The organism is Dehalococcoides mccartyi (assembly GCF_001889305.1).
Lineage (GTDB): Bacteria > Chloroflexota > Dehalococcoidia > Dehalococcoidales > Dehalococcoidaceae > Dehalococcoides > Dehalococcoides mccartyi_A.
Map to the genome: position 1 here is coordinate 1131821 of NZ_CP013074.1, position 227748 is coordinate 1359568.

The window sequence follows — 227748 nt, forward strand, 5'->3', positions numbered from 1 at the left end:
TTGTCAAGGCCGAGCCGCATAGCACCGGTGCCAGTTTACCTTCCAATATCGCCTTGTTAAGGGCAGTTACCAGTTCCTCCTGATTTATCTCTTCCCCACCCAGATATTTCTCTATCAGGCTGTCATCTGTTTCGGCCACGCTCTCCAGCAGTTTATCCCGCAGGGTTTCTATTTCGGCCTTAAGCTCCTCAGGCACCGCTATTTCAGCCGCCGGAGTACCGGCATAGGCTTTCATATTTACCAGATCCACTACCCCTTTAAAATCCTTGAAAGAACCTATGGGCAGCTGAACAGCAACGCAGCGGTTGCCAAAGTGACTGTGCAAACTATCCATTACCCGCTGGAAACTGACATTCTCACGGTCCATTTTGTTGATAAAAATAAAGCGAGGCATTTTTTGTGCCTCGCAATACTTCCATGATTGTTCTGTACCCACTTCCACCCCTGAGGATGCCGCAGCCACTATTATGGCCGCTTCACAAACTCTTAAGGCTGCTAGTACCTCACCTGCAAAATCTGCGTATCCCGGAGTGTCCACAGCGTTTATTTTGAAATCTTTCCAACTTAAAGGTATGGGTGTTAGGTTGATGCTTATTTTCTTTTTTACTTCGTCTGGGTCGTAATCTGAGGCGGTTGTACCTTCGTCTACCTTTCCCATTCTGCCCAGTATCCCGGCGCTGTAGAGCATGGCCTCTGATAAAGAAGTCTTGCCTGCACCGCTGTGCGATAGTAGGGCTACATTCCGTATCTTTCCCGGATTGACACTTGTCATATAGTTCACCTACCGATAAAAATTAAGTAATTATAACACACAAATATCGGTAAACAAGGTTTTAATTAAATTTCAAAAATCAGATACCAAGTGTTTTCCCGAGCAATAACGGGGTAATAAAGGTCTCTATTGCCGCCGCCGGTATCAGCAGAGCCATACCTATACCCAGATAACGCAGGTTGTGGCGAAAATTAGCATTAAGTTGTGAACGAGCATCACGGCTGAATACCGAACGCATGGCCATCATACCGAAACTGAGAGCTGCCGCCTGGGCTATTACAAATGCACTCAACTCAAAAATACCATGGGGAAGTATGCCGGCTATTACCGCCAGCAGGGATTCTTCTCTGGCAAAGAGAACTCCCACCGCCGAAAGTATCCAGCCGTTTAAAAACAGGGAACTTACAGGATAGATGAGCAAAACAGGTGAAAGCACAAAAGCCATAAGTAAAACAAGTGCATTCTTTATAAGGATAACAAGGAAAATACCCAGGGTAGATATACTTTCCAAAGCATTGGCTGTGTCTTCCAGACCGGTCAGTTGGTCTGCAATCAAATCCACCGGAGCAAAAAGCCCGGTAATTATGCCGGCAGAAAATATAGCCGCTGCCAGAATAAGCCACTTTTTATAATTCATAATATCCCTAACCATATTCTTGCGGGTTAAATAAACCCGTACCTGCCTTCGGGCAGGTATCTGTATAGGAAATATTTAAATTTATAAATACCCGCAGGATTCAACCCATACGGGCTAAATTACCAGCGCCAGTACTGCAAGAGCAACGGCGATAATCACCGCCAGTATACCCATCAGCTTAAGCTCGGAACCAATTTCAGGCGGTGCCAAAACGGGTATATTCCGCTTGGCAGTTTGAGCCGCAGGTGCGGCAGCCGCACTTTCGGTTTTATTTATACCCGCTGCTTCAGCCTTAGGCGTTTCCGAAGCCATCTGCTGCCGGGTGGTTTTATTCTTTTTATCTTGATAGGCCAGTTTGCCTACACCGCGTTTTTTAGACATTTTCAGAAAGTTCCTCCCTGTATATTAGAACGCCTATTTTGCCCGGGGATGGGCTTTTTCATAACTCCGCCGTATATGTTCGGAAGTAAGGTGGGTATATATCTGGGTAGTAGAGATGTTGGCATGACCCAGCAGCTCCTGTACCGAACGCAAATCTGCACCGCCGGAAAGCATATGGGTGGCAAAACTGTGGCGAAGGGTATGGGGGGTAACCACGTCATCCAGACCGGCTTCCCGGGCATAACCCTTTAAAATCTGCCACAAACCCTGACGGGTCAAACGGTCACCCCGCCTGTTCAAAAACAAGGCTTTTTCGGTTTCGGCCCGCACCAGATTGGGGCGGATTTCGGTTAAATATTCCTGAATGCTTTGTGCTGCCTGAGGATAAATAGGTATCATCCGTTCTTTGCGCCCCTTGCCGAAACAGCGCACAAAGCCTTCTTTCAGGTCTATATCCAATACATTAAGATTTACCAGTTCAGTAACCCGCATACCCGAAGCATACAAAAGCTCCAGCATGGCCTTATCCCGCTTGGCTTCCGAACTGCCAGACTTAACAGGCTGGTTTAGTAGAGCCCTGACCTGGCTTATGCTGATAGCATCAGGCAGTGGCTTGCCCACTTTGGGAGTACTGATATTTTCGGTAGGGTTTTCTTTAAGCTTGCCCTCGGCAACCATAAAGTTAAAAAAGCTCTTGGCGGCCGCCATCTTGCGGACTACGGTAGTTATGGCGTAATTCCGTTCCTTAAGGTCCAGCATATAGGCCAGCATGGTCTGGCGGGTAAAGTTTTCCCAGCCGGGTATCTTGCCGGACTTGGCGGCTTCTTTATCGGCAAAGGTCATCATCTGGCGAAGATCATTCTCGTAAGCTTCGGTGGTATTTTCTGAAAACCCCTTTTCAACCATAAGGTAGTTCAGAAAACTTTGTATATCATCACGCATCAGAGTCCTCGCTAAACGTTTAGAATTTTATTTATGTATTGTAACATAACTTTTGCCGCCGTCAAATACGCCGGAAAATGATTTAGCTTTATTTCCCCCCGAAAAAAATATATCGGTTTTTACTGCCCCTTTGCTTACCTGAGCTGCGGTTGCTACAATTTATCTATGCCAAGCGAAACCCTGCAAAACCAGATAGCCAGTTTACCCGAAAATCCCGGCGTTTACCTGATGAAAAATGCCCAGGGAGAGATTATTTATGTAGGCAAAGCAGCTGTTTTAAAAGACAGGATCAAATCGTACTTTGTACCCCCCTCCCGCCTTGAACCCAAAACCCGTCAGCTGGTCAGCCAGATAAACGAACTGGAATACCTGATAACCGGGTCTGAACAGGAAGCTTTGATACTGGAACTGAACCTGATAAAGAGGCACCGCCCCTATTTCAATGTCCGCCTGAAGGACGATAAGGGTTTTCCGTACCTGAAAATAACTTCAAATGAAAAATGGCCGCGTATTTATATAACCCGTAGTATGGCAGATGACGGCGGCAGGTATTTCGGCCCGTTTGCCAGCACCCGTTCCGTCCGCCATACCCTGCAGGTGCTAAAAGAGCTTTTTCGTTTCCGCTCTTGCAACCGCACCGAACCGGAAAAACGCAGCCGCCCCTGTCTGGAATACGATATCCACCAGTGCCTTTCACCCTGCACCGGCAAAATAAGCAAGCAGGATTATGACCACCTTATCTCGCAGGCCATACTCTTTCTGGAGGGCAAACAGGATAAGGTGCTGAAGCTGCTTGCCAAACTTATGAACGAAGCTTCTGCCCGGCTGGATTATGAAACCGCCGCCCTCCGCCGTGACCAGATATCATCTATAAAAGAGGTGATTGAAGGACAGCAGCTGGCCGCCAGAGTAAGCGGCGAACAGGACGCCATTGCCTTTGCTCAGGAAGGAGACCTGTCCATGGTGCAGGTTTTCTTTATCCGGCGGGGCAAACTTATCGGGCGGGAAAGCTTCAGCCTGCAGGGTACCCGCGAAGAAAAACCGGGTGATATCCTTTCGGAATTTGTAAAACAGTTTTACCACTCCTCCACCCAGATACCGCCAAAAATAGTTACCCAGTACCCGCTTTCAGACCGCGAAATACTGGAAAAGTGGCTGTCTGAAAGGCGGGGTGGCAAAGTGCAGATAACGGCGGGGCTTCGCGGACAGCCCAAGGACCTTATAAATATAGTAGCCGAAAATGCCAGGGAACAGCTGAAACAGGCACGGATAAAAAACCTGTCTTCAGCCGTTACCCTGACAGATGCGCTGGAGGAACTGCAAACTGCGCTGGGACTGCCCCTGCCGCCGCAGCGGATAGAAGGCTACGATATATCCAATATACAGGGCACCAATGCCGTAGGCAGCATGGTGGTTTTTGAAAACGGTAAACCCCAGAAAGCCCATTACCGCCGTTTCCGCATCAAAACCGTAAAGGGCGCGGATGATTTTTCCATGCTCAAAGAGGTCATCAGCCGCCGCTTCGGCAGGCTAAATAAAGACAATGCCGGCGAAAGTTTTGCCCGGCGGCCCTCACTCATGCTGATAGACGGCGGCAAAGGTCAATTAAGCTCGGTCAAAGAAACATTAGACACCCTGGGGCTTGAGGGGCAGGCCGTAATAGGTCTAGCAAAAGAATTTGAAGAAATCTATCTGCCCGGAAAATCCGAACCCATCAGGCTTACGGCCAACTCCCCCGCCCTTCAGCTGCTTCAGCGGGTACGTGACGAAGCCCACCGCTTTGCACTGGGGTATCACCTGAATATCCGCCATAAATCAGGGCTGGCTTCGGCGTTGGACGGGATTCCCGGTATCGGCCCAAGCCGCCGCCGCCTTCTTATCAAAACATTCGGTTCGGTTTCAGGTATCCGTCAAGCCAGCCTTGATGAGCTTTCACAGGTAAAGGGTATAAATCAGGCACTTGCCCTGTCTATTAAGGAACTGCTCTAAACAAAGGCTGCCCCAAAGAGGCAATCAACTACCTGATAGTGGTATAATAGGTTTCAATCTAACGGTAAGAGGTTTATATGCTGGAAATACGTACTCAAACCCCCGAAGATGCCGAAATGGTAGCCGCCCTGACTGAAGCTACCAATAGCCCCATACTGGGAGTGCTGTTTAAAAAACTGGAAGAAGAAGACCTGACCGCATTTAATGAAGTAGCCGTATGGGACGGCAAGATAGTGGGCAAGGCAGTAGCTATAAAAGCTGAGATAGAGTCTGAAGAAGCGTCTCTGCCGGTTTTGTACCTTATGCCGCTGGTAGTTATGCCGGAGTACGTCAGGCGGGGCATTGCCCTGGTGCTGGTACGCAAAATACTGGAAAACTGCAAAACCCAGGAAACAGGGGCACTGCTGGCTCACGGCAACCCGGAGTTTTTTAAGCATCTGGATTTTCTGCCGGCTGAACTTCACGGCATTAAAGATACCACCGGCGAAGCCACTGACAAGCTGATGGCCAAAGAAATAACCGAGGGCTATCTGGCAGAAAAAGGCGGAAACCTGATACTGCCCTTCTAAATATCCTGTATCTAAATAAGAAACTTACTGAAAGCGGCTGCAAGGCCGCTTTCTTCTACATCTAGAGTAACGTAATCTGCCATTTCCTTCAGTTCGGCTCTGGCATTCCCCATTGCCACCCCGAAACCGGCCGCCCTGAATAGCGGCAAATCATTGCTCCCGTCCCCGAAAGCAATCACATTCCTGAGTGAAATACCCATCTGGGCGGCCATTTTCTCAAGCGCCTGCCCCTTTGAAACACCCGGGCTAAGCACATTTACAAACTCCACTTCAGGATAAGCCGGAGCACGGGCTATGGAGAAATGAAAATCATCTTCAAAACGGGACATGAAAAGTTCCGCCCCGCTGCGTTCCGCAGTGTTATGCACCATCAGCTCTATCTTCTGCACGTCCTGCCGCAAGGCTATCTTCTTAAAATCAGTAACCGTGGGAGAAATATGGAAAAATTCGCGGTGCATTTTGGCAGACCAGTTTTCATACTCCACGTAATAGTCCAGTATAGTGTAAAGTTCCAGATAAATACTTTGTTCCCGCACAAAATCAATAGCCGAAAGGAGGGGCTCACAGCTAAGGGGCTGGGAATAGCAGGTCTGGGCGGTATCAGGGTTGTACACCAGCGCCCCGTCACAGAAAATATGAAACCCGTCTAGCCCCAGTTCTTTCAGCAGATAAGTGCAGGCAGGCACGACCCTGCCGGTTGACAGGGCAACCGTAATCCCCTTTTCCCTGGCCTGGGAAATAGCCTTTTTATCCGCCTCGGATATCTTGCCCTGTTTGTTTATCAGGGTTCCGTCTACATCTATAACAGCCAGTTGAAAGTCCGGCAATTTAAATCCCCCGCGTTTTATAAATGATTAACAGCCAGAGCTGAAAGCCAATTGTAACATCACTGCCGGACAGATAACAAAAAATACGCCCGCCGCAGAGTGAACATTTTCAGCCCTTACTTCCCTTTAGGCCGCCAAGCAGTTAAAATGTAAGCTCATGGAAAATATAACTCCCCTGCGTAAACAATACCTGGATATAAAAAAGAACTACCCCGAAGCGATAGTCTTTTTCCGCTTGGGAGACTTTTACGAAACCTTTGAAGAAGACGCCCGTATAGCTGCCCGTGAACTGGAAATAGTCCTTACCAGCCGCGAAATGGGCAAAGGGCTGAAAGTGCCGCTGGCCGGCATACCTTACCACGCCCTGGATAACTACCTTTCCCGCCTTATAAACCGCGGCTACAAGGTAGCCATTTGCGAACAGGTAACCAAACCGGGCGAAACCAAGGGCTTAGTGCAAAGACAGGTAACCCGCCTGGTGACCCCCGGTACGGTAGTTGAGCCGAACCTGCTAGAGAGCAAACAGAATAATTTTCTGCTCAGCCTGTACCTGACCGAAGACAGCTGCGGGCTGGCCTTTGCGGATATATCCACCTCGGAATTCGGCTGTACCCAGCTGGATATAAACGGGCTGGAAGCCGAAATAAACCGCCTGAACCCGGCGGAAATAATACTGCCTAAAAGCCAGAGCTTAAACCTGCCACTGCATCTGAAAGCCACTATAAGCAAGCTGGACGGATACTATTTTGAAGCAGACGTGGCCCGTGAACGTTTACTTAAGCACTTTGAGTGCCAGAACCTTTCCGCTTACGGCTGTGAAAACCTGCAGCTGGCCGTTTCGGCAGCGGGTGCTCTGCTTAACTATCTGGAGGAAACCCAGAAATCATCCCTGAAGCAGCTGGAAAGGCTGGCTGTCTATACCATATCTGACTATATGCAGATAGACAGCCATACGCTTTCTAATCTGGAAATCTTCCGCTCAAGCGGCGGAAACTCCCTCAAAGGGTCTTTACTGGGAGTGCTTGACCAGACCAAAACAGCTATGGGCGGCAGGCTTCTCCGCAAGTTTTTAGGACAGCCGCTGCTTAGGCAGGAAGATATTGAAAAGCGGCTTTCGGCGGTGGATTATTTTTTTGAAGAGAGTCTGGCACGCGCCAGCCTTGCCAAAGCACTGGGACAGATTGCCGATATGGAGCGGATAGCCAACCGTATCCGCCAGAAAACCATACTCCCCAAGGATCTGATTTCACTTAAAAACAGCTTGGAAACTGTTTCCGTCATTCACCGCCAGTTCGGGCTTATGCCGCCGCCCCGTTTGGCATATTTCCTAAACGGGCTTAAACCCCTGCCCGAAATGCTGGCTATTATAAACGAAGCTATTACCGATGACCCACCCTCCACCCTGGGTGAAGGCAAGGTAATACGGTCAGGTTTCAACCCCGAAATGGACAAACTCTGCTCTCTGGCCGGGGACGCCCGGACATTCCTTTCCCAGATGGAAGCCCGTGAACGGGAACAGACCGGCATAAAATCACTGAAGCTGGGGTATAACCGGGTTTTCGGGTATTACATAGAGGTGTCAAATGCCAATCTGGCTGACATCCCCCAAAACTATATCCGCAAGCAAACGCTGGTAAATGCCGAAAGGTTTATAACCCCCGAACTGAAAGAATACGAAAACCTTATCTTAAATGCTAAAGAACGCCTGCTGGAAATGGAAACCAGGCTTTACGAACAGGTTTTAAACCAGCTGGGGGGCTTTTACTCCGCTTTGCTCTCAAACGCCGCCGCTTTGGCATCTTTAGACGTACTTTCAGCCTTTGCCGAAGTAGCGGTACGAAACGGCTATGTCCGTCCCGTTTTCCACTCTGAAAACAGCCTGGTTATCCATAAAGGCCGCCACCCTATGGTGGAACAGGGGCTGGGATACGGCAGTTTTGTAGCCAATGACATTTCCCTGTCCGCCGAAGACTGCCAGATAATTATCCTGACCGGCCCCAATATGGCCGGCAAATCCACTTATCTTAAACAGACTGCCCTTATTGTCCTGATGGCCCAGATAGGTTCTTATGTTCCGGCAGAAACCGCCGAACTATGCCTGACAGATCGTATTTTCAGCCGCATCGGGGCAAAGGAGGATTTGAGTGCCGGGCAGTCTACCTTCATGGTGGAAATGGTGGAAACAGCATCTATATTGAATACTGCCACCAGCCGCTCCCTGCTGATACTGGACGAAATAGGCCGCGGCACCAGCACCTATGACGGTCTGGCCATTGCCCAAGCAGTAGTGGAGTATATCCATTCCCAGCCTTCACTGAATGCCAAAACGCTCTTTGCCACCCACTATCACGAACTGGTGGAGCTGGCGAATTACCTGCCCAGAGTAAAAAACTACAATATCGCGGTCAGCGAAGACCGTGGGGAAGTTGTGTTCCTGCACAAAATAGTCCCCGGCGGAGTAGATAAAAGTTACGGTATTCACGTGGCTAAACTGGCCGGTATGCCCAAATGGGTTATCAAACGGTCTTACGAAGTACTTACTGAACTTGAAAATCCTGCTAAAAAACAGCCAAAAAACCGCACCTGCCAGCCGCAGCTTCTGCTGCCCCTGACAGAGCAGACTTCGGCGCTGGCAGAGGAAATAAAAGGGCTGGAAATAGAATCTCTGACGCCGCTTGCGGCTCTTAACAAACTCTACGAACTGAAAAAGAAGGCCGAAGAAAAGGGATTCTAGAGGTTTACAGTGCCGACAAATTCCGGAGAGTTAACATCAAATGTACGGCTGACAATCTCCACGTAATCATCTTTCTTAGTAGCATAGCTGACAACTAAAATGCCGTCTTTGTACTTTTCTACAGTACAATCTTCAAGTGTCTCCAGTATGGCCTGACCGGACTGGTCCCAACCTACCCTGTAGGTAACCGAAACCATATCACCTTTGTTAAGCATTCAGCTCTCCCGGAATGTCCGCTTTTTTATTTCACCAGTTATAAATACTGTCTGAAACAGACGGGCTATCCCTAAAATATTACCGCCCTTGGCTGTCACAGCCGAAACCGTGCATGATTATATCATAAACCAGTTTGCTTTCAAGTTGACATTTAAGAGGATATAAAACATATTGACTGAGAGCCTGGCGGCATCTAATATAAACTCAAGGTGCAGTATCTGCTGCTTATATACTTATGAAAAGACCTGAGGGCATACTGGTTCTGGCAATCTGGCAGTTTTGTGCCGCTTTCTTCAGCCTGGCAGATGTGGTAATAATAACTTTATTTTTCATGCCTGCCATTGCTGGGCTGTATGATTATGCCCGTGAAGGCGCAGCCTGGGGTCTAAGCATACTTTCATTTTTCACCGTCACATATCTGCTAATTTCACTTATCGGCGGGATAGGTCTTTTAAAAGGCAGGAAGTACGGGCGGGTATTCAGTCTGTATCAGGCAGCATTTTCATTGCTTATATTCCCCTTGGGTACGGTTGCCGGCATAGCCGGACTTATATACCTCAACCAGCCAAATATCAAACAGTATTTAAATACACGGTAGACAGAGTGGGGGTGATTTGGAAATATTTTACCCTTATAATCCTATGCCAGAGTCAGGTGGTTGACCAGACTGCCTATACCTGAAATGCGTACTTCCACCCTGTCTCCGGGTTTCATCGGCCCTATGCCCGAAGGCGTGCCGGTGGCAATAATATCCCCCGGAAGCAGTGTCATTACCTCTGATACAAAGCTGACTATATATGGAATACTGAATATCATATCTGCCGTGGAAGTGCGCTGTTTAAGCTTGCCGTTAAGATAAGTCTCCAGCAATTGCGTCTGCGGGTCAAGTTCGGTTTCAACCCACGGGCCACAAACCGCAAACGTATCAAACCCCTTAGCACGTGACCACTGTCCGTCTGCCTTCTGCAGATCTCTAGCGGTTACATCATTAAAACAGCTATAGCCCAGTATGTAATCAAAAGCAGTTTCGGGGCTTATATTACGGGCTTTCTTTTTTATAACAACTGCCAGTTCCCCTTCATAATCCACCCGTTCAGACTGCGGCGGTTTTATTATGTTATCTTCTGTACCGATAATCCCATCGGCATTTTTAAAAAATATAAGGGGTGTCAGGGGCAGATTTTCAGCCATCTCTCCGGCATGGGCTTTATAGTTTAAACCGATAGCAATTATTTTAGAGGGAACTGAGGGAGAAAGAAGCCTAACCCCCGAAACATCAAAAACCCTGCCGGAAAAAACAATTTTACCGAAAGGGTTGCCCTTAAGTTCTTTTAGCTTTGTACCTTCCAGCACGGCATATCCTGTCCGCTTGCCAGAAATATTAAAACGTACTATTCTCATATTGTTATCATTCTAGCTTTTAAGTCTGAAGGGTGCAATCAGGAATTTGCATCCGCAAATAGAGTTGTCTGTGAACAGGGATATCAAGAGTTTGGCTTGACAGTCCCGTATGCCGCTGTTAAACTTTATCTTCGGCGCCAAGCCGTATGTTTGGGAGGATTTTTTGGCAACAAACCATACCCCTTACCTTGAAAAAGGCCTTATATCCATATTCACCGGTGAAGGCAAGGGTAAAACCTCGGCGGCTGTCGGCACTTCTGTCAGAGCTGCCGGTCACGGGTTAAGGGTTTGCCTTATTTTTTTTGCCAAGGGGAAACGCTTTGACCACGGCGAGTTCAAAATATTGTCCTCCCTGCCGAACGTAACCCTGCAGAGTTTCGGTCAATCTGGCTGGATACTCAAAAATATATCCGAAGAAACCCGCAAACAGGCGGAACTGGCCTTCGAGGCCGCCTCCGAAGCGGTAACCGGCGGGCAGTATGATCTGGTGGTCATGGACGAAATTATGATAGCTTTGACGGCCGGGCTGGTCACCACCGAGCAGGTTATCCGTATGATAAACGCTAAACCGCCGTATGTAGAGCTGATTATGACCGGGCGGAGCGCCCCGGCTGAACTTGTAGAATTGGCTGACCTGGTTTCCGAAATAAAGGCAGTCAAACACCCGTATACTAGGGGCATCAAAGCCCGTAAAGGTATAGATTACTAATCTTCACCAAGGAGAAAATAATGAAAGTAACCCTGAGTGTTATTAAAGCAGATATCGGCGGTTTTGTAGGCCATTCGGACTCACACCCGCAGTGTCTGGTCAGGGCTGAAAAGCACCTGGCAGAGGCTAAAAAGAATGGCATGCTGATTGATTACCATATTACCAAATGCGGTGATGACCTCCAGCTTGTCATGACCCACCAGAAAGGTATAAACAACAAAGTTATCCACGAAATGGCTTGGGATACCTTCGTAAGCTGCACCGAAGTTGCCAAAGAGCTGAAGCTTTACGGCGCCGGGCAGGACTTGCTGTGTGATGCCTTCTCCGGAAACGTAAAGGGCATGGGTCCCGGCGTAGCCGAAATGGAGCTTGAGGAACGGCCTTCCGAACCTATCATAATCTTCATGGCCGACAAGACCTCTTCCGGTGCCTGGAATCTGCCTCTTTACAAAATGTTTGCTGACCCCTTTAACACCATAGGTCTGGTCATAGCCGAAAACATGCATGACGGCTTTTCTTTTGAAGTACATGACGTAAAGGAAAGCAAGGGCATTACCTTTAACACTCCCGAAGAAATCTATGACCTGCTGGTATTTATAGGTGCTCCTTCCCGCTTCGCTATTAAAAGCGTTTCCACCCGCAAGGGCGAAATTGCGGCTGTGTCTTCCACCCAGAAACTGGCTTTACTGGCCGGACGCTACGTCGGCAAAGATGACCCGGTTTGTATTGTCCGCGCCCAAGGTTCTTTCCCGGCTGTAGGTGAAATACTTGAACCCTTCACTCAACCTTACCTGGTAGAAGGCTGGATGCGCGGCTCGCACAACGGCCCTATTATGCCTGTCTCAGTAGATGACAGCACCCCCACCCGCTTTGACGGCCCGCCACGGGTAACCGCTCTGGGTTTCCAGCTGTCAAACGGTATGCTTATCGGCCCGCGTGATATGTTTAAAGATAAGTCTTTTGACAATGCCCGCCAGAAATCACTGGATATGGCAGATATGATGCGCTCCCACGGCCCATTTGAGCCCCATCGCCTGCCGCTGGAGGAAATGGAATACACCACCATGCCTCAGGTATCCAAGAAACTGGCCGGACGCTTTAAACCCCTGGAAGACTAGTTTATGCCCAAGCTGCTGCTGGCAAGCAATAACCGGGGCAAGCTGAGAGAATATGCTTCTCTCCTCTGTAGTTCGGGTTTTGAGCTTGTCACTCCGGCAGATATGGGTATAGATATAACAGTTGCCGAAACCGGCACTACATTTGAAGAGAATGCCCGCTTGAAAGCCGCCGCTCTGGCGGAAGCAAGCGGGCTTCTTACTTTGGCAGATGACTCCGGTCTAGCAGTAGACGCTCTGGGGGGTGAACCCGGTGTCTATTCCGCCCACTATGTCGGGGAAAACGCTCTGGATACAGACCGGAATGCATATCTCCTGTCTAAAATGCAAACTATCCCCGCTGAAAAACGCACCGCCCGCTTCTGCTGTGTAATCGCCATTGCCCAGCCGGGCCATATCATCGCCACCTTTGAGGGTACTTGCGAAGGATTTATAAGCACTGACCCCCGCGGCACTAACGGATTTGGCTATGACCCCGTTTTTTATCTGCCGGAATACGGTAAAACTATGGCCGAACTCCCGTCTAAAACAAAAAACAGCATTTCCCACCGGGCTATGGCCGCCCAAAAAGCCAGCCGGTTTCTGACCAAAATAGCCACTAGCTAGTTAAGCCACACCGAATAAACTTACACACTCTGCTCTTTTTTAATCCCGTTTTTGTCTCTTGATAAACTATTTACTGCCTCATTTTGAGCACAAAAATATCTTGTTTAAGTGCTATTCTTGGGATATACTGAAAGACCAGTAAATAACCCCGGGGGTAAATATGAAACTTACATGCTTACAGGAAAATCTGAACAAGGGTCTAAACATTGTGGGCAAAGCGGCTGCCGGCCGGACTACCCTGCCCATTACCAACAATGTCCTTATCTCAACTGATGACGGCCGTTTAAAACTAGCTGCCACCAACCTTGAAATGGCTATCAGCTGCTGGATAGGAGCCAAGATAGAGGAAGAAGGGAGCACTACCGTACCTGCCAAACTCCTGACCGAATTTGTCAGCTCTCTGCCCAATGATAAAATAGAATTAAACCTTAATGCCAAGTCAAAGGCACTCAATATTAAATGCGCCCGCTTTGAGGCACGCATAACAGGCGTTGACGCAAAAGACTTCCCGCCTGTACCCAAAGTGGAAAACGGAATTTCTACCAAGATTAACGTTGAGGCCTTCCGACAGGCCGTAAGCGAAGTGGTATTTGCTTCGGCAACTGACGAATCCCGCCCGGTGCTCACCGGTGTCAACGCCGAATTTGAAGGCAGCACCCTGACTCTGGCTGCAGCTGATGGTTTCCGTTTGGCTGTTTATAAACTGCCTCTGCTGGAAGCGGTAAAAACTGCTACTAAAGTAATCATTCCAGCCCGTACACTGGGTGAGCTTTCCCGCCTGGCCAGTATGGACGAGGAAGAAGCCCTGATGATAAATGTAGATACTGCCAAGAGCCAGATACTTTTCAGGCTTAAAAATATTGAGCTGGTATCTCAGCTGGTACAGGGGAATTTCCCCCAGTACAACCAGATAATCCCCCAAAGCTTTACTACCAAAGTGGTAGTAGATGCCAACCAGTTCCTTATGGCCACCAAAACTGCTACAATCTTTGCCCGTGACGGCGGCGGCATAGTCCGGCTGATGATGAACCCCGGCGGCAATAATACCCCCGGTAAGCTCACTATCTCAGCCCGCTCTGAAGAAGTAGGTGACAATACCGGTGAACTTGACGCTGTTATCCAGGGTGAAGAAGCTAAAATAGCCTTCAACGGCAAGTATCTTCTGGATGTGCTGGGTGTGCTTAAAGCCCAGCAAGTAGCGCTGGAAGTGACCAGCCCGTCAAGCCCCGGTGTGATAAAACCGGTAGGTGCAGACAACTATATCCACGTTATCATGCCCATGTTCGTGCAGTGGTGAGTACGTTCAAATCAAGGTAACCTTTGATGCTTACACCTTCAGGAGTAGCTGAAACTTTCAAATCCAGATAGGTGTAAGCATCTTTCTTTTCAGCGTTTGAGCAATTATCTAAACAGGGCACGACTTTCGCACAAAGTTCTTTAATGCTCTCCTGCATCTCTAAAGCCTTTGCCAGGTTTTCTTTAGCCTGGATAAGACCATTCAGGCGCACCTGATCTGCTTCCCGTTCTTTTTTCATAAGGTTCATTTCATCCAGAATAATATCCGGCGTTGCCAAATCCATACGCAGTACATTCATAAGACGCCGTTCTTGCCCATCATATCCTTTAAGACGGCGGCTTAATTCTTTAATCTCCTTGTCCATTGTACCTGTGGAATAGTGAGCCTTTTCATTTTCTACCTGTTTGCCCACTTCAGCTAACAGAAGTTCAGGCTGGCTAAGAACGCTTTTCACTTTATCCCAAACCACTTCTTCAAGCCAATCAGCTCTAATATAATGGGCATCACATATCTTTGCCCTTGATGCCGTGAGATACGTTCCACGACAATGGTAATAACGATAATTCCCTCGCAAACAACTACCGATCAGTGAACTACCGCACTTCTCACAAACGACAAATCCAGTTAATGGATATTCATGTTTAGCTTTTCCGGAGTGGAGTCCTCTCAGTTTCGCAAGGGCAGATTGTGCTTGTTCAAATAATTCCTGGCTAATAATAGCAGGCGTAACATCTGTAAGAACGTGCCAAGTATCTTCGTTTGTTTTCTTATGATCTTTGCCAGTAGTACGACCAAAATAAGTTATCCCTGTGTAAGCTTTATTATGAAGTACCCGATTAACAGTCCGTGCTTCCCATTTTTTACCCGTTATATATGGAAATAAAAAGAATTTAAGTGCGGTAGAACCTGTATATGACGACACCGGGACATTAAAAAGCTTCCTAGCATCCAGCTAGGCATACTTTCTGTTTACTAGTCATCCACATAGGCATCAGTTAATCAGCCTCGTGACAACCGGTTTTAATACCGCCATTCTAGTCAAATTCACATAAACAGCGAATATCCGTTTGGTTATGAGGCACTTTGAGGTAGAAATACTTTAAATTCGGAGCCTTTACCCTGTTCGCTAATAACCTCAACCCGCCCTTTATACAGTTCCGAAGTGCCCTTCACTATAGACAAGCCTAGTCCTGTACCTTCTATATCCCAGTCACCCCTATAAAACCTGTCAAAAATATGGGGCAGGTGTTCCTTGCTTATGCCGATTCCGCTGTCTTGTACAGATACTACAATAAACCCGTCCTCTTCCTTCAGGGAAATGCCCACTTCACCCCCTGACGGGGTGTATTTCACAGCATTGGATAAAAGATTATCAAACAGGCGGTTAAACTGCTCAGCTTCGCCATATATGCTTAACCCATGTTGAATCTGGCGAACAGATTTTATTTTTTTTATTTGCATAGCGGTCTGCCATTTATCAGCACTACTTTCCAAGGCAGCACCCAAATCTATTTTTGAGCTGTGTGACAGACGCGGGCCGGCATCAAGGCTGGCAAGTGTCATCAAATCATCTATAATAAGGGTCATCCTCTCTACCTGTTTGACGATATTTTTAAAAGCCTGACGATACTCTTCGGAATTCCGTTCTTTCCTCAGGGCCAGCTCGGACTCTGCCCGTATCACGGTAAGGGGGGCTTTAAGGTCATGAGAAGCATCTGAAGTAAAACGGTGCTGACTCTGAATAAAACCATATACACGGTCAAATAGTGAATTGAGAGTTGAGGAAAGCTGTCCCAGTTCATCATTTTGCTTTACCGGAATACGATCCTTCAGATTAGCCGGATTGATACTATCGGTAGTTTGGGCAATCACCTTAACCTGTCTGAAAGATCTATGAGCCACAAAATACCCGAACACCGCAGCGATAATAAGGGCGAATGGAATAGTCATATAAAGTACGTGTTTATATTCATCCAGGGTACGGTAGATATAACTGGCATCACCTACATATACAAGCAGCAGATTAGCTTCAGAAACATGCTCATACCGGGTCACATATAAACGTATTTCAGGATCAGATGTTTCCAGCAGCATGCAGGGTATATCTCCGCTGGTAGCGCAGATATCTGAAACAGACGCTAAAACTATAGATTCATACACCTCACTACCAAACACAGTTCCGGTTTCTATATCATAAACATACACTAAATCAGCGGATACACTTCCCGTATAATACAAATTGTTATCACTGCCTTGGATTATCAATCCCTTGGCTTTTTCGGCTTCGCCAGCCAGAGAACTATCCAGATTGCTGAACAAATCATATGATAATAAAAAATACGATGTAAAACCAAAAAACCCAAGAACAATCAGCAATACCAGTGAATATATGACAGTAAGCTTAGCCTTAACACTCATCTGTCTAGCCTGTATCCCGCCCCGCGCAAGGTTTTGATAGGACCAGTCCGCGCATCCCAGCCAAGCTTTTGGCGTAACTTTTTTATAAGCGAATCAATTGAGTTTGAAGCAGAGGTACTTTCCGCTCCCCAAAGATGTTCTTCCATCATTGACCTGGTAATAAGCACGTTTGGCATAGTGATGAAGTATTCCAGCATTTGAAATTCCGCCGCAGTCAGTTTAATCTCGTTGTTACCATTTTTGACTTCATGGGACAAATTATTAAAAAATATGCCGCCTATCTCTACAACAGGCGACATAACCCTTGATGCCCTGCGTTGCAATGCCCGGATACGGGCAAACAATTCGCTGTAAGCAAATGGTTTACAAAGGTAGTCATCTGCCCCTGCATCCAAACTTTTTACCTTTGATTCAAGGGTATCTCTGGCTGTCAGCATAAGAATAGGTAAGGCGGCACCTTCAGCTCTAACCATACGGCAAACTTCAATGCCGTTTTTGTCAGACAGACCAATATCCAATATCATCAAATCAAATTCTCCATTCCGGGCAAAGTACTCACCCGAAATGCCGTCACAGGCATATTCAACTACATGCCCAAACTCACCAAGCGCCCGTCTCAGCGTTTGACACAGAGCTTTATCATCATCAACCAACAAAATCCGCAATTAACAAAACCCTTTATCTATTCTCTATCCATAATCCCTAATAATAGCACTATTTTACCCTCAATGGTCATCTGATAATCATCTGTTGTTCATCTGGTGTTCATTTTCATATGCTAGGCTGTATTCAAAAGCTCTGAGGAGTGATTATGACTAAAGTAGTGTTTTCGATATTACTTGCAATCGTTATATCTATTCTGCCGGAAATGACCACAGTTTCTGCAATAGAACCCGTAAACAAATATTTCCCAAATCAGGGTACTCTTGATAGCACCTTTAAAACCCCACTTAGTCCCTCGGAAATAGTAGCCATGTACCCGATGTCCGCAGAAGAAGAAGCCAAAATTATCCAAGTTATACCCCAATGCCCTGTGAATGTAGATGGCACATGGTACAGAGCGGAAGAAATCACCCTTTTTAATGGGCAGCAACTCCATTTTACCACTGATAAAACAGGAGCACTGTACGCTTTTACCGATGCCAAAGCCATGGAAACATTTCTTGAAGCGGAATACGGGAAAATATATGACCTGCCATTTAATGGCAGTATACAAAACCTGAGGTTTGATCAAAGCGAACTTTTTAAAGACTGGATGTACTCAGGCGAACTTATGCAGCTTGCCCCGTTTATACAGTTATCCAATCTGGCATCACTGGGGTGGGATGATTACATATCTTCCGCCAAAATTTGCAGCACGGCACCGGTTACACTCTGGGAATATTCCGGTTTTCAGGGCAACAGCTTTACCATGCCCGCAGATTCCAATCATGCAGCGTTAACATTTGAAGGGTGGAATGACAGGGCATCGTCTATATCTTAACGACATTTATATTTTTACCCCAGCCTTTTCCTCTGAAACGCAGAGAAAAATTAATATATAGGTTTGGAATGCTTAAATTTTGTGTTTAACAAGCCGTAAAATACCTGGAAAGAGTAGCTTATGCCGAAGCTTATAATACTTAGTCCCGCATTTATCTTATGGCTTATCTTTTGCAGTACCTTAACTGTATTTGTTGTGAAGGATGCAATAAAACGCAGCTACAGAAAAACATATATATTCTTTTGGGGAGTCTTCACGTTCTTCTTCCCCATGCTGGGGCCGACAATTTACCTTATAGTGAGAAAGTGAGTTTTATATCTACCCTTAAAATTCACTTTCGCTCACCGGGTGGCGAGACAAAGTAAAATCCGGAGTAACTATATAAAACATAGGCAGACGGGATTAAAAACTATAAAATGTCCAGAATAAAAAATAGAGCGGTTCTTGTAGTATTATGTGGCGTACTGGCATTCCCCATGATAAGTTTTGCCGGGTGTGATAGTGACGAAGCATTATGGGGAGCAGCTCCGGTTTTTTCAGAAATTACTTATTGCGGGCATTTATACCGTAAATCAGGTGAAATAATAGCCAAACAGCAAACACCTGCTGATTTGCACCCCATAGGGATTTATGACACGGCAACAAATACAGCTACTGATTATACAGCTAGCAACTTTTCGTCTCCGGATACCAATGGCAGTGCCAATCCTGTTATTTATGCAATAGATGGGGTAGAACCGGAAGAGGCAATCGCACTAAAAGTCCTGCTCATTTCCCATAAGGGAACAGTGTGGTATTACTATTTCAGATATGACAGAGTATTATAAAATCAATATGTCAAAAAGGTGCATCTCATGAATGCAAAATTTCTGGCGCTATTTATCACTATCTGCCTGCTGGTGCAGCCGCTAACCGGTTGTTTGTCAACCGGACAATGCGGTTTCAGGCTTGTCCTGATGGACAGCGCCAAAGTATTGCTTACTGACCAGGATATTTCAGGTTTCAACTGCACCGAATGCGCCCTGATACTTAGTAAATCGGGAATTGAAAAGTGGAATGCATATTTGGGTTACAGTGATATACCCAAGCTTTCAAACGGGCTTTATTCCAAAGATTTTATTATCAGGATTGACGATGAAGAGATATGCCGGGGCAAATTCTGGTCGTCTGTTTCTTCAACCAGCACCGAAGGGGTAATCATAACCGATTGCGTAATGGAACTAACCAGCAGTTTTAACTGCATTTATTTACAAATCAACTATCCCGCCTGCCAGCCGCTCGAAGAGGCTATTACCGCTAAAATAAGAGGGTATTTTGAAAATCGCAATATTTCCAGTTAATATTCTAAGATACACCGCAGGGGAATACATCGGTAAGCTCAAGCACAAATAAATGGCTCGGGTTTTCTCCGAATATATTGCAACCAGTTTTAGAAGTGTTTATTATTACACTACCTTTGGCATCTGTAGCCAATGCGAACGGAAGGACTAAAACATGCGAAAAGACCGGATGATCGTCGGATTGCTTTGCATAGCATTTGCCGTATGGACATTCCTTTCAGACAACACAACCGGCCCTGCCATAGGCATAGGTATTTTAGGTATTATTACTTTGGCAATTGCCAGAAAAAAGTAAAGCAAAACAACCAAATATGGATTGCCGCCAAGTGCTTATCACAAGCTATTTTACAGTTAAATTGTAATATCTTACCCTTGATAAATAGTCAGTATTTCCGCAGGTGAAAGAGCACGGTTATAAATAGCTATTTCATCAATCAAACCTTTGTACAAAGTTTCGGTAAAATTCCTTCGTCCTATAAACCAGCTGCCTTCATAGGTGGGCAGAGCAGGAGAAGTATCTGTTACCTGACTTACTAACTGGCCGTTACGGTAAATACTGTAATCATTGCCGGAACGGATAATTGCAATATGAGTCCACTGGTTTAAAGGAACATCAATTTCTCCAAATTCGTGCAACTCACTGTCCGCAGAGCGGTAGTCAAAACCAAAAAGGGCTTGATTATCCCAGCCGGAAAAGACATGAAACCTGTTTGAGTCTTCATTGTCACTTCGCGTCCAGAAAACAGGCCGGTGAGTGGTATCTGACGGGTTAATCCAGAATGAGATAGTAGCCTCGGCGGATTGGTGAAATATAAACGTCTGAGCCACCGTCACCCAGTTGTCCACTCCATTAAAACTTAAGGCATAACCTTTTTTGCCTGTAACCCAGCTAGCACCGCTTATTACGCCGTCATTATGACTGGAGGCAGAATCATAAATGGTATTTCCCGTACCCTCGTCCATATGCCACATGGTTACCAGCCCTTCCAGAACTTCTGTATTTTGGCTGGAGGGAGAGTTAACCGGTATGTTATCTCCGGCAGCCGGTGCAGTATTGCACCCGCCCAGCATTACTGCCGCCATGACAAAAGAAACCAGGGAAAGTGCCTTACGGCTTCGAAACATGGCAAACCTCCTAATGCAATTACGAAGATACCTGCTCAATTGATAAGATTTTAACCCCGCAGATTGGTAAATACAATCCCCGTATTTTTATCCGCAAAGATATACTATGCAGGTAACGGAAAGCTTGTTGCTCCCGCTTTGTCGTTACATTATTCAATCCTGCCGATTTCTTGGTAAGGCTGATACCCGCCAAATGGTACAGCGGAATATGCCTGAGTTAGATCCGGCCGCACCCGTTAATTTAAATAATATGCCCGCTCCCGCACATCTGTTTACACCGGAACCATAGAATTCGAGATGCGTAAAAGTTTTAAACGCGGCTGACCTTTTAGATACCCTGCCTTAAAGCGGCAAACTTAGCATTACCGGCATAGGCAAAAAAGCATACCCCTGCCAAGTCTAGAACAAATTTCGGATATTTTTGAAGCAAACGAATGACTGTTATTCGAAAAAATCCCACAGGGTTTTGGCAGGCCGTTACTCACGCCTATCTCTTTGCCAATGCCCATTTCAATAAAACATCTAAAAGCATCTATTATCAATCATGCCGCTAAAGGGCAAATCTATCAAACTAGACTGTCTGGTTTCACCTCTTCATACCTGTGCGGATTAACAATCAAAAACAGGGCTGGTATGGAAAACATTAATCAAGCACCGGATACCCATGGACTGGCAATAAAATTTGAGCATAGAACTGCGGGGGTCTTCGATAGTCAGGTTAAGCCCTATCTAAATGCATATCCAAAATACTATATTGAAGCTGATTTGTTTTAGCCTTACAATAAGTTGTAATTATGCTACTGGAATCCGATAAAACAGGATTAATAAATGCGAAATACACCAGCTAAAAGCATAGATAACTATATTCAGGGGTTTCCGGAAAATGTACAGGCTATTCTTAAGGAGTTAAGGCAAGTTATCCGCGAACAGGCCCCCCAAGCCACTGAAACTATCAGCTACGGCATACCCACTTTTAAACTAAATGGCAACCTGGTGCATTTCGGAGCTTTCAAAAACCATATCAGCTTTTTCCCTACTTCCTCAGGCATACAGGCTTTTGAAAAGGAACTGGCACCCTACGAAATATCTAAAGGCACTGTCAGATTCCCACTTAACGAGCCTATACCTTTTTCTCTGATAAAAAAGATAGTGACCTTCCGAGTAAACGAGGTGTCCGCAAAAAGAATTTAACCATGTTACTTCTAAATGCTTTGCCCCTGTCATATATAAACCCGAAGTACCCTCCATCCTCCATCTTTTGTGCGCCAAAACCCCTAGTATTTGGCAAATGGTGACATTTAGTTTATGATGCACATATCCGGCATACACTCTGCCCACCAAATATATGAACGGTAAGAAGAAATGGCCAAACTGGTTTTAGATTTGCATGATATATACAACAAAGGCGGCCAGATAGAAGCCGAACTGCACAGGGTAATGAACCAAGCGGTTGAAAAGAAAATCAGCCCGGTGGAAATTATTCCCGGCAAGGGTTCCGGCCAGCTTAAAAAGCACGTCCTCAGATTCTTAGCTCAGCCGGATATTAAAAAACTCTATCACAGGCTGGAAAAAGACGATAAAAATTTCGGGCGGGTCTTTGTCCACTTCAAGTTTTAGCTAAAAATAACGCTTATCTCTTTTCTCACATACCTATCCGAAAAGTTTTGTTATGGCAAGGAGGGCAAAAGCCCTCCTTTTGTATTTCATAATTTGAAAAACATACTTAAACCCTAAGCAAAGTTGAAAAATCCGTCAACCAACTTCTTAATCTCGTCATTTTTATTAAAAAAACGCTGGCTCAAGTCTTTGTTATTATACTTTTCCAGCATCTTGGTTATGCCAGCAATAACCCCTGCAGGGAAGACACCATTAGCCTCATAAACAGCCCTATCAGACTGAACAATAAAGTCCGAGGGCAAGACAGCTTTTAAATCTTGCATCGTTTTGTTCTTAATTCTCCCTATCCATTTAATTTTTAGTTCACTACATATAAAACTTATATCTCCAGCGTAGATGGCTTATCCGTATTTTCCCCAGTCAAGGCTAATATCAGATCAATCGGAAATTTAACAAAGCTAAACGGTATACAGCTACCGCAAGAAATGCCGCTTCCAATAATGGCAGATAAAAACCGGATAATTTTTCTGTTTTTTTACAACCCCGCGATGATTTTTATTACATACATTTTTCCAAAGAACTCAAACAATTATTTTTAAAGCGAATAATTTTTTATAAACGTTACAGAATTTGCCCCAAAAATCATAGCTAAACTGATTGTTTTGACACTAAATAACTGGTAGAGTATGTAATAACTTTTTAAAAAGAGAAATAATATGTCCAGCGCTATACTTAAAATTCACTGCACAGATAAAAAAGGCATCATTTCCAGCATTTCAAGCTTTATTTGCCGTAATAACGGCAATATCATCACTTTGGACGAGTTTGTAGACCACCCGTCAAACACCTTTTTTATGCGTTTGGAATGGGATATCTTTGCCTTTTCACTAAGCCGTGAACAGATGGAAGCCGAGATTGCGGCTATGGGACTGGAATACAATTATGCTGACAACTGGCAGATATTCTACTCCGACAGGAAGCCCCGCCTAGCTATATTCGTATCTAAATATGACCATTGTCTGTGGGATATAATGCTTAGATACAAAGCCGGGGAACTGAAGTGTGACATCCCTCTGATTATCAGTAACCATCCAGACTTAAAGCAAATAGCCGACTTATTCGGCATTGATTATAAAGTAGTAAAGGTTGCTCCCGATAATAAACTTGAGGCGGAAAATGAGCAGACACGGCTGATTTCCGAATACAATATAGATTTCATGATACTGGCCAGATATATGCAGGTACTTTCACCTGAATTTGTAGCCCGTTTTGAAAACAGGATAATAAATATTCACCACTCTTTTTTGCCGGCCTTTGAGGGGGCACGTCCTTACCATCAGGCTATCGAACGCGGAGTAAAGCTGGTGGGTGCTACCGCTCATTTTGTAAATAACAATCTGGACAAAGGCCCTATAATCTGCCAGTCCACCATGCCCATAAGCCATGAGGATAGCGTAGAAGACCTTATGGTAAAAGGCAGGGATATTGAAAAACTGGTGCTTTCACAGGCAATGAAGGTGTTTTTAGACCACCGTATCTTCGTACATAATAACCGTACTATCATTCTCTAGGGATTGCCAACCGGAGAAAATCTAAAACCGGCTTAAGACGTACCTCAAAATGCCGCCTGATGCTTTATATTTCTGGTAAGGTTTTGTTATACTTACTTAGGTTGGTTTGGCCAATTGATCCAAAGTGCCTTAAAGGTGCTCTCCCGCATACATTCCAAACTGCCAATATTTTTTAAGAGGGATAGTTTGTGAAAAAATGCCTCAGACGTATTGCCTTTATGAGCCTTGTTTCCCTGCTTTTGGTACTTTCCGCCTGTGGCGGAGGAAATGACCCTGACAGCAACCCATCTAATCCCCCCCCAGATGACAACTCCAATAATTCTTCCAATCCGCCGCCTGTATATGACCCCTATTCCCAGTATGAGGGGTACCTGCTGCAAGGATACCCTGAGCAGATGTGGCCGCTTTATGAGAGCAAGGCCATAAGCTCCTGCAATTTAGATGTGTTTTTCCCCGGCTTTAATATGAACCCGGGATATGTATGTACTTACAACGTTGTTTACTACAGCGAAAAACCCAAAGCTGAGATTGTAGCTTATTATGCCGGGCTTGCCGGAAGCCTGAACCCCTCCAGCTTTTATGACGTGGACACTGATATAAATGATTATCACTTTACCGCCAGAATTGTAGAAGAAGGCAGCCGTAATCTGATTTACCTGGCAGCTGATATGCCTGATAATTTTTATACCAAACATCCCCTTTGGGGGGATTTCCCGTCAGATGTATTCCCCGTTTTTAACCTTACCCAGCAGCGATACCATGACGTAGCCTGCCGGAGCAACGGAGACGGTGAACTTCAGTACACCAATCACTATAATTTCAGCGGCGGCAGACAAGCCGCAGTGGAATACTACCGCGCCCGGCTGCAGAATATGGCTGAATATGCTGAAACTATAAATTCGGATAGTACCTGCACCACTCTTTCTGGTGTAGTACGCGGCTTTGACTTTCAGGTATTGATTTACAATGACAACATTGCAATTTTCCTGGAAAAACCGTTTGACTAATACTCAAGCCTAAAACTAAAAGGGGCGGCTGTGATGCCGCCCTTTTCTATGCAGCCAACCTGTTTTCAAATATAAAATACAAAACAGCAGTTGGAAAAACACGGATTTTTCTGATACCATGGACAAGTACCATTTTTTTAAAACAGCCTGCACTATAATTCATATCAGAAAGGTAAACTAATGAAATCCACTAAAGCCCTTATTCTGGCTACACTGTTCCCCGTAACCCTGTTTGCCGGCAGTTGCAACGGCGGAGATGCCGTACCCGAAGTGACACCCATGTCATGGACTACCGCCCCCGCCATGCAAATAGACCCTGCCAAGCAGTATTATGCAACTGTTGAAACTACACTAGGGACTTTTAAAATTGAGCTATTTGCCTCTGAATCTCCCAAAACCGTAAATAATTTTGTATTTCTAGCCAAGGAAAACTACTACAACGGGGTAATTTTCCACCGCATAATAAAAGAATTTATGATTCAGACAGGTGACCAGACAGGTACCGGCAGAGGCGGTCCGGGTTACCGCTTTGCTGACGAACTGCCGGTGAAACACTCGTATGATCCCGGCATAGTTGCCATGGCAAACGCAGGCCCCAATACCAACGGCAGCCAGTTCTTTATTTGCACCGGCGCACAGGCAAAAAACCTGAACTACCAGCCCAACTACACCCAGTTTGGCAGGGTAATTGAAGGAATGGATGTGATTACCAAGCTGGCATCCGTGCCGGTGATAGGTAACAGCTATGGTGAGGTCAGCACTCCATCCAATCCCCCTAAAATTATAAAGATAACCATAACCGAAGGCTAAAACGGCCTTTACATAGGTAAAAATTAAAACCGAAGGGCGGCTTATAAAGAGCCGCCCTTTTTATGAGCAGAATTTTCTGCACCAAACACAACGCCTGATACAAACCGAAAAACACAATTAATATATCAGGTTTAATCCTGCAACAGGGAAGGCAGCTAGTCTTTTCCAAAGATAGTTGACTAATATCTAATTGTTCATTATATTTAAGCCAATATTCTAAACAAGGTGACAAACTTTTGCCATCAAGCGGAATAACAAATAAACTGCCCTTGATTGACCGGTTTTTGACACTCTGGATATTTCTGGCTATGCTTGCCGGCATCGGGCTGGGGTATTTTGCCCCACAGACTTCAGATATTATCACTTCCTTTCAAATAGGCACTACCTCCATACCTATTGCTATAGGCCTGATCCTTATGATGTACCCACCTCTGACCAGAGTCAGATATGAAAAAATCCCTCTGGTTTTCAAAGACTTGAAATTCCTCAGCTTTTCTTTGCTTTTAAACTGGGTAATCGGACCTTTGCTTATGTTCGGGCTGGCACTCCTATTTCTGCGTGATTATCCCGAATACATGATTGGCATTATTATGGTGGGTCTAGCCAGATGCATCGCCATGGTAATTGTCTGGAATGAGCTTGCAAAAGGTGACCGTGAGTATGCAGTGGGTCTGGTAGGGATAAATGCTGTTTTCCAGGTACTATTTTACTCGGTTTATATATATTTCTTTATTACCTTCCTGTTAGGTAAAATGGGGCTGGCAGACGGGCTGGATATTGAACTCTCTATAGCTCAGGCGGCTAAAACTGTTTTCATTTATCTGGGGATACCATTTTTGCTGGGAGTTATTACCCGTTACAGCCTGTTGGCACTTAAAGGTAAAGACTGGTTTGAAAATCGTTTCATCCCCAAATTCAGTCTGATTACTCCTGTTGCCCTCTTATTCACTATTGTAATCATGTTTTCTCTGAAGGGAGAATACATTGTTGAACTGCCTCTGCATGTACTCCGGATAGCTATCCCGCTGGTTTTATATTTCGGCATAATGTGGTTCGGGGCATTCTTTATCAGTAAAAAACTTAATGCCGGTTACCCTAAAACAGCCGCAGTAGCATTCACCGCCAGTTCCAATGATTTTGAACTGGCCATTGCAGTAGCTATTGCCTTGTTCGGTTTAAATTCCGGCGAAGCCTTTGCATCTGTTATCGGTCCGCTTATAGAGGTACCAGCCCTGATTTTACTCGTAAACGCTTCCTTGCGGCTGAAAAGGAAGTTCTTTCCCGAAGCACCTTCTGCCTGAAAAGTCCGGCTATTTTAAATTATGTTATCTTCCGCAGTTTAGGTAAATATTCTTTCAGCTTGGCAAGTTTCGGCTGGATAACAAAGCGGCAGTAAGGCTGGTTGGAATTTGAGGCGTAATAATTTCGGTGATAGTCTTCAGCCACATAAAAATTTGAGAGGGGCAATACCTCGGTCACTATCCGCTTGGGAAAGACGGCACTTTCATCAAGAGTTGCTATTGCTGCTTCCGCCTGTGTCTTCTGGGCAGGCGTAGTATAAAAAATAACAGAACGGTACTGTGTACCTATATCGTCACCCTGCCTGTTTGGGGTTGTAGGGTCATGCATTTGGAAAAAGATATCCAGCAAAGCCGCATATGATACCACGGCGGAGTTAAATTTTAATCGGATAACCTCGGCATGTCCGGTGTCTCCGCTGCAGACCTGACGGTAAGTAGGATTCGGCAAATAGCCGCCTGCATAGCCGGGCTCAACCTTCGTCACACCCGGAAGGCTGCTAAATACCGCCTCCATGCACCAGAAGCACCCCCCACCGAATATGGCTGTTTCAGTCACTTGCCGCCGCCGGTCTCGGGCACAAACTTGATTGAAAGCGAATTTACACAATGACGGGTATTTTTGGGGGTAAAACTCTCCCCTTTAAATACATGCCCCAAATGCCCGCCGCAGGCAGCACACAGTATTTCAGTACGCCGCCCGTCAGGGTCTGGCTGGCGCTTAACCGCACCCGGCAATTCATCATCAAAGCTGGGCCAACCGCAACCTGAATGAAACTTATCCTTGGAGGAATAAAGAGGCGCGTTACACCGCCGGCAGACGTATTTACCATCTTTAAACAGATTTTCATACTCACCGCTAAAGGCTGGTTCGGTTCCCTTACGGACTATAACTGCTTCTTCTTCGGGACTCAGTTTATTATATTCCATATGTTTTATTCCTTTTATGCCTTTATACTTTTAGCATAATAAGCAAAAGGGCAAAACACAATACATTTTTTGAAAAACAACAGGGCTGTCCTTTAAAGAACAGCCCCATCAGAAGATAGTGTTTATAAACCTTAATTCAGTTTTTTCAGTAACCCAGCCATATTTTTACCCAGCAAGATAAAGGTGTTTTTACCTTCTTCATCTTTTTCAATATCACCCGGCGCCCCACCAAGGGTCAGATTCCAATAGCTGGAACCCGGGATTACCATCTGGTTGATACCAAAAAAGAAATTAATAGCCGAATAAACAAAGGTAGCGCCCGCCCGTCTGGCAGCAACCAGCGGCACACCTACTTTCCCCTTCAGCACATGGTTATTGGCTCTGGCTACCACCCCTGCCCGGTCAATAAGGGCCTTAACCTCCGTGCTAACATTGCTGAAATATGTAGGTGAACCTATTATAATGCCGTCTGCCTCAAACATTTTAGCGATAAAAGTATTCATTTCATCATCACTGCGGGCACAACGCAGATTTTTGTTTACTTTGCACTGGTTGCATGCCAGACAGCCGAATACTCTCTTGCCGCCCAGCTGGATAAGTTCAGTCTGGATACCCTCTTTCTCCAGTTCCGCCAGCACTATTTCCAAACCACGTCGGGTATTGCCCTGCTCACGCGGACTGCCATTAAAGGCCACTACTTTCATGCTATAAATCTCCCTAATTACTGGTTATTTTTCAACGCATATATATAAGAAACAGCCTGTAATTCTGCCGTTTGATACCCGTTTCTCTAATATACCATTTGAATTGAGATAGTTGTCAAAACCTGTAAAGCTCACTTTATCTGTATCCCCAAGATATTTTCAGCCAATAACTTACACTTTTCTTATAAAGGGGAAGGCCAATTCCAGATATACTATGTACCAAAATCTTAAGGGGGTTGAATTTACTCAACCCCTTTTATTATCCGTTTTTCCGCACTATAAAGGATATTACTTTTTGGAAGCCTTTTTGGAAGCCATCAGCCTGGCTTGTGTAACCGAACGCTCCGCCCATTTTAAAAACAAAGCATCATCTTCAAATACATCTGCAGGTACCTCCCAATACGGCATAGGCTTAAACTGGTGACTAGCATATAACTGGTAATCAGCCAGATTGGTCTCACCGGCCTTGAAATATAAACTGTTTTCATCTGCCAGCAGTCCGAACATAAACCCTCCGGAATATATGCCGTAACCGCCGAACATGGCCCGGCTGTCAAGTGCGGGTAAGGAGGAAAGTTTATCCATAACTGACTGCAAAAATTCCTTTGTGGCTCTCATCATCTTGTCCTTTCCTGACAATCAGACTTTTTCATACAGGCCGCGAGCCTTGTTCTGCTGGACAATATTGTAGTATTCCTGATCTACACTGACCCCTTTTTCCCGCAGAACCCGCTCAGTCATTTCAACAGCATGATTCAAATCTAAAAACTGGTGCAGCCATTTTTGATGGTCTTCGGGATTTTGGGAATATGCCTGTGCAAATTCGGTATATTCTTCAGATATCTTTTTATACTGGTGGTCAAGAGTAAAATTACCCTTAACCCGGGGAAACTTAAAAACCTCTTTAACCCTGTTAAAATGCCTCTGGAATATATACTTGTCCACGTACCAGAAAACGCAGGCCAATACAAACTGGTTTAAAAGGAAGGCGGGAATAGTGGCTATGCCCAATTTATCCGCAAAAACAAACTGGATAAGGGCACCGGCAATACCGGAAAGCAGCAACCAGCGGCCGATTACGTAAATAAACCACTCTTTGGAAAACATATAAACTCCCCTCCTTGAACACCCTTTTTAAGCCTTTGCCAAGTGATTAATTATAGCTCTAATTTAAAAAACTTACACTTACTGAACCCCTTTTACCAATAGGTTTAGAACCACTTGCAACCCTCATTTTACCCTCCCGCTCAGGTTACATTTTTTGTAATTGGAAACAGAACTAATGACTTTTAATCTGGCCTTCTTTGACAAATAACTGCTATCGCCTATATACTATTTCGGCATATACCGAAATACTTTTTGGGGAGTGCGGCTGGTGGACAATCTAGTATTCAAAGCCTTATCAGACCCGAACCGAAGACAGATACTTAAACTCCTCGGTGATGCCCCTTTAAGTGCCGGCGAAATAAGCCGCGAATTTGATCTGGCACTATCCACCCTCTCGGGGCATTTTAAATTACTCAAAGAAGCCGGACTGATACGGGAAGAGAAAAAAGGCAACCATATATTCTACAGCCTGAATACCTCGGTACTGGAAGAAACGCTGAACCTAATGATGGAAATATTTAAAAAAGATAAACCAAACCTCCGTAATATAAAGCAGGAAGGGTCATAATGCACATAAACTGGAAAGAGCACCGCCTGAGTTTACTGATTATACTGGCAATGTTTATAACAGGGCTGATTACCTGGCCAAACTCCCCTGATTTGCTGCCGGTCCACTGGGAAATTGACGGTACTGTTGACCGCTACGGCGGCAAGTTTGAAGGGTTGCTTCTTATGCCCTTAATAAGCCTCGGCATATTCCTGCTTTTGATATATCTGCCATATCTTGACCCCCGCAAGGCCAACTACCTGAAGTTTGAAAAAGTGTACAGCATGTTTATCCGCCTAATAACAGTCTTCTTCGGGGGTATTTACGGCATAACTATACTTTATGCTTACGGAATTGTTGCCAATACCAGCACCTTTATACTGGTAATGGTGGGACTGCTGCTGGCACTGCTGGGAAATATGTTCGGCAAACTGCGTCCCACATGGTTTGTAGGCATACGCACTGCCTGGACTCTTACCAGTGACCTGTCGTGGGATAAAACCCACCGTCTGGGCGGCAAAATATTTGTAGGTGCGGGTTTGCTCATGATACTGGCAGGCATTACCAGCTTTACATGGCTGATGATTGCCAGCATAGCCGGCCTGCTTTTGGGTGTGATAGGTTTATTTATTTACTCCTACCTGATATGGAAGAAAGACCCTGACGCCAGAACTTCCCGATTTTAGGTTTACAAATATAGTTTCGGCCATTTGTTGCTGAGGTGAAAAACCGCCGGCACTCCGGAATGAATTTATTACGTATATATACGTATTGCCCTTAATCGTACGAAGAGTAAAATAGGTAACAAATATCGTCAAGGAGTACAAACATGCCGAAGAACATGAGCAAAGCTGACCGCACTATACGCATTATTCTTGGCATCATCGCTCTGGCACTTGCCGTTTTCGTAACCACAGGCGGCTGGTCGGTATTACTTTATATAGTAGCGGCAATATTTATTGTAACTTCGCTGGTGGGCACCTGCCTGCTTTACATACCCTTTAAGATAAACACCAACAAATAACCGGTAAATTTGTCAGGATACACCCTTTAGGGAAGCTGCCAGTGTCTGCCCCATATCCCGGGCAAGGCTGATTAATTCGGTGTTGGTTTTTGCATCTCCCTCACGGGCAGCATAACCAGTCAAGACTACCAGTTCATGGGCTTTTACTTTAAAGCTGCTGTCCAGATACTGCACCAGAGTGTTCAAGGTATCATCCAACCCCTGTTCTTCGGCCAGTATCACCACCCCTACAGCTTTAAATTCCAATGATATATCATGCTTGTACAGAAAATAATGGCGGTCTATAAAGGCTTTGAGCTGAGCCGTCACGTTGTAATAATAAACTGGAGTAGCCACAATAAAGCCGTCTGCTTCGCGCATCTCATTAAAAATGGCATCCATATCATCATTTTGGGGGCATCTTTTATATCCGGCACAATTGTCATGTCCCAGACAGGGTTTGATATTTGCCTGGCTGATATCTATTTTTCGGGTCTCAATGCCCTCTTTTTCTAGCTCAGAAAGAACTTCATCAAGCAAAAACGCTGTGTTTCCCTGAGAACGCGGACTGCCCATTACGGCCAGAACTTTCATAACAAACCCCTTTTATAAACGATATATATCATAATACCCTATACTGCCTAAACCGACTATACATCTTGACAAATATTTTGCTTCGGCTGATTATTATATGTCCGGTATTTTATGAGGTGAATATGTATAGCAGCGTAGTTGAACAAGCATGGCAAAGATGCGGCGGCAAATGCGAATGCAAAGACCAGTCTCATGCCCATACTTATATACGCTGTAGCCGCAAACTTGTCTACGAAAACAAAGATAAACCCCGCATTGACGGCTGGAAGGTGATTTACCTGACCGGAGCCGCAGCTGATACTGCTGAAAATATCCGCATTTATTGCCACAGTTGTTTTAAGCAGGACTAAAACGGATAGCCGACCTGACCGGATACAGATTGCCTGACAGGACAGTACCATTTTCCCCTTGTGTCTTGGGCAAATTACGTATTAGCACTAATAGCAATCCCGCTGAATATAAAATAAAATACATTTATACAGCCCTGTCTTAAAAGGAGACGTTTATGGGACATACCCATGAATGGGTAAAACAGGAGAGCGGGGTTTATAAATGCCTCTGGTGCAGCCGAACCATGACCAGAGATGACCTGTACCTATGGCTAACCGGGCAACGCAGCAGCCTTTCCCAGATTTGGCTGGATTCACCCGTCCGGGAGGAATTTTTGAACATCCGCAAAGCTGTCCAAACACGCAATCATATTTAACAGGCTATCAAAACCATACCTGCACTGAGTAAACAATAAAAGTGCGGCTGTAACTGTCTGTTGGGACAATACACATCTTGTTTCAGCCCTGCGCCTGCCTTTAGAAACTGCTTTAATGCAACTTCTATTGACATATGTGCATTATAAGCTATTATACATATAATAAGTTATTCATCTGTTATATATCACACATTATGCTTATCTGCATTTTAGAGAGGTGCGGCCTTGATAGAGGTATATGAGCTTCTGAAACTGGTAGTGGACAAAGATGCTTCAGATTTACATATCAAAGCACCCACTTCACCTGTCCTGCGGATAAACGGAGACCTGATACGCCAAACGCAGTATCCGCCGATTACGCCGGAAGATGCCGAACACATTTTTCTGTCCATTACCAACCCTCACCAACAGGAAACGTTTGCCGCTGAAAATGAACTGGATTTTGTTTATTCCGTCACCAATCTGGCCCGCTTTAGGGTAAATGTACTCCGCCAGAGGGGCAGCCTGAGTCTGGCATTCAGGGTAGTCCCCTTTGTTATCCGTAATATAGACGAGCTTAATCTGCCTGTTATTCTTAAAAGCCTGATTATCCGCCCGCGCGGGCTGCTGCTGGTTACCGGCCCTACCGGCAGCGGCAAATCTACTACCCAAGCCGCCATGATAGAACATCTGAACCATTGCCGCAGATGCAATGTAATCACTATCGAAGACCCCATAGAATATCTTTTTCACGATAATGAATGCATTATATCCCAGCGTGAGCTTGGGGGAGACACCCGCTCTTTTGCAATAGCATTAAAACACGCCCTCCGCCATGACCCGAATGTAATAGTGATTGGCGAAATGAGAGACCTGGAAACCATATCCACTGCTATTGCCGCCGCCGAAACAGGCCATCTGGTAATAGGCACGCTCCACACTACAGACGCCCCGCAGACAGTAGACCGTCTGATAGATATGTTCCCGCCTTCCCAGCAGCAGCAAATACGTCTTCAGCTTTCCCAGGTAATTGAAGCCATTGTTTCCCAGACACTTATCCCCCGTATTGATAACAAAGGCCGTGTGGCCGCTTTTGAAATACTGGTGGCCAACAATGCCGCCCGCAACCTTATCCGCGAAGGTAAAACATTTGAACTGCTGACTGTGATGCAACTGGGTAAAAATGACGGCATGCAGACGTTGGATAATGAACTAACCCGTCTGGCAAAAGAAGGGTTAGTAAGCGTAGAAAACGCAATTTTAAAAAGCAGTAATCCTGAAAGACTGCGCAAAGCCTTATCCAATATATCTCACGGTTCCTGAAAATAAAGCTTTGCCCATGATACAAATTTACCTTGAATAACCGCTTATTCAAATTGCCCTCTGAGTTGGGAAGTGGTATATTCTAATGCTATGAAAAGTAGTATAGATATTTTGCCTGACGGCAGCATTACCACACCCAAAGGTTTTAAAGCCGGTACTATTTATGCCGGAATCAAGAAAAAATCCAAGAACAACTTGGATCTGGCCATTTTGTATTCAGACACACCCTGCACAGCCGCAGGCATATTTACCGCCAACAAATTCCGAGCTGCCCCGGTGTATATTTCAGAACACAATCTGAGCTTTTCCGATAACCGGGCTATTGTAGTCAACAGCGGCTGTGCAAATGCAGGCACAGGCGATGCCGGTATGGCGGATGCTGTTGAAATGGTAAAGACCACAGCCGACACCTTGAATATGCAACCCAAAGATGTGCTTATAGCTTCCACCGGAGTTATTGGACACCGCCTGCCTATAGATAAAATAAAGGAAAATGTCCGCCTGATAGGCCTTTCCCAGCGCAACGGGCATGATTTTGCACGGGCTATTATGACCACTGACACCCATACCAAAGAGATTGCGGTACGGGTAAATATAGAGGGTTTCCAGTTTTATATAGCCGGGGCTGCCAAGGGAGCAGGCATGATTCACCCCAATATGGCTACCATGCTGGGTTTTATAACTACAGATGCCGCCGTAAGCAAAGATTTTTTACAGTTTGCCCTTAAGGAAGCGGCTGATGTCAGCTTCAATATGATAACTGTTGACGGGGATACCTCTACCAATGACAGCCTTTTTATGCTGGCAAACGGGCAGGCCGAAAACCCCACTTTTGCCGGAGATACCGAGTATTCACTGGTATTCCAGCAAGCGCTTAGAATTGTCTGCCAATCTCTGGCCAAAAGCATTGCCAGAGACGGTGAAGGTGCCAAACGATTGATTGAAATACAGGTGGAGGGCGCAGCCAGCCTGGAAGATGCCAAACTGATTGCCCGCACGGTGGCCGGCTCACCACTGGTGAAAACTGCCGTTCATGGTGCGGACCCTAACTGGGGGCGAATACTGGCAGCTGCCGGACGGGCCGGGGCTGATTTTGATATAGACCGGGTAGACCTTTCTCTTGGAGAAAGCCCTGTACTCCAAAAAGGCCAGCGGACAGGTGTAGACGAAAAAGAACTCTCTTCGTGGCTGAAGCAGGTAGAGGTTATCATAAAGTTAAACCTGAACCTGGGCGAAGGCAAGGCTACAGCCTGGGGCTGTGACCTTTCAGCCGAATATGTAAAAATAAATGCGGATTATACTACTTAAACCGAGATGAAAATGCCCCAACCAAGTAACCAAATAGCAGTAATAAAGCTGGGGGGTTCAGTCCTGGACTCAAAGGATACCTCCCTAAAAGATATTGCCACCCTGAAACAGCTGGGACTGAAGCCGGTGCTTATCCACGGCGGTGCCAGCACGGTTAGTGCCTGGTCTGCCAAGCTGGGACTGGAAACACGCCTTGTAAACGGCGAACGAGTGACAGATGAGACTACTCTGGATGTAGTTGCCGCCATTCTGGCAGGACTAGTAAACAAGGAAATTGTAGCCGCCCTGCTTGATATGGGTATACAAGCCGCCGGCATATCAGGGGTAGACGCCGCTACCGTAACCGGTCAAATGCGGGCAACCGAAACCGGTTATCTGGGGGATGTGATAAAGATAAATACCGAACTTATCACCACCCTATTAGATGCAAATATTACTCCGGTAATATCGCCGGTCAGTTTTCACCAGACAAACCGCCCATCCGGCAGCCGCCGTATACTGAATATAAACGGTGACCCGGTAGCCGGAGAAATTGCAGCCGCACTTCAGGCTGAACGGCTTGTGTTTATGACAGATGTCCCGGCTGTAAAGGGCAAGAACGGCGAAGCCCTAGGCGAAATAAGTGCAGACCACGCCGCAGAACTGCTCTCTTCGGGTACAGCCTCAGGCGGTATGATACCTAAACTCCGTTCCTGCCTTAAGGCTACTCTGGCAGGTTGTTCTGCCTGTATAATAGACGGCAGAAAACCCCATATGCTGGTGCGGGAATTCACCGAGGGCAATTGCGGTACTACCGTGATCGGTCAGCATCTCAGGCGCAGTTAGACATAGTAACCTGTTAACCCAGCAGATTACCTCCCGAACAGAGGTGATAATACTATTAATAAAAGAGGTTAAAATGGATAACTGGCAAGAGCTTGAACATAAATATTACATGCAGACTTTTTACCGCGCACCCATCACTATTGTGAAAGGCCAAGGGGTTAAGGTCTGGGATGATGCAGGCAAGGAATATCTGGATTTTGTAGCCGGTTGGGCGGTAAACAGCCTGGGGCACTGCCACCCGGCAGTAGTCAAAGCTGTCTCAGAGCAGGCTGGCATCCTCATCCAGACTTCCAACAATTTCTATACTATTCCCCAGCTTAAACTGGCCCAACTGCTGGTTGATAACAGTGTGCTGGACCGTATTTTCTTTTGCAACAGCGGCACCGAAGCTACCGAAGGTGCAGTCAAACTTGCCCGCCGCTACGGCAAGCTCAAACTCAAAGGGGCTTACGAAGTAATTACCGCCACCGGTTCTTTTCACGGGCGGACACTGGCCATGGTTTCGGCCTCCGGCCAGAGCAAGTACCAGGAGCCTTATACTCCTTTGCCAACCGGTTTTATAAACGTAGAGTACAATAACCCTCAGGCTATAAAAGCGGCTATCACAGACAAAACCTGTGCCGTTATGCTTGAACCCATACAAGGTGAAAGCGGGGTAAACGTGCCGGATTCCGGTTATCTGAAGGCTGTCCGTCAGATATGTGACGAAACCGGCATACTTTTAATACTGGATGAAATCCAGACCGGTATCGGCCGTACCGGCAAACTATTTGCTTATGAGCATTCCGGTATTGAGCCGGATATAATTACCCTTGCCAAAGGGCTGGCTTCCGGGGTACCAATAGGTGCATTTATGGCCAAGGAGAATGCCTCGGTCTTTGCCAAAGGGGAGCATGGCTCTACTTTCGGGGGTAACCCACTGGCCTGTGCCGCCGGATATGCCACGATGAAATTTATTCTGGATAATCATATTTCCGAACATGCCGGTATTATGGGCAGTTACCTTGCCAAAGGGTTTGAAAAACTTAAAGCAAAGCACCGCCTGATACAGGGTTACCGCGGTTGTGGTCTGCTGATGGCACTGGGCTTCAATACCGATATTGCTAAAGAAATAGAGGAAAGTTGCCTGGAAGAAGGGCTGCTGCTGAATGCGGTTAAGCCCAATGCCCTGCGTTTTATGCCTTCGCTGAATATTACCCAAGCAGATATAGATGAGGCACTATCTAAACTGGAGCGTGTTCTCACCCGCTATGAAAATTCCGGAGTCTAAAAGCTGATGGACTGGGGTATACTGAAGATTATTTTGGGTATTGTTGTCCTTCTGGCAGTAGGGGCTGGCATACTTTTGCTTGCGGACCCTCTGCCTGTTCCGGGGATATTCCGCAGCAGCTCCGGTGCAAAACTAAGCGAAGATGACCTGTCCGCAGTACCTGATAAAATAGATGCAGAAGCGGCCAAACTGGCAATCCAGTTTTTCCCGGATAATCCTGCCAAACAATCCGAATACCGGAAGAACTTGCTGGCTGCCTATTTGACATTGAAAAATACTGATTTGCTGCTTCTTTTTAACCCCGGCGGTTATGGTTATGCCAAACTATCCGCCTCCAAAGGTTGGGAAAGCATAACAGTGGGTATAAGAGAGCTCACCCGAAGCTGGGGACTAAATACACTGGTGCTTGATTATCAGCGTACTGCCCACAGTCTGACCGGAAAATTCAGCGAAGTACTGGCATCAAGCAGTCATTCTATCAGCAAAGCTAAAGAGCTTTCATCCAAACTGACTTTCCTGCTAGATTACCTGCCTGCCCTAAAAATAGTGCTGGGCAGTGAAAGCAACGGCAGTGTTTCAGCTAATAATACCCTGATGTTCCTGAAGGAAAACCCCAGAGTAGTCAGTATTGAAACCGGACCGCCCGTCTGGCACAAAGGGTTTGACCATGAAAGACGTCTGCTGATGCGAAGCAACGGGCTGGTGCCGGATTCGTTCAGTTACGGGGATATAAAAACCATACTCTCCGCCAATTTTATGGCACTCTTCGGGCGCTCACCTAAAAGCCCCGGCAACGTGCTTTTGTATATAGGTGCTCCCGGACATGAATATTCGTGGGAACATGCAGAAGTAAAGAAACAGATAACAAATTTTTTAACAAATAAGTTAAAACCGTAAAAATAACTGGACTTCAGCCAAAGGTTAGTAGATAATAAATCAATTATTTAAGGAAGGTTCTTATGTCTGAAAAAGTTGTTCTGGCATACTCCGGCGGGTTGGATACCTCAGCCGCTGTGAAATGGCTTCAGGAAAAATACGGCATGGATGTTATTGCCGTTACTATAGATGTGGGTAATGAAAAAGATTTCACCCTGATAAAGGAAAAAGCCCTCAAAGTAGGCGCTAAAAAGGCCTATGTACGGGATGTGCGTAAAGAATTTGCCGAAGATTATATCTGGAAGGCTATCAAGGCCAACTCCATGTACGAGGGTGTCTATCCTCTGGCAACCGCTCTTGCCCGCCCCCTGATTGCCAAGGTTATGGTAGATATAGCCCTTGAGGAAGGGGCTACCGCCATTGCCCATGGCTGTACCGGCAAAGGCAATGACCAGGTACGTTTTGATGTGGGCATAAACACCCTTGCCCCCCATTTGAAGATTATTGCCCCCGCCCGCCAGTGGGGCATGACCCGTGAGCAGACTATGGAATACGCCCAGAAATGGGGTATTCCCGTACCTATTTCAGTCAAAAACCCTTTCTCCATAGATGAAAACCTGTGGGGGCGGAGTATAGAGTGCGGTCTGCTGGAAGACCCCTGGAACGAGCCTATTCCCGAAGTATTTGCCTGGACCCGCCCGGTAGAAGCAACCCCGGACGCACCGGAATACCTGGAAGTAGAGTTTGAACAGGGTGTGCCGGTAGCCGTAAACGGGGAAAAGCTGTCTCCTATGGCACTTATACAGAAAGTGCATGATATTGCCGGTCTGCATGGGGTAGGCCGTATTGACCATGTGGAAAACCGTCTGGTAGGCATTAAATCCCGCGAGATTTATGAAGCCCCTGCGGCGGTGGTGCTGATTGCCGCCCACCAGGCTCTGGAAGCCATGACCCTTTCCAAGAGCCAGTTACGCTTTAAGCAGATGGTGGAAGCCACCTATTCGGATATTATTTATAACGGGCTGTGGTTCTCTGCCCTGCGGCAGGATTTGGACGCCTTTATAGACTCCAGCCAGCGCTTTGTCAGCGGCACAGTTCGCTTAAAGCTTTCCAAGGGCAGCTTCCGGGTAGTGGGACGCAAATCCCCCTATTCACTGTACCACAAGGGCATGGCCACCTATGATAAGGGAGACCAGTTTGACCCGTCTTCGGCAGTGGGTTTCATAACCCTGTGGGGACTTCAGGCCAAACTGCAGGCCCAGCTCCAGCCTATTCTGGAAGAAGAAAAGGGGAATGAATCCTAGATGAGCCATATCCGCAGCCGCTTTTCAAAACCGGCAGATGAACTGGTGGTCAGATATACCACCTCACTGCCGTTTGACTGGCGTTTATACCAGGAAGATATAAAATGCTCAACCGCCCATGCCCGCATGCTGGGTAAGCAGGGCATTATTTCCGCTGAGGACAGCCAGTCCATCATAAACGGGCTTTCGGATATTCTGACCGAGATTGAAACCGGCAGTTTTGTGTTTAAACCCGAAATGGAAGATATCCATATGGCCATAGAGGGGCGGCTTTTTGAACTTATCGGCGAGGCGGCCGGCAGATTGCACACCGCCCGCAGCCGGAATGACCAGGTAGCTACCGATGTACACCTGTTTGTAAAAAACACCTGTACCAGTACTATCAATAAAATACGCACTCTTCAGGGGGCTTTGCTGAAACAGGCGGAAGCCCACCAGCAAACCGCTTTGCCCGGTTATACCCATTTGCAGGTAGCCCAGCCGGTGCTTCTTTCGCACCACCTGCTGGCTTATTTTGAAATGCTGGAGCGTGACTGCGGGCGTTTTACAGACGCGAAAAAACGCTCAGATGTGATGCCTCTGGGCAGCGGGGCTTTGGCTGGCGTACCTTATCCGCTTGACCGCGAGATGGTAGCAAAAGAACTGGGTTTTACCGCTATCAGCCAGAACTCGCTGGATGCCGTTTCAGAGCGGGATTTTGTACTGGAATACCTTTCAGACGCCGCCATCTGCCAGATGCACCTCTCCAGACTGAGTGAAGAAATGGTGATATGGTCTTCGGCGGAATATGCCTTTGTAGAGCTTGATGATGCCTATACCACCGGCTCAAGCATTATGCCCCAGAAGAAAAACCCTGACGTGGCTGAGCTTTGCCGCGGCAAGACCGGGCGGGTATACGGCTCTCTAAATACCATGCTGACTATCATGAAGGGACTGCCACTGTCATACAACCGTGACCTTCAGGAAGATAAAGAACCTCTGTTTGACTGCGTGGATACCCTGGGTGACAGCCTTGAGGTATTTGCAGGCATGATAAAAACCGCCACGTTTAAACCTGAACGCATGCTCCGTGCTTTGGAAAAAGGGTATGTGCTGGCAACTGATATTGCTGATTATCTGGTGGGTAAAGGTGAAAGTTTCCGTAATTCACACGGCATTGTAGCCCGTCTGGTGAGCTACGCCATCTCCCAAAATAAAACCTTTGGTGAGCTGAGCCTTGAAGAATACCGCCAATTTTCAAACCTGTTTGGAAACGATATTTATACAGTAGATATAAAGTCTGCTTTAAACGCCCGCAACCTGACCGGCGGAACTGCCCCAAAACAAATAGCCCGGGCAATTGCCTGGGCTAAGAAAATACTGGCTGAAGCTGGAATTAAAAACTAAATGTCCGTATTAAGCAGTTTTAGCAAGCTTGGCCTGAGAACGGATACAACGGGTGCAGAGCTTCATGCGAACCTCAGTGCCGTTGACTGCAACTTTGGCAGAATGGATATTCGGCATCCAGACGCGGTTAGTGCGCCTCTTGGAATGGCTTACATTATGCCCAAATGTAGGGGTCTTACCACACATTTCACATTTCATAATTTTGAAAGATTTACTCCTTTGACTGAACCACTAAATTCATATAAAATCCGACAAGTAAATATATCATAGCACTTTGCCCTTTACAAGTTTGCCCACTTAGAATTGCTATAAGCAAAGGTGAAAAAATGACACAGAACGGAAACATCAGCGGTGCCCAATTTAGAGATATGGTGGCAGCTGCTACAAACTGGCTGGAGAAAAGCTCTCAGGATATAGACGCTTTAAACGTGTTCCCCGTTCCTGACGGGGATACCGGTACAAATATGTTACTCACCATGCGCTCAGCGGTAGAAGAAACTTATAAATACAATGACCCGAATGTCTCAACCGTAGCCCTGGCCATAGCCAAGGGCTCTTTAATGGGTGCCCGCGGCAACAGCGGTGTTATCCTCTCCCAAATATGGCGGGGTGTTTCCATTGCCCTGAAGGATAAAGCTGCTATATGCGCCTCTGACTGGGCGGCAGCCATGAAACAGGCCTCGGAGACCGCTTACCAGGGGCTGAATAACCCGGTGGAAGGCACTATCCTGACTGTACTAAGAGATGTTGCCACCACCAGCCAGCAAGAGGTTGATAACGGCATAACCAGTGTAAGTGAGTTGGTTGAAAAAGGTATGAATGCGGCCGGTGAATCTGTAGCCAATACCCCCAGCCTGCTGCCTGCCCTGCGTGAAGCCGGAGTGGTAGATGCCGGCGGACAGGGTTTTTATACCATACTGGAGGGGGCTCTCCATTTCCTGCGGGGCGAAATTGAGGACATGCAGTTCCGCAAATCACGGGTTATTACCGGAAATATACCTACCGGAAATTTGTCCGGGCAATATGTGGTAGATGACGAAGAAGCCTTTGGCTACTGTACCGAGTTTTTGCTCAAAGGCGAAAATATGGATATTGACAAGATACGTGAGCGGCTGAAGAAAAAGGGCGTTTCGCTTATAGTAGTTGGTGACCCCACCACCGTAAGGGTGCATATACATACCCTAAAGCCGGGCAGTGTTATGAACTACGTGTGTGACCTGGGTACTATGCACAAGGTCAGCGTACGCAATATGGACGAACAGCACGAAGACTTTTTAGCCCTGCAAAAGGAACGCATGCCGGCAGTGGATACCGCTATTGTGGCCGTAGTTGCCGGTGACGGGCTGAAAGAGGTTTTTAAAAGTCTGGGCGCCCAGAGTATTATCTCCGGCGGACAGACCATGAACCCGTCTACCAAAGATATTTTACAGGCAGTGGAAGCCGCCCCTTCTGACAAGGTAATAATACTGCCGAACAATAAAAACATTATCCTGACAGCTATTCAGGTAGAAAACCTGACCAAGAAAAAAATAAAGGTTATACCCAGCATCACCATACCCCAGGGCGTGGCCGCCCTGCTGGCTTTCGACTATGAGGCAGACTTTGAAACAAACTTCAACCTGATGAAGGAAGCCAAAGAAAACGTTAAGACCATTGAGATAACCAGGGCAGTCCGCTCTACCAAGCTGAATGACCTTAATATAAAGAAAAAACAGGCTATCGGCCTGCTGGATGACGAACTTTGTGCGGTGGGTGATGAACCCAAGGCTGTACTTGATGAAATAATATCCAAACTGGACCTTTCCAAGTCAGAGGTTATCACCGTATATTACGGAGCGGACACAACCGAAGACGAAGCCAAAATACTGGAGACTGAGCTTATAGAAAAGTATCCATCGCTTCAGGTTGAGATGGTGAATGGGGGACAGCCCCATTATAACTACACCGTTTCTATTGAATAGAAGGAAAATATGACAGTCAAAATAGTAACCGACAGCACTTCGGATATCAGCCAGAAGCTGGCCGCTGAACTGGGCATAACCGTAGTTCCGCTGACAGTTTCGTTTGACAATGAACACTTTAAAGACGGCCTAAGCATAACACCTGACCAGTTTTTCAGCCGCCTTACTTCTCAAAATATATTCCCCACTACCACCCAGCCTTCACCGGGAATATTTCTGGAAACATTTGAAAAACTATGCGGAGAAACAGACGAGATACTGGTTATCACCCTTTCCTCAAAACTTTCCGGTACTTATTCATCTGCTAAAAATGCCGCCGAGATGATACACGGCCGCTGCCATGTGGAAGTAATAGATTCCGAAAAGGTCATAATGGGAACCGGGCTGCTGACTATTTATGCCGCCGAACTGGCCAAAACCGGTCTCAATCTTAAGGAACTCAGCCAGACTATCCGCCAAAAAATGGCAGACTGCCACCCCATCATGTACTTTGATACCCTGACTTACCTCCACAAGGGAGGGCGAATGGGTAAAGCTCAAAGTCTGGTGGGGTCGCTGCTTTCTATAAAACCCATTTTGAAAATGGAAGACGGCATTATCTGCCCCCTTTCCAAAGTGCGTTCCCGCAGAGCCGGCATGGATTACCTGTATAAATTTATCACCGCTTTCCCTAAGATAAAATACCTGGCGGTAGAACACGCCACCAGCCCGGAAGATGCGGATGAACTGGTATCTAAACTGGGAGAAATACTGCCCAAAGTGAAAATATACCGGTCGCAAATTGGACCGGTGGTAGGCGCCTATACCGGGGCGAATGCGGTAGCCGTTACCGTTCTGGAAGACAAATAATTTTAAGGAGCAGTATATGGCGGTAAAAATAATAACCGACAGCACCTCTGACATTCCGCCCGAAATGGCTAACGATATGGGGATTACGGTAATCCCCCTGACTGTCTCTTTTGGCAGCGAACACTTTCTGGATAATGTAAATTTGAAACCTGACGAATTTTACCGCCGCCTTTCCTTAAGCGGCATTTACCCCCATACCACCCAGCCCTCACCGCTTGTCTTTAAAGAAACCTATGAAAAACTTATGCCGCAGGCCGAAGGCATACTGGTTATTACCATATCATCCAAGCTGTCCGGCACCTACCAGTCCGCCCTGAGTGCCGTAAGTATGCTGGAAAACCCCGGCTGCCCTATAGAAATAATAGACTCTCAAACAGTCAGTCTGGCACTGGGTCTGCTGGCTATAAAAGCAAATGATTTGGCAAAATGCGGGAGAAATCTTGCAGAGATAAAAGAGACCATTACCCAAAGCCTGCCTGATGCCCAGCCGGTTATGTTTTTTGATACCCTGACCTACCTGCAAAAAGGCGGGAGAATAGGCCGTGCCCAAAGCATGCTGGGTTCACTTCTTTCGGTAAAGCCGCTGCTTACGGTACGTGACGGTATAGTAACTCCCTTAACCAGAGTACGCTCACTGCAAGCCGGCATGGACCAGCTTTACAACTTTGCCGCCCAGCACAGCACTCTTGAGTATGTGGGTATTGGTTATGCCACATCTACCGCTGATGCCCTAAAACTAAAGGAACGCCTTGCTCCCCTGTTCCCGCCTGAAAAAATATACATAACCCAGGTAGGGCCGGTAGTGGGCACATATACAGGGCCGAATACCCTGTGTATAAACGTAATCGGAAAAAGTTGATAACAGGTTTTTGGAGGCTCTAATTTGAATGTCCAGATTGTAATTGACAGCACATCTGATATTTCACCCCAAATGGCCAAAGAGATGGGGAATGTCCATATAATGCCGCTCACCGTATCTTTCGGAAACGAACACTTTCAGGACGGCATAGATATAACTCCTGATGAATTTTACACCCGCCTGCCCCAAGACGAAAATATCCCCACCACTACCCAACCTCTTCCCGGATATGTAATAGATTTGGTGACCCGTCTTTCGGAACAAACCGACCAGATACTTATCCTTACCCTTTCCCAGAAACTCAGCGGTACTTACCAGTCGGCAATGTATACCAAAAAAACTCTGGAAAGCCCCGCCTGCCGTATAGAGGTATTTGATACAAACCTGACCACACTGGGACACGGACTCAGGGCTTTTCGGGCATCGGACATGGCCAAAGAAGGGGCAAATCTGGACCAGATACTGGAAGAACTCCGAAAGCCCCATAACTATCTGGCGGGAGTCATGTACTTTGATACTCTGAAGTATCTGGCCAGAGGCGGGCGGATTGGCAAAGCCCAGAGCCTGCTGGGGGCTATGCTTTCATTCAAGCCCATTATTACCGTTCAGGACGGAGAGGTCAGCCCGGTAACCAGAGTGCGTTCCCATCAGGCGGGTATGGATTACCTTTACAACTATGCCGCCAGCCGCAAGAATATCCGCTATCTGGGGGTTGAACACGCCAACACACCCGAAGTAGCCGAAAGTCTGATAGACCGTTTGGGTAATATTTTCCCTAAAGAAAAGATAATCCGCTCACGGATAGGCCCGGTAATCGGCACATCTATCGGCCCTAATGCTGTCTGCGTGGTAGCCTGGGCAGATGCCTAGATAAAAATCTGATTTAAAGGTATGAATAATTGAGCGTAAAAATAGTTACCGACAGCACAGTGGATTTACTTCCGGAAACTATAAAAGAACTGGGCATTACGGTAGTACCGGTATACGTAATGTCGGGCAGTAAAACCTATCGGGACGGGCTGGATATAACCCAAACCGAAATCTACAACCGAATGCTGGCAGGTGAGCAATTCACCACCTCCCAGCCCACCCCGGCTGATTTTGCCAATGCATATAAAACGCTTTCAAAGGAAACTGACCAGATAGTCTCCCTGATTATGGGTGCCAAACTATCAGGCACTTATAATTCGGCGTTGCAGGGGCGTGAACTGGCACAAAGCAGCAGCAATATAGAGCTCATAGATACCAAGGCTACTTCCGGAGCTTTGGGTTTGCTGGCTACTCAGGCGGCTGAAATGGCAAAAATGGGTGAAAGTGCCGGGAATATAATAAACAGCATCAAGAGCTATATCCCCCAGGTACATATCTGGGCTTTGCTGGATACCATAAAATATGTGCTGAAGAGCGGGCGTCTCAGCAGTGCATCCAACCTTATCAGCGGGGTTTTGAGTATCCGCCCCATGCTTACCCTTAGAGACGGCTCTCTCTGGCCGGCCAGTATCCACCGCACCCGCAATAAAGGTATTGAAAAACTGACCGAACTGGTAAAAAATAACCGCAATCTGGAAGCGGTTCAGATAGTTCAAAGTGTAGATCTGGTGGAAGCTCAAAGCATGAAGGAAAAACTGGCTGATTTTATTGACCAGAGTAAAATCCATATCTCACAACTTGGACCTGCTCTGGGTGTTCACGGCGGTCCCGGCACTCTGGTTGTGGCTATCAGGGAAAAGCTAAGCGGGATTGGAACCGCAATTTCAGATGAAACGGAAGACAAGAAGTCATTTAAACTGCCCTCTATCCACCTACCCAAGCTGGGTTTTTCCAGCCTGCATTAGTTTTTAAAAATATTTCAAGCTTGAAGCCCTCCCCTTAAAAGGAGGGCTTTTTATTGCAGGGATAGTGTGGACAAGTGAGGGCATATGGTCTATCATTTTTAAAAACCGAAGGCGGAGTATAAATTTGGGAGCAGATACCGGCGCCTTTAAAAAAATACTTCAGCTGGAAGTACAAAAAGGTTTTGCTGATAACGCCGTTATGGGCGGGCTGGACCACTTTCTGTCCCGCTGGGCAAAGGAAGCCGCAACGGGTATAAATAACCCTGATGACCTGCTTGAATTTCACAAACTGAAACTCTCTGACCCGGGTTATGCCCGAATGTCAGAGGATAAACGCCATAAGTGGATAACCGAAGTGCTGGCATTTCTGCCCAAGCTGGAAAACCAGCCTGCAGGTGCGCCTGTAACCTGCAAAGTGTCCAAAGCCAAATCTGCTACCAAAACACCTGCCAGACCGAAAACAGACGGCTGCCCACCAGCCCTTGACGGGGATATTTCTTTAGTAAAAGGCATAAGTGCCGCTACCGCCCCCAAATTTCATAAAATGGGCATCAATACAGTACGCGATCTGCTTTATTATTTTCCAAACCGCCATCTGGATTACAGCCGCCTGAAAAAAATATCCCAGCTGGAAGCAGGGTCTGAACAGACCATAATTGCCAATGTCTGGCAGTCCAAGGTGAATTACATGGGAGGACGCCGCTCAACCGAGGCGGTACTGGGGGACGATACCGGCAATATGCGGGCGGTCTGGTTTAACAACCCCTATATGGTGCGTAATCTGAAACCAAATGCCAGAGTGGTGCTTTCGGGGCGGGTTTCCATATTTAATGGCAGACCCGTATTTGAATCCCCCGAATGGGAGGAACTGCCTGACGAAGCTGACCTTATCCATACCGGGCGTTTAGTGCCGGTTTACTCCCTGACCGCCGGTCTTCACCAGCGAAGCCTGCGCCGCCTGATGAAAAACTTTATAGATATTTCCACCCCCGGTATTTCAGATTTTCTGCCGGAAGATACCCTTAAAAGAACCCGCCTGCTGCCGCTTGCCGAAGCTATCCGGCAGGCACATTTTCCTGATACGGAAGAATTGAAAGACGCCGCTCGCAACAGGCTGGCATTTGATGAGCTGTTTATCCTCCAGCTTGGAGTGCTGGCTAAGAAAAAACGTTGGCAAGAACAAACAGGACAGGCTTTAAAGGTAAACCTGCCCGCTATAGACCATTTTATTTCCCGTCTGCCGTTTAAACTGACTGATGCCCAGACCAAATGTCTGGCTGATATAAAGGCTGATATTTCCAAGAATGTGCCCATGTCCCGCCTGCTTCAGGGGGAAGTGGGTTCGGGAAAGACCATAGTCGCCGTTATTTCCCTGTTTACCGCCGCTGCCAACGGGCTTCAGGGAGCATTTATGGCACCTACCGAGATACTGGCTGAACAGCATTTTAAAAGTGTCACCCGCCTGTTTGCCTCTATCGCCAAAGTGAGCACCCTTCTGGACGGGGTGTATACCTTTGAAGGGTTGCTAGACCGCCCGCTCAGGGTCGCTTTGATGATAAGCGATATGAAATCCAGCCAGAAAGATATCCTGAAGGAAAAGATTAAAAAAGGCGAGATTGATATAGCCATTGGCACCCATGCCCTTATCCAGAAGGAAATCCGCTTCAAGTCCCTGGGGCTGGCTGTTATAGACGAGCAGCACCGCTTCGGGGTGGAACAACGCTCTGCCCTCAGGAGCAAGGGAATAAACCCCCACATACTTATCATGACCGCCACCCCCATACCCCGCACCTTGGCTTTAACGCTGTACGGAGACCTTGACCTTTCAGTCATAGATGAGCTGCCGCCCGGACGCCAGAGCATAAAAACCCGCTGGCTGAAACCCGAACAGCGTAACAGTGCCTATAATTTTATACGCAAACAGATTGAGGCAGGACGGCAGGCATTTATAATCTGCCCTTTGGTAGAAGAATCTGAGGCGATACAGGCCAAAGCCGCCACCGCCGAATATGAAACCCTATCTTCAGAGGTGTTTCCTGAATACAAAGTAGCTTTGCTGCACGGGCGGATGAATGCCACTGAAAAAGAAAGTATCATGAAGCACTTTAACGAAGGCAAAATGGACATACTGGTTTCCACCCCGGTTGTGGAGGTGGGTATAGATATTCCTAACGCAACCGTAATGCTGGTAGAAAGCGCCGACCGTTTTGGCCTTTCCCAGCTGCACCAGTTCCGCGGACGGGTGGGCAGAGGAACAGAGCAGAGCTACTGCATGTTTCTGGCCGAAAATCCGTCTCTGCTGGGGCAGGAACGCCTGTCTATCATAGAAAGCACCCAGGACGGCTTTAAGCTGGCTGAGGAAGACCTGCGGCTGCGGGGACCGGGTGAATTTTTCGGCACACGCCAGAGCGGCCTGCCTGACCTGCGCATGGCCAGTATATCTGACGTGGGGTTGCTGGAACAGGCACGCAAGGAAGCTAACCGTTTGTTTGAGTCTGACCCTGAACTAAACCTGCCTGAAAACAAGGCTTTGGAAGAGGAAATAAGGCGGGTATGGCCCAAAAAGAGCGAGTGGAGCTAGCTGCAAAATGACAGATGAGATTAAACCGGGACAGGTAATATCCTATCTTGATATGTGCCAAGCAGAGTCAGTCAATCTACAAAAAGGGATGAATTTCAAACTACGCAATGGTCACAATATTATACTTATGAGTGTGCGTAATGGAGCACCTTACGCTGACAGATTTGAGAGCGATGGAACTATACTTATATACGAAGGACATGATGTAAACAAAACACCAGAACTCGTTAACCCTAAAAACATTGACCAGCCGATGTACACCCCAGGACATAAACTTACTGCTAACGGCCTTTTCTATGAAGCCGCTCAAAAAGCCAAGCAACACAAAATATTTCCTAAAGTTCGTGTTTATGAAAAGATAAAACCCGGAATATGGGTTTATAATGGTGTTTTCAACCTAATTGATGCTTGGCAAGAGCCCTCTGATAATCGTAAACTCTTTAAGTTCAAACTAGAGCTAACTTCAGAGATTACTAATGAAATAGCAACGCCTATTTTAGATGCTGATATAAGGGCTATACCTTCAGATATAAAACGAATTGTTTGGGCTAGAGACCAAGGTAAATGCGTAAAGTGCGGCAACAATTCAAACCTTCATTTTGACCATGTTATCCCCTATTCCAAAGGTGGGTCATCGTTAATAGCTGAAAATATTCAACTACTATGTGCCAGTTGTAACCTCAGCAAACATACTAGCATCGAGTAATTTACCAACTATTTGCTTAAATCATAAAAAACCCCTCCAGACATTATCATCTTCCCATTATGTGATATAATCTACTTTCCAGTTTAAACCGCAATAATAAATACTCGGAGTTTAGTCTTGAACAGTATCTTAGCTATCAAAAATATTATTATAGAGTCTCTCAGCCAGGCTCTGGAAAAAGCCCGTCAGGAAGGGCAGATTCCAGCGCTCAGCGTAGACATAAGTATAGAGCACCCCCAAAAAACCAATTATGGTGACTATGCCACCAGCCTGCCTTTGCGGCTGGCCAAGGCTACCGGCAAACGCCCCATGGAGCTGGCTGAAATACTGGCCGGCTATATTGAACCAGGTGAAGGCATTTCCAAAGTAAGCGTAGCCCCTCCCGGCTTTATAAATTTCACTTTTTCCAAAGAGTGGCTGTGCAATCTGGTAAAAACCATCCTCAGCGAAGCTGAAAGCTACGGTAATATAAATATGGGCGGCGGCAGCCGCGTTCAAATAGAGTTTGTCAGCGCCAACCCCACCGGGCCTATTCATATAGGGCATGGGCGGGGGGCAGTGCTGGGCAGCACCCTTTCAAATGTGCTTAAAGCGGCCGGTTATTATGTTGAAGAGGAATTTTATATCAATGATGCCGGCAGCCAGATAGACGCTTTCAAACGCACCCTGTTTGCCCGCTACCAGCAGGCTCTGGGTAAAGATGCGGCTGTGCCTCAGGACGGTTATCACGGACAGTACATGGTAGAGCTGGCGGCCGAAATGGTAGCCAAATACGGGGACAAATACCTGCAAATGCCGCTTGAAATAGCCCAAAATGACCTGGGGGAGATAGGCATGGCACGTATGCTCTGCCTTATAAGCGATGACCTGAAGTCCCTCAAAGTGGATTTTGACGTCTGGTTTTCAGAGAGGTCTCTATATAGCGGCGGGCAGTATAAAACCGCCATGGATATACTTTCGGCCAACAACTATATTGCCGAAAGGGACAATGCCACCTGGTTCAGCTCCACCCTGCTGGGAGACAGCAAGGACAACGTAATAGTCCGCAGTGACGGCACACCTACTTATTTTGCGTCTGATATTGCTTACCACTACAACAAGTTCATTGAACGCAAATTTGACCGGGTTATAAATATCTGGGGGGCAGACCATCAGGGGCATGTATCCCGCATGAAAGCCATGCTAAGCGCTCTGGGTATCAACCCCGAACGTCTTACTACCCTGCTTTTCCAGATGATTACCCTGAAACGGGGCGGTGAGCTGGTACGCCTTTCCAAACGCACCGGTGAAATGATAAGCCTGAGTGAGGTTATTGAGGAAGTGGGGGCAGACGCCTGCCGTTTCTTCTTCCTGTCCCGCTCCACCGAAAGCCAGATGGATTTTGATTTGGAGCTGGCCAAAAAGGAATCAGCCGAAAACCCGGTTTATTATGTCCAGTATGCCCATGCCCGTATCTGCAGTATTTTGTCTCTGGCAAAAGAAAAAGGGATTTCTTACAGCGGCGGGGATACCGCTTTGCTTGGGGAAGAAGCCGAGCTTGAACTTATCCGCAAGATGGCCGAACTGCCCGAGATTGTGGAGACTGTGGCCCGCACCCTTGAACCCCACCACCTGACCTATTACGCCCAGGAACTGGCTAATGCTTTCCACCAGTTTTACAAAGACTGCCGGGTGATTTCAGATAATACTGAACTAAGCTCAGCCCGCCTGAAACTGGTAGATGCCAGCCGTATTGTGCTGGCCAGAACCTTGCACCTTATGGGTATGACCTCACCCCAAAGCATGTAACGAGCTAATCATTTTAAGTTGCAATCAGGGCAGACCCCAAACAGTCTGCCCTTTTTAGCGCCTACCCCGCCGAAATATATCAGAGGACCAGACAGGTAACGGTGCGGGTAATACCCTCTGCCGCCTGTATCTTTGAGGTGATAAAATCACCTATTCCGGTAAGGGTGTCCCGCTCTACCACGGCAATAATATCATACGGACCGGTAACCGCATCTATACTGCATATACCGCTAATCTCCCTGAGGTTGTCAGCTATTTTCCCCGCCTGGGCAGGAGCGGCCTCAATAAGGACAAAGGCTTTGGCAGACATATTTATCCTCCCTGCATCTATTCCCCGGACTTTTTTAGGCTATAATAAAGGCATGATTGATATTTGAATACGGCAGGCGGTATGGACTATAATATAACACACTTTTTATGCATTTTTTATTTTTGTGACAAATTTATAAAATATTTTGACGGGAGATATTATGACTCAAACGTCTTACGGATTGCTCAAGGGTAAAAAAGGAATTATATTCGGCCCCTTAAACGAGCAAAGTCTGGGCTGGAAAATAGCCCTGGCCTGCCACCGCGAAGGAGCTAAACTGGCTATTTCCAACGTAGCTACCGCCCTTAAAATGGGAAACACCGCCGAACTGGCCCGCATTTGCGGCCAAGCCCCGCTGTTGGTTGCAGATGCCACCAGCGATGATGAGCTGAAAGCCCTGTTTGCCGAACTGAAAACAACCCTTGGGGAGATAGATTTCATAGTCCATTCGGTAGGTATGAGCGCCAATATCCGCAAGAAAATACCGTATGAATCTACCAACTATATTTTTTATAACAAAGGGCTGGAGATTTCGGCCATATCCCTGCACAAAATAATCCGTTATGCCCTTGAAGCCGGGGTATTAAAAGACAACGGCAGTATAGTGGCACTGTCTTATATAGGGGCACAAAGGGTATTTTCCCAGTATAACGACATGAACGATGCCAAAGCCCTGCTGGAAGCTATTGCCCGAAATTTCGGTTCCCGCCTGGCAGACCGGGGAATAAGGGTAAATACCGTTTCCCAGTCACCTACCCGCACCTCCGCCGGTTCGGGAATAAGCAATTTTGATGCCATGTACGAATACGCAAATCTGCTTGCCCCCTTGGGCAATGCCAGCGGGGAAGAATGCGCTGATTATGTGGTAACCCTGCTTTCAGACCTCAGCCGCAAGGTTACCATGCAAAACCTTTATCATGACGGGGGGTTTTCCAGTGCAGGTATTTCCGAAAAACTGCTTAGTTTGCTGGAACGCAATCAGCCAGAAGCGGGTGTATAATAGCTTAATCTGTTGAAAGAGAGGGCGTGATGGCCAAAAACTTCAGCCGCCTTATGCTTATATCTGTTTTAGTGTTTCTGGTCAGTTTCTTTATCCATCTTATGCTGGTTAGCCTGTTTGAAATTGATGATACTTTTTGGGTGATTTTGGGTATGGTGGCAGCACCGGCAGGTTTTGCTGTTGGCATTATAGGGCATATGGTGCTTCGATTGAAAAACCGGAGTGCCAAATAAACTGCTTTTTGGTTTTCAACTTGCATGTAATATAGCCTTAATCTATAATAAACTCTGTTTTGTACGAGGAAGATAGTGCTGCAATATAATGTAGCCCAGTTGCTGAAATCACCCGTCGGTGCCACCCGCACCTACCAGCTGGACGATGAAATAAATCTGGAAGGCAGTCCTATCAGGGTATCCGGAGAGGTTACCTTTATCCGTATTGACCGCGGTTTGCTGGTGACAGGGGGCCTTAATACCCATATGAATCTTAGCTGTGTCCGCTGTCTTAAAGAATTCAGCTGTCCGACCAGCATCCGCCTTGAAGAACGGTTTTTGCCCACCGTAGATGTGGTACACGGCTTCGAAGTGGACAATTCTGAAGAGCTTGACGCCTTTTTTATTGACGAGCACCATATTCTGGATTTGAGCGAGATTATCCGTGAAGGTGCTATAATGGCAACACCCATGAAACCTCTGTGCTCCGGTGAGTGCCGCGGTTTTGAATATTAAACGAATACTAATTTAACGGAGTAAAATAATGGCTCTACCTAAAAGAAGACTTTCCCATTCCCGCCAGGGTAATCACCGGGCTCATGTAGCCCTGAGTGCCCCGGCTGTAATGGAATGCCCCCAGTGCAACAGCCCCAAGCTTTCTCATCAAGCCTGTTCCGTTTGCGGCACTTACAAAGGACGGACTGTGATTGATATGGAAGCGATAGCCAAGAAAAAGGCTGACAAATCCAAGGGTCAGCAGTAATTTTCGGTTGGTCAGTTTTTAAGGCATGACTGAGATTAAAACAGCTTATGTCTTCCCCGGTCAGGGTGCCCAGTTCGTGGGCATGGGACGGGATCTGTATTCCAAGTTTCATTCCGCCAGAGAGCTTTTTGATCTGGCGGATAAAGCTTTGGGATTTTCATTGTCAAAACTGTGTTTTGAAGGGCCTGAAGAGAACCTTAAAGACACCCGCAACTCCCAGAGTGCCATTGTCTGCCACAGCCTATGTGCCCTTGCAGCTTTTATGGAAAGCGGCAAGTCAAAGCTCCTGCCCGAACCTTCTTTTGTAGCCGGGCATTCACTGGGTGAATATTCGGCTCTGGGTGCAAGCGGCATACTCCCCTACCCGCAGGCTATTTTACTTTCCCGCAAAAGAGGGGAGCTTATGGCGGAAGCGGCTGCCAAAACACCGGGTGCTATGGCAGCTGTTATAGGACTTTCGGAAGAAATACTGTCTGATATCTGCCTTAAAACAGGCTGTTACATAGCGAATTTCAATTCTCCCGGACAGATGGTTATCAGCGGCCTGAAAGAGGCGGTAGAGCAGGCATCCGTCCAAGCCAGCGCCAGCGGAGCGATGAAAGTAGTACCCCTGCAGGTAAGCGGCGGGTTTCATACCCCGCTTATGTCGCCAGCTTCCGCCGGTTTAAAAGAAGTACTTAACTCTATCAGTTTTGATACCGCCAAAATACCTTTGGTAGCCAATACTAGTGCCAGTCCGCTTACCAATCCGCAAGATATAAAAAGCGAACTGGCCTGCCAGCTGACCGGCGGTGTCCAGTGGCAAAAAAGCATAGAAAACATGATAGCCGCCGGGGTAAATACCTTTGTTGAGATTGGGCCGGGCAAAGTGCTGGCCGGCCTGATTAAAAGAATTAACCGCAGTGTCAGTATCTACAATATAAACGATACCGCTTCTATCCAAAATTTTAGCGTATAATGGGTAAGATGCTGAGTTTAGACGGCAAAACAGCCCTGATTACCGGCTCCGGCAGGGGCATAGGCAAAGCTATAGCTTTACGGTTTGCCGAAGCGGGGGCAAAAGTGGTGATAAATAGTCTTTCGCCCGCCGGTGAAGAAACGGCTACCCAAATACGTTCTAAAGGCGGTCAGGCTGTATTTGTTCAGGCAGATGTAAGCCAGAGCAGCGGAGTAGATGCCCTCTTCAAAGCCGCCCAGGAAGCCTACGGCGGGGTGGATATACTGGTAAACAATGCCGGCATAACCCGTGACCAGCTGACCATGCGTTTATCCGAAGAAGACTGGGACAGTGTAATCCAAACCGACTTAAAGAGTGTCTTTTTATGCTCCAAAGCCGCCCTACGCCAGATGCTGAAAAACCGCTGGGGACGGATAATAAACCTCAGTTCCATAGTGGGTTTAAAGGGCAACCCCGGTCAGGCTAACTATGCCGCAGCCAAAGCCGGCATTCTGGGATTCAGCTGCTCTCTGGCTAAAGAAGTGGCCAGCCGCAATATAACCGTAAATTCCATAGCCCCCGGTTTTATAGAGACCGATATGACCGCCGCTTTGTCCGAAGAGCAAAGACAGGCCATAACAGAGCGTATACCCATGCAAAAACTGGGCACAGTGGAAGATGTAGCCGCTTGTGCATTATACTTGGCGGAAGAAGATGCCAAATACATTACCGGACAGGTAATAAGCCTGGACGGCGGTATGTCTATAATATAAGAGAGTAAAGAGTGACGACCAGCAGACGCAAAGCACGTGAAATAGTCCTTCAAGCCCTGTACGAACAAGACTTAGCAGGGCATAATGCCGAAGATGTTTTAAGACGCCTTTTAACCGAAACCCCTCAGACTGAAGAAAACACAGAGTTTATTTTCAGGCTGACCAATGCCGTAGTCAAGCACAAGGAACTGCTGGATGAAAATATCCGCCAGTTTGCTTCCGCCTGGCCGGTGGAGCAGCTTTCCTATATTGACCGAAATGTCCTCCGGCTGGCCATTTTTGAAATTATCCATGAAAATGACGTACCTGTAAAAGTAGCTATTAACGAAGCAGTTGAACTTGCCAAATCATTTGGGGGCAACTCTTCTGCCAGATTTATAAATGGGGTTCTCAGTTCTGTCAGCAAAGCTCTGGCAGATACAGCAAAGCAACGGGAGGAGTGAAGGAGTGGCAACGGTTTTTGAAAGAGTAAAAAAAGTTAGTGTTGAGCAGCTGGGCGCTGAAGAAAAAGATGTGGTGCTTACTGCCAGTTTTGCAGATGATTTGGGTGCAGATTCTCTGGACCAGGTAGAGCTTATTATGGCGCTGGAGACCGAGTTTGGTACTCCTGAAAGCAAATTTGAAATACCTGATACTGATGCCGAAAAATTAAAAACGGTACAGGCTGTGGTGGACTATCTAAAGTCCAAAGGCATAAAAGACAACTAATAAAGCCTTTAAAGCCACAGAATTCAACCAGGTTTTAAACAAGCAGCTGAAATCCAGCCCGGGCATTTTATTGTCCTTTGAATCTGTTCGAATAAAATTTCAGATAGCAAGGCCGTTTGCCTAAAAAACAGCTAAACGGCATGGGTGATTTTTGTCCGAAAAAGAGAAAATCAAAAGGGGTAACCCTCTTAGCCATTCGGCCGGGTCTTCCCTTAATGCACTATTTACTGGCCAGATTTGGATTAAGACAACCCTCAGGCGGTATCCTGTCCGAATTTACACCCTGTATACCGCTCTACTACCTTTCGAAAGTGATAGCCGTAAATTGACAGGGTGATTGCCAGCGGAAAAGCCTTGGGGTTTTTTATCAGGGTAGAGCCCAACAACCGCCAGTAATACTTCCGACTGTTGTCTAAAATACCCAGATGCCATACAGACCGCATAAATGCCCTTAACCTCTGGGCTGATATCGGTTTTACCCTACCTTTTGGCTTGGGGTGATATCTGGATATAAGCACCGATACCCGCTGGTAATATTCGCGGGGAGCATATATGGCTGAAAGCACCCGGTTATATCCGTTTATCAGCACTTCAGTCTTCATGCGGGGAACAAAGTTCAAGCTGCAATCCGTGTTATCTCCCCGGAAATCTTCCAGCAGCCGTTTCTCTTTTTTTAATCTGTTCCACAAACGGGTACCTCTGGGGGCATTTAAAAGACCTACCATGGCGGTCACAATACCGCTTTGCTGAATAAAATTTATCTGGGCACGGAATATGGACACAGGGTCACTGTCAAAGCCCAGTATGAAACCGCCCTGAACCTGCATACCGGCTTTTTGGATTTTCTCAATTGAAACCAGCATATCCCTATTGGCATTCTGGTGTTTGGAACATTCCGCCAGACTTTCCGGATTGGGCGTTTCCACTCCCACAAATACAGTATCAAAGCCAGCTTCGCCCATCAGGTGAAGCAGTTCGTCATCATCTGCCAGATTAATAGAAACCTCAGTATTAAATGAAAATGGATAACCCTTTCTCTTCTGCCAGGCTACAACTGCCGGCAGTATATCAGCCTTTAGTTTATTCTTGTTGCCTATAAAGTTGTCGTCTACAAAGAAAACTCCGGAACGCCAACCGGATTTGTACAGGGCATTAAGTTCAGCCAAAACTTGAGTACGCCCTTTGGAACGGGGAATCCTGCCATTTAAAACTACAATATCACAAAACTCACAGTTGAACGGGCAGCCCCGCGAGTATTGAAGACTCATGGAAGAATACTCTTTTGCCTTGACCAGATTCCAGAGAGGGATAGGTGTACGGGTAAGGTCTGATTTCTCTTTTTCGGGGTAGACCGCCGCCGCTTTTCCTGCTTCCAAATCAGCCACAAAATCTGCCAGAGAGTTTTCCACCTCACCCAGCAGCAAGTGATCTATACCCTTGAGTGTTTCGGCCTCAGCCGTAAAGTAAGGCCCTCCGGCCACCACTTTTCTGCCAAGGGCATGGCAGCGGTTTATACATTCGTGGGCAGACTTTTGCTGAACAGCCATGGCACTTATAAAAACATAATCTGCCGCCAGAATATCTTTATCTGTCAGGTTTTCAATATTAAGGTCTATAAGCTTCTTCTGCCAGCTCTCCGGCAGCATAGCGGCCAGAGTCAAAAGACCCAAAGGCGGAAAAGAAGCCTTTTTAGAGACAAACTTTAAGGCGTGCTTGAAACTCCAGAATGTGTCAGGGTAACGGGGGTAGAGGAGCAGTATTTTCATCTGAATCTCCTAGAGGAGGATATTTGAATATTTTGAATGATATCATAAATTTCATTCATTTAAAACCATAACTACCCCAGCCGCCAGATAATCTCTTCTAACACTTCTTTCCAACTATCGCCAGTCTTTCTGAACTGGATAGCCACCTGATTACGCCCTGCCACCACTCCCGCTCTAAGCGGTTCAAGCAAAGCTTTATTTATTATCAGCCCGCCCAGCATCCGCACTACTATCTGACTGCCTTCGGTTACGATAGTTTCCACGTGGGCTTTTTTAGCCAGCAAACGTAAACGGAATGAATATAGCAGATTTTCAAGTTCCTTTGGCATTACCCCGAACCGGTCTGTCAGTTCTTTTTCCTTTTCCAGAACGCCTGCCAGACTGGCCAGAGTTGATAATTGCTGGTAAATAGACAAACGTAAATCCAGATCCTGGATATAGTATTCGGGTATAAATGCGTCCAAGGGTAAATCCAGCTTGGGGGCAGGCATATTCTGGATGCGTATTTCTTCTTTGGAAAGCCCGCTTCCGGCAGCTTTCAGTCCGGCTACTGCTTCTGACAGCATCTGAGTGTATAGGTTGAAACCGACCGAATTTATATAACCTGATTGTTTTACGCCAAGCAGTGTTCCCGCACCCCTTATTTCCAAATCTTTCATGGCAATACCATATCCTGCCCCAAGTTCAGCTGCTTCATAAATAGTTTTCAGGCGTTTTTCAGCATCACCGCTTAAGTGTTTTTCTTTGTCATACAGGAAATAGGCATATGCCAGCTGGGAGCTCCGCCCCACCCGCCCCCGCAGCTGGTAAAGCTGGGTAAGCCCAAAGCGGTCTGCCCTGTTTATAATCAGAGTATTGGCATTCGGCACATCCACTCCGGATTCTATAATAGTAGTACATACCAGCACGTCCAGTTCATGCCGCACAAAATCAGCCATTACGGCGGCTAGCTTATCTTCAGCCATCTGCCCGTGCCCGATACCTATACGGGCTTCGGGGACAAGCTTCTGAATACGCTCTGCAAGTAAATTTATGCCCATTACCCGGTTACTCACGAAAAATACCTGCCCGTTCCTTTCCATCTCCCGCAATATAGCTTCACGTATCAGCCGTTCATCAAAAGCAGCTACTACGGTTTTAATAGGCAGGCGTTCACCGGGCGGAGTTTCTATAACACTCATATCCCTTACCCCAACCATAGACATATGCAAAGTACGGGGAATGGGTGTTGCACTAAGGGTAAGCACATCTACTTGGGCACGCAGTTTCTTGAAAAATTCCTTGTGCGCTACCCCGAAGCGTTGCTCTTCGTCTATAATTACCAGTCCCAAATCTTTAAACTTTATATCTGCCTGAAGCAGGCGGTGAGTACCTATGCAGATATCCACTTCGCCTTTTTCCATATTTTCAACCACTTCTTTCTGTTCGGACTGGCTGCGAAAACGGCTAAGCACCTCTACTTTGACCGGAAAAGTAGCCAGCCGCTCACGGAAAGTAGTGTAATGCTGCTGGGCAAGCACTGTAGTAGGTACCAACACTGCCACCTGCTTGCCGTCCATGACCGCCTTGAAAGCTGCCCGTATAGCTACTTCTGTTTTACCGTAGCCAACGTCCCCCAGTATAAGCCTGTCCATAGGGCGGGTTTTTTCCATATCTTCTTTGATATCGCACAGAGCTTTCAGCTGGTCAGGAGTTTCCACATACGGAAATGATGCCTCCATTTCTTGCTGCCAGACAGTATCTGACGAAAATGCATAGCCATTTGCCAACTCGCGTTTGGCATAGATATCAAGGAGTTCGCGGGCGGTTTCCTCCGCGGATTCACTGGCCTTTTCTTTTGCCCTTTGCCATTCCTGAGTACCCAAGCGGTGCAAAGACGGCGGTTCATCTCCGCTGCCTATAAAACGGTTTACTCTGTCCATTTGATCTGTCGGCACATAAAGTTTGTCACCGCCGGCATACTGGAGTATCAGGTACTCTTTATCCATACCATCACGGTTCATATGGCTGACCCCGCTGAACAAAGCCACACCATGGTCTATATGCACCACAAATTCACCCGGTTTTATATCCAGCACCACACCCTTACGGGCAGACGGACGCTTGGAAGGCAGACGCCGCTGTTTTACAAAGCCGAAAAGTTCGGCATCCGTGAGAATATGCAAGTTACCGCTTAAACTCCAGCCGGAACCCAATATCCCTTGAACCAAACTGAGACTGGCAGGCGGAGGGGGGGTTAATACATCTGTCTGGACAACCGCCAAAATACTGCGCTCTTTTAAAAGCTCAGCTAGACGGGCGGCCTGATGACTGACAATAACCACTCTGCCAGTGTGCCCTTTTAGTTCCGGCAATTTTTCATACAAAGCGGATAAACGCCCTACATAATTATCCGGGGAAGTAAAATCCAGCTTTAAAGACTCACTCTCCCGCCCGAAGGAGGCCATAATAAGCCGTTTTCTGGTTTTCAGCATGGCGGATATCTCTGCCCAGTTAAAATACGGACGGGGATAGACGGAAGGAAGTTCACCATGTGACAGACGATCAGAGCGCAGTTCTTCGGCTTCTTTATCCAGATGAAAAGCTGCCTGCTCTATGGAGGCAGGTTCATCCAGCACTACCAGAGCATCTGACGGAAGGTAATCAAGTATGCTTGAGGTATTAAAAAGAGGAGCGAAAAATTCGGGGTATTCGGGTTTCAGGCCCTCGTTAAGATGGTTTATATCTGCTGACAGAGTACGGCTGAATTCGGGATTTAGATTATCTGTGAGCAAAATATCCAGCCGGTTATTAATGTCCTTACGGGTCAGCTGCCCCAGATGAAAAAGCTCACTTGCGGGGCTTATAGTAAGCTCATTTACCGCTTTTCCCGAACGCTGGCTCTTGGGATCAAAATTACGCAGACTTTCCAGAGTATTACCGAAAAATTCCAATCTTACCGGATTATCTTCGGTATGAGGAAAAATATCCAACATGCCGCCCCGATGGGAATATGTACCCGGTATCTCCACTATGCTTTCCTGGCGGTATCCCAACTGCTGAAAACGGCTGATTAGGTCCTGGGGTTCTATTTCCAACCCGGCCCAGACTTGTATAAAAGATTGTTTAAATATTTCCGGAGAAACGTACCGCTGCAGCAAAGCCGGCACAGCCGTAACTATTATCCGTGAATCTCCGCTGCGGATATACCCGCCCAGAATGCCTGCCAGCCGCATCTTTTCCAGTGAAGAATTACGGTCAGAAACAGCCCGCTGATAAGGCAGCAGACTGGGGTCAGGCAGAAAACCCGGCTCCTCTCCTGTATAAGCAGCTATCTGCTCCAAAAGTTCCCTTGCCCGCTCCGGCTGCGAGGTAATAACCAGCATGGGGCATTTTAGCCTGCGGTATACGGATGCCAGACTAAACCCCCGCCCCGCATCTAAAACCGAAATGTCAGCTTCACCCCTATCCAGAGCTTGAAATAGGCTGTCAAATGACGGGCTTTGGTCTATAAGAGGCAACAAACCGCTAAGATTCAATATCTTCTCCAAACACATTTAGGGGCTTACCGTTAGAGGTAGCCCCGCTTGAAAATTGTATCACCGAAAGACCCCGCCCTCAAGTCAAACACAATATATACGGCCAATCCTTGTTCTGGCATAACTTGCTTGCTATAATGACTTATTTATGAACGGAAATTGTTATAAACGGGTTGTAATAAAACTAGGCACCAGTCTGCTCACCGGCGGTACAGGCAAACTTGACCATGAGCGCATGGCAGATTTATGCCGTCAGATAGCCGAACTGACCCGCCTTGGTACTGAGATAATCATAGTTTCTTCAGGGGCAATTGCCGCCGGACGCTCTAAAATGGGGCTTAGGCATATCCCGAAAGATGTTCCTTTTAAACAGGTGCTGGCAGCTATAGGGCAGAGCCAGCTTATGAATTATTATGACCAGCTTTTCAGTCCTTACGGTCTGACAATTGCCCAGGGTCTGCTGACCAAGAATGACCTGTCTGACCGTTCCGGTTACCTGAATGCCAGAAATACCCTGCTGGCCCTGATGGAGCTGGGAGTGATAACTATTGTCAATGAAAATGACGTGGTGGCGGTAGATGAAATCCAGCAGGCCAAATTCGGGGATAATGATAATCTGTCTGCCATGGTAGCCAACCTGATAGAGGCAGATTTGCTCCTCATACTGACTAATATCCGCGGACTTTATACCGCCGACCCCACCCTTCACCCGGATGCCACCCTGATAACCGAGGTCAAAGAGATAACCGAAGATCTGGAACACCTTGCCGCCGGAAGTTCCAACAAGCTGGGTACGGGCGGAATGGTGACCAAACTGGAAGCGGCCAGACTGGCCACATCTTCTGGGGTAAACGTCATCATAGCGGACGGACATATACCGGATATTATCCTTAAACTGGCAAACGGAGAAACTGAAGGCACCCGTTTTATACCCACGTTGCACAAACCGGGCAGCCGTCAGCGCTGGATGATGAGCGGACTTTGCACCCGCGGCAGTATCTGCATAGATGACGGAGCAGCCAAAGCTTTACGGGAAAACCAGAAAAGTCTGCTTGCTGCCGGGGTACAACAGGCTGAGGGTAAATTCGGGCGGGGGGATATTGTAAAACTGAATGACAGCCGCGGCAAACGGCTGGGTTATGGCATAACCAACTATTCTTCAGATGATATTGCCAAAATCAAAGGCTTACACACGAACGAGATAAATGCTGTTCTGGAGGGTAACCAAGGCCCTGAAATAATTCATCGCAATAACCTGGTGGTAATTTAACGGAGGTAGTCATGGCACTGGGCAATATATACCTGGGAGACCAACTGATAGGGCAAGTGGAATATACCCTTCAGGATAATTCCGATTCCCGCTGGTGGGGCGAACTGGTCTTCACCGAATACCACAAGGTAGCTGATGGCGGCGGTTATTCTATCCTCACCGAAGATGGAAAACAAGGGCGCTGCACCCTTAAAAAGAAATTGAACAAGGCCGTTTACGGTATGCCTTCACGCCATTTTTATCTCTTCCAGGGCATGAGCCCGCTTAAAACCCCGTGAGCATTAAATACTCCAGCGGACTAGGCCATATCTACCTCAAAGATGTAGATAAACCGCTGGCTGACGTCCAGTATAACCTCATGGAAACCAATTCCAGCCAGTATACATCCGCCAAGTGGTGGGGAGAGATAACATCTGCCAAAGAGCTAAAACCGTCTGAATATATTTTTGAAACTGAAGACGGACGGAAAGGCAGCGTGGTAATCAGCCTGACTAACCCGCCTGGGCGAAAACTCCCCAAGTACCGTTATCTGGTTAACGGAAGGGGTTCACTAGGAAATTTGCGTAGCAAACACGGCATAAAAAAGCCCGGCACGCCTTAGAAGCAACACCGGGCTTTTTATTAACCTGTTATTTATAAACTAAATGTAATAAAAGTTTGACGGACGTTCATCCAGTGTTATTGTGATAGTCCGCTCAACGCCATTCCGCTCAGTTACAAGAACCACTGTATCTCCGGCATTCATCCTCCAGAGAAAACGAAGCAGGTCTGAGAAAGATGTTACAGCCTGCCCGTTAAACTGGTAAATAACATCTCCGTCCCTCAAACCGGCAAGGGCAGCTACACTGCCGGACTCAACATCCAGTACCTCAACCCCGGTTGAGGCTTCAGCACCGGGGAAACCGGGGATATCATCATAATAGTCGTCAATATCTATACCCAGATAGGGGTGATGATAACTGCCGTCTGCTAACAGGCTTTCATAAATATGCTTGGCTGTAGCCATATTTATTGCAAAACCCATATTCTGAGCATCCAGAATACCGGCACTGTTTATACCGATAATTTGCCCCTGAAGGTTTATCATAGGGCCACCGGAGTTACCCGGATTTATAGCCGCATCTGTCTGGATTACATCAAAATAAGGCGTCCCGTCTATGAAAAACCAATTTTCCAGATTACTTACGATACCGGCGGTTACCGTCATGCCGCCATCAGTTGGGGATATGCCCAAGGGATAACCCAAAGCCACCACAGTATCACCCACTTTAAGGGTGGCAGGGTCACCGAAAGATGCCGCCTGTAGACCGTCTGCATCTATTTTAACTACGGCTACATCCATAAAATCATCAGTCCAGAAATCTTCGGCATTATAAACCTGTTTATTGGGTAAAATCACCGTCACGTGGGTGGCATTTTCCACTACGTGGCGATTGGTAAGTATATAGCCGCGGCTGTCCATGATAGTCCCCGAACCGGAAACAGTACCTCTTTCACCGGTAGACGGGTCATAATAATCTACCTCTATATACACCACCGAAGCCATTACCGAAGCAATAGCATCCACCTGAGCTGTAGAAAGTTTCAAAAGTTCGGCAACTTGCCCATCCAGAGTAGCCAGATGTCCGTTTACTGTTGTCAGCTGGCTTTTAAGCGAATTTATATCAGCCCCGGCTTGGCTAAGCTGGCTTTGCATAGATGAGATTTGCCCCTGGGCTGTTTCAAGTTGGTCTTTCTGGTCAAGCAGAAGCACCGTGTTAAACGCACTTACCCCTACCAGTACCAGGCTAAGTAATACTCCTATCCATTTCTGGGCGGTAGTCATACCTAATCCTCCTTTAGATTATCAACATCTAATAATACCCTCTTTGGGCATATTGGGAAAGGGAAGCACAGCTATATTTTTTCAACCCGGCAGATACAGGGCAAGAAAACTGAGAATATCATCTACCGGTATAACCAGATTTATATCTTCTATATCCTCACCATAAGGTACTATCCCGGCAGAGGGTATACCTATCATAAGCCCAGCCATATTCACCATGCAACCTCCGGAATTGCCGGGGTTTATGGCGGCATCTGTTTGCACATACAGATAACCTTCATAGGTACGCATAGCCGAAACTATACCCTTGGTAAATGTGGCCGGACCAGTAAGGTCAGTCCCCAGAGGAAACCCGGCTGCCACCACATCCATGCCCACTTTTATATCTGCCATGGTTGCCAGAGTAACGGCAGGGAATTCCTGCCCGCCGGTAGCACTCATCCGCAGCAAAGCTATATCCCGGCCCACGTCACTGCCTACCACACTGGCTGAGTATATAGCCCCTTCCATCAGGGTTACCCTGATAGTAGTTGCCCCTTCAATAACATGGTAATTGGTCAGTATAAAGCCCCGTTTATCAATAATAGTGCCGGAACCGGAAGCACTGAAATTGCGCCCGCTCACGTCTACCCGCACTATTGACGGTTCAATCAGGCTGACCAAATCCGCAACCGCACACTCATGGCAGGTAAGGTCTGTATTTACCTGCTGAAGCTGGCTTTGCAGGTCAGAGAAATCCTGCTGCAGGCTGGAAATATCTCCGCCCAGGCTGTTTAGTGAAGCCAGGCTCTGGGTCAAAGAATTTATTTGGGTTTCAGCCTGGCTAAGCTGGTCTGATTTTTGAAAAAGCATCAGGGTATTAAACCCGGTAACCACCACCAGAAGGGCAATAACTGAAATACTTACCCAACGAAATCTGGCACTTTCCACAGCTGCCTCCGTTAATATAAATTCAAACCGGATACTCTATAATAACTCTTTCAAAACCAGAAATGGGAACCAACCGTAAAATATTTCCACCAAGCAGTCCAGCCCCGTTAAAATACACTCCTTTAAAAATCACAGGGGATAAAGACTAATCTTCATCCCCTGGTTTTCCATCATATCCCTATGGTATCAAGCGGTTTTCTTGAAATACACCTCAACCGCATCCGCAATAAAAGCGGCCAATCCGGGATGTATCCTGTCAAAAAATGCCTTGAACTCAGGGTCATCCCGATAGCCTCTGGAAAGGCCCAGCAAACCTTCATCAGTATACTGAGCAAAGTTTTCCAGCCATTCCCGCCACTTGGCTATCAGTGCCTGCGAAAGAGAGTGGGCAGGTCCGTTGGGTATATTCTCAGCCAGTCCTTCAAATATAGACTGCCCCTGTGCCTGAAGCTCTGCCATTTTGGTTTTACCCATTTTTACTACCATCTCTTCGGAACGCCGCACTGTTTCCTCACCATACCGGCGGCGGGCTTCACGACGATAATAATCAATTTTTTCCTGGGGAAGTCCCTGGTAATATTCGTTTATTTCCATTTCTATTTTCCCTTCCAGACTGGATATAGTTTTCTGAATAGTCTTCTGCAAATCTGCAAGCTTCTTTCCCCTATCCTTGAGCAAACTGCTCTGACGGCGCAGATTTTCAAGGATGCTCGCATTTTTATCGTCAACCAGTAGTTTTATCCCTTCCAATGGAAACCCCAGCTCACGGTAAAAGAGTATCTGCTGAAGGCGCAAAGCCTCATCCCGGCCATACTGCCTATATCCGGCAGCAGTATAACTGCGGGGTTTCAGCAGTCCGTGCACATCGTAAAAGCGCAGAGTGCGTATACTCACTCCGGCCATTTTAGCAAGTTCGCCCACTGTCAGCAGTTTTTCCATAACCTTATCATAAAGCATTACCTAAGGTAATGGTCAAGAGCCAAGGCTAGTCTAACTTTAACCTTGCCATTTTCCGGCCCAGAGTTTAATATTTGTGTATTACCACAGCTTAAAGGAGAAATGATGGAAAAAGCACTGCTGGAAATAGAAGAAAAAGCCCGCTTAGCCAGAGCCGCTTCCCGCCCTTTAAGTTATACTTCATCGGCCCAAAAAGATGCCGCCCTTAAAAATATTGCCGCCTGCCTGCTGGATAACGCTCCGGCCATACTGGAAGCTAATTTGAAAGACCAGACTGAAGCCAAAGCGTCAGGTATGCCCTCTGCTATGCTGGACCGCCTGATAATCAACCAGAGCCGTCTGGAGGGTATCGCCAAAGATACTCTGGCTATTGCAGCCCTGCCTGACCCGGTGGGTGAAATATTTGATATGGGCACAATGCCAAACGGCCTGGTTATAGGTAAAAAACGGGTACCGCTGGGTGTTATTGCGGCTATTTATGAAAGCCGCCCCAATGTCACAGTGGATATTGCCGCTTTGTGCCTGAAAGCTGGAAATGCGGTTATTCTGCGCGGCGGCAAGGAAACTATCCATTCAAATACCATCTTGGCAGAGCTTATACGGCAGGCTGTTGCAGATGCAGGTCTGCCCAAAGAAGCTATCCAGTTTATAGAAAATACTGACCGCAGTCTGGTAAACCACCTGCTCAAGCTCTCAGAACAAATAGATTTAGTCATACCCAGAGGCGGTGCCGGACTAATTAGTTATGTTAAACAAAACTCATTTATACCGGTGGTTGCCGGAGGCATAGGGGTAGTACATGTATACGTAGATGCTGATGCCAAAATAGCTGATGCGGTAAACATAGCTTATAATTCCAAAGTACAACGCCCCACCGTCTGCAACGCCATGGACACCCTGCTGGTACACAAAGATATAGCCGCCACTTTTCTGCCGGCTGTTGCCGCCGAATGGAACAAAGCCGGAGTGGAAATAAGGGCAGATGAAAGAGCCCTGAAAATACTGGAGAACACTTTCGGCTGCAAGCTGATACCCGCCACTGCAGATGACTGGGGCAAAGAATTTCTGGCACTGGTTGCAGCCGTAAAAGTAGTAGATAGTCTGGACGAAGCACTTTCGCATATTGCCAAATACGGCTCCGGACATACGGAAAGCATCGTCACCCAGAACTATAACTCTTCCCAACGCTTTCTGAACGAAGTGGATGCGGCTGCTGTTATGGTAAATGCCTCCACCCGTTTTACAGACGGCTCGCAGTTCGGGCTGGGAGCGGAACTGGGCATAAGCACCCAGAAGATGCACGCCCGCGGCCCCATGGGGCTTAAGGAGATAACCAGCTACAAATGGATAGTCTACGGGAACGGCCAGATACGGGGATAGCTTATTACTCTACTTCCGTAACTGAATATAATCTAAGGGGGGCTTAAGCCCCCCTTTTAAATATCTGCCACACGGCTGACTAAAGCTACGGCCGGGTAATACTATTCTGAATATCAAAAAGCTGTTTGATACCGACTTCACCCAGTTTAAGTACATGGTCAAGGGTATCACGGGAAAAGGTTTTGCCCTCAGCCGTACCCTGTATTTCCACAAACTCAGCCCGGTCATTCATAACCAGGTTAAAATCCACTTCGGCCTGAAAATCCTCATCGTAACAGGGGTCAAGCACAATATTGCCTTTAAAAATACTGACGCTGACCGCCGCCACCTGAGAAGTAAAAGGCATTTTGGAGAGAATACCCATATCTACCATCTTCTTAAATGCCAGATACAAGGCTATATATGAACCGGTTATGGAAGCGGTGCGGGTACCGGCATCTGCCTGAATAACATCACAGTCTATAATAAAAGACCGCTCGCCCAGAGCCGCTAAATCCACGCAGGAACGCAGGGAGCGGCCTATAAGACGCTGAATTTCCTGGCTTCGGCCGGATATCTTGCCAGCAGATGAATCCCTCTGGGTGCGGGTAACAGTAGAACGGGGCAGCATGGAATACTCAGCCGTAACCCAGCCGTTACCGCTGTTTCGCAGAAACTGGGGGACTTTATCTTCCATACTGACCGAGCAGATTACCCGGGTCTTACCCTGCTCTATCAAAACCGAACCCTCGGCAAAGCTCTGGAAACCGGGAGTAATTGTTATCGGCCTTAGCTGGTTGAAGTTGCGGCCATCACCTCTTTGCATGAATACAGACTCCATTTCTAAACTAGTTTATACCCGCAAGTATAACACCCTGAAGTAAACGGGGACAACGCAGCCGTTTATCCGCTCAGGCTTTCAAATGCCTCTTTAAGCAGGGGAACAGTAACAATGGAAGCTATTTCAGCAGGCAAAACCCAGCAAAAATCAGTATGCTCCCAGTCTATCTTAGGCGGCCTGTCAATTTTCAGGTGAAAAAGGAAGGGGTGTATCTGCCAGAGAATACCCAGCGCAGTATCATGGTACTCAAATACCTGTCCTTCTTTGAGCAGCACCAGTTCTTCGGGATTGTAACCGGTTTCCTCAGCTATTTCAGTGTAAACCTGTTCAAGGGGTGTGGTATCCATATGGCCGGATATAGCTGCCCAAAACCCCCTGTAGCTTCCCACCCGTTGGCTGCGTTTAAATAAAAGCACTTTGCCATTTTTTATAAGAAAAGCGGTCACCACCGGCTGTAAACGGGGCAATTTATCCACCCGAAATACCTTTCAGGTATTCCTTCAATATCTCCAGAACAGCAATAGCCGCCTGATATTTTATTTCTTCACGGCTGCCCGTAAAACGGCGTTCAAATGCTTTGACACCCTTCGGGGCGGCTAAACCCAGATAAAATAACCCAACCGGCTTAGACGGAGTCTCACCATCCGGGCCGGCGATGCCGGTATCAGACAGGCAAATATCGGCACCCAGAAGTTGCCTGCCCCCCGAAGCCATCTGGCAGGCGGTTTCCATACTGACTGCACCTTGGGTGTCCAGTATTCGGGCAGATACACCCAGAAGTTTTTGTTTAATATGGTTAGAATAGCTGGTAACCGAACCCAGATAATAAGCCGAGCAGCCGGGGATATTGGTAATGGCGTGTGAAACCAGCCCGCCGGTTGCAGATTCTGTCACTCCCAGACTAAGCTTATGCTTATTAAGCAGCTGCCCTATTTCCCCTGCCAGAGCAGTTAGTTTATAATCTAGGTTATCAATCATAATAGTATTATATTACCTTTAGAAGGGTTAATATGCCAGCCAAAGAAAGCCCGTTTAGAGTAAATCTAAAAATATTCCCTTCCTCGCAGCGAAATGAACTGTCAGGATACGAGAATGGTTTGCTCAAACTCAGGATAGCCGCTCAACCAGAGAAAGGCAAAGCCAATAAGGAACTGATAGACTACCTGAGTGAGTTGCTTGATACACCTAAAGCCGAAATTGAAATATGCCACGGACATACAGGGCGGAATAAAGTACTGGCGTTTTACTGCCTTAGTCAGGCGGATTTTGAGGCAAAGATTTCGGCGATTTTGCACGGGTCTTAGCGTTCACTTTTACTACAACCACCTTGGTAGACTTCTTTCTGGGCAACCTGCTGTTTTTTATCGGCAGGTCTATGATAAACCTGGTTCCCTGCCCCAGCTTGCTTTCCAGTTGTACTTTGCCGTCATGCTCCATAATAATACCGTAGCATACACTCAACCCCAACCCCGTGCCCCGGCTATCTTCCTTGGTGGTGAAAAAGGGGTCAAATACCCTTTCAGCAATCTCAGGTGCAATACCCGGGCCATTATCTTCTATTATCATGCGGATATAGTTGCCCATATCCTGGGTTTTTATAAGAAGCCTGCCCCGTCCGTGAGCCTGATACATGGCTTGTTCGGCATTAAGAATCATGTTAATCAGCACTTGCTGTATCTTGTAAAAATCCATCAGGGTAGACGGCAGATTTTCTGCCAATTCCAATTCCACAACTATATTCTGAACAACCAGCTCGTATTCACGCAGTTCCACAGACTTTCGTATAACATCATTAAGCCCGCACAGTTTCTTTTCCTGCTCATAGCTGCGGGCAAAGGTACGCAGATTATCTACCACCTTGGCCGCCCGCAAGGCTTCTGTATGAATACGCTCGATATCACGGTGCTGTTCTTCACTGGTACATTTTCGGGCTAATCTCTCTGAAAAACCCAGTATGCTGGTCAGGGGGCTGTTTATTTCATGAGCCACTCCAGCCGTAAGTGCACCTACCGAAGCCAGCCGGCTGGAAAGATTAAGGTCTTTTTCCAATCTCCGCTGGTTTTCTTCAGCTTTTTTACGTTCTGAAATATCCCTGATTGTTAAAAATATCAGATTCCTGCCATCCAGCTGGAAGAAATGATAATGTATCTCTATGGGTACGGATACATTATCATTGGTCTTATATACATATTCATTCAAAAGATAGCGGACTTCCAGCAGTTCCTGCCACAAGGCTGGAGTAATATTAAAACATTCAAAACGAATATCAGCAGGCTGCATTCTCAAAAATTCTTCATGGGTATAACCAATATAGCGGCACATTTGCTCATTGGCCTCCATGAATTTCAGCGGTTTTCCTTCCTGTGACACTTCGTAGACCGCCACTGCATCCAGCATATTATCTAAAAATAAATGAAAAAGTTCTTCTTGTTTCATCATCTATTCCCGTATATCTTGTACCCGAACATAGCCCGCAGCGTGTTTTGACAGGTATCCTTATTGCACATAGGTTTTACCCTGTATTCAATTCGGGAAAATACTCCGCTATCCATGCCATTTACTGCAGGGAATCGGCAAAGCTTATCCACCGGTATGTATCTGACGGCATCCGGTATAGATGGCATAATAAAACAACTGTGTGCATTCCCGGCTCCGTAACGGAAATGCACAGACGGTTTGTTAGTTCTAGAATTTACCCGCCCGGCATATCCCCGGGGATAACTGAAATCAATAGTAACAAAGGTATTCTCAAATATTGCCGAATACCCAATACCTGTTTTCTGGGATTCCGGACTGATATTATTTATCATATCAACACCCGAATTTTCTGCTTCCACCTGATTTTCTTCGGATATCTTCTTCCCCGCTATTCAAATTATTACATCCTTTATTATACATGTTTAAAAATGCCTAATAAAGTACAGGATTGAAAATAAAAAGACCAACCTGAGGTTGGTCTTCTTTTAGAAAGCTAAAATTAAACTGTTTTAGGCTTCAGGGGAAATACGCAGGAAATTCTTGGTAGCGTTGATGATATCTATCTCACCGAAGGGTTTATTCATAACGCCGAAAGGGCCTTGGGCAAGCACTTTGGTCATGGTATCGCTATCCGGATAGCCGGTTATGATGGTAACGGGGAGTTTGGGTTTAATTGCCCGAATTTTCTGGTAAAGCTCCGCTCCGTTCAAACCGGGCATTTTGAGGTCAAGAAATACCAGGTCAAAATCTTTGCTTTGAAGCTGTTCCAAGGCTTCTTCACCATTCTTAGCCATGCAGACTACATGACCTTGCTCTTCCAGCGTTTCTTTAAACAGACTGCGAACGGTGATTTCATCATCAATTACCAGTACGTTTGCTCTTACACCGACTGCACTCTTGCGCAGCCACTCGTCAATAGATGACTTGTCAAAACGCCAGCTGTGGCTTACCTTCAACGCAGGTATGGCATTACGCTGGAGAAGACGGTAAATTGTTTTCTGGGTTACTCTGAGATATTCGGCTACTTCGCGAACAGTCATTAAATCAGCCATGATATTCTCCTAATCCTCTATAACAATATATTTAAACTCTTACAAGATACCTTTTATATTATAGCAATTCACTATACAAAGGACAAATAGGGACAAAATCTTGAACATTTTATATATACACTATAATAACCTAATTACTGTATCTTTCAGGCCTATACACATCCCCCAATCGTATAAAACTCCAACTGTTTGGTTATATTTTTAGTTTGAAATCAGCCGCCAGTATGCCAAAACCACATAGCCCCATACTCAAACCAAAGCTGGCGTTACGTTTTTTAACGGCATGTGTTATTATTGTAACATAGCAAGGTATTGTAAAATAATACCCATATTAGATACAAGTTAAGTACACTGATATATCGAGGTTGTAATATATTGATTCGCAATATTACGATAAGCCAGACGTCAAAAACTATTTTCCGCTGGGGGATGGTGCTGGCCGGGATTGCTTTGCTGGGATTGCCTATGATTATCAGTGCTGCCATAGTACCTTATGTAGATTCGAGTCTGGTAGCTGAGTATCAGGTGGGCAATACCCAGGGGCAGATAACCTGCTATCAGGCAGGTAAAGACCCTGAAGTGCTGGAGATATCAATTTGGTATCCGACAAGCGGCGAAGGCAATTTTTCTTATGAGGGATTCAGCGGTACGCTGGCAGATTTCAGCGGCGGGCCGTATCCGCTTGTTATTTTCAACCACGGGTTAAATGCCAATGATATTGACCCTCTTTACCTTAAAGAAAGCCTGGTTGGACAGGGATATGTGGTAGCTTCTGTCCAGTTTAATGATATGTCTTCAATCAGTTTTTCAGATTATCTTTCCACTACTCCCAGAACAGACTGGGATAACCGCACAGATAACCTCTTTTCTGCAGTAGACAATTTTTTCCGTGATAATTATCTGAACTATCTGGAAAATTTCCGCATAAACCAGTCACGCAGCAGTCTGGATTACGTACTCAACATGAATAAAAACCCGTCTTCGCCTTTTTACGGGCTGATAGATACGGAAAAAATCGGTATGGCAGGGCATTCACTCGGGGGACTTACCACGCTGGCACTTAGCGGTGCCCACCCTAACCCGGCTGTAGCTGACTCCAGAATAAAAGCCATAATCCTTTTAGCTACTCCGGCTTACCCCTTTGAAAACAATCTGGCAAATGTAACCATACCCGTAATGGTCATGCGGGGAGATTATGACCTGATGATGACCAGTGCCGAAGATAATCTTTGGGTAACTGCCCAAGGGCTTAAGCCGCCTAAATTTTTCCTGGTAGTCAGCCAATCCCATCACTTCACCTTCAGCCAGTCACCTTACGACATTTCCGACTCTTTACCGCATGTAAACCACGATGCACGGCTGGAAGTTATTATGATCTACAGTCTGGCTTTTATGGATTATTACCTGAAGGGTGATGCGAATGCCCTTAATGTACTAGAAAGCCAAGACCCCATGTTGGCTCAATATTATTACGAACTAGGCTAAACCCAACCGAGCCGCTTCTGCCGAAGAAATTTTCAAAGACAAAATAAAAAGCCCTGCTCTCACAAGCAGGGCTTTAATTAGTTTCTTAAACTAGTGACTATCTGCCGCCCTTTACGCGATTGTAGCAATTGCTGCAATACACGGGACGACCCTGACGGGGTTCAAAGGGAACCTCGGTGTCCTGACCGCACTGTGCACAGACAGCCTGGAACATCTGGCGAGCGGGACCTCTGCTCATACCCCCGAAACCACCGGTCGAACCGCCTCTTTCAGCCTTGCGGGCCTGGCGGCAGCTAACGCAGCGCTTGGGATCATTGGTGTAGCCGCGAGAAGCATAAAGCTCCTGCTCGGAAGCTGTAAAGGTGAATGAAGCGCCGCAATCAGCACACTGGATTTCTTTATCCTGGTAAGCCAATTTGGATGACCTCCTCTCTGAAAATAGTTGGCTAGATTTGCGGTCATCCAAAGTGAAGGGTTAACCGATGAGACAACCTGTGTTCTAAACCACCAGAGGTAATTATACAATTGTGTATTACTATTTACAAATACCAATTCGTCTTTTTTGCCATATTTTCCTAAAAAGAGTAAAATATTTTTTCAGATAGTGAATAAAGAAGCAGTAAAAACAAACTTGAATAACATTTTCACCCATATCCCCTACGGCTTACGCCAGCGTTACCGACTGGTCTTTTCCGTTTAACTCCCGCTTTTTCATTTTTTGAGATTTGCAGGGCGAAGTGTGCCCTTGTATCCAGGCTATTTTCAGGAGAAAGATTTTGGAAAACTACCAGAGAACAGATATCCGTAATATTGCCATTATTGCTCACGTAGACCACGGCAAAACCAGCCTGGTGGACGTGATGCTTAAACAAAGCCGTATTTTCCGTGAAAACCAGCATGTTGGCGAACTTATCATGGACCGCAATACTCTGGAACGGGAAAAAGGAATTACTATCCTGGCGAAAAATACAGCCATAACCTACCGCGGAGTAAAAATAAACATTATCGATACCCCCGGACATGCTGATTTTTCGGGTGAAGTTGAGCGGGTGCTGAACATGGCTGACGGCTGTCTTTTGGTAATTGACAGCATTGACGGCCCTATGCCCCAAACCCGTTTTGTGCTTAGGGAAGCCATGCAGAAAAAGCTGAAGCCTATCGTAGTTATAAACAAGATAGACCGCGAAAATGCCCGCCCTGAAATAGTGCTGGGGCTGGTACAGGACTTGTTTCTGGAACTGGCTACCACTGAGGAACAACTGGACTTCCCGGTAGTTTATACTTCTGCCCGCGAGGGTTATGCTGTAAATACCCCCGGTACTAAAAGCACTGACCTTATCCCCCTGTTTGAGTGCATACTTGCCAAAATACCCCCTCCCAGCATTGCCCAAGGGGAATTCCAGATGCTGATTTCTAACCTGGACTATGATACCCACAAAGGACGGATAGCTATCGGACGTATCCAACGGGGCAAAATATGTTCCCATGACCGGGTTGTTAATATAGATTCCCAAAATAAAGCCCATTCTTTTGAAGTAGGTCAGGTATTTACCTTTATGGGACTGGGCAAACAGGAAGTGGAATGTGCCGAAGCGGGTGAAATAGTAGCCATTACCGGTCTGGAGAATGCATCTATAGGTGATACTGTCGCCAGCCCTCTTCAGCCCGAAGCCCTGCCCCGCATTGAAATAGGCGAACCTACTGTCCGCATGACTTTCGGGGTAAACACATCACCCTTCGGCGGGCGGGATGGCAAATACTGCACCTCACGCCAGCTTCGGGAAAGGCTTTTCCGCGAGCTTGAGACCAATATAGGGTTGAGGGTTGAAGAAACCGATTCACCGGACTCATTTTTGATTTCCGGACGGGGCGAACTCCACCTGTCTATACTGGTGGAAACTATGCGCCGTGAAGGATATGAGTTTGAAATATCCAAACCGGAAGCTATTACCAAGAATATTAACGGCAAAGTCTATGAACCGGTAGAAGCTTTGACGATAGATGTCCGCGAGGATTTTGTAGGAGAGGTCACCGAGCTTCTGGGTAAACGGCAGGCACGTATGACCGATATGCACAATGACGGGGAAGGAAACGTAAGGCTGGAATACAATATACCTACCCGCGGCCTTATCGGCTTCCGCAACTCTTTCCTGACAGCCACCAGAGGCACGGGCGTACTGAACAGCCAGTTTCTGGATTTTCAACCCTGGTGCGGTGAAATAGAACAAAGCCGGACCGGCGCTTTAGTAGCAGCCGAAGCAGGTTTATCCTGCACTTACGGGCTTAACAACTCACAGGAACGTGGCATACTGATGATAGACCCCAACATACCCGTTTACGAGGGTATGATAGTCGGTCTTCATGCCAGAGGGCTTGACCTGGCGGTAAATGTCTGCAAACAAAAGAAGATGACCAATATCCGTTCGTCTACCTCGGACATTGCCATAAAGCTGGTACCGCCTATGAAACTAAGTCTTGAACAGTCTATGGATTTTATCGCCGATGACGAACTGGTTGAGGTAACCCCCAAGGGTATCCGCCTGCGGAAAAAGATACTGGATACCGAGATGCGGCTTCGGGCACGCAAACGCACTGAAAACAACTAATCAAAGTCCAGCTAATAGTTCTTACCCAAGGGGGCGATATTAAAGTTGCCCCTTTTGTATGGGCTGAGATAGATTTAAGCGAACTAGACAAATGTTACAGTTCCCTAAGCTCTTTTGCCCATAAAACCGGCCGCCCCTCGTTGTGGAGGGGCGGCTGTCATTTACCCGGCTTGTACTGTCAAATCTTAGAGAGTACTGGCAACTGCATGGAAAGTGTTATCTATCCAGTGCCCTTTTATCAGCCTCGTGTTTAACTGAGATTGAAGTGGAGGCATCAGATATATCCACCCTGTTGGTTTCCTTAATAAACATGAAACCCACTACCAAACATATACCGGCAATAGCCATAGGCCACCACAACCCGGCAAAGTCATTGCCTGTAGCATTGATAAGTATCATACCTATCATAGGAACCAAACCACCGAAGACACCATTACCCAGATGGTAAGGCAGAGACATGGAAGTATAACGTATCTTGGTGGGGAATAACTCTACCAGGAAGGCGGCAATAGGCCCGTAAACCATAGTTACATAAATCACCTGAATAAATACCAGGAGACCCAGCATCACAGGGTTGTAGCCTATATAATCAAACAGGAAATGCTGACCAGGGTCAGTAGGCGCAAACGCTGCCATCAAACCATATATAGGATAGTACGTCAGCACAGCCAGCAGCATACCTGTCAGCATTACCTTCTTCCTGCCTATCCGGTCAGAGAGAGACCCGAAGAAGACAAAGAACGGCATGGCCAATAACAAAGCCGCACCGACTATAAGGTTGGAATCAATGAGCGGGGTTTCAAAGATTTTTTGCAGATAGAATAGAGCATAGAACTGTCCTGTGTACCAGACCACGCCCTGACCCATGGTAGCCCCGAACAGGGCTATCAAAACCCAGCGCAGGTTGTAAGGATTGGCAAAGCTTTCCTTGAGCGGATTTTTCGAAACAGCCTTGGTATCCTTAAGCTGCTGGAACAAAGGAGATTCTTTTAGAGCTCTGCGTATCCAGAGTGACAGTACTACCAGCAATATGGATGCCATGAAAGGCAGACGCCAGCCCCATTCGTTGAAGTCTGCTTCTCCCAGACCTATGCGGGTAAGCAAAATAACACCCAGAGAAATAAGCAAGCCCAGTGTTGCCGTAGTCTGAATCCAACTGGTATAGAAACCGCGCTTTCCCTGCGGGGCGTGTTCAGCCACAAAGGTAGCCGCACCGCCGTACTGGCCACCCAAAGCCAGACCCTGGAGAATACGCATGGAAATAAGGATTATACCAGCCCAGGGGCCCAGAACATCCTGGGTGGGTAACAAACCGATAAGAAAGGTGCATGAGCCCATGATGGTAATAGTAATAAGGTAAGTAAATTTGCGGCCAACCAGATCACCTATCCGGCCAAAAACTATGGCACCGAACGGGCGAACCAGAAAACCGACAGCAAACGTGCCCAGCCAAGCGATAATATCGCCGATGGGTGTACCGGTATTATAGAATTTGCTGGCAATGGTAGTTGCCAAAGCACCGAAGATATAAAAATCATACCATTCTATAACCGTACCGGCGGAAGAAGCGAATATTACCTTCCATATACCTTTGGGAGTGGGGGGGCTAGATGTTTGCATCATATGTCCCTCCTATAGCTCTCTTTTAATTTATTTGTTAACTCTTTGCTTTGCCGCTGGAATTGTTAAGGTTATTCTTCCGAGCGGATAAGCATTATGGGAATATGGGAGTGACGAACAACCCGTTCGGCTACGCTTCCCAGTAACCAGCGGGCGGCACCACTCCGTCCATGTGTAGACATGGCAATCACGTCCACCTTCTCTTTCTCTGCTACATTCAGTATAACTTCAGCGGCTCCGCCTTCCCTTAACAGAACCCTGACATCATACCCCTCGCCTTTGAGTTTGTTTTCAACACCGGCCATATATTCCTTACCGGTGTCTACCTGTTCATTTACTGAAACAGCGGCAATGGCAGGGTCTGAAAATGCGAACTCCACAGCAGGATTAGACACCACATTTAAAAGCAGAATCTGGCTACCCTCTGAAAAGGCCAAAGCCTTGGCATGAGGTAATACTCCTTCAGCAACCTTTGAACCGTCCAACGGAACCAGGATCTTCTTGTACATTCATTACCTCCTGATAATTACTGGTCTTAACATGTACCTGACGGAAAAGACCTGCTTTTAGCGGTTTCCAAGTCCGATTGTATTTTATATATCACTTGCCGTTTATTTCCGTTTAAACCATAAAATGAGAGAAAACTACTCCCCTTCTATTTGTCGGATTTTTCGGCAAACCAGAAATAAAATACAATCAGTCAAGCGCTGTGATTACAGCAGACAGAGGTACCCTGCGTATACTAAAAAGCTATCAGTATCCGCAGAATAGAATAAAAGAAAAGTTGCTCATGCTTTCCGACCTCCTTAAGATTTACTCAGACAGTTAAAGGATAACTATGCCGGGGTAAATTCGGGAACCTCTCCTATTGGAGAACTAGGGAAGCAGAGAAATAAGAAGTGACAACAGAATAACCTAATTCAATAAATAATGTCAAATTCAGCCTTGTAAAAGGCTTTAAAAAGCCATTTCACAGCTAAATTGTCAACAAAGTTGTCACTACAAGGAAGCTTACTGTCTATGAAGAAGGGGTTTCTTCAGGGGCTTTTTTAGCAACAAAACTCTCCGGTGCAACAATACCGCTTGAGATAAGCATTTTTATAGCTACCTCTACCGGTATATCCGTACGCATCAGCTTTTCATCAGGAATCAGCTCCAGATAACCGCTGGTGGGATTGGGGACATTGGGGATAAAAACCAGATTGTATTCCTGTCCGTCTTCTTTGTTTACAACCCTGTTGGTTATAAACCCCATAGCCTTCAAACCGGGCTTGGGAAACTCCAGTATAACTACCTCGCGGAAAGATGCTTTCTTCAGGCCGGATATGCTCTCCAGTACCTGTTTAACCCCTTTTTGAATTTGCCCGAAAAGGGGCAGGCGATAAGCCAGATTTTCAAAGGTTTTTACCACCTTGTGCCCTAAATAATTGCTGAGAAGTATGCCGATTATGAGCACCAGCAGTATTGTAAGTACTACCCCCAGCCCCACTATCTCCTGGCCGAATATCCCGGACACGACAGGCTGGAGGATATGATCAATAGACTGAAAAAGCCAAATTAGAACAAGTATTGAAGCACCGACCGGCACAACTATAAGAATACCGGCTAAAAACCGGCTGCGCAGGTATTTCAGTATACGAGTCCAAATATTATTATATTCAAACATTTATTTCTCTCCGCAATAGCTGACTTCCAAACCAAATTATACCATTCCACCCTTTAAATACCGCATAAACAAGGACGGCAGTCACCCCCTCCGGATTAACTGCCGTCCGTTCTACCTCAAACCGGGTTACATATGCACCCGGTAAGGTCCGAACAACTATATTATTTGAGCGGGAATAACACTTTGTCAATAACGTGTATCAAACCATTGGCAGTTTCTATATCTTTGGTGACAATATGAGAGGTATTTATAGCCAGAATTTTACCGGAAATCTGAATCTCCACCGGTTTATCCAAAGCTGTATTAATGGAATACAATTTAGATAGCTCCCCAGCAGTATAACGGCCTGGTATGATGTGATAAAGCATTACAGATTTTAATTCAGATTCATTTTCCATCAGGTAGTCCAGCATACCTTCCGGCATTTTTGCAAAAGCATCATTATCCGGTGCCAATATAGTGAATGGCCCGCCCCTAAGGGTGACGATAAGGCCCACCTGGGTAACTGCTTTGCACAAGATAGAAAGATTTAAGTTTGCCGATGCAGTATCAATCAGATCCAACATAAATCCCTCTCCTCAGGCTATTAAATTTATTAACATCAGTTTAAACACCGGATTACCGAAATGTAAATACCTTTTTTGCTTTAGATATTTTTTTATTATGTAATTAACCGTACCCTTAAATATATTCTATTTAAAGGTACTTTATATCAATTCTGAGTATCACCAGCCTTTATTATTTGGGGCTAAAGTGAGAAAATATGGCGTTTAGAAAAAACTGGAGTAAAAATTTGGATAATAAGACGAAACTGAAACTCTGTCTGCTGGCTAATGCATCTGACGAGTTAAATTTGAAATGGGCAAATTCTTTCGCCAGACGCGGCCACGAGGTACACATATTCAGCTTTGACCAAATAAAAGACGGGGTTGAAATAGCAAAAGAAATCAAATTCCACCATTTAGTGTTTCCGGTTAAATACCCATTTACCTATCTGACTTTTTTTCAAGCTCAGCTTTCCTTGATGTCTCTAAAGCCGGATATTATCCATGCCATAAATATGTCTGACTACGGCATACTAGCCGGACTGGTCTGCCGTATAGGCTGCTTAAAGCCTATTACCCTGACAGCAGTCGGCCCTGATATACTGCATGATGCCCATACCGCCCACGGCTGGGCTATCAAACACGTACTGCCGCTTTCAAAAGTGGTTACCTGCGATACGGATGAAATCGCTCTGGATATGGTAAAACTGGGCATGAAAGAAGACCACATATTCCTTATGTCACGCAGCGGCGAACTGGATCTATCCCGCTTGGAGGCTACCTATCTTGCCATGAGGAAAACCCGCAGCTAATCCCTCCGAACTGCAAAAAGGGGTGGCAGTAATACTGCCACCCCTTTTTAAAATACCCTCAATAGAGTTATTTGACTGAATCCTTGAACTCAAGCCCCAGATGGAAACCCTTGTTCTTTTCTTCATAACCCTTGATGTCCAGCAGTTTCTCAAGCCAGAGCTTAGTTTCTACATAAGTTTCCTGAGCGATTTCGTGGCGGGGCTGGCTGAAAGTGCCGGCTTCTTTCTTTGAAGCATGCATTTCTTTCAGTTTGGTTTCAATCTGAGCCAGCCATTTGGCCTTGTCAGGCGCAGTTTCCGGATTAAATTTTTCTCCGTCTTTCAAACGAAAAGCATCAACGTACATACCAGCCGCTACTTTTGAATAATTCTCATTCAAAACGTAGCGGGTAGCTTCTCCCAATGTAAGTTCCATGTGTCCTCCTAGAAATCTTTGTATTAAATAACAGCCGCCAAACGGCAACTCTATGATACCGCAGAGAAAACATATATAATCTAATAAATGGGCAACCGTCTGGCAGGCAGTTGCCACCTTTTGAACGTTATATTATATGCCATATAACGCAATCTCTCAAGACATAAATTAAATACGCCTTAAGGAATACTGCTATGACTGAAATAATACAACTTATGGCAGATAACGAGACTCTGATAGGGCAGCTTTACCGTCTTTATGCCCAGCGTTTTCCGGCAGAAAAAGCATTTTTTCTTAGCATTGCATCCGAAGAGGACAATCACCATGACTGGATTATAAATATATCCAGGCAAGCTGCCGAACAAAATTCCCCGCTAAAATTAAAAACTTTTACCACTCTAGCCATCAAAGCGTATCAAAACTATATGCTGCAGGAAATGCAGCCGGAGAAAATTAAGAATTTAAACCTCCATCAGGCGCTCAGTATCAGTCTATATATTGAAAAATCCCTGTTGGAAAAACATTTTCTGGATGTATTTAAGAATGGCGATCCTAAACTTGAAAATATTACCAACTCTCTGGTAGCAGCCACCACTGAACATGCCAAACGGGTACAGGATAAACTGAGCGGTATAACCCAGAGAGATTAAACTGTAAACCCTACAACAGTATTTGCACAAAATATATTTGCTGCTTTTAAGCAGTTACTTAGCCTTAATCAGCCCCAAAATAAGTATTTGCCCTTATTGTATATTCAAATATATGTTTACCTATAATGGGTTAAATAAATAACTCTGAGGAGGCATTTATGGCGTCCAAATTTGAACTTTTCAAAGACAAAAAAGGCGAATTCCGGTGGAGATTGATAGCCAGCAACGGGCAGACGATTGCTGACTCCGGCGAAGGCTATACCACCCATGCCAATGCAATTAACGGCATTGAATCTGTCAAAAAAAATGCACCTGTTGCCCCAGTGGTAGACCTTAGTCAATAATAACCTGTCAGCTTAACTCTTTAACAAAATCAAGTGGCGGGCTGCAGCCCGCCACTTCTTTTCAATTCTAATACAGAATGGGATTTCAACTATAGAGCTAAAGGCCGTTTTGCTGTAAAAAACCGCGAAGCAGGCCGTTAAACGCCGACGGTTTTTCCAAAGCAGGCAAATGCCCGGCCTGTTTTATTTCCTGAAAAGAGGCCCGCGGGATTGCCTGGCTGAAACGTTCCCCGATAACATGCATATCAGGAACATCATGTTCGCCTACCAGTACCAGTGTAGGTATTTTAAGGCTCAGGTAATCTTCGGCCTGAGGGCGTTTTAACCTTTGTTCCCGTTTACCGCCAATTACTGCCTGATAGTTTTCTTCCAGCATTTTCTTACACAACCGGTAGACACCCTTGTCTATATCTGCGTTTGTCCGGCCGTTACCAACCAGCCAAATTTGTAAATAAAGCTCTATGGCTTTGGTCTTCTGTCCAAGCGAAATCAGTTCGTCCAGCTGGCGGTCAAGGTCTAAAAATTTTTCATCTGTATTGCGGTAACCGCGCATGCATGGGTCTACCAGCACCAGAGCAGAAACCATATCTGGGTGGAAAAGAGCCAAATCCAGAGCGTACGTACCACCCACCGAATTGCCCACCAGCACCGCTTTGTCTACACGCAAAAGATGCAGCAGTTCCAGCACATCACGGTAGTAGTTAAAAATATCATCGGTAATAACGCTCTGCCCGTAACCGCGCATATCCGGTGCGATTACATGGTAGTCTTTGGCAAATTCGCTGAGCTGGTTATGCCAGGAACGGCTGTCCGTAATGCCGGCATGCATAAATACCAATGCCTTGCCGGTACCCGCCTCCCTATATGATAAATCTACCCCCGGCAAACGGGCTATCTGAGGTGCAAATTCATTTTCAGCTGCCATCATGTTTTTCTCCTGTAGTTGTATCAGCTTTAGCATTTCCCCACCAGGCACGCAGCCTGTTTACGATATTAAGTTCATAACCCAGTTTACCCGGAAAATAAAACCGGCTGTTCTTGATAGCTTCAGGCAGATTTTGCTGCTTTACAAAGTGGTTCTGATAGTTATGGGCATATTTATAATCTTTGCCATAACCCAAATCTTTCATAAGGCCGGTTGGGGCATTGCGAAGGTGCAGCGGCACATCTGTCTGAGGGTTTCGGGCTATTTCCTTCTGGACACTGGAATAAGCTGCATATACGGAATTACTCTTGGGTGAAGTGGCCAGATAAATAACCGCTTCGGCCAGTGCCAGTTTGCCTTCGGGCATACCCAAGAAGTGGACTGCCTGCTGGGCGGCCATAGCTACCACCAGCCCCTGCGGGTCAGCCAGACCCACGTCTTCGGTGGCAAAACGGATTACCCGGCGGGCAATATATAAAGGGTCTTCTCCCGCTTCCAGCATCCTGCCCAGCCAGTAAATAGCCGCATCCGGGTCAGAGCCTCTCATAGTTTTGTGCAGGGCTGAAATCAAATCGTAGTGCTGTTCGCCGCTTTTATCATACCGCAGGCTTTTCTTCTGGGCGGCATCTTCAACCTGGGGCAAGCCTACCACCCTCCAGCCGTCTTTGTCCGGCGGGGTGGTCATAACCGCCAGTTCCAGTATATTTAAAGCGATACGGGCATCACCCTGAGCAAAGCTGCTGATATGCTTTTCGGCATCCTCAAGCAATCTGGCATGGTAATTCCCTAAACCATTTTGGTCTTCCAAAGAACGCTTGAGAATAAGCGATATTTCTTTTTCGGAAAGGGGATTTAAGACATATACCTGAGCGCGGGAAAGAAGGGCTGAATTTACCTCAAACGAGGGGTTTTCAGTAGTAGCACCGATAAGCACCACTGTGCCATCCTCTACATAGGGCAAAATGGCATCCTGCTGGGATTTATTGAAACGGTGGATTTCATCTATAAAAAGGATAGTCCGCCTGCGTTCAAATTTCAGGCGTTCACGGGCTTCCTCTACCACCCGCCGCAAGTCCGCCACCCCGGCTGAAACGGCACTCAGTGCCGAAAAATGGGCATCCAGACGACGGGCAATTATATTCGCCAGAGTAGTTTTGCCTGAACCCGGCGGCCCCCAAAAAATGAGCGAGGGTATTTTGTCACCCTCTATGGCCAGTCTGAGGGCGCGGCCTTCACCTATGAGGTGATCCTGCCCCACAAATTCAGACAGCCCCTCCGGACGCATTCTTGCAGCCAGCGGAGACTGGCTTTTTTTCAGTTTTTCAGCGCCTGCATCAAAAAGATCCATAATTCTTTCCGGCATGTTTACTGGCTATCAAAAGCACCTCATCCGGATGGTTGGTAGAAATAACCAGCTTGCGGTATTTGCTGTTTACCAGGTTTATAGAAACTGTAGGCGTTTTGGGAGTGATACAAACCAGTATCCGCCCCTTTTTATCCCAGGTCATACGCACGCCATAGCCGCCGTAAAAATCACGGTTGCGACCGTTTATTTCAGCCGATTCCACATCCAGCCAGGGGAAGAAACGATTGAAATAACCGAAGCGTATATAAATGCCTTCGGTAGAAAGGCTGATAAACATTTTGCGCATATTGTAGACCAGCAGTGTCACGCCCAGCATTACCAGAGCCATAAATATTACCAGCCAGTAAGGCACCTCATCCGCAGGCGTAGGCGGGTTGATGGCTAAATACCCCAGTAAGGATATTATAACCACACCTACAGCCGACTCAATAATAGCCATAATCTCCATAACCCTGAAACGCAGTTCTTCCGAATATATCTCACTGGCGTAAAAAAGCCGGTTATCTATCTTTGACATAAGTCTCCTATTATCAGGGTATCCAGATACTTTGGGCGGTGATTATATCTGCCATGCCGGGCAGCACCAGCGGAGAAGAAGATTTTGTGTAAAAAGCCAGCCCCTTGAAACTGGTAAGGTACTGGTGTCCGGATGCCGGCCAGCCGGATTTGGCGGTAACTATGAGCGGGTCTTTTACCCTGTTAAGCAAAGACAAAAATTCCTGCGGCTCCAGGCGGACTATAACCCCTGAGGCCTTGGTTGCCTGGGCGATGGCTGCATAAGCCCCGGCACCGCTTCCGTATGCCATGTTAGTCTGCCTCCAGCTTATAAGCTAAACCAAGAATAAACCAAAGGGAATTGTACCACAAGGCAGGCAAATTTACTTGTACCCGCCCGGCAAATATCCCCCGCCGTACTAAAATGCTAATGATATCTTTGCACTTCAAAACGATAAAGTTTTACCGGTGCATCTTCAGATATGCCAGCCTTCTGGCGGCAAATGGCTATCTGTTCTGACGGGGTATCCACCCCCTCCAAATCAGGCAGCAGCAGCCCCCTTAGGTGACCGCTTTCCACTATGACCCCGTACTTTTTGGCATCCAGACTGCCCTTATCTTCTATCGACTGGGGTGAAGCCAGCACATCAACACTGTAACTTAAAAACGGCAACTCCCACTCTGACACAGGTTCAAAGCGGGGGTCTTTGCTTGAGGAACTTACGGCATTAGAGACAATCTCGTCTGCAATATTATCAAAGCGGGGTTCAAAAGTGCCTATGCAACCCCGGAGTTCTCCCAGTTTTTTAATGGATACAAATACCCCTGCCTCACCTGAAAGTTCAGCGGATATTTCGGCTGAAGGGGTAATAACTTTTTTCTCTCTGACAAAAGTCTCCACCGCCGCTCTGGCAAGTGTTACCTGGGGGGATTCTTCAGTTTGCTCAACAACCAGACCTGCATACCCTACCACCTGATCCATGTGGTGAGTAATGTCGCCGCTAGTCTGGTAGGCCACCACTCTGGCTCTTTTAGCACCCATCTCTTTTACGGCAGTAAGCATGGCCGCAACCGGGGCATAACCGCACATGGTTATATGGTTTGCCTGTATCCTTTCCAGCATATCTGCGGCATCCAGCTTGACAATGGCATCCAGTGCCATGCTGTCTTTCAAGTGAGCTTCTGCCTGAGGCTCGTAATGGGTCATATCTGACGAGGCAATAATTATCGCTTCCCGCCCTGTTTCCCTGAGAGCACTGGCAATGCCATGCCCGATATCTTCCAGTGTTTCAGTCTTACCGAAAGAGAGCGTTATGGGAACGATTTTTATATCCGGCTTAAAGTACTGGAGTATAGGTATCTGCACTTCTATAGAGTGTTCATACTGGTGGGCAGACGGGTCTGCCTTTATATGGCGGCAGTATTTCATGATAGAGTGGGCCAGCGGAGAGTCTATTTCCACCTCTCCCATAGGTGTCTGCCAGATACCCGAAGCCATTATGGCATATTCCGCCCCGATACCGGTATGGCTGGGTCCAAGTATGATAACTGTCTCAGGCAAGTCCAAACGGGAGGCTACCGCCATGGCTACTCCTCCCGAATACGGGTAACCGGCATGAGGCATAACCGCACCTAAATACCGCTCCTTAGTCACCCCTTTTATTTCCAATGGGGTAATAACTGAACGAATTTTTTCTTTGCTGGCCGGATAATAACGTCCCGCCGCAGACGCTGGTCTTAACATTATTCACCTTCCGCCGGGGAAGAGAGCCGGATATAAAGCTTTGACTTACAACGCCGGCAGCAGTCATTTTCCAGCCCGCATATTTCACTGTCATAACCTTTGCGGCGGATAAGTACCTGCCCGCATTCAGAACAGATGGTAGTCTCGCTTTTATTTCCGGGCACATTCCCCATATATATATATTTCAGCCCTTCACCCTTACCTATCTCAACCGCTGTTTCCAGCGTCTCAATAGGTGTCGGGTGGATATCCTTCATATCCCGGCAGGGATAAAAACGGGTGACATGCCAGGGAGTAAGCTCCCCCAGACGGGTTTTTATCCAGCGGGCTATACCGGTAAGTTGTTCAGGGTCATCATTATACGTGGGAATAATATTTGTTACCACTTCCACATGCATGCCCCACTGAGTTTTTGCTCTTTCAGTAATAGCCAGTATCTTTTCCCAATGCTGTATTTTAGATAACTTTTTATAAGTATCCGCTGTAAAACCCTTTATATCCACCCGAAAAGCATCAAGATACGGGCCGATAGTATCCAATGCATCTGCGGTCATATAGCCATTGGTCACATATACGGTATATAAACCGCTGTTTTTGGCCAGACGGGCACAATCCAGCGTATATTCAAACCAGACCGTAGGTTCGTTATAGGTAAAGGCCATACCTTGGCAATGGTATTCTTTTGCCATGTTAACAGCCTGTTCGGGCAAAAGGGTGCGGGAGCTGAAAAGCCTTTCATAGGTATCAGGACAGGCAATCTCCCAGTTCTGGCAGCCGGTACAGTGAAAGTTGCACCCCCAGCTGCCCAGCGAAAACACCTGACTGCCGGGATAAAAATGATAGAACGGCTTCTTTTCTATGGGGTCTACCGCTACCGAAGAAGTACGCCCGTAATTAAGGCTGAACAGAGAGCCGCTTATGTTTTGGTAGACCTGACAAACGCCCAAATGGTTGGGATTTATACGGCAATTCCACTGGCAGGTATGACAGCGGGTTACTCCGTTTGGCATCTTTTGGTAGAGCAGGGCTTCGTGCATAATCGTTCCTTCGAGTAAATTATAACACCACACCCTGATAAAAAACACGGCTTCAAGCCGGTCTGCAAAGCGTCAACTGAAAAGGTTCATCACAGCAATACCGCTTACAGTTAAAACCACCCCGCATATCTGGAATATCCGCAGTCTTCTGCCCGCAGGCCATTCCAAAAGGAAACCCGGTATCAGCCGCATTAACAGGAAAGCGTATACCAGCACAAACAGGGGACGGGCACTGGAGATTGCCGAAACCAGCGAAATAGGGCCATGCTGTATAGACCAGAGAAGGAGCAGCATACCCCCGAACAGAAAAAGTTCATCTAAAACTATCAGGGAGTAACAAAGCACCGGCTTTGTAAGACCCTTCAGTTCAGAAAAAACACCCCTGCGGAGAGCTACCGCCAGCAGAAACAGGGCAAGGCATATACTGCTAACCCAGTAACTGTTCCAGAAGGTAATCACATCAAGCACGTGTTTATTGATAATGTCAGACCCGGATATAAGCAGCCCCGCTAGTATCAGCAAAACCGTGGTCTTACTGAGGCGGAACGGCCCGCTATTGCCGTTTTTCCGGGCAGATACCAGTATAACTCCCCCCACTACCGCCAATATAGCCAACCACCTGAGCAAACCTATGCTTTCGCCCAGTAACGGCACTGCCATAAGGCTTACAAAAATGGGGTAAGAGTAATATATGGGTATAACCCGCGAAACTTCTTCAGTCTTCAAAGCAAACAGCATTATGTAAACAGAACAGGCACGCAGGATACCGGCTGTAACCGCCAGCAAAATGATATCCGGGGGAGTACCCTCTGCAAAAGGAAATGCAAAAGCCAGCGGAATGTTGTAGATTACCATAAGGAGCCCTACCGGCAGGATAAAGGCTTTTAGACTGGGAAATCTTTTTTGGAGAAGATGCCCGTCCAGAATATTCACCATGCTCAAAAGAGCAGTGGCCAGTAGAGCCGTAAAAAACCAAGACATATCTAAACGACTTAGTCTACACTATAATGGCATATTTTTAAATGCCTAAGTACCTGTCTCTTTCATAGTGTCAATATCACCTGTTTGCAGCTAAATACCACCCTGATTTTACCCGCCGTAATATATCCGATAAGTGGCCGTCAGGCATTTATCCAAGATGCCGTATCCTTTTACTGCGTTTGACTTTGGCAAGTATTGTCACTATACTATCAGAGCATATTGACGCGGGGTGGAGCAGTGGTAGCTCGTCGGGCTCATAACCCGAAGGCCATAGGTTCGAATCCTATCCCCGCTACCAATTCTAAAGCTAAAAAGCCTTCCGGAAGAATACCGGGGGGCTTTTTCTATAGGAGGGAAAAAATGCTTAAAATCAGCGGCACCAAAAAAGAAGTGGCATACCTTACCATTAACTACAAGGACGGCACCAGAGAAACTCTGGATGACTATGCCCTGGTGGGATTAAGCGGTGAAACATGGTTCAGCCTGCTCCATGCCGAATTATCTGCGGATGATATGGTGGAGCTGAATAACCATATAGCTGACCTTACCTATAAAATACGGGATTTTCTGGATAAGAAAAAGTAAGCTTCCAGCTTAAATATCTTCTGGAATACTTCTTATAACAATAAAGCCCGCCTTAAAAGCGGGCTTTTCTTGGTTCCTGGTATAAAAGCCTAGCGTTTCATATTTACATATTGCAAGGGTACGTCAAAATCCTGCTGGCTGAGAAGACGCATTATCTCCTGCAGGTCATCTATCTGCTTGCCTGTTATGCGTATCTGCTCGCCTTGAATGGCAGAATCCAGCTTGAGCTTGGTAGATTTGATAAACTTGGTTATTCTGGAAGCGGTCTCTTTGGTTAGGCCGTCTTTTATTTTTATCTCGGTTTTGGCAGCACCCAGCGAAACGGTATGGGCATCCGCAATATCAAGACACTTGCTGTCCAGCTTGAAGCGGACGCACTGCTGAATCAGCGTTTCAATAATAGCCTTCAGCTTGAACTCATCTTCAGCAACAATCTCTATTTTCTTGTCTTTGCGGTTCAGTTCCAGTTCATATTTGGCATTTTTAAAATCATAACGGTTGCCAAGGTCACGCTTGGCATTATTCACGGCATTGTCCATGGCTTGCATGTCTACCGTGCTTACCACATCTAGAGACGGCATATATCCTCCCCTTCCAGCTTGTCCAATATTACTTCATTTTAGCACGTACAGGATTAAAATTCCGCAAATAAAAGCTGCAATAGATATTGTTATTTCGGCATACAAGGGCAATAATATACCAATATATACCCGTCCAAATAGCTAAGGAGTATAAAAACCTTGATTCAGATTGAATACACTATGAACAAAAAACACCTCCGCATGTATATGATTGAAAGGCTTAAAGGTTGGGGCATATATATTTTGTGTGTGGGACTGCTGGGTATAGGGGTGGGTATCTGGGCAGAAGATCCGGATAATATAGCACTTATACTGGGTATGCTGGTTTTCTTAGTTGTTATTGCATATTGCGGGTATGCTTTTCTAGTTAGAATAATAGCAAAAAATTCAAGCCCCACTGATAAGTGGGCTTTTAACGAAGACGGGATCCATCATGCTACCGCGACTGGTACAGGAATAATATACTGGACAGCTTTTAAGAAATGGCAAAAGAAAAAACATTTCTATTATCTGAAACGGAATATGCTAATCAGCCTGAATTTCCCTGTAGAAAGCATACCTGCCGAAAAACGCTTTGAATTTGAAGACTTGCTCAAGCGGAAAATAGGTAAATAAAAGCGGCTTTAAATATTCTTGTTGCTATACTGGTTTTGGGATGGTTACGTAAAACCCAAAGGCGAAGAATAACAGCTGCAAAAGACCTCTTAAAACAAAAAAGAGGCCTTCAAACCTCTTAAAAAATAAGCTGGTCCTGCCGCTAGCCCGATTACGCTCAGGGCTCCGCCCACGGGAGGGGACCTGGATGATAATTAAGCCGCTCGGCGCCTCAACCGACAGCACCCTGATTTCCCCCGGCAGGACCAACAATGTCTATCAACTTTTTAATCTTCAGGAAGTTTAGCCTAACCTGAACTGGTGATGCTAAATTATGACAGAATTATTCTGTTTTGGCAATACCATTTAACCGTCAAATATGCCTGATTCTTAAATTTAATAAACCCAAGCACCAGACGCCACTATATGCTACTTCTCAATAAATGACTCCGGCTCATTCAAAAAATCACGGTAGACCCGGTAATACTGGGTATCGTAATAGCCTATACTGGAGACAGGTGCAGTATCAAACGTGTATATAGAAGCACCGGGACATGCCAGCAATATAGGCGAATGGCTGACAATAATAAATTGATTATGGTCTGAGGCGGATGCCTGACTCAGAAGGTTCAGCAGCATGATTTGGCTTTTGGGTGACAGAGCTGTCTCAGGTTCATCCATAAAATACAATCCCTTTACCTTATAGCGTGATTCAAAGTATTTCATCAGCGATTGCCCGTGGGAACGGTTGGTAAGGGAGTCCCCGCCGAAGTATTTTAAAATATCCGGGGAAGCCGCCGCCCATTCATCCAGAAAACGGGTAAAGTCCTGAAAGGTGCGTGAATCAAAAAATGAGCCTTTTACCCCGCCCTTAGGCAAACCAAGCTCCAGATAGTCTGACAAACTATCCGCATAGGGGTTATTATCCAGCGTCAGGCGGCTGGTATCCTCCCAGATATGCACACCTGCCTTACGGCAAATAGCCCGAAGCAGGGTGGACTTGCCGCTGCCGTTTTCGCCAATGAAAAAGGTAACCGGTCTGTCTAATACTATCTGAGGTGTCTTATGCAGTACATCCAGATTAAAGGGATAAACGCTATTATCCGGAAATCTGTCCGACCTGATTTTCACATTATCCAGAAACATGGGGCATGCCTCATTTCCCAAAACTATATCTTGCCATTGTATGACTGCGGAATAAAGCTGTCAACGCATAAAGTGCAATAATACTGGACAGGCAGTCATCCGGCATGGTATTAAATAGCATATTTAAACCCCTAATGTGAGACGGTATGAATACAAAACTGAAAATAGTTTTAATAAGCGGATCACCCCGAAAAGGCAATACAGAGTACATACTGGGAAATCTGGACAAGCTGCTTAAAAAAGAGGGGGCGGATACCAGCTGTATATTGCTCAGGAAATACAACATCTGCGCCTGTACGGGCTGTCTGGCCTGCGAAACAGGTCTGCAAAACCAAAGGGGCAACTGCAAACAGAAAGATGACATGCCCGAACTGCTGGAACAACTGAAACAGGCGGATATATTAGTTCTGGGTACGCCCGTCTATTTTGAGATGCTGAGCGGGTTGATGAAAAACTTTATAGACCGCACCTGTCCCGTCTGGCCAAGCCTGCAGGGTAAAAAAATGGGTGGAGTAGCAGTGGCCGAAGAGGGTATAGGCCAAGCTCTGCTGAATTTGAAACAATACGCAGATGTCTGCCGTATGAAATACCTGGGCAGTCTGGAACTGCTGGCCAAAACACCTAAAGAAGCCAGCCATGACAGCTCTCTGCCTGAAAAAATAAAGGGCTTCGCTGATTTGCTGCTTCAGGGCTGAAGCAGCAGTGTTCGGCTGTAGGCCATTTCAAAACCCGCCCTGCGGGCATTACGTTCGGATGAATTGCCCGGTGCGGATACAAATACCATCTGGCGGACACCCATTTTACGAGCTATTTTCATGCGGTGCCGGATAAGAGCAGTCTGAACCCCATGACGTCTAAAATCCGGTAAAGTAGCATCCCCTCCCAGTTCAGCCATATTTCCCCTGACATATAAAACCCCGCCCCCGGCCGGTTTGCCATCAAGATAGGCCAGATAGGCTAAAGAGTTACGGCAGTGATAATTTGGCTCGCAGATGGTCTGCATAGCCGCAAGGTCTGAATCAGTACAGGAAAAACCCTGGCTGACCACATCCAGCCAGGTAAGGTAATTATTCTTATTAACCGGCCAAATAACAATGCCCTGAGGCTCTTTCATTTCAAGGTGAGAGCTGCTGACTTCGTGTACCAGTACACTGTCAAACTGATAAACTGTATAACCCCGTTTTCCCAGCATATAGACCATATTTTCTTCTACCAGCGGGCATACGTCCAGCATGGCTTTAAGACCATGGCTGTTATAAAATTCCTCTATGCCAGGCAAATCTTCTTCAAGCAGGGTTTCTTTTAGACCAAGACACATCACCCTGTTTATAGGTGATTCAGCTCCGTCATAGATGAGGAATGCCCCTTTGAACTCACGGACACAACTGTCTGCATCAGGGTGCAAACGCACTCTGGCTGCAACATAATCAACCCTGCGGTGAGCCTGAAGCTCCTCCAGCGAAGCGGCTAAAGGCAAAGTCAGATTCATATACCTAATACTTTACCCGCTCTGTCCTGTTTCCACAATAACCATACCAAAATATTGCCGTTACTTTTGTTATCAGTTATACAGACATACAGGTGAAGGCACAGACCGGAATACCGCCCTATAATATGCTGGCCCATTGACCAGTGTTTTCACGGAGGAGATAGTCCTAAAGCGCCCATAGGCGTATTTATGCCTGCCAATCCAGTTACAATAACAGCTTTTCCCCCTGAATTTACACAAACTTCATTGCGTCAGACAGGAAATCAAATCTGTCTTCAACACACTGCACCCCCTGCCTGAAAAGGATTCATCCCCATTCAAGCAGGTCATGGTTCGGGCTGAATCAAGCCGAAAACAGCCAGCTATACCTGCAGTTTACAGAAAGCAGTACCGGCAGATTTATATCCTGTCAGGAGGCCTTGTTGGCCAGGGGCAACTCGGGCTTATCTTCGATAACGGCAGCCTCCAATTTACGAAGGATGCCGAATAAAATCTTTTCCCTGGCATGCAAGGCTTTTTTATAAGTATCTGTTTCGGTATGGATTATCTCCACACGGAGCTCGCCAATGTAATTTTTGAGTATCCCCGCCAGCAGCTCCCTTTCAGGCATGGTTAAACTTTTAGTCTTCATAAATCACCTCCCGGCGGCAATTTCGCCATCTGTTTAGGAAGTGCCAACCTATATTTCCACTATCCCACAAGGGCATCAACCCCACAATTAGTAGGCATACGTATTTAAATATAAAGAGCGTCTTAGTTTTGTCAGGCATATACTTAGACAAGAATACACCCGCTTTGAAAATGGAAACTGAGATTTCTGGTATACAGAAACATCTTTGCGCAAATTTACTTGACCTGATTTTTTTAAAAGACTAGACTAATTCAATGAAAATTGTAGGCATTACCGGTGGTATCGGCAGTGGCAAGACTACCGTATGCCGTTATTTAAAGGAACTCGGAGTCAATATCATTGATGCCGACGAGATTGGCCACCGTGTACTCCAGAATAAAGGTATCCGCACCAGGATAACAGATGTATTCGGCAGCGAAGTGATGAACCCTGACGGGAGTATCAACCGCAAGATACTGGGGGAACTGGTTTTCGGTTATCCCGAAAGACTGGAACGCTTGAATAAAATCACCCACCCCCTGATAGAACAGGCCATTTCCTCCCTGCTTGAAGAATACCGTGAAAAGGGCATAAAATCAGTAGCCATTGAAGCCCCTCTGCTGGTAGAAGCAGGTTGGCTGAAGCTGGTAAATGAAGTCTGGCTTATCACCGCTCCCAAAGAGAGCATCTTCAAACGGCTGCACAACCGCATGGGGCTAAGCCGTGAACAGGCTCTGGCCCGTATCCAGTCCCAAGCAACCGATAATGAACGCCTCAAATACGCAAACCTGGTGATAAACAACAACTGCCGTTTTGAAGACTTGAAAACCTGCGTTCAGCTACTGGCTAAGGAACGGCTGGAGCTGTCTTAAGGTAATCAAGCCCTTCCGAAAGAGGCCTGGGGTCAAAACCAAACTCTCTCTTTATAGCATTTTCTGCAGTTATGTTGTCTACTGACAAAGCTTTAAGCTCTGGCAGAGTAATAGGCGGATTGGAACTGGTGCGTTCCATCAGCCAAACCAGCGGATGCATCAAACTCACAGGTACATGCATCCGGGGCTTTTTTACCCCCATAGCCTGCATCACCGCCGAAAGAACCTCATCATAAGTAAATATCTGGGGTCCGCCAATCTGTACGCTCTGATGTATCTTTTCACCGTCCAGCATTTTCAGCAGGCAGCTGACCACGTCCTCCACCCAGACAGGCTGAAGGCGGGTTTTCCCGTTTCCGGCAACTGGGGCAAGTAAGGGATAGGGCTTAAATGAACGGATAAGGGCATTTATAAACCCGGCTCCCTGTCCGAACATGACCGAAGGCTTTAAAATACTGTAATCCAGACCTGATTTGCTGACCGCTTCTTCAGCCAGATACTTGGAATGGAGGTAGGTAAAACGGGGGTCCGCGCTGGCACCCAATATCCCCATATGGATAAACCTTTTTACCCCGTTTTCGGCAGCGGCCGCCAGCATATTCTTTGTGCCTTCTATATTTACCTTCTCAAAGGTAGCATTTTTATTTTCACGCAGTATGGCCACCAGATGTATGACGGCAAAAATACCCTTCATACTCTCCATAAGCACCGGCAGGTCATTAACCGTACCGTACACAAACTCCACTCCGGGGGTTTTTACCCGCTTGGCTTCAGCCTCATTCATAACCAGCAGACGGATTTTAAAGCCGTTTTCAGCCAATCTGGGCAGCAAATGCCCGCCCACAAACCCGCTGCCGCCAGTGACAAATACTCTGTTAGTCATTTTGCCCCTCCTTCACCTGATACTTTGAGTATAACTCCACATGCCCGCCGAGATGTATATCCCCCAAAAGAATATTTTGCTAATTTGGCGGTTTTAGGCTAAATTATAGGGACAAGTTTTGCAGAGGTTCTTGACAAGCGTCTCTGAACATATTATTTTTAGAAGGTTTTGTTTAAAAGCCAGGTGGCTTTGCGTTTTAATATATTCTACTGTATAATATTGCTTTGCTTTTGGGAGGTGTCAACATTTACGCCATAATTGAATCCGGTGGAAAACAATACAAGGTAACACCCGGCCAGCTGGTCGAAGTAGACTTACTTGACCTAGCTGAGGGTGACAGCATTGAACTGGACAAGGTTCTGATGCTTAATGACGGTGAAACCGTTACTATAGGCTCCCCCACTGTTCCGGGTGCCAAGGTAACTGCCACTGTTGCCGGCCATATCAAGGGTGACAAGGTCTTTGCTTACCGCTTCAAGGCTAAAACCCGCAATCACAAGAAAACGGGACATCGCCAGCTGTACACTGTACTGACTATAGGTGAGATTCTGACCGGCGGGGCTGCCGAAAAGCCTGCCCGCAAGCCCAGAGCCAAGAAAACTAACGAGGTAACTACAGATGGCGCATAAAAAAGGTGCGGGTTCTACAAAGAACGGACGTGATAGCAAGCCCAAAATGTTGGGCGTGAAACGTTTTGCCGGTGAAAAGGTGAACTCAGGGACAATTATTGTCCGCCAGAGAGGCACCCGCATTCACCCCGGTGAAAATGTCGGATTGGGCCGCGATTACACCATCTTCGCCACCTGCGAAGGTGTGGTAAAGTTTGAGCCCACCACTAATGACAGGAGGAAAGTCAGCGTAATTGCTGACTAAGGTCGTATGAAGGAAAAAATACACCCTAAATATAATACCGCCACCAACGTAAGCTGTGCCTGCGGCAACACTTTTACCGTGGGTTCTACTAAGGACAGCATCAAGGTAGAGCTTTGTGCCCAGTGCCACCCCTTCTACACCGGTGAGAAAAGAATGGTTGACACCGCCGGACGGGTGGAGAAATTCCGCCAGCGTTACGGCAACAAAACCTAAGCATTTACCATTTAAAAATGCGATAATAAAAGGAGCGGTACTAAAAGCCGCTCCTTTTTGTTTATGACGGAGTAGTATATTGGCAGAAAAATTTTATTACGGCGGACAGGCGGTACTTGAAGGGGTAATGATGCGCGGCCAGAAAAACCTGGCCACTGCGGTACGCAACCCCGGCGGTGAAATCACCACCGAAGTAAGACCCCTGCATTCGCTTTATACCAGCAAATGGCGCAAAATGCCCATTATACGGGGGGCTATTGTACTTATTGAGAGCATGATTCTGGGTATTCAGAGCCTTATATATTCGGCCAATATAGCCCTGAAGGAAGAAGAAGAAGAACTTTCAGGCGGGCTTTTGTGGCTGATGCTTTTGGTGTCACTGGGTTCCAGCGTAGTCCTTTTCTTTCTGGCGCCCTTGTTCATCACTAACCTTATGAGTTCATTTCTGGAATCAGCCGTTTTGTTTAACCTGATTGAGGGTATAGTAAGGCTGGTGATATTTGTCATTTATATAAAACTGGTTACCCTGACACCAGATATCAAACGAGTATTTGGTTATCACGGGGCAGAACACGCCACCATAAATGCCTTTGAGGCCGGTGTGCCGCTTGAACTGGAAAGGGCTGCCGAAATAAAAACTTACTCTACCGCCCACCTCCGCTGCGGCACCAGCTTTCTGCTGGCGGTAATGGTAATAGCCATACTGGTATTCAGCCTGATAGGCAAGCCTGCCTTTGCGGTTATGTTTGCTTCCCGGATAATACTAGTGCCGGTAATCGCGGCCTTAAGCTATGAATTTACCCGTTTCAGCGCCGGACACTGCCACAACCCGGTAGTCCGTTTTTTGATTAAACCGGGCCTGGCTTTGCAGTCACTGACTACCCGCCAGCCGGATATAAAGCAAATCGAGGTTGCCATCACCGCCCTTAAGAAGACAGTTGAGATGGACAACCCCGATTATATTCCCCAAAAAGCCTGCCCCGAGTGCGAAGCGGCTATTTAAGCTCTACAGGTTTGAAAAAACAGCTGCGGTTGCCGGTATGGCAGGTAGGACCCATAGGTTCAGCCTTTACCAGCACGGCGTCATTGTCACAGTCAAGATACATCTCTTTGACAATGAGCTTGTTGCCGGAGGTGGCGCCTTTATTCCAAAGCTCCTGGCGGCTGCGGCTATAAAACCAAACACTGCCGGTTTCCTGAGTAAGCTTGAAGGATTCGGTGTTCATATAGCCCAGCATCAACACTGTGCCATCCTTCACATCCTGCACTATGGCGGCTATAAGCCCTTTATCATCCAGTTTGAGTTCCATTTGAATACATTATCTCCCGTTTTTATTTTTGCGTAGAAAATGTTATTTTATCAGGAATTGATTTAAAGTGCATCTTGTAAGTGATATTAAACATTGAAATAAGCAGCCAGCTAAACACAGGAGGTACATTTTGGAGAAGTCACTTTGCATCCGACGGGCAGACAGCCGTGATACAAATACGATTGCCGGTTTTAATGCATCTATGGCCCTGGAAACCGAAAACAAGGCACTGGATAGAGATACTACCCTGAAAGGGGCCGCTTATCTTTTTGAAAACCCCGAATACGGCTTTTACCTGATAGCCGACTGTAACGGGGAAACCGCCGGTTCGCTTATGGTTACCTACGAATGGAGTGACTGGCGGAATAAATTTTACTGGTGGGTGCAAAGCGTATATATAAAGCCCGAATTCCGCCGCCAGGGTATCTTCCGGGCTATGTATGAAAGTCTGACTAAGCAGGCTAAAGAAGCAGGCAATGTCTGCGGCCTGCGTTTATATGTAGAGAAAGAAAACAAACGCGCCCAAGCCACCTATGCCGAACTTGGCATGACCCCCAGCCATTACCTGATGTATGAAGCAAATTTCTAAGCTAATCTAGGACAACTCTTCAAAGGCCCGTTTAAGGTTCAGGTCACCGGTATAAATGGCCTTGCCCACAATAGCCCCCTCCGCACCGATATCTTTCAAAAGGCGCAAATGGCTCAGGCTGGAAACACCCCCTGAAGCTATAACCGGCATATTTATAGCCGAAATAAGGTCTCGTATAGCCGCAAAGTTAGGTTCACTCAGAGTGCCGTCACGGCTGATATCAGTGTAAATAAAACGCTTCACACCCAGTTTTTTCATACTGCGGGCCAGCTCCAAAGCATCCACTTCGGTACTGTTTACCCAGCCGCGGGTGGCCACCTTGCCGTTCCTGGCGTCTATACTGACGGCTACCGAGTCAGCGTATCTGGCACATATTTCCCTGACCAGCTCCGGGTTTTCCACCGCTGCCGTACCCAGTATTACCCGGTCAACCCCGGCCGTAAGCAGTTTCCTTACTGTATCCATACTGCGGATACCGCCGCCCACTTCCACCGGTATAAGGGCCGAATTGGCTATTTCCCGTATAAGCTCAAAGTTAACACTTTCCCCGTCAGCAGCACCGTCCAAATCCACCACATGCAAACGGGGAGCGCCCAGAGACTGCCATCGCATAGCCGTACCCACCGGGTCTGGCGAATATACTGTTTCCTGGGCATAATCACCCTGAAGAAGGCGGACACACCTGCCGCCTAAAATATCTATTGCCGGTATTATTTCTATTTTGACACCTCTCTTGAAACTACCGCTTAAATACGGGATAACGGAGCCGCACCGCTGCTGCAGTAATATGTCTCCGCAAAATGGTTCAGCTTCCATACCCGGCACTGGGGGCAAAGACAGCTTGTTTTGCTGATTACATACGGGCTTTTTGCCCTCTCACAGTAGACCACTTTATCCTTATGACCGGGGTAACTGGGGCATTTTTTACACAGACAGAGCTTATTGTTAAACCCCAGTATCAGCCTTTTAACCGGATTATTGTTATTCACGCTTAAGCCCCCTTTTACCGAGACCTGCCTGAGATTGCCGCCATTATAACATCTTGGCGGTTTTTAGCGAAAGAACGGCTCTATTTGGGTTTTACTCTAAGACGCATTTTATCCCGTCCTATTACCACCACTTCCTGCCCGCTGGATATGCCTGCTTCGGAAGTAACTGCCTCCCAAAGCTCTCCATCCAGCCGTACCATACCCCGAGGATTTAAGTTTTCTACCACTACCGCACTGCTGCCGATAATAGTTTCCGCACCGGTACGGGGTTTTTGGTCTAAGGTAACCGTACCCACATGGTAAAAATACACCGCTAATACCAGCAAAACCCCCTCAGCAAGCAGTACCACCCAAAGCGGCAAATGAAAACCCGCCTTCGGCAGCAGCCACAAACCCAGCAGGGCAATGCCTGCCCCTTCTAAAAGCGTAGTAAATACAGTCCAGACCAGGCGGATATTCATACCGCTATTATAGCAATAACACCTTTCCCTTAATACAGCTAAAAGCGGGCTTTGTTGCCCGTATTTAGCGGCAGTGTTATAATCTGGGGACTTGTAAACGGGGGATATTATGAAGCTAAACCGCGAAGATGTACTCCATATTGCCCGCCTGGCTAAACTGGGGCTGGAGGAAGATGAAATAAACCGCTTGAGTAAAGAGCTTTCAGCCTTGCTGGAGCATTTTGAGGTACTGCAGCAGGTGGATACCACCGGCGTAGAGCCGACCGCCCAGTCCACCCCGGTTAAAAGCGTACTTAAAGAGGATATTATAAAGCCCTCTTATGACCGTGAGGAGATACTTTCAAATGCCCCCAAACGCGAGGGTGATTACGTGCGGATACGGGCGGTGATGGAATAATGACAGATTTAATCAAGCTGACCATTGCCCAGTCCCATAAACTGCTGAAAGAACGAAAGCTATCTTCCGCCGAGCTTACCCAAGCCCATCTGGACAGGATAGAAAAACTTGAGCCTGAGATAAAGGCTTTTATGACTGTCTGCCCTGAGAGTGCTTTAGCCCAGGCTAAAGCGGCTGACGAAACTATAAAACAGGGGCATATCCGCCCGCTGACCGGTATCCCCATGGCCCTTAAAGATGTATTATGCACCAAAGGTATCCGCACCACCTGTTCCTCCAAGATGCTGGAAAACTTTGTGCCCCCGTATAATGCCCACGTGGTGGATAAACTGGCCGAAGAAGGGGCGGTGCTGCTGGGTAAAACCAACATGGACGAGTTTGCCATGGGTTCTTCCACCGAAAACTCGGCCTTCTTTACCACCCGAAACCCTTGGAATACCGCCAAAGTTCCCGGCGGCTCTTCCGGAGGTTCGGCTGCCTGCGTGGCTGCTTCGGAAGCGGTCTTTTCACTGGGTTCGGATACCGGCGGGTCTATCCGCCAGCCGGCCAGCTTCTGCAGTGTTACCGGACTGAAACCAAGCTACGGCATGGTAAGCCGCTACGGGCTGGTAGCCTTTGCCAGTTCGCTTGACCAGATAGGCCCTTTTACCAAAGATGTTTTGGACTGTGCTCTGGTAATGAATGCTATTGCCGGCTTTGATGACCGTGACTCCACCTCCGTCCCCCAGGCAGTGCCAGATTTCAGCAGCTGCCTTGACGGGGATATAAAGGGGTTTAAACTGGGTGTACCCAAAGAATATTTCAGCCAGAATATGAGGGCGGATATAGCCGAGAAGATAAATGACGCGCTGAGCGTACTTTCGGGTCTGGGTGCAAGCGTAGACCACGAGGTATCTCTGCCCCATACTCCATACGCACTGGCGGTTTATTACATACTGGCACCCTCCGAGGCTTCGGCCAATTTGTCACGATATGACGGGGTAAAATACGGTTATTCTTACAACCAGACCGAAAACATGTGGGAAGCTATGGAAAAGACCCGCGCCAAAGGATTCGGACCTGAAGTAAAACGCCGTATTATGATAGGCACTTATGCCCTTTCTGCCGGCTATTATGACGCCTGGTATGTCAAAGCCCAGAAGGTACGCACACTTATAAGTCAGGAATTTAACAATGCCTTTGAAAAATATGACGCCCTGATAACCCCTACTACCCCCAACCTGCCTTTCAGTGTCGGTGAAAAGCTGAATGACCCCTTTGAGATGTACATGTGTGATACCTGTACTATCCCCATAAATATTGCCGGATTGCCCGCCATAAGCATACCGGCTGGTTTCGTAGATGGTTTACCGGTGGGTTTACAAATTATAGGCAAGCCCTTTGCTGACCAGACTATCATGCGCATAGCCCATGCCTTCCAGTGCGCCACTGCCTGGCACAAGGAAACGCCCAGGTTATAGAGAGGTTGGGAAATCCATGATTAAGCAACCAAGCGAATGGTACCAAACCAGCAGTGAGACTGTTTCCGAACTGGAAGCAAATTTAAGCCAAAAGGAAGCGAAAAAATACCGACTTAAATGGCTTAAAACAGTCCTTTACCAGATGGACAATTTCGGACAAAACTGTGAAGATTGCAGCATGTTCCGCCATGCACTGACTGCCTGCCTGAAAACTCTGAAGAATAAACCTGTTGCCAAAGGTGATGAGGAATCCTACTTCAACACCTTAAACGGGATTGTTATTCACCTGCAGAGTAAGCACAAGCTGACACCCCCCGGTGAAAACATGGGCATCTGGCTGGCGCTAGGGCTGGCCATAGGTGCAGAGCTGGGATATGTGCTGAACAATATGGCTACCGGGGTTACTATAGGACTGGTTACCGGGTTGGTTATAGGCGGGATTCTGGATATCGCCGCCCGCAAACAGGGGCGCGGTATTTAAAAACGGTTGGTTAGTATAAATAATCAGGCGGCTGGAAACAGCCGCTTTCTGTTTATTTCTTAAATTTAGAATGTACAGCATCATTGACATTTTGTATATATCGTTTTACAATACAAACCTATGAGTATTAAAGCTTACCGGTATATAGTCATTTCACTATCAGTAGCCATAGGTAGCATTGTAGGATGGGCTGCGATTAACGAATGGTATCTGGTAGGGCTGCTGGCAGTGCCTCTGCTTATAGGCATGAGTATATTTCTGAGAAGCCAAGTACGGGGTGTATTGGCAGACGAACGCCAGTACCGTATTCAGGAAAAGGCGGCCAGCTTTACTATCCGTATTTTCGGCCCGGTAGTCGGCATAGCACCCCTGATTTACCTGATGATAAATGAAAACGCCGCTTCTTCTCCCGAATATTGGCTGCTTGTCGGAATGGCAATATTTTTCATTCTGCTGTATGACTTGGCAAATCTTTACTACCGCAGCAAAATGTAGATACCATGCAAAACAAACTCAAGGTTTTAAGAGCCATAAATAACCTTACTCAGGAAGAACTGGCGGACAAACTGGGTATAACCCGCCAGACTGTTATATCTATAGAGCGGGGGAAATACTCCCCTTCTCTGGAACTGGCTTTTAAGATAGCTGCCCTTTTTAAAACAACTATAGAAGAAGTATTTACATATAATACTGAACAGGAAGGACAATGATAGAAGTAAGCAACCTCAGCAAAATCTTCAAGGGCAAAACGGTGCTGGATAATATCACATTTAATGTCGCCCCGGGGGAAATATTCGGTTTTCTGGGGCCAAACGGCGCCGGAAAAACCACCACCATGAGAATTATTTTAGGACTTTTAAACCCCAGCAGCGGCCAGGCAACCTTGAATGGCAAAAATCTGGCTAGAGATGATGCCGCCAGAAGCAAAGTGGGAGTGCTGCTGGAGGTGGACGGCATTTATGACCGCCTGAGCGCCTATGAAAACCTGCGGTATTTTGCAGATATCTACCAGATACCCAACCGCGAAGCCCGGATAAATGAACTGCTGGAATTTTTTGACCTGAACGGACGGCGGAATGACCCGGCAGGCAAATTTTCAAAGGGCATGAAACGTAAACTGGCTCTGGCAAAAGCTATTATGCACAAACCGGAGGTTCTCTTTCTGGACGAGCCGGCCTCAGGGCTTGACCCCGAAGCTCAGAAAAACTTCCGTGACCTTATCCTGTCCCTCTCACGCGAGGGGAATATGACTATTTTCCTGAATTCGCATGACCTGGACGAAGTCCAGCGTATCTGCAATAAAGTGGCCATTATCAAAGGCGGCAAACTGCTGGCCTGGGATAGTCTGACCAATTTGGATAGGAAAAACCGCCAGCCCGGCATGGAACTTTCCTTTGGCAACACAAATGATATTGAGCAAGCCGAAAAACTGCTCACCACCGCCAAACTGGCGGTTGATATCCACCGCACCCAGGAGGGCCTAACCCTGACCCCGGCTGAAGGGGTAGATACCCCGAAGATAATCAGCCATCTGGCTAGTCATAATATCAGGCTGGAAGAAGTACGCAAACTCAAACGGTCTCTGGAAGAGATATATCTGGAGACTATGAAACAGGAGACCAAATAATGCAAAATATACTAACCGTAGCTAAAAAAGAAATGCGGGATAATTTCAGCAACAGGGGTATGCTTATTCAGGCACTTATCATGCCCTTGTTGTTTGGTTTCCTTTATTCCAACAACCTGTCAAATCAGCCGGGCTTGGGTTTATCCATTAACGGAGTGGTTTTTTACCTGTCTATCATGATAAGTGCCTTTATGTCTTATATGTTTCTCAGCCAGGCATTCGTAATGGAAAAATACACCCGCACTATTGAAAGCCTGATGTGCACCCCGCTCAGCCTGCGGGATATTCTGCTGGGCAAAGTGCTGGGGGTAAGCGCCTCCACCTACCCTTTTGTCCTGCTGGCAGTTTTGATACCCATTATCCGTACCGGACTTGAAAACGGGGAGTTTATACTGCCCTCGCTGGCTATATTTGTGCAGGTGCTGTTTGTGACACCGCTGGTTATTCTGGGTTTTGTAAACCTGATGGGCTTTTTAAACCTGTATGTGGGGCTGAAAGAGTACCGCATTTTAAACCTTATAGTTTTTGTGCCCATGTTCGGGCTGATGGGTGCGGGTATAGGTCTGGCCAGCAATATTGATGCCCAATGGACTTTGGTGGGCATAGTAGCCGGAGCGGCAATATTGATTCTGGGTATTTCTACTTACCTGACCCGTTTCCTCAGCCGGGAAAGGATAGTAACCACCCTGCCTTAAAATATTTTTATCAGCCTGTTTGCCCCCTGTGTATTATGTACACAGGGGGCATTTTTTTGACAGCGGTAAGTAAAGAGGAGTATTTTTTAGATTTAAATATATCTGTTATAATAGCTCTACCACAAACAGGAGAAAATAATGCTTAGTGACATTTTAAAAATCCTGGAAAATGACTCCCGCATTACACCTGACAGACTGGCCTGCATGACCGGCCTTCCCGAAGGGGATATCAGCCGCGAGATAAAACAGGCCGAAGCTGACAAGACCATCCTCAAATACAAAACCGTTGTCAATTGGGAAAAACTGGGCAACGAGCAGGTTTTCGCCTTGATTGAGGTTAAGGTCAGCCCCCAGAGAGATGTGGGTTTTGATGCCATTGCCGAAAGGATTTACCGCTACCCGGAGGTGCGTTCCTGCTACCTGCTTTCAGGCACATATGACCTGCTGGTAATGGTAGGCGGCAAGACTATGCAGCTGGTTGCCAATTTCGTAGCCCAAAAACTGGCTCCTATTGAAGGCGTGCAGGGAGCGGTTACCCATTTCCTGCTGAAACGCTACAAAGAAGATGGTGAAATAATTGACGGCAACGATGATATCAAACGCGAGCCGGTAGTTCTTTAATAAACATTCAGAGGTTTGAGCTATGACATCACTGGTGGGAACGGACAAAGGTTTTATCTCGGACAGAGCCAAAGAGCTCAAGCCTTCCGGCATACGCAAATTTTTTGACCTGGCCGCCAAGATGGGCAGCGGAGCTATCTCTCTGGGTGTGGGTGAACCTGACTTTACAACCCCGTGGCATATCCGCGAATCTGCCATTTACGCTCTGGAAAAGGGCTATACCATGTACACCTCAAACGCCGGGCTTCTGGAACTCCGTCAGGAAATATCCAAATACCTGTACCAAACCTACAAACTGGAGTACAACCCCGAAACCGAAATCTTAATAACCGTGGGCTCAAGCGAGGCTCTGGACCTGGTTATGCGGGCCACCCTGAACCCCGGTGACGAAGTACTTATGACTGACCCAGCCTATGTGGCTTATCCTTCCTGTGTCTTTATGTCATACGGCAACTCGGTACAGATACCCACTTTTGAAGCTAACAATTTTGAAATAAGTGCGGCAGATATAGCCCCCAGAATTACCCCCAAGACCCGTTCAATTTTGCTGGGGTATCCTTCAAACCCCACCGGGGCGGTTATGCCCAAGGCCAAACTGGCCGAGATTGCCAAGCTAGCCTGCGAGAAGAACCTGCTGGTGGTATCTGACGAGATATATGACAAGATTATCTACTCCGGTTTTGAACATACCTGCTTTGCCACTTTGCCGGGTATGCGCGAACGGAGTGTGATTATAAACGGCTTTTCCAAAACTTATGCCATGACCGGCTGGCGGATTGGCTATGCAGCCGGTCCAGCTGATATTATCCAGGCTATGACTAAGATACACCAGCATACCATGCTGTGCGCTCCTATTGCCGCCCAGAAAGCCGCCCTGGAAGCCCTGAGGAACGGGCAGGATGACGTGCGGCTGATGGTAGAGGAATATGACCGCAGACGCCGCTTTATAGTAAAAAGCTTCAACGACATGGGGCTGTCCTGCTTTGAGCCCAAAGGCGCTTTTTACACCTTTCCTTCAGTCAAAAAAACCGGACTGAGTTCAGCCGAATTTGCCGAAAAGCTGCTCCTGGAAGAAAAGGTGGCCGCCGTACCCGGCACTGCTTTTGGTGACAGCGGCGAGGGTTACCTGCGCTGCTGTTATGCTACCTCCATGAAAGATATAGAAGAGGCTATGAAGCGTTTCCGCCACTTTTTAAAGCACAACTGTCCCGGAATATAAGCCGGTTGTTTATTCAGTAAAACTAAAGCCCCGCCAAAAGCGGGGCTTATTTTATAACCTTAAATTTGCTAGTAGTTGGAATCAGCGGAGATTCATTTTCCGGCGGACTTCGTCAATAGTCTCCCGGGCTATCGCCCCTGCCCGTTCCGCCCCGTCTGCCATAATACGGTAAATCTCATCAGGGTTTTCAGCCAGCTTGCTTCTTTTTGCCCGGATAGGGCGCAAGTAGACGTTGATAGCTTCGGCCAGAGCCCGTTTGCACTGAACACAGCCTATGCGGGCATTTTGGCAGTCATCTGCAATCCGGGTAACCTCCTGCGGGCTAAAATAGTTATGCAGCTTGTACACGTTGCAGATATCAGGGTGTCCGGGGTCAGTCTTGAACTGGCGGGCGGGGTCAGTAACCGCACTCATTACTTTTTTGGCAGTCTCTTCCTCTGACAGAGCCAGCTCAATATGATTGTTGAGCGACTTGCTCATTTTGTCCTTGCCGTCCAGACCGACCACTGTGGGGAAATTGGTCAGGCGTGCCTGCGCCTCAGGGAAGGTATCCCCGAATTTTTCATTGAACCGGCGGACTATTTCACGGGTAAGCTCCAGATGAGGCAGCTGGTCAACCCCCACCGGCACTAAGTCAGCCTTGTAAAGGGATATATCTGCCGCCTGAAGCACCGGATAGCCTACCAGGCCATAGTTAACATTATCAGGGTGCATCCTGACCTTTTCCTTGAAGGTGGGTACCCGAAGCAGCCAGCTTAGAGGGGTAATCATGCCGAACAGGGTAAAGAGTTCGTTTATTTCCGGCACCTGAGACTGAACAAACAGGATACACTTTTTGGGGTCCAGACCCGATGCCAGCAAATCCAGCATCATTTCATATATATTTTCTTTTAAGGCATCCGTTTCTTCCAAAGTGGTCAGAGCGTGAATGTCTACTACGCAGTAAATACATTCGTAATCATCTTGCAAGGCCACATAGTTTTTAACCGCTCCAAGGTAGTTGCCCAGATGGAGACGGCCTGTGGGACGGACACCGGAAAAAACCCGTTTCATTTGCTCCTCCTAAATAACAGGTGGATTGTAACATAAGCTAAAGCTAATTTAAAGCTAAGTTCCGGCTGAAAGGCTGCCCAGATACGAACAGACTTCGGATATGGTGGTTTCGTCAGTGGAAGCCCCGGAGGTAATGCCGATACGGTTTACCCCCCTAAGCCATCCGGTTTGCAGTTCCGAAGCAGTTTCTATCAGATAAGTGCTGGACACAGTCTTGCACAAATCCAGCAAATGGCGGGTATTGGCGCTGTTATGCCCGCCGATAACCAGCATCAGGTCTACCCTGCCTGCCAGTTCCAAAGCGGCCGCCTGCCGCTCCCGGATATCGTGGCAGAGAGTATCCGCTATACGGATTTCAGCATCTTTCACCAGAGCCTGGTCTATCACATTTTTTACAAACGAAGTGAAACCGGTGGGTATCTGGGTGGTCTGGGAAAGCACCCCTATATATCGGGATACATCAGGCACGTCAACCAGTCCCTGCGGATTAAGAGTAGCCAGCCCGTCCCCGCCTGCCCAACCCATAATGCCCTTAACCTCCGGGTGGTTTACATCACCGTAGATTACGGTAAAAAAACCGGCATCATGAAAGCGTTTGGCAGCTACCTGAGCCCTTTTCACAAACGGACAGGTAGTATCCACTACCTCCAGCCCCTTAGATTTCAGTTCATCTAAAACTAAAGGCCCCACCCCGTGGGAGGAAATGGCTACCGTCCGGCCGGAAATGTCATCTATATTCTTTACTACCCGGACACCCATGCCCGAAAGGCGGTTTAAGACCTGCTGGTTATGCACCAAGGCACCCAGCGTCTCCACCCCACCCTTTTCAGCGGCTGTTTTTTCCAGTATGTTTATAGCACGCCGCACGCCAAAACAAAAACCAATATTAGATGCACATTCCACTTTCATAGCTAAAAGCCATTATATCCCGTATATCCTGCCAAAACAAATAGTTCTTGATTTAGATGCTTTAATGCTACATAATGGCTCTAAGATGACTATCAGCGCGGGTAAACTGCTTAACCTGACTGCTCTGGCCAGCCAGAAAGGCTTATTTGAGATTGCGGCTATGGATCACCGCGGCTCAATAAAAAAGCACCTCTGCCCGAAAACCACCGAAGAAGAATGCTACCACAGCCTGGCTGATTTCAAACTGAGCCTTTGCCGGGCTTTTTCAGGACAGGCCAGTGCTGTACTCCTTGACCCCATTTACGGGCTGCCTGAGTGCCTGGCCCAAAACGCCATTGCACCCGGCTGCGGCTTGCTTGTCAGCCTGGAATCAAGCGGTTACGGCGGAGAGGCCGAGTACCGGACTACCGAACTCCTTAAAAACTGGGGGGTAAACAAGATAAAACTGCTGGGGGCAAACGCCGTCAAGCTGCTGCTGTATTACCGCCCGGATATAAAAGATTTAGCCAAGACCCAGCAGCTTCTGGTAAAAACCGTGGCTGACGAATGCCGCAAACTGGATATCCCCTTTGTGCTTGAGCCTGTTACCTACCCCACCGGGCAGGAACTGAAAAATGCCGGGCTTTTTGCCAAGAACAAACCTGGTTTAGTCCTTTCCACCGTAGAAGATTTGGCAGGACTGGGTATAGACATACTCAAGGTGGAGTTTCCCGCCGACCTCCGCTTCAGCCTGACCGAAGATGAGGCCTTTATATCCGCCCGAAAACTGGACTCCATCTGTCCCGTACCCTGGGCTATACTCTCTGCCGGGGCGGATTTTAACCTGTACGTGCGTGAACTGGAGATAGCCTGCCAGTGCGGGGCATCCGGTTTTCTGGCCGGAAGAGCCGTCTGGCAGGAAGCTTTGGAGATAACCAACCCGGTAAACCGCCAGGATTTTATAAACCGCGTGGCCGCCGAAAGGTTTAAACGCCTGTGTCAGATAGCTGAAAATACGGGGCGCCCCTGGCATGAAAAACTGGGACTTAAAGCGGGTAATTTTATAAACCCCGGGCTTAACTGGTATGCCAACTACCAGCAGGGAGAAAACCCATGATTACCACCGTTACCCTAAACCCCTGTCTGGATAAACATATAGACGTGCATGGTCTGGTACTGTACGAAACTAACCGCTGGCATCTTATGTCCAAATATGCCGGCGGCAAAGGCATAGATGTATCACGGGCGGTACATGAAATGGGAAATGATACCATTGCCTGCGGTTTTCTAGGCGGCGAAGAGGGACGGGAGATAGAAACCCTGCTTGCAAAACAGGGGCTTAAATACCGCTTCACTCCCATAAGCCAGCCTACCCGAAGCTGTTTTATAATATACGACACTAAAACCCGCCGCCAGACTAACCTTAACGCCCCCGGCCCGCGGATAACGCCGTCTGAACTGAAACTTTTTCACGAAGACCTGCAAAGGGAAAGCGCTTCGTCAAACCTTATTGTTATGTCAGGCAGCGTACCGCCGGGTATACCTTCAAACGTCTATTTCACCCTTATCAAGAGTGCCCATAAACTGGGCAAGCAAACCATACTGGATGCCACCGGCAAATACCTGCGGGCAGGGCTTAAGGCTAAACCCTGTCTGGTAAAACCCAATATCCGCGAAGCGGAAGAGCTGCTGGGCAGGAAACTGGAAACCGAGGCTGAAATAATACTAGGGGCTAAGGAAATAGTCCAAATGGGAGCGGGCATAGCGGTAATCTCCATGGGCAAAAAGGGACTGATAGCCAGTGACGGCAAGCAGGTGATAAAAGCCAGCTCTCCCTATGTACGGGTAAAAAGCGCGGTGGGGGCGGGTGATTCAACGGTGGCCGGCTTGGCCATATCCCTTTGCCGTGGATATAGTCTGGAAGAAGCCTGCCGTTTAGGTGTAGCTATGGGGACAGCCGCCGTGATGACGCCGGGCACCGAACTCTGCCACCGCGAAGACGTTCAGTACTGGTTACCCCGTATTAAAATCCGCCGTCTGGCTTAGCTTTCAGGGAATATCCATAACATTTAATATCCTTTGGTAAGCCGCAATAGCATTGGCAATCACCCAGGCCATATCCTCACGCACATCATCGGAAGCCCTTTCCAAAGCCAGATTAAGGGCATTCTGGTTGGCAATAGCTGAAAGTATAATATCATTTTGAGTAATATTGACACTACTGCCAAAACTTTCAGTCAACCCAAAGCTTTTATCCGGCAAATTGGCGGCAGGCGCAGTTAGGATAGTATCGTCTCTGCCCTGAGAGTTGGCAGCCGACATCACACTATCTTCAGCCCCTATCAGATTAGCCATAGCAGACAACGCCAAGTTCAGCTTGTCGTTAGTTTGCCTTAGCAGACTAACCTGATTCGTATCCGCCAGATAAATTATCTCGGCAACTCTTCTATCGGCAATCTTGTTCATGGCATTTATTTTACCCTCTTCGCCAAAGGAAAAACTCAGCCAGAGCTCTTCGGTTGCCAGCTTTACACTGTAGAGGGGATTATCAGGCATACTGCCGGAAGCAGCTACTGCCACCCCTCCGCCCGAAACAAAAAGAAGCATAATGGCACTGACAAGCCCGGTTGCCCAGTTAAGACGCCACCGGAAAAAGCCTTTCTTGTGCTTGCTTTCATTCAGGGCAGACATAAATTCGTAACGGGCTTTGGCTTTGAACGACTCCGAAGGCTTGCAGCCTGAGGCAAGAGCATCAATACCGGTAGCGGTTTTGAGCAAAGGAGCAAGCTCTACCGCCTGGTCAGGGTACAGACGCAGGCAGCTTTCCAAATCCTGCCCGTTTATAAGTATACGGTCTAAGCATTCGTTTAGGATATTATCAAATTCGGGATTATTTTTTACATTCATTTTATTCACGCTCCAGAGAGCATTCGGCGGAGTGATGACACTGCACTGTGCTGCAGCGCCTTGACCGCACCCGGAGTTTTATTCATTATTTTGGCCACCTCGGTAATCGGCAAATCCGAGGAAAAACGCAGGGAAATAACCTCCTGCTGGGCGGGTGTAAGTTTACCGGATACCTCCACAAACTTTTCATAGTCTATATTCACTTCGGTAGTTTCCACCGGGTCATCAGAGCAGGCCAGCGGGGTCACCAGTTCTATATCCACCGTGAGCTGGCGGTTTTTTTTCCTCAGATAGTCTACAATCTGATTATGGGCAATACGGTACAACCAGGCAGAGAACGGGGTATTATCTTGCCACTTGAAGGAAGATATAGACCGGAGCATGTTCATAAAGACCTGCTGGGTCAAATCTTCGGCCTCCATCTTATTGCCGATCTTCAAGGCAATATAACGATAAATCTTATCGAAATATTCCTCGTACAATCTGGCAAAAGCCTGCTCGTCTTTTTGTTGAGCAAGCTCAACCAGGTGTCTCTCTGTTTGCACCAGTAAGATCCCCTTCTTGGCCGGCCTCTATCTGAGGACTCCCGGCCGGTCAAACCCGGTTATTTACCCGTGCACAAATTATAACGAAGCAGTTTTTAAAAAGATAGCAACTGGGAAATATTATAAAAAGATACTCGCATAAATATTTTTTCCTTTAAAATCTATCTTTCCGTAAACGAGGGGGTTGAAATCCAGACTAGTTTCCGTCATTATAGGAAATGTATACCTTTTGGCTTCTATAAGTTATCTTAACTTATATTACTATTTTCCTATACAGCTTAGTACGTTCGGGGGATTGGATAGTAGAGTTTATATCATGTATAGTTCTGAATAGTTAGGTTAAGATACTTTAAGAAAGGACTGCCATGGCAAATCATGAAGATAATACAGTCTCGCCCATGCTGACTACCAGCGAAGTAGCCCACATGCTGAATGTGCATATAAACACCGTACGTCGCTGGAGTAATCAGATGGTGCTTAAATCCTATCGGATTGGGGCCAGAGGTGACCGCCGCTTCCGCAAGGAAGATGTGGAACAGTTTTTGGAACGGGAAGGCAAAACCAAGCTCCTGAAATAAACTTGGAGTAAAAGAAGGGACAAGCAATGGAAGACAACAGCAAAATCAGGGTAATGGTCATAGATGAGCAACCCTTTTTCAGAGCGGGTGTTGCCCAGGCCTTATCCGACAATAATTTTGAGATACTCCCAACCGATACTCGCAAAGACCCCCTGGAACAGGTTGAAAGCAAGATGCCGGATGTAGTACTGCTGGGTTCAGACCTGATAGCTTACAGCGGGCTTGATTTGGGCAGACGGATTGTGCGCACCTTTCCTAATACCAAGGTTATCATCCTTTCGCCAAACCCCAATGATACCGAATTGTTCGAATGCATCCGGACAGCAGCTGTGGCCTGTCTTAAGAAAAGCAGTACCGCAGAAGAGCTTGTTGAGACTATCCGCCGGGCTAACCGGGGCGAATATCCTATTAATGAAAGCTTAATGAGCAGCCCCAATCTTGCCAAACAGGTACTGGCCCAGTTTCAAGATGTTTCCATGCTGGGTAAGGATGCTTCCAATTTTGTTACCCCTTTGACCAACCGCGAAAAACAGATATTAACCCTGATTGCCAATGGCAATACCAACAAACAGATTGCCAATAATTTGGAAATAAGCGAACAAACCATAAAAAACCATGTCAGCGCTATTTTACGCAAGTTAAACGCCAATGACAGGGCGCATGCGGTGGTTGTAGCTATACGCTGCGGCCTTATAAATATTTAAATTTGGCTTATTTTTGACAAATAGTTGCACCTTTATGCGAATTATGCGTAAGATGTTATAATAAAATGGATAAAAGCCAATAAACAAGCTGGAATATGGTTAGAAATGTTACAAAATAAAGTGAAAGACACAGAACTCCGCAAACTGGTTAGTAAAAGGGTGGCTGATTATTTGTCCAGCCACAATTACCAGGTGGAAAGTGATGTTAAAATAACCGGGCAATCCGGTGTAGAGCATGTCTTTGACATAGTGGCCCGCCGGAATGATGGCTTTACCACCAGGACTATGGCGGTCTGCATAATTCTGGGTTCAAACCAGGAAGAAGAAAGCGGCGCTATTTTCAATTTTGCCAACAAAGCCTTTGATACAGGCATAAATGAACGTATCCTTATTGCCATACCCAAACTTACCCCCGAAACCCGAAATCTTGCTGAAAAACAGCGGATTAAGGTTTTTGACGAAGACCGGCTGGAAGACCTGCTGGTTACCAGTTCCAAACGGCCTAACCGTTTGGAGGGTATAAACAATATCTTCTCCCGCGAAGACCTTATCAAGGCGCTTACCGAGCTGGGCTATACCATAAGAGAAAATGCCCGTATCAAAGGGCGTTCCGGTATCTCACACGTATTTGACATAGTGGCCAGCGATATAAATACAGACAACTACACTCTGGGTATAGATATTATTAAAAAACAGCCTTCCATGGAACTTCAGGATGTGGCTCTCTTTGATGCCAAAGCCTTTGACTGCGGTATATCTGACAAGATTATGGCTACCACAGCCAAAATAACTCCTGATGCCCAGCAGTTTGCCGATGCCCAAAAAGTGAAACTTATAAAATTTAAACCCATTTCTACAGCTACCGAGGAGAGTGCCGCTGTAACTACAGCTGAAGAGGTACTAAAAACTTCGGCCAAAACAGATTCTAAAAACAGCAAAACCGGGGTAACTGACCTGCGCCAGTCGCCCCGCCCCGAAGCCCTCAAGCTTATCCCTGAGGTGCTTGCCCGGCGTTATACTGCCATACCTTTGAATATAGTGGGTAATACCTTAGAAATGGCTATGGCAGACCCGTCTGACATACTGGCACTTGAGGCCTTTTCTGCTCACTCCAAACGCCGCATAAAGCCCATACCGGCAGATGCCCGCGAGATACGCGAATCTATAGACTTTAACTATAAAGGCTACGGGGATATTGAAAAATACCTCTCCCGCATGTCTATTCCCAGTGAGGTCACAGATGACCGTCTGGCTATAGATGCGGCTATTGACGCACCGTTAGCCCAAGCCCTTAATCTTATCATTGAAGAAGCGGTAAAAGCCCGCTCATCAGACGTACATATTGAACCCAACGAAGACCGCCTGCGGGTGCGTTTCCGTATTGACGGCACTCTGCAGGACATGATGTCTCTGCCTATTACCGCCCACCGGGCTATTATTTCCAGAATCAAAATTCTGGGTGATATGAATATTGCAGACCATTTCCACGCACTTGACGGCCAGTTTACGGTAAATGCCGGCGGACGCGAAATAGATATCCGGGCGGCAACCGCCCCAACTGTAAACGGGGAAATGTCTGTACTGCGATTGCTTGATAAAAGCCGGGCCACTATAGAACTTTCGCAGCTAGGTTTTTTGCCTGAAGGGCTGGAAAAATATAACAAGATGCTCAAAGTGCCTTATGGCATGATACTTATCAGCGGTCCTACCGGTGCGGGTAAAACCACTACCCTTTACGCATCTATAAACTCGCTGGATATCATGCGGCAGAATATTATTACCATAGAAGACCCGGCGGAATACCGTTTTAAAGATATTAACCAGATACAGGTAAATGTGCAGGCAGGTATTACCTTTGCCAGCGGCCTTAGGTCTATACTCCGCCTTGACCCTGATGTAATACTGGTAGGTGAAATACGTGATTCGGAAACAGCCAATATAGCCGTTCAGGCAGCCCTTACCGGCCACCTTATGCTTTCATCTATCCATGCCAATGATACTACCGGTGTTCTCTACCGCCTGATAGACCTTGGGGTAGAACCCTTCCTGATTGCTTCAGCTGTGGTAGGGGTAGTAGCCCAACGCATGGTCAGGCGTATTTGCCCGTACTGCCAGCACACTATTGAAGCACCGGTGATTGAGCAGTTGGCTTATGAACGTGAGATAGGGGAAAAGCGGACTAAATTTGTATACGGCAGCGGCTGTAAATCATGTGCCTTTACCGGCTATCTGGGACGGGTGGGCCTGTTTGAAATAATGACTATAAGCGATGAAGTCAGACGACTCATGCTGAGCGGGGCTTCCCCCTCGGAGATACATGCCCAATCCATTAAAGACGGCATGACTACCATGATGAAAGACGGTATGCTGAAAGTAAAGGATAATATAACAACTCCCTCCGAAGTACTACGCAGTGCTTATTCTCCGGAGGAGCAGTATTGAGGTAAGTAAATGGATTTTAATTATGTAGCTTACGGGCAGGATAAGAGGCTTGTAAAGGGGAAAATCCCGGCTACTTCGCTGGAGGCAGCCCAGAGACTGCTGAGCCATAGCGGTTACCAGATTTTAAGCATCAAACCCATTACGCCCTTCTTCAGCACCACCAGTTCATTTAACTTCTCAACGGTAAAACCCAGAGAAGTTATTCTGTTTTCCCGCCAATTGGCTTTGCTGCTTGAATCCGGTACGGATATTGTAACTTCACTGGAATTACTTCAGGAACAGACTACCAATAAACTTTTCCGGGATATTATCGGCGAAATTGTAAATGATATACGCGGAGGGAGTTCGCTGTCTCTAGCAATGAGTAAGCACCCCAAGGCTTTCCCGCCTTTGTATCACCGGGTCATTGCGGCCGGTGAACAGGGAGGCAGCCTTGAGATAGTGCTCCGTAATCTGGCCAACTTTGTCCAGCGGAATGTAGAAACCGAAAAGAAAATTAAAAGCGCCCTAACCTATCCCGGTGTAGTTGCGGTGGTAGGTATTCTGGTGCTGTTGCTTATGGTTACATTCGTACTACCTGCATTTACCAGTTTATACTCCCAAATGGGCACTGAACTGCCCACCCCGACTAAAATACTTATAGGCCTGAGTGATTTCTTTGAGGCATGGGGTCTGTATGTAACAGGGGCTTTCGTAATAGCGATAGCTGCGCTGGTGATTTATATGCGGACACCAATGGGGAGATACCATAGAGACCGCATAGCCCTTAAACTACCTGTAATCGGGCGTATTCTGCTCCTTTCAGAGCTTTCACGCGCCTGCCAGACCATGTCATTGCTGTTTAAGGCCGGCCTGCCGTTGCCTGAAATTATGAACCAAGCCACCACTGCGGCAAACAACAAACTTATCAGCAACGCACTGGCCGAAGTACAGCATGATCTGATAAGGGGCGAAGGGCTTTCCCGTCCCATGACTAAAAACCCGCTCTTTCTGCCTATGATGGTTCAAATGGTAAGCGTGGGTGAGGAAACCGGTAAACTTGACGACACATTATCTACCGTATCAGCTACCTATGATACCGAAGCTGACGACCGGATAAGTGCTGCCATAGGCATGATACAACCCATTATGACTATAGGTATCGGTTTGGTAGTAGGCTTTATTGCCGTTGCCCTGGTATCTTCCATGTACTCCTTATACGGGCAGATCGGCTAAGGATAAATAAAATGCGAAGAAAGCTGCTGAGTCACCAAAAGGGTTTTTCCCTGATTGAGGTGCTGATTGCCCTGGCTATTATAGGGCTTATCGGGGTGGCTTTCCTGACAGCCCTCAATACAGCGGTTAAAGCGGTATCCCTAGCTAACGTACGCACTACTTCTGAAAGTTATGCCAAGAGTACCATGGAGCAGCTGAAGAGCTTTTCATACCTGTCTGCAGCAGATGGCGCAGTAGCGGATTATACATTCCTGAGTCCGTCTGATAACTCTTTTATTATATGCACTTATAACCGTGACGGAAACCTGATACAAAACAAAATTTACGGTATACCCTGGGATGTGGTTACCAATAACCAAAGCACTACAGATAAAGGCATCCAGAAGATAACTATAGTTATCCAGCACAATGAGGGCGGGGTAAACAAGATTATCTTTACCCTGATAGACTACGTGACAAGCAGATGATTAAGAACTATTTTAAATACAGCCGCAAACAGAATGGGTTTACTCTGGTGGAACTGCTGGTTGCCTTGGCCATTACCGGGCTAATAATGGCGGGGATGACCACCAGTGTCTTCCAGTTGTTTACCGTCACTCAGCGGAGCAATGACCATATGACTATTATCCGCCATCTGGACATAACCGGCAGCTGGCTGTCCAATGATATCCAGATGGCTAATGAACCGCCAATATGGGATACTGACACACATACCCTGACTATAAACCAGACAAGGGCACTGGCAGATCCTACTGACCCGGACTCCGATATAACTGATTACATTGTAACGTATAACTATAGTACTGTTACAGGTTCACTTACCCGGACAGAATTGCGTCTGTCGGACAATTATACCCAAACGAGCCTCATAGCTGAGTACATTAGTGGTATACTATTTGAAGATGATCTGGCATCAAATGAACTGAGCGGTGCCGTAGACATCAAAATAATTATAACTTTGCATACCCAAACAGAAGAACGGCTATTACACATTAAACCCAGGATAAGCAGCACCTAACGCATCAGTTCTGATTGGGGAGGTGTGGAGATGAGAAACTTAATAACTATAAGCAGAAGATTTAGAAGCCAGCAGGGTCAAGCTCTGGTTGTTGCCCTAATATTCCTGGCAGTAGGTGCCATCATGATTCCGCCCCTGCTGATGCTGATGGGTTCGGCCTTGGTGCAGGGTACAACCTTTGAAAACCGGACTACCGGTCTTTATGCTGCGGATGCCGGCATAGAGCAGGCTATCTGGTATCTGAATCCGGAAAACAGCCCCCTGATACCCGGCGGTTTACCGACTAATATCGGAGAAACCCGCACTCTGCCAGGAATTTCCATAGACGGGCGGACTGTTGGCGTGACTTTGTCTTACCTTACGGAGGATACATACCAGATTATGTCTACCTCCACCAGCCCAACCGAAACCATCAGTGTAACTGCGGTGATAAGTGAGACTTTTAATAACTATACCGGTATATTAAACCATGTCATTACTTCACAGGGTGATTATATTATTCAGGGCGGACAAGCCAGCGTCACCCCTACTACAGGTGACAACGCACCTATAGCCTATTATGAGGGCCCATGGCCAAACATAAATGAGCTGTCCACCTTCTATTATGTAAATACCACCCCGTATACTTCAGCTACTCTCAACCTGGCAGACTATCCGGCCGGTGTACCTGAAATACTGCGGCTTGGAACACTTGATATTGTAGCTACTTCAAATGCCGTTTATACACTTCAAGGTGATGTATACATAACGGGTGATACGCTTATCGGCATGACCGGTTCTAATTTTACTCTGGACTTAAACGGTCACTCTATATATGTGAAGAGCAACACTGCCGGCAACCAATATGCCCTTCGCATAGGAGGTAAATGCACCCTGGTTGGCTCAGGAACTATCATTGCCGAAGGTAATATAGAGTTTAAACCCAATTTAGCTACCAGCTTGAGCGATTATATATTTGTCCTTTCGGTAAACGGCAAAACATATATGCAGCCTAACGGTAATTTTTACGGTACACTGGCAGGATCAACTGAAGTATACCTGCAAAACGGTTCTGTAACTTATTCAAGCCCGTTTGACGAGTACGGCAACTATAAGATAGATTTTCCCGGCAGCGGCCTCAGCCATTTCTGGGGAGTAATAACATGGAGTATAAGTTGACATATGTCCAAAAATGTTGCCCAAGGTTGAATATGACGGTACAGACCTGATAGTATAATGGGATATAGTCCATTTTTGGTAATTTTATACAAGAGATTAGAGAGAAAAACACTATGGGTGATATTAAAAAACTCATCAGGGGCGAAAAAGGGGCTTCATTAGCTGTTGCCCTCATCTTTTTGGCAATAGGTGCCATAATGATTCCTCCCCTGCTGATGCTGGTAGGTTCAGGTCTCAAACAGGGTGCTGCTATTGAAAACCGGACTGATGCTTTGTATTCTTCGGATGCTGGAGTGGAATGGGTTATAAATATACTCAAGACCGGCGGTGAAGGAGTGACGGACTCTTACGGTAATATCGGCCTGCCAAACCCCCAAAGCCCTACCCGCACTTATAACCTGTCTGATTTAAACGGCAGTGCCGTCATGGTAACTCTGACGTACCATGACGTAGGCAGCTATTATGACGTAGTCTCAACAGCCAGTCTGAATGGAAGGTCTATTACCACAAACGCTACCTTAAGATACCAGCTGAGCGGAAGTAGTGTATTTGATAACGCCATTACCTCACTTGACGGTGATGTAAAACTTACCGGTTCTTCCAGTGTAATTTCAGACCCGCGGAATCCCCCCGGTGCTATAGTTTATTCCGGAGGAGAACTTATATTAACCGGTTCATCTTTTATTGAAGGCAATGTTTATGCTGATGACGGTATTGAACTTGGCTGGTCAACCCCCATAACCGGTGATGCTGTTACGCCTGCCGGCGTAAACCGCCCCGGTAATATAAGCGGTACAGTCACAACCGGTGCGGCTCCCCAGTTACCGAGTATATTAACAGATGCTGAAATAGCCGCCATTGTGTCAGATATCCAGAATGAAACGGCGTTTACAGCCTTTAACCCTGGTCCGGTTACCCGGGCTGACAACAAGGGAGACTGGAGTATAGGCTACTGGCCTGTACCAGCCTCAATCTATTATACCGCTGAACGTATCCAACGGGATTTGAATATCTCTACAGATACCCCCTTAACCTTCAAGTCCAGTGTATATATAGGGCGTGATTTCAACCATAACAATTCCACCACAGCAATTTTTGAGGGGCCGGTAGTTATACTGGGTAATCTCAAAGTAATAGGCAGCGGCCATATCATCTTCAAAAGCTCTGTCTGGGTGGGCGGAAACATAGACTTAGGCGGCAATGTAAACGTAGAATTCCAAGGGAAAGTATACACAGGCGGTGATTGCAAGCTGGCATCCGGCGGCACAGTCCCGTTCGGTGATACCCTGTATGTTGCAGGTGACCTCAAAACAACCGGCAGCCGTGAAGTTGAACTTGGCGGCAGTATATTTGTCGGCGGAGACCTTGACCTTGCCGGCAGTTCACAGATGGTTGGAGCTGAAACAGTAATAGTGCTGGGAGATATAGACCTTACGGGCAGTACTAAACTTACCGATGTAAATGACATACCCTTTATCCTGTCTCCCACCGGTGATTTTGATATGAGCGGCTCTTCATGGGTATCTGCTGTCGTATATGCCCCGCAGGCTGATGTCAGCCTGAATGGCGGTGTAAACCTGTACGGAGCAGTGGTAAGTAACAGCTTAACTGTTACCGGCAGTTCACAGATACAATACCCCACATCTCTTTCAACCCGAACTGACTTACCGGGCGGAGGAACTTCCAATGCTGTTCTGGAAATACTCGCATGGAATACACTCGGCGGTTAAGGAGTATTTATGAAAATAAGTAAAACCTCGTGGGCACTGCTGGCATTCGGCTTGATAATTATTGCCGGTGCCAGTCTGTTTATTCTTTTCAAGAATGAGGACAGCCGCAAAACAGACCTTGAGGATAGGATTGCGCTGGCGGAACTGGCTATACCTAACGTAGTCAACAGTATCGCAACAACTACCGAACAGGCAGAACAGTTATCCGCCCAGCTCGAAGAAGCTTTAGGTAAACTGGCTCTGGCAAAAGGGCAGTTCCCTGAGATGATTCAGTCTATAGAATACGCCAGTGTGCTGGTCCAGATGGCGGCTAATGCCAATCTGGATGTACTCAGCTTTGAATCATCTGAAGCTACCAAGCTGACTCTCAATAAGCTTAATTTTATGATGACGGAGTTTAAAATTGTAGTCAGGGGAGATATTAATCCTGTACTTAGTTTTATATCTGCTATAGACAAGGGTGAAGATTTCCTGACCGGCAGTATGGATGTTATTGAACTGACATTTGAAACCACTACACCCGATGATAATCTGCCCAAACCTGAAGTTGTCATTACTCTTTTACTGATAAGTTACGAGGGTTAAATAAAATGGCTAAAACAACTACGCTATATATTGAAGATGCCGAAATAAAGGTCCTTGTTAACAACGGTAAAAAGGTTGAAAAATGGGCCAGTGCCCCTCTTGAAGCAGGGCTGGTTGTAGACGGGCTTATTCAGGATGAAACCAAGGTTTCCGAAGAAATAAAGGCTCTGCTCAGCCGTGAAAAGATACCGGCAGGCAGAGTTATAGCGGCTATGAGCGGTCTTAAATCTATCTTCCGTATTATTACCTTGCCGGCCGTACCAAAAAATATACTCGACGAAGCTATTAAAAATGAGGCTAACCGGGTAATTCCCACCCCCATGGACCAGAATTACCTGTCTTACCAGATACTCCCTTCCGCTCAGGGAGAAACCAAGGTATTTATTGTAGCCCACCCGAAAAACACCACTGATTCCGTAATAAAAACAGTAAACAAAGCCGGGCTGAGGCTGGAAGTGCTGGATATAGCACCGCTGTCTCTTTGCCGCTGTGCCAATATGGAAAAGGTTATTATTGTAAGCAACTGGCTGGATAACGTGGATATTGCCGTCATTATTGACCGCATCCCACAGGTTATCCGCAGTTTGTCACTGCCTATTGAAAGCCAATCTCTAGCTGAGCGGATAAGCACCATTGCCGAGGAATTGGCCAGGACTATCACTTTTTACAATTCCAGTCACACCGAAAGCCCGCTGGATGAAAGCGTACCGGTGCTGGTCTCCGGTGAACTGGCAAAAGAGCCTGACTCATGGCCTTTACTGCTTGATGAGCTGAGCAATCAGATTTCCAGCCTGCCCTCCCCGTTTGTTGCCGGCGAAGACTTTGACCCCAGCGTTTATATTGTAAATATGGGTATGGCACTGAGAGAGCTGCCTGTCGGAGCAGATAACCAGAATTCACTAATCAACATTAACGCCATGCCGGGTTTTTACAAACCCAAGGGCACTTCCCCTGCAGCTGTACTTGTCCCCACTGTGATAGCCCTTCTGGTGGGAGGGCTTGTCTGGGGCTGGTTTTATATTGATGATATGAAACAAAAGAACAACGCACTTGAACCACAGGTACAGGCACAGGAAACTGCCCTGGTACAAAAGAGAGCGGAACTTTCGACTATCAATGCCCAGATTGCCAACACTCAGAAATCTCTTGCCGAGGTAGAACCGGTGGTAACCGTGCTTAACAACATGCTCTGGGATATGTACCAGGGGCGGGAAACCATTACCGGCGACTATAAAGCCATTTACAACCTTCATTCCAGCAATATTGGATTTTACACTATAGATTACGGGCCATATCAAGGTGATAAGATTGTTACAAAAACTAATGTCCTAACCATACGAGGATATTGCTTAACCAAGACGGCTATTTTGGAATATGCCGGCATACTCCGCGGCAGCAACCGCTGGCAAAATGTAATCATAACTGAAATGATGGAAACCATCTTGGACTCCGAACCTATATATCATTTTGAAATTGTTTTAATAAACTAGTCTGGTAAAATATGGATGTTATAAAACTAATCTACGAAGCCGAAGAGAAAAAAGGCTCAGACCTGCATCTGGTAGCCCAAAGCCCGCCGCTGGTTAGGGTACGGGGAGACCTTGAAGCCCTGAACTCCCATGAACAGCTGCAACCGGCAGATATTAAAGCAGCTTTTGAGCAGCTGACTACCCATGAAGAACGGGAATCTTTTTACAAGGAATGGGAGTTGGATTTCGGCTACTCGCTTGATGGTGTGGGACGCCTAAGGTGCAATGCCGCTATGCAAAGGGGAGCTATCAGTCTGGCTATACGCCTGCTTCCGCCCAATATACCCACTATCAGTGAACTGGAATTGCCGGATATATGCGAGAAACTGATAACCAAACCCCGTGGTTTGGTTATTGTGACCGGCCCCACCGGCAGCGGTAAAAGCACTACCCTGGCCGCCATGATACAGCACCTGAACAACACCGAAAATAAACATGTGGTGACTATTGAAGACCCTATTGAGTATGTTCACCCATGTATAAAATGCGCCGTTACCCAGCGTCAGCTTGGTTCAGATACACTTTCCTTCGGCCACGCCCTGAAGCATGTACTCCGCCAAAACCCTGATGTAATAATGGTGGGTGAAATGCGTGACCTGGATACAGCCGCTGCTGTACTGACAATTGCGGAAACAGGCCATCTGGTACTCTCCACCTCCCACGCACCCAGTGCTTATCAGGCTCTGGAACGGATCATAGACCTGTTCCCGCCCCATGAAAGGCATCTGGCCCAGACCCGTCTGGCTTCGCTGATTGAGGGTGTACTCTGCCAGACTCTGGTACCCCGTGCTAATACTAACGGACGGGTAGTGGCAGTGGAAATAATGCTGGGAAGCCCGGCAGTCAGAAACCTTATCCGCGAAGGCAAGTTTTACCAGCTGCCGAATGTTATCCGCACCAGCCATGATGAGGGCATGATAACCATGGACGAGGCCCTGGTAGAGCTTTACCGCCAGCAGGTAATCAGCCGTGAAAACCTGTTTAACTACTGTCAGGATGCGGCCGAGGTGGAAAAGCTGATAAGCAGCAGCTCAAGCAGCCAGAAACGCAGAAAAATGGTTGAGAGCGGCAAGAGTCTGCTCTTCTAGACAGGTTTTTTGCTGATAAAATCAAAGGGGCGGTTCATGTGAACCGCCCCTTTTGTTTGGCCGTTTAATGCGGGTAAATATAATAAAGGCCTGCCGTAAAGCAGACCCTTATTAATTAGCTAATTAATAGAAGTTACTCTTAGGTTGTTGCCTCAGCCCATTTTCCATCAGACCATACTAAATCTCCATATGAAGTACCAGTAATGGTCCCATCAGTACCAATTGTATAAGTACCAGTTAATTCTCCCATAATGTAACTGGACAGAGCAGCAGTATCTGCAGGTACAGTACCGCCATTCTCAGCCATATAAGCTGTTACAGCCAATTGAACATTATGAGCTTCTGTATTGGCAGCTTCTACAGTACCGGAGCCGATGAATTTAGCAACGTTGGGGACGATAACAGCCGCCAGAACGCCCAGAATGGCTACCACTACCAGAAGTTCAATTAGGGTGAAACCTTTCTGATGCTTGCGGAGTTTCTTCATGAATTTGTACATTTGTCTTTCACCACCTTTCGTTTTTGTATTATGTTTTACCATGTTTTGTAATGATAGTTACTTTAAAGATAGTTTATAGACCCTTATATGGTCAATAGTTATATAGTAACACCTTTATACATGGATTATAATACACCCTGTGCCCATTTGTATATATCCTCACCAGTACTTTCGTATATAAATCACTTGACGGTTCGGCAAAAAAAAGCCACAATATATTTTATGTTTATCGGTTGGGTTATTTTCTTTTTCCTGCTGGGGGCTGTCCTGGGCAGTTTTATAAACATGCTGTCTGACCGTTTGCCGGCTGAAAAATCCATCGTCACACCCGGCTCTGTGTGTGATACCTGCGGCAAAAGATTGGGTGTGCCTGACCTGATACCTATTTTGAGTTTTATTTTCCTCAAGGGGCATTGCCGCTATTGCGGGGCGAAAATACCGGCAAGAGCTTTGTGGGTGGAAATAGCCACTGCCTGCCTGTTTTCCCTGTTCTGGGTAATACTGGGCCCGGGTGTGGCACTGGCAATAAGACTTGTGTACCTTTGCGTATTTATAACCTTGTTTGTAATAGACCTTGAAAAAGGGCTTATCCTGAACGTAATTATTTACCCTTTTATGGTGCTGGCACTGGCGCTTTCACCCTTTTATCTAACGGGGGACAGTCTGCTGGCAAACCTGTCTTCTTCGTTTTTTGGCGGGCTGACCGGTTTCGGGCTGTTTCTGCTGATATATATTGCCTCACGCGGGGGCATGGGAGAAGGGGATATAAAGATGGCCGGTTTTATCGGGCTGGTCTGCGGCTTCCCCAATATCTTTGTAGCTATATTCGCAGGCATAGTGCTGGGTGGTCTGGCAGCCGCCGCTCTGATGCTTTCCGGTAAACGCCGCAAAGGTCAGACTATTCCCTTCGGGCCTTTTCTGGCAGTCGGGGCTGTAACCGCCATGCTCTTTGGCAGCCAGATTATGGACTGGTACCTGAGTTTGGCCTGAGCTTTTCCGCCGCACCCTTTTCAAATTGTCCTTGGCACCTTGATACCTGTCCGGTTTCAGCTTAAAATAAGGCGTATCCGCCGTACCGGTATATTTATACCTGTTTAAAGGAGTTTTCCCGTTATGCGAATTGAAAGCCTGCGCCCCGCCGAACATCTGGGAAACGTAACCATACACGGCGTAAGGCGTTTTTTAGAACTTGATTCCGGTGCTCCCAGCCTGCCACACCTGCAGGAGAGCCGCGAAGTAGAGATGGTAGACCAACAGGCTATTTCAGATGTTGAAAAGAAAATGGCTATCATCCTGCCTATAAAGGACGAAGACCTGAAGGTTTTTGAAGGTGTACTGAGCGGCGTACCCCATGACTGTCTGATGATAGTTATCAGCAACAGCTCCAAACAGGAAGTGGATAATTTCAAGAATGAAAAAGACATAGTAAACCGCTTCTGCCGTATAACCCACCGCCAGGCTATAGTTGTCCACCAGAAAAACCCCGAACTGGCAAATGCTATTGCAGATGCCGGCTACCCCGAACTGCTGGGGGAAGACGGGCTTATCCGCAGCGGCAAGGCAGAGGGTATGATACTGGGTATTATACTGACTATGTTCAGCGGGCGGGAATACGTGGGTTTTATAGATACCGACAACTACATACCGGGGGCAGTTTGGGAATACGCAAAACATTTCGCCACCGGTTTTAATCTGGCTCAGTCGCCATATTCCATGGTAAGGGTGCTCTGGAAGTACAAGCCCAAGCTGGTAGGAGAACTATATTTCAAACGCTGGGGACGGGTGTCAGAGGTTACCAATAAACACCTCAATCACCTGATATCCAGCAAGGGTAAATTTGAAACCGAGATAATCAAAACCGGCAATGCCGGTGAACATGCCATGAGCATAGAGCTGGCTAAACGCCTGACTTACGGTACAGGTTATGCGGTGGAAACCAAAGAGATTATGTCCATACTGGAACAATTCAGCGGCATATTGCCTATAGAAGACAGGGAAGTAGCTGAAGAAGGGGTGGAAATACTCCAGACTGAAACCATTAATCCTCACCTTCACGAGGACAAGGGCGGCGACCACCTGATACAGGATATGCTTTTACCCAGTCTGGCGGTCATATATCACAGCCCTCTGGCTGACGAAGCCGGTCGGAAAATGATTGAAACCCAACTGGCAGGAATTGAGGGAATGGAAAGCAACCCTGAGATACCCCATATAAAGCTGATTCCTCCCCCCCAGAAAATGGACCTGGCGAAGTTTTCAGCTGTTATTGAAAAGTATCTGCCCCAGATGGTTTTGCCGGACGGAGAGCTCATTTCACGGGTAGCCCGCCCTTCCCGCCTGCCTTCATCAGGACAATTTAAAAAGATTGTATATACTGACTTGGACGGCACTCTGCTGAACCCTTTGACTTATTCATATTCAACCGCACTGGATGCCCTGCGTTTGTTAAAAGACAAAGAACTGCCTCTAGTATTCTGTTCTGCCAAGACCATGGGGGAACAAGACCTGTACCGCAACGAACTGGGTATAAAAGACCCCTTTATAACTGAAAACGGGGGAGCTATATTTATCCCCAAAGATTACTTCCGCCTGCCCTTTGCTTATGACAGAGTAGCCGGGAATTATCTGGTGATTGAACTGGGAATGAACTACAAAGATATCCGCCATATTCTTAAAAAAGCCTTGGCGGAAGCCTGCACCGAGATAGAAAACTCTGAAAAAGCCGGCAATATATTTATTACCAGCTTCGGGGATATGTCTGTGGAGGATGTCAGCCGCCTTACTGACCTTAACCTGAAACAGGCTGAACTGGCCAAACAGCGTGAATACAGTGAAACCGTACACATAGAGGGTGATAAGAGAAGCACCAATATTGTTTTGAACCATATACAGCAAAGCGGGCTGGAATATAGTTTCGGGGGACGTTTTTACGAAGTCACCGGCGGGAATGACAAAGGCAAAGCCATAAAGATACTAAACGAACTTTTCCGCCTGAATTTCGGCAATATCCACACCTTTGGTCTGGGTGACAGCGAAAATGACTATTCCATGCTGGAAACGGTGGACTCTCCCATACTGGTGCAACGCCCCGGCAACAAATGGCACAAGATGCGATTGCGTAATCCCAGTTATGTCAGAGGGGTGGGGCCGGAGGGTTTCAGCCGGGCAGTTACTGACATAATACTGCCCATGGAATAAGTGATAAAACAGCCCGCTTAAAAATTGACCTGCGCTATTTCCTGACAAAATCCGCCTGCGTAAAATATATTCCGCGGAGATTTCACCGGTACTGTTTAAGCATGTTCTGCTTTCGGGTTACTAGGATTAAGCCCTATTTAGATGTATAATACCCCCAAGCCAAGTCTGGCAGGAGTGTGCATTAATAATGACCCATATAAAAAGCCCTTTAGCTTTGGAATTTGCCGGTTTCTGGCGGCGATTCGGAGCATTTATTATAGACGACATAATTATCAGTATTATCTCTTCGGCCTTTGTACCTGTACACTGGTTTGAAATACCGGTTTTCTGGAATATAGACAGCCTATCCGGTATCTGGTGGCTGGCAGCCCCGGTTATAGCATTTACCAATGTGCTTTCGCTATCTGTTTTGGTAGCCTATTTTGTATTTTTCTGGTACTGGCGCGGACAGACCCCCGGTATGATGGTTGCCCAGATAAAAGTTATCCAGACAGACGGCTCAGGGATTTCACTGGGAATTTCCTTTATCCGCTTTCTGGGGCTTATTCTGGCCAGCCTGCCCTTGGGATTGGGGCTTTTCTGGATTGTCTGTGACCGCCGCAAACAGGGCTGGCATGATAAAATGGCAAATACAGTAGTAGTCAAACTACCCAAACCACCTGAGATTACCGCACCCCAAGCTACCTGAAACTAAATATCCAAACAGCCCTCCGAATGACGGGCTGTATCTATAAGGCAGGACAAAATGACAAATGAAGTAAGAGTACGCTACGCCCCCAGCCCAACGGGTTACCCCCATCTGGGCAATATCCGCACTGCTATGTTCAACTGGCTCTTTGCCAGACACAACAGCGGTAAATTTATTGTCCGCATAGAGGATACTGACCGCGAACGCTACGTGGAAGGGGCGGTGGAATCTATACTGGAAAGCCTGAACTGGCTGGGGCTGGACTGGGATGAAGGCCCGGACAAAGGCGGTGATTATGCCCCTTACTACCAGTCTGAAAGACTTTCCCTCTACCGCAATGCCGCCGAAAAGCTGGTTGCCGAAGGCAAGGCATATTATTGCCACTGTTCTTCCGAAAGACTGGATAAAATGAGGGAAGACCAGATAGCCCGTAAAGAACCGCCGGGTTATGACCAATGCTGCCGTGATTTGTGCCTTGGACAAAAAGAAGGTGCAGTTATCCGTTTTAAAATACCCCGGGACGGACAAACCACTTTTACAGACCTGATACGTGGGGAAGTAACTTTTGACAATGCCAAACAGGACGATTTTGTTATCTTGAAATCAGACGGTTTCCCCACCTACCATCTGGCAAGCGTAGTGGATGACCACGCTATGCAGATAAGCCATGTCCTGCGGGCGGAAGAGTGGCTGCCTTCCACCCCAAAGCATCTTTTACTCTACCAGGCACTGGGTTATAACCCTCCCCTTTACGCCCATTTGCCCATGATACTTGGGCCGGACCGCTCCAAACTTTCCAAGCGGCACGGGGCAACTTCAACTATAGAATATAAACAGGCAGGATACCTGCCGGAAACTATGGTAAATTTCCTGTCCCTGCTAGGCTGGGCTTACGATGATAAGACCGAACTATTCAGCCGGAATCAGCTGATAGAGTATTTCTGCCTGGAAAAGGTCAGCAAAACTGCCGCCATTTTCAACTACGAAAAGCTGGACTGGATGAACGGCATGTATATCCGCACCCTTTCCGCCCCGGACCTTGCCAGCCGGGCTATGTCCTTTCTGGAAAAAGATGAACGCATTGCCGCATCCGGACGTTTAAACCTTGACTACACCACCAAAGTCATGCCACTGATACAGGAAAGGGTCAAGAAGCTAAATGAGCTGGCAGAGCTTTGCTGGTTTATATATTCAGACTGTATCAGCTATGACCCGGCTTTGCTTATTGATAAGAAACTGACTAAAGAAATCAGTCTTTTTGCCTTGAAAGCAGCCAATAACCGGCTTGCAGCATTGGCAAATTTCGATGCCGCAAGTATGGAGGAACATATCCGCCCGCTGGCTGCTGAGCTGGAACTAAAACCGGGGCAGTTATTCGGTATGCTTCGAACTGCATCCACCGGCCAGCTGGTTGCCCCTCCCCTCTTTCAGACAATGGAGGTGCTGGGTAGGGAAAGATGCCTTGGGAGGATAGCTCTGGCTATTGCCAAACTGTCTGAAATGCCTTCCTAGGGTAGTTTAATAGATAGTGAAGGGATAAGGCCAAACATACTGTTACCGGCTAGATTACGGGGATTGTTACAGCCGAAAAGATATGGCAGCAGGTACGGAAAAACCCGCCGCAAAGCACAGCTAAACAAACGTTTAGCAGAAACTTGACCATCAGTTATTTGATAAACAGTGACGGAGAAGTAAAGTGATGGCAAACGAGGGTTCTAGATTTCAAAAGGAATACCCCTGTATTGCCCTGTGCGGACTGGAGTGCTATGCCTGTCCGCGCTACCACACCAGCGGCTCATCACGCTGTCCGGGCTGTGCCGGCAAAGATTTCGCCGAAAAACACCCCTCCTGCGGCATTATCAGCTGCGCTTTTAAACACGGCAAACCGGAGAGCTGCGGGCTTTGCCCTGAGATAGATACCTGCAGCCGCATAAGCCGCCTGAAAGCCGTTACCAAAGACTTACCCGGTTATCCGTCATACCAAACCCGCATAAACAATTTATCCAAGATAAAAGAAAACGGTTTTGAAGCCTTTTTAGATACCTGCCTCCGCAAAGAAAGTCTGCTGAAAATCCTGCTCGGTAAATATAATGACGGCCGCAAGAAAGCATTTTACTGCCGCGCCGTTCAGTTATTTCCCCTGACAGACCTTGAAAATTTACTTGATGAAAACAGTAAAAAGAGGTATAAATCAGTAGAAGATGCCGCTCAGGCTGTAAGTAACAGCCTGAAAGAACTGGCAAATAAACTTGGCATAGAGGTCTGCTGAATATGACAATAGGTCACTCCTCGTTTATCCCCCCGCCCGGCAAGCACTGATACCCCCACATTTTCCCTATATAACTTTGACTGACGAGGAGTATATATGAGCCAGCAGGTAAATAAAGAAGAAGCTATTAACTGGTTGATAAAAATAGGCACCATCCCCTACTGGGATTCTATAGATAACCGCCCCCTGTTCCGCCGGATTGTAAAGAAAAACGACGGCACTAAGGTTGACCGGGTAACCGAAGAAGAAGCCTGGCCGTTTATAATAAACGCTTTGGGTATGAAAACCGAGGCTGAAACTGAATCTGTACGTAAAACCATTGAAAAAGCCCTGAAACTGCAGGGAAGGATTTAGGTTGAATAGGGATACAGACGAGTACACTCCCAGGTACCTTGAGCTTTATGAATCCGGAGAGCTTCAAAAGAAGCTCTTGCGGCTTGAGGAGCGTATGGCGGAGTGTGACCTTTGCCCCCGTAAATGCGGAGTAAACCGCCTTTTAAATGCTGAAGGGGGATACTGCCACAGCGGAAACGCCCCCATAGTGGCAGCAGTCTGTGAGCATCTGGGGGAAGAACCGGCCATATCCGGGGATAACGGCTCCGGCACTGTTTTCTTTTCAAACTGCAACTTGCGGTGTGCTTTCTGCCAGAACTACCAGATAAGCCAGGATTTTGAAAACCAGCAGAAAAACCAGACAGACTGCCAGACTCTGGCCAGACAGATTGTAGACTTACAAAATACCAAAGGGGTACACAATATTAACTTTGTTTCACCCTCTCACTTCGTCCCCCAGATGCTTCGCACCCTGATAGAGGCCATACCTCTGGGACTGAGAGTGCCTGTGGTCTACAATAGCAACGCCTATGACTCTCTGGAAACGCTGTATGAGCTGGACGGAGTGGTGGATATATACCTGCCAGACCTGAAATATGCCAATAACGAATGGGCGCGCCAGATTTCTGGCTGCAAAGACTACGTCGGCCATGCCCGTGCCGCCATACGGGAAATGTTCCGCCAGGTGGGACGGATACGTTACAACGCAGATGGCATTGCCGAGAGGGGGCTTATTGTGCGCCACCTCATTTTGCCGGATGATTTGGCCGGCAGCAAAGAATCACTCAAATGGATAGCAGATTTATCAACCGAGATTACAGTCAGCCTGATGGCCCAGTATTACCCCTGCCACCGGGCTTTAGATATGCCCCCGCTTGCCCGAACTATATCTGTGGCCGAATACCGCACCGCCATAAATATGCTGGATATTTTGGGAATAGAAAACGGGTGGCTTCAGGAACCGGATGCCAAGGACTACTATATCCCTGATTTCCAGCGCAACGGCCACCCGTTTATAAGTTACTAGTTAAAGTTTTTTGAAAACTAACCGTGGCGTTTGCGGTTGCAGAAAGCAAAGTGAATCTTCAGACCGCTGACCTTATCCTTTTTGTTTACCCCGGTTATAAAGGTTTTGAGGTCAGGCAATTCCTGAGCAGTTTTGGTATTTTCAATCTTTTCGGTTTTGACAGCCATTATATTTACTCCGTAATTATTTACAAACTGAAGAAGCATTATAGCATGTATTCGCTTCCAACAAAAGCCGCTTCGCCGCAGACACCGCTTAAAGCCTGATTGTACCACCTTTCGGGGCTGTGATATTATTTAGGCATATGGAAATAAACGTTATAGTTAAACCGCCTTTCAAAAAACTGGTATCTTCCCAATTTCTGAAAAAGATAGCTTCCGAAACCCTTAAAACCCAAGCCGCAGACACGAATTCGGAGCTGGGTATAGTTATTACCGGTCAGGAAGAAATAAAAGATTTAAATTTCAAATACCGAGAGCTTGACGAGCCTACAGATGTGCTTTCGTTTTATATGCTGGAGGAAAACCCTGAGAATCTGACCGCATCTGATGATTTTCCCACCCCGCCTGACGAAAATATCCATCTGGGAGAGGTAATAATCTCTTACCCCCAGGCAGAAATTCAGGCAAGTGCCGCCGGTCACAGTGTCAATTATGAAATAGCCTTTTTACTGATTCATGGGGTGCTTCACCTGCTGGGCTATGACCACCACGAAGTTGTGGCCGAAGCAGTTATGAAGTCTCACCAGGATATAGCCATGAAACATATACGGGAGATACTGGAATGAGAGTACTGGGTTTATCCGGCAGCCCCCGTTTGGGCGGCAACAGTGATACCCTGCTGCACGAAGCTATCAGAGGGGCCAAAGACAAAGGGGCGGAAACCCATATTATTTACTTATCAGACCTGACCATCGGCCACTGCCCTGCCTGTGACGACTGTTTTTATACCGGTGAGTGCCGCTACCGCGATGATATGGACGAAGTAATCAGCCAGATGGAAAAGTCTGACAGAATAATAGTATCCAGCCCTATTCACTTTATGGGTGTAAGCTCACAGCTTAAGGTTATGATAGACCGCTGCCAGTCACTCTGGGCACGCAAGTACAAGCTGAAAACCCCGCCCCTGGGTGACGACCGTGAACGCAAGGGCATGTTTATGGCTGCAGGCGGTATGAAAAAGAGTGATGTTTTTGAAGGTGCCAGAGCTACCATGAGGTCTTTTTTTGCGGTATTGAACGTAAAATATTCATACGAACTGCTGGTAAGCGGAGTGGACAATCTGGGTGCTATCCAGACCCAGTCTGATACCCTCAAGAAGGCTTATGAACTGGGCCAGATGCTGGCAGAAAAATAACCTAGCTTCTGGCTATGCCCACTATTTCCCGTATGCTTTTCAGCCCCTCGGCTCTGGCATAAGCTTCCAGACCCTCAAGCACCTCTATAGGGGCACGCGGGTTGACCAAGTTGGCTGTGCCTATCTGAACAGCGGTTGCCCCGGCCATTATAAATTCAAGCGCATCTTCGGCAGTCATAATACCGCCGCCGCCGATAACAGGCACATTTACCGCACCGGATACCTGATAGACCATACTAACAGCCACCGGTTTTATAGCCGGACCTGAAAGCCCGCCGGTATGGTTACCCAGTATGGGACGCCGTTTTTTAATATCTATACGCATACCCCGCAGGGTATTTATAAGCGAAATAGCATCAGCCCCGGCATCTGCCACTGCCCTTGCCAATTCGCTAATACTGCTGGTATTTGGGGTAAGCTTTATTATCAGGGGCAAAGTGGTAGCATTCCTGACTGCATCAGTCACCCTGGCGGCAGATTCGGGTGAAGAACCGAACTCTATACAGCCGCACTTGACGTTTGGGCAGCTGATATTTACTTCTATACCACTTACACCGGGAACTTTATCCAGCCGCCGTGCAAGCTCAGCGTAATCTTCAATACTCTCAGCGGCAATATTTACTATTACAGGCACATTCCAGGTGTACCACTGGGGCGCCTTTTCCCGGATAACCGCCTCCACCCCCATGTTTTGCAGCCCGATGGAATTAAGCATGCCATTTGGAGTTTCTGCTATGCGCGGCTGGGGATTTCCTTCCCTCGGTTTCAGGGTAGTGGCTTTGCAGACAATGGCACCCAGACGATTGCGGTCAAAAAGGTGGGGGTACTCATCACCATAGCCAAACGTACCCGAAGCCACCATAACAGGATTGGCAAGCCTAAGCTGGCGGGCGTTATACGGGGCGATATCTACATTTAAATTAAGTTCAGCCATACGCCCAAGATTATAAGGCTTGGAGACAACAGAACACAACATTTCCTTTAAAGCTAAGCAATAATATTTTATCTTGCTTATTTGGGTTTTATAGACTACACTGAAAACATAAAGCGAAACACCTCCTGTTTTGGCTTTGTTGTTATTAGGGGACACACAAAATCCTATTTGGGTAGTTTGTTTGTTACGCATACGGGAGAAGGACAGGCAGATTTCAACCAGGCTTCTTCCCGAATACTGAGTTAAAAAACCATAGCCCGGTTTTTCATTCGGAATTTTCGGCAAGCCGGCACAGTACCGAAACATACCCGAAGGTATCATAGCAACCAGGAGGACCCGATAGTGGCAAAGAAAAATAGTGGATTAAGCCCGATATATCGCTCACGGCTGGAAGCAGACCTTAAAAGGCTGACCGACCAGCTTGAACAAATGCGTGCTTTACGCGTGGCTGAAGACCGGCGTGAAGGAAGTCCTTTTGGCAAACGTGAGGAAGAAGCAACCGAAACAGCCGAGCTTGAAAACGGGCTGGCTATGGAAAAGAAACTGCTTGACCAGATTGCCGAAACTGAGTATGCACTGGATAAATATGACCGGGGTGTTTACGGCCTCTGTGAAATGTGCAAAGAGCCTATAGACCCTGCCAGACTTGAAGCTTTGCCGCAGGCCAGACTGTGTATGCAGTGCAAGTCCAAAGCAGCCAAGTCTTACTAAATCAGGTTTAAAAAGGTTGGGGGTTAATGACCAGGGGATTTGTGTTTTTTGTCAGCGCCGCTTGCGGCATTCTGGCTGACCAGTTTAGCAAATTTATTATCACCGCTAACCTTACCACAGGCACAGCCATACCGGAAAATAGTTTTTTCCAGATTGTCCACGTGCATAACACCGGTGCGGCCTTCAGTATTTTCCGGGGACATATAGAGTGGCTTATTGCCGCCAGTTGCCTGGGAGTAATACTGGTCATGGCAGCTTTTTTTATCAGGAAAAAGCTGCCATTTTTAGATACCCGCCCCGGTTTAGCTGCTTTAGGAATTATTCTGGCAGGTACAATAGGTAACCTGATTGACCGGGTGCGGCTGGGTTATGTTACTGATTTTATACAGGCAGGGGATTTCCCTACTTTCAATATCGCTGATTCGTGTCTGACAGTAGGCGTTATCTGGCTGGTGCTTTTATACCTTACATCTTCCAATTCGGGAGGAGATGCCAGTGAAAACGCGTAAACTGGTTGCCGAATCTGACGGTGAACGGCTGGATAAATACATAGCCCAAAAGGAAACTGACCTTTCCCGCAGCTTTATACAGGCACTGATAGACTCAGGCCATGTACAGGTAAACGGGAAAACCGCCAAACCCAGCCTGAAACTTAAAAACGGTGACACTATAACTATAGAAATACCTCCCGAAACCCCGCCCGAACTCAAAGCCGAAGACATACCCCTGGAGATAATCTTCCAGGACAAGGACCTGCTGCTTATAAATAAACCGCCAGGGCTGACCGTTCACCCTGCCCCGGGGCACCCTGACCATACCCTGATAAACGGAGTGCTGGCACTTGAACCTGAAATGGAAGACTTTGACGACCCACTTCGTCCCGGAATAGTCCATCGTCTGGATAAAGATACCTCAGGGTTGCTATTGGTAGCAAAAAACCGCGAAACGCTGGCTAATCTGTCTGCCCAGTTTAAAGAACGAACAGTACGCAAGTACTATCTGACATTGGTGAAAGGGGAACTGCATCCTGCCGAGGGATTTATCGAAGCCCCTCTGGGGCGTGACCCCCAAAACCGCCAGAAAATTGCGGTGGTATCTAACGGAAGGCATGCCCGCACCGGTTATAAAGTGCTGCGTTATATTCAAGGATACAGCCTGCTTGAGGTTAAACTTGAAACCGGCCGCACTCACCAGATACGTGTCCATTTTGCAGCTATCGGACACCCTGTAGCAGGTGATGCGGTTTACGGACAAAAAGAGACTTGGTTAAAAAGACAGTTTTTGCATGCCCACCGTCTTAGCTTTACACTCCCTTCAAACGGACAGACCGTGGAATTCACCTCCCCCCTTCCGCCAGACATGGAAGAAGCTTTGAAAATACTGGAAAACCCCTCCTGAAAATATTTTTAAAAATATTTGAAATTAGGGGGTTATATTCGGCTTGCATGGCATAGTATAATAGTAACTCCGTAGTAGATAGTAATGGGTCAAAAGGGTTATGAGATTAGACCGCAGACGTTCTAGTATAGAGATTATCGCTGACATGCTCAGGCTGGGTGAAGCCGGCAAGACTGAGATCATGTACAGCGTCAATATGTCTTATTTCCAGCTTCAGAAATATTTGAACTTCATGCTGGACAGGGAGCTTATTGACCGTGTACAGCTTGGCAACCCTTCTGTTACCTACAGGGTGACTGCCAAGGGGCTTGAACTTTTGCGCAGTATTGATAATATATTAGACACACTGGACCTTAAAGATAATGAACAGGACGAAGCCTAACTTACTGGGGCAGTAAAAGGAGATACCATGTCTGACAAACGAATGCTGATTGTACCGGCGGAGCTGGTAAGGCGGATTGATGAAAACCGCGGCGACCTGAGCCAGGCGGATTTTCTGAATTACCTTATTGACTCTCAGCTTGGCGGTGAAAACCGCAAGGAAAACGGAATCTCCAACCAGGAGTTTGAAGCCCTTAAGCAGGATGTCAAGAAACTGCTTGAAAAATCCAACAAGTCCGCCAGCAAAGAAGAACTGGTCTCCTTCCAGGAAGATACCAAGAAACTCCTCAAGAGTTTCGTGGATTTCTTTGTAGGCTACGGATTGGAACTGGGCAAAGGATCTTCCGCCATGAGCGACCTTGAAGCCCTGAGCAAACTGGGCGGTGCCGGCAGCAAAGATGAAACCCCCGGCGGTGAAGTAAAACTCAAGTGGAAATAATCTAAAACAGGTTTTTAAAAGCCTTTTTAAAGCCCTCTTCAGACGAAGAGGGCTTTTCTTTTTTCCCCTCAGCTTTAATAGAACATTGTTCTAGTATTTAAAACCTTCCAAGTGTATTTTCTGTCTGCCATATTTAGAACATGTTTTATGTATTTATCGGCGCAGTCGGTTTTTCTCTGGTACATATCTTTGACTTTGTGGCCTTGAAAAAGCTGCCGCTCCTTAAACCCATACTCTGGCTTTCGGGTTCGGCTCTGCTGGTTTATTCGGGTTTCATGGTCTGCTTCAACGGGAATCCATTATCCTTGCCCGCCTGGCTAAATGCCGCCGGTTGGGCGATATTTGCAGTCGGCATATATTTCTTTCTTTATTCCCTCTTTATAAATCTGCCCTTCGGTAAAACTTATGTCAAAACCGGAGTGGGAGACAAACTGATTACCAGTGGGTTTTATGCCCTGGTACGCCACCCCGGCGTACCCTGGTTTGTACTGGCGATGGCCGGTATGGCATTGGGTGCGGGTACTGACTTTGCCCTGTGGGCGGCCATTATCTGGAGCCTTTTGGATATAGCATTGGTATACGTACAGGACCGCTGGGTATTCGGAAAAATGTTCCCGGGCTATGCCCAATACCAAAAAACTACCCCCATGCTGATACCCAACCGCAAAAGCATTGCGGCTTATATAAAACAGCGTAATTTTTCAAATACTATACAAGGAGAAGTAAAATGACCCAGCTTGGTGAATTATTCGTACAGGGTAAACTGGAGGAAATCTGGGACCGTTGTTGTGGATTTATTGACCTGAGCATTGAAGACTTTATGAAGATACAGGAAAGACTCCTTCAGGAACAGTTGGAGCTTCTTAAGAAATGCGAACTGGGCAAGCATATCTTCAACGGGGCAACACCGACCAATTCGGAGGAACTGAGGCGAAGCGTACCTCTGACCACTTATGCAGATTATGCTCCTTTCCTGACTAAAAGGCGCATGGATATACTTCCCAAAAGACCTATTCTCTGGCAGTATACCTCCGGCAAAAACGGTGAATATGCCCATCGCTGGGCTCCGGTAACCGCCCGCCAGATGGATGAAGTAGAGTCACTGGTATGGGCAATGGCTCTTTTCAGCAGCTGTAAAAAACGAAAAGATATAAATATCCGCCCCAATGATGCGGTACTCTACGGCATGGCACCGCCGCCTTATGCTACAGGGACTATTGCCCGCTGTTTCCCCCATGAAAAGTTTAATTTCCTGCCCAAAGTGGAAGAGGCCGAAAGAATCCCCTTTGAAGACCGCATAAAGAAAGGTTTCCAGATGGCCCTTTCGGAAGGATTGGATTACTGTCTGTCCATGTCCAGTGTAACTGTAGCCATGGGTAACCGTTTCAGCCAGAGCAGCGGCAAAATAAGCATGAAATTCCTCCTCTCCAATCCCAAAGCCATGCTGAGGCTGGCAAAAGGTAAAATCAAAGCCAAATTGGCCGGACGCCCCATGCTTCCCAAAGACCTTTGGAAAGTTAAAGGGCTGATGACCTACGGCATTGACGGCAGTGTTTACCGTGAGAAAATCAAGGAGCAATGGGGACGCTATCCGCTGGATTTCCACGGCTGCACCGAGGCATTTTTAATAGCTACCCAAACATGGGACTATTCCAGCATGACCTTTGTCCCTTATATGCAGTTCTTCGAGTTTATACCTGAAGAAGAAGCAATAAAAAGCTGGCGTGATACCAATTACCAGCCCAAAACCCTGCTGATGAACGAACTGAAACCCGGCAACTACGAAGTGGTCATAACCAGCTTCCATGGAGGCCCCTTTGTCCGTTATCGCTTAGGACATCTGGTACAGATAACATCTCTGCGCAATGAAGCTTTGGATATAGATATCCCCCAGATGATTTATCTGACCAGAGTGGATGACCAGATTGATATTGCCGGTTTTACCCGCCTTTCCGAAAAGGGCATCTGGCAGGCTATTGAAGACAGCCACGTGGAATATGTGGATTGGGTAGCCTGCAAAGAAAGGGTAAACAATACACCCCGCCTGCACCTGTATATTGAACCCAAAGACAACACTACCCAAGACAAGGAACAGGTGATTGCGGCTATTCACGAAGAATTGAAAAATGTGCACCCCGGCTATGCAGACCTTGAGTCTTTCATAGGCCTGATGCCGCTGGATGTAACTTTCCTGCCCAAAGGCGCCTTTAAACTGTATAAAATCCGCCAGCAAAATGCAGGCGCAGATTTGGGCAATCTAAAGCCGCCTCATCTTAATCCTTCGGCCGAAGATTTGGAATTTATGCTGCGTACTACAGCTAAAGTAACTGTGAAACAGGGAGAGCCTGTAAGCGTTTAAACCGAAAAGTAAACAATATCAGCCACAAAGGGGCGGTAGCCAAAGCTACCGTCCCTTTGTTTTATCAGTTGTCCGTATTTGACAACAACCTACTTGTACTTCATAATGGCTCAATACAAGCTTAATTCTTGACTATGCACCCGGATATTACGGGTAATAAAGAGGCATTTTCGTGACTATCTGGGCTCTGGTACCGCTTGTAACCAGTATTGCATATATAGTGCTGCTGGCCGTCGTTCTGCTTTCAAAACGGCAGCCTATCACCAGAGTTTTCTCTGTTTTCTTAGGCGCAGCCGCTTTCTGGAGTTTCACCTCTTTCATGCTCCATATTGACGCCCCGCCGGAACAAACCCTTTTCTGGCACACCCTGCTGAATATCGCTCTGTTTGCCGCCATGCTTATGTACTACCAGTTCATCCGCGCCTATACCAACCGCAGAGGCAAACTTTTTCTGATAATAGGCTACCTAGCACTGGCGCTGGATATTTTCTTTAACCTCACCGGGCGGCTGGTTACATCCGCTTATATAGAGGACAATGTTGTTTACCACACAATAACCCCTATATTTTATGCCGTTTTTATATTTGCTTTATTATTCATTGGGGTAATTATTTACCATCTGGTGCAGAAATACCGCCAGTCTACAGACCCGGCTGAACGCAACCGCACCCTGTACCTGGTATTGGGATGGGTAATCGTAGTACTCTCAAGTTATACCAATTTAAGTAGCAACCCCAAAATCTACGGGCTCCCTCTTGATCATGTGGGTAACTTTATAAATGCGGGAATTATTGTTTACGCCATTACCCAATACCGTTTGATTGACATCAAACTAATAGCCCGCAAAACCCTTACTTACGTGCTTCTGTTCTTTTCCATGATAGCCATATACGCAGGTGCTTTGTTTATAGCTACGCGGATATTCCCGGCGGAAGAAATATCCACTATTATCCTTATGGCAACCCTGATTGTACTGATACTGGCTATGACAGCCCGTCCTTTAAGAGCATTTATCGAAAAACGCATAGACCAGCTGTTTTACCAGGAAACCTATGAATCCCGTCTGGCACTTATGGGCTTTTCACGCAAGATGGGCAATATTCTTAATCTGGAAGAATTGGCAAAATCACTGCTGCCTGACTTGGCCAAATCTCTAAATGTAAATAAAACCGCTTTGCTTTTCCCGGATGTTGCCAGCGGTGAATTTTCACTGCAATATATTCACCCCGCAGACGAGCACCTTAAAACCCAGTTTAAACTAGCTTCGGATAACCCTGTCATTGCCTGGCTGGATAAAAACAATGCCCAGCTCTACCTGAATAAACTGGACAGCCTGCCTGAACTGAAAGGCCTGTGGCAGATAGAGAAAGAACAACTTCAGAAATCAGAAATGGGGCTGCTGTACCCCATTAAAAGCCGTGAAAAGCTGATAGGCATTATCGGACTGGGAAATAAAAAACGGGGAGGCATATACTCCACCGAAGATTTAGACCTGCTGATAAGTGTGGCCAATCAGGCCGGTATCATAATAGAAAATGCCCAGCTCTATACTCAGGCTACTATCCGCGCCAATACCGATGAGCTTACCCGCCTCTACAATCACCGCCACTTCCATGAACGCATAGAACAGGAAATTGCCCGCGGTTCACGCTTTGGCAACACCTTCTCCTTGATACTGCTGGACCTTGACCTGTTTAAGGTCTACAATGACGTATACGGCCATCTGGCAGGTGACCAACTGCTCCGCAGGCTGGGTAAAATACTGGAAAACTCCATCCGTTCTATTGATATGGCTTTCCGATACGGCGGCGAGGAATTTGCCATCATGCTGCCCGGCACCAAGATTGAAGACGCTTACCATGTAGCTGAACGTATCCGCAAAAATATTGAATCCAAATCTTCTTTCCGTGATATGCCCATAACCGCTTCTTTGGGTATGGCTAACTGGCCCAATGACGGGGTAATGAAAGAGGAGATTATAGCCAAAGCCGATGCTGCTCTGTACCGTTCAAAAGAGACCGGACGAAACCGCACCAGCCTTCCCGCTGACCTTAATAACAACCCCACTCAGGTAATCAGCTCTGAGCTGGAAGCCCGCCCCAAAGCCATGTCTATTATCTATGCTCTGGCAGCTACAGTTGATGCCAAAGACCACTATACCTACGGGCATTCGCGCAAGGTTAGTGAATATGCAGTGGCACTAGCAGAGATATTAAAACTGTCTGAGGAAAAAGTGGAAAACATACGGGCGGCAGGCCTGTTGCATGACATTGGTAAAATAGGTGTGCCGGACCATATCCTGACTAAGCCGTCTGCATTGGATGACGAGGAATGGGAACCTATCAAGACTCACCCCGAACTGGGTGTGGAAATATTAAAACGGATAATGGATTTGGTGAACTGTTTGCCGGCTATACTCCATCACCACGAACACTTTGACGGCAGCGGGTATCCGTTTGGACTCAAGGGAGAGAACATACCTCTGGAAGCCAGGATACTCAGCATTGCAGACGCCTATGATGCAGTTACCTCGCCACGCCCCTACCGTACGCAACTTCATACTGAGCAAGCTATCGCCGAACTAAAACGTTGTGCCGGCTCTCAGTTTGACCCGGAGCTGGTGGATATATTCTGTCATGTCATAAAACCAGAAGACCACCCCCAGCTGAAAGCCTCACCGTAAACCGGCACTTGGGAATTCTGTACCCCGTATTCTTTTTAAGCGCTAATCTAAGCTATTATTCATTTGCCTGCTGTTGAATGGGAAATTCCAAACTGAAATCCAGCGCTGGAGCAGAATGAGTCAAAGCCCCCACTGAAATAACATCTACCCCGGTCATAGCCACTTCGCGTATATTATCCAGTGTAATATTGCCCGAAGCTTCTATTTTAATGCTCTCCGGTATGATATCAACCGCTTTTTTCATATCTGCAACGCTCATATTGTCCAGCAAGATAGAGTTCGGCGCACCCTCCACGGCCTGGGCTACCTGTTCCAGTGTATTTACTTCTACAGTCACCGGCAATTTGCTTTTATTGGTTTTTGCTTTCTCAATAGCTTCTTTGATACCGATACCCTTAGCAGACAAAGCCATCAGGTGATTGTCCTTTATAAGTACTCCGCAAGCCAAATCAGGCCTGTTACTTTTGCCGCCTGCGGCATACACGGCATATTTTTCCAGTATACGCATACCGGGTATAGTCTTACGGGTATCTGCCAGAGATACATTCAAACCTTCCACCTTGGATATGTATTTTGCGGTCAGAGAGGCAATACCGCTCAGGTGGGTAAGGAAATTCAGAGCGGTACGCTCACACTTTAGTATGTTTATCACTCTGCCGTTAAGCACCATGACAACATCTCCGGCTTTTACCTTCTTGCCGTCTTCTACCAGTATTTCAATTTCCATGGTGGGATCATGTTTTACAAACACAATCTTGGCTACTTCAGCTCCTGCCATTATTCCATCTTGTTTGGCAATTATAATAGCCCGCCCTGCTAAAGAAGACGGGATAAGTGTTTCAGTGGTAACATCACCCCGGGCAAAATCTTCGTCACAGGCATTGTCAATAATTTTCTCAATTTGAGACTGGGACATGTTAATCCTCCTTAATAAAGACTATATGTTTTTCCCACTCGGGCTGGTGGTCGGGAAAATCTGTACGGTAATGCGCTCCGCGGCTCTCCTGTCTGAGCAGGGCTGATTCTACCATAAGCCTTCCAGCCAGAATAAGGTTTGCCAGCTCTATTCCTTTGCGATTGGAAACGTCACCCAGACTGTATTGCCAGCCTGAAAGAATCTCCTGAGCTTTCGCCAAACCGGCATAGCTTCTTATTATACCAGAGTCTTCCCAGAGAAGCTCCTGGAGTGCCGGTATTGAAGGTTCAGGCAGATTGCGTACATATTTCCCCCACCCCAGCAGGCGTTTGGTCAATTGGGGAATAGGTGCCAGCATTTCAGGCTGGTTTTCACCTGCACTGTATTCTATAATCCGCCTCCCGAAAACCAATACTTCCAAAAGCGAATTTGAAGCCAACCGGTTTGCCCCGTGAACACCGGTGCAAGCTACTTCGCCGCAGGCAAAAAGCCCCTTGATATTGGTTTCTCCCCAGCTATTCACCTTTACCCCGCCTATCATGTAATGGGCAGCCGGGGAAACAGGTATAGCCTCACGGGTAATATCCAGTCCATGGTCCAGACAAAAACGGTATATCTGGGGGAAGCGGCTGCTTACTTTGTGGGAAGGCAGGTGAGTTACATCCAGATAAACGTGGTCAGATTTGGTTTTAAGCATTTCAAGGTGAATACTGCGGGCTACCACATCTCTTGGGGCAAGTTCGGACTGGGAGGAATATTCTGGCATAAAACGTTTGCCTTCTATATTCCGTAAAATTCCGCCTTCACCTCTGACTGCCTCGGAAATAAGAAACGGGGCAACCCCAGGCAGGTGAATGGCAGTAGGGTGAAACTGGTAAAACTCCATGTCCTTTATTTCTGCCCCTGCCCGAAAAGCCAAAGCTACCCCATCTGCGGTGGCAACCTCCGGGTTGGTGGTAAAGCTGAAAAGCTGTCCTGCACCACCGGTTGCCAGTATTACAAAACGGCACTGGTAGTGCTGTATGGCACCGGTATTGGTATCCAGTGTTGCCACACCCTTGATACGGCCGTTTTCCACAATCAGCTCTTTGGCCAGAGTATCTTCCAAAACCTCAATCTGGGTAGTGCGCACCCAGTTGTTCAGGGTAATTTCAATGTGTTTACCGGTGGCGTCTCCCCCGGCATGAAGGATACGGGGGCGGCTGTGGGCAGCTTCCAGCGTAAGAGATATTTCGCCGTTTACACTATCAAAAGGCACTCCCAGATAAACTAGCTCGGCGATACGCTGGGGGGCTTCTTCAGCCAGCAAGCGCACCATCTCACGGTCACACAAACCATCTCCGGCTATCAGGGTATCTTCAAAATGCAAACGTGGAGAATCATCCGGGCCGATGGCGGCGGCTATGCCGCCCTGAGCATGGCGGGTATTGCAGTCTTGTATCTTGCCCTTGGTGACCAGCAAAACACTTCCCCGCCCGCGCGCCAGCAAAGCGGTATATAAACCGGCAATACCGCTGCCAATAATTATATAGTCGTAGCTGGAACTCAAAATATTCCCGTCCTGGGGATTTTACTTTTTATCTTCGGGGGTTTTCTTGTAGCCGATAGCACCTCTGGAAACCTTGAGCAGAGTGCCTGATTCCACTTTGATAATTACACTGTCTTCAGCTACAGATTCTATCACTCCGTGAATACCGCCTATGGTAATAACGCCATCCCCCTTTACCAGTGAAGACATAAGATTGGCATGATCCTTCTGGCGCTGGCGCTGCGGCCTGATGATAAGAAAATAGAACATACCAAAGAAAAGTGCCAGTAAAACAAACATCGTAATAGTCTGCTGATCCATATTTTCTCCTTTAACTTTCCAGTATATTTACCAGCTTTGCCTGCAAAGACCAGGGGCTGGCTTTAAATATCTTTACACTTATGAGACATCCTTCAAGCGGCTGGTCGCTTTCCAGAAATACCAGTTTACCACCTAAAGTGCGTCCCTGCCACTTATTCTTTTGCCTGCCCTCCACCAGCACCTCGGCAAAGGTATCTACAAGGGCAGCATTTGCTTTGGAAACTGTTTCTTTCTGCAAGTCTTCTATAAGCTTCAGGCGGCGTTTTTTCTCGGCAACCGGTACATTATCCGCCATATCACGGGCAGCTACAGTTTGGGGGCGGGGCGAATATGCAGCCACATGGATAGCGTCATAACCGATATCTGACATAAGTTTATAGCTTTGGTCAAACTGTTCCGCAGTCTCAGACGGGAAGCCCACTATCAAATCTGTCTGCAGGCTGATATCCGGCATGGCGGTTTTCAGACGCCCCACCAGTTCTCGGTACTGTTCGCTGGTATATCCCCGCCGCATAGCCGCCAGAATAGTATCAGCGCCTGCCTGCACCGGTAAACTCAGAGAGTGGCATACTTTGGGCAGGTTGGCCATAGCATCTATAAGTTTCTGGCTGATATCCTTGGGGTGGCTGGTTAAAAAACGTATCCGGAGTAAACCCGGTATGTCATGAAGGGCATGAAGCAAATCTGCCAGACAGGGCTTTTCAGGCAGGTCATGCCCGTAGGAATCAACATTCTGCCCCAGCAGCACCACCTCACGGCTACCCCTCCTGACCAATTCGGCCGCTTCACAGTAAATTTCGGCTATGGTACGGCTTTTTTCCCGCCCGCGGCGGTAAGGCACAACACAGTAAGTACAAAAATTATTGCACCCCTGCATAATAGTCACGCTGGCACTTACCGGCGGCTTAAGCGGCAGAATAAACCCTTGCGGAATTTCATGCCAATCAGGTATACTGCCCGGTTCGAAAATATAATCTATAAACGGAAACTTTTTACGAATGGAAGAGATATCCTGCCCCACCAGGCAACCAGTCAGAGCTATTTTCAAGCGGGAATTTTTATCCTTCAGTTTACGTAACAGATGCAGACGGTTAATCACCTTGTTTTCGGCATGCTCGCGGACAACACAACTGTTTACCAGTACCAATTCGGCATCTTCAGCCTTATCTGCCGGGGAGTAGCCCCACAACTCAAAAAGCCTGCCCAAGCGCTCGGATTCGGCCTGATTCATCTGACAGCCAATAGTCCACAAATAGTAACCGGGCATAAGCAAAATATCTCCGCATCCAGATTAAACTAAATATAGATTATACCCTAATACGAAGCAATATCATAAATATCCATACAGAATATCACAGGAGTCTGGCCTAGATACGGTTGCGGTAAGCCGTAATCAAACTGGCAGCGAATACAATTATCCCCAAACCCCAAAAAAACGGGTTGAAAGCCAAGCCGACTACTGAAAAAATATATCCCATAAAAAACAGAGCAGAACCTACTGCCGCTCTGGCATTCAGGTTATTTTTAAGAACCAGAAAAAAACTTGTCCCCAATACCAATCCGGTTATCAAATATTCTATCCCTACCGAAATATCCGCATCGGTAAACAGCTTAAAAAAAGCCATAAGAGTGAATAAGACGGAAGCTACCCCAAGTAGTACAAGCCATACCCTGAATAATTTTTGGTCCAGAGTAGTGTTTCCTTCAGTCATAAAATTCTCCTTATGGCCATTGCGGGCCGTATTTTTGCCTGAGCGGCACTTCCCGTTTGCCTCTAAACCGAATACCGGTAAACAGACCTGTTATCTCAAGTAGTGTATAAACCGGCATACCGGTCTGTCAATGCCACTCAGGCAAACTGGGCGGTACTTTTATCTTTTTGGGTCTTGTATTTGCACCTCTGGCGGTATTAGTATGCTATCAAACCGGACGATGGGAGGAAATATGTTTAAAGAATTTAAAACATTCATTATGCGCGGCAATGTAGTGGATTTGGCGGTAGGTATAGTAATAGGTGCAGCCTTCGGGGCAATTGTCAACTCACTGGTAAAGGATGTTTTAATGCCTCCTGTCGGGTTACTATTAGGCAATGTTGATTTCAGCAATCTGTTTATAGTTCTTAAAGAAGGTGCCGCCAGCGGACCATATGAATCACTGCTGGTTGCCCAAACCGCCGGAGCAGTAACAATAAACTACGGGGTATTTATTAACGCGCTTATCAACTTTCTGATACTGGCTGCTGCTATTTTCTTTTTTATAGTCAGGCCGCTGAACCAGCTGGCCGCCCGCCAGAAAAGCAAAGATGCCGCCGCCCCTGCTCAAACAGATACCAAAGATTGCCCTTACTGCGCTACCCGCATACCCTTGAAAGCCAAGAAATGCCCATACTGCACATCAGAGCTGAAACAGACAGGATGAAAAAACAGCAGGGGATACAGAAAACTGGTGGCGGAGGGGGAGGGATTCGAACCCTCGACCCCGGTTTCCCGGGGCAAGCGCTTAGCAGGCGCCCGCACTAGACCACTATGCGACCCCCCCAGTGTCTAAACAAGAAGATAATATAGCATAAGAGCCCATTTGATACAACCAAAAGCCGCTTTTAAACAAGCTTGCGTATTATGATTGGCAATGAGGACAGAAGTAGCAGGCCCGTTGGCGTATCAGCTGGCGGGTTATAGGTGCACCACACTCAGGGCAAACCTCACCCCGGCGGTGGGCAACGTTAAACTCCAGCTGGGCGCCTCCCTTTGAGCCGTCAGGACGGTGATAAGTGCTGACACTTGCCCCCTTGTTCTGTATAGCTTTATGTAAAACTGACTGGATTGCCGAATGGAGTTTTGTTACCTCTGCTTCGCTCAGGCTGTCAGCCGGGCGGAGCGGGTTCAGACAGGCTTTAAACAAAGCTTCGTCCGCATACATATTGCCCACCCCTGCCAGCACCTTCTGGTCAAGGAGAACGGCCTTGATAGGTCCTTTACGCCCCGAAAGACGCTTACCAAGCACCTCCGGGGTAAAATCCTCTTCCAGAGGTTCAGGTCCCAGTTTTTCCAGAATAGTGTCCAGACTGGTAAGTAAGTTTATCCGCCCGAATTTGCGTATGTCTGTGAAGTATACCTGCTCTCCATTTTCCAAATGAAAGACCGCTCTGGTGAAACGGGGAAACTGTTCAGTCTCAGCCTTGACTGCCGTCAGCCCGCCGCTCATCTTCAAATGCACACTGATAAACAGCCCGCCGCTTAAGCTGATGATAATATACTTACCGCGGCGGCTAAGCCCGGTTACCTGCAAACCTGAGACCAGTTTGTTAAACTCGGTTTCAGGCGGGCAGAGCGTTTTTGCCCACAACGCTTCCATGCGGGTTATCTTTTTGCCCAGCAAATGGGGCATTATTTCGTTTTTTACCGTTTCCACTTCAGGCAGTTCAGGCATGATTTACTCCTTTGGTTAATTTGTGCTTCAGATAGGTCAGCCCTATTCCCAGCACTGCCCCCGAAAGCAGGTATGCCCCCAGCACATCACTTGGCCAGTGGGCATTTAAATATACTCTGGAAATACCCATAAAGACTACCGGCACAAGGCAAAGCAGCCGGAGTATAAACCTGAGTACAGGGCGGCGGATAAATTTGGGTATGATAAAAAATATCACCCCGTAACAGGCCAGAGCATAAGCGGTATGGCCTGAGGGGAAACTGGTGCCGCCGTCTTCCAGACTGCCGGGACGGGGGCGGTCAATAAGCCATTTGAATATATACACCACAAAAGCGGCAATGCCAGGCACCAGCGCACAGATTACGGACTGTAAACGGTAGCCTTTGCACCACAGCCAGATTACCGCCGCCCCCGGCGGAATAATCCAGACCGGAAAACTGCCCAGGCAGGAAATAAATTCCATAAATCCGTCAAAACCGGGCAGTGAAATATCTTGAATAAACCCTGAGATAGATGAATCCGCGGCTAAAACCGGGTTTAAAAATACCAGCCAGGCCAGCAGGATAAACACACCCAGCAGTATCAGATACGGCAGGTAATCACGCAGTTTTGCCAAGTCCGGTTTTACTCCATATCTCCCCAGTTAGCCCCGGATTTAAGCTCAACCTTGAGCGGTATTTCAAAGGCAACTGCACCTGACATGGTTTCTACAAGCAAATCACTCATCCGCCCAAGCTCTGCTGTGGGTACTTCAAATATAAGCTCATCATGCACCTGAAGCAGCAGGCGGCTTTTCAGCTTTTCTTCCTTAAGCTTTTCGTCCAGCCGGACCATAGCCAGCTTGATAATGTCAGCAGATGTTCCCTGTACCGGCATATTGATAGCCATACGCTCGGCTGATTCACGCAAAATACGGTTGGGTGAATTGATTTCCGGTATATAGCGGCGTCTGCCCAGCAGGGTTTCCACATAACCCTGAGTACGCACCTGCTGCTTAATCTCCGAGAAATAAACAGCCACCCGCGGATATTTTTCAAAATAGGCTTTTATAAACTTGTCAGCTTCTTCCAGCGAAAGCTCGGTAGCCTGTTCCAACCCGTAGCTGCTCATGCCGTATATCACCCCGAAATTTACGGTTTTAGCCAAGCGGCGTTGTTCTTTAGTCACTTTGGACGGGGATACATTCAGCAATCTGGCAGCGGTCGCAGTGTGAATATCCTGGTCACTCTGGAAAGCCTCTATCAGGGCGGGGTCTTGGGAAAGATGGGCCAGCACCCTGAGGTCTATTTGGGAATAATCTCCCGCCAGCAGCACTGTGCCCGGAGGCGCAATAAATGCCCGCCGTATCTCCCTGCCCATTTCCCCCCTGACAGGTATGTTTTGCAGATTAGGCTCGGAAGAAGATAACCTGCCGGTAGCTGTACGGGTCTGGTTGAAACTGGTATGCAGCCGCCGGGTATGCGGGTTTACCATACGCGGCAAGGTATCCAGATAGGTAGATTTCAGCTTTACCAGCATACGGTATTCCAGTATCAGGTCTACAATACGGTGCTTGCCCTTCAGCTCTTCAAGCACCTCTGCCCCGGTGGAATAGCCAGTTTTGGTCTTTTTGATAACCGGCAGTTTCAGTTCGTCAAAGAGTATCCGCCCCAGCTGCTGGGGGGAACCTATGTTAAAGCTATGCCCTGCCTGGGCATAGATATCTTCTTCCAGTTTAAATATCTGCCTGCCTGTCTTTTCAGCCATAGCCTTCAGCAAATCTGTATCCAGCATAATGCCGGTGCGTTCCATACCCAGCAGAATGGGCAAAAGGGGCATTTCCACCCTGGCAAATAAATCCATCAGCTTGGTTTCGGCAAGCTGGGCGGCAAAGATACCTTTGAGGCGGAAAGTGTAATCAGCCGCAAGCTGGGCTGCTTCTGAAAGCTGAACCTCGCTGAAAATGGTTTTTTTGCCGTTTCGGGTCAGTATATTTTCAATATCCGCAATCTCTATGCCGAAATGCTCAAAGATAAGATCTTTGATAGCCAGATTTTTTTCACCCAGCAGATGGGCGGCAATCATGGTATCAAAATCCAGCCCTTTTACTTCTTGCCCGGCAGATAAAAGCAAATTCATAAGGTACTTGGCGTTATGGGCGGTTTTACATATTTTTTCATCACCAAGCAGAGCTGCCAAGCCGGAATGCCCTTCGGTGGTAAACATCTGCCCTTCTGAAGCACTGCCGATAAACTCAGCGGGTACAAAACAAGCATCACCCGCCGCACTTGAAAGTGCCAGTGCCGTCAGGCGGGCATCCATAGCTTCTTCGGGAGTACCCGAAACCGCCAGCGCCAGCTCTTTGGCATTTGCCAGGCGTTTAACGATGCTGTCTATATTTTGGCTGTCTGCCACCGTATAGCGGGTTTCAATCTTTGGAGCGGCAGCGAACATATCCGGCGTACCCTGAAGCTGGTTTTCCCCTCCCGGCAGGCGGTCAATCAGCCTGAAAAACTCCAGCTCGCGGAATAGGTCTACCACTTTCTGGCGGTTATAGTGCTCTGCCCGGCATTCCTCAATACTGAAATCAAGCGGCAAATCACGCACGATAGTTGTCAGTATTTTACTGTCACGGGCTACTTCGGCATTGTCTGCCAGCTTTTTCTGAAGACCGGGCGGGCTTATTTTATCCAGATTTTTATAAATATCTTCTATGCCGCCATACTCTTCTATAAGTTTCTGGGCGGTTTTCGGGCCTATGCCGGGTACTCCAGGGATATTGTCAGACGGGTCACCCATAAGGGCTTTGTAATCTGCAATATGCTCCGGCCCCAAACCGTATTTTGCCCTTACCGCCGCCTCGTCATACAAACTGGTGCTGGCAAAAGAACCTGCCGGACCGGGATACAAAATGCGGATATCCGGCCCGACCAGCTGCATGGAATCTGCGTCTCCGGAGGCTATAATAACCTCCATACCTGCGGCAGCGGCTCTGGTTGCCAGCGTACCCAGCACATCATCAGCCTCAAAGCCGCTCTGTTCGTATACCGGCATATTAAAAGCATCTACAATCTGGCGTACCCGCCCCAGCTGGCTGACCAGTTCGTCAGGCATAGGCGGACGCTGGGCTTTGTAATCTTTGAACATTTCATGGCGGAAGGTTGGGCCTTTTCTGTCAAAGGATATGGCGTAACAATCCGGTTTAAGGTCTGTTAAGACTTTAATCAGTATGGAGGCGAAACCAAAAGCGGCACCCACTACTTCACCTGTTTTGCGGATTGCAAGCGGAGGAAGTACATGATACGCGCGGTGGACCAGATTAGTACCGTCAAAGAGGACTATTACAGGTTTATTCATAAACACATTATAGCAGATGAGACCAAAAGAGGTTCAGGTATTTTAGCCACTGTGAAGAAGCCTGAGCTAGGTTTCCAGCTGCAGTCCGCCGGATATCCAGACGTTTATGCCACCCTGCATGTTATATATGCTGGTAAAACTGTTCTCCAGCATAAGCTGGGCAGCAGATATAGAGCGGTTGCCTGAACGGCAGTAAACCAGGTAAGTTTTATTTTTATCCAGCAGGAAAAGCGAATTTTCAAAGGAAGCGTAATAATCCAGATTTACCGCACCCAGAATATGCCCCTGGGCATATTCGGATGGGGTACGCACATCCAGAATGACAAAGTCCGCAGAGCCGGAATTCTGGTCTATAAGGGCTTTGGCTTCGGCAACAGATATATTCTGTACAGCGGGCAGATTTACATCATCAACAGGAGAACCGGTAGCACAGCCTGTCAAAATCCCGGTACATACCAGCATAAATGCCAACAAGGCGGTTAAACCACGTTTGAAAGACACAGAGCTAAACACCGATAAAATTAGGCTGGAGCTTAACCCCGGAATAACCTGCCATAGTCTGCAAACAGGTTTCTTCCCGTTGGGTAATCCAGGTAGATACGCTTGTCAGCCCGAAATCAGACAACTGGCAGAAAGTAACCATAAGCTCATTGCAATAGCCGTAATAACGTGAAGAACGGTTGTCAAAGCTGACATTTCCCGTATCTGCCATCTGCTCTATTAAAGTGCGCAGTTTCAGGCGATTATAATAGGCCGCCCGCATTCCCGCCAGCATACCTTCGAAAAAAAGCTGAGCACGGAAGTTTATCATCTGACCTTCATTATTGAAAACCACATCAAAAGAGCCTCCGGTAGCACCGGATTCCTTAAACTGAAAAACCTTCTGTTCATAACCTATGGGCAAAGGAGGAGTAAGCTCAGGCAAGCGGATTTCAGGTGCTTCGGTAATGTCGGTCAGGCTTTTACCGCCGAAACGGCGGATTATATCCTGAGGAGACTGAAAGGTGCTGTAATCACCCAAAATTTCTGACACGATTGTCAGGTAAGACAGTGATTCTTTCGGGTCATACTGACGCAGTCTCATACTTCCTCCATGCATACTTGAGTAAAGCTAATTGAAACAGGTGTAAAATGTATCAAACTGATACGCTTGTCTTTTCCATCTCCCTGGGATATTCGGTAACCACCAATATCAATCGGATAACTATACGGAGCGGAATAACAATAAGAACCCGCCATTTATTAAATAAGCGGACACTTCTTACGCACATTTCACGGGCAAGTCCTTGAGACTTGTCCCGCAGATGAACAACGGGGATTATAAACTTATCTTCTGTCATAGTTGCTGCAAGTGATAGATACATTATAATACCCCTTGTGAACAGGGTGTCAAGTGTAACCCCATAGCCAAAGTCTGACAGTTACTTTAACGGTAAATACAACCGTTTTTTACAATTATTTCCCAGACACCCATGCTAATAATATATCATATATCAGTTGTTTGTATAAATATTCCTACAAACAACTCTAAGCCCTGACGGCTAAAGTATCCAGAAAAGTACTTTAATGCTATAATTAAATGTAATTATGTGCCGGAGGCTAAAAGTGAACACCAAGGATCTGCTCTCTATTTCAGACCTTTCCCCTGACGATATCGGGCGTCTTCTTTCAGATGCCGTTGAACTTAAAGCCAGGGGTTGGAATAACAGCCTCTCAGGCAAAACTTTGGCTCTGGTCTTTGAAAAACCGTCCCTGCGTACCCGTGTCAGCTTTGAGCTGGCTATGAAACAGCTGGGAGGGGAAGCACTGTATCTTTCACCGGCGGAAGTGGGCTTGGGCAAACGCGAACCCGTTGCTGATGTAGCCAGAGTTCTTTCCCGTTTTGTAGATGTTATCGCCTGCCGCACCTTCAGTCATGATACTCTGGTACAGCTGGCAAAATATGCGGATATACCCATCATCAATGCCCTTTCGGATTTGGAACACCCCTGCCAGGCGCTGGCGGATATCATGACCATTTACGAGAAAAAGGGCGAACTCAAGGGACTTAATCTGGCATATATAGGTGACGGCAATAACTGTGCCAACAGCCTTTTGCTGGCCTGCGCCATGACGGGTATAAACTGCCGTTTGGCTTCACCCGAAGGTTATCTGGTAGACAAGAACATATTTGCCAAGGCAAAAGCTTACGCAGAAGACAGCGGAGCTGAACTATACAGCGGAACAGACCTTAAGACCGCCCTCCGCGGGGCTGACGTAATCTATACAGATGTCTGGACCAGTATGGGGCAGGAAGCTGAATCTGAAAAACGTCTTAAGGATTTTGCGGGTTTTCAGGTTAATGCGAAGCTGGTTTCCCTGGCCGATAAAGACGCCATCATTATGCACCCTTTGCCGGCTCATTACGGCGAAGAGGTTGACCGTGAAATACTGGAATGCCCCCAGTCTGTTATTTTTGACCAGGCCGAAAACCGGCTGCATGCCCAAAAAGCTGTTTTAAGAGATATGCTGGGTGGATTGGAGATAGGCGGCAGGCACTAAGCTGCCGTGAAAATATATGAATAATACTACCCCTATTATTGCAATTGTGGGGCGGCAGAACGTGGGTAAATCCACTTTGCTTAACCGCCTTGCCCATAAGAATCTGGCTATTACTGAAGACCTGCCCGGTACTACCCGTGACCGCCTGTTTACTACCGTAAGCTGGTTGGACCGAAAGCTGATTATGGTGGATACCGGAGGGCTTGACCCGGATATTGAAAGCGTTATCGGCCAGCAGGTGAATATCCAGATAAGTCTGGCCATAAAAGAAGCTGACCTGGTACTTCTGGTAGTAGATGTAAAAACAGGTTTAGTTACATCTGACTACGAAATGGCAGATATTATCCGCCGTACCGGTAAACCGGTAATACTGGTTGCCAACAAGGCTGACAACCTGAAAATGGGACAGGATGCCGCTGAATTTTACAGTTTGGGTTTTGGCGAACCTTCGGTTATAAGCGCTTTCCATGGAAGCGGCATCTCAGACCTGATGGACCGGGTACTGGAAGAATTGCCTGACCAGCCTATTGCCAGCCCCGAAGAGGACAATTCAGTAAAGCTGGCACTTGTCGGAAGGACCAATGTAGGTAAATCCACCCTGCTTAATACCTTTCTGGGACAGGAACGCTCAATAGTAAGCAATATACCCGGTACTACCAGGGATGCTATTGACACACCCCTTGACTTTAATGGTACTAATGTGTTACTTATAGATACTGCAGGGATAAGACGCCGCGGCAAAGTTGAAAGCGGTGTTGAAAAATACAGTGTACTCAGAGCCCTGAAAGCCGTTGACCGGGCAGACGTAGTCCTGCTGGTTATGGATACTGAAGAACTGGTTACCGCTCAGGACACTCACATTGCCGGATATGTCCGGGATACCGCCAAAGGTATTATAATTATCCTGAATAAATGGGATCTGGGTAAAGGCCAGGACAAAGCTGAAGTGACGCAAACTATCCAGAGTAGATTTAAGTTTCTAGATTACGCTCCGATATTGTTTGTTTCAGGCAAAACAGGGCGTGATGTTGATACTATTATCCCCATGGCTCTGAAGGTACAGGAAGAACGCAGCAAGCGTATCCCCACCGCCAAGGTAAATAGCGTAGTTACCGAAGCTCTTTCCGCCCATACTCCGCCCCGTCAGGGAAAAACCCAGCTGAAAATCTTTTACGCTACCCAAGCGGAAATCAATCCGCCTTCTTTCGTATTTTTTGTCAACAATCCCAAACTGGTTCATTTTTCTTATGAACGTTTTATTGAAAACAGGCTCAGAGAGTCTTTCGGATTTTTCGGTACGCCTATCCGTTTAACTTTTAAAGCCCGAGGTGAAAAATGTTAATTGTCAAGCTGCTGCTTGTTGTTATAGTCAGTTATATCCTTGGTTCAATACCCTTCGGCTATCTGGTCAGCCACCGCGGTTCGAAAATAGATATCCGCAGTTTCGGCAGCGGACGCACCGGTGCTACCAATGTGCTGCGTACTATGGGCAGAAAAGCCGCTTTGCTGGTGGCCGCTTTGGATGTTATCAAAGGGGCTTCGGCTGTAGCTTTTGCAGGAATGGTTATCGGTACTGAAGCACTGGCTTTCGGCACCAACGGCATGGCCATATTATTTGCCCAGGTACTGGCCGGGCTGGCGGCAGTTGCCGGTCATATCTGGCCGGTATTCCTCAAATTCCGCGGCGGCCGCGGTGTGGCTACTTTCTTCGGAGGCATGATTGCCTTGTGTCCGGTAGCGGCCATATTCGGAGGCGAAGTGTTGATAATAGGCGCAGGGCTTTCCGGCTTTGCTTCCCTGGGTTCAATAACCGGGGTAGTCGGGGCGTATGCTTTACTGGTGCCCCTTACTCTTATCAGCGGATTTCCCACCGAATATATAATATACGCAGTGATAGGGTCACTTCTCATCACCATTATGCACCGCGATAATATTAAACGGCTGTTGGCGGGTAAAGAACGCAAGCTCAACGAAAAAGCCCGCTAAATACCCCTTGGCTAAAACCGATTCGGCATTAGAAAGCTTGGATTTTTCATGTCTAAAGTTTGTATTATAGGCACTACTACCTGGGGTATTACTCTGGGTACAGTTATAGCCCATAAAGGGCGTGAAGTAATGCTCTGGGCACGCACCGAGGACGAAGCCGCACTTCTTTCTGCCCAACGCCGCCCGGCTGACTTTTTGCCGGAAGATTACCGTTTCCCTGAATTTATGAACGTAACCGCCAATTTGGAAGATGCTATTACAGGTGCAGATATGATTCTGATGGCTGTACCTTCCCAGCGGATGCGTCCCAATATAAAGCTGGTTGCACCCCTGCTGACCAAAAACATGCTGGTCTGCAGTGCCGCCAAGGGGCTGGAAATAGGTACTGCCAAACGTATGAGTCAGGTAATTGCCGATGAGATTTCCCCGGATTTTGCTAAAAATATCTGCGTTCTTTCGGGCCCAAACCTGGCTATGGAAATATTAAAGGGGCTACCGGCTGTGACTGTACTGGCTGCAGATACCGAAAAATCAGCTAAAAAAGCCGCCAAGCTGGTAACCGCCAACAATTTCTGCGCCTACACCAATACCGATATAATAGGGGTGGAACTAGGCGGCTCACTTAAGAACATTATAGCTCTGGGAGCAGGCATAGTGGACGGGCTGAATTTCGGCAACAACGCCAAGAGTGCCCTGATTACCCGCGGGCTTACTGAGATTTCTGCATTGGGAGCGGCTTTGGGGGCTAACCCCCTGACTTTTTCGGGTCTGGCCGGGCTGGGTGACCTGATTGCCACCTGTTCCAGCAATCTCTCCCGCAACCATTTTGTGGGGGTGGAACTAACCAAAGGCCGCAGTCTGAATGACATTATGTACAGTATGAGTAATGTAGCTGAGGGTGTTTCTACTACTGCGGTAGCCTATGAACTGGCCCGTTCTATGGATTTGGAAATGCCGGTAACCGAAAACATATATGATGTGCTCTACAATAATGCAGACCCGAAGGAAGCCGCCAGAAAGCTTATGGATGCCCAAGCTACCCATGAGTTGGCAGGACGAAAATGGAACCTGTTTAAAATGTTCAGAAAACGCAGAGCCCGCAAAACACCCGAACTTAACCCTGATTAAGAGTTAAAATCCGGCTACTTTTTATCCTCGGCAAAAGACTTCTCCAACTCTTCAAAGAGCTGCTTCTGTTTGCGGCTAAGCTTCTCGGGGGTAACAACGTTCAGGTGAACCATCTCGTCACCGCTGCCAAAGCGATTCAAATGGGGAATACCCTTGCCCTTCAGGACAAAGTATTTGCCATTTTGGCTGCCAGGGGGTATTTTCAGCTTGTGCTCCGTATTAAGACCCGGCACATTTACTTCAGTGCCCAAAGCCGCTTGGGCAAAATTTATCTTAAGTTCATAAACAACATCATCACCGTCACGTTTGAAATCCGTATGCTCGGCAATGCTTACGTTTATATACACATCTCCTGCTGAAGCGCCCTTGTCACCTACACCACCGTAACCATTAAGGCGTATTTGGTTTCCGTCTGCCACGCCGGCGGGTATTTTTACCTGAACAGTCCGTTTGACATATTCTTTACCGGTACCCCGGCATTTAGCACAGGGTTCGCCGATTATAGTACCCTCGCCACGGCATTTAGGACAGGGAGTTACACTGGTGAAACGCCCGAAAACACTCTTTTGCACCTGATATACCTGCCCTGTACCATTACAATTAGTACATTTTACAGGCGAAGTGCCGGCTTTGGCACCGGTACCGCTGCACTCGGTACAATATTCAAGTCTTTCGGTAGTAATTTCTTTTTCAACACCGGTTGCGGCTTCCTCAAGACTTATCTGTATATCATAGGACATGTCAGGCCCGCGGCGGGGACCACGTTTGGCACCCTGAGTAGCACCGCCAAAAAAGGTTTCAAAAATACTGCCTAAACCGCCAAAATCAAAGTTTTCAAAGCCGCCCTGTCCAAAAGCATCTGCTCCGGCACTAAACCCAAACCGATCATAAGCCGCCCGTTTTTCGGGATTGGAAAGAACCTCGTAGGCTTCATTTACTTCTTTGAATTTTTCGGCAGCACCCTCTTCGTGATTACGGTCAGGATGATGCTTCATAGCCATCTTGCGGAAGGCTTTTTTTATATCTTCGTCAGAAGCACTGCGTTCAATACCCAGTACCTCGTAATAATCTCTTTTATTAACCATAATTTGTCATTATAACCTAAATTTTCGTTTTATAAAAATAAACCAACTTAAACAGTGCCAAATTTTATTTGCCGGAAAACTGCCAAATAAAGGCGGGAGGGGGCATCAAACCCCCTCCCAGAGGCCGCAGAACCAAATTCCCGGCCTTTATTTAGACTTCGCGGAATTCTCCCTCTACTGTGCCTTCATCGTCAGCCTTTTTGCCTTCTGCTGAGGGTTCTTCCTGAGCAGAAGCACCCTCTTGCTGCTTACCATAAACAGCGCTGCCAACACTCTGAAGAGCGGTGGAAAGTTCCTGAGTGGTCTTCTTTATTGCTTCCACATCGGTACCCTGAAGGGCAGTGCGAACGGCCGCTATCTTGCTTTCCAGTTCGGTATTCAGCTCCGCCGGTATCTTGTCCTTGTTGTCACGCAGGGTCTTTTCGGCATTGTAAGCTAGATTATCCGCCACATTACGGGCTTCTATCTCTTCCTTGCGTTTATTATCCTCAGCGGCATGAGCTTCCGCCTCGCGAGTCATCTTTTCGACTTCTTCCTTGGAAAGGCCTGAAGAAGCGGTGATAGTTATCTTCTGTTCACGCCCAGTGCCTTTATCTTTGGCTTTGACGGAGAGTATACCGTTTGCATCAATGTCAAAGGTCACTTCAATCTGGGGGACGCCGCGGGGGGCGGGTAAAATACCATCCAGCATAAAGCGACCCAGAGTGCGGTTATCTGCCGCCATGGGGCGTTCACCCTGCAGGACATGGATTTCCACGCTGGGCTGGTTATCAGCCGCGGTAGAAAACACCTGGCTCTTGGAAGTGGGGATGGTGGTGTTGCGGGTAATGAGGGAAGTGGAAACACCGCCAAGTGTCTCAATGCCCAGAGTCAGGGGGATAACATCCAGCAGGAGTACATCACTTACTTCACCCTTAAGCACACCGGCCTGAATGGCAGCACCGATAGCTACCACCTCATCAGGGTTTACACCCTTGTTAGGTTCTTTGCCGAAAAACTCTTTGACCTTCTGCTGTACCAGCGGCATACGGGTTTGTCCGCCCACCAGAATAACTTCATTGATTTCTGAGGCAGTTTTGCCCGAATCTTTCAAAGCCTGACGGCAGGGCTCAAGGCTCTTGTCAACAAGATCCATTACCATCTGTTCCAGCTTTGCACGGGTAAGAATAATATTAAGGTGCTTGGGCCCCGAAGCATCTGCTGTGATAAAGGGCAGATTTATTTCTGTCTGCTGAACAGTAGAAAGCTCTATCTTGGCCTTTTCAGCCGCCTCTTTCAGACGCTGCAAAGCAGTCTTGTCTTTGGAAAGATCAATGCCCTGGTCTTTTTTATATTCAGCTATCAGCCAGTCAATAATCTTCTGGTCAAAGTCATCACCGCCCAGGTGAGTGTCACCAGCAGTGGATTTTACCTGGAAAGTGCCTTCGCCCAGTTCCAGTATGGAAATATCAAACGTACCGCCGCCCAAATCATAAACGGCGATAGTTTCGTCTTTCTTCTTATCCAGACCGTAGGCCAAAGCAGCAGCAGTGGGTTCGTTTATAATCCGCAGAACTTTAAGTCCAGCAATAGCCCCAGCATCCTTGGTTGCCTGACGTTGGGCATCGTTGAAGTAAGCCGGTACGGTAATAACCGCTTCGGTTACCTTTTCACCCAAATAAGCTTCCGCATCTGATTTTAGTTTCTGCAAAATCATGGCGGAAACTTCGGGGGGGCTGAAATCCTTGTCACCCATAACTACCCGGACTTCGTTATTATTACCCTGAATAACCTTGTAAGGTTTGCGTTTGGCATCTGCCTCCACCGGCAATTCACGCCCGGCGGGTTCGCCCCATTTGCGTCCCATAAAACGCTTGATGGAATAAACAGTGTTTTCAGGATTTAAAATAGCCTGATTTTTAGCCTGACGGCCAACAATGCGTTCGCCGTTTTTATTTATCGCCACTACCGAAGGAATAAGGGTGCTGCCTTCGGCAGAAGGAATAACTACCGGCTCGCCGCCCTGCATGACGGCAACTTCGCTGTTTGTAGTACCAAGATCTATACCAACTACTTTACCCATTTAATTTTTCGTCCTCCTTGTTTATTTAAAGAAATTTATCTCATATCCGAATCAGACCGGCAGGGCTGGTTTCCGTTCCCCACCACTACCAGCGAGGTTCTGAGTATCCTATCTCCCACTGTATACCCCCGGCGGGCTTCATGAAGAATAATTCCTTCCGGTCCGTCTTCACAGGCAACTGCTTCGTGTAAACGGGAATCAAACGGCTCACCGGCCGCCGGAATAGCCTTGACCCCCTGATTATCCAGAATAGCTTGAAACTTACGTACTATCAGATCAAGCCCTTCAATAAAAGGCTGGCCGGCAATATCAGCGGGAACAGATGTCAATGCCCGTTCCAAATCATCCAGTACCGGCAGTACCAGCATAAAGGCATTTCCTCTGGCCATATCGCTCTGGATATTTCTTTCCTGTTCTATATACCTCTTGTAGTTAACAAATTCGGCTCTGGCCCTTTTCAAACTGTCCAGATATTCTTCTGAACGTTTCTTTTCCTCTGCCAACTGGGCATTCAGATTTTCCGCTTGGGAATCAGATTTAGCCTGATTATCTTCAGGGTGTTCACTTCCTTCTTTATCGTGCATTTTTCTATCTGTCATAATACCTTCCTAAATTGAAATAAAAATGCATTACGCACCAAAGGCGATTTTATTCATCCTTGTCAACAGGTGCTTTACCGTAAAGCTCGGCAACCAGAGTGCTCATAACCAGAGACAAATAACTGACCGCTGACAATGCTCTTTCATAGGCCATACGGGTAGGCCCTATCACTCCAATAGTACCCACTGCTTCGTCCGGTATACCGTACTGGCTGACTATCAGACTGTAATCACGTATCTCAGCAGAAGCATTTTCTTGCCCGATGTATACCTGCACGCCCCGGTTAAAAGGTGCAGGCGGTGCAATCATCTTGGAAAGCTTTTTCTGCTCAAGCAGCTGCATTATCTCCTGAACCCTTTGGTTCTGGTGGAATTCGGGTTGTTCAAGCATATAGTGCAACCCGTCAAAAAACGGCTCACGGCTTTCCTGCTCGTCTTCACCCCGCATCATCTTTACCAGACTGTCCCTGACTTTGAGTTCATCAGGGTTAAGATTAAAAAGCTTTTGCTCTATCTGGAAACGGGTCAAGCCAGCGTAGGCATCATTCAAGCGGTTGGATATAAGCGTAAGCTCGGGCTGGGAAACAGTATCCTCAAAGTTTATAAGCTGCTGCTTTACCTTGGCGCCGCGCAGTATCAACACTACCAGCACCAGATTATCCTGCAGGCTGACCAGCTCAATATGATGCACTTTGCCCTGTGTCTGGCGAGGCATGGTGACAACAGCCATGCTCTGTACACGCTGTGAAAGGACTGCTACCGTCAGGTTCAGCCATTCTTCCATCTCTTTTTCAACCTGATGAAAAAGGTGGCGGATAAGAAACTTGTCATTGGTGGGCAGTTCCACATCTTTCAGGGATTCCACGTAATAACGATATCCCTTGTCAGCCGGTATACTGCCGGCAGAGTGATGGGGACGGAGAATATACCCCTCGGTTTCCAGCCGGACTACCTCATTCCGTATAGTGGCAGAACAAATATCCAGACCGCAATCTTCCAGTATGGAAGATGACGAAACCGGCACCGCTTTGGTTATGTACTGCCTTACTATAGAACGCAGTATTATCTCTGCCCGTGATGTTAGCACTCTTGCTACCTCGTTAGCACTCTGTTGGTTAGTTTGCTAATACAGGTATAATTTAGCATGACTGCCAATTGGCTGTCAAGGGTAAAAATGACACCCTGAGGTAAATTATAATAAACCGGCCAGCTTCAATTGACCCTCTGAAAGGGGTCTGATATAATTCAGCCATATGGAAATTAAATGGTTAGGTCACTCGTGCTTCCGCCTTAAAGGCAAAAATACTACTGTAATTACTGATCCGTTTCCCCCGAATCTGGGGTATGCGATGGGCAAACAGAGTGCTGAGGTAGTTACTGTAAGCCATGCCCATACCAATCATTCGTTTACCTCAGCTATTGACGGTAATCCCCGCATTGTCAGCGGACCCGGTGAATATGAAATCGGAGATGTCATCATTCTGGGTCTTTCCACCTTTCACGATGACTCCAAAGGCAGTGAACTGGGTAAAAACACTGTTTACCAAATGGAGATAGACGACCTGTCCATCTGCCATCTGGGAGATATCGGCCAGGGGCTGACTGACAGCCAGATTGAAGAGCTGGGACGGGTGGATATACTCCTTCTGCCGGTTGGCGGCGGAAATGCCATCAGCCCAGGTAAGGCCGCCGAAATCATGCGAAAACTGGAGCCGTCCATTGTTATCCCAATGCACTTTCAGAGTGATTTATCAACCAGCTCCCTTTTGCCGATAGGCCAGTTTCTAAAGGAAATAGGGTTAAACAGTCTTGAACCCCAAGCAAAGCTGAATATAACCAGAGGCAATTTGCCTGTTACCACCCAGGTTATGTTACTGCAGCCATAAACACCCGGAAACCAAGAACTGTGCGGGAGAATAAGCGCTGAATGCACTACCTGAAACGGGTTACCATTTCCCTTATTCTGGCTCTGGGTCTTACCGCAGGGCTTCTTCCCCAAACACCGCTTGCGGCTGCCTCCTCACATGAATACTGGGCGGTAGTAGTAGGCATATCCGATTACCAGAGAATTACAGATGTAATAGGCCTGGCTAACGGCGCCCAGAAATTTGCTGATTCTCTCAAGGAAGCCTGGGGTGATGACCACGTAACGCTGCTGACCAACAGCAACGCAGACAAACACTCTATAAAGTCAGCCCTGGACTGGATGATAAACCAGGAAGATGACAATGATACGGTGGTCTTTTTCTTTGCCGGACACGGCGACAGCCATTCATATATAGCCCCTTATGATGCTTATTACGCCTCGGAGTGGATTTCCAGCCAGGAGCTTTCAAACTGGCTTTTGCCGCTGGAGTCTCACTATCAGGCTGTGATACTGGAATCCTGCTACTCAGCCAGCTTTGCAGATGATTTAAACCAGCCAGGGCGTATAATCCTGTATTCTTCACTTGCTGCGGAAGTTTCCTGGGCGGATGGAGACAGCGGGCTTTTTTCCGGATATATAAATGACGGACTAAGCTATATACCCAATGCAGATATAAACAGCGATAACATCATATCTCTGGAAGAGCTTTTTTACTACGCTCAGCCACGTACTACAGACGAATCCCGAATAACTTCCTCTCTTCAGCACCCGTTCCTGTCGGATGGAATAGGCGGAGAGCTCAGCCTTATCGGCAAACTACTATTAACGACCTCCATACCTATATCAGGCAACTATAACTATCTAATAGTAGACGGCAGAACCTATTCACTCAGCACCACACAATTTAACTTTACCCCTGGCACAACTCATGAAGTTACCGCTTTAAATATAGAAACCTTTCCTGGTATCCGTTATTTCTTTAAAAACTGGGCGGATGGAATTACTTCAGCCAGCCGCTCATTTACCAGCGGTGCAAACCTGCAAGCGGTTTATTCGCGCCAGTATCTTTTAACCATAGACTCCCCTACTTCAGCGGTTACCGGCGGTGGCTGGTATGACCAAAACACATTTGCCAATCTTTCCGCCCCGAATATTGAAGAGGGCGGCATACGCTATATATTTACCGGCTGGAGCGGAGATATTACCGGGCCTTTTGAAAGCACCCGCCTTGTGATGGATAAACCAAAGACAGTCAAAGCCAATTACGACACCGAATACCGGCTTTTGCTATCTTCGCCCTACGGCACACCTGACGGCGGAGGATGGTATGCCGCAGGCAGCACTGTAAAGCTAAGTGCACCCTCAGCACAAGGGTTTTTAATCCGCCAGGTATTTGAAAGCTGGAGCGGGGATTACACCGGTACAGATGCAAGTGCAGTCATCACCCTTAGCAAACCAATGAACATAACCGCCAATTTCAAAGCAGACTATACTTTCCTGTATATTGCCGTTGGATTAGGGGCAGTCATGATAATCTGGCTGATACTGGCAATATCCAAACGCCGCAAGAACTATTACAATACTATCTGACAAACTATTCCCCGTGTTTGAGAAAAGGACAGCTTAAAGCCCGCATGGAAGCATATTTAGATATTGAAACAACCGGTCTTTCCCCCTATCAAGCAGACCTGACAGTCATCGGCATCCACCTGGTAAATGGCAGTTCCATACCGGGGCTGATTCAGTTGGTAGGCAAAGAATGCACCGCAGAGAATGTCATGCTATCTCTTGCGGGTGCGGATACACTATATACTTATAATGGCAAAGGCTTTGACCTGCCGTTCATTCACCGCAAACTGGGAATAGACCTGAGCCGCCATTTCAATCACCGTGACCTTATGTTTGACTGCTGGGCTAAAAACCTTAAGGGCGGACTGAAGAAAGTGGAATGTCAATTGGGTATTCCACGCGAGCTGACCGAGGTAAATGGTTACGTTGCTGTTCAGCTATGGTGGAACTACATAAACAAGGCTGATACCGGGGCGCTGGAAACATTGCTAGCCTACAACCGTGAAGATATAGTAAACCTTAAAACCCTTAAGGACATATTATTAAATAACTGTACCTATTGACTGGCAGGTGAGTCCTAACTATAATCATCTATAATTTAGTTTTGGAGGCGTAAATATGGAATGGTATGAAATCCTTCTTATTGTGGTTGTACTCTGGGCAGTAGGTCACACTTACATGGATATGCAGATTAAGAAACAGGTTGAAAAACTCCAGAAAGAGTTTAATTCCCACAAACATTAATTGGTTTTTGGTTTTGTCTATAAGGCCGGATTTTCCCGGCCTTTCTTTATTCCATTAAAGTCTGTTTCAGGCCGATATCCTCACCCCCCAGTTTGCCATTTCAGACGTTTTTCTTTTCTTTTCAGCCTAACTCTTTGCCGTCATTCAAAATGTCCAGTTTTATCCTGTAGCCATTTTCAGACGCTTGTTCTTACTTTATGTAGAGTTTGTAAATCTTAAATCATTCCAAATTTAATATTCCATCCAAAATATAAGAGCCCCCCGTTTCCGGGGGGCTCTTTGGTTACTTTCGGACCGTTAGTCCATTTTCACTTTGTAGTTTATTAGACTACGCGGCGAGTGCGAACAATCAGGACGATTACAGCGACGGTCAGTACAGCACCGACAGCCACAATCAGCCAGATGTAGGCAGGAGTTTCAGCCTGAGGTACGGTCAAAGTGATAGCCGGAGGATTATTGACCTCTACCGGGGCTGCATCAGCCTTAACGGTGGTAAAGACAGCCGGGAACCATTCACTGGTGCTGTTGGCGGTATTGACGCGAACCTTCCAGTAGTAGCTGGTTGAGTTGCTCAAAGTGCCGTCATATGCCCAGTAATTGGTGGTCAGGTTCTTGGTAGCCAAAACCTTGGTAGCATCAGCGAAGGTAGGATCGGTGCTGAGTACGAGGTCATAGCTGACAGCAGTAGAAACTGAATCCCAGGCGAATACGGGTTTAACGGGTACGTTGGAAGCACCGTTGGTGGGCATCAGGTTGAAGGTGTAGGTCAGTTTTTCGGGCTGGGTGGAGACTGAAGCAGTACCCACGAAGCTCATGACCGGGCTGACAGCCCAGACGCTTACCTGGTAAACGGTGTCTTCAGCAATCACGAAGGCACCAACGCCATCTTTAAAGGTGGCAGAAAGAGTAGTGATACCATTTTTCTGGTTGACATCAGCAGCGGTAACAGTGTAGGCAACTTTGTAAGCGGTGGCATTATCAGTCACAACCACAAAGTACTTAACAGTCACATTGCTGTTATCAACAACCAAAGCGTCCCAGGTTACCTTGATAGAATCAACGGTAGAGGTAGCTTTGACGTTGGCTACGGGTACAGCCATCTTGTCGGTGTAAACATACAGCTCGGCACCAAAGATACCATACAGCATGTTAGCACCGGGGGCAGCAACACCAATCAGTTTGGTAGCAGTGCCAGTAGCGGTGGAAGGACCAGCAATAATGCCAGCCTTGTAAGAAAGACCGACATTAGTAATGCGGATTACGTTGTCCCAAGTACCATCCAGTACATACAGGACGTTTCCGCCGGAAGCAATACCAGAGAAGATACCAACGCCGTTGTCAACATCAGCATAGCTGCTGCTGTCAAAGGCATAAGCACCGGTAACTGTATTGTCAATCCGTGTCCAAACAGGAGCGGCAGCAGCGAAGTCATAAACGTATGCCGCACCGCCATTACCAGTGAGATAGACTACGCTGTTAGAACCATTCTGGAAAGTTACAACAGGTACGGATGAAGCAATAGTTGTAGCAGCAGTAGCGGTACCCCAAGTAATGCCACCATCAACTGATTTGGATATCGCGCTGTCAGAACCGGCGGCTACCAAGGTAGAACCGTCAGTTGAAACGGCAAAGGAGGTAACAGTGCCAACAGCACAGGCGCGGCCAAACCAGAGAACACCATTGGTGCTGGTCTGGTAGACAACATTATCGCCGCCGACCAGGATAGTGTTGGCATTGGAAACGAACCATGATTGAATTGTAGCACCACTGTCAACAGTGGTAATGCTGCTTACCTGAGCGGTGAAGGTCTGGCCGTTATCCAGTGAACGCCAGATAGTGGTTCCACCGAGGTCAGCTACGAATACAGCGTCACCAGCGGGTGAAACGGCAACATCAATGTCGCCATCTTCGTCAATAGAAGTGGTTGAGAGAACGCGCTCGTAAACGCCACCGGAAAGACGCCAGAGACTCTGCTGAGCATAGTCACTGGTAACAATGAACAAGCTGCCGGCAATATTGTCAACGCTGACAATAGCCTGGCGCATCATGGAAATCTGATTCCAGGTTTTGCCGAAGTCAGCAGTGTAAGAAACACCACAGTCATAGCCGCCGGTACCAGCAAGAGCTTTACCGGAGGTAGCGAAGTCAGCCAGAGCCAAAACGGTTACTTCCTCATCATACCAGCTATCCTCACCGGTAGGAGCTTTGCTGGTCTTGGTGAAGGTAAGGCCGTCAGCAGAATACCATGTATTGGGACCATAGGCCATAGAATTCAGATAACCACCGATAATCAGTTTGGCAGTGCCAACGCCGCCGGCGCCGTCAATGTCAGAGACTTCGGTTTCGGTGTCAAGACCGCTGACGTTAAGGTCAATGGTCTTGGTAGCGCCGCCGTACCACAGGTAGACGTCACCCTGTCCACTGAAAGTGGCAAGGGCAAGCCAAGCCTGGAACTTGCCGGAGGTCAGGCTGGAGTTGAAGTCAGAGGGCAGCCAGAGTTCGGCATGGTAAACGCCATCAATAGAGCCAAAATCTTCATCATTGCTTACCAGTACTTCTGCATCTTTGCAGAGGGATGTCTGGTTCCACTGATTGCCGAAGTATTTGGCGGTAATGAAGGTGTTGTTGGCATTGTCTTCGGCAACAGCAATAACGCCCTGTTTGGTGGCGAAGTCAGTGGGGTCAACCACTACGTCCCAAACATTGCAGTCAGGAATACCCATGGTAGTCCAGTCATGGCCCTGGGTAGCAATGGAGAGGTCAGACCAGGGCATACCGAAAGCGGTTTCCTGGCACATATATACGCCGTTAACACCAGTGGTGCCGAAGGAGGCAGTACCGGTGAAGACGTATTTGTTGGCGCCGGCATAGCCGACATCCAGGGTTACGATAACGCCGGTAGGCTGGTTAGCCCAGTCATTATCATCAGCCCAAATGTATACATTGGACAGCTTGTTCCAGGTTACACCGCCGTCTTTGGTGGAGAAGATGTCATAACCGTCAGTGAAGTAAACTTCATTGGCGTTGACGCTGGAAGCGCAGATATCAAAGATATAAGCGTCACCATAAGGGGAAGCAAGATTGGCAGTTACACCATCCTGGAAGACCATTTTCCAGGTGCGGCCGGCATCAGTGGATTTAAAAACGCAGGGTGAGCCGTCATATATGGTAGTGGCATAAACGGCAGTTTTATCTGCGTTCCATTCCAGCTGACCGATAGCATCAAAGCGAGCACCGGGAGTGCTGACTACATAGCCGCCAGTTGCGCCGGAGCCAGGCAGGGAGATTTTGCTCCAATCCTGGTTGGCAGCAGCTACGGGGGTAGCGACTGCGAACATGGAAAGAACCATGGCAGCAGTCAGGACTACGCCCAGAACTTTACTTATTTTTGTCTTAAACATCGACCTATAAATTTCCTTTTAAAATTATTTTATGCAAATGTCTTCATATTATATATGTATATATGAAGACCAAGAGTGGTCCAATTCAGCATCAATCAAAGACGCTTCCCCTTACGGGTGCATACCAATTACACCACCTCCTTTCAAGGTTTAACCTATCTTATATAATAACACAGCCTGTCAATACTTTATTAGTATTTTGACCCAATTTGGCTAAGAAGTACTATAGTTTTTATACGTTTTACGTTTGAAAATATTTTTTTATCCCTTTTAGCTTACATTTCTTTCTGGAGGTTAGCCAGGAAGTCAGCATTGTTTCTGGAGCGGCGCAGGCGGTCCAGCAGGCGCTCATTAACCTCTGTATAGTGGTTAGCGTCATCAGCGATAATGGCAACCATCCTCCGCAAAAGCTGTACCTGCTTGTAGTTGTCACCCAGCAGCAGCTCTTCACGGCGGGTGCTTGAGCGAGATATATCCAGGGCAGGGAATACACGGCGTTCGGCCAAGCGGCGTTCCAGATGAAGTTCCATATTGCCGGTGCCCTTGAACTCTTCGTAAATAAGGTCATCCATGCGGCTGCCGGTTTCCACCAGACAGGTAGCGATAATGGTAAGCGAACCGCCCTCTTCGGTATTGCGGGCAGCCCCGAAGAATTTCTTGGCAGGGTGAAGGGCTACCGGGTCAATACCGCCAGAAAGGGTGCGGCCTGATGAAGGCATAGCCAGATTGTAGGCGCGGGTAAGGCGGGTAATGCCGTCCAGCAGTATAAAGACATCTTTGCCGCTTTCTACCATACGCTTTGCCCGTTCCAGTGCCAGTTCGGCTACCCTGGTCTGGTTTTCCACCGGTTCGTCAAAGGTGGCGGCCATAACTTCGCCCCGTACGTGGCGGCGCATGTCGGTTACTTCTTCAGGGCGTTCACCTATAAGGACTACCATTATATGTATATCGTTATAATTGGTAGCGGTGGCATTCGCTATGTTTTTAAGAATAGTGGTCTTGCCGGCTTTGGGCGGGGAAACAATAAGCCCGCGCTGTCCCCGGCCTATGGGGGCTATCAGGTTTATGAGGCGGGTAGCAAGTTCGGTGGGAGAGGTCTCCAGATTTATCAGGCGGTCAGGAAAAGTGGGAACCAAAGCACCAAAATTCGGGCGGCGTTTGGCCATTTCGGGGTTAAGGTCATTTATGGCTTCCACCCGCAGAAGGCTGTAATATTTTTCACCCGGCTTGGCAGGCCGTCCCTGTCCTATTACCATATCACCAGTCCGAAGCCCGAAACGGCGTATCTGGGACTGAGACACATATATGTCTGACGAGCTGGGCAATAAAGAGGCCTGCCGCAGAAAGCCGTATCCGTCCGGCATTATTTCCAGAATACCCGAACAGAATACATTCCCCTGTGATTCGGTATAAACCTGAATAAGGCGCATCACCAGGTCCTGCTTTTTAAGGGCAGTCACCCCGTTCACACCCATTTCTTTGGCAATATCCAGAAGCTCTTCCCGAGTCTTCTTTTCAAGTTCACTCAGCTCAAATTGTCCGATTTCCATTGTGTCTCACCCCCTATCTACAACGAGTTATCTGTATTTTAGTTTCTATATATAAAGGAAGCACCTGTGATAAACAACCTTAAATATTACTTCTGGACACTTTTCCAGTCAGCCATGAAACGGGCAATACCCGAATCTGTCAGCGGGTGCTGCATCATCTGCATAAGCACCTTGTAAGGTACAGTGGCAATGCCGGCACCAGTCTGAGCCGCCTGAGTGCAGTGAAGCGGGTGGCGGATACTGGCAGCTATCACCTGGGTTTCAAACCCGTATTCCTTATATATACTGACTATATCATTTATAAGCATCATGCCGTCATGCCCGGCGTCATCCAGCCTGCCCACAAACGGGCTGACAAAGGCCGCACCGGCCAAAGCCCCCAGCAAAGCCTGATTGACCGAGAAACAGAGGGTCATATTGAAGCGGACACCCTCTTTGCTCAGCTTGGAAATAATCTCCAGCCCTTCGGCGGTGGCGGGTATTTTGACCACAACGTTGGGTGCCCACTTGGCGATTTCACGGGCCTGCTTGAGCATTTCGGCGGGGTCTTCAGCCGTAATTTCGGCGGAAACATCACCCTCCGGCAGCAAGGCACATATCTGCTGGACTACGGATTTATAATCACTGATGCCTTCTTTGGCAACCAGAGTAGGATTAGTGGTCACACCGCTCACCACTCCCAGTTTCAGGCCTTTTTTAATCTCTTCAATATTAGCGGTATCCAGAAAAATACGCATTTCTACCTCAGGACCAATTTATATTTATGCCCTTATTTCAGGGCGAAAGCGGCAAAGAAGGCTGTTCACCGTCACGTATAACCTTTTTAGCAGCATTTACAAATTCACGGAACAAAGGATGTGGACGGTTCGGCCTGGAAAGAAACTCCGGATGGAACTGCGAACCAACCATAAACGGATGGCCGCTAACCTCGCAAATCTCTACCAGCTTGCCGTCAGGAGACAGTCCGCTGAATACCATACCTGCCTTGGAAAGGGTTTCACGATAATCATTATTAAACTCAAAACGATGACGATGACGCTCATTTATCATCTGATTCCCGTAAGCCTGACCGGCCATGGTATCAGGCTGGATAAGACAAGGATAATTGCCCAGACGCATAGTCCCGCCCTTGGAATCCACCCCCCGTTGCTCCGGCAAAAGGTCAATAACCGGGTAAGGAGAATCAGGTTCAAATTCGGTAGAGTGGGCTTTGTCAGACTGAAGCACGTGGCGGGCAAATTCAATAACCATAACCTGCATACCCAGACACAAACCCAGATAAGGTATGCTGTTTTCACGGGCATACTTGACAGCGGTTATCATGCCCTCAATACCCCTTATGCCGAACCCGCCGGGTATAATAATACCCTGAACGTGTTTCAAATATTCATCAGGGCCGTTTTTCTCAATATCTTCAGCATGCACCCAATCTATCTGAATATCCCGCCCGTTATGAATGGCGGCATGGCAGAGAGACTCCCGCACCGAATAATAGGCATCTTTCAGCTCCACATATTTGCCAACCAAAGCAATCCTGACCGTAGGGGTAGGTTCTTTAATTTTCTCCACCAAACCACGCCAGATACTGAGGTCAGACGGGGAAGCATTCAGGTGAAGGCGGCTGACCAATAAATCACCCACACCCTCAGACTCCAGCTTCAGGGGGACTTCATATATAGTGGAAACGGTGGGCATAAAGATAACCGCCTTACGTTCCACATCACAGAACAGTGAAATCTTGTCACGAATACCTTCGGATATAGGGTAATCTGCCCGGCAGACAATGATATCAGGTTGGATACCTATCCGCCTGAGTTCGTTAACGCTATGCTGGGTAGGTTTGGTTTTAAGCTCCTGGGTAGACTGTATATAAGGAAGGAGGGTTACATGGATATACAGAACATTATCCCTGCCGGTATCGTTGCGCATTTGGCGGATAGCTTCCAGAAAGGGCTGCCCCTCAATGTCACCTACAGTGCCGCCCACTTCCACTATCACCACATCGGCTTTAGACCGGTCTGCCAGACGCTGTATTCTGGCTTTTATCTCCTGGGTAACATGCGGCACTACCTGTATGGTACCGCCCAGATAATCACCCCGGCGCTCTTTGTTTATAACCTCGGAATACACCTGCCCTGAAGTAACAGTGGAATCAGCAGTAAGCTCAATATCTATAAAGCGTTCATAACTTCCCAAATCAAGATCAGTCTCTGCCCCGTCCTGGGTTACAAAAACTTCGCCGTGTTGATAGGGAGACATCGTGCCGGGATCTACGTTCAGATAGGGATCCAGCTTTTGAACCGAAACGCTCAACCCCCGGCTTTTGAGAATATTCCCCAGTGAGGCAACGGTAATGCCTTTGCCCACAGAGCTAACCACACCGCCAGTTACAAAAATAAATTTTGACATAATAACCTGCTAAGACTTGATAAGATGAGAGTAAAATAGAAAGGCAAATTTTGAACCTTTGCCACAAATTTGGAAACCCATGGAAAAAGCAGAAGTCTGATTCATTAAATCGTGTTTTATTATAAGGATGTACCAAAGGCTTGTCAACATTATATATAGGGAAAAGAGCCGTGTTTCTTAAACAGATTTAACACTATTTTATTAACTTTAATAATACCCCATTGACACTATTTATAGCATCATAATATAATATTAAACAGGTATTTCCCAAGGGGGAATTATATGGCTAATGAAAAAAACTTGTACGAAACACTGGGCGTTTCGAAAACCGCCAGCGCAGACGAAATAAAAAAGGCATACCGCAAGCTTGCCCGCAAATACCACCCTGACTTAAATCCTGGGGACAAGGCGGCTGAAGAAACATTTAAAAAGATAAACCAGGCTTACGAAATACTGAACAGCCCTGAAAACAGGGCTAAGTATGACAAGTATGGTGACCAGTGGCAGTATGGCGAACAGTTTGAAAAGGCCCGAGCCAGTCAGCAGCAAACCCAGGGCAACCCCTTTGGCGGGTATGATTTCAGCTTTGGCAGTTCCGAAGGCGGCGGGTTTGAAGATATTTTAAGCCAGATGCTGGGCGGCCGCATGGGCGGGCGCCGAAGCCGCTCCCAGCCTGGACAAAGCATTGAACAACCCGTAGACATTTCGCTGGAAGAAGCCGCCAGTGGTACCAGCCGTCTGCTAAGTTTCCAGATGCAAAAACCCTGTGAAACCTGCGGAGGCAGCGGTGTAAAAGATAAAAAGACCTGCCCAACCTGCCAGGGTACAGGTATAAATCCGGGTATTGAAAGACTGGAAGTCAAAATACCAGCGGGTGTAAATACCGACTCCAAAATCCGTCTGGCAGGCAAGGGAGGGTATGGACAGGCGGGTGGACAAAGGGGTGACCTGTACCTGCGCATTAATGTCCGCCCCCATGAAAAATTTGAACGCAAAGATGACGACCTGACAGTAAATGTGCCGGTAAACCTGACTACCGCCATGTTGGGCGGGGAGATATTTGTCCCCTCTCTCAAGGGTAAACTGGCACTGAAAATACCGGCTGAAACTCAAAACGGACGCACTTTCCGCCTGAAAGGACAGGGTATCCCCCATTTGGGAAAGGATGGAAGCGGAGATTTGCTGGCGAAAGTCAGCATCGTACTGCCGGAAAAACTTACCGATACGGAAAGAAACCTGTTTGAAAAACTGCGCCAGCTTCGGCCGGACAGTTAAAGGGAGACAATCATGGAAAATACTAATCAACCGCGTTATGTAATCTCGGTAGCCGCTGAAATACTGGGCATGCAAACCTACACCCTGCGCTATTACGAACGGGTAGGTATTATCAAGCCATTCCGTTCGCAGGGCAGAATAAGATTATACTCGGAACAGGATATTGAACGGTTAAAACTGGCCAAGACCCTGCTGGATGAGCTGGGTATAAATATGGCCGGGGTTGAAGTTATTTTAAATATGCGTAATCGTATTCAGGAGCTTATGTCAGAAAACGAAGCCCTAAGGGAAGAAATACAGCTACTCAGAGAGGGGGAGTAAACCCGTGAGACAGGAGAAATTTACCGAACAAGCCCAGGAAGCCCTCAGCGCTTCACAGTTGCTGGTGCAGGAATATCAGCACAGCCAATGGGATGTGGAACATGTGCTGCTGGCACTTATCCGTCAGGAAAAAGGACTGGTGGGTGAAATAATAAAAGAACTTAAAGTAAACTCAGAGGAGATAACCAAACAGCTGGCAGAAGCTTTAAAACGTTCGCCCAAAGCGGTAGGCGGCAACGTTCAGATATACCCCACCCCCCGCATTATCAGCCTGCTGCAAACCGCCAATAACGAAGCAGACCGCCTGCGGGACGAATTTATAGGGACAGAACACTTGCTGGTAGCTATAGCAGGAGATACCCAGGGAGAATCCGCCCGAATTTTGAAACAGTTTGGTATTGACCAGGAAAAAGTATATTCCGCTCTCCAAAAAATACGGGGCGGACACCGTGTGACCGATGCCAGAGCTGAAAGCAAATACAGGGCACTGGCTAAATACAGCCGTGATTTAACTGAACTTGCCAAACAGAACAAAATAGACCCGGTAATAGGCCGCGACCAGGAAATCCGCCGGGTTATGCAGATACTCTCCCGCCGCACCAAAAACAACCCGGTCATTGTGGGTGAAGCTGGTGTTGGTAAAACCGCCATTGCCGAAGGGGTTGCCCAGAAAATTGCGGATAATGACGTACCCGAATCCTTGCGTGACCGCAAGGTAATGGCCCTGGACATGGGCGCTTTGGTTGCCGGAAGCAAGTTCCGCGGAGAGTTTGAAGAACGCCTCAAGGCCGTGATGGACGAGGTGCGGCAATCCGCCGGTGAAATTATTCTTTTCATAGACGAAATCCATACCGTAGTCGGGGCAGGAGCGGCTGAGGGGGCTATAGATGCCTCAAACATGCTCAAACCGGCTTTGTCCAGGGGTGAACTCCAGACAATAGGGGCTACCACTCTGGATGATTACCGCAAATATATAGAGAAAGACACTGCTCTGGAACGCCGTTTCCAGCCGGTATTTGTAGAAGAACCCTCAGTCGACCAAACTATCGAGATATTAAAGGGTATCAGACCCAAGTACGAAGCCCACCACAAGCTGAAGATAAGCGATGCCGCACTGGAAGCAGCCGTCAGGCTGTCCAGCCGCTATATTACGGAGCGCCAGCTGCCTGACAAGGCCATAGACCTTATTGACGAAGCCGCAAGCAAACTCCGTCTGGATAGCGAAAGTGCCCCGCCGGAAGTAAAGAAACTGGAAAATGAACTCCGCCAGACAGGCATTGAGGAAGAAGCAGCTTCTCAGTTGCAGGAATACGAAAAAGCGGCCGAACTCAAAGCCGAAAAGATGCGTCTGGAAGAGAAATTCAATACAGCCCGTGAGGAATGGCTGAAACAGGAAAAAATTGCCGAAGAAGTCACTGCCGAGCAGATAACGGCACTGGTTTCATCTATGACTGGCATACCGGTCAGCCAGATGCTGGAAGGTGAAGCTTCCAAACTGCTGAATATGGAAGACCGCATACACGAGCGAATGGTAGACCAGGAAGAGGCAGTAAAAGCCGTAGCTGAAGCTATCCGCCGCAGCCGGGCAGGGCTCAAAGACCCGCGCCGCCCAATAGGCAGTTTCCTGTTTTTAGGCCCTACCGGCGTAGGCAAAACCGAACTGGCACGCAGTTTAGCATGGTTTTTATTTGATGATGAAACCGCTATGGTCAGGCTGGATATGTCTGAATACCAGGAAAAACACACTGTCTCCCGTCTGGTAGGTGCACCTCCCGGATATGTGGGCTACGACGAAGGCGGGCAGCTTACCGAACTGGTCCGCCGCCGCCCGTACCGGGTTATCCTGCTGGACGAGATTGAAAAAGCCCACCCGGATGTATACAACACCCTGCTCCAGCTGCTGGATGACGGCCGCCTGACAGACGGGCAGGGCAGAACGGTGGATTTTAAAAACACGGTTATCATTATGACCTCCAACGCGGGCATAGAAACTATCAAACGCGAATCTGCCCTGGGTTTTGCCGTCAGGAATGATGACTCCAAGACCCGGCAGGACAGCTATGAACGCATGAAAGACAAGGTCATGGCCGAGGTTAAAAAGACCTTCCGGCCGGAGTTTATAAACCGGGTGGATGAAATAATTGTCTTCCACGAGCTGGCTGAAGAACAGATACGCAAGATAGTAGATTTCATGATAAAAGATGTCTCCAAACGCCTTGATGAACGCAAACTCAAGCTGGAGCTGACCGATGCCGCCAAGGGCTGGCTGGCCAAGGTAGGGTATGACCCGGCCTTTGGTGCCAGACCCCTTCGCAGAGCCATTGAAAGATACATTGAAAGCCCGCTGGCTGGCAAGCTGCTTCGCAATGAGTTTAGTGAAAATGCTACAATACTGGTGGACAAGGCGGATGAAGCTCTGAGCTTCAGCCAGAAGACCGCCTGATACCAGGAAGGCCTTAGATGGCGGATCTGCCCGAAGAAGATATTTCAATATGCGCAACCGGTGCCGAGCTGAAGACCCGTGCATGGTTTAAAAGATGGGGGATTTGGCTCGGCGTTCTGGTTATAATTATCAGCATTGCCCTTTCGGTCTGGCTTATTATCCGCCGGGATATTATTCAGGATCTGGCCGGTTACGGATATATCGGCATGTTTGCCATAAGTTTTCTGGGCAGTTCCATCTCCATAGTTCCGGTGCCTATGCTGGCCGTCCAGTTTACTCTGGGAGGGGTCTTGCCCCCGCCGGTGGGAGACCCGATACTGGGTCCTCTTTTTGCCGGAATAGTGGCCAGTCTAGCCGAAGCCCTGGGCGGTTTCTCCATTTACATGACTGGCTATTCGGGCAAATCCAGTCTGGCAGGAACAGATTCAGGCAGCAAATTAAACCGCCTGTACTGCAAAATGATGCACCTGATGGAGAGACGGGGTTCACTTATGGTTTTTATTCTCTCAGCTATCATTAATCCGTTTTTCTACCCTATGACTCTGGCTGCCGGAGCAGTAAATTTCGGCATCCGCAAATTTATGCTGATTTCACTGGCAGGCAAGTTTATCAAATGCACCGCCATCTGCTATGCCGGATATTTCGGTCTGACCCGCCTGTTTGGTTTTGAATAAGCTTGCTCACGGCTTAAATTGACCCGTTCCAAAGCTTAGCGTATAATAAAAAATTGTCATTCAGATATAAAGAGGCTGTCTACTTTGCATGAATCTTGCGGCGTTTTCGGTGTATTTGCCCCCGGTCAGGATGTAGCTCGGCTCACATTTTTCGCTCTGTTTGCCCTGCAGCACAGAGGTCAGGAAAGTTCAGGAATATCTACATCTGACGGACAGGCACTTAAGCTTTATTCACAGATGGGGTTGGTTTCCCATATATTTACCGAAGATATACTCAAGAAACTGGACGGCCATATTGCCGTAGGCCACAATCGCTATTCTACCACCGGCTCAAGTCTGCAAATCAACGCCCAGCCCTTTGTAATGGGTCAGGGTGACAATATTATGGCCATAGCCCACAACGGCAACATTGTAAATTCCGAGGCTTTGAATACAGAGCTGACTTCTAAAGGCTATATCTTTAAAACCTCCACTGATACTGAAATAATCGGCCAGCTTATCCTTTCCTCAGTTGAAACTGACTGGGTCAAACGGATACGCTATGCTATGAACCGCCTTAAAGGGGCATTTTCCTGCACCATTATGACCAAAGACACCCTCTATGCCATGCGTGACCCACTGGGTGTCCGCCCGTTATGTCTGGGTAAAATGCAGGGGGGCTACGTAGTTGCTTCCGAAAGCTGTGCCCTTGACCATATCGGGGCTGATTTCATACGCGAAATAGAACCGGGTGAGATTTTGGCCATAAATCAAACCGGCGTAACCAGTTTCAAACAGCAAAGCTCCCGACGGGCTTTGTGCATATTTGAGTTTATCTATTTTGCCCGTCCCGACAGTCAGATAAACGGGCGTCTTTTATATTCCGCCCGGCAAGCCATGGGGGCGGAACTGGCCAAGGAATACCCGGTAGATGCAGACTTGGTGATAGGTGTACCTGACTCCGCCACGGCTGCCGGCATAGGCTATGCCGTAAGTTCAGGCATCCCTCCGGCCGAAGGCCTTATCAAAAACCGTTATATGGGCAGAACTTTTATCCAACCGGACCAGCGGTTGCGTGATTTGGGTGTGAAGCTGAAGTTCAATCCCCTGAGGAGTGTTTTGGAAGGTAAGCGGGTGGTACTGGTAGATGACAGTATAGTCCGCGGAACTACTACTCCCCAGGTTATACGCCTGCTTCGTAAAGCCGGTGCCAAAGAAGTACACATGCGGGTATGCGCCCCCCCTATAACCAACCCCTGTTTCTTCGGTGTAGATATGGCCACCCGTTCGGAACTTATTGCCGCCAAAATGAGCGTGCCGGAGATACAAAAATACATAGGCGCGGATTCTCTCGGTTACCTCAGCCTGCCCGGTCTGATAAAGGCGGTTGGACTGCCCAAAGAAAACTTCTGCCTGGCCTGTTTTACCGGCGAATATGCTCTGCCTGTTCAGCTGGAGATGGATAAATTTGCACTCGGCAATCAGCGGAATAACTGCTGCCAAATGCCATCACCCGAAAGCTGATCTCCCTCCCCGGACAAACTGTTACCAAGATTTACACCTCCTGAAGTTTAATACCTTGGGCGGTGTTTTTTCTTTGCAGTTGATAGCTATTTCTGATAATCTTAGTTACCACGATTTGAGAGGTGGCCACATCAAAGACACATATGCCGGGGCAGGAGTAGATATAAACTCCGCCTCAAAATCAAAAGAACTCATCAAACAATACGCTAAAGCCACCCTTGGGCCTCAGGTGCTGGCAGGTCCTGGTTTTTTCGGCGGAATGTACGAATTCAAAGGTTACAAAAACCCGGTTCTGGTTTCCAGCTGTGACGGCGTAGGCACCAAGCTGAAAATTGCAGGCGTGCTGAATAAACACGATACCATAGGCATTGACATTGTCAATCACTCTATCAATGATATATTAACCTCCGGGGCTGAACCAATATTTTTCCTTGATTATATCGCCATGGGAAAGCTTTACCCCGAGAAGATAGCCGACATTGTCAAGGGACTGTCTACCGCCTGTCTAGAGGCGGGTTGCGCCCTTATCGGCGGGGAAACTGCCGAAATGCCCGGTCTTTACCACGGGGAAGATTACGATTTGGCCGGCTTTATTGTCGGGGTAGTTGAAAAAGAAAATATGCTTATCAACCGGGGTATCAAACCGGGAGATATGATTCTGGGGCTGTCTTCAAGCGGACTTCACACAAACGGCTATTCACTGGCACGCAAAGTTTTGGGTGAAAGCCGCGAAGCGCTGGACAAATACTATCCTGAATTGGGGCAAACAGCAGGTGAAGCCCTGCTCATACCCCACCGCAGCTATCTGAAAGAAATAAAACCCAACCTTCATCTCATAAAGGGGTTGGCCCACATAACCGGCGGCGGCCTGACAGACAATGTTCCCCGGACACTGCCCGAAGATGTGTCCGCCTGTTTTGAAACCAAAAACTGGGAAATACCGCCCCTGTTCCAGCTTATCCAGAATATTGGCGGAATAGACCGTGACGAGATGTTCCATGTGTTTAATATGGGTATAGGCATGGTTATTATAGCCGGCAGCGAAGAATCCTCTCGTATAATGGAAAACCTGCCGGAAGCAAAAGTTATCGGGGAGATTGTTGCCCGCCAGAGCGGAGTACAAGTGATAATTGAATGAGCAGCCGGGATTACTTCAATCAGGTAGCAGACAACTGGGACGAAATGCGTCAGGGCTTTTTCTCAGACCGCATACGCGAAGCTGCCATTGAAGCCGCAGGCGTAAAACCAGAAAGCATAGCCGCCGATATAGGCGCAGGCACGGGATACATGACCGCAGAACTGCTGCGGAAAAACTGCAGGGTTGTTGCCATTGACCAATCCTCCGCCATGCTTGCAAAGATTAAATCCAAATTCGGGGCATACGGTGTATCCTGTTTGCAGGCAGACGGAAACACACTCCCTTTAAAAGACCAAAGCATAGACTACAGTTTTGCTAACATGTTTCTCCATCATGTCGAGGACCCTGCAGGGGCAATAAAAGAAATGAGCAGGATACTGCTGCCGGGCGGGCGTCTGGTAATAACAGATCTCTGCCTCCATACGCATGCGGACATGCAGAAAGAACATCATGACCATTGGCCTGGATTTGAATTAAAAGCTGTCAAGGGCTGGTTTGAACAGGCCGGACTGAAAAATATTAGGGTTGAAACCTTGAACCAGAAATGTACCGCACCAGGCTGTACCTGCAAGGAACAGATTGCCATAGATATTTTTCTGGCCTCGGGTGAGAAATAAAATTTATTTAACATAAGGAGGGATTGTCATGAGGGCTATCCTAAGCGTCTCAGATAAAACCGGTCTTATCGAATTCGCCAAGGGCTTATCAGAACTGGGTTTTGATATATACAGCACCGGCGGAACCAAGAAATCACTACAGCAGGCGAATGTAACCGTTCACGGCATTTCAAATATGACCGGTTCACCTGAAATACTGGACGGCAGGGTTAAAACCCTGCACCCCAAGGTACACGGCGGCATACTTGCCCGGCGTGACTTGCCCGAACATATGGCCGAACTGGAAGAACACAATATCCAACCCATTGACATGGTGGTAGTCAATCTCTATCCATTTGTCAAGACTGTTTCACGTCCGGATGTAAGCCTGACCGATGCACTGGAAAACATCGATATCGGCGGCCCCACCATGATAAGGGCTTCCGCCAAGAACTTCCCAAGTGTGATTGTAGTGGTAGACCCACAGGATTACCCCCGTGTGCTCGAACACCTTAAAACAGGCACTTTGAGCCTTGATGAACGCAAAAAGCTAGCCCAAAAGGCTTTTCAGCATGTAGCTATGTACGACACTGCTATCTCCCAGTATCTCTGGCAAGGAGAAGAGGGCTTCCCCGAAAATATGACCATAGCCCTTTCCAAACGCTATGACCTGCGTTACGGTGAAAACCCCCACCAGCCGGCAGTATTTTACGCTGAAAACAGGGTTGGACAAGGACAGGACACCGGTATTACCTGGGCGCAGCAGGTCTGGGGCAAACAGCTTTCCTTTAACAATATCTTAGATGCAGACGCCGCCTGGGGTGCCGCCACCGATTTCTCGGCCGCAACAGTAGCCATAGTCAAACATACCAATACCTGCGGCCTGTGCAGCCGCGAAGATGTAGCCGAAGCCTACAAGAAGGCCTTTTCGGGTGACCCCGTTTCGGCTTATGGCGGTATAGTAGCCTCCAACCGCAAAGTGACACTGGCCATGGCCGAAGCCATGAAGGGTGTCTTTTATGAAATCATCATTGCCCCCGAATATGCCCCGGAGGCACTGGAATTCCTTAAAACCCGTAAGGATTTGCGTATACTTATAGCCGACCTTCCCAAACATAATGATACCGCAACCTTTTCACTGGATTACCGCCGGGTAAAGGGAGGGTTGCTGGTTCAGGCTGCTGACGAACTGGCGGAAGATGCCCTTCAAACCAAAGTGGCAACCAAACGCGCACCCACTGCGGAGGAAATGGCGGATTTGAAATTTGCCTGGCGGGCAGTCAAGCATATCAAATCAAACGCTATTGTTCTGGCCAAAAATAAAGTACTGCTGGGCATGGGCGCAGGGCAACCGAACAGGGTAGTCAGCGTAGACATTGCCAAGAGCAAGGCCGGTGAGGCATCAAAGGGCAGTGTCATGGCCTCTGATGCCATGTTCCCCTTCCCTGATAGTGTTGAACAGGCGGCGGTGGCCGGAGTGACCGCCATTATCCAGCCGGGTGGTTCTATCCGCGACCAAGAGTCTATTGACGCTGCCAATAAATATAATATCGCCATGGTCTTTACCGGAACGCGTCACTTCCGCCATTAGAAATAACCGGAGGGGTTATGAGTATTAAACCAAAGTTTAATATACCCGGAAACCTGCTCTCAGGGGATACCACTGATATTTATTTTGCCCGTACAGTGGAAATACTGACCAAGGAAAACCAGAATCCTTTAGCAGTGATGGAAGTATTTGCCACCCGGCCGGGTATTCTGTGCGGCCTGAGCGAGGCTGTAGAGCTTCTGCAGGCGATATTACCGGCGGGCGAGGGCGAAATATGGGCTTTGGAAGACGGCGACCAGATTTCCGCTAAGGAAGTTGTCATGCGCATCAAAGCTCCTTATCTGAGCTTCGGTCTTTACGAGACTGTTTATTTAGGCATGCTGGCTTCAGGTACAGGCTGGGCAACCGCCGCCAGTGAATGTGTTGAAGCAGCAGGGGATATACCAGTTACCAGCTTTGGTGCACGCCATATCCACCCGCTGGTTGCCGGACGCATGGATTATGCTGCTATAGTGGGCGGGTGCAAAGGCTGTTCATCTATTGAAGGTGCACGGTTATCAGGAATCAACCCTTCGGGCACCATTCCCCATGCCCTGATACTGGTCATGGGTGATACTTTAAAAGCCACCCTGGCCTTTGACAAACACATGCCGCCCCAAGTACCCAGAATAGCTCTGGTGGACACCTTTAAAGACGAAGTGGAAGAAAGCTTGCGGGTAGCCGTTGCCATGGGACAAAGGCTGGACAGTGTCAGGCTGGACACCCCCCTTGAGAGAGGCAGAGTCACAGCCGATTTGGTTAAAGAAGTACGGGCCAATCTGGATATGGACGGACACAAACACGTTAAGATATTTGTCTCGGGCGGCCTTACCCCGGAACGTATCCGCTACTTTGCGGAGAATAACGCCCCGGTAGACGGCTACGGCACAGGCAGTTATATAAGCGGTGCCCGCCCTATTGATTTCACCGCAGATTTGCACGAAATTGATGGCAAACCGATAGCCAAGCGGGGGCGGATACCCGGTCTTGCCCAAAACCCCCGCCTCAAAAAAGTACGCTAGCTATCCCCATACTAAAGTTTAAAGCGGCTCTGACCAGCCGCTTTTTTTATTTGACAGAAATAACCAACTGAAGTATTATTCAGTATATTCTGATTTTTCTGATTTTTGTGAGGCCAATATGGAAGAAAAATGTTGCTGCGGCATAGATGCCATTGTAAGCGTGGATGCCCGCGGCCAGCTGGTACTGCCAAAGGAAATCCGCACTAAGCTGGATATTCAGCCGGGAGACAAGCTGGCAGCCATTACCCGGCATTCAAACGGGAAACCCTGCTGTCTGCTGCTTATCAAAGCAGACGAATTTTCGGAATTGGCCAATGAAATAGTCAGCCCCATTTTAAAAAACATGACAATTGCAGGAGGAGATTAACCTATGGCAGACATCAAGAAACTGGTTCGGGAAGAATATGGCCAGATAGCCGAAAATGCGGCTTCGCCAGCCAGCGGCTGCAGTTGCTGCAGCTGCAGCTCAGACATGGCAGCCGAATCCAGCCTTCAGGCAGGCTATACCGAAGAGGAAATAAACTCCGTTCCCGAAGGGGCGAACCTGGGACTGGGGTGCGGCAACCCTCTGGCACTGGCTGAAATAAAGGCAGGGGAAACCGTACTGGATTTGGGGTCGGGCGGCGGCTTTGACTGCTTTTTGGCAAGCCCGCGGGTAGGTGCAAAAGGTAAAGTAATAGGTGTTGACATGACACCCCAAATGCTGTCTATAGCCAAACGCAACGCTTTTCAGGGCGGCTATACCAATGTGGAGTTTATCCAGGGGGAGATTGAAAACCTGCCGCTGGAGTCAGACAGCATAGACCTTATCATCTCCAACTGCGTAATAAATCTGTCACCGGATAAGCCCGCTGTTTTCAAAGAAGCCTTGCGGGTGCTCAAGCCGGGCGGACGGATAGTTATATCCGACATTGTACTTGAAGGGGAACTGCCGGAAGAAGTCCGCAAATCTGCCGCCGCATATGTAAGCTGTATTGCCGGTGCGGAACAATTCTATGATTATTTGGATATAATCCACGACGCCGGTTTTATTGACATAACATTACTATCCAAAGAAACCTACGGCTCAGGCAGCTGCTGTGATGACCAAGGTTGCGGCTGCGGCTGTTCAGACGAATCCTGTCACAGCCATGAAGATGCTGAAACCAATGAGCTGGATGGTTTAATAAGCAGTCTAAGGCTCAAAGCTTATAAACCGCTTTAGCCCAACAGATTGAATTCCACCCGAAGCACCCGGCGGGTCTTTTCGTCTATCTTGGCGGACTGGCCGATACGATAACCCACCAACCAGAGTATCTTTTTGCCGGAAATAAGCAATGGTACTCTGGCCCGCCAGCTTCGGGGGATTTTATTATCTATCATAAATTCCTTCAGGCTTTTGGCTTCTTCCATACCCAGCGGCTGAAACTGATCACCCTCGGTGCGGGTGCGGACTGCCAGGTCACTCCCGGCTTTGTCCATATCCAGATAAGCCACCAGAGTACTTTCACTTAAATCCAGCCCCACTGGAGAAGGCAATATTTCAGTTTTTACCACCCAGCCGTCAATGACAGTTTCCTTGCCAATTGTCAGCGAATACTCACCCTCACAAGGCGGATACGGACAGAGAGCGTCAATGCCCCAGCCCAGTAGGTAATGCTCATAGTCTACCTGAAAAACCAGTTTATAAGGTAAATCTATTCGCCGTCCGGCAGGCCTGTCCAACGTCTGGACAATGCTCTCTATATGACGGGCTTCAATGTCTTTTAATCCGCCCAGCAATTCTTCCATCATCTGACGCAAAAGGTTTCTTTTAAGTGCAGGATGAAGCCGCTGCATCTCTATTTTTTCAATCATAAGCACATTATCCTGACGGATTACCAGTTCAGCCTTCATTTGGGAGGTAACTTCATCCAGCAGAGCCATTTCTTCTCCCGCAATAAAAGCGGTGCGGAGTATGGTTTCCTCAAACGCAGGGTTAATTGCCCGAAGCATGGGCAATACCTCCAGCCTTATCCTGTTCCGCAGGGGTTCGGTGCTTTGATTAGTTGCGTCCTGTACGGGTGAAAGTCCGGCTTCGCAGCAATAACTTTGAGTTTCCGCCCGGCTGAGACTGAGCAAAGGGCGGATAACCCTTAGACAGCCCGCACCGGCTATGTCACGGCTTACAACAGGTCTAAGCCCTTGAAGACCTCGGGTTCCGCTGCCGCGTACCAGATGGAGCATAACGGTTTCAATATTGTCATCTATAGTATGTCCCACCGCTACTGCCGCCGCACCGTGTTCAGCCGCAGTCCGGCAAAGAAAAGCATAACGCATTTCACGGGCGGCTTCTTCAGTTGACAGGTGGTGTTCATCCTGATAGGCCTTGACACTGATTTTCTGCTGGCAAAGGGGCAAGCCTAAATTATCGGCCAGTTCAGCCACATAGGCGGCATCCCGCTCAGACTCTTCACCCCGCAATCCATGATTCAAGTGTGCCAGCCGTAAACTGAACCCCATTTCACTACTCAGTTTATGCATTATGTAAAGCATGCAAACAGAGTCAGGCCCGCCGGAAACAGCCAGCAGTATTTCATTTCCGGCTGAAACCAGCCCCTGCTTTTTTATATATTTTCTTACCCGTTCTGTCAAAATATCGGTATTGTCCAAGGGTATATTCCCGCCTTTTAAAATTTAATGAATAAGTATATTTTCAAATGCAACGGCTGTCATGGTGAAAGCCATTTTCGTTAAAAAGTGCCAGATAGGCCTGACTGCCCTTAAACTCTATCAGACTCAGGCTGCCGATGTGAAGCCTGAAATTGCCCATTTTTTCCAGGGGCAAATCAAGCACCTTGCAGATAATAGCCAGTATCACAAAATAATGGCAGACCACCGCCACATTCCGGTCAGGGTGCTTGGCAGCTATATCAGTGATAACCCGCCAGGCACGGGTCTGGACATCAGTGAGGGATTCGCCGCCGGGAATACGGGGTAAACCGCCCTCAGGATGGGGTTCGGTAAAAAGTTCGGTAACCTTCATATTGGTACTGCCCATGTCAATACCTTCAAAATCACCTGCCTCTATCTCCCGAAGGTCAGGTGCGGTATTAATGGCAAGCCCATGCTCAAGTGCAATAACCTCGGCGGTCACTTTTGCCCGGCTGAGAGGACTGGTATATATGGCAGACAGTTTTTCCTCTTTTAGCCGCAGTGCCAGACTGCGGGTCTGGTGTAGCCCGTTTTCATTCAAGGGGGTATCACTTAACCCTCCCTGCAGCCGCCTTTTATTATTCCAGTCTGTTTCCCCGTGGCGTATCAAATATATTCTGGTCATGTCTAGCCTCTGTCTAGGCTGTGGCGTTTTTCGAATTCGTCCGCCAAGCGGATTCTCTGCATATAGCTGGGATGATCTTGAGTGAGCCGTTCAAGCCAGTTTGAGGGTTCGGCTTCAGACAAATTCTGGTTGGTCAGACGAGTCATAGCTGTCCGAAAAGCCGCAGGGTTATTACTGATATTCAGAGCAAATTCATCTGCCTGTTTTTCAATTTTGCGGGTAAAGAGACTGATCACAGGTGAAATAAGCAAAAGCAGTACCAAAAGTATACCCCCAAGCAAGGGCAGCCCGGCAGGGTCTGCCAGTCCTTGGTATCCCACAGCATCACTCAGATAACTGAAAATAACCCCGCCCGCTGCCAGCACCCCGAACAAGATTGCTGCCTGAAGGAAAAAAAGACGAAGCATATCATTATGCTGCTGGTGAGCAATCTCATGGGACATGATAACCTCTATTTCAGGTATAGAGTAACGGTCTATCATATTGTCACTTAAAACTATCCGTCTTGTACGTCCCAGACCCATAAGGGCGGCATTGGCAGCAGTTCCGCGGGCACTCAACTCTATAACATATATACCGCGAACATACACGCCTATACGGCGGCATAGCTCTAAAAGGCTATCTCTCAGTTTACCTTCTGCCATGGGTTTCATGGAGTAGAAAAGTGGTATAAGCCAGACCGGAGCAATAAAAGTCATACCCATGCTGACAGCCAGAAATCCCAGCCAAACCAGCAGCCACCAGATATCCGGCCAAGTATCCATAACGGCATAAACCGCAGCTACCAGAAGCCCACCCAGCACCAGAGTGATTAAAAAAGATTTGGCGGCATCTGTGAAAAATGCCTGACGTGTCTGGCTTAGTACACCATAGCGTTTGCCCAATACATATCCGGTGTAATAACCAAACGGCAGGCTGAATATTTCGTAAACCAGCGCAATAAGGCCAAAATAGACAACGGCTGACCAAACAAGCGGCAATCCCAAATGGCCGGTAAAAGAGGCAGATAATCCGCCAAAGATCAGACCCAATGCCGCTAAGGCAATAATAATCGTCTGAATATAAGCGAACCGGCGTTGAAGCCGGCTGTATTCTCCGGCTTTTTGCTGGCGTTCGGTATCCAGCCTAAGGGGAGAGTTTAAACTATTTTCGGGTGGAAGAGCCAGTTCATCTTCAGGCATCAGGCCTCCAAAACAAGCCGTCTACGCTCCATTGACAGGGGAAATTCGGTAATACCCAGTGCCTTGGTCAATTGTTCAGGGCGGCCTGCCCCTTTACTATCGCACTGAAGGAGCATCCGTAGACGCAGTACACCCTCTGCCAGAGAAACCACTTCCAGTTCAGCTACCTGAGCGCGCAAATCATATTCTTTCACCTTGTCCTGACGCTGCAATTGCCAGACAAGAATGTCTTTAGCCAGAAATTCATCCACCGCCTGCCGGCACTCCGCAAGGGACATGCAAGTACGCACATCTACCAGATACTCCGCCTGCCGCACCAGTGCCTGCAGCGAATCCTGTTCAAGTGGCACAACACAGCTTTGGAGTATCTTGACACCCTCCGGCAGCTGGCGATTTATTAAATCTTCAAAATAATGGGGACTGAGAGCGGCGGAAGTATACAAATCCATAAATTCCGCCCGGCTGGTATATCCAACCGGCAAGGGTGATGCCAAAGCCATGCGCGGGTGCGGGTTAAACCCCTCCGAATAAGCAGGTTCTACTCCTGCCCGGTAAAAAGCTCTCTGCCACAGACGTATTATGTCAAGGTGAGAAACAAATTTCAGGTTTTCTCCCCTTTGATATTTAACTCTTAGACGCTGCACGTTTTTCCTTTGTTATCAGGACTTCGTCAATCTTCATACCCTTCATACGGGTAATGACCACCTTGAGGTTCTGGAATTTAATCTGCTGACCTTGCTTGGGTATGTATCCCAAACGGTCAAGTATCAATCCGGCAATAGTTTCATAATCACCTTCAGGCAAGTCCAATTCCATTTCAACATTAGCTTCTTCTATGCGCATACTGCCGTCTACCTGGAAGGTATACTCGTTAATAGACTCATAATCTTTTTCAGCTTCAGCCAGTTCATCACCCACCGGCCCTACAATCTCTTCCATCAGGCGTGACAAACTCACAATACCGGCAGTGCCGCCGTATTCGTCTATAACCACGCACATACGAAAATTCTTTTCCCGCATTTCATTGAAAAGCTTGCCGATAGGCTTGGTTTCAGGAGCAAAGTAAGCCGGACGCATAAGGTCGTCCACCAAATCCTGTGGAGTATGAGTACCTTTAGCAAGTGCCATCAGCACATCTTTAATGGATAAAATACCCAGCACATTATCCATGTTTTCTTCGTACACAGGGAAACGTGACATAGGAGACTCGGAATACAAGTCCATAAAGTTTTTCAGGGTTGAGCCCTTTTCCACGCTCTCCACTTCCGGCCTGGGCACTATTACTTCACGCACCGGCCGGTCGGAAAACTCAAACACCTTATGCAAAAGCTCAGCTTTGTCTTCTTCTACCGTACCTTCTTTATGGCCTACGGTTATCATGGCACGGATATCATCTTCGGCAACCAGCGAACTCTTAAGCGAAGGCCCGCCGAAGAGTTTGGTGAAACCGGAGGATATCCAGCCAAGCAAAGCCACTACGGGTGCAAATACTTTTGAAATTATTTCTACAATAGGAGCTACCGAAAGGGCTATCTTTTCAGAATGCTGGGTGGCCAGAGTTTTGGGAGTGGTTTCGCCAAAAACCAGCAGTACAATAGTAACACCCGCAGTGGCAATAAGCACACCGGTTTCATTGCCCCAGACTGACACCGCCAGAACGGTACCCAAGGCGGAAGCAGCCGTATTTACGAAGTTGTTTCCCAGAAGCACCGTTGAAAGGAATTTTTCCGGCCTTTCCATCAGTTTGGAGACCTTGTCTGCTCCCTTTACTTTGCTTTGTACCAGATTTTGCAGACGGAAACGCTGTAGCGAAATAAAGGCAGTTTCAGAGCTGGCAAAGAAAGCTGAAAAGACAACACACAGAAAGAAGAGTATAAGGTACCAAGTATCGGTACTCATTTTGAAGAAAACCTCACTAACCTAGGCAACAGAGCCTGGATATTTATAATAACATTGACCTATATGGGTGTCAAAGGGTTTAGCCCCCTTGACATTGTCTATGCTATAATCCTGAATATATGAAAATACTTGGTATAGAAAGCTCCTGTGATGAAACCGCGGCTTCGGTAGTAGAAGACGGCGTAAATATTTTATCAAACCGCGTATCCTCACAGATAGATATCCACTCCCGTTACGGCGGGGTAGTTCCCGAAGTAGCTTCCCGCCAGCACCTGCTTTCCATATTACCGGTAATAAGTGACGCACTTAAGGAAGCCGGTATCGGCTTTGATGAAATTTCGGCTATAGCCGTAACCAACGGGCCGGGGCTGGCAGGCTCTTTGATTGTGGGGGTCAATGCCGCCAAATCTATAGCCGCCGCCCGCCGCATACCTCTGATTGCGGTAAACCACCTGCACGGTCATATTTACGCAAACTGGCTTTCTGGCAAAGTGCCGGAATTCCCCTGCCTGTGCCTGACTGTATCAGGCGGGCATACTGATTTGGTGCTGATGAGAGGACATGGTCAGTACGAACTGCTGGGACACACCCGTGATGATGCCGCAGGCGAAGCCTTTGACAAAGCCGCCAGAATACTGGGGCTAAGCTATCCGGGCGGGCCTGCCATAGACAGAGCTTCGCAGGATGGTCAGGCAGTACTGGATTTGCCCCGTTCGTGGATACCCGGCAGTCATGACTTCAGCTTCAGCGGACTAAAAACTGCCCTGCTCAGGCTGGTGGAAAGCGGCGAAGTCTGTTCGGTAAATGATGCCGCCGCCAGTTTTCAAAAAGCAGTGGTAGATGTACTGGTAACCAAAACCATAAACTGCGCCCGAGAGTACAACGTAAAACAGATACTGCTGGCAGGCGGAGTGGCCGCCAACAACCTGCTGCGTAAACAGCTAAGCGAACAATCCCCTCTGATGGTTTCCATACCGCCGATAGGTTTATGTACCGATAATGCTGCCGTAATAGCCTCCTGCGGCTATTTCCGCTTTATATCCGGCAGCCAAGACGGACTGGATATGGATGTTCTGCCTGCACTGTCTGTTACTTCCTGAGTCAACCGGCTGCGAATGTCTGAAAATAAAAAAGGAACCCGTTTCCGAGCTCCCTTTTACAACTTGTACAGTATTTGAGGCGGCCTGTACAGTTTTAAAAGACCATCCAGATCTTTTAGAACTGTAATCAGTATAAATCAGAACCAAAGGTCTTACTATCGTACTTATTACGTAAATTATCTGCGCATTTATGCGTAGTACTATAATATACTTTTGTATATTTTTGAGTAATTACACGTCTAAGCAACTCTGCTAAACCCTGTTACTGACACGCTAACAATCATTAGAGAGAGTTTACAATATTGGATAAGATAGCTTTTTTAGTTTTTAGACGTATATTCCAGTTTATTTAACCCTAAATAACCATAACTTCCCCTGTATACAGTTGCAGGTGACCTCTCAGTACTGTATTATATGCCTGTTAGCAGTCTCGTACTGAGACTGCTAAAAAATTGCCGCAATAAATTTAGTCAAACTTAGAAGGAGGAATAATGGCAATTAGATTCGAACCCCTGCACAACATGGTACTCATCCAACCCCAGGAAAAACAGGATATGAGCAAAGGCGGCATCATCATCCCCGACGCCGCTCAGGAAAAATCCCAGGAAGGCTTGATAGTAGCCGTGGGTCCCGGCCGTCTGGATAAAGATGGCAAACGCGAAGTTATGAGCATTAAAGTCGGCGACAAGGTTCTTTTCCCCAAATTCGGCGGTGTTGAACTTAAATCTGGTGGCATTGAGTATATCATCATGCCCGAAAGCCAGATTATGGCTAAAATCGTAGGCTAAATTTTTTAACGAATATTAGGAGGTATAATGGCTAAGCAGATTATATTTGGCGAAAAAGTCAGGGTCTCCCTCAAAAAGGGTGTTGATACTCTGGCCAACACAGTAAGAGTAACCCTTGGTCCCAAAGGTCATCCCGTTGCCCTGGAGCGGAAATGGGGCGCACCCACTGTTATAGATGACGGTGTAACCATTGCCCGTGATATTGAACTGCCCGATGCTTTCGAGAATATGGGCGCCCAGCTGGTCAAAGAGGCCGCTACCCGCACCAGCGATGCCGCCGGTGACGGTACCACCACCTCTATCGTACTGGCTCAGGCCCTTATCAACGAAGCCTTCAAAAATATTGCCGCCGGTGCCGAACCTATCAATCTGAAACGCGGTATCGAAAAGGCTGTTGCTGCCTTGAAGGCCCAGCTCCGCAAGAATTCCACCCCCGTCAAGGGCAAACAGCAGATTGTTCAGGTCGCTACCATCACCGGTAAAGACCCTGAAATCGGCAACCTGATTGCTGACGTTATGGACAAAGTCGGCAAAGACGGCGTTATCACTATTGAAGAATCCCGTGGTCTGCGCTATGAAACCAGCTACGTAGAAGGTATGCAGTTTGACCGCGGTTATATCAGCGCCTACTTCGTAACTGACCCCGGCCGGATGGAATCTATCATGGAAGACGCCACCATTCTTATGACTGACCGCAAGATTGAAACCGTTGCCGAGCTTCTGCCCGCTCTGGAAAAAATCCTGCAGATTTCAAAGAATCTGGTCATTGTAGCTGAAAATGTTGAAGCCGAAGCTCTGGCTACCCTGGTAGTCAACAAGCTGCGCGGCAATCTGAATATCCTGGCTGTCAAAGCCCCCGGATATGGTGACCGCCAGAAAGCCATGCTGGAAGATATGGCCATCCTGACCGGCGGCCATGTAATCAGCAAGGAAGCCGGCCGCAAGCTGGATTCCGTAACCGAAGCTGACCTTGGTCATGCCCGCAGAGTTGTCTCCAATAAAGACAAGACCACCATCATTGACGGCGAAGGTTCTGCCGAAGCTATCAAGGACCGCATCAAGCAGATTAAAGCCCAGATTGAAGAAACTGAATCTGCCTTTGACCGCGAAAAACTGCAGGAACGCCAGGCTGCTCTGGTCGGCGGCGTAGCTGTTATCGCCGTAGGCGCTGCTACCGAAACCGAAATGAAAGAGCGCAAAGCCCGCGTTGAAGATGCTCTGGCTGCCACCCGTGCTGCCATTGAAGAAGGCATCCTGCCCGGCGGCGGCACCGGTCTCCTGAACGCCCTGCCCTGTCTTGATGCCCTTAAACTGGAAGGCGATGAAGCCACCGGTGTCAATATCGTCCGCAAGGCTCTTATTGAGCCTGTCCGCTGGATTGCCACCAACGCCGGCAAAGACGGCAACGTAATCGTTGACAAGGTCAAGAACTCACCCGTAGGCCATGGCTACAACGCTGAGAAAGATGTCTTCGGCGATATGGCTGAAATGGGTATCATTGACCCCACCATGGTTGTCCGCTCCGCCCTTGAGAACGCCGCTTCTATTGCCAACATGGTTCTTATAACCGACTCACTGGTAGCCGACATTCAGGATAAAAACCCCGCTCCCCCCATGCCTGAAGCCCCCGGAATGTACTAAGACCCGTACGGGTTAAATAGAAAAGGGCGGGACTTCGATCCCGCCCTTTTCTTTATCATGAATAATCTAAACGGCAGACCGGTTGTCTAGCCTTTCAGTAAACCCTCCACTGCTTCTTTGTCTACCGGCCCTACCAGAGCCAGCCGCATTTCAGGTTTCCTAAAATACTCACCCGCTAGTTCCATTACAGCTTTCAGACTTACCCCGTCTATCAGACGAATAACGTCTTCATGGGTATTCACCCTTCGGCACAGCAGTTCCTGAGAGCCTATCCATTTAGCCATATAACGGCTGTCTTCCATAGCCAGATGTATCCGCCCCTTAGACATTTCCTTGGCTTTTGTCAACTCCTCAGCCGTTATGGTTGTTTTTGCGCTTTCCAGTTCCGTAAGTATAGCCTCGACACAGGCCGTCAGATTGGCAGGATCTACTGCGGCATATATGGAAAAAGCCCCTGTATCATGCAAAAACTCCGTACCGGACTGGACAGAATAGGCTAATCCCAAATTATCCCTGACATGGGCAAAAAGGCGGCTGCTCATACCATCACCCAATATGGTGTTTAATATGCTGAAAGCATAACGGCGGTCATCCAGACGGTTCATGCCCGGCATGGCCAGCATCAGGTTAATCTGCTCCGCATCTCGCTTGTCCACCCCTATCTGGCAAGGATTGCCATAATGATATGGGGCAAAAGACTGTATTTCATTCTTCCCGCCCAAACCACTGAAGGCCTGGGAAATAGCCGCCACGGCACTCTTGTGCTTTATATCTCCGGCTACTGCCACCACAATATTGGCAGGGTTGTAATGGCTGTGCATGAAAGCCTGCAGTTTTTGCTTGTCCAGCCCTGCCACGCTCTGTCGAGTACCGGCAATATCCCGCCCCAGCGGGTGATTTGGCCAGAGTATTTCATCAAGCAGCAGCCCCACCCGGTGGGAAGGGTTGTCCAGGCTCATGCTTATTTCTTCGTAGATTACCTTGCGTTCTTTTTCAAGGTCTTCGGGGTTAAACAGGGGGGTTACCAGCATATCCGAAAGCACATCCAGGGCCAGAGCAAACTTGTCACTGCCCACTTTGGCATAGTAAAGGGTAGACTCACGGTCGGTAGCCGCATTCAAAATACCCCCCACCCCCTCTATGGCACTGGAAATAAGCTGGGAATCAGGATACTTTTTGCTACCCCTGAATACCATGTGTTCTATAAAGTGGCTGGCACCGGCCTCGCAGTCTGTTTCATAACGCGAACCCACCCCGATATATACGCAAATGGTAACCGAACGGCTGGCAGGCATATGGTGACTTATTACCCGCAAACCGCTTGGCAAAACACTTAATTCATACAAATAAACACCTCGCTTCTTTCTGAATAATAAACACAGCCTTAAAAGGTGTCAAATAAACCCTTAAATTAGACACCTAAGTGAGTCTGCCTTATAATTAAATAAGAATTATGCACGAACTATCCATAACCGAAGAACTGCTAAAAACAATTGTAGCCAAGGCCGAAGAAGCCAAAGCCCGTAAAATCAGCCGGATAAATCTGGTGATAGGCGAATATGCGGGCGTGGTGGAAGACAGCGTAAAAATGTGTTTTGATATACTCAGCCAGAATACTATGGCCAAGGGGGCGCTTTTAGAATTTAAGCGCATACCCGCTGAGTTCCGTTGCCGTTTGTGCGGCCATACCTTCCCTTCAGGGCAGCATTCACTGGTCTGCCCCAAATGTCAGGGCTGGAATGCCGAAGTGATAGCCGGCAACGAATTTTTTATTGAAAGCATTGAGGTAGATGATGAAAGTCAAAGTTCTTAAAAATATCACTGACATGAATGACCAGCTGGCTGCCAGAAACAAGGATATGTTTACCGGAAAAGGCATACTGGTGATAAATGTCATGTCTTCACCCGGCGCCGGTAAAACCAGCTTGCTTCTGAAGACTATTGAGCTGCTGGGAGATTATACCAGGGTGGGTGTGATAGAGGGTGATATAGCCTCAAGCGTAGATGCCGAAAAAATAGCCGCCACCGGTTCGCAGGCTATTCAGATAAATACAGACGGGGGCTGCCATCTGGATGCCAACATGGTAGCCTCAGCCGCAGACGGGCTGGAACTGGACAAGCTGGATATTATTTTTATTGAAAACGTGGGCAATCTGGTCTGCCCGGCCGGATTTCAGCTGGGCGAAGCCAAAAGGGTAGTGCTGGCATCTGTGCCGGAGGGTGATGACAAACCCACTAAATACCCCTTTATGTTTAGGGATACAGACGTAATAGTCATAACCAAAATGGATTACCTGCCGCTTAGTGACTTTAATATGGAATCTTTCCGTAAAACAGTGCTGGGTCTAAACCCGGACGTAAAAATAATTGAGCTTTCAGTAAGGAATGGCCAGGGGCTGGACGAATGGACAGCCTGGCTGAAAAGCAACCTCCTCAAGGGGAAATAGATGCTCGCACCTAAGCAAACCAAGCGGTTTGCCTTTGCCATCAGCGGGATTGTCCAGGGGGTGGGCTTCCGCCCCTGTGTTTACCAGCTGGCCGCCAAACACAGCTTAAACGGCTGGGTCAGGAATACTTCTGCCGGAGTGGAGATAGAGGCGGAAGGAATTGAACAAGCACTGGACAGCTTTTCAGATGAGCTAATTAGACTCAGCCCGCCCCAATCAGTCATTAAGACATTTAAACAGACTGAAATACCCTTAACAGGTGAAGAAGGGTTTACCATCAAACCCAGCCAGAGCCTTTCCGGGCGTTTTCAGCTGGTTTCACCGGATATAGCCACCTGCACCCAGTGCCAAAATGATATTCTTGACCCCCGAAATCGCCGCTACCGTTATCCCTTTACCAACTGCACCAACTGCGGCCCCCGTTTTACCATAATTGAGGACATACCCTATGACAGACCCCTGACCACCATGAAAGACTTTGAAATGTGCCCGGCCTGCCAGGCCGAATATGACAACCCTTTAGACCGCCGTTTCCATGCCCAGCCCAATGCCTGCCCGGTGTGCGGCCCCCGCCTCTGGCTGGCTGATAAAACCGGAAAAGAGCTTGAAAGTGCCGATGCCATAGCAGAAGCCGCAAAACTGCTGAAAGACGGCCGGATTTTGGCCATACGGGGTCTGGGGGGCTTTCTGCTGGCTGCTGACGCCACTAATCCGCTGGCGGTTAATACCCTCCGGCGCCGTAAACACCGCCCTTCCAAACCCTTTGCGGTTATGCTTCCTAATATAGCCGAAGCCCGCAAACACTGTTTTATATCCGCCGAAGAGGAAAAGCTGCTGATTTCACCCGCCGCACCCATAGTCCTATGCAAATGGAACAGGGAAAGCCCCGTATGCCCCGAAACCGCCCCCAAACAAAATTATCTGGGCATAATGCTGGCGTACACACCTATCCACCACCTGCTTCTAAAGGAAACAGGTAAACCCCTTATCATGACCAGCGGCAACCTGAGCGAAGAGCCCATTGCCAAAGACAATGACGAAGCCCTGAAACGGCTGGGCAATATAGCGGATTATTTTCTGCTTCACAACCGCCCCATTTACTCCCGTTATGATGACAGCGTGGTCATGTATGAGGCCGGTGCAAAAAGGGTAATCAGGCGGGGCAGGGGTTATGCCCCCTACCCTGTCCAGACCTCTTTTACGGATAAAGAAGTACTGGCGCTTGGTCCGCAGGAAAAGAATACCTTCTGCCTGCTCAAAGACGGTTATGCCTTTGTCAGCCAGCATATAGGGGATATGCAAAACCCCGAAACGCTGGACAGCTTTGAAGAAACCCTGGCGGTTTACCTGAAGCTATTCCGCTTAAACCCCCAAATAATAGCTTCAGACCTGCACCCCGGTTATATTACCACCGCTCTGGCTGAGGCACGCTCAGCCAGCCTTGACATACCTCTGGTCAAAGTCCAGCACCACCATGCCCATATTGCCTCCTGTCTGGCGGAAAACAACTGTGATAATGAGGTTATCGGGGTGGCTCTGGACGGCACCGGCTACGGGCTGGACGGACATATCTGGGGCGGGGAATTTTTCTGCGGGGGCATAAAACAGGGTTTTAGCCGCCAAGCCCATCTGGAATACCTGCCTCTCCCCGGAGGCGAAGCCGCCATCAAAAAACCCTACCGCACAGCCGTGTCATATGTCTATACCCTGCTGGGGGAAGAGGGCCTGAACTTTTTTAAAGATATAGAACCGGAAGAACTGGATATCATAAAAACCCAGCTTGACAAGAAACTGAACTCCCCCCTTACTTCCAGTGCGGGCAGGCTGTTTGATGCGGTTGCCGCCCTGTGTGGAATCTGCCAAGTGGCAAACTATGACTCCCAGCCGGCCATAGAGCTGGAAACCGAAGCCGGGGATACCGAATTTGCCCAGTTCTACCCCTTTGAGTTAGACTTAGATAAGGGCATTTACCTGATACGGCTGAAGGGCATAATCCAATGCGTCCTTTCAGACCTTTCATCAGGCAAAACAGCCGCTTATATATCGGTAAAATTTCACAACACAGTCAGCCAGATAGTTCTGGACACCTGCCTAAGGCTTTCAGCCCAAAGCGGTCTTACCAAAGTAGCCCTTTCAGGCGGAGTTTTCCAGAACAGGCGGCTTTTCCGCCAGGTGATAAAAAAGCTGGAAGCAGAGGGATTTGAAGTGATTACCCATAAAGAAATCCCCTCTAATGACGGCTGCATATCACTGGGTCAGGCGGTAATAGCCGCCAGCCAAGGAGGAATATAATGTGCCTTGCAGTACCTGCCAAAATAATATCAGTTGAAGACGGGGTAGCGGAGGTAGACCTGAACGGGACTACCTATAAAGCCAGCCTGATGCTCACCCCCGAAGCCAAAGCGGGTGATTACGTACTGCTTCACACCGGCTATGCCATACAGGTAATAGACGAAAAAGACGCTTTGGAAACTTTGGAAATATTCAAGCAGATGGAGATGCTTTAAAGAGTGAATTTCATAGAGGAATTCCGCAGCAGCCAGTCAGGGCGTGCCCTGCTGGAATATATAAACAAACGTTCCACCAAGCCTGCCCGCTTTATGGAGTTTTGCGGCGGGCATACCGTAGCCATTTTCCGTTACGGCATCCGCCAGCTACTGCCGCCCCATATTGAAATGCTGTCAGGGCCGGGCTGCCCTGTTTGTGTAACCTCTACCGCTGACCTGGACAAAGTCATAGCCCTGTCCAGGCGGCCAGGGGTTATAATCTGCTCATTCGGTGACCTGCTAAGGGTTCCCTCCAGCCGCCAAAGCCTGCTGGAAGTGCGGGCGGAAGGGGCAGACGTACGTATTGTCTACTCTACCATGGACGCACTGGAGATAGCCCGCCAGAACCCCTTGAAAAAGGTTATCTTTGTGGGTATAGGTTTTGAAACCACCGCCCCCACTATAGCCGCTTCGGTAATACAGGCGCGTAATCAGGGGCTTGCTAATTATTATGTAATATCACTCCACAAAATAACCCCGCCCGTCATGCGGGCGATACTGGATGCGGGCGAAACCCGCCTTTCAGGTATAATCTGCCCCGGCCATGTTTCTTCTATTACCGGCAGTAATGCCTGGGAGTTTATCCCCAGGGAATACCGGCTGGCCTGTGCCGTGTCCGGCTTTGAAAGCCTGGACATACTCTACTGTGTCAAGTCTCTGGTAGACCAGGTGGAAGACGCAACTCCCCGTCTGGACGTCAGCTATTCACGGGCAGTCAAACCTGAAGGCAATACTGCCGCCCTTAAGATTATGGATGAAGTATTTGATATCTGCCCGGCAAACTGGCGGGGGATAGGTATTTTACCCCAAAGCGGCCTCTGCCTGCGGCCTGAATTTGCCGCTTTTGATGCCGAAAAAAACTTTGAAATAAAACTTTCCGAGCCCAGCCGCGAAACACCCGGCTGTCTGTGCGGTGAGATTATCAAAGGCACCCGGACACCTCTGGAATGCAAGCTTTTTTCAAAGGTCTGCACCCCGGAAAACCCGGTCGGGCCGTGCATGGTCTCTTCTGAGGGCACCTGCGCCGCCTATTACCACTACGGAGGCAAACTTGGATAAAACCAAAATCCTGCTGGCCCACGGTTCGGGCGGGCGCTTAACCCATGACCTTATCTCCAAGCACCTTGTCCAGTCTCTGTCTAACCCGCTCTTAAACAAGCTGGATGATGCGGCTGTTTTTGAGTCCAAAGGGAAAACGGCTTTTACTACCGACAGTTACGTGGTAAACCCCATTTTCTTTCCCGGCGGCAATATAGGCAAACTGGCAGTCTGCGGCACAGTCAATGACCTGTCTGTCATGGGGGCTGTCCCCAAATACCTCAGCCTGGCTTTTATCATTGAAGAAGGTCTGGACATATCCGCTCTGGAAGAAATAATAAAGTCTATTGCTGCTGCCGCTAAAGAAGCCGGGGTGGAAATAGTCACCGGAGACACCAAAGTGGTCAATACCGGCAAAGCCGATAAGATATTTATAAATACCGCCGGGGTAGGCTTCATACCCGAAGGGCTGGACATATCCGGTGCGAACGCACGCCCGGGTGATGCGGTAATTGTATCCGGCACTATGGGTGACCACGGCATAGCCATTATGGCCCAGCGGGAAGGGCTGAACTTTAAAACAGCCGTTGAAAGTGACTGCGCCCCCTTAAACGGGCTTATCACTGATATGCTCAAAGTCTGCCCCCGGATACACGTCATGCGTGACCCCACCAGAGGCGGACTGGCAACCACCCTTAATGAGATAGCCGGGCAGTCACAGGTGGGAATAGAACTGAACGAGGAATCTATACCCGTCAAGCCGGCAGTGGGCGGTGCCTGTGAGGCACTCGGCCTTGACCCCTTGTATGTAGCCAACGAGGGGAAAATTATAGCTATAATGCCGGAAAAAGATGCCCCGGCTGTACTCTCTGCCATGAAAGCTCACCCTTACGGGAAAGACAGCGCCATTATCGGGCGGGTAATCTCCCCAAACCCCGGGCGGGTAAGCATACGCACCCCGCTGGGGGCGCTCCGCATACTGGATATGCAAAGCGGAGAGCTGCTGCCGCGCATCTGCTAGCACAACCATAAGCATCAAAACAGGCTGGACAGTTATTCTGCCCGGCCTGTTTTATTTTTAAAATCTCCCCGAAATATCTTTCAGGCTGTATTGACAATGCCCGCTTTTAAACTATAATTAGTATATATTGAATGAATATTCAATGAACTTTAAAGGAAACGCCTATGCCCAAAGCAGTCAAAGCGGAAACCCGCAAAATACAGGCTGAAAAACGCCGCCAGGAAATACTGGACGCTGCCCTTAGAATATTTGCCGAACAAGGCTACCAGGGGGCAACTATCAGCCAGATATCCGAAGCAGCTGGAACATCTCTGGGACTGCTTTACCATTATTTTCCCAATAAAAAGGCCCTGATGGAGTCGGTAATAGCCGAAAATAGTTTCCTGCCCCTGTTAAAAAGAATACTCGGAAAGCCCGGCGACCAGAATATACAGACTGTCCTGACAGAATTATGCACAGGGTTTTACCGCCTGTTGGAAGAAAAAAAGGAACTGGTGGTTGTTTTTCTACGGGAAGGAACCAGCAATCAAACTGTCCGCCAAGTATGGTTCGGTATGCTTGCCCAAGGGGCTCTCTCCATTAAAAAATTCCTTGACCAATATGTGGAACGGGGAGTGCTGAAAACTCACGCTACCGACGTTTCCGCCCGCAGCCTCATGTCAGCAATAGTAATGCTCTACCTGACTAACGAAGCTTTCGGTGACGGATTTGCCAAGCCTGCTGAATTCATAACCCAGATGGTAGCTAACCAGCTTAATGGTATAGAAGCCCGCCAAAAAGAATAGGAGGATGTAATGAAACTGGAACGCAAACACGGCATCGCAATTATGACCCTTGGCTGTCTTATCCTTACGGGAGCGGTACTGGTATTCATATCCGTACCGGATTGGGGTAATTTTATCGGCTCGTACTTTCAGGGAGTAAACCCCGATGAATATTCTCCGCAGGTTGCACCTTTGCTTACCACATGGAAAAGCCTGTTCAGCCCGCTGCTTGCCCAGGTGGGCGGTTATATGAAAGCAGCCGGTATATTCGGTGGTTGTGCCCTGAGTGTTATGGGTCTGATTGCCCTGTTTGCCGGTGCCAACGTCATCCGCCAGAGTGCAAAATCCGCCTGAAAACTCTTTGAAAAATGGTGCCAAATGAAAGCTAAACTGCCTCCGGGCGGAGTTGACTTCGGGGGCAGTTTAGTAGTAAGATACTTTTCTAGATTTTTACAATTTAGGAGTGTAGCTCAGTCCGGTAGAGCAGCGGTCTCCAAAACCGCCGGTCGAGGGTTCGAATCCTTCCACTCCTGCCATACTGGCCGAGATGGTGGAATGGCAGACACGCTAGCTTGAGGGGCTAGTGAGTGATGAGCTCGTGGGAGTTCAAATCTCCCTCTCGGCACCAATAAGTTATAGGGGCGGAAGTAGTTCAGCGGTAGAATGCCTCCTTGCCAAGGAGGAGGTCGCGAGTTCGAATCTCGTCTTCCGCTCCAAAATCACTTACATGGTGCAAAATCTAGTCTTTGGCTGGGCGACGTAGCCAAGTGGCAAGGCAGGGGTCTGCAAAACCCCTATTCAGCGGTTCGAATCCGCTCGTCGCCTCCAATATCCTTCTGTATCCATCAGTTCAATTCATGTTCTGTTTTTTCTTTCCAGACTTTTAAACGTCATCGTAATTGTCTATGTATATTTTGTCTTTTGCTTTCCCGGATTATTATCAAAAGTACGTGTCATTTAATCTGCATCACAGGATAAACTAAACCCGTGTCGTCAGGATATAATCCACAGCAAACACGGGCATAAATTTTGTAAAACCGACAAAATGCAGTAATTTAAATGTTTTTATTGCTGACAACCCTCCAGATTAACTTTAAGCGATAACCCAGAAGAGCAAGCAAAGGCACCGATATAAAAAATGACATAAACAGCCAGTCAGAGTTTTGATTGAGGTGGGTAACTTCTGCCAACCCTATAGTAAGCACGCCGCCCAGAACAGCCCCCAGCACCCCCAATCCAAAAGAGCCTGCATAGGGCGTACGGTAACGCAACGATATCATGGCCATACAAAGTCCCAGCGGATAACCAAACACTATTCCCAAAATAGCCCCGCCTAAAGCTGCAAACCCGGCCGAATCAGAGCCTATGACAAATACCGCCAGCCTGCTCAATATTATCGCACCCACAATCCCCCCTCCACATAAAATAGCCAATGCCAATACATGTTTCAAAAAACCCGGCCCATCAAATATATTTTTTATTTTCATTATTCCAGTATAGCTTTTTTCCTTGAAAGAAGCACCGCAAGACGCTAAAATGGCGTTACCAATTAGCCGGGGTGGCGGAATCGGCAGACGCAGCGGACTTAAAATCCGCCGGAGTAATCCTTGTGGGTTCGACCCCCACCCCCGGCACCACTTTGAGGCTGTAACATGCCTTTACTATTTGTCCTGCTAAGTTATCTGCTAGGAACTTTTCCGTCCGCCTACCTGGCCGGATACCTGAGTCAAGCCGGGGATATCCGCCTGATAGGTGACCGGAACATGGGCGCCCAGAATGCCTATCGCTGCCTTGGACGAGGCTGGGGTATAACAGTCTTCATTTTTGACCTTACCAAGGGTGCTTTAGCCATTATGCTGGCTCTGACGACTGGTCTAAGCCCCGGCTGGGTTATGGCGTGCGGCTTGGCCACTGTTCTGGGGCATAACTGGCCTGTCTGGCTGGGATTCAGGGGAGGGCGGGGTGAGGCAACGGCCATAGGGGTAATGCTGGTAATCGCCACCCAGCCGATGCTGCTTATGGGGGGGTTGGGTTTACTGGTACTAGTAATTACCTCAAGCGTTATTACCGCCTCGGCAGTTATGTTCGGGCTTCTATGGCTGGCAGTTATTGTTTACGGCCTGCCCGGCGAAGTGGTAGCTTACAGCATCGGACTGCCGGTAGTGGTAGGACTGACCCACTACATACGCAGCCGCCAGACCCGTTTTCAAACCAAATAAAAATCCGGGAATCAATCCCGGATAATATACTTACTGCCACCCCTGGAAACTCAGGCCTTTTCTGTCCAGCCCAGTTTCTTCCAGAGCCGTTCAAACCAGCCTTGTTTGGGTGTATCATCGGGCGTATTTTCACCCGGTGCATTAAGCAGTTTAAGCTGACTCTCCATCTGTTTAATTTTTTCAGTAGCCGCCCCGAGCTGAGCTGCCAAAGCCAGATTCTTTTCATGAAGTTCACGGACAACATCCATAAACTGGATAGGGGTTTGGATAGTCTGCAGGGAAAGGTCTTCCTCATCTTCTTTCTTTAGGTCAGACGGGATTTCATAAATACGGTACTCCTCACCGAAAGAGCCGGGAACCAGTTCCGCCTGTATCTTGCCGGATTTGATATAACGCCGGATGGTACGGGTAGAAACACCCAGTAAATCTGCGGCTTGGGCAATAGTCATACCTTCTTTAGTCATGGCTTGACAAGTTTAGGTAAAGACACAGATTTTGTCAAGGGGTCAGCCAGATTTATTCCGAAGCTGTCTGGCAGGTGATTTGAAATAACTGCAGGCTATGCCCGCAAATGGAAAAGCCGGGGTATGGATAATATCCCCGGCTATTTCAACAAACAGATAAAAAACTTATGCTTTGCCGATTTTGAACATTTTGGTGCCGCAATCGGGGCAAACACCCTGAGTGGCGGGACGGCCGTTCTTCATGGTGATCTGCTTGGTATTTTTCATTTCCTTCTTTGCGCGGCATTTCATACAATAACCCTGCATAGCTTACCTCCTATTAGATTTGTATAAACGATAAAACACTCTGAACGCAATGTCAAGCCTTTAGCAAACATTTTTTAGCTATATTTTAGTTTAACCTCCTCCGCTGACCGCTCCAAGTATCTCCTCAAGGCGTAAACCTTTGATAATCATGCTGATAGCAATAGCCGCCAGAAACAGGCTGAAAATACGTGACATAGCTTTAAGACCGCCTCTACCCAGATATTGAATAAACCATTCATTAGACTTAAAAATAAGCCAGGTTGCCAGCATATTCAGGGCAAAGGAAATTAGTACTATGTACAGGGGAAATTGGTTTACCAGTAAAATCAGGGTAGTGATAGTGGCCGGCCCCATGGTAAGGGGAGTACCGATGGGTACAACCGCCACCATCTCCTCTTTGATAACTTCTACCATGTGCCCGCTGGTCATATAGCGTATGGCAAAAAGAAGCAGAATAAGACCGCCGGCAATTGCAAATGCCCCCACGGATATCCCCATCAAGTCCAGTACCAGCTTCCCCATAAAAAGAAACAGCAGCCCCAGCAGCGAGGCGGTGATAACAGCAAGGTTTACTACCTTTTTGCGTTCTTCGGCGGTGGATTGGTCGGTAATGGATATTACAAACGGCAGATTACCCACTGCATCCACTACTATAAACAGCGGCACAAAGGTCAGCAGAATATCATTCCAGAACTCACTCATGCATTTATTACACTCCTACCCCAGAATGCTATGTCCTCAAGGTATATTCTGTCAACACCTGTTGCCACCGTTGCCGTCAGGTTTATAATAATTTATCACAGGCAAGGATTTATTTTGATAAAATATCTGTTTAAAACTGTCTGGCACTTTGATGCCCCGCCCCAAAAGGTCTGGGAGCTGATTAAAGATGCCCGCATCATGCCCGAATGGTGGCCGGGAGTAAAACGTTTTGAAATACTATCTGCAGAGCAGGAAATGTTGCCGGGCTGCCGCATACAGGCATCTGTAAAGGGTCTGATCGGAGATCTGAACTTCGAACTGGAAATAAACAAGACAGTACCCTGCAGTGAAATCGTTATGCAAAGCCGCGGGGACTTGGCAGGACAGGGGGTCTGGACACTCACCCCTGACAATGGCAATACTATCAGTACTTATATCTGGGAAGTGGCCACCACCGGAAGATTGATGAATGCTATAGGGTTTTTCTGCAAGCCTATATTCATCTGGAATCACAACCGGGTAATGAACGCCGGATTTAAAGCCCTAAAAAAACGTCTCTGAACGGTCACTTGGCGCTAAGGGACAAGGGCAGCAGATAGGTTTGACCGGGTTTACGGTTAAGATACGACTTGGTATATTCCTGCGGGAATGAATAGACAATTTGAACTTTGGGGTGTTCCAGCCAGAACAGGAAAACACCCACCACCTGGGGTTTAGTGCCGAACGGACCTATCACCATGTTATAGGTAGTTTTCACTTCATCATAAATAGACTCAAGTATATTACGGACTGCCCATGGATTGTCTGCCGGAGCCTGCCGCACTTCTACCGAGGGCTGGGAAAGCAAATATTCGTTGTTTTTCTCGGCATATTTCAGATATTCAAGGTTGCTGTCACGGGGGGCGGTTATCAGGGCAATAGTACGGGTAGGATTAAACTGCTTCCAGACCGAAAGAGCCCGTTCAGGTTCAAAACCTAGGAAAAGCACCAGAACATTGTCTTTTTCCAGAGATATATTCCCGAAGTAATTGGTAACCGTACTTATCTGCTGAACACCCTGGGTCAAACGGGTGGGAGAGTACGACTGGGTGGTATGAATCATGCGGGGTAACCCCAGATTAGCTTCAGCTACCAGATAATGCATCAGCCCCAGCAGGTAGACCTTGGTAAAGCCGGAAATGTCTACAGTTATAAAAGGCTCTTCAGAATCTTTGGGTTTACACCTGTGCCAGATACTCTTTAACTGACCGATACCGTCAACCGGGTCTTCACGCTGACAGCGGATAACAAACAAACCCTCAGCCGTTTTGCGGGAAAGAATAGCCTGTATCTTGGCCAAGTTTACTTCCACCAGTTCCTCATGGCGGGGTTCTTCAATCACAAAGATAATGGAATACCGGGCCCGGAAATTCGGGCTCATGCGCTGGATAGAGGTGACACACCGTTCCTCAAAACTGGCACAACAGATAAAAAGGTCATCAGGCCCGTATTCGTTAAGACGAGTCAGCACCTCTATCAAGATTGGTTCTTCAGTAGCCTTCATGGCGTCTCCAGACAAACCCGCATTTTGCCCAAATATAAACGGAATCAGTCAATAAGTCAAATTGACGCAAAGCAGGACAGGGACACTAACGGCCAAATATCCCCCGCTATATCATCCACAACACCCATTTAAAGCCCTTTACCAAACAGCTATAATGATATAATCTAAATAACAAACAGGAGAGTGACATGCTGTATTTTGCATACGGACAGACCCTCAGCCGCAAACAAATGAAGGAAATCTGCCCGGACGCTGCCCCAAAACAGAGTGCCGCTCTGGCTAATTACAAGCTAGTTTTTCTGGGATATTCACGCAAATGGCACGGAGCACTTGCCAGCATCAAACCTTCCCGCGGTGACAGAGCCAAAGGTGGGCTTTACGAAATCAGCGAATCAGGATTGCGAAAACTGGACGCACACGAAGAGTTTCCTGCCAACAGTGAACGGATAAAAGTAAATGTCCATGACGATGACGGAAATATGCTGGAAGCCTTTACCCATACCCGCCGCCGCTCTGATGACGAAGGGAAACCTTCCGCCGAATATCTGGCTGTAATCCAGCAAGCCTATCATGAATGGGGTCTTATTTGACCCTTAGACAGCGCTTGACAGTTTAAAAACACTGTCAAGGGAGACCGAATAATCAGCTTGGCAGTTACCCTGTAAACTATCCATCAGCCGTTGACAAAGGAGTAATCAAAGCGATACCCGGATTTTCTCATGCAACAGGTAAAAACTTATCTGATTTGAAGGAGGCACAAAATGACCGGTATCAGCCTGGCACTTAATTCACGGCAGATCTTTGGCAATAAAAACAAACTCCTTAGGGCTCAGGGACTGACCCCTGTCCACATCTTTGGTCACGGGCTGCCGTCACTGGCACTTCAGGCAAACACTCTGGAACTGGAATCCACAATCAATAGGGCAGGCAGTTCCCATCTGGTAAATATCAAACTGGATACAGACAAGAAAACCCGCAAAGCCTTTATCCGTGAAATCCAGCGCCACCCGATAAAAGGCTACCTTCAGCATGTAGATTTTTACCAGATAAACCTAAAAGAGAAAGTAACTGCAGAAATCCCCATCCATTTCAGCGGAGAATCACCCTTGCTCAAAGAAAAAGGCCACAAACTGACCGCCCCCTTTACACACCTTACAGTTGAAGCCCTGCCGGATGACCTGCCGCCTGAAATACATATTGACCTCTCACAGTTTGATACTCTGGAGAAAGACCTTTACATAAAAGATATCATCCTGCCAGGCAAAGCCAGAATCCTAAACGAGCCTGACCTCCTGGTTGCCAAAGTAAGCGAAATCCACCTGAAGGTTGAAACGCCGGTAGCAGCCAGCCTGCCTGAAGCACCGGAAGTAAAGCCTGTAGCCCATACTGAAGAAAAAGAAACCACTGAAAAGGAATAAATATTCAGCATTTATGGTAATAGATTTTCATACCCATATTTTCTCGCCCAAAATCATTGCAGCCCGGCAGGACTACGCCTGCCGGGATAGCTGTCTGGGAATGCTGTATGCAAATCCCAAAGCCAAAATGATTACCGCAGAGGAACTGTTAACGGCAATGGACGAAGCCGGTATAGACAGGGCAGTGGCACTGAATATCGGCTGGGAATCAGCCGAACTATGCACGCTTACCAATAACTACCTGCTGGAATCAGCCCGCCGCTACCCCGGAAGGATTATTCCGTTTTGCACTTTGCCCATTTCAGACCCGTCTGCCAGCCTCACAGAGCTAGAACGCTGCCGCAGTCTGGGGGCAAAGGGTATAGGCGAACTCCGCACTGAACATCCGGAAGAACTGGCACGCCCGCCCTATCAACCTTTGTTTGATAGGATAGACCAGAGCGGCCTAATTTGTTTGTTTCACGCTTCAGAACCGCTGGGACATACCTACCCAGGCAAGGGGCTTGCCACCCCGGAAAAGTTTTACCCTTTTATTTCCCACTACCCCAAACTGAAAATCATACTTGCCCATTTAGGCGGGGGCATGCCCTTTTACTATCTTATGCCCGAAGCCGAAAAAGTGCTGGCAAACACTGCCTATGACACAGCCGCCGCCCCTTTCCTGTACAAACCGGAGATTTACCGGCAGGTAATAAAACTGGCGGGGGAATCCAGAGTCCTTTTCGGCAGTGATTACCCCCTGATGCCTTATACCCGCGCCCTTAAACACCTGTCAGACGGAAAGCTTGAGCCGGATATACTGGCAAAGGTTATGCAGCAAAACGCCCTGAACTGGCTGGGTGAAGGTCAAAACGGCATTGGCTGAAGAACTTGTCCGCACGTTTATTGCCGTAGAACTGCCGCCTGAGCTTAAAACCGCACTCGGCAGTTTCCAGAATTCCCTTTCCATACCCGCACAAGCTGTCAAATGGGTAAACCCCGAATCAATGCATCTAACCATCAAATTTTTGGGGGATACCCCGTTAAGCCAAATATCAAATATCATAAAAGGGCTGGAGAAAGCCGCACAGGTCTGCCACGCCTTTACCCTATGCACCAACCATATAGGGGCTTTCCCCTCACTTTCAAACCCGAAGGTAATCTGGCTGGGGCTGGAGGGGGAAACCGGTAAACTTAATGCCCTCTTTGCGGAGGTTGAAAAAAATATTTCAGGGCTGGGATTTCCGGCAGAACAAAGGGAATTCGCCCCCCACCTGACCTTAGGACGTCTTAGGGAAAGTGCTTCCAAAATTGACCTGCAAACCACTGCCGAAACCCTTAAAACCACACCCCCTGTTACTAAAACCAGTTTCAAAGCCTCGCATATCTGCCTCTTTAAAAGCCAGCTTTTACCCGCAGGGCCAATATACACCAGACTGGCCCAAATCAGCCTCGCCTAGTCTTGTCAGGATAAGCCTCTTGGAGTATACTCAATCAACTTAAAACAAGGTCTCAGCCGGGAGGTAGCTTCGTGGAGAATACAGGTTTTCCGAAATGTTTAAAATGCAATCAGGGTGATTTGCTACCCCTGTCAGACTTTGGCAGCCAGGGTGCTTCTATCCATTACAAAGCCTGGGTCTGTTCCAACCCCAACTGCGGCTTCAACCTTAAAATCCGCAACGGGGATATATATATAAACGAGCCCATCATAAACGGCAACAACCGCCAGCACTAGGCCGGGAAACGCCAGCTCAATCTGCCGGGGGGTAAACAGATGAAACTTTTACATCAATCCCTCAAGGATACCCTTCTTGACTTAGTCTTTCCCCAGCAGTGTCTGGTCTGCAGCAAAGAAGGCAAGCTGTTCTGTGCCCAATGCAGTGACAGCCTGAGTTATATCACTCCACCTGTCTGCACACTCTGTGGCCATCATACCGGAGATGACGGGGTTTGCCCTCAATGCATGTCAGGTAAAATCCATCTGGACGGATTGCGTTCGGTTTTCAACTTTGAAGGCGGCATTGCCCAAGCCATATATGCCCTGAAATATCACAATCTGCGTTCTGTTGCCCCTCTACTAGGCACTTTTCTGGCAGACTACCTGAAACAAAACCCCATTCCGGCTGATATTGTTGTGCCTGTACCCATCCACCACAGCCGCTTGAAATACCGCGGCTACAACCAGTCCCTGCTGCTGGCAAGAGAACTCTGCCTACACACAGGTTTGAAACTAGATGAACATTGGCTTGAACGTTCACTGTCATCTGCCCCGCAGGCACGTGCCAAAAGCCGCACTGAGCGTCTGGAAAATGTAAAAAATGCATTTATTTTCAAATACCCCACGACAACCGCCCCCAGGGTGATTATAATAGATGATGTAGCAACCACAGGCGCTACCCTGAATGCCTGCGCCGCCACTCTTAAAGAGGCTGGTGCCCTCAGCGTATGGGGGCTGACCATAGCCAGAGAAAGATAGAGGAGTGTAGAGTATGGAGATTCAGATTACCACCAAGAATTGCCGCCTGGACAACCGCACCCGCAGTTATATCCAACGCAAAATGGGGCGAATAACCCGGATACTGCCCCAGATTTCCGAATTCAGGATAGAGCTTGACGAGGAACAAACCCGCTCACAGGCAGACCATTTTATCCTTAAAGCCACGCTCAATACGGGTACAGATGTACTTTACGCTGAAGAACGGGCAGAAAACCTGCTGACGGCCGCCGACCGGGCGGTAGAAGTGCTTAACCAGCAGATTGACCATGCCAAAGGCAAGATGGAAGTAAAAGCACGCAATCGTGAAAGTATACGCCTCAGTCAGCCGGGGACATTTTTATCTCCCAAAGAGCCGCTTATCCGAAGACGCAAACAAGAGGCTAAACCCATGACCGTAGAAGAAGCGGTAAACCAGCTGAATTTATCAGGAGAAGAATATCTGCTCTTTTTAGGCCCGGATACCAAACGGGTAAATCTGCTCCGCCGCTTTGCTGACGGCAAGTTTGAGCTGGTTGAGCCGGTACCCGAATAGTTTTTGATACCCGGTCTCTGTTGCCGATACACCCAGGAGACCACAGGGTCAAAAATAAGAGGTGGTTAACTATTTTTGAGTAGAGTTGCACTAAAGAGCCATGACACAGCCGTCAAAAAGGCGGGGGCTGGTTCCAATATCCGCTGGGATATTTTTAAAATCCAACCGGGTTGGGTTGGGGTAATGGTATCTTCAGAAGGAATCTGCCGCCTTACCCTGCCCCAGCCCGGTCAAACCGAAGCACTGATAGAGCTTAATCCGCCTGCAGTGTCTATCCGTACGGACAATCTTTTCAATTCTCTGGCAACGAAACTTGAAAGCTATTTCAAGGGAAACAGCACGGATTTCCAGTTCAGCCTTGACCTTAGCGGGTACACCCCGTTTGAATCATTGGTGTATAAGGCCTGTGTTCGGATACCATACGGGCAAACCGCCAGTTACGGCCAGATTGCCCGCCTGATAGGTTATCCCAAGGCTGCCAGAGCAGTAGGGCAGGCACTCCATAAAAACCCCGTTCCCCTCATAATACCTTGCCACCGGGTAATTGCCGCAAACGGCAAGACAGGCGGTTTTAACGGCGGGATAAATATAAAATGCTGGCTGCTTACCCTGGAGGCTAGGAAACCTTCAGGTTAATAACCAGTGTTTCCAGAGGTACAGAATCCCACGGACGGGAATAGTAAAACCAAAGCTCAGTTTCATCTATATCCAAAGCCTTCAGACGGAAATATTCAGTTCCGCCGCCGCCAACCAAAGTATTGTCAGCATTATCAGGCGTATAGGTTTTTTCAACGAGATATATTTTAGAACTGGCAGACTGAAATTCCCAGCTATAACCGGTGCTTGGATTAGCCGGCAAAGCCACTATAAACTCATCCCCAGCCCGGCATTCAATCAAAGTATCCGCATCTGTATAAGTTTTAACCTCCGGACTGCAGCCGGAAAAAACCAGACTGAAAGTGCAGACCAAACTAAGCATAAAAACAGCAGGTTTTTTCATTTTTCACCCTTTAAGTCTGGGTTTACTCCGGGTTTCCCCCGAACAGTTCTGCCCGGTATATATGGCGTCTGGCTTCGGAAACATGTTTCAGTTTCAAATTCAGAAAACCTGTTTCGTACTCACTCATTATACCGGCAGCCGCAAAACTGAAATAGCAGTTATCCCCGATAATTATGTGGTCTAAAGCCCGTATCTTCATCACCATAGCGGCATATACCAGCTCACGGGTTACGTCTTTATCCGCCTGTGAAGGTTCGATCTTGCCCGAAGGGTGATTATGGACAAAAATAAGGGCAGAGGCATTTTGGGAAATAGCCGCCGCAATAACCTCACGGGGGACTATGCTGCCGCTGGCCACTGTTCCGGTAAAAAGGTCTGCCACCTCCAGCACCCGGTGCTGGCTGTCCAGATATATTACCTTGAAAACCTCTTTTTTCAGACCCCGCATGGCGCAATACAGGTAATCAAACACCTGCTGGGCGGTATTGCAGACCGGTTTTTCCATAATCCCGTCCTTAAGATAACGCCGGGATACTTCCCTGATAAGGGTAAGGGCTATGGAGTTAACCTCGCCTATTCCCTTTATGCTTAAGAGTTCGGCAGGGGAGGCTTCCAGCACCGCCCGAAGGCTGCCGAAGTGTTTTATAGCCTCTTTGGCGGCTTGCTTGCAGTCACGGCGGGGAGTCCCTAAGGTAAGCAGCAGCTCCACCACTTCATAATCATTCAGCCCGTCCAGACCGGCCTTAAGGAAACGCTCACGCAGACGATGGCGATGCCCGGCGTTTGGGTTAGCCGGTGAAACAGATGGGATATCTTCAGTCTTCTTGGGCGGGTTCATCCGACTCTTCATTCTGCACTTGCAAATCCGCCAATATTTCTTTGGCCTGAGTAAGGTGCTCTTCCAAAACATACAAACTGACCGGCAGCAAAGTTATACCCAGATACGGAAACACCTGCTTAGCTCCCAGAGTGGAGGGAATACCTTCCCCCTCCAGAAAACCCTGCCACATTTCCGCTACTATCTGGTTCGGGGCTATCCCCGCCAGTTCCAGTTTATCCGCTTGGGGCATTATTCTCCAGCCTCACATTGGCACTGCCCACCAGGGCCGCAAGCTTGCTTTTAAGCTCCGGACAATAGTATACCCAGATATCCGGCATTTTCAATATGAAAACCCGTTCGTGGTTTACCACACACAACCGCACTTCGGTTTCACCCGTGTACTGACGCAGAGTGTCCACCACCTCATTCAAGCAGTCAATATCCCGTCCCTCGTTGTCTGTCTGCTGAATACATACTACCAGCCGCTGCAGCTGGGGGGCAGGAGACTCTTTGTCTTCCGCCTTCGGCTGGGGGGCGTTTATAAATACCGGGGCCGCTTTTTTATCTGTTTCCGGCTGATACCGGCTTACTTTTTCCGCATGAATTGATACCCTGTCTCCACGAACCACAGCTTTACCTTCCACTAATAGAATATTTCCCTCCTCCCAGAGGGCTTTAGTTGCTGCATATACTTTAGGCCAGGCGGCTACTTCCACCCGCCCCACCAAATCTTCTATTTCCGCCATAACAAACGGCTTGCCTTCACGGGTGGCTGAAACCCGTACGGAAGCCACCATTCCCGCCACCGTTACCGGCTGGTTGTGGAGTTCCTCATCTATCTGGCCGCACAGGGCGGTAGTTACCTCCTGAGCCGCACTGGCATAAGGGGTAAAAGGGTGTTCAGATATAAATATACCTACCAGCTCTTTTTCCCACTGGAGCTTTTCACGGGTGGTAACCGGTGATTCCGCCATCTCCAGACTGGGCATGGGCATGGGTGACTGCTGACCGAAAAGGTCAAACATGGTAGTCTGGTTTGAATCTTTCAGCTTCTGTTCCCGCTGAGCCAGGGAAAGTATATTCGGCAGATTGAAAAGGAGAGTTCCCCGGTCACCCAGGCTGTCCAGTGCCCCGGCTTTGACCAGACTTTCCATTACCCTTTTGTTAAGTGACGACCCTTCCGCCCGGCGGCATAAATCCTCAACAGACAGATACTCCCCGTTGGCTTTGCGTTCAGCCACAATCGGTTCCACCGCCGCCACCCCCACATTCTTGACCGCCGCCAGTCCAAAGCGGATTTTCTTAACCCCGTCTTCGTTTTGCTCTATTTCAAAATTAACCCCGCTGCGGTTAATATCCGGCGGCAGCACCTCTATCCCCATATGGCGGGCTTCGGTAACAGCGGTTACCACTTTTTCAGTCACATCGCAAAATGCCTGAAGATAGGCGGTTATATACTCAACCGGATAGTTGGCTTTTAAGTAAGCTGTCTGGTAGGCAATAAGGGCATAGCTGGTGGCATGAGCCTTGTTAAAGGCATAACCGGCAAAGGGCTCAACCAGAGCAAACACCTCTTCGGCTATTTCAGGGGTATAGCCGTTTTTCAAAGCCCCGTCAATAAAATTGGCTTTCTGTTTCTGCATAACGGCCGCAATCTTCTTACCCATGGCCTTGCGGAGTATATCCGCCTGTCCCAGGGTATAGCCGGAGAATGTCTGGGCTATAAACAGCACCTGCTCCTGGTAAACAATAACACCGTAAGTTTCTTCCAGTATGGGTGCAAGGGCGGGGTGGGGGTAGGTAATAGGCTCAAGCCCGTGTTTTGATTTGATAAAACGGGGTATCTGTTCCATAGGGCCGGGACGGTATAAAGCCACCATAGCACCTATATCTGAAAACACAGTCGGTTTCAGCTCTTTGATATAGCGGCGCATACCCGTGCCTTCCAGTTGGAAAACACCCACGGTTTCGCCGGCCGCCAGCAATTCAAAGGTTTTTACATCGTCAAGGGGTATGGCAAGGGGGTCAATATCCTGCCCGGTGTATTCTTTGATAACCGCACAGGCCTTGCCAAGTATATTCAGGTTGACCAGCCCCAGAAAATCCATTTTGAGCAAGCCAATCTTGGCAATATCTTCCATGGTGTACTGGGTCATGACCAGACCCAGATTATTTTCTTTGCTCAGGCGCTGCAGGGGGACATGGTCTGTCAGCGGGTCTTTGGAAATAACCACCCCGGCGGCATGGGTGGAAGCATGGCGGGAAAGCCCCTCTATCTTGCGGGCGGCATCCACCAGATTACGGACCACCGAATCCTGATTGTACATATCTCTCAGTTCGGCGCTTTCTTCCATAGCCTTGTCCAGGGTCATGTGAAGGGAGAAGGGTATGACCTTGGCTACCCTGTCCACATCAGCATAGGCCATGCCAAGCGCCCGCCCCGCATCCCGCACCGCCGCTTTTGCCCCCAGCGTACCAAAGGTAATAATCTGGGAAACATGGTCACGCCCGTACTTGCCCACCACATATTCAATGACCTCCTCGCGGCGGTCATCCTGAAAGTCCATGTCTATATCAGGCATTTCCTTGCGTTCAATATTCAGAAAACGCTCAAAAACCAGCTTATATTTAATAGGGTCAAGGGCGGTAATACCCAGACAGTACAGCACTATAGACGAAGCGGCGCTGCCGCGGACGCCGTAATACAAACCCTTTTCTTTTACAAAACGGATAATATCCCAGGTAACCAGAAAGTAATTGGCAAACTCGGTGGTTTTAATAACATCCAGCTCATATTTCAGGCGGTCAAGTATTTCCTGACTGGCATCAGGATAAAACTTGGGCAGCCCCTCATAACACAGGTCTGCCAGATACTCATCCGGAGTTTTACCGGCAGGTATATCTATCTCCGGCAGGTGCAAACGCCCGAAATCCAGGCTTACGTTGCACATTTCGGCTATCTTGGCGGTGTTTTCAATGGCATCCGGTATATCCTGATAGGCTTCCGCCATTTCTTCAGGTGATTTCAGGTAAAAATAATCACCCTCCATCTTCATCCGTTTTTCGTCACTGACCAGCGAATTTGTGCCTATACAAAGCAGCAGGTCATGATAAGGGGCATCTTCTTTATCCAGATAATGGGTATCATTGGTAGCCACCAAAGGTATATCCAGCTCCCGTGCCATGGGTATAAGAACGCTGTTTATCTTTTCCAAATCCGGCATGGGGTGGCGCTGGATTTCTATATAGTAGTTTTCAAAAGTTTTCTTGTACCACAGGGCGGCCTCTCTGGCTTCGTCAAAGCGGTTTTCCAGTATCAGGCGGGGTACTTCCCCCGAAGGACAGGCCGAAAGGCAGACCAGCCCTTCCGAATATTTTTCAAGCAGCTCTTTATCTATGCGGGGTTTATAGTAAAAACCCTCTATGTGTGAACGCGAACTTAACTGGATAAGGTTGTGATAGCCTTTATTATTCTTAGCCAGCAGCACCAGATGGTAATAGTTTTTATCTGCCGCTGTTTTGGCGGTACGGTCACCATATGCCAGATAGAATTCACTGCCCAGTACCGGTTTTATACCTGCTTCTTTGGCCTCTTTGTAAAAACGGGGAATACCGTGCATAGTACCATGGTCGGTAATAGCAAGCGCCTCCATGCCAAGTTCTTTGGCACGGGCTACCAGCTGGGAGATACGGCACATACCGTCCAGCAGGCTGAATTCGGTGTGGACATGCAGATGACAAAACATAGACTTTCCTAAGGGCAGATTATAACACAGCCCCGCCCAATTGAGGTATGCGGGTAAGCAAGCATTTCAAGGCATAAAACAGCTCCAAACAGACCGTCTCAAGGTTTAGAGATACTTTTTTCGTAGATAAGAGTGTAAAATACAGCCATGAAGCCGGATTTAAAAAGATTTTTATTTAACACATGGAAAACCTTAGCTGTAATCATTGTCCCGCTGCTGATACTCAGCTTGACCCTGAGTGTTCTTATAAACTGCCGCTGGCTGTATGAACAGGGTTTTGAAAAATATGAGGTAAGCCAGCAAACCGGCTTCACCCCAGCCCAGCTTAAAACAGCCGCATCCGCCCTTATCGGTTACTTTAATAGCGGCGAAGAATACATAAACCTGCATCTGGAAAAAGACGGAGCAGACGTACAGGTATTTAACGAACGGGAAATGCTCCACTTGAAAGACGTTAAGGGGCTTATCCGCCTGAATTATTTAATACTTGGAATCTGTCTGGTACTAGGCGGCGGTTTTTTCCTGTATCTCTACTTTAAAAGACAGCCCGAATTCAAAAAAGAAGGCGGCATGGTACTGCTTCAGGGGGGAATATTCAGCCTCATGCTGCTGGGGGGTATCGGGCTTATAGCCTTGCTGGATTTCCAGAGCTTTTTCACCCGGCTGCATCTGCTTGGTTTCAGCAATGATTTCTGGCTGCTGGACCCTACTAAAGACTATCTGATAATGTTTTTCCCCAAAGGATTCTGGGCAGACAGCGCTGTTATGCTGGGTATTTCAATCGGGGTACTGGCATCCGGTACTACTATCTGCGGCCGGCTCCTGGGAAAATCATCCCCAAGTAACCAGCCTGTTTAACAACCTCAAGGTGAAAGTTTTTGCCCAAAAAACCTTTTGGCATCTTAATTCAAATATTTCAGGTCTTGCTCACAGTCAGCAACAGGCGGTATTGGTCTTTGGTAATTTCAGTACCGGCTATGGGGTAGGGAGTAACATTAAAGCTGAGTGTATAAATACCGAAATTGGCTACTGCATCTCCTCCGGCACCTCTTTTAACCATATAAAACTTAGTCTTTGCACCGCCGTATTTAATTTCCATCTGGACTGTCACTTCCCCTTCCCAGACACACTGGACACCCTCGGGGCAACGACTGTCGGATACTACCCCCACAAATTTGATAATCAGGTCTTCTCCGGCTATAGAGCAACTCTGACCCGGGGGAAAAGAGATAGATTGATCAAGCCCCGCCACAGGAATGGCAGCAGAACAAGCTGAAAGAGGTAACGCCAATATTACCAAACCAGCAAATAAGGCTAAAACTCTCTTGCGCATATTTTATCCTCTACCTTTCAGGGAAGCACATTTGCCCCTATAAAAACTTAAGTTCGTAAGTGACAACGACAGGAAAACAGTACCGAATCTCTATATTCCCATCTCATCCTATAACGATAAACAGAACCGGCAGATAGCTGCTTCTAAAAAATACCTACCGATACAAGCTAAACCGCCGTTTCAAACAGTTGCTAAAAACAAAAACCGACACAATACATTACTGACTGGGATAGACAGATGCATTATGCCGGCATTTGCCGGTCAACTACTATGAAAAGCAGTTCAATTAACCTGATTTAGTGGCAACCGGAACAGCTGGAACAAGAACCGCTGGAACAAGAACCACCACCGCCGCCACCACAGGAATCTATACCGCGGCAGGCAAAACCTGAAACGCCTCTGGCAGAGGGAGTTTTGCATTCAGGACAAAGAGCCTCATCATCAGCCTTGCTGGTAGAGCGAATGTCTTCAAATCTGGTGTTGCATTTTGGGCATACATATTCATAAATCGGCATTTTTATCTCCTCTAAAAATTGTATCGTCAAAAAGATTTAAAGTCAACGGCTAGATGACATAACTACATAATTCCAATCTGGATTCCTGAAGAGGCAAACCGGCAAAATAAATCCTGATGCCGAAGGCCAGTATTCCTGAAGCTGGATTGACACTAGTCTATCCTAATAAGTATAATCTAGCGGTTCAAGTTGTCCGGATTGCCCTGACCAACTGATGACTTGACAGGCCGAAGTGGCGGAACGGCAGACGCGCTACGTTCAGGGCGTAGTACCTGTAATGGGTGTGAGAGTTCAAATCTCTCCTTCGGCACCATACCGGCGCTTGTAGCTCAGTTGGATTAGAGCGCAGCCCTGCGAAGGCTGAGGTCGTGGGTTCGAGTCCCACCAAGCGCGCCATATCTCTTCCGGGCGGTTAGCTCAGCTGGTTAGAGCACCTGCTTTACACGCAGGGGGTCATAGGTTCGAATCCTATACCGCCCACCATTTTTTAAACGTAAAACAGCCCCCATGATGTAAGTTTCATGTGGGCTGTTTTTATTGGTGGCACTAATTTGGCACTAAACTTTCTTGAAAAGATCTTCAAACCGAAACCTGCAGAGTTGAGCCATATATACCCTTCGGTGCATATCAGCTAATGCCCCCAGATTTACTTTTGATAGAATACGACTTACATTCCGCAGATTATCATTTTGGATTATAATTATCAGGTAACCGGAAACGGATAATAAAATTAGAGGCAGAAAATAAAAGCAAATGTTTCTCTCAGGCAACCAAATCTATATCCGCTTTTTAAAAGATACAGATGCCGAGTCTCTCCTCGATTTGCATTTAGCCAACAAAGAATTCTTCCAGCGGTACTCGCCGGTTTTTAAAGATGATTATTACACGCTTGATTCAAAGCGTAAATACATCAGCGATTCTTTTGTAAAAAGGGAAAATGACCAGCTCTATTCTTTTGGCATATTTTTAAAAAACAGCGATAAATTGATTGGAGATGTCTCACTGTTCCATATCTGCCGGGGAGCTCTCCAAAAATGTTTGATCGGATACACTCTGGATAAACTACACAACGGTAAAGGTTATGCTACAGAGGCAGTTGTTCTGGCGGTAGATTTTGCGTTTGATGGACTGAAACTGCACCGTGTTGAGGCTGGTGTGATGCCGGAAAACAAAGGGTCAATGCGGGTACTGGAAAAAGCAGGTTTCCATGAAGAAGGGCTGGAACAGAAAGGCATAAGGATAAATGGCCAATGGGAAGACCACCAAATATTTGCGGTAATATCAGCTATAAATTAAGCTTTCATCTTTTGTCCCGCAGATAAAATAAAATCTGTTTTCAAATGCGGCTGAATATCAACAGAAAAATTCTGCTTTCTCTTTTAACATATTTTGGCCAATTAACCTTCATACAAGCCACCTCTGATACCTGAATAAGGTAAAATTGACAAAGACTTTTTTCATATTGTAATATTGTTTTACAGACTGGGAATGAGATTAGTAGGTCTTCAGCGAAGCTCAGAGAGCCGGGCAAGGTGTGAGCCGGTGCTAGCGCAAAGAACTGAATGGACTCAGGAGTCGCAGGCCGAAAAAGGAAACTTGAGTAGGTTTTGACGGAAGGGCACCGTTATCAAAGCCTAGGGTATCGCCCGGAGAAATCAGGGCCGCACCCGAAAAAAGATGTTTCTGCATTTTTTGCAGGGATAATTAGGGTGGCACCGCGAAGGTTAATCCCTCGCCCCTAAAAAGGACGAGGGATTTATTTTTTTGCGAGGTACCCTAAAATGTATTATCCATCCTTAGCCGAAGTAAAAAAACTGGCTTCACAGGGTAACCTGATACCCATCTCCCGTGAGATTGTGGCCGACCTTGAAACCCCGGTTTCCGCCTTTCTGAAAATCAAGACCAGCCAAAATGCCTTTCTGCTGGAAAGCGTGGAAGGAGGCGAAAGGGTAGCCCGGTACAGTTTCATCGGCGCTAACCCTTACAAAGTAATCACCTCCTATCAGACAGATACCGTTCCCCCTCTAAAGCAGGTTGAAAACGAACTGAGTAAATACCGCTTGGTACAGGTGGGTGAGCTGCCGCGTTTTTGCGGCGGGGCAGTGGGTTTTCTGGGCTACGAGGCAGTCACCCGCTTTGAAGAGCTGCCCTCTCCCGCATCAGACCCGTTAAACCTTCCTGAAGCGGTCTTCATGCTGGTAGATACCATGCTGGTTTTTGACCATATCAGCCACTCTATCAAGGTACTCAGCTATGTCCATACAGAAGAGGATATTGAAGTCTCTTATAACAAAGCTATCCAAAATATAGAAAAGCTGATTAGCCAGCTCAGGCAGCCGCTTGCCAAAACAGAGTTAAAACCCGCCCCCGCCGGTGTTCCTGAAACAAAGTCCAATTTCAAACAAACGGATTTTGAGAGCCGGGTATCCAAAATAAGAGATTACCTTAACTCCGGCGAAGCCATTCAGGTAGTTTTGTCACAGCGTCTGTCCAGACCCACCTCGGCCCACCCCTTTGACATTTACCGCGCCCTGCGTTCAGTAAACCCTTCCCCGTACATGTATTACCTTGATTTCGGTGATTTCCAGATAGTAGGGGCATCACCTGAGGTGCTGGTGCGGGTGGAAGACGGCGAGGTTATGACCCGCCCGCTGGCCGGCACCAGAAAACGGGGCAAAACCCAGGCAGAAGATATCCGTCTTGAACAGGAGCTCCGCCAGGACGAAAAAGAGTGCGCCGAACATATCATGCTGGTAGATTTGGGCAGAAACGATATCGGCCGCATAAGCAGGCCCGGCACAGTCCGCATAACAGACGTAATGGATGTGGAACGCTATTCCCACGTAATGCATCTGGTTTCCCATGTGCAGGGCAAACTGAAAACGGATATCACCCCGTTTGAGGCATTGGAGTCCTGCTTCCCGGCAGGCACAGTCTCCGGCGCACCTAAGATAAGGGCGATGGAGATAATTGCCGAAATGGAAACCGAAAAACGGGGCATCTATGCAGGGGCTGTGGGTTACTTTTCCTATTCGGGCAATATGGACATGGCTATAGCCATACGCACCATGGTTGTCAAAGACGGCGTTGCCCACTTGCAGGCAGGCTGCGGAATTGTAAGTGACAGCGTACCCGAATCTGAATATCAGGAAACACTGAACAAGGCTCAGGCTCTGCTGAAAGCCCTGGACAGGGCAGAAAATATGGCAACGGAGAAACCGCATGTTGTTACTAATTGATAACTACGACAGCTTTACCTACAACCTTTTCCAGTATTTTTCCGAACTGGGACAGGAAGTAAAGGTAGTCCGCAATGACAAGATTACCCTTGATGATATAGACGCCCTGCGTCCCGAATACATCGTGATTTCACCCGGGCCGTCTTCACCCCTTCAGGCAGGCGTGTCTAACGAGGTTATCCGCCGTTTCGGCCCCGAACTGCCTATCCTGGGTATCTGTCTGGGGCACCAGTGCATCGGGCATACATACGGGGGGATTGTCAGGCAGGCAGACAAAATAATGCACGGCAAACAGTCACTCATACAGCATGATAACCGGGGTATTTTCAAAGGTCTGCCCAAGGGGTTTCCCGCCATACGTTACCACTCCCTAATAGTAGACAAGCCAACTCTGCCGGATTGTCTGGAGGTAACCGCCTGGACAGATGACGGCACTATTATGGGGCTTAAGCACAAGGAATACCCCGTTGAAGGTATCCAGTTTCATCCCGAATCATTTAAAACCGAGTGCGGCAAGGAGATTCTGGCTAATTTTCTAAAATACTATGCACCTTTATCAGCAAAAAAGGAGCGGAAAAATGATTAAAGAAGCAATCGGGTCTTTAGTTCTGGGCAAATCTCTGACTATTGAACAGTCTGCCTCCGTAATGGACGAAATAATGGAGGGCAAAACCACCCCTGCCCAGATAGGGGCATTTCTGACGGCCCTTCGGGTCAAGGGGGAAACTGCCGAGGAAATAGCCGGGCTGGCCAGTGTCATGCGGGCCAAGTCTACCCGGATAATCACCAACACCCCGGTGCTGGACATAGTGGGTATCGGCGGTGACGGGATAAACACGTTCAATATATCTACCGCCGCCGCCTTTGTTATATCCGGTGCAGGGGTAAAGGTGGCCAAGCACGGCAACCGGGCGGCCAGCAGCATGTGCGGCAGCGCTGACGTACTTGAAGCTCTGGGCATAAAAATAGACCTGCCAGCCGAACAGGTAAAAACCTGTATAGAACAGGCGGGTATCGGCTTTATGTTTGCACCCGTGTTCCATCCGGCCATGAAATATGTGGCCCCCTCCCGGCGTGAAATAGGCATCCGCACCGTGTTCAATATCTTAGGCCCGCTAACCAACCCGGCCTGCGCCCAGTACCAGCTTATCGGCGTGCCTGAAATATCTCTGGGTGACAAGATTATTTCAGCCCTGTCCCATATGGATATCAAGCATGCCCTGGTGGTACACGGCTTAGACGGCATGGACGAAATGTCCATCAGCGGGGATTCGGTCATCTGGGAGCTGAAAGATAACGAAATAATCAAATTCCGCCATGCACTTTCACCGGAGGAAATGGGCTTGAAAGCATCTCCCCTTGAGTCGGTCAAAGGCGGCTCAGCCCAGGAAAACGCACTTACCCTGCGTGCGGTGCTTTCCGGCGAAAAAGGGCCTAAGAGAGATGTAGTCCTGCTGAATGCGGCCGCCGCCCTGATGGTGGCAGACCGGGTTAAAACCATTAACGAAGGTATCAACCTGGCGGCTAAAACGATTGACAGCGGGCTGGCACTGGCCAAACTGGAATCTTTAATTAAACTCAGCCAGTCTCAGGCAGGCGGTTAAAGCCGTGATATTGGAACGTATAGTATCCGACAACCTGCCTGATTTGAGGCGGCGGAAAGAGGAGCTGCCGCTTTTGAAACTGCAGGCATTGGTAGCGGACATGCCCTGTCCACCCCTTGACATGGCGGCAAGCCTGAAAGGCAACGGTATTAAGCTTATTGCCGAGGTCAAAAAGGCCTCACCCTCCAAAGGGATAATCCGGCCTGACTTTGACCCGGTGGATATTGCCCGCATATATGCCCGAAACGGGGCGGCCGCCATTTCGGTACTGACCGAAGAACACCATTTTCAGGGCAGCCTTCAAAATCTGAAACTAATACGTGAATCCAGGGCAGCATTAAATCTACCTTTGCTGCGGAAAGATTTTATCCATGACCCCTATCAGGTATATGAAGCCCGCCTGTACGGGGCGGATGCTATTTTGCTGATAGCGGCCATGCTTACACCCCATAAACTGGAGGAGCTGCTTTCACTCAGCCACACGCTGGGTATGAAATGCCTGGTAGAGGTGCATACCCGGCCTGAACTGGACATAGCCCTCAAGAGCAATGCCCGGATTATCGGCCTGAATAACCGTGATTTGCATACATTTAAAGTGGACTTAAGCGTAACCGGAACCCTCCGCCCCCTGATACCGCCTGAGCATATAGTTGTCAGCGAAAGCGGCATCCAAACCAGAGCGGACATATCCCGTCTGACAGAGATGGGGGTAGATGCGGTGCTTATAGGGGAAGCCCTGACGGCCTCGGCTGATATTGCCGCCAAGATGAGGGAACTGCTGTGATAAAGACCAAGATTTGCGGTTTGACAGAGGTTGGACAAGCCTTGGCCACAGCCCGGACAGGGGCTGATTTTGCCGGAGTGGTATTTGCCCAAAGCAAACGGCGTATCACCCCTGACAAAGCCTTGCAGATAGCTGAAGCCTTAAAACCGCTTAACCCCAGACCTCTGCTGGTAGGTGTCTTTGCCAACCAGCCACTGGAGGAGGTAAATGAAATTGCCGCCACCTGCCACCTGGATATGGTGCAGCTTAGCGGGGACGAAAGCTGGGAATACTGCAACCGGGTAAAACTGCCGCTTATCAAAGCAATCCATATTGCCGAAGGCACTACCGCCGAAATGGTCATGCAGGAGATACAGGACGGGCTAAAAGCCCTGAGCAAACCGCCCGTATTCCTGCTGGATAAACGCACCCAAACATTACTTGGAGGCAGCGGCCAGAGTTTTGACTGGCAGATTGTAAAACAGGTTTCACAGAAATACCCTGTGATGGTGGCCGGGGGGCTTAATCCCGAAAACATACAGGCGCTTCTGGAAACAGCCGCCCCCTGGGGAGTAGACGTAGCCAGCGGGGTGGAAACAAACGGGACAAAAGATACAGCTAAAATAAACCTTTTCATCAAACGGGTGAAGGATGCGGATGGTAAGCGGATATGTTAGTAATAATGAAAAATGACGCCACAGAGGCACAGATAGCTAATGTTATGAGGGAGATTACCAATGCAGGCTACCGGGGTATACCCATACCGGGTGACCACCGGACTGCTGTCTGCATAGTGGGCAACCAGGGCATGGTAGAGGAAAACCCCTTTCTGGCACTGGAAGGGGTCAAGGAAGTGCTCAGGGTAACCAAGCCCTATAAACTGGTCAGCCGGGAAACCTGCCCCGAACCTACTGTTATCCGTCTGGGAGATGTGGAAATAGGAAACGGGTGCAAACCGGTTATCATAGCCGGGCCTTGCTCGGTGGAAAGCGAAGAACAAACCCTCTGCATAGCCCGTCAGGTAAAAGAGGGAGGTGCCAAGCTCTTCAGAGGGGGGGCATTCAAGCCCCGCACTTCACCCTACAGCTTTCAGGGTTTGGGTAAAGCCGGCCTCAAGATACTGGAAAAAGTACGCTCTGAAACCGGCCTCTTTATTGTCACCGAGGCAACCGATTCTGAAAATCTGAAGCTGGTTGAAGCCAGCACAGACATTATCCAGATAGGTGCCCGCAATATGCAGAATTATTCCCTGCTAAGGCGGGCAGGCCAGACAGAAAAACCGATTATCTTAAAGCGGGGGCTGTCAGCCACCATTGAAGAACTGCTGATGGCCGCCGAATACATTATGGCCGAAGGCAACACCCAGGTAATATTGTGTGAGCGGGGTATCCGCACCTTTTCAGACAACACCCGCTTTACGCTGGACCTGAGTGCCATTCTGTCTGTCAAGGCCGTAAGCCATCTGCCAATAATAGTAGACCCCAGCCATGCGGCCGGACGCCGTGATTACGTTATCCCCCTGTCCAGAGCCGCCATTGCGGCCGGGGCAGACGGGCTGATAGTGGAAGTCCATTCAGACCCCGCTGCCGCTCTGTCAGACGGGGCGCAGTCTTTATATCCAGAACAGTTCAGCCGGCTGGCAAAAGAAGTGGAATATTTAAATATGCTGGGAGTAGAAAAATGCCTGAAGTAAACAGCAACTGCAAACCGGGGTATTTCGGCAAGTACGGCGGCCAGTTCGTGCCTGAAATACTGGTACCCGTCCTGAACGAACTGGAACAGGCTTACGAAAAAGCCAAAACAGATGAGGCCTTTCAGTCACGCCTGAAATACCTTTCAAACACCTTTTCGGGGCGTCCCACTCCGCTGTATGCGGCCGAAAGGCTGACCGAATATCTGGGGGGTGCCCATATCTACCTCAAACGGGAAGACCTGGCCCATACCGGCGCCCACAAAATCAATAATGCCCTGGGTCAGGGTCTGCTGGCACAGCACATGGGCAAGAAAAGGGTTATTGCCGAAACCGGGGCGGGGCAGCACGGGGTAGCCACTGCGGCTGTCTGCGCTATGCTGGGGCTGGAATGTATTGTCTACATGGGCGAAGATGATATCAAACGCCAGGCCTTAAATGTGTTTCGCATGAAGCTGATGGGAACGGAAGTCAGGAGCGTTTCTTCGGGCAGCCGCACCCTGAAAGATGCCATCAACGAAGCCATGCGTGACTGGGTAAGCAACCCGGAAACCACTTATTACATAATCGGCTCGGTAGTCGGCCCGCGCCCTTACCCGGCCATGGTACGGGATTTTCAGGCCGTTATCGGGCAGGAAACCAAAGCCCAGTCACTAAAACAGCTGGGGGGGCTGCCGGACTGTATAGTGGCCTGCGTAGGCGGCGGCAGCAATGCCATGGGCATTTTTTATGATTTCATACCTGACCAAAGCGTACGCCTTATAGGGGTGGAAGCCGCCGGCAGCGGCATAAGCACCGACAAACATTCGGCTACCCTGAGTGCCGGCAAAGTGGGAATACTTCACGGAGCCATGTCCTACCTGCTGCAAGACGAGCATGGGCAGGTGATTGAAACCCACAGCATTTCGGCAGGACTGGATTACCCCGGCGTAGGCCCGGAGCACAGCCATTTGAAAGACAGCAAACGGGTGGAATACGTTTCGGTAACAGATGACGAAGCCCTGAACGGTTTTAAACTCCTTTGTTCACTGGAAGGGATTGTACCCGCTCTGGAATCATCCCACGCCATTGCCCACGCCCTGAAAATAGCAGCTGATATGCCCAAAGATAAAAATATAGTCATAAACCTGTCCGGCAGGGGAGATAAAGATATGGATATTGTCCAGAAAGCAATGGGGGTGAACCTATGAGCCGCATCAGTGACGCATTTAGCAAACGCAAACCCCTTATAGCTTACATAACAGTCGGCTATCCGGATATTGAAACCACCTTGAAACTGGTGCCTATGCTGGAAGCAAACGGGGTGGATATTATAGAGCTGGGCATTCCGTTTTCAGACCCCTTGGCAGACGGGGTCACTATTCAGAACGCCAGCTACCAGGCACTTCAGAACGGGGTAACCCCTGAAGTCTGTTTGTCAGTTGCCGCCCGTCTAAAAGAAAAAACCTCTATACCCATGGTATTTATGGGGTATTACAACCCCGTTTACAATTACGGTCTGAGCGAATTCTGCAATAAGGCGGCCGCCGCCGGTATAAGCGGCCTTATTATTCCTGACCTGCCGCCGGGTGAGGCCGAAGATATAGAAGCAGCCGCCAAAGAAGCCGGGCTGGATATAATCTTCCTGTTAGCCCCCACCAGCACAGACGAACGGATTAAACTGGTAGCCGCCAAATCAGGGGGGTTTATCTACCTTGTTTCCCACTCAGGCGTTACCGGGGCAACTGCCAACCTTCCGGCTGACCTCGGCAGTTTTGTAAGCAGGGTAAGAAAGGCCGCCCGCCAGCCTCTGGCAGTGGGTTTCGGCATTTCCACCCCCGAACAGGCCGCCGATATCTCAAAATATGCTGATGGGATAATAGTAGGCAGCCGCATTATCCAGCTAGTACAGGCAGACCCTTCACTTGAAAAGGTAAGCGGCTTTGTCAGGCAGCTAAGAAAGGCACTTGGCTAAACTGCAAAAACGGAGAAAAAGTTAACAGAAAACGGGGATACCGGAAAATTTAATACCCCGTAAACTGAAAAGGGGGAAGACTTAAGTCTTCCCCCTTTTATTAGATATTCCAGAGATAAAATCAGGCTTTCTTTACACGCCTCGCAGCCAGCTGCCATGAGATTGCCAGCAGTACAAGCCCCGGTAACCCTACAACCAACAGGAACATAGATGCCGCCTTACTTTCAAGTTCGTCCAGACTGCCAAAAAAGTTCTGGATAGTAAAGATAACCAAAGCCAAACCGATAATGCCAAGCAGCCATTCATACCAGGTAAGGCTGAAGTTATCTCTCTTCATCAGCCAGACAAGGCCCGACAGCAAAGCACCGGTAATGAGACCAATAATAAACCACATATTTTTACTCTCCTCTATTGCGTTAGGATTTATTTATCATATCCGCCGTGACTTGATGTAGCAGCACTGTCAAACCCGTAAACCGGCAGAGACAGATCCCACCACTCTTCCTTGTCCTCGTTCAAACCGTAGCCAAAGAATTTATCCGCCTGCCACAGGAATGTATTCAGG

General features: G+C 47.7%; 254 protein-coding genes, 10 tRNA genes and 1 other annotated feature (2 of these 265 only partly in view). Of the genes, 165 read left to right on the plus strand and 99 right to left on the minus strand.

Features of this window, described 5'->3' with window-relative positions:
* From fusA to xerD, 4 genes are all read right to left on the minus strand, one after another.
* On the minus strand, nt 1–772 hold the 5' end (the start) of the coding sequence (fusA, locus tag ASJ33_RS06215) for an elongation factor G (RefSeq protein WP_041331155.1). The gene continues 1280 nt to the left of window position 1, outside the view; only the first 772 of its 2052 coding nucleotides appear in the window; it begins with the start codon at nt 770–772; its stop codon lies beyond the left edge, outside the window.
* 79 nt (nt 773–851) lie between these two features.
* Nucleotides 852–1409, minus strand: a complete 558-nt coding sequence (locus ASJ33_RS06220) for a stage II sporulation protein M (protein WP_023652518.1) — start codon at nt 1407–1409, stop codon at nt 852–854.
* Between the two features lie 114 nt (nt 1410–1523).
* Nucleotides 1524–1790 carry a hypothetical protein gene (locus ASJ33_RS06225; RefSeq protein WP_012882264.1) on the minus strand — a complete coding sequence of 89 codons (267 nt, stop codon included), beginning with the start codon at nt 1788–1790 and terminating at the stop codon, nt 1524–1526.
* Between the two features lie 33 nt (nt 1791–1823).
* Nucleotides 1824–2732 carry a site-specific tyrosine recombinase XerD gene (xerD, locus tag ASJ33_RS06230; protein ID WP_023652519.1) on the minus strand — a complete coding sequence of 303 codons (909 nt, stop codon included), beginning with the start codon at nt 2730–2732 and terminating at the stop codon, nt 1824–1826.
* A gap of 165 nt (nt 2733–2897) precedes the next feature.
* On the opposite strand from xerD, the gene uvrC reads away from it, so the two are divergent.
* On the plus strand, nt 2898–4721 hold the full coding sequence (gene uvrC, locus ASJ33_RS06235; RefSeq protein ID WP_041331157.1) for an excinuclease ABC subunit UvrC: 1824 nt from the start codon (nt 2898–2900) through the stop codon (nt 4719–4721).
* Between the two features lie 77 nt (nt 4722–4798).
* Nucleotides 4799–5290 (plus strand): GNAT family N-acetyltransferase, encoded by a 492-nt coding sequence (locus ASJ33_RS06240; protein WP_023652521.1) that lies wholly within the window; start codon nt 4799–4801, stop codon nt 5288–5290.
* Nucleotides 5291–5301: 11 nt separating this feature from the next.
* Here ASJ33_RS06240 and ASJ33_RS06245 read toward each other — a convergent pair whose 3' ends face one another.
* Nucleotides 5302–6117, minus strand: a complete 816-nt coding sequence (locus ASJ33_RS06245; protein WP_041331159.1) for a Cof-type HAD-IIB family hydrolase — start codon at nt 6115–6117, stop codon at nt 5302–5304.
* A 157-nt stretch (nt 6118–6274) separates the two neighbouring features.
* Between ASJ33_RS06245 and mutS the strand changes: the two genes are divergently transcribed.
* The gene (gene mutS, locus ASJ33_RS06250) at nt 6275–8851 is read left to right on the plus strand and encodes a DNA mismatch repair protein MutS (protein ID WP_041331161.1); all 2577 of its coding nucleotides are present in this window, start codon (nt 6275–6277) and stop codon (nt 8849–8851) included.
* Here the strand turns inward: mutS and ASJ33_RS06255 are convergent.
* Nucleotides 8848–9066 carry a hypothetical protein gene (locus tag ASJ33_RS06255; RefSeq protein WP_012882270.1) on the minus strand — a complete coding sequence of 73 codons (219 nt, stop codon included), beginning with the start codon at nt 9064–9066 and terminating at the stop codon, nt 8848–8850. The two genes, mutS and ASJ33_RS06255, sit on opposite strands and share 4 nt — an antisense overlap.
* 236 nt (nt 9067–9302) lie before the next feature.
* Between ASJ33_RS06255 and ASJ33_RS06260 the strand changes: the two genes are divergently transcribed.
* On the plus strand, nt 9303–9665 hold the full coding sequence (locus tag ASJ33_RS06260; RefSeq protein WP_172812218.1) for a hypothetical protein: 363 nt from the start codon (nt 9303–9305) through the stop codon (nt 9663–9665).
* Between the two features lie 41 nt (nt 9666–9706).
* Here ASJ33_RS06260 and ASJ33_RS06265 read toward each other — a convergent pair whose 3' ends face one another.
* Nucleotides 9707–10468 (minus strand): fumarylacetoacetate hydrolase family protein, encoded by a 762-nt coding sequence (locus ASJ33_RS06265; RefSeq protein WP_041331165.1) that lies wholly within the window; start codon nt 10466–10468, stop codon nt 9707–9709.
* 163 nt (nt 10469–10631) lie between these two features.
* Here ASJ33_RS06265 and ASJ33_RS06270 point away from each other — a divergent pair, with 163 nt between their 5' ends.
* From ASJ33_RS06270 to dnaN, 4 genes are all read left to right on the plus strand, one after another.
* Nucleotides 10632–11177 (plus strand): cob(I)yrinic acid a,c-diamide adenosyltransferase, encoded by a 546-nt coding sequence (locus ASJ33_RS06270; protein ID WP_041331781.1) that lies wholly within the window; start codon nt 10632–10634, stop codon nt 11175–11177.
* A gap of 20 nt (nt 11178–11197) precedes the next feature.
* Nucleotides 11198–12295, plus strand: coding sequence for a fructose-1,6-bisphosphate aldolase/phosphatase (fbp, locus tag ASJ33_RS06275; protein WP_041331166.1), 1098 nt, complete (start codon nt 11198–11200; stop codon nt 12293–12295).
* Nucleotides 12296–12298: 3 nt separating this feature from the next.
* Nucleotides 12299–12898, plus strand: coding sequence for an XTP/dITP diphosphatase (locus tag ASJ33_RS06280; RefSeq protein ID WP_041331168.1), 600 nt, complete (start codon nt 12299–12301; stop codon nt 12896–12898).
* 160 nt (nt 12899–13058) lie between these two features.
* Nucleotides 13059–14195, plus strand: a complete 1137-nt coding sequence (gene dnaN / locus ASJ33_RS06285) for a DNA polymerase III subunit beta (protein ID WP_041331170.1) — start codon at nt 13059–13061, stop codon at nt 14193–14195.
* Here the strand turns inward: dnaN and ASJ33_RS08370 are convergent.
* The 3 genes from ASJ33_RS08370 to ASJ33_RS06310 form a co-directional block, all read right to left on the minus strand.
* Entirely contained in the window at nt 14170–15117 is a 948-nt protein-coding gene (locus ASJ33_RS08370; protein ID WP_081372241.1) for a recombinase family protein, read from the minus strand. The genes dnaN and ASJ33_RS08370 overlap by 26 nt on opposite strands.
* A 149-nt stretch (nt 15118–15266) precedes the next feature.
* Complete coding sequence (locus tag ASJ33_RS06305; protein ID WP_041331174.1) at nt 15267–16613, minus strand: sensor histidine kinase; 1347 nt, start codon at nt 16611–16613, stop codon at nt 15267–15269.
* A complete protein-coding gene (locus ASJ33_RS06310) occupies nt 16610–17266 on the minus strand; it encodes a response regulator transcription factor (protein WP_236886587.1) in 657 nt (218 codons plus the stop codon). Before ASJ33_RS06310 ends, ASJ33_RS06305 begins: the two co-directional genes overlap by 4 nt.
* A gap of 158 nt (nt 17267–17424) precedes the next feature.
* Here ASJ33_RS06310 and ASJ33_RS06315 point away from each other — a divergent pair, with 158 nt between their 5' ends.
* The 5 genes from ASJ33_RS06315 to ASJ33_RS08440 all read left to right on the plus strand — a co-directional run bounded on the left by ASJ33_RS06315 (nt 17425) and on the right by ASJ33_RS08440 (nt 19731).
* Entirely contained in the window at nt 17425–18096 is a 672-nt protein-coding gene (locus ASJ33_RS06315; protein ID WP_041331178.1) for a hypothetical protein, read from the plus strand.
* Nucleotides 18097–18216: 120 nt separating this feature from the next.
* Complete coding sequence (locus tag ASJ33_RS06320) at nt 18217–18405, plus strand: PLDc N-terminal domain-containing protein (RefSeq protein WP_012882280.1); 189 nt, start codon at nt 18217–18219, stop codon at nt 18403–18405.
* Nucleotides 18406–18512: 107 nt separating this feature from the next.
* Nucleotides 18513–18923 (plus strand): hypothetical protein, encoded by a 411-nt coding sequence (locus ASJ33_RS06325; protein ID WP_172644174.1) that lies wholly within the window; start codon nt 18513–18515, stop codon nt 18921–18923.
* A 27-nt stretch (nt 18924–18950) separates the two neighbouring features.
* A complete protein-coding gene (locus ASJ33_RS06330; protein ID WP_023652555.1) occupies nt 18951–19436 on the plus strand; it encodes a hypothetical protein in 486 nt (161 codons plus the stop codon).
* A 154-nt stretch (nt 19437–19590) separates the two neighbouring features.
* The gene (locus ASJ33_RS08440) at nt 19591–19731 is read left to right on the plus strand and encodes a hypothetical protein (protein WP_023652557.1); all 141 of its coding nucleotides are present in this window, start codon (nt 19591–19593) and stop codon (nt 19729–19731) included.
* Nucleotides 19732–19802: 71 nt separating this feature from the next.
* Here the strand turns inward: ASJ33_RS08440 and ASJ33_RS06335 are convergent, their stop codons facing one another.
* A complete protein-coding gene (locus ASJ33_RS06335) occupies nt 19803–20561 on the minus strand; it encodes a LamG domain-containing protein (protein WP_041331179.1) in 759 nt (252 codons plus the stop codon).
* Nucleotides 20562–21389: 828 nt separating this feature from the next.
* On the opposite strand from ASJ33_RS06335, the gene ASJ33_RS06340 reads away from it, so the two are divergent.
* Nucleotides 21390–21752 carry an iron chaperone gene (locus tag ASJ33_RS06340; protein ID WP_023652562.1) on the plus strand — a complete coding sequence of 121 codons (363 nt, stop codon included), beginning with the start codon at nt 21390–21392 and terminating at the stop codon, nt 21750–21752.
* A gap of 171 nt (nt 21753–21923) precedes the next feature.
* Entirely contained in the window at nt 21924–22178 is a 255-nt protein-coding gene (locus tag ASJ33_RS06345) for a Smr/MutS family protein (RefSeq protein WP_012882287.1), read from the plus strand.
* A 113-nt stretch (nt 22179–22291) separates the two neighbouring features.
* Here ASJ33_RS06345 and ASJ33_RS06350 read toward each other — a convergent pair whose 3' ends face one another.
* Nucleotides 22292–22501, minus strand: coding sequence for a hypothetical protein (locus ASJ33_RS06350; RefSeq protein ID WP_041331185.1), 210 nt, complete (start codon nt 22499–22501; stop codon nt 22292–22294).
* Between the two features lie 393 nt (nt 22502–22894).
* On the opposite strand from ASJ33_RS06350, the gene purU reads away from it, so the two are divergent.
* From purU to arsB, 4 genes are all read left to right on the plus strand, one after another.
* A complete protein-coding gene (gene purU, locus ASJ33_RS06355) occupies nt 22895–23749 on the plus strand; it encodes a formyltetrahydrofolate deformylase (protein ID WP_023652563.1) in 855 nt (284 codons plus the stop codon).
* 188 nt (nt 23750–23937) lie between these two features.
* Nucleotides 23938–24756 carry a hypothetical protein gene (locus ASJ33_RS06360; protein ID WP_041331186.1) on the plus strand — a complete coding sequence of 273 codons (819 nt, stop codon included), beginning with the start codon at nt 23938–23940 and terminating at the stop codon, nt 24754–24756.
* Nucleotides 24757–24936: 180 nt separating this feature from the next.
* Entirely contained in the window at nt 24937–25566 is a 630-nt protein-coding gene (locus tag ASJ33_RS06365; protein ID WP_041331188.1) for a peptidylprolyl isomerase, read from the plus strand.
* A gap of 236 nt (nt 25567–25802) precedes the next feature.
* A complete protein-coding gene (arsB, locus tag ASJ33_RS06370; protein ID WP_041331190.1) occupies nt 25803–26867 on the plus strand; it encodes an ACR3 family arsenite efflux transporter in 1065 nt (354 codons plus the stop codon).
* Between the two features lie 19 nt (nt 26868–26886).
* Here arsB and msrA read toward each other — a convergent pair whose 3' ends face one another.
* The 5 genes from msrA to ASJ33_RS06395 form a co-directional block, all read right to left on the minus strand.
* Nucleotides 26887–27423 carry a peptide-methionine (S)-S-oxide reductase MsrA gene (gene msrA, locus ASJ33_RS06375; protein ID WP_041331192.1) on the minus strand — a complete coding sequence of 179 codons (537 nt, stop codon included), beginning with the start codon at nt 27421–27423 and terminating at the stop codon, nt 26887–26889.
* Entirely contained in the window at nt 27420–27794 is a 375-nt protein-coding gene (locus ASJ33_RS06380) for a methionine-R-sulfoxide reductase (RefSeq protein WP_041331193.1), read from the minus strand. The genes msrA and ASJ33_RS06380 overlap by 4 nt, the downstream gene beginning before the upstream one ends.
* Before the next feature lie 131 nt (nt 27795–27925).
* Nucleotides 27926–28498, minus strand: a complete 573-nt coding sequence (locus tag ASJ33_RS06385; RefSeq protein ID WP_023652569.1) for a flavodoxin family protein — start codon at nt 28496–28498, stop codon at nt 27926–27928.
* A 288-nt stretch (nt 28499–28786) separates the two neighbouring features.
* Nucleotides 28787–29119: a TfoX/Sxy family protein gene (locus tag ASJ33_RS06390; protein WP_023652570.1), complete on the minus strand. Its 333-nt coding sequence runs from the start codon at nt 29117–29119 to the stop codon at nt 28787–28789.
* An 18-nt stretch (nt 29120–29137) separates the two neighbouring features.
* A complete protein-coding gene (locus ASJ33_RS06395) occupies nt 29138–29605 on the minus strand; it encodes a hypothetical protein (RefSeq protein WP_023652571.1) in 468 nt (155 codons plus the stop codon).
* 268 nt (nt 29606–29873) lie between these two features.
* Between ASJ33_RS06395 and ASJ33_RS06400 the strand changes: the two genes are divergently transcribed.
* The 3 genes from ASJ33_RS06400 (at nt 29874) to ASJ33_RS06410 (ending at nt 31176) form a co-directional block, all read left to right on the plus strand.
* The gene (locus ASJ33_RS06400; protein ID WP_023652572.1) at nt 29874–30173 is read left to right on the plus strand and encodes an autorepressor SdpR family transcription factor; all 300 of its coding nucleotides are present in this window, start codon (nt 29874–29876) and stop codon (nt 30171–30173) included.
* Entirely contained in the window at nt 30173–30838 is a 666-nt protein-coding gene (locus ASJ33_RS06405) for an SdpI family protein (protein ID WP_041331197.1), read from the plus strand. The genes ASJ33_RS06400 and ASJ33_RS06405 overlap by 1 nt, the downstream gene beginning before the upstream one ends.
* Before the next feature lie 143 nt (nt 30839–30981).
* Nucleotides 30982–31176, plus strand: coding sequence for a YgaP family membrane protein (locus ASJ33_RS06410; RefSeq protein WP_041331198.1), 195 nt, complete (start codon nt 30982–30984; stop codon nt 31174–31176).
* A 12-nt stretch (nt 31177–31188) separates the two neighbouring features.
* Here the strand turns inward: ASJ33_RS06410 and ASJ33_RS06415 are convergent, their stop codons facing one another.
* Complete coding sequence (locus tag ASJ33_RS06415) at nt 31189–31749, minus strand: flavodoxin family protein (protein WP_023652575.1); 561 nt, start codon at nt 31747–31749, stop codon at nt 31189–31191.
* 122 nt (nt 31750–31871) lie between these two features.
* Between ASJ33_RS06415 and ASJ33_RS06420 the strand changes: the two genes are divergently transcribed.
* The 9 genes from ASJ33_RS06420 to argH all read left to right on the plus strand — a co-directional run bounded on the left by ASJ33_RS06420 (nt 31872) and on the right by argH (nt 40726).
* Nucleotides 31872–32099: a hypothetical protein gene (locus tag ASJ33_RS06420; RefSeq protein WP_023652576.1), complete on the plus strand. Its 228-nt coding sequence runs from the start codon at nt 31872–31874 to the stop codon at nt 32097–32099.
* Nucleotides 32100–32254: 155 nt separating this feature from the next.
* Nucleotides 32255–32455 (plus strand): hypothetical protein, encoded by a 201-nt coding sequence (locus tag ASJ33_RS06425; RefSeq protein WP_012882303.1) that lies wholly within the window; start codon nt 32255–32257, stop codon nt 32453–32455.
* A 225-nt stretch (nt 32456–32680) separates the two neighbouring features.
* A complete protein-coding gene (locus ASJ33_RS06430; RefSeq protein WP_012882304.1) occupies nt 32681–33757 on the plus strand; it encodes a type IV pilus twitching motility protein PilT in 1077 nt (358 codons plus the stop codon).
* Nucleotides 33758–33847: 90 nt separating this feature from the next.
* Nucleotides 33848–35065 (plus strand): bifunctional glutamate N-acetyltransferase/amino-acid acetyltransferase ArgJ, encoded by a 1218-nt coding sequence (gene argJ, locus ASJ33_RS06435; protein WP_041331200.1) that lies wholly within the window; start codon nt 33848–33850, stop codon nt 35063–35065.
* 6 nt (nt 35066–35071) lie between these two features.
* A complete protein-coding gene (argB, locus tag ASJ33_RS06440) occupies nt 35072–35890 on the plus strand; it encodes an acetylglutamate kinase (protein WP_041331201.1) in 819 nt (272 codons plus the stop codon).
* A 73-nt stretch (nt 35891–35963) separates the two neighbouring features.
* The gene (locus ASJ33_RS06445; protein WP_041331203.1) at nt 35964–37160 is read left to right on the plus strand and encodes an acetylornithine transaminase; all 1197 of its coding nucleotides are present in this window, start codon (nt 35964–35966) and stop codon (nt 37158–37160) included.
* Between the two features lie 6 nt (nt 37161–37166).
* Nucleotides 37167–38057, plus strand: coding sequence for a hypothetical protein (locus tag ASJ33_RS06450; protein WP_023652581.1), 891 nt, complete (start codon nt 37167–37169; stop codon nt 38055–38057).
* 62 nt (nt 38058–38119) lie between these two features.
* Nucleotides 38120–39340, plus strand: a complete 1221-nt coding sequence (locus tag ASJ33_RS06455) for an argininosuccinate synthase (RefSeq protein WP_041331205.1) — start codon at nt 38120–38122, stop codon at nt 39338–39340.
* Complete coding sequence (argH, locus tag ASJ33_RS06460; RefSeq protein ID WP_041331207.1) at nt 39341–40726, plus strand: argininosuccinate lyase; 1386 nt, start codon at nt 39341–39343, stop codon at nt 40724–40726.
* 9 nt (nt 40727–40735) lie between these two features.
* Here argH and rpmB read toward each other — a convergent pair whose 3' ends face one another.
* Nucleotides 40736–40924, minus strand: a complete 189-nt coding sequence (gene rpmB, locus ASJ33_RS06465) for a 50S ribosomal protein L28 (protein WP_012882311.1) — start codon at nt 40922–40924, stop codon at nt 40736–40738.
* 128 nt (nt 40925–41052) lie between these two features.
* Here rpmB and ASJ33_RS06470 point away from each other — a divergent pair, with 128 nt between their 5' ends.
* The 8 genes from ASJ33_RS06470 (at nt 41053) to argS (ending at nt 51305) form a co-directional block, all read left to right on the plus strand.
* On the plus strand, nt 41053–42687 hold the full coding sequence (locus tag ASJ33_RS06470) for a DAK2 domain-containing protein (protein WP_023652584.1): 1635 nt from the start codon (nt 41053–41055) through the stop codon (nt 42685–42687).
* A gap of 9 nt (nt 42688–42696) precedes the next feature.
* Nucleotides 42697–43536, plus strand: coding sequence for a DegV family protein (locus ASJ33_RS06475; protein ID WP_041331208.1), 840 nt, complete (start codon nt 42697–42699; stop codon nt 43534–43536).
* A 16-nt stretch (nt 43537–43552) separates the two neighbouring features.
* Nucleotides 43553–44395, plus strand: a complete 843-nt coding sequence (locus ASJ33_RS06480; protein WP_023652586.1) for a DegV family protein — start codon at nt 43553–43555, stop codon at nt 44393–44395.
* A gap of 24 nt (nt 44396–44419) precedes the next feature.
* Entirely contained in the window at nt 44420–45265 is an 846-nt protein-coding gene (locus ASJ33_RS06485; protein WP_012882315.1) for a DegV family protein, read from the plus strand.
* A 29-nt stretch (nt 45266–45294) separates the two neighbouring features.
* Nucleotides 45295–46230 (plus strand): DegV family protein, encoded by a 936-nt coding sequence (locus ASJ33_RS06490; RefSeq protein ID WP_023652587.1) that lies wholly within the window; start codon nt 45295–45297, stop codon nt 46228–46230.
* A gap of 124 nt (nt 46231–46354) precedes the next feature.
* Entirely contained in the window at nt 46355–48811 is a 2457-nt protein-coding gene (gene recG / locus ASJ33_RS06495) for an ATP-dependent DNA helicase RecG (protein ID WP_041331210.1), read from the plus strand.
* 7 nt (nt 48812–48818) lie between these two features.
* Nucleotides 48819–49517 (plus strand): HNH endonuclease, encoded by a 699-nt coding sequence (locus tag ASJ33_RS06500; RefSeq protein ID WP_023652589.1) that lies wholly within the window; start codon nt 48819–48821, stop codon nt 49515–49517.
* Between the two features lie 117 nt (nt 49518–49634).
* On the plus strand, nt 49635–51305 hold the full coding sequence (argS, locus tag ASJ33_RS06505) for an arginine--tRNA ligase (RefSeq protein ID WP_023652590.1): 1671 nt from the start codon (nt 49635–49637) through the stop codon (nt 51303–51305).
* Between the two features lie 79 nt (nt 51306–51384).
* Here argS and ASJ33_RS06510 read toward each other — a convergent pair whose 3' ends face one another.
* The gene (locus tag ASJ33_RS06510; RefSeq protein WP_010936960.1) at nt 51385–51615 is read right to left on the minus strand and encodes an Lrp/AsnC ligand binding domain-containing protein; all 231 of its coding nucleotides are present in this window, start codon (nt 51613–51615) and stop codon (nt 51385–51387) included.
* A 160-nt stretch (nt 51616–51775) separates the two neighbouring features.
* Between ASJ33_RS06510 and ASJ33_RS06515 the strand changes: the two genes are divergently transcribed.
* The 8 genes from ASJ33_RS06515 to acpP all read left to right on the plus strand — a co-directional run bounded on the left by ASJ33_RS06515 (nt 51776) and on the right by acpP (nt 56008).
* Nucleotides 51776–52615 (plus strand): enoyl-ACP reductase FabI, encoded by an 840-nt coding sequence (locus tag ASJ33_RS06515; RefSeq protein ID WP_041331212.1) that lies wholly within the window; start codon nt 51776–51778, stop codon nt 52613–52615.
* A 29-nt stretch (nt 52616–52644) separates the two neighbouring features.
* Entirely contained in the window at nt 52645–52848 is a 204-nt protein-coding gene (locus ASJ33_RS06520) for a hypothetical protein (RefSeq protein ID WP_041331214.1), read from the plus strand.
* Nucleotides 52849–52923: 75 nt separating this feature from the next.
* Complete coding sequence (locus ASJ33_RS06525; protein WP_041331216.1) at nt 52924–53343, plus strand: YceD family protein; 420 nt, start codon at nt 52924–52926, stop codon at nt 53341–53343.
* Between the two features lie 28 nt (nt 53344–53371).
* Complete coding sequence (gene rpmF / locus ASJ33_RS06530) at nt 53372–53590, plus strand: 50S ribosomal protein L32 (RefSeq protein WP_012882323.1); 219 nt, start codon at nt 53372–53374, stop codon at nt 53588–53590.
* Nucleotides 53591–53615: 25 nt separating this feature from the next.
* A complete protein-coding gene (gene fabD / locus ASJ33_RS06535) occupies nt 53616–54548 on the plus strand; it encodes an ACP S-malonyltransferase (RefSeq protein WP_041331218.1) in 933 nt (310 codons plus the stop codon).
* Entirely contained in the window at nt 54548–55300 is a 753-nt protein-coding gene (fabG, locus tag ASJ33_RS06540; protein ID WP_023652595.1) for a 3-oxoacyl-[acyl-carrier-protein] reductase, read from the plus strand. The genes fabD and fabG overlap by 1 nt, the downstream gene beginning before the upstream one ends.
* A gap of 11 nt (nt 55301–55311) precedes the next feature.
* A complete protein-coding gene (gene nusB, locus ASJ33_RS06545; protein ID WP_023652596.1) occupies nt 55312–55743 on the plus strand; it encodes a transcription antitermination factor NusB in 432 nt (143 codons plus the stop codon).
* 4 nt (nt 55744–55747) lie between these two features.
* Nucleotides 55748–56008, plus strand: a complete 261-nt coding sequence (gene acpP / locus ASJ33_RS06550) for an acyl carrier protein (protein ID WP_012882327.1) — start codon at nt 55748–55750, stop codon at nt 56006–56008.
* Nucleotides 56009–56262: 254 nt separating this feature from the next.
* On the opposite strand, the gene ASJ33_RS06555 is transcribed toward acpP, so the two are convergent.
* Together ASJ33_RS06555 and mfd are read right to left on the minus strand one after the other, a co-directional pair.
* Complete coding sequence (locus ASJ33_RS06555) at nt 56263–57774, minus strand: B12-binding domain-containing radical SAM protein (protein WP_023652598.1); 1512 nt, start codon at nt 57772–57774, stop codon at nt 56263–56265.
* Between the two features lie 71 nt (nt 57775–57845).
* Nucleotides 57846–61292, minus strand: coding sequence for a transcription-repair coupling factor (mfd, locus tag ASJ33_RS06560; protein ID WP_041331795.1), 3447 nt, complete (start codon nt 61290–61292; stop codon nt 57846–57848).
* A gap of 148 nt (nt 61293–61440) precedes the next feature.
* Here mfd and proB point away from each other — a divergent pair, with 148 nt between their 5' ends.
* From proB to ASJ33_RS06575, 3 genes are read left to right on the plus strand one after another with little or no spacing between them, the layout of a single operon-like run.
* Nucleotides 61441–62562, plus strand: a complete 1122-nt coding sequence (gene proB / locus ASJ33_RS06565; protein ID WP_023652600.1) for a glutamate 5-kinase — start codon at nt 61441–61443, stop codon at nt 62560–62562.
* 11 nt (nt 62563–62573) lie between these two features.
* Nucleotides 62574–62840, plus strand: a complete 267-nt coding sequence (locus ASJ33_RS06570) for a hypothetical protein (protein WP_012882331.1) — start codon at nt 62574–62576, stop codon at nt 62838–62840.
* Nucleotides 62837–63163 (plus strand): hypothetical protein, encoded by a 327-nt coding sequence (locus tag ASJ33_RS06575; protein WP_012882332.1) that lies wholly within the window; start codon nt 62837–62839, stop codon nt 63161–63163. The genes ASJ33_RS06570 and ASJ33_RS06575 overlap by 4 nt, the downstream gene beginning before the upstream one ends.
* 39 nt (nt 63164–63202) lie before the next feature.
* Here ASJ33_RS06575 and ASJ33_RS06580 read toward each other — a convergent pair whose 3' ends face one another.
* The 3 genes from ASJ33_RS06580 to ASJ33_RS06590 all read right to left on the minus strand — a co-directional run bounded on the left by ASJ33_RS06580 (nt 63203) and on the right by ASJ33_RS06590 (nt 66274).
* Nucleotides 63203–64387 carry a trypsin-like peptidase domain-containing protein gene (locus ASJ33_RS06580; protein WP_041331220.1) on the minus strand — a complete coding sequence of 395 codons (1185 nt, stop codon included), beginning with the start codon at nt 64385–64387 and terminating at the stop codon, nt 63203–63205.
* An 81-nt stretch (nt 64388–64468) separates the two neighbouring features.
* Nucleotides 64469–65317, minus strand: coding sequence for a S1C family serine protease (locus ASJ33_RS06585; RefSeq protein ID WP_041331222.1), 849 nt, complete (start codon nt 65315–65317; stop codon nt 64469–64471).
* 186 nt (nt 65318–65503) lie between these two features.
* Complete coding sequence (locus tag ASJ33_RS06590; RefSeq protein WP_052465207.1) at nt 65504–66274, minus strand: MerR family transcriptional regulator; 771 nt, start codon at nt 66272–66274, stop codon at nt 65504–65506.
* Nucleotides 66275–66379: 105 nt separating this feature from the next.
* On the opposite strand from ASJ33_RS06590, the gene ASJ33_RS06595 reads away from it, so the two are divergent.
* Nucleotides 66380–67654, plus strand: a complete 1275-nt coding sequence (locus ASJ33_RS06595) for a glutamate-5-semialdehyde dehydrogenase (RefSeq protein WP_041331224.1) — start codon at nt 66380–66382, stop codon at nt 67652–67654.
* Nucleotides 67655–67739: 85 nt separating this feature from the next.
* On the opposite strand, the gene rph is transcribed toward ASJ33_RS06595, so the two are convergent.
* From rph to ASJ33_RS06610, 3 genes are all read right to left on the minus strand, one after another.
* On the minus strand, nt 67740–68459 hold the full coding sequence (gene rph / locus ASJ33_RS06600) for a ribonuclease PH (protein ID WP_041331225.1): 720 nt from the start codon (nt 68457–68459) through the stop codon (nt 67740–67742).
* A 77-nt stretch (nt 68460–68536) separates the two neighbouring features.
* On the minus strand, nt 68537–68950 hold the full coding sequence (locus ASJ33_RS06605; RefSeq protein WP_052465208.1) for an NUDIX domain-containing protein: 414 nt from the start codon (nt 68948–68950) through the stop codon (nt 68537–68539).
* On the minus strand, nt 68943–69452 hold the full coding sequence (locus ASJ33_RS06610; protein WP_041331227.1) for a CinA family protein: 510 nt from the start codon (nt 69450–69452) through the stop codon (nt 68943–68945). Before ASJ33_RS06610 ends, ASJ33_RS06605 begins: the two co-directional genes overlap by 8 nt.
* A 32-nt stretch (nt 69453–69484) precedes the next feature.
* Between ASJ33_RS06610 and ASJ33_RS06615 the strand changes: the two genes are divergently transcribed.
* The gene (locus tag ASJ33_RS06615) at nt 69485–69778 is read left to right on the plus strand and encodes a DUF167 domain-containing protein (RefSeq protein WP_023652608.1); all 294 of its coding nucleotides are present in this window, start codon (nt 69485–69487) and stop codon (nt 69776–69778) included.
* Here ASJ33_RS06615 and ASJ33_RS06620 read toward each other — a convergent pair.
* The 3 genes from ASJ33_RS06620 to ASJ33_RS06630 all read right to left on the minus strand — a co-directional run bounded on the left by ASJ33_RS06620 (nt 69726) and on the right by ASJ33_RS06630 (nt 72004).
* On the minus strand, nt 69726–70913 hold the full coding sequence (locus tag ASJ33_RS06620; protein ID WP_236886590.1) for a two-component system sensor histidine kinase NtrB: 1188 nt from the start codon (nt 70911–70913) through the stop codon (nt 69726–69728). The genes ASJ33_RS06615 and ASJ33_RS06620 overlap by 53 nt on opposite strands.
* On the minus strand, nt 70910–71311 hold the full coding sequence (locus ASJ33_RS06625; protein ID WP_041331230.1) for a hypothetical protein: 402 nt from the start codon (nt 71309–71311) through the stop codon (nt 70910–70912). The genes ASJ33_RS06620 and ASJ33_RS06625 overlap by 4 nt, the downstream gene beginning before the upstream one ends.
* Nucleotides 71312–71461: 150 nt before the next feature.
* Entirely contained in the window at nt 71462–72004 is a 543-nt protein-coding gene (locus ASJ33_RS06630) for a response regulator (protein ID WP_012882343.1), read from the minus strand.
* Nucleotides 72005–72379: 375 nt separating this feature from the next.
* On the opposite strand from ASJ33_RS06630, the gene ASJ33_RS06635 reads away from it, so the two are divergent.
* Nucleotides 72380–73489, plus strand: a complete 1110-nt coding sequence (locus ASJ33_RS06635) for an alpha/beta hydrolase family protein (RefSeq protein ID WP_041331232.1) — start codon at nt 72380–72382, stop codon at nt 73487–73489.
* Between the two features lie 97 nt (nt 73490–73586).
* On the opposite strand, the gene ASJ33_RS06640 is transcribed toward ASJ33_RS06635, so the two are convergent.
* On the minus strand, nt 73587–73904 hold the full coding sequence (locus ASJ33_RS06640) for a zinc-ribbon domain containing protein (RefSeq protein WP_010936985.1): 318 nt from the start codon (nt 73902–73904) through the stop codon (nt 73587–73589).
* Nucleotides 73905–74265: 361 nt separating this feature from the next.
* On the opposite strand from ASJ33_RS06640, the gene typA reads away from it, so the two are divergent.
* On the plus strand, nt 74266–76095 hold the full coding sequence (gene typA / locus ASJ33_RS06645; RefSeq protein WP_023652613.1) for a translational GTPase TypA: 1830 nt from the start codon (nt 74266–74268) through the stop codon (nt 76093–76095).
* Between the two features lie 216 nt (nt 76096–76311).
* On the opposite strand, the gene ASJ33_RS06650 is transcribed toward typA, so the two are convergent.
* The 4 genes from ASJ33_RS06650 to ASJ33_RS06665 all read right to left on the minus strand — a co-directional run bounded on the left by ASJ33_RS06650 (nt 76312) and on the right by ASJ33_RS06665 (nt 79947).
* Nucleotides 76312–77718 carry an MFS transporter gene (locus tag ASJ33_RS06650; RefSeq protein ID WP_012882346.1) on the minus strand — a complete coding sequence of 469 codons (1407 nt, stop codon included), beginning with the start codon at nt 77716–77718 and terminating at the stop codon, nt 76312–76314.
* A gap of 68 nt (nt 77719–77786) precedes the next feature.
* Nucleotides 77787–78224, minus strand: coding sequence for a universal stress protein (locus ASJ33_RS06655; protein WP_012882347.1), 438 nt, complete (start codon nt 78222–78224; stop codon nt 77787–77789).
* A 509-nt stretch (nt 78225–78733) separates the two neighbouring features.
* Entirely contained in the window at nt 78734–79381 is a 648-nt protein-coding gene (locus ASJ33_RS06660) for a DUF502 domain-containing protein (protein WP_012882348.1), read from the minus strand.
* A gap of 161 nt (nt 79382–79542) precedes the next feature.
* The gene (locus tag ASJ33_RS06665; RefSeq protein ID WP_041331234.1) at nt 79543–79947 is read right to left on the minus strand and encodes a fasciclin domain-containing protein; all 405 of its coding nucleotides are present in this window, start codon (nt 79945–79947) and stop codon (nt 79543–79545) included.
* 197 nt (nt 79948–80144) lie between these two features.
* Between ASJ33_RS06665 and ASJ33_RS06670 the strand changes: the two genes are divergently transcribed.
* Nucleotides 80145–80738, plus strand: a complete 594-nt coding sequence (locus ASJ33_RS06670) for a glycosyltransferase (protein ID WP_231854685.1) — start codon at nt 80145–80147, stop codon at nt 80736–80738.
* 67 nt (nt 80739–80805) lie between these two features.
* Here ASJ33_RS06670 and ASJ33_RS06675 read toward each other — a convergent pair whose 3' ends face one another.
* Nucleotides 80806–81153 carry a hypothetical protein gene (locus ASJ33_RS06675; protein ID WP_012882351.1) on the minus strand — a complete coding sequence of 116 codons (348 nt, stop codon included), beginning with the start codon at nt 81151–81153 and terminating at the stop codon, nt 80806–80808.
* 194 nt (nt 81154–81347) lie between these two features.
* On the opposite strand from ASJ33_RS06675, the gene ASJ33_RS06680 reads away from it, so the two are divergent.
* Both ASJ33_RS06680 and ASJ33_RS06685 read left to right on the plus strand, forming a co-directional pair.
* Nucleotides 81348–81803: a rubrerythrin-like protein gene (locus ASJ33_RS06680; protein WP_023652619.1), complete on the plus strand. Its 456-nt coding sequence runs from the start codon at nt 81348–81350 to the stop codon at nt 81801–81803.
* 158 nt (nt 81804–81961) lie between these two features.
* Nucleotides 81962–82147, plus strand: coding sequence for a YegP family protein (locus ASJ33_RS06685; protein ID WP_012882353.1), 186 nt, complete (start codon nt 81962–81964; stop codon nt 82145–82147).
* 97 nt (nt 82148–82244) lie between these two features.
* Here the strand turns inward: ASJ33_RS06685 and ASJ33_RS06690 are convergent, their stop codons facing one another.
* From ASJ33_RS06690 to ASJ33_RS06720, 7 genes are all read right to left on the minus strand, one after another.
* Nucleotides 82245–83075 carry an alpha/beta fold hydrolase gene (locus tag ASJ33_RS06690; protein WP_236886591.1) on the minus strand — a complete coding sequence of 277 codons (831 nt, stop codon included), beginning with the start codon at nt 83073–83075 and terminating at the stop codon, nt 82245–82247.
* Nucleotides 83062–84435 carry a replication-associated recombination protein A gene (locus ASJ33_RS06695; protein ID WP_041331236.1) on the minus strand — a complete coding sequence of 458 codons (1374 nt, stop codon included), beginning with the start codon at nt 84433–84435 and terminating at the stop codon, nt 83062–83064. The genes ASJ33_RS06690 and ASJ33_RS06695 overlap by 14 nt, the downstream gene beginning before the upstream one ends.
* The gene (locus ASJ33_RS06700; protein WP_041331238.1) at nt 84407–84955 is read right to left on the minus strand and encodes a hypothetical protein; all 549 of its coding nucleotides are present in this window, start codon (nt 84953–84955) and stop codon (nt 84407–84409) included. The genes ASJ33_RS06695 and ASJ33_RS06700 overlap by 29 nt, the downstream gene beginning before the upstream one ends.
* Nucleotides 84956–84968: 13 nt before the next feature.
* Entirely contained in the window at nt 84969–85244 is a 276-nt protein-coding gene (locus ASJ33_RS06705; RefSeq protein WP_041331239.1) for a hypothetical protein, read from the minus strand.
* A 116-nt stretch (nt 85245–85360) separates the two neighbouring features.
* Nucleotides 85361–86677 (minus strand): AmmeMemoRadiSam system protein B, encoded by a 1317-nt coding sequence (gene amrB / locus ASJ33_RS06710; protein ID WP_023652626.1) that lies wholly within the window; start codon nt 86675–86677, stop codon nt 85361–85363.
* On the minus strand, nt 86677–87714 hold the full coding sequence (gene amrS / locus ASJ33_RS06715; RefSeq protein WP_041331240.1) for an AmmeMemoRadiSam system radical SAM enzyme: 1038 nt from the start codon (nt 87712–87714) through the stop codon (nt 86677–86679). The genes amrB and amrS overlap by 1 nt, the downstream gene beginning before the upstream one ends.
* A gap of 72 nt (nt 87715–87786) precedes the next feature.
* On the minus strand, nt 87787–88695 hold the full coding sequence (locus ASJ33_RS06720; RefSeq protein WP_041331242.1) for a DMT family transporter: 909 nt from the start codon (nt 88693–88695) through the stop codon (nt 87787–87789).
* A 223-nt stretch (nt 88696–88918) separates the two neighbouring features.
* Between ASJ33_RS06720 and ASJ33_RS06725 the strand changes: the two genes are divergently transcribed.
* Both ASJ33_RS06725 and ASJ33_RS06730 read left to right on the plus strand, forming a co-directional pair.
* Nucleotides 88919–88993: transfer RNA gene (locus ASJ33_RS06725), tRNA-Met, on the plus strand.
* Between the two features lie 62 nt (nt 88994–89055).
* Nucleotides 89056–89280 carry a hypothetical protein gene (locus ASJ33_RS06730; protein ID WP_023652629.1) on the plus strand — a complete coding sequence of 75 codons (225 nt, stop codon included), beginning with the start codon at nt 89056–89058 and terminating at the stop codon, nt 89278–89280.
* 89 nt (nt 89281–89369) lie between these two features.
* On the opposite strand, the gene ASJ33_RS06735 is transcribed toward ASJ33_RS06730, so the two are convergent.
* A complete protein-coding gene (locus ASJ33_RS06735; RefSeq protein WP_023652630.1) occupies nt 89370–89861 on the minus strand; it encodes a YajQ family cyclic di-GMP-binding protein in 492 nt (163 codons plus the stop codon).
* 159 nt (nt 89862–90020) lie between these two features.
* Here ASJ33_RS06735 and ASJ33_RS06740 point away from each other — a divergent pair, with 159 nt between their 5' ends.
* Complete coding sequence (locus ASJ33_RS06740; RefSeq protein ID WP_023652631.1) at nt 90021–90476, plus strand: YcxB family protein; 456 nt, start codon at nt 90021–90023, stop codon at nt 90474–90476.
* A 408-nt stretch (nt 90477–90884) separates the two neighbouring features.
* Here ASJ33_RS06740 and ASJ33_RS06745 read toward each other — a convergent pair whose 3' ends face one another.
* The gene (locus tag ASJ33_RS06745) at nt 90885–91601 is read right to left on the minus strand and encodes an AAA family ATPase (protein WP_012882363.1); all 717 of its coding nucleotides are present in this window, start codon (nt 91599–91601) and stop codon (nt 90885–90887) included.
* A gap of 146 nt (nt 91602–91747) precedes the next feature.
* Here ASJ33_RS06745 and ASJ33_RS06750 point away from each other — a divergent pair, with 146 nt between their 5' ends.
* Nucleotides 91748–92296, plus strand: coding sequence for a flavodoxin family protein (locus ASJ33_RS06750; RefSeq protein ID WP_041331245.1), 549 nt, complete (start codon nt 91748–91750; stop codon nt 92294–92296).
* On the opposite strand, the gene ASJ33_RS06755 is transcribed toward ASJ33_RS06750, so the two are convergent.
* Nucleotides 92287–93090, minus strand: a complete 804-nt coding sequence (locus tag ASJ33_RS06755; protein ID WP_041331247.1) for a GNAT family N-acetyltransferase — start codon at nt 93088–93090, stop codon at nt 92287–92289. The two genes, ASJ33_RS06750 and ASJ33_RS06755, sit on opposite strands and share 10 nt — an antisense overlap.
* Nucleotides 93091–93499: 409 nt before the next feature.
* Nucleotides 93500–93721: a hypothetical protein gene (locus ASJ33_RS06760; protein WP_023652636.1), complete on the minus strand. Its 222-nt coding sequence runs from the start codon at nt 93719–93721 to the stop codon at nt 93500–93502.
* Between the two features lie 254 nt (nt 93722–93975).
* Here ASJ33_RS06760 and coaE point away from each other — a divergent pair, with 254 nt between their 5' ends.
* Nucleotides 93976–94572: a dephospho-CoA kinase gene (gene coaE / locus ASJ33_RS06765; protein ID WP_023652638.1), complete on the plus strand. Its 597-nt coding sequence runs from the start codon at nt 93976–93978 to the stop codon at nt 94570–94572.
* Here the strand turns inward: coaE and ASJ33_RS06770 are convergent.
* Nucleotides 94547–95455, minus strand: coding sequence for a complex I NDUFA9 subunit family protein (locus ASJ33_RS06770; protein WP_041331249.1), 909 nt, complete (start codon nt 95453–95455; stop codon nt 94547–94549). The two genes, coaE and ASJ33_RS06770, sit on opposite strands and share 26 nt — an antisense overlap.
* 230 nt (nt 95456–95685) lie before the next feature.
* Here ASJ33_RS06770 and rplU point away from each other — a divergent pair, with 230 nt between their 5' ends.
* The 4 genes from rplU (at nt 95686) to ASJ33_RS06790 (ending at nt 97544) form a co-directional block, all read left to right on the plus strand.
* Nucleotides 95686–96084, plus strand: coding sequence for a 50S ribosomal protein L21 (gene rplU, locus ASJ33_RS06775; protein ID WP_172812221.1), 399 nt, complete (start codon nt 95686–95688; stop codon nt 96082–96084).
* Nucleotides 96074–96328, plus strand: coding sequence for a 50S ribosomal protein L27 (gene rpmA, locus ASJ33_RS06780; RefSeq protein WP_023652641.1), 255 nt, complete (start codon nt 96074–96076; stop codon nt 96326–96328). Before rplU ends, rpmA begins: the two co-directional genes overlap by 11 nt.
* Nucleotides 96329–96334: 6 nt before the next feature.
* Nucleotides 96335–96541, plus strand: coding sequence for a 50S ribosomal protein L31 (rpmE, locus tag ASJ33_RS06785; RefSeq protein WP_010937015.1), 207 nt, complete (start codon nt 96335–96337; stop codon nt 96539–96541).
* A gap of 79 nt (nt 96542–96620) precedes the next feature.
* Entirely contained in the window at nt 96621–97544 is a 924-nt protein-coding gene (locus tag ASJ33_RS06790; RefSeq protein ID WP_041331253.1) for a DUF1385 domain-containing protein, read from the plus strand.
* Here ASJ33_RS06790 and hisI read toward each other — a convergent pair.
* Nucleotides 97537–97851: a phosphoribosyl-AMP cyclohydrolase gene (gene hisI / locus ASJ33_RS06795; RefSeq protein WP_012882372.1), complete on the minus strand. Its 315-nt coding sequence runs from the start codon at nt 97849–97851 to the stop codon at nt 97537–97539. The two genes, ASJ33_RS06790 and hisI, sit on opposite strands and share 8 nt — an antisense overlap.
* 130 nt (nt 97852–97981) lie before the next feature.
* Between hisI and ASJ33_RS06800 the strand changes: the two genes are divergently transcribed.
* Complete coding sequence (locus ASJ33_RS06800) at nt 97982–98440, plus strand: GNAT family N-acetyltransferase (protein ID WP_041331255.1); 459 nt, start codon at nt 97982–97984, stop codon at nt 98438–98440.
* Nucleotides 98441–98446: 6 nt separating this feature from the next.
* On the opposite strand, the gene hisA is transcribed toward ASJ33_RS06800, so the two are convergent.
* The 3 genes from hisA to ASJ33_RS06815 form a co-directional block, all read right to left on the minus strand.
* Nucleotides 98447–99223 carry a 1-(5-phosphoribosyl)-5-[(5-phosphoribosylamino)methylideneamino]imidazole-4-carboxamide isomerase gene (gene hisA, locus ASJ33_RS06805; RefSeq protein WP_041331807.1) on the minus strand — a complete coding sequence of 259 codons (777 nt, stop codon included), beginning with the start codon at nt 99221–99223 and terminating at the stop codon, nt 98447–98449.
* A complete protein-coding gene (locus tag ASJ33_RS08635; protein ID WP_072555785.1) occupies nt 99187–99429 on the minus strand; it encodes a DUF2769 domain-containing protein in 243 nt (80 codons plus the stop codon). Before ASJ33_RS08635 ends, hisA begins: the two co-directional genes overlap by 37 nt.
* Before the next feature lie 80 nt (nt 99430–99509).
* Nucleotides 99510–99890 (minus strand): NfeD family protein, encoded by a 381-nt coding sequence (locus ASJ33_RS06815; RefSeq protein ID WP_041331257.1) that lies wholly within the window; start codon nt 99888–99890, stop codon nt 99510–99512.
* A 109-nt stretch (nt 99891–99999) separates the two neighbouring features.
* Between ASJ33_RS06815 and gatC the strand changes: the two genes are divergently transcribed.
* The 9 genes from gatC to ASJ33_RS06860 all read left to right on the plus strand — a co-directional run bounded on the left by gatC (nt 100000) and on the right by ASJ33_RS06860 (nt 106390).
* A complete protein-coding gene (gene gatC, locus ASJ33_RS06820) occupies nt 100000–100287 on the plus strand; it encodes an Asp-tRNA(Asn)/Glu-tRNA(Gln) amidotransferase subunit GatC (RefSeq protein ID WP_023652647.1) in 288 nt (95 codons plus the stop codon).
* Nucleotides 100287–101747 carry an Asp-tRNA(Asn)/Glu-tRNA(Gln) amidotransferase subunit GatA gene (gene gatA, locus ASJ33_RS06825; protein WP_041331258.1) on the plus strand — a complete coding sequence of 487 codons (1461 nt, stop codon included), beginning with the start codon at nt 100287–100289 and terminating at the stop codon, nt 101745–101747. Before gatC ends, gatA begins: the two co-directional genes overlap by 1 nt.
* Before the next feature lie 16 nt (nt 101748–101763).
* Nucleotides 101764–102228 carry a hypothetical protein gene (locus ASJ33_RS06830; protein ID WP_041331259.1) on the plus strand — a complete coding sequence of 155 codons (465 nt, stop codon included), beginning with the start codon at nt 101764–101766 and terminating at the stop codon, nt 102226–102228.
* 120 nt (nt 102229–102348) lie between these two features.
* Nucleotides 102349–102723: a DUF2178 domain-containing protein gene (locus ASJ33_RS06835; RefSeq protein WP_023652650.1), complete on the plus strand. Its 375-nt coding sequence runs from the start codon at nt 102349–102351 to the stop codon at nt 102721–102723.
* Nucleotides 102724–102728: 5 nt separating this feature from the next.
* Entirely contained in the window at nt 102729–102938 is a 210-nt protein-coding gene (locus tag ASJ33_RS06840) for a helix-turn-helix transcriptional regulator (protein ID WP_012882380.1), read from the plus strand.
* Complete coding sequence (locus tag ASJ33_RS06845; RefSeq protein ID WP_023652651.1) at nt 102935–103855, plus strand: ABC transporter ATP-binding protein; 921 nt, start codon at nt 102935–102937, stop codon at nt 103853–103855. Before ASJ33_RS06840 ends, ASJ33_RS06845 begins: the two co-directional genes overlap by 4 nt.
* Nucleotides 103855–104550 carry an ABC transporter permease gene (locus tag ASJ33_RS06850; protein WP_012882382.1) on the plus strand — a complete coding sequence of 232 codons (696 nt, stop codon included), beginning with the start codon at nt 103855–103857 and terminating at the stop codon, nt 104548–104550. Before ASJ33_RS06845 ends, ASJ33_RS06850 begins: the two co-directional genes overlap by 1 nt.
* Before the next feature lie 138 nt (nt 104551–104688).
* The gene (locus tag ASJ33_RS06855) at nt 104689–105171 is read left to right on the plus strand and encodes an Lrp/AsnC family transcriptional regulator (protein WP_023652655.1); all 483 of its coding nucleotides are present in this window, start codon (nt 104689–104691) and stop codon (nt 105169–105171) included.
* A 22-nt stretch (nt 105172–105193) separates the two neighbouring features.
* Entirely contained in the window at nt 105194–106390 is a 1197-nt protein-coding gene (locus tag ASJ33_RS06860; protein ID WP_041331262.1) for an aminotransferase class I/II-fold pyridoxal phosphate-dependent enzyme, read from the plus strand.
* An 81-nt stretch (nt 106391–106471) separates the two neighbouring features.
* Here the strand turns inward: ASJ33_RS06860 and trpS are convergent, their stop codons facing one another.
* Nucleotides 106472–107443, minus strand: a complete 972-nt coding sequence (trpS, locus tag ASJ33_RS06865; RefSeq protein WP_012882385.1) for a tryptophan--tRNA ligase — start codon at nt 107441–107443, stop codon at nt 106472–106474.
* A gap of 54 nt (nt 107444–107497) precedes the next feature.
* Nucleotides 107498–108352: a 4-hydroxy-3-methylbut-2-enyl diphosphate reductase gene (gene ispH, locus ASJ33_RS06870; protein WP_023652657.1), complete on the minus strand. Its 855-nt coding sequence runs from the start codon at nt 108350–108352 to the stop codon at nt 107498–107500.
* A gap of 85 nt (nt 108353–108437) precedes the next feature.
* Between ispH and ASJ33_RS06875 the strand changes: the two genes are divergently transcribed.
* Nucleotides 108438–109448, plus strand: coding sequence for a tagatose 1,6-diphosphate aldolase (locus ASJ33_RS06875; RefSeq protein ID WP_041331263.1), 1011 nt, complete (start codon nt 108438–108440; stop codon nt 109446–109448).
* Nucleotides 109445–110377, plus strand: a complete 933-nt coding sequence (gene pfkB, locus ASJ33_RS06880) for a 1-phosphofructokinase (RefSeq protein WP_041331265.1) — start codon at nt 109445–109447, stop codon at nt 110375–110377. The genes ASJ33_RS06875 and pfkB overlap by 4 nt, the downstream gene beginning before the upstream one ends.
* A 3-nt stretch (nt 110378–110380) precedes the next feature.
* Here pfkB and ASJ33_RS06885 read toward each other — a convergent pair whose 3' ends face one another.
* Nucleotides 110381–111238, minus strand: a complete 858-nt coding sequence (locus ASJ33_RS06885) for a DUF5667 domain-containing protein (RefSeq protein WP_041331267.1) — start codon at nt 111236–111238, stop codon at nt 110381–110383.
* Nucleotides 111239–111243: 5 nt separating this feature from the next.
* Nucleotides 111244–111783, minus strand: coding sequence for an ECF subfamily RNA polymerase sigma factor, BldN family (locus ASJ33_RS06890; protein WP_041331269.1), 540 nt, complete (start codon nt 111781–111783; stop codon nt 111244–111246).
* Between the two features lie 365 nt (nt 111784–112148).
* Between ASJ33_RS06890 and ASJ33_RS06895 the strand changes: the two genes are divergently transcribed.
* The 11 genes from ASJ33_RS06895 to ASJ33_RS06945 all read left to right on the plus strand — a co-directional run bounded on the left by ASJ33_RS06895 (nt 112149) and on the right by ASJ33_RS06945 (nt 123830).
* Nucleotides 112149–112361 (plus strand): helix-turn-helix domain-containing protein, encoded by a 213-nt coding sequence (locus ASJ33_RS06895; RefSeq protein WP_012882391.1) that lies wholly within the window; start codon nt 112149–112151, stop codon nt 112359–112361.
* Nucleotides 112362–112387: 26 nt separating this feature from the next.
* Complete coding sequence (locus ASJ33_RS06900) at nt 112388–113065, plus strand: LuxR C-terminal-related transcriptional regulator (protein ID WP_023652662.1); 678 nt, start codon at nt 112388–112390, stop codon at nt 113063–113065.
* Between the two features lie 105 nt (nt 113066–113170).
* Nucleotides 113171–115507, plus strand: coding sequence for a GspE/PulE family protein (locus tag ASJ33_RS06905; protein ID WP_041331270.1), 2337 nt, complete (start codon nt 113171–113173; stop codon nt 115505–115507).
* A gap of 9 nt (nt 115508–115516) precedes the next feature.
* Nucleotides 115517–116722, plus strand: a complete 1206-nt coding sequence (locus tag ASJ33_RS06910) for a type II secretion system F family protein (RefSeq protein ID WP_012882394.1) — start codon at nt 115517–115519, stop codon at nt 116720–116722.
* A gap of 11 nt (nt 116723–116733) precedes the next feature.
* On the plus strand, nt 116734–117189 hold the full coding sequence (locus ASJ33_RS06915; RefSeq protein ID WP_041331272.1) for a type IV pilus modification PilV family protein: 456 nt from the start codon (nt 116734–116736) through the stop codon (nt 117187–117189).
* A complete protein-coding gene (locus ASJ33_RS06920; RefSeq protein WP_012882396.1) occupies nt 117186–117740 on the plus strand; it encodes a PulJ/GspJ family protein in 555 nt (184 codons plus the stop codon). Before ASJ33_RS06915 ends, ASJ33_RS06920 begins: the two co-directional genes overlap by 4 nt.
* 30 nt (nt 117741–117770) lie before the next feature.
* The gene (locus tag ASJ33_RS06925) at nt 117771–118898 is read left to right on the plus strand and encodes a pilus assembly PilX family protein (protein WP_041331274.1); all 1128 of its coding nucleotides are present in this window, start codon (nt 117771–117773) and stop codon (nt 118896–118898) included.
* 113 nt (nt 118899–119011) lie between these two features.
* Nucleotides 119012–120628, plus strand: a complete 1617-nt coding sequence (locus ASJ33_RS06930) for a DUF7305 domain-containing protein (RefSeq protein WP_041331276.1) — start codon at nt 119012–119014, stop codon at nt 120626–120628.
* A gap of 9 nt (nt 120629–120637) precedes the next feature.
* Complete coding sequence (locus tag ASJ33_RS06935) at nt 120638–121213, plus strand: hypothetical protein (RefSeq protein ID WP_023652668.1); 576 nt, start codon at nt 120638–120640, stop codon at nt 121211–121213.
* Between the two features lie 5 nt (nt 121214–121218).
* Nucleotides 121219–122703, plus strand: coding sequence for a pilus assembly protein PilM (gene pilM / locus ASJ33_RS06940; RefSeq protein WP_041331278.1), 1485 nt, complete (start codon nt 121219–121221; stop codon nt 122701–122703).
* Between the two features lie 11 nt (nt 122704–122714).
* A complete protein-coding gene (locus tag ASJ33_RS06945) occupies nt 122715–123830 on the plus strand; it encodes a type IV pilus twitching motility protein PilT (protein ID WP_023652670.1) in 1116 nt (371 codons plus the stop codon).
* 139 nt (nt 123831–123969) lie between these two features.
* Here the strand turns inward: ASJ33_RS06945 and ASJ33_RS06950 are convergent, their stop codons facing one another.
* The gene (locus ASJ33_RS06950) at nt 123970–124329 is read right to left on the minus strand and encodes a type II secretion system protein (RefSeq protein ID WP_023652671.1); all 360 of its coding nucleotides are present in this window, start codon (nt 124327–124329) and stop codon (nt 123970–123972) included.
* A 222-nt stretch (nt 124330–124551) separates the two neighbouring features.
* Between ASJ33_RS06950 and ASJ33_RS06955 the strand changes: the two genes are divergently transcribed.
* The 7 genes from ASJ33_RS06955 to ASJ33_RS06985 all read left to right on the plus strand — a co-directional run bounded on the left by ASJ33_RS06955 (nt 124552) and on the right by ASJ33_RS06985 (nt 131844).
* Nucleotides 124552–125319: a prepilin peptidase gene (locus ASJ33_RS06955; RefSeq protein ID WP_041331809.1), complete on the plus strand. Its 768-nt coding sequence runs from the start codon at nt 124552–124554 to the stop codon at nt 125317–125319.
* Between the two features lie 123 nt (nt 125320–125442).
* On the plus strand, nt 125443–127527 hold the full coding sequence (locus ASJ33_RS06960) for a bifunctional mannosyl-3-phosphoglycerate synthase/mannosyl-3 phosphoglycerate phosphatase (RefSeq protein WP_041331279.1): 2085 nt from the start codon (nt 125443–125445) through the stop codon (nt 127525–127527).
* Between the two features lie 187 nt (nt 127528–127714).
* A complete protein-coding gene (locus ASJ33_RS06965) occupies nt 127715–128215 on the plus strand; it encodes an RDD family protein (protein WP_041331281.1) in 501 nt (166 codons plus the stop codon).
* A gap of 57 nt (nt 128216–128272) precedes the next feature.
* The gene (gene gltX / locus ASJ33_RS06970; protein WP_041331283.1) at nt 128273–129727 is read left to right on the plus strand and encodes a glutamate--tRNA ligase; all 1455 of its coding nucleotides are present in this window, start codon (nt 128273–128275) and stop codon (nt 129725–129727) included.
* A 187-nt stretch (nt 129728–129914) separates the two neighbouring features.
* Complete coding sequence (locus ASJ33_RS06975) at nt 129915–130484, plus strand: DUF3795 domain-containing protein (protein ID WP_041331284.1); 570 nt, start codon at nt 129915–129917, stop codon at nt 130482–130484.
* 96 nt (nt 130485–130580) lie between these two features.
* Entirely contained in the window at nt 130581–130838 is a 258-nt protein-coding gene (locus tag ASJ33_RS06980) for a hypothetical protein (protein WP_012882408.1), read from the plus strand.
* A 1-nt stretch (nt 130839) separates the two neighbouring features.
* Entirely contained in the window at nt 130840–131844 is a 1005-nt protein-coding gene (locus ASJ33_RS06985; protein ID WP_041331286.1) for a radical SAM protein, read from the plus strand.
* A 17-nt stretch (nt 131845–131861) separates the two neighbouring features.
* Here ASJ33_RS06985 and ASJ33_RS08495 read toward each other — a convergent pair whose 3' ends face one another.
* A complete protein-coding gene (locus tag ASJ33_RS08495) occupies nt 131862–132011 on the minus strand; it encodes a hypothetical protein (RefSeq protein WP_010937057.1) in 150 nt (49 codons plus the stop codon).
* 137 nt (nt 132012–132148) lie between these two features.
* Between ASJ33_RS08495 and ybeY the strand changes: the two genes are divergently transcribed.
* Both ybeY and ASJ33_RS07000 read left to right on the plus strand, forming a co-directional pair.
* Nucleotides 132149–132631 carry an rRNA maturation RNase YbeY gene (gene ybeY / locus ASJ33_RS06995; protein WP_041331288.1) on the plus strand — a complete coding sequence of 161 codons (483 nt, stop codon included), beginning with the start codon at nt 132149–132151 and terminating at the stop codon, nt 132629–132631.
* The gene (locus ASJ33_RS07000; protein WP_023652680.1) at nt 132628–133200 is read left to right on the plus strand and encodes a flavodoxin family protein; all 573 of its coding nucleotides are present in this window, start codon (nt 132628–132630) and stop codon (nt 133198–133200) included. Before ybeY ends, ASJ33_RS07000 begins: the two co-directional genes overlap by 4 nt.
* A gap of 1 nt (nt 133201) precedes the next feature.
* Here ASJ33_RS07000 and ASJ33_RS07005 read toward each other — a convergent pair whose 3' ends face one another.
* Complete coding sequence (locus ASJ33_RS07005) at nt 133202–134176, minus strand: dihydroorotate dehydrogenase (protein ID WP_041331811.1); 975 nt, start codon at nt 134174–134176, stop codon at nt 133202–133204.
* 300 nt (nt 134177–134476) lie between these two features.
* Here ASJ33_RS07005 and ASJ33_RS07010 point away from each other — a divergent pair, with 300 nt between their 5' ends.
* The 8 genes from ASJ33_RS07010 (at nt 134477) to ASJ33_RS07045 (ending at nt 142105) form a co-directional block, all read left to right on the plus strand.
* Nucleotides 134477–134845: a TraR/DksA family transcriptional regulator gene (locus tag ASJ33_RS07010; RefSeq protein ID WP_012882414.1), complete on the plus strand. Its 369-nt coding sequence runs from the start codon at nt 134477–134479 to the stop codon at nt 134843–134845.
* A gap of 26 nt (nt 134846–134871) precedes the next feature.
* The gene (lspA, locus tag ASJ33_RS07015; RefSeq protein WP_023652682.1) at nt 134872–135354 is read left to right on the plus strand and encodes a signal peptidase II; all 483 of its coding nucleotides are present in this window, start codon (nt 134872–134874) and stop codon (nt 135352–135354) included.
* Nucleotides 135341–136243, plus strand: coding sequence for an RluA family pseudouridine synthase (locus ASJ33_RS07020; RefSeq protein WP_023652683.1), 903 nt, complete (start codon nt 135341–135343; stop codon nt 136241–136243). Before lspA ends, ASJ33_RS07020 begins: the two co-directional genes overlap by 14 nt.
* A gap of 100 nt (nt 136244–136343) precedes the next feature.
* Entirely contained in the window at nt 136344–136625 is a 282-nt protein-coding gene (locus ASJ33_RS07025; RefSeq protein WP_010937064.1) for a winged helix-turn-helix domain-containing protein, read from the plus strand.
* Nucleotides 136626–136652: 27 nt separating this feature from the next.
* On the plus strand, nt 136653–137063 hold the full coding sequence (locus tag ASJ33_RS07030; RefSeq protein WP_023652684.1) for a hypothetical protein: 411 nt from the start codon (nt 136653–136655) through the stop codon (nt 137061–137063).
* A gap of 140 nt (nt 137064–137203) precedes the next feature.
* Nucleotides 137204–137794, plus strand: coding sequence for a methyltransferase family protein (locus ASJ33_RS07035; protein WP_041331292.1), 591 nt, complete (start codon nt 137204–137206; stop codon nt 137792–137794).
* Nucleotides 137791–139422 (plus strand): GH3 family domain-containing protein, encoded by a 1632-nt coding sequence (locus tag ASJ33_RS07040; RefSeq protein WP_041331294.1) that lies wholly within the window; start codon nt 137791–137793, stop codon nt 139420–139422. The genes ASJ33_RS07035 and ASJ33_RS07040 overlap by 4 nt, the downstream gene beginning before the upstream one ends.
* A gap of 172 nt (nt 139423–139594) precedes the next feature.
* The gene (locus tag ASJ33_RS07045; protein ID WP_072555787.1) at nt 139595–142105 is read left to right on the plus strand and encodes a diguanylate cyclase; all 2511 of its coding nucleotides are present in this window, start codon (nt 139595–139597) and stop codon (nt 142103–142105) included.
* A gap of 55 nt (nt 142106–142160) precedes the next feature.
* On the opposite strand, the gene nadC is transcribed toward ASJ33_RS07045, so the two are convergent.
* From nadC to ASJ33_RS07070, 5 genes are all read right to left on the minus strand, one after another.
* Nucleotides 142161–143021: a carboxylating nicotinate-nucleotide diphosphorylase gene (nadC, locus tag ASJ33_RS07050; RefSeq protein ID WP_012882421.1), complete on the minus strand. Its 861-nt coding sequence runs from the start codon at nt 143019–143021 to the stop codon at nt 142161–142163.
* A 1-nt stretch (nt 143022) separates the two neighbouring features.
* Nucleotides 143023–144570: an L-aspartate oxidase gene (gene nadB / locus ASJ33_RS07055; RefSeq protein WP_023652689.1), complete on the minus strand. Its 1548-nt coding sequence runs from the start codon at nt 144568–144570 to the stop codon at nt 143023–143025.
* Nucleotides 144571–144591: 21 nt separating this feature from the next.
* Nucleotides 144592–144870, minus strand: a complete 279-nt coding sequence (gene yajC / locus ASJ33_RS07060; RefSeq protein ID WP_023652690.1) for a preprotein translocase subunit YajC — start codon at nt 144868–144870, stop codon at nt 144592–144594.
* Nucleotides 144871–144880: 10 nt separating this feature from the next.
* A complete protein-coding gene (gene miaB / locus ASJ33_RS07065; RefSeq protein WP_023652691.1) occupies nt 144881–146137 on the minus strand; it encodes a tRNA (N6-isopentenyl adenosine(37)-C2)-methylthiotransferase MiaB in 1257 nt (418 codons plus the stop codon).
* 100 nt (nt 146138–146237) lie between these two features.
* Nucleotides 146238–146582, minus strand: coding sequence for a hypothetical protein (locus ASJ33_RS07070; protein ID WP_023652692.1), 345 nt, complete (start codon nt 146580–146582; stop codon nt 146238–146240).
* Between the two features lie 232 nt (nt 146583–146814).
* Here ASJ33_RS07070 and mscL point away from each other — a divergent pair, with 232 nt between their 5' ends.
* Nucleotides 146815–147288, plus strand: coding sequence for a large conductance mechanosensitive channel protein MscL (mscL, locus tag ASJ33_RS07075; RefSeq protein WP_023652693.1), 474 nt, complete (start codon nt 146815–146817; stop codon nt 147286–147288).
* A 28-nt stretch (nt 147289–147316) separates the two neighbouring features.
* Here mscL and ASJ33_RS07080 read toward each other — a convergent pair.
* The 7 genes from ASJ33_RS07080 to ASJ33_RS07110 form a co-directional block, all read right to left on the minus strand.
* Nucleotides 147317–147408: transfer RNA gene (locus ASJ33_RS07080), tRNA-Ser, on the minus strand.
* Nucleotides 147409–147486: 78 nt separating this feature from the next.
* Nucleotides 147487–148299: a DNA-formamidopyrimidine glycosylase gene (mutM, locus tag ASJ33_RS07085; RefSeq protein WP_041331298.1), complete on the minus strand. Its 813-nt coding sequence runs from the start codon at nt 148297–148299 to the stop codon at nt 147487–147489.
* Nucleotides 148292–148915 carry a phosphatase PAP2 family protein gene (locus ASJ33_RS07090; protein WP_041331300.1) on the minus strand — a complete coding sequence of 208 codons (624 nt, stop codon included), beginning with the start codon at nt 148913–148915 and terminating at the stop codon, nt 148292–148294. Before ASJ33_RS07090 ends, mutM begins: the two co-directional genes overlap by 8 nt.
* An 8-nt stretch (nt 148916–148923) precedes the next feature.
* A complete protein-coding gene (gene polA, locus ASJ33_RS07095) occupies nt 148924–151635 on the minus strand; it encodes a DNA polymerase I (protein WP_041331302.1) in 2712 nt (903 codons plus the stop codon).
* Between the two features lie 66 nt (nt 151636–151701).
* On the minus strand, nt 151702–152136 hold the full coding sequence (locus ASJ33_RS07100; protein ID WP_023652697.1) for a rhodanese-like domain-containing protein: 435 nt from the start codon (nt 152134–152136) through the stop codon (nt 151702–151704).
* A gap of 4 nt (nt 152137–152140) precedes the next feature.
* Nucleotides 152141–152719, minus strand: a complete 579-nt coding sequence (locus ASJ33_RS07105; protein WP_023652698.1) for a hypothetical protein — start codon at nt 152717–152719, stop codon at nt 152141–152143.
* 52 nt (nt 152720–152771) lie between these two features.
* A complete protein-coding gene (locus ASJ33_RS07110; protein ID WP_023652699.1) occupies nt 152772–152999 on the minus strand; it encodes a hypothetical protein in 228 nt (75 codons plus the stop codon).
* Nucleotides 153000–153240: 241 nt separating this feature from the next.
* Between ASJ33_RS07110 and argF the strand changes: the two genes are divergently transcribed.
* Genes argF through ASJ33_RS07130 form a run of 4 tightly spaced genes read left to right on the plus strand, consistent with a single transcriptional unit; the run spans nt 153241 to nt 157290 of the window.
* Nucleotides 153241–154176 carry an ornithine carbamoyltransferase gene (gene argF / locus ASJ33_RS07115; protein ID WP_041331304.1) on the plus strand — a complete coding sequence of 312 codons (936 nt, stop codon included), beginning with the start codon at nt 153241–153243 and terminating at the stop codon, nt 154174–154176.
* A gap of 16 nt (nt 154177–154192) precedes the next feature.
* Nucleotides 154193–155518, plus strand: a complete 1326-nt coding sequence (der, locus tag ASJ33_RS07120) for a ribosome biogenesis GTPase Der (protein WP_041331306.1) — start codon at nt 154193–154195, stop codon at nt 155516–155518.
* On the plus strand, nt 155512–156162 hold the full coding sequence (gene plsY / locus ASJ33_RS07125; RefSeq protein ID WP_041331308.1) for a glycerol-3-phosphate 1-O-acyltransferase PlsY: 651 nt from the start codon (nt 155512–155514) through the stop codon (nt 156160–156162). Before der ends, plsY begins: the two co-directional genes overlap by 7 nt.
* A gap of 48 nt (nt 156163–156210) precedes the next feature.
* Nucleotides 156211–157290 carry an NAD(P)H-dependent glycerol-3-phosphate dehydrogenase gene (locus tag ASJ33_RS07130; protein ID WP_041331310.1) on the plus strand — a complete coding sequence of 360 codons (1080 nt, stop codon included), beginning with the start codon at nt 156211–156213 and terminating at the stop codon, nt 157288–157290.
* A gap of 14 nt (nt 157291–157304) precedes the next feature.
* Here ASJ33_RS07130 and dnaJ read toward each other — a convergent pair whose 3' ends face one another.
* The 4 genes from dnaJ to hrcA all read right to left on the minus strand — a co-directional run bounded on the left by dnaJ (nt 157305) and on the right by hrcA (nt 162123).
* Nucleotides 157305–158375 (minus strand): molecular chaperone DnaJ, encoded by a 1071-nt coding sequence (dnaJ, locus tag ASJ33_RS07135; RefSeq protein WP_041331312.1) that lies wholly within the window; start codon nt 158373–158375, stop codon nt 157305–157307.
* 151 nt (nt 158376–158526) lie between these two features.
* Nucleotides 158527–160437 carry a molecular chaperone DnaK gene (gene dnaK, locus ASJ33_RS07140; protein ID WP_023652705.1) on the minus strand — a complete coding sequence of 637 codons (1911 nt, stop codon included), beginning with the start codon at nt 160435–160437 and terminating at the stop codon, nt 158527–158529.
* Between the two features lie 35 nt (nt 160438–160472).
* The gene (locus ASJ33_RS07145) at nt 160473–161036 is read right to left on the minus strand and encodes a nucleotide exchange factor GrpE (protein ID WP_041331313.1); all 564 of its coding nucleotides are present in this window, start codon (nt 161034–161036) and stop codon (nt 160473–160475) included.
* Between the two features lie 49 nt (nt 161037–161085).
* The gene (gene hrcA / locus ASJ33_RS07150; RefSeq protein WP_041331315.1) at nt 161086–162123 is read right to left on the minus strand and encodes a heat-inducible transcriptional repressor HrcA; all 1038 of its coding nucleotides are present in this window, start codon (nt 162121–162123) and stop codon (nt 161086–161088) included.
* A gap of 166 nt (nt 162124–162289) precedes the next feature.
* On the opposite strand from hrcA, the gene ASJ33_RS07155 reads away from it, so the two are divergent.
* From ASJ33_RS07155 to ASJ33_RS08610, 4 genes are read left to right on the plus strand one after another with little or no spacing between them, the layout of a single operon-like run.
* Nucleotides 162290–162922 carry an MBL fold metallo-hydrolase gene (locus tag ASJ33_RS07155; protein ID WP_041331317.1) on the plus strand — a complete coding sequence of 211 codons (633 nt, stop codon included), beginning with the start codon at nt 162290–162292 and terminating at the stop codon, nt 162920–162922.
* 41 nt (nt 162923–162963) lie between these two features.
* Nucleotides 162964–164493, plus strand: a complete 1530-nt coding sequence (locus ASJ33_RS07160) for a caspase family protein (RefSeq protein WP_041331319.1) — start codon at nt 162964–162966, stop codon at nt 164491–164493.
* Nucleotides 164494–164537: 44 nt separating this feature from the next.
* The gene (locus tag ASJ33_RS07165; RefSeq protein WP_023652709.1) at nt 164538–165035 is read left to right on the plus strand and encodes a ribonuclease H-like domain-containing protein; all 498 of its coding nucleotides are present in this window, start codon (nt 164538–164540) and stop codon (nt 165033–165035) included.
* A 55-nt stretch (nt 165036–165090) separates the two neighbouring features.
* Nucleotides 165091–165216, plus strand: a complete 126-nt coding sequence (locus ASJ33_RS08610) for a hypothetical protein (protein WP_012882444.1) — start codon at nt 165091–165093, stop codon at nt 165214–165216.
* A gap of 323 nt (nt 165217–165539) precedes the next feature.
* Here ASJ33_RS08610 and ASJ33_RS07170 read toward each other — a convergent pair whose 3' ends face one another.
* From ASJ33_RS07170 to ASJ33_RS07185, 4 genes are all read right to left on the minus strand, one after another.
* Nucleotides 165540–168617 (minus strand): hypothetical protein, encoded by a 3078-nt coding sequence (locus ASJ33_RS07170; protein ID WP_072555791.1) that lies wholly within the window; start codon nt 168615–168617, stop codon nt 165540–165542.
* Nucleotides 168618–168892: 275 nt separating this feature from the next.
* Complete coding sequence (gene rho, locus ASJ33_RS07175; RefSeq protein WP_046961327.1) at nt 168893–170167, minus strand: transcription termination factor Rho; 1275 nt, start codon at nt 170165–170167, stop codon at nt 168893–168895.
* A gap of 86 nt (nt 170168–170253) precedes the next feature.
* Nucleotides 170254–170904, minus strand: a complete 651-nt coding sequence (fsa, locus tag ASJ33_RS07180; protein WP_010937094.1) for a fructose-6-phosphate aldolase — start codon at nt 170902–170904, stop codon at nt 170254–170256.
* 37 nt (nt 170905–170941) lie between these two features.
* A complete protein-coding gene (locus ASJ33_RS07185; RefSeq protein WP_023652713.1) occupies nt 170942–172576 on the minus strand; it encodes a CTP synthase in 1635 nt (544 codons plus the stop codon).
* 282 nt (nt 172577–172858) lie between these two features.
* Here ASJ33_RS07185 and ASJ33_RS07190 point away from each other — a divergent pair, with 282 nt between their 5' ends.
* The 11 genes from ASJ33_RS07190 (at nt 172859) to ASJ33_RS07240 (ending at nt 184340) form a co-directional block, all read left to right on the plus strand.
* Complete coding sequence (locus ASJ33_RS07190; RefSeq protein ID WP_023652714.1) at nt 172859–173851, plus strand: DnaJ C-terminal domain-containing protein; 993 nt, start codon at nt 172859–172861, stop codon at nt 173849–173851.
* A gap of 12 nt (nt 173852–173863) precedes the next feature.
* A complete protein-coding gene (locus ASJ33_RS07195) occupies nt 173864–174172 on the plus strand; it encodes a MerR family transcriptional regulator (RefSeq protein ID WP_023652715.1) in 309 nt (102 codons plus the stop codon).
* A gap of 4 nt (nt 174173–174176) precedes the next feature.
* Nucleotides 174177–176615, plus strand: a complete 2439-nt coding sequence (locus ASJ33_RS07200; RefSeq protein WP_023652716.1) for an ATP-dependent Clp protease ATP-binding subunit — start codon at nt 174177–174179, stop codon at nt 176613–176615.
* Nucleotides 176616–176632: 17 nt separating this feature from the next.
* Nucleotides 176633–177289, plus strand: a complete 657-nt coding sequence (locus tag ASJ33_RS07205; protein WP_041331325.1) for a VTT domain-containing protein — start codon at nt 176633–176635, stop codon at nt 177287–177289.
* A gap of 84 nt (nt 177290–177373) precedes the next feature.
* Nucleotides 177374–178792, plus strand: a complete 1419-nt coding sequence (gene purF, locus ASJ33_RS07210; protein ID WP_041331327.1) for an amidophosphoribosyltransferase — start codon at nt 177374–177376, stop codon at nt 178790–178792.
* A 115-nt stretch (nt 178793–178907) separates the two neighbouring features.
* Entirely contained in the window at nt 178908–179930 is a 1023-nt protein-coding gene (gene purM, locus ASJ33_RS07215) for a phosphoribosylformylglycinamidine cyclo-ligase (protein WP_046961566.1), read from the plus strand.
* Nucleotides 179927–180547 carry a class I SAM-dependent methyltransferase gene (locus tag ASJ33_RS07220; protein WP_041331329.1) on the plus strand — a complete coding sequence of 207 codons (621 nt, stop codon included), beginning with the start codon at nt 179927–179929 and terminating at the stop codon, nt 180545–180547. The genes purM and ASJ33_RS07220 overlap by 4 nt, the downstream gene beginning before the upstream one ends.
* 22 nt (nt 180548–180569) lie before the next feature.
* Complete coding sequence (gene purH, locus ASJ33_RS07225; protein WP_172812222.1) at nt 180570–182117, plus strand: bifunctional phosphoribosylaminoimidazolecarboxamide formyltransferase/IMP cyclohydrolase; 1548 nt, start codon at nt 180570–180572, stop codon at nt 182115–182117.
* A gap of 17 nt (nt 182118–182134) precedes the next feature.
* Nucleotides 182135–183136 carry a nicotinate phosphoribosyltransferase gene (locus ASJ33_RS07230; RefSeq protein WP_023652721.1) on the plus strand — a complete coding sequence of 334 codons (1002 nt, stop codon included), beginning with the start codon at nt 182135–182137 and terminating at the stop codon, nt 183134–183136.
* A gap of 118 nt (nt 183137–183254) precedes the next feature.
* On the plus strand, nt 183255–183503 hold the full coding sequence (gene hgcC, locus ASJ33_RS07235; protein ID WP_023652722.1) for an HgcAB-associated protein HgcC: 249 nt from the start codon (nt 183255–183257) through the stop codon (nt 183501–183503).
* 3 nt (nt 183504–183506) lie between these two features.
* Nucleotides 183507–184340, plus strand: coding sequence for an arsenite methyltransferase (locus ASJ33_RS07240; RefSeq protein ID WP_023652723.1), 834 nt, complete (start codon nt 183507–183509; stop codon nt 184338–184340).
* Here the strand turns inward: ASJ33_RS07240 and tilS are convergent.
* From tilS to ASJ33_RS07265, 5 genes are read right to left on the minus strand one after another with little or no spacing between them, the layout of a single operon-like run.
* On the minus strand, nt 184337–185767 hold the full coding sequence (gene tilS, locus ASJ33_RS07245; RefSeq protein WP_041331333.1) for a tRNA lysidine(34) synthetase TilS: 1431 nt from the start codon (nt 185765–185767) through the stop codon (nt 184337–184339). The genes ASJ33_RS07240 and tilS overlap by 4 nt on opposite strands.
* A 43-nt stretch (nt 185768–185810) precedes the next feature.
* The gene (locus ASJ33_RS07250; protein ID WP_012882460.1) at nt 185811–186434 is read right to left on the minus strand and encodes a histidine phosphatase family protein; all 624 of its coding nucleotides are present in this window, start codon (nt 186432–186434) and stop codon (nt 185811–185813) included.
* 2 nt (nt 186435–186436) lie between these two features.
* Nucleotides 186437–187615: a M48 family metallopeptidase gene (locus tag ASJ33_RS07255; RefSeq protein WP_041331336.1), complete on the minus strand. Its 1179-nt coding sequence runs from the start codon at nt 187613–187615 to the stop codon at nt 186437–186439.
* The gene (locus ASJ33_RS07260) at nt 187615–188259 is read right to left on the minus strand and encodes a TIGR03936 family radical SAM-associated protein (protein ID WP_023652726.1); all 645 of its coding nucleotides are present in this window, start codon (nt 188257–188259) and stop codon (nt 187615–187617) included. The genes ASJ33_RS07255 and ASJ33_RS07260 overlap by 1 nt, the downstream gene beginning before the upstream one ends.
* Nucleotides 188240–189514: an HlyC/CorC family transporter gene (locus ASJ33_RS07265; RefSeq protein ID WP_012882463.1), complete on the minus strand. Its 1275-nt coding sequence runs from the start codon at nt 189512–189514 to the stop codon at nt 188240–188242. The genes ASJ33_RS07260 and ASJ33_RS07265 overlap by 20 nt, the downstream gene beginning before the upstream one ends.
* 119 nt (nt 189515–189633) lie before the next feature.
* On the opposite strand from ASJ33_RS07265, the gene tsaD reads away from it, so the two are divergent.
* The 3 genes from tsaD to groL all read left to right on the plus strand — a co-directional run bounded on the left by tsaD (nt 189634) and on the right by groL (nt 193043).
* Nucleotides 189634–190614 (plus strand): tRNA (adenosine(37)-N6)-threonylcarbamoyltransferase complex transferase subunit TsaD, encoded by a 981-nt coding sequence (tsaD, locus tag ASJ33_RS07270; RefSeq protein ID WP_041331338.1) that lies wholly within the window; start codon nt 189634–189636, stop codon nt 190612–190614.
* Between the two features lie 491 nt (nt 190615–191105).
* Nucleotides 191106–191402, plus strand: coding sequence for a co-chaperone GroES (locus ASJ33_RS07275; RefSeq protein WP_012882465.1), 297 nt, complete (start codon nt 191106–191108; stop codon nt 191400–191402).
* Nucleotides 191403–191429: 27 nt separating this feature from the next.
* Nucleotides 191430–193043 carry a chaperonin GroEL gene (groL, locus tag ASJ33_RS07280; protein ID WP_012882466.1) on the plus strand — a complete coding sequence of 538 codons (1614 nt, stop codon included), beginning with the start codon at nt 191430–191432 and terminating at the stop codon, nt 193041–193043.
* A gap of 86 nt (nt 193044–193129) precedes the next feature.
* Here groL and ASJ33_RS07285 read toward each other — a convergent pair whose 3' ends face one another.
* Nucleotides 193130–194389, minus strand: a complete 1260-nt coding sequence (locus tag ASJ33_RS07285) for a M16 family metallopeptidase (protein ID WP_023652728.1) — start codon at nt 194387–194389, stop codon at nt 193130–193132.
* 107 nt (nt 194390–194496) lie between these two features.
* Between ASJ33_RS07285 and hypA the strand changes: the two genes are divergently transcribed.
* The 12 genes from hypA (at nt 194497) to ASJ33_RS07345 (ending at nt 201687) form a co-directional block, all read left to right on the plus strand.
* The gene (gene hypA, locus ASJ33_RS07290; RefSeq protein WP_023652729.1) at nt 194497–194856 is read left to right on the plus strand and encodes a hydrogenase maturation nickel metallochaperone HypA; all 360 of its coding nucleotides are present in this window, start codon (nt 194497–194499) and stop codon (nt 194854–194856) included.
* Nucleotides 194837–195490 (plus strand): hydrogenase nickel incorporation protein HypB, encoded by a 654-nt coding sequence (hypB, locus tag ASJ33_RS07295; RefSeq protein ID WP_023652730.1) that lies wholly within the window; start codon nt 194837–194839, stop codon nt 195488–195490. Before hypA ends, hypB begins: the two co-directional genes overlap by 20 nt.
* Nucleotides 195491–197782 (plus strand): carbamoyltransferase HypF, encoded by a 2292-nt coding sequence (gene hypF / locus ASJ33_RS07300; RefSeq protein ID WP_041331340.1) that lies wholly within the window; start codon nt 195491–195493, stop codon nt 197780–197782. It begins immediately after the preceding gene.
* Nucleotides 197782–197997 carry a HypC/HybG/HupF family hydrogenase formation chaperone gene (locus tag ASJ33_RS07305; RefSeq protein WP_041331342.1) on the plus strand — a complete coding sequence of 72 codons (216 nt, stop codon included), beginning with the start codon at nt 197782–197784 and terminating at the stop codon, nt 197995–197997. Before hypF ends, ASJ33_RS07305 begins: the two co-directional genes overlap by 1 nt.
* 3 nt (nt 197998–198000) lie before the next feature.
* Nucleotides 198001–199095, plus strand: coding sequence for a hydrogenase formation protein HypD (gene hypD / locus ASJ33_RS07310; RefSeq protein WP_041331343.1), 1095 nt, complete (start codon nt 198001–198003; stop codon nt 199093–199095).
* Nucleotides 199088–200095, plus strand: coding sequence for a hydrogenase expression/formation protein HypE (hypE, locus tag ASJ33_RS07315; RefSeq protein ID WP_023652734.1), 1008 nt, complete (start codon nt 199088–199090; stop codon nt 200093–200095). Before hypD ends, hypE begins: the two co-directional genes overlap by 8 nt.
* 164 nt (nt 200096–200259) lie before the next feature.
* Nucleotides 200260–200880, plus strand: coding sequence for a TetR/AcrR family transcriptional regulator (locus ASJ33_RS07320; protein ID WP_041331345.1), 621 nt, complete (start codon nt 200260–200262; stop codon nt 200878–200880).
* A gap of 9 nt (nt 200881–200889) precedes the next feature.
* The gene (locus ASJ33_RS07325; RefSeq protein ID WP_012882475.1) at nt 200890–201213 is read left to right on the plus strand and encodes a hypothetical protein; all 324 of its coding nucleotides are present in this window, start codon (nt 200890–200892) and stop codon (nt 201211–201213) included.
* Between the two features lie 105 nt (nt 201214–201318).
* Nucleotides 201319–201395: transfer RNA gene (locus ASJ33_RS07330), tRNA-Trp, on the plus strand.
* A 5-nt stretch (nt 201396–201400) separates the two neighbouring features.
* Nucleotides 201401–201487, plus strand: a tRNA-Leu gene (locus ASJ33_RS07335).
* A 13-nt stretch (nt 201488–201500) separates the two neighbouring features.
* Nucleotides 201501–201575, plus strand: a tRNA-Gly gene (locus tag ASJ33_RS07340).
* Nucleotides 201576–201612: 37 nt separating this feature from the next.
* Nucleotides 201613–201687, plus strand: a tRNA-Cys gene (locus ASJ33_RS07345).
* Between the two features lie 227 nt (nt 201688–201914).
* Here the strand turns inward: ASJ33_RS07345 and ASJ33_RS07350 are convergent.
* Nucleotides 201915–202265: a hypothetical protein gene (locus tag ASJ33_RS07350; protein ID WP_236886595.1), complete on the minus strand. Its 351-nt coding sequence runs from the start codon at nt 202263–202265 to the stop codon at nt 201915–201917.
* A gap of 146 nt (nt 202266–202411) precedes the next feature.
* On the opposite strand from ASJ33_RS07350, the gene ASJ33_RS07355 reads away from it, so the two are divergent.
* Nucleotides 202412–202496 (plus strand) — tRNA-Leu (locus tag ASJ33_RS07355).
* Between the two features lie 15 nt (nt 202497–202511).
* A complete protein-coding gene (locus ASJ33_RS07360) occupies nt 202512–203078 on the plus strand; it encodes a glycerol-3-phosphate acyltransferase (protein WP_041331347.1) in 567 nt (188 codons plus the stop codon).
* A 50-nt stretch (nt 203079–203128) separates the two neighbouring features.
* Here ASJ33_RS07360 and ASJ33_RS07365 read toward each other — a convergent pair whose 3' ends face one another.
* The 3 genes from ASJ33_RS07365 to ASJ33_RS07370 all read right to left on the minus strand — a co-directional run bounded on the left by ASJ33_RS07365 (nt 203129) and on the right by ASJ33_RS07370 (nt 204550).
* Nucleotides 203129–203542 carry a helix-turn-helix domain-containing protein gene (locus ASJ33_RS07365; protein ID WP_041331350.1) on the minus strand — a complete coding sequence of 138 codons (414 nt, stop codon included), beginning with the start codon at nt 203540–203542 and terminating at the stop codon, nt 203129–203131.
* A gap of 165 nt (nt 203543–203707) precedes the next feature.
* Complete coding sequence (locus tag ASJ33_RS08500) at nt 203708–203848, minus strand: DUF5679 domain-containing protein (protein WP_010937128.1); 141 nt, start codon at nt 203846–203848, stop codon at nt 203708–203710.
* A 90-nt stretch (nt 203849–203938) separates the two neighbouring features.
* Nucleotides 203939–204550, minus strand: a complete 612-nt coding sequence (locus ASJ33_RS07370; RefSeq protein ID WP_012882479.1) for a MarC family protein — start codon at nt 204548–204550, stop codon at nt 203939–203941.
* 114 nt (nt 204551–204664) lie between these two features.
* On the opposite strand from ASJ33_RS07370, the gene ASJ33_RS07375 reads away from it, so the two are divergent.
* Nucleotides 204665–205111: an SRPBCC family protein gene (locus tag ASJ33_RS07375; RefSeq protein WP_041331352.1), complete on the plus strand. Its 447-nt coding sequence runs from the start codon at nt 204665–204667 to the stop codon at nt 205109–205111.
* 4 nt (nt 205112–205115) lie between these two features.
* On the opposite strand, the gene ASJ33_RS07380 is transcribed toward ASJ33_RS07375, so the two are convergent.
* Entirely contained in the window at nt 205116–206093 is a 978-nt protein-coding gene (locus ASJ33_RS07380; RefSeq protein WP_012882481.1) for a hypothetical protein, read from the minus strand.
* 188 nt (nt 206094–206281) lie between these two features.
* On the opposite strand from ASJ33_RS07380, the gene ASJ33_RS07385 reads away from it, so the two are divergent.
* From ASJ33_RS07385 to ASJ33_RS07420, 8 genes are all read left to right on the plus strand, one after another.
* Nucleotides 206282–206683 carry a gamma-glutamylcyclotransferase family protein gene (locus ASJ33_RS07385; protein WP_012882482.1) on the plus strand — a complete coding sequence of 134 codons (402 nt, stop codon included), beginning with the start codon at nt 206282–206284 and terminating at the stop codon, nt 206681–206683.
* A 171-nt stretch (nt 206684–206854) separates the two neighbouring features.
* On the plus strand, nt 206855–207511 hold the full coding sequence (locus ASJ33_RS07390) for a 50S ribosomal protein L25/general stress protein Ctc (RefSeq protein WP_023652743.1): 657 nt from the start codon (nt 206855–206857) through the stop codon (nt 207509–207511).
* Between the two features lie 13 nt (nt 207512–207524).
* Entirely contained in the window at nt 207525–208376 is an 852-nt protein-coding gene (locus ASJ33_RS07395) for an amidohydrolase family protein (RefSeq protein WP_041331354.1), read from the plus strand.
* Nucleotides 208369–208950 (plus strand): RNA 2',3'-cyclic phosphodiesterase, encoded by a 582-nt coding sequence (gene thpR, locus ASJ33_RS07400; RefSeq protein WP_041331355.1) that lies wholly within the window; start codon nt 208369–208371, stop codon nt 208948–208950. Before ASJ33_RS07395 ends, thpR begins: the two co-directional genes overlap by 8 nt.
* 71 nt (nt 208951–209021) lie before the next feature.
* Complete coding sequence (locus ASJ33_RS07405; protein ID WP_010937137.1) at nt 209022–209225, plus strand: hypothetical protein; 204 nt, start codon at nt 209022–209024, stop codon at nt 209223–209225.
* A gap of 39 nt (nt 209226–209264) precedes the next feature.
* Entirely contained in the window at nt 209265–209966 is a 702-nt protein-coding gene (locus ASJ33_RS07410; protein ID WP_041331357.1) for a ComF family protein, read from the plus strand.
* A 13-nt stretch (nt 209967–209979) separates the two neighbouring features.
* A complete protein-coding gene (gene hpf / locus ASJ33_RS07415) occupies nt 209980–210519 on the plus strand; it encodes a ribosome hibernation-promoting factor, HPF/YfiA family (protein WP_041331359.1) in 540 nt (179 codons plus the stop codon).
* Nucleotides 210520–210594: 75 nt separating this feature from the next.
* Nucleotides 210595–211155, plus strand: coding sequence for a methylated-DNA--[protein]-cysteine S-methyltransferase (locus ASJ33_RS07420; RefSeq protein ID WP_041331362.1), 561 nt, complete (start codon nt 210595–210597; stop codon nt 211153–211155).
* Here the strand turns inward: ASJ33_RS07420 and ASJ33_RS07425 are convergent.
* The 4 genes from ASJ33_RS07425 to ASJ33_RS07440 are packed head-to-tail and all read right to left on the minus strand — an operon-like array spanning nt 211136 to nt 216085.
* A complete protein-coding gene (locus ASJ33_RS07425; RefSeq protein ID WP_023652749.1) occupies nt 211136–211519 on the minus strand; it encodes a protease inhibitor I42 family protein in 384 nt (127 codons plus the stop codon). The genes ASJ33_RS07420 and ASJ33_RS07425 overlap by 20 nt on opposite strands.
* A 22-nt stretch (nt 211520–211541) precedes the next feature.
* The gene (gene radC / locus ASJ33_RS07430) at nt 211542–212357 is read right to left on the minus strand and encodes a RadC family protein (RefSeq protein WP_023652750.1); all 816 of its coding nucleotides are present in this window, start codon (nt 212355–212357) and stop codon (nt 211542–211544) included.
* Nucleotides 212335–212589: a putative signal transducing protein gene (locus ASJ33_RS07435; RefSeq protein WP_023652751.1), complete on the minus strand. Its 255-nt coding sequence runs from the start codon at nt 212587–212589 to the stop codon at nt 212335–212337. The genes radC and ASJ33_RS07435 overlap by 23 nt, the downstream gene beginning before the upstream one ends.
* Entirely contained in the window at nt 212573–216085 is a 3513-nt protein-coding gene (locus ASJ33_RS07440) for a DNA polymerase III subunit alpha (protein ID WP_041331364.1), read from the minus strand. The genes ASJ33_RS07435 and ASJ33_RS07440 overlap by 17 nt, the downstream gene beginning before the upstream one ends.
* A gap of 147 nt (nt 216086–216232) precedes the next feature.
* Here ASJ33_RS07440 and ASJ33_RS07445 point away from each other — a divergent pair, with 147 nt between their 5' ends.
* Complete coding sequence (locus ASJ33_RS07445) at nt 216233–216943, plus strand: TIGR01906 family membrane protein (protein ID WP_041331367.1); 711 nt, start codon at nt 216233–216235, stop codon at nt 216941–216943.
* 58 nt (nt 216944–217001) lie between these two features.
* Here ASJ33_RS07445 and ASJ33_RS07450 read toward each other — a convergent pair whose 3' ends face one another.
* Together ASJ33_RS07450 and ASJ33_RS07455 are read right to left on the minus strand one after the other, a co-directional pair.
* Nucleotides 217002–217418 carry a hypothetical protein gene (locus ASJ33_RS07450; protein ID WP_023652754.1) on the minus strand — a complete coding sequence of 139 codons (417 nt, stop codon included), beginning with the start codon at nt 217416–217418 and terminating at the stop codon, nt 217002–217004.
* Between the two features lie 296 nt (nt 217419–217714).
* On the minus strand, nt 217715–217933 hold the full coding sequence (locus ASJ33_RS07455) for an FmdB family zinc ribbon protein (protein ID WP_041331369.1): 219 nt from the start codon (nt 217931–217933) through the stop codon (nt 217715–217717).
* A 226-nt stretch (nt 217934–218159) separates the two neighbouring features.
* Between ASJ33_RS07455 and ASJ33_RS07460 the strand changes: the two genes are divergently transcribed.
* From ASJ33_RS07460 to trpA, 12 genes are all read left to right on the plus strand, one after another.
* Nucleotides 218160–218246, plus strand: a tRNA-Leu gene (locus ASJ33_RS07460).
* A 5-nt stretch (nt 218247–218251) separates the two neighbouring features.
* Nucleotides 218252–218329: transfer RNA gene (locus tag ASJ33_RS07465), tRNA-Arg, on the plus strand.
* Nucleotides 218330–218339: 10 nt separating this feature from the next.
* Nucleotides 218340–218416 (plus strand) — tRNA-Val (locus tag ASJ33_RS07470).
* 270 nt (nt 218417–218686) lie between these two features.
* Nucleotides 218687–219229, plus strand: a complete 543-nt coding sequence (locus ASJ33_RS07475; protein WP_041331371.1) for a GNAT family N-acetyltransferase — start codon at nt 218687–218689, stop codon at nt 219227–219229.
* 179 nt (nt 219230–219408) lie between these two features.
* Nucleotides 219409–219676: a binding site (T-box leader), on the plus strand.
* 38 nt (nt 219677–219714) lie between these two features.
* Nucleotides 219715–221172: an anthranilate synthase component I gene (gene trpE / locus ASJ33_RS07480; protein WP_072555793.1), complete on the plus strand. Its 1458-nt coding sequence runs from the start codon at nt 219715–219717 to the stop codon at nt 221170–221172.
* Nucleotides 221156–221758 (plus strand): anthranilate synthase component II, encoded by a 603-nt coding sequence (locus tag ASJ33_RS07485; RefSeq protein ID WP_023652758.1) that lies wholly within the window; start codon nt 221156–221158, stop codon nt 221756–221758. Before trpE ends, ASJ33_RS07485 begins: the two co-directional genes overlap by 17 nt.
* On the plus strand, nt 221751–222776 hold the full coding sequence (gene trpD / locus ASJ33_RS07490; protein WP_041331373.1) for an anthranilate phosphoribosyltransferase: 1026 nt from the start codon (nt 221751–221753) through the stop codon (nt 222774–222776). The genes ASJ33_RS07485 and trpD overlap by 8 nt, the downstream gene beginning before the upstream one ends.
* Nucleotides 222777–222780: 4 nt before the next feature.
* Nucleotides 222781–223560, plus strand: coding sequence for an indole-3-glycerol phosphate synthase TrpC (trpC, locus tag ASJ33_RS07495; RefSeq protein ID WP_041331375.1), 780 nt, complete (start codon nt 222781–222783; stop codon nt 223558–223560).
* The gene (locus ASJ33_RS07500; protein ID WP_041331377.1) at nt 223557–224216 is read left to right on the plus strand and encodes a phosphoribosylanthranilate isomerase; all 660 of its coding nucleotides are present in this window, start codon (nt 223557–223559) and stop codon (nt 224214–224216) included. Before trpC ends, ASJ33_RS07500 begins: the two co-directional genes overlap by 4 nt.
* The gene (aroF, locus tag ASJ33_RS07505) at nt 224210–225232 is read left to right on the plus strand and encodes a 3-deoxy-7-phosphoheptulonate synthase (protein WP_041331379.1); all 1023 of its coding nucleotides are present in this window, start codon (nt 224210–224212) and stop codon (nt 225230–225232) included. The genes ASJ33_RS07500 and aroF overlap by 7 nt, the downstream gene beginning before the upstream one ends.
* On the plus strand, nt 225220–226419 hold the full coding sequence (gene trpB / locus ASJ33_RS07510; protein WP_041331381.1) for a tryptophan synthase subunit beta: 1200 nt from the start codon (nt 225220–225222) through the stop codon (nt 226417–226419). The genes aroF and trpB overlap by 13 nt, the downstream gene beginning before the upstream one ends.
* Nucleotides 226416–227183, plus strand: a complete 768-nt coding sequence (gene trpA, locus ASJ33_RS07515) for a tryptophan synthase subunit alpha (RefSeq protein WP_023652764.1) — start codon at nt 226416–226418, stop codon at nt 227181–227183. Before trpB ends, trpA begins: the two co-directional genes overlap by 4 nt.
* A 121-nt stretch (nt 227184–227304) precedes the next feature.
* Here trpA and ASJ33_RS07520 read toward each other — a convergent pair whose 3' ends face one another.
* Both ASJ33_RS07520 and ASJ33_RS07525 read right to left on the minus strand, forming a co-directional pair.
* The gene (locus ASJ33_RS07520) at nt 227305–227577 is read right to left on the minus strand and encodes a hypothetical protein (protein WP_023652766.1); all 273 of its coding nucleotides are present in this window, start codon (nt 227575–227577) and stop codon (nt 227305–227307) included.
* Between the two features lie 29 nt (nt 227578–227606).
* Nucleotides 227607–227748 carry the 3' end of a reductive dehalogenase gene (locus ASJ33_RS07525; protein ID WP_023652767.1) on the minus strand. The gene runs 1352 nt beyond the window's last position, so the window shows 142 of its 1494 coding nt (coding positions 1353–1494); its start codon lies off the right edge, out of view; its stop codon occupies nt 227607–227609.

Coding starts and splice junctions, on each gene's coding strand:
- ASJ33_RS06305 (WP_041331174.1), bottom strand. CDS start 16,613: ATGAGTGTTAAGGCTAAGCTTACTGTCATATATTCACTGGTATTGCTG.
- ASJ33_RS07520 (WP_023652766.1), bottom strand. CDS start 227,577: ATGTGGTTTATTATTGGTCTCATTACCGGTGCTTTGCTGTCGGGCCTT.
- yajC (WP_023652690.1), bottom strand. CDS start 144,870: ATGGATCAGCAGACTATTACGATGTTTGTTTTACTGGCACTTTTCTTT.
- ASJ33_RS06385 (WP_023652569.1), bottom strand. CDS start 28,498: ATGAAAGTAGTGGCCTTTAATGGCAGTCCGCGTGAGCAGGGCAATACC.
- ASJ33_RS07370 (WP_012882479.1), bottom strand. CDS start 204,550: ATGAGTGAGTTCTGGAATGATATTCTGCTGACCTTTGTGCCGCTGTTT.
- hgcC (WP_023652722.1), top strand. CDS start 183,255: ATGGAAGAAAAATGTTGCTGCGGCATAGATGCCATTGTAAGCGTGGAT.
- ASJ33_RS07440 (WP_041331364.1), bottom strand. CDS start 216,085: ATGTTTTGTCATCTGCATGTCCACACCGAATTCAGCCTGCTGGACGGT.
- rph (WP_041331225.1), bottom strand. CDS start 68,459: ATGCAAAGAGGTGATGGCCGCAACTTCAACCAGCTAAGGCCGATAACA.
- ASJ33_RS07425 (WP_023652749.1), bottom strand. CDS start 211,519: ATGAAAAAACCTGCTGTTTTTATGCTTAGTTTGGTCTGCACTTTCAGT.
- ispH (WP_023652657.1), bottom strand. CDS start 108,352: ATGAAAGTGGAATGTGCATCTAATATTGGTTTTTGTTTTGGCGTGCGG.
- ASJ33_RS06315 (WP_041331178.1), top strand. CDS start 17,425: ATGACTAAAGTAGTGTTTTCGATATTACTTGCAATCGTTATATCTATT.
- ASJ33_RS07320 (WP_041331345.1), top strand. CDS start 200,260: ATGCCCAAAGCAGTCAAAGCGGAAACCCGCAAAATACAGGCTGAAAAA.
- gltX (WP_041331283.1), top strand. CDS start 128,273: ATGACAAATGAAGTAAGAGTACGCTACGCCCCCAGCCCAACGGGTTAC.
- ASJ33_RS07265 (WP_012882463.1), bottom strand. CDS start 189,514: ATGAGTACCGATACTTGGTACCTTATACTCTTCTTTCTGTGTGTTGTC.
- ASJ33_RS06555 (WP_023652598.1), bottom strand. CDS start 57,774: ATGAAAATACTGCTCCTCTACCCCCGTTACCCTGACACATTCTGGAGT.
- groL (WP_012882466.1), top strand. CDS start 191,430: ATGGCTAAGCAGATTATATTTGGCGAAAAAGTCAGGGTCTCCCTCAAA.
- ASJ33_RS06815 (WP_041331257.1), bottom strand. CDS start 99,890: ATGAATATCCGCCTGGTCTGGACTGTATTTACTACGCTTTTAGAAGGG.
- pilM (WP_041331278.1), top strand. CDS start 121,219: ATGGCTAAAACAACTACGCTATATATTGAAGATGCCGAAATAAAGGTC.
- dnaK (WP_023652705.1), bottom strand. CDS start 160,437: ATGGGTAAAGTAGTTGGTATAGATCTTGGTACTACAAACAGCGAAGTT.
- amrS (WP_041331240.1), bottom strand. CDS start 87,714: ATGCACGAAGCCCTGCTCTACCAAAAGATGCCAAACGGAGTAACCCGC.
- ASJ33_RS06610 (WP_041331227.1), bottom strand. CDS start 69,452: ATGATTGATAACCTAGATTATAAACTAACTGCTCTGGCAGGGGAAATA.
- ASJ33_RS07325 (WP_012882475.1), top strand. CDS start 200,890: ATGAAACTGGAACGCAAACACGGCATCGCAATTATGACCCTTGGCTGT.
- proB (WP_023652600.1), top strand. CDS start 61,441: ATGAACGGAAATTGTTATAAACGGGTTGTAATAAAACTAGGCACCAGT.
- ASJ33_RS07220 (WP_041331329.1), top strand. CDS start 179,927: ATGAGCAGCCGGGATTACTTCAATCAGGTAGCAGACAACTGGGACGAA.
- gatC (WP_023652647.1), top strand. CDS start 100,000: ATGAAGCTAAACCGCGAAGATGTACTCCATATTGCCCGCCTGGCTAAA.
- ASJ33_RS06850 (WP_012882382.1), top strand. CDS start 103,855: ATGCAAAATATACTAACCGTAGCTAAAAAAGAAATGCGGGATAATTTC.
- ASJ33_RS06930 (WP_041331276.1), top strand. CDS start 119,012: ATGGGTGATATTAAAAAACTCATCAGGGGCGAAAAAGGGGCTTCATTA.
- ASJ33_RS07160 (WP_041331319.1), top strand. CDS start 162,964: ATGCACTACCTGAAACGGGTTACCATTTCCCTTATTCTGGCTCTGGGT.
- ASJ33_RS08495 (WP_010937057.1), bottom strand. CDS start 132,011: ATGGCTGTCAAAACCGAAAAGATTGAAAATACCAAAACTGCTCAGGAA.
- tsaD (WP_041331338.1), top strand. CDS start 189,634: ATGAAAATACTTGGTATAGAAAGCTCCTGTGATGAAACCGCGGCTTCG.
- ASJ33_RS06915 (WP_041331272.1), top strand. CDS start 116,734: ATGCGAAGAAAGCTGCTGAGTCACCAAAAGGGTTTTTCCCTGATTGAG.
- hypB (WP_023652730.1), top strand. CDS start 194,837: ATGAAAGTCAAAGTTCTTAAAAATATCACTGACATGAATGACCAGCTG.
- ASJ33_RS07110 (WP_023652699.1), bottom strand. CDS start 152,999: ATGTATCTATCACTTGCAGCAACTATGACAGAAGATAAGTTTATAATC.
- rpmF (WP_012882323.1), top strand. CDS start 53,372: ATGGCTCTACCTAAAAGAAGACTTTCCCATTCCCGCCAGGGTAATCAC.
- trpA (WP_023652764.1), top strand. CDS start 226,416: ATGAGCCGCATCAGTGACGCATTTAGCAAACGCAAACCCCTTATAGCT.
- ASJ33_RS07410 (WP_041331357.1), top strand. CDS start 209,265: ATGAAACTTTTACATCAATCCCTCAAGGATACCCTTCTTGACTTAGTC.
- ASJ33_RS07435 (WP_023652751.1), bottom strand. CDS start 212,589: ATGCCCCAAGCGGATAAACTGGAACTGGCGGGGATAGCCCCGAACCAG.
- ASJ33_RS07380 (WP_012882481.1), bottom strand. CDS start 206,093: ATGAAGGCTACTGAAGAACCAATCTTGATAGAGGTGCTGACTCGTCTT.
- uvrC (WP_041331157.1), top strand. CDS start 2,898: ATGCCAAGCGAAACCCTGCAAAACCAGATAGCCAGTTTACCCGAAAAT.
- ASJ33_RS06580 (WP_041331220.1), bottom strand. CDS start 64,387: ATGACTACCGCCCAGAAATGGATAGGAGTATTACTTAGCCTGGTACTG.
- fabD (WP_041331218.1), top strand. CDS start 53,616: ATGACTGAGATTAAAACAGCTTATGTCTTCCCCGGTCAGGGTGCCCAG.
- ASJ33_RS06690 (WP_236886591.1), bottom strand. CDS start 83,075: ATGATGGCAGCTGAAAATGAATTTGCACCTCAGATAGCCCGTTTGCCG.
- ASJ33_RS06340 (WP_023652562.1), top strand. CDS start 21,390: ATGCGAAATACACCAGCTAAAAGCATAGATAACTATATTCAGGGGTTT.
- ASJ33_RS07450 (WP_023652754.1), bottom strand. CDS start 217,418: ATGCGCAAGAGAGTTTTAGCCTTATTTGCTGGTTTGGTAATATTGGCG.
- ASJ33_RS06335 (WP_041331179.1), bottom strand. CDS start 20,561: ATGTTTCGAAGCCGTAAGGCACTTTCCCTGGTTTCTTTTGTCATGGCG.
- lspA (WP_023652682.1), top strand. CDS start 134,872: ATGACCAGGGGATTTGTGTTTTTTGTCAGCGCCGCTTGCGGCATTCTG.
- ASJ33_RS06345 (WP_012882287.1), top strand. CDS start 21,924: ATGGCCAAACTGGTTTTAGATTTGCATGATATATACAACAAAGGCGGC.
- ASJ33_RS07385 (WP_012882482.1), top strand. CDS start 206,282: ATGCTGTATTTTGCATACGGACAGACCCTCAGCCGCAAACAAATGAAG.
- ASJ33_RS06650 (WP_012882346.1), bottom strand. CDS start 77,718: ATGATGCAAACATCTAGCCCCCCCACTCCCAAAGGTATATGGAAGGTA.
- ASJ33_RS06450 (WP_023652581.1), top strand. CDS start 37,167: ATGGACTGGGGTATACTGAAGATTATTTTGGGTATTGTTGTCCTTCTG.
- ASJ33_RS06750 (WP_041331245.1), top strand. CDS start 91,748: ATGAATACAAAACTGAAAATAGTTTTAATAAGCGGATCACCCCGAAAA.
- hpf (WP_041331359.1), top strand. CDS start 209,980: ATGGAGATTCAGATTACCACCAAGAATTGCCGCCTGGACAACCGCACC.
- ASJ33_RS06680 (WP_023652619.1), top strand. CDS start 81,348: ATGACTGAAATAATACAACTTATGGCAGATAACGAGACTCTGATAGGG.
- ASJ33_RS06675 (WP_012882351.1), bottom strand. CDS start 81,153: ATGGAACTTACATTGGGAGAAGCTACCCGCTACGTTTTGAATGAGAAT.
- ASJ33_RS06390 (WP_023652570.1), bottom strand. CDS start 29,119: ATGATGAGAGCCACAAAGGAATTTTTGCAGTCAGTTATGGATAAACTT.
- ASJ33_RS08440 (WP_023652557.1), top strand. CDS start 19,591: ATGCGAAAAGACCGGATGATCGTCGGATTGCTTTGCATAGCATTTGCC.
- ASJ33_RS07035 (WP_041331292.1), top strand. CDS start 137,204: ATGTTTTATGTATTTATCGGCGCAGTCGGTTTTTCTCTGGTACATATC.
- ASJ33_RS06380 (WP_041331193.1), bottom strand. CDS start 27,794: ATGGAATATAATAAACTGAGTCCCGAAGAAGAAGCAGTTATAGTCCGT.
- ASJ33_RS06500 (WP_023652589.1), top strand. CDS start 48,819: ATGACAGATGAGATTAAACCGGGACAGGTAATATCCTATCTTGATATG.
- rpmE (WP_010937015.1), top strand. CDS start 96,335: ATGAAGGAAAAAATACACCCTAAATATAATACCGCCACCAACGTAAGC.
- ASJ33_RS06960 (WP_041331279.1), top strand. CDS start 125,443: ATGCGAATTGAAAGCCTGCGCCCCGCCGAACATCTGGGAAACGTAACC.
- ASJ33_RS06975 (WP_041331284.1), top strand. CDS start 129,915: ATGGCAAACGAGGGTTCTAGATTTCAAAAGGAATACCCCTGTATTGCC.
- radC (WP_023652750.1), bottom strand. CDS start 212,357: ATGAACCCGCCCAAGAAGACTGAAGATATCCCATCTGTTTCACCGGCT.
- ASJ33_RS06590 (WP_052465207.1), bottom strand. CDS start 66,274: ATGCTTTATGATAAGGTTATGGAAAAACTGCTGACAGTGGGCGAACTT.
- ASJ33_RS06470 (WP_023652584.1), top strand. CDS start 41,053: ATGACACAGAACGGAAACATCAGCGGTGCCCAATTTAGAGATATGGTG.
- ASJ33_RS06770 (WP_041331249.1), bottom strand. CDS start 95,455: ATGACTAACAGAGTATTTGTCACTGGCGGCAGCGGGTTTGTGGGCGGG.
- ASJ33_RS06835 (WP_023652650.1), top strand. CDS start 102,349: ATGAGTATTAAAGCTTACCGGTATATAGTCATTTCACTATCAGTAGCC.
- ASJ33_RS06480 (WP_023652586.1), top strand. CDS start 43,553: ATGGCGGTAAAAATAATAACCGACAGCACCTCTGACATTCCGCCCGAA.
- amrB (WP_023652626.1), bottom strand. CDS start 86,677: ATGTTAAGACCAGCGTCTGCGGCGGGACGTTATTATCCGGCCAGCAAA.
- rpmB (WP_012882311.1), bottom strand. CDS start 40,924: ATGAAATGTGAAATGTGTGGTAAGACCCCTACATTTGGGCATAATGTA.
- ASJ33_RS06900 (WP_023652662.1), top strand. CDS start 112,388: ATGGAAGACAACAGCAAAATCAGGGTAATGGTCATAGATGAGCAACCC.
- trpE (WP_072555793.1), top strand. CDS start 219,715: ATGTATTATCCATCCTTAGCCGAAGTAAAAAAACTGGCTTCACAGGGT.
- ASJ33_RS06945 (WP_023652670.1), top strand. CDS start 122,715: ATGGATGTTATAAAACTAATCTACGAAGCCGAAGAGAAAAAAGGCTCA.
- ASJ33_RS06720 (WP_041331242.1), bottom strand. CDS start 88,695: ATGTCTTGGTTTTTTACGGCTCTACTGGCCACTGCTCTTTTGAGCATG.
- ASJ33_RS07170 (WP_072555791.1), bottom strand. CDS start 168,617: ATGTTTAAGACAAAAATAAGTAAAGTTCTGGGCGTAGTCCTGACTGCT.
- ASJ33_RS07025 (WP_010937064.1), top strand. CDS start 136,344: ATGAGATTAGACCGCAGACGTTCTAGTATAGAGATTATCGCTGACATG.
- hypA (WP_023652729.1), top strand. CDS start 194,497: ATGCACGAACTATCCATAACCGAAGAACTGCTAAAAACAATTGTAGCC.
- mutM (WP_041331298.1), bottom strand. CDS start 148,299: ATGCCTGAACTGCCTGAAGTGGAAACGGTAAAAAACGAAATAATGCCC.
- ASJ33_RS06415 (WP_023652575.1), bottom strand. CDS start 31,749: ATGAAAGTTCTGGCCGTAATGGGCAGTCCGCGTTCTCAGGGAAACACA.
- ASJ33_RS06265 (WP_041331165.1), bottom strand. CDS start 10,468: ATGAGAATAGTACGTTTTAATATTTCTGGCAAGCGGACAGGATATGCC.
- fsa (WP_010937094.1), bottom strand. CDS start 170,904: ATGCGTATTTTTCTGGATACCGCTAATATTGAAGAGATTAAAAAAGGC.
- ASJ33_RS06350 (WP_041331185.1), bottom strand. CDS start 22,501: ATGCAAGATTTAAAAGCTGTCTTGCCCTCGGACTTTATTGTTCAGTCT.
- ASJ33_RS06595 (WP_041331224.1), top strand. CDS start 66,380: ATGGAAAAAGCACTGCTGGAAATAGAAGAAAAAGCCCGCTTAGCCAGA.
- ASJ33_RS07250 (WP_012882460.1), bottom strand. CDS start 186,434: ATGACCAGAATATATTTGATACGCCACGGGGAAACAGACTGGAATAAT.
- ASJ33_RS07195 (WP_023652715.1), top strand. CDS start 173,864: ATGGAAAATACTAATCAACCGCGTTATGTAATCTCGGTAGCCGCTGAA.
- ASJ33_RS07240 (WP_023652723.1), top strand. CDS start 183,507: ATGGCAGACATCAAGAAACTGGTTCGGGAAGAATATGGCCAGATAGCC.
- ASJ33_RS06570 (WP_012882331.1), top strand. CDS start 62,574: ATGGCACTGGGCAATATATACCTGGGAGACCAACTGATAGGGCAAGTG.
- ASJ33_RS07130 (WP_041331310.1), top strand. CDS start 156,211: ATGTCTAAAGTTTGTATTATAGGCACTACTACCTGGGGTATTACTCTG.
- polA (WP_041331302.1), bottom strand. CDS start 151,635: ATGAATAAACCTGTAATAGTCCTCTTTGACGGTACTAATCTGGTCCAC.
- ASJ33_RS07145 (WP_041331313.1), bottom strand. CDS start 161,036: ATGACAGATAGAAAAATGCACGATAAAGAAGGAAGTGAACACCCTGAA.
- fbp (WP_041331166.1), top strand. CDS start 11,198: ATGAAAGTAACCCTGAGTGTTATTAAAGCAGATATCGGCGGTTTTGTA.
- ASJ33_RS07390 (WP_023652743.1), top strand. CDS start 206,855: ATGACCGGTATCAGCCTGGCACTTAATTCACGGCAGATCTTTGGCAAT.
- ASJ33_RS07030 (WP_023652684.1), top strand. CDS start 136,653: ATGTCTGACAAACGAATGCTGATTGTACCGGCGGAGCTGGTAAGGCGG.
- ASJ33_RS06455 (WP_041331205.1), top strand. CDS start 38,120: ATGTCTGAAAAAGTTGTTCTGGCATACTCCGGCGGGTTGGATACCTCA.
- ASJ33_RS06685 (WP_012882353.1), top strand. CDS start 81,962: ATGGCGTCCAAATTTGAACTTTTCAAAGACAAAAAAGGCGAATTCCGG.
- ASJ33_RS07165 (WP_023652709.1), top strand. CDS start 164,538: ATGGAAGCATATTTAGATATTGAAACAACCGGTCTTTCCCCCTATCAA.
- ASJ33_RS07485 (WP_023652758.1), top strand. CDS start 221,156: ATGTTGTTACTAATTGATAACTACGACAGCTTTACCTACAACCTTTTC.
- ASJ33_RS08610 (WP_012882444.1), top strand. CDS start 165,091: ATGGAATGGTATGAAATCCTTCTTATTGTGGTTGTACTCTGGGCAGTA.
- ASJ33_RS07305 (WP_041331342.1), top strand. CDS start 197,782: ATGTGCCTTGCAGTACCTGCCAAAATAATATCAGTTGAAGACGGGGTA.
- ASJ33_RS06730 (WP_023652629.1), top strand. CDS start 89,056: ATGCTTAAAATCAGCGGCACCAAAAAAGAAGTGGCATACCTTACCATT.
- ASJ33_RS06515 (WP_041331212.1), top strand. CDS start 51,776: ATGACTCAAACGTCTTACGGATTGCTCAAGGGTAAAAAAGGAATTATA.
- ASJ33_RS06745 (WP_012882363.1), bottom strand. CDS start 91,601: ATGTTTCTGGATAATGTGAAAATCAGGTCGGACAGATTTCCGGATAAT.
- ASJ33_RS06665 (WP_041331234.1), bottom strand. CDS start 79,947: ATGTTGGATCTGATTGATACTGCATCGGCAAACTTAAATCTTTCTATC.
- ASJ33_RS06520 (WP_041331214.1), top strand. CDS start 52,645: ATGGCCAAAAACTTCAGCCGCCTTATGCTTATATCTGTTTTAGTGTTT.
- mutS (WP_041331161.1), top strand. CDS start 6,275: ATGGAAAATATAACTCCCCTGCGTAAACAATACCTGGATATAAAAAAG.
- pfkB (WP_041331265.1), top strand. CDS start 109,445: ATGATTACCACCGTTACCCTAAACCCCTGTCTGGATAAACATATAGAC.
- ASJ33_RS06705 (WP_041331239.1), bottom strand. CDS start 85,244: ATGGCATACGGAAGCGGTGCCGGGGCTTATGCAGCCATCGCCCAGGCA.
- ASJ33_RS06320 (WP_012882280.1), top strand. CDS start 18,217: ATGCCGAAGCTTATAATACTTAGTCCCGCATTTATCTTATGGCTTATC.
- ASJ33_RS06925 (WP_041331274.1), top strand. CDS start 117,771: ATGAGAAACTTAATAACTATAAGCAGAAGATTTAGAAGCCAGCAGGGT.
- ASJ33_RS06755 (WP_041331247.1), bottom strand. CDS start 93,090: ATGAATCTGACTTTGCCTTTAGCCGCTTCGCTGGAGGAGCTTCAGGCT.
- ASJ33_RS06920 (WP_012882396.1), top strand. CDS start 117,186: ATGATTAAGAACTATTTTAAATACAGCCGCAAACAGAATGGGTTTACT.
- ASJ33_RS06950 (WP_023652671.1), bottom strand. CDS start 124,329: ATGTACAAATTCATGAAGAAACTCCGCAAGCATCAGAAAGGTTTCACC.
- dnaJ (WP_041331312.1), bottom strand. CDS start 158,375: ATGGTTAATAAAAGAGATTATTACGAGGTACTGGGTATTGAACGCAGT.
- ASJ33_RS07000 (WP_023652680.1), top strand. CDS start 132,628: ATGAGAGTACTGGGTTTATCCGGCAGCCCCCGTTTGGGCGGCAACAGT.
- ASJ33_RS07475 (WP_041331371.1), top strand. CDS start 218,687: ATGTTTCTCTCAGGCAACCAAATCTATATCCGCTTTTTAAAAGATACA.
- ASJ33_RS06395 (WP_023652571.1), bottom strand. CDS start 29,605: ATGTTTTCCAAAGAGTGGTTTATTTACGTAATCGGCCGCTGGTTGCTG.
- ASJ33_RS06935 (WP_023652668.1), top strand. CDS start 120,638: ATGAAAATAAGTAAAACCTCGTGGGCACTGCTGGCATTCGGCTTGATA.
- ASJ33_RS07205 (WP_041331325.1), top strand. CDS start 176,633: ATGGCGGATCTGCCCGAAGAAGATATTTCAATATGCGCAACCGGTGCC.
- gatA (WP_041331258.1), top strand. CDS start 100,287: ATGACAGATTTAATCAAGCTGACCATTGCCCAGTCCCATAAACTGCTG.
- ASJ33_RS06965 (WP_041331281.1), top strand. CDS start 127,715: ATGACCCATATAAAAAGCCCTTTAGCTTTGGAATTTGCCGGTTTCTGG.
- aroF (WP_041331379.1), top strand. CDS start 224,210: ATGTTAGTAATAATGAAAAATGACGCCACAGAGGCACAGATAGCTAAT.
- ASJ33_RS07155 (WP_041331317.1), top strand. CDS start 162,290: ATGGAAATTAAATGGTTAGGTCACTCGTGCTTCCGCCTTAAAGGCAAA.
- ASJ33_RS07360 (WP_041331347.1), top strand. CDS start 202,512: ATGCCTTTACTATTTGTCCTGCTAAGTTATCTGCTAGGAACTTTTCCG.
- trpS (WP_012882385.1), bottom strand. CDS start 107,443: ATGAAACGGGTTTTTTCCGGTGTCCGTCCCACAGGCCGTCTCCATCTG.
- argB (WP_041331201.1), top strand. CDS start 35,072: ATGAAAATGCCCCAACCAAGTAACCAAATAGCAGTAATAAAGCTGGGG.
- ASJ33_RS06700 (WP_041331238.1), bottom strand. CDS start 84,955: ATGTCAAAGATAGATAACCGGCTTTTTTACGCCAGTGAGATATATTCG.
- trpD (WP_041331373.1), top strand. CDS start 221,751: ATGATTAAAGAAGCAATCGGGTCTTTAGTTCTGGGCAAATCTCTGACT.
- ASJ33_RS07230 (WP_023652721.1), top strand. CDS start 182,135: ATGAGTATTAAACCAAAGTTTAATATACCCGGAAACCTGCTCTCAGGG.
- ASJ33_RS06420 (WP_023652576.1), top strand. CDS start 31,872: ATGTATAGCAGCGTAGTTGAACAAGCATGGCAAAGATGCGGCGGCAAA.
- ASJ33_RS06365 (WP_041331188.1), top strand. CDS start 24,937: ATGAAATCCACTAAAGCCCTTATTCTGGCTACACTGTTCCCCGTAACC.
- dnaN (WP_041331170.1), top strand. CDS start 13,059: ATGAAACTTACATGCTTACAGGAAAATCTGAACAAGGGTCTAAACATT.
- ASJ33_RS06855 (WP_023652655.1), top strand. CDS start 104,689: ATGCTTAGTGACATTTTAAAAATCCTGGAAAATGACTCCCGCATTACA.
- trpB (WP_041331381.1), top strand. CDS start 225,220: ATGCCTGAAGTAAACAGCAACTGCAAACCGGGGTATTTCGGCAAGTAC.
- ASJ33_RS07040 (WP_041331294.1), top strand. CDS start 137,791: ATGACCCAGCTTGGTGAATTATTCGTACAGGGTAAACTGGAGGAAATC.
- ASJ33_RS07190 (WP_023652714.1), top strand. CDS start 172,859: ATGGCTAATGAAAAAAACTTGTACGAAACACTGGGCGTTTCGAAAACC.
- nadC (WP_012882421.1), bottom strand. CDS start 143,021: ATGTCCCAGTCTCAAATTGAGAAAATTATTGACAATGCCTGTGACGAA.
- miaB (WP_023652691.1), bottom strand. CDS start 146,137: ATGCCCGGTTACTATTTGTGGACTATTGGCTGTCAGATGAATCAGGCC.
- coaE (WP_023652638.1), top strand. CDS start 93,976: ATGAAAATTGTAGGCATTACCGGTGGTATCGGCAGTGGCAAGACTACC.
- ASJ33_RS07070 (WP_023652692.1), bottom strand. CDS start 146,582: ATGACTGAAGGAAACACTACTCTGGACCAAAAATTATTCAGGGTATGG.
- ASJ33_RS07365 (WP_041331350.1), bottom strand. CDS start 203,542: ATGACTAAAGAAGGTATGACTATTGCCCAAGCCGCAGATTTACTGGGT.
- ASJ33_RS06630 (WP_012882343.1), bottom strand. CDS start 72,004: ATGGCTGATTTAATGACTGTTCGCGAAGTAGCCGAATATCTCAGAGTA.
- der (WP_041331306.1), top strand. CDS start 154,193: ATGAATAATACTACCCCTATTATTGCAATTGTGGGGCGGCAGAACGTG.
- ASJ33_RS06875 (WP_041331263.1), top strand. CDS start 108,438: ATGACTATCAGCGCGGGTAAACTGCTTAACCTGACTGCTCTGGCCAGC.
- ASJ33_RS06760 (WP_023652636.1), bottom strand. CDS start 93,721: ATGAAGACTAAAAGTTTAACCATGCCTGAAAGGGAGCTGCTGGCGGGG.
- rho (WP_046961327.1), bottom strand. CDS start 170,167: ATGGAAATCGGACAATTTGAGCTGAGTGAACTTGAAAAGAAGACTCGG.
- ASJ33_RS06840 (WP_012882380.1), top strand. CDS start 102,729: ATGCAAAACAAACTCAAGGTTTTAAGAGCCATAAATAACCTTACTCAG.
- ASJ33_RS06475 (WP_041331208.1), top strand. CDS start 42,697: ATGACAGTCAAAATAGTAACCGACAGCACTTCGGATATCAGCCAGAAG.
- ASJ33_RS06885 (WP_041331267.1), bottom strand. CDS start 111,238: ATGAATGTAAAAAATAATCCCGAATTTGATAATATCCTAAACGAATGC.
- ASJ33_RS07185 (WP_023652713.1), bottom strand. CDS start 172,576: ATGTCAAAATTTATTTTTGTAACTGGCGGTGTGGTTAGCTCTGTGGGC.
- ASJ33_RS06620 (WP_236886590.1), bottom strand. CDS start 70,913: ATGATGAAACAAGAAGAACTTTTTCATTTATTTTTAGATAATATGCTG.
- ASJ33_RS07445 (WP_041331367.1), top strand. CDS start 216,233: ATGAAGCCGGATTTAAAAAGATTTTTATTTAACACATGGAAAACCTTA.
- hypF (WP_041331340.1), top strand. CDS start 195,491: ATGCTCGCACCTAAGCAAACCAAGCGGTTTGCCTTTGCCATCAGCGGG.
- ASJ33_RS06280 (WP_041331168.1), top strand. CDS start 12,299: ATGCCCAAGCTGCTGCTGGCAAGCAATAACCGGGGCAAGCTGAGAGAA.
- ASJ33_RS07395 (WP_041331354.1), top strand. CDS start 207,525: ATGGTAATAGATTTTCATACCCATATTTTCTCGCCCAAAATCATTGCA.
- ASJ33_RS07275 (WP_012882465.1), top strand. CDS start 191,106: ATGGCAATTAGATTCGAACCCCTGCACAACATGGTACTCATCCAACCC.
- ASJ33_RS07105 (WP_023652698.1), bottom strand. CDS start 152,719: ATGAGACTGCGTCAGTATGACCCGAAAGAATCACTGTCTTACCTGACA.
- ASJ33_RS06845 (WP_023652651.1), top strand. CDS start 102,935: ATGATAGAAGTAAGCAACCTCAGCAAAATCTTCAAGGGCAAAACGGTG.
- fabG (WP_023652595.1), top strand. CDS start 54,548: ATGGGTAAGATGCTGAGTTTAGACGGCAAAACAGCCCTGATTACCGGC.
- ASJ33_RS06325 (WP_172644174.1), top strand. CDS start 18,513: ATGTCCAGAATAAAAAATAGAGCGGTTCTTGTAGTATTATGTGGCGTA.
- ASJ33_RS06220 (WP_023652518.1), bottom strand. CDS start 1,409: ATGAATTATAAAAAGTGGCTTATTCTGGCAGCGGCTATATTTTCTGCC.
- ASJ33_RS06260 (WP_172812218.1), top strand. CDS start 9,303: ATGAAAAGACCTGAGGGCATACTGGTTCTGGCAATCTGGCAGTTTTGT.
- ASJ33_RS06615 (WP_023652608.1), top strand. CDS start 69,485: ATGCCAGCCAAAGAAAGCCCGTTTAGAGTAAATCTAAAAATATTCCCT.
- ASJ33_RS06410 (WP_041331198.1), top strand. CDS start 30,982: ATGCCGAAGAACATGAGCAAAGCTGACCGCACTATACGCATTATTCTT.
- ASJ33_RS06425 (WP_012882303.1), top strand. CDS start 32,255: ATGGGACATACCCATGAATGGGTAAAACAGGAGAGCGGGGTTTATAAA.
- ASJ33_RS06895 (WP_012882391.1), top strand. CDS start 112,149: ATGGCAAATCATGAAGATAATACAGTCTCGCCCATGCTGACTACCAGC.
- mscL (WP_023652693.1), top strand. CDS start 146,815: ATGTTTAAAGAATTTAAAACATTCATTATGCGCGGCAATGTAGTGGAT.
- ASJ33_RS06330 (WP_023652555.1), top strand. CDS start 18,951: ATGAATGCAAAATTTCTGGCGCTATTTATCACTATCTGCCTGCTGGTG.
- ASJ33_RS06905 (WP_041331270.1), top strand. CDS start 113,171: ATGTTACAAAATAAAGTGAAAGACACAGAACTCCGCAAACTGGTTAGT.
- plsY (WP_041331308.1), top strand. CDS start 155,512: ATGTTAATTGTCAAGCTGCTGCTTGTTGTTATAGTCAGTTATATCCTT.
- ASJ33_RS06240 (WP_023652521.1), top strand. CDS start 4,799: ATGCTGGAAATACGTACTCAAACCCCCGAAGATGCCGAAATGGTAGCC.
- ASJ33_RS06510 (WP_010936960.1), bottom strand. CDS start 51,615: ATGTCTGCCAAAGCCTTTGTCCTTATTGAGGCCGCTCCTGCCCAGGCG.
- ASJ33_RS08500 (WP_010937128.1), bottom strand. CDS start 203,848: ATGCAGGGTTATTGTATGAAATGCCGCGCAAAGAAGGAAATGAAAAAT.
- ASJ33_RS07455 (WP_041331369.1), bottom strand. CDS start 217,933: ATGCCGATTTATGAATATGTATGCCCAAAATGCAACACCAGATTTGAA.
- ASJ33_RS06830 (WP_041331259.1), top strand. CDS start 101,764: ATGATTAAGCAACCAAGCGAATGGTACCAAACCAGCAGTGAGACTGTT.
- xerD (WP_023652519.1), bottom strand. CDS start 2,732: ATGCGTGATGATATACAAAGTTTTCTGAACTACCTTATGGTTGAAAAG.
- ybeY (WP_041331288.1), top strand. CDS start 132,149: ATGGAAATAAACGTTATAGTTAAACCGCCTTTCAAAAAACTGGTATCT.
- ASJ33_RS06670 (WP_231854685.1), top strand. CDS start 80,145: ATGGCGTTTAGAAAAAACTGGAGTAAAAATTTGGATAATAAGACGAAA.
- ASJ33_RS06445 (WP_041331203.1), top strand. CDS start 35,964: ATGGATAACTGGCAAGAGCTTGAACATAAATATTACATGCAGACTTTT.
- ASJ33_RS06980 (WP_012882408.1), top strand. CDS start 130,581: ATGAGCCAGCAGGTAAATAAAGAAGAAGCTATTAACTGGTTGATAAAA.
- ASJ33_RS07255 (WP_041331336.1), bottom strand. CDS start 187,615: ATGCCTGAAGATGAACTGGCTCTTCCACCCGAAAATAGTTTAAACTCT.
- ASJ33_RS07005 (WP_041331811.1), bottom strand. CDS start 134,176: ATGTTGTGTTCTGTTGTCTCCAAGCCTTATAATCTTGGGCGTATGGCT.
- ASJ33_RS06660 (WP_012882348.1), bottom strand. CDS start 79,381: ATGTTTGAATATAATAATATTTGGACTCGTATACTGAAATACCTGCGC.
- ASJ33_RS06405 (WP_041331197.1), top strand. CDS start 30,173: ATGCACATAAACTGGAAAGAGCACCGCCTGAGTTTACTGATTATACTG.
- ASJ33_RS06955 (WP_041331809.1), top strand. CDS start 124,552: ATGTTTATCGGTTGGGTTATTTTCTTTTTCCTGCTGGGGGCTGTCCTG.
- ASJ33_RS06735 (WP_023652630.1), bottom strand. CDS start 89,861: ATGCCGTCTCTAGATGTGGTAAGCACGGTAGACATGCAAGCCATGGAC.
- ASJ33_RS06910 (WP_012882394.1), top strand. CDS start 115,517: ATGGATTTTAATTATGTAGCTTACGGGCAGGATAAGAGGCTTGTAAAG.
- rpmA (WP_023652641.1), top strand. CDS start 96,074: ATGGCGCATAAAAAAGGTGCGGGTTCTACAAAGAACGGACGTGATAGC.
- ASJ33_RS06225 (WP_012882264.1), bottom strand. CDS start 1,790: ATGTCTAAAAAACGCGGTGTAGGCAAACTGGCCTATCAAGATAAAAAG.
- purU (WP_023652563.1), top strand. CDS start 22,895: ATGTCCAGCGCTATACTTAAAATTCACTGCACAGATAAAAAAGGCATC.
- ASJ33_RS06860 (WP_041331262.1), top strand. CDS start 105,194: ATGACATCACTGGTGGGAACGGACAAAGGTTTTATCTCGGACAGAGCC.
- argJ (WP_041331200.1), top strand. CDS start 33,848: ATGAAAAGTAGTATAGATATTTTGCCTGACGGCAGCATTACCACACCC.
- ASJ33_RS06655 (WP_012882347.1), bottom strand. CDS start 78,224: ATGTACAAGAAGATCCTGGTTCCGTTGGACGGTTCAAAGGTTGCTGAA.
- hisI (WP_012882372.1), bottom strand. CDS start 97,851: ATGGAACTCAAACTGGATGATAAAGGGCTTATAGCCGCCATAGTGCAG.
- ASJ33_RS06695 (WP_041331236.1), bottom strand. CDS start 84,435: ATGCCGGAAAGAATTATGGATCTTTTTGATGCAGGCGCTGAAAAACTG.
- ASJ33_RS06255 (WP_012882270.1), bottom strand. CDS start 9,066: ATGCTTAACAAAGGTGATATGGTTTCGGTTACCTACAGGGTAGGTTGG.
- argH (WP_041331207.1), top strand. CDS start 39,341: ATGAGCCATATCCGCAGCCGCTTTTCAAAACCGGCAGATGAACTGGTG.